226 protein-coding genes, 4 tRNA genes, 1 pseudogene and 2 riboswitches (2 of these 233 cut by a window edge) are annotated in these 223,402 nt (G+C 72.2%); of the genes and pseudogenes, 97 read left to right on the forward strand and 134 right to left on the reverse strand.

Annotation, left to right across the window (positions count from 1 at the left end; all coding sequences use genetic code 11):
* Together BMW78_RS08685 and BMW78_RS08690 are read right to left on the reverse strand one after the other, a co-directional pair.
* Window positions 1–557, reverse strand: partial view of an S-(hydroxymethyl)mycothiol dehydrogenase gene (locus tag BMW78_RS08685; protein WP_091758401.1) — the 5' portion only. It extends 529 nt beyond the left edge of the window; 557 of the gene's 1,086 nt are visible here — the first part of the coding sequence; its start codon is at window positions 555–557; its stop codon lies beyond the left edge, outside the window.
* Between the two features lie 119 nt (window positions 558–676).
* Window positions 677–1,366 carry a hypothetical protein gene (locus BMW78_RS08690; protein WP_091758403.1) on the reverse strand — a complete coding sequence of 230 codons (690 nt, stop codon included), beginning with the start codon at window positions 1,364–1,366 and terminating at the stop codon, window positions 677–679.
* Between the two features lie 141 nt (window positions 1,367–1,507).
* Between BMW78_RS08690 and BMW78_RS08695 the strand changes: the two genes are divergently transcribed.
* Window positions 1,508–1,885, forward strand: coding sequence for a hypothetical protein (locus tag BMW78_RS08695; protein WP_091758405.1), 378 nt, complete (start codon window positions 1,508–1,510; stop codon window positions 1,883–1,885).
* A gap of 154 nt (window positions 1,886–2,039) precedes the next feature.
* Complete coding sequence (locus BMW78_RS08700) at window positions 2,040–2,378, forward strand: hypothetical protein (RefSeq protein WP_091758407.1); 339 nt, start codon at window positions 2,040–2,042, stop codon at window positions 2,376–2,378.
* On the opposite strand, the gene ispF is transcribed toward BMW78_RS08700, so the two are convergent.
* A complete protein-coding gene (ispF, locus tag BMW78_RS08705; protein ID WP_091758408.1) occupies window positions 2,363–2,842 on the reverse strand; it encodes a 2-C-methyl-D-erythritol 2,4-cyclodiphosphate synthase in 480 nt (159 codons plus the stop codon). The two genes, BMW78_RS08700 and ispF, sit on opposite strands and share 16 nt — an antisense overlap.
* A 107-nt stretch (window positions 2,843–2,949) precedes the next feature.
* On the opposite strand from ispF, the gene BMW78_RS08710 reads away from it, so the two are divergent.
* Window positions 2,950–3,567, forward strand: coding sequence for a GNAT family N-acetyltransferase (locus BMW78_RS08710; protein ID WP_091758410.1), 618 nt, complete (start codon window positions 2,950–2,952; stop codon window positions 3,565–3,567).
* Here BMW78_RS08710 and ispD read toward each other — a convergent pair.
* On the reverse strand, window positions 3,564–4,283 hold the full coding sequence (gene ispD, locus BMW78_RS08715) for a 2-C-methyl-D-erythritol 4-phosphate cytidylyltransferase (protein WP_091759099.1): 720 nt from the start codon (window positions 4,281–4,283) through the stop codon (window positions 3,564–3,566). The genes BMW78_RS08710 and ispD overlap by 4 nt on opposite strands.
* Complete coding sequence (locus tag BMW78_RS08720) at window positions 4,280–4,762, reverse strand: CarD family transcriptional regulator (protein WP_091758412.1); 483 nt, start codon at window positions 4,760–4,762, stop codon at window positions 4,280–4,282. The genes ispD and BMW78_RS08720 overlap by 4 nt, the downstream gene beginning before the upstream one ends.
* A gap of 196 nt (window positions 4,763–4,958) precedes the next feature.
* Between BMW78_RS08720 and BMW78_RS08725 the strand changes: the two genes are divergently transcribed.
* The gene (locus tag BMW78_RS08725; RefSeq protein WP_091758414.1) at window positions 4,959–5,522 is read left to right on the forward strand and encodes a hypothetical protein; all 564 of its coding nucleotides are present in this window, start codon (window positions 4,959–4,961) and stop codon (window positions 5,520–5,522) included.
* Between the two features lie 148 nt (window positions 5,523–5,670).
* Here the strand turns inward: BMW78_RS08725 and BMW78_RS08730 are convergent, their stop codons facing one another.
* Together BMW78_RS08730 and BMW78_RS08735 are read right to left on the reverse strand one after the other, a co-directional pair.
* Window positions 5,671–6,354, reverse strand: a complete 684-nt coding sequence (locus BMW78_RS08730; protein ID WP_091758416.1) for a response regulator transcription factor — start codon at window positions 6,352–6,354, stop codon at window positions 5,671–5,673.
* A gap of 3 nt (window positions 6,355–6,357) precedes the next feature.
* A complete protein-coding gene (locus tag BMW78_RS08735) occupies window positions 6,358–7,581 on the reverse strand; it encodes a sensor histidine kinase (RefSeq protein ID WP_091758418.1) in 1,224 nt (407 codons plus the stop codon).
* A 178-nt stretch (window positions 7,582–7,759) separates the two neighbouring features.
* Between BMW78_RS08735 and phoU the strand changes: the two genes are divergently transcribed.
* Complete coding sequence (gene phoU, locus BMW78_RS08740; protein ID WP_091758420.1) at window positions 7,760–8,452, forward strand: phosphate signaling complex protein PhoU; 693 nt, start codon at window positions 7,760–7,762, stop codon at window positions 8,450–8,452.
* A gap of 117 nt (window positions 8,453–8,569) precedes the next feature.
* On the opposite strand, the gene BMW78_RS08745 is transcribed toward phoU, so the two are convergent.
* The 4 genes from BMW78_RS08745 to BMW78_RS08760 all read right to left on the reverse strand — a co-directional run bounded on the left by BMW78_RS08745 (window position 8,570) and on the right by BMW78_RS08760 (window position 11,998).
* The gene (locus BMW78_RS08745; protein WP_091758422.1) at window positions 8,570–9,313 is read right to left on the reverse strand and encodes a phosphoglyceromutase; all 744 of its coding nucleotides are present in this window, start codon (window positions 9,311–9,313) and stop codon (window positions 8,570–8,572) included.
* Window positions 9,314–9,333: 20 nt separating this feature from the next.
* Window positions 9,334–9,810 (reverse strand): YbjN domain-containing protein, encoded by a 477-nt coding sequence (locus BMW78_RS08750; protein ID WP_425439049.1) that lies wholly within the window; start codon window positions 9,808–9,810, stop codon window positions 9,334–9,336.
* Between the two features lie 26 nt (window positions 9,811–9,836).
* On the reverse strand, window positions 9,837–11,144 hold the full coding sequence (gene mshA / locus BMW78_RS08755; protein WP_091758426.1) for a D-inositol-3-phosphate glycosyltransferase: 1,308 nt from the start codon (window positions 11,142–11,144) through the stop codon (window positions 9,837–9,839).
* Between the two features lie 80 nt (window positions 11,145–11,224).
* Entirely contained in the window at window positions 11,225–11,998 is a 774-nt protein-coding gene (locus tag BMW78_RS08760) for a hypothetical protein (RefSeq protein WP_091758427.1), read from the reverse strand.
* A gap of 57 nt (window positions 11,999–12,055) precedes the next feature.
* Between BMW78_RS08760 and BMW78_RS08765 the strand changes: the two genes are divergently transcribed.
* Window positions 12,056–12,907 (forward strand): class I SAM-dependent methyltransferase, encoded by an 852-nt coding sequence (locus BMW78_RS08765; protein WP_091758429.1) that lies wholly within the window; start codon window positions 12,056–12,058, stop codon window positions 12,905–12,907.
* Here the strand turns inward: BMW78_RS08765 and BMW78_RS08770 are convergent.
* From BMW78_RS08770 to BMW78_RS08800, 7 genes are all read right to left on the reverse strand, one after another.
* The gene (locus BMW78_RS08770) at window positions 12,895–13,260 is read right to left on the reverse strand and encodes a phosphomannose isomerase type II C-terminal cupin domain (RefSeq protein WP_091758430.1); all 366 of its coding nucleotides are present in this window, start codon (window positions 13,258–13,260) and stop codon (window positions 12,895–12,897) included. The genes BMW78_RS08765 and BMW78_RS08770 overlap by 13 nt on opposite strands.
* A 110-nt stretch (window positions 13,261–13,370) precedes the next feature.
* On the reverse strand, window positions 13,371–13,697 hold the full coding sequence (locus tag BMW78_RS08775; RefSeq protein ID WP_091758432.1) for a DUF2516 family protein: 327 nt from the start codon (window positions 13,695–13,697) through the stop codon (window positions 13,371–13,373).
* A gap of 28 nt (window positions 13,698–13,725) precedes the next feature.
* On the reverse strand, window positions 13,726–14,151 hold the full coding sequence (dtd, locus tag BMW78_RS08780; RefSeq protein ID WP_091759101.1) for a D-aminoacyl-tRNA deacylase: 426 nt from the start codon (window positions 14,149–14,151) through the stop codon (window positions 13,726–13,728).
* 10 nt (window positions 14,152–14,161) lie between these two features.
* The gene (locus BMW78_RS08785; protein ID WP_245735753.1) at window positions 14,162–15,166 is read right to left on the reverse strand and encodes an asparaginase; all 1,005 of its coding nucleotides are present in this window, start codon (window positions 15,164–15,166) and stop codon (window positions 14,162–14,164) included.
* Between the two features lie 102 nt (window positions 15,167–15,268).
* On the reverse strand, window positions 15,269–15,955 hold the full coding sequence (locus BMW78_RS08790; RefSeq protein ID WP_177180322.1) for a hypothetical protein: 687 nt from the start codon (window positions 15,953–15,955) through the stop codon (window positions 15,269–15,271).
* Window positions 15,956–15,965: 10 nt separating this feature from the next.
* The gene (locus BMW78_RS08795; protein ID WP_091758434.1) at window positions 15,966–16,595 is read right to left on the reverse strand and encodes a helix-turn-helix domain-containing protein; all 630 of its coding nucleotides are present in this window, start codon (window positions 16,593–16,595) and stop codon (window positions 15,966–15,968) included.
* 123 nt (window positions 16,596–16,718) lie between these two features.
* Entirely contained in the window at window positions 16,719–17,582 is an 864-nt protein-coding gene (locus BMW78_RS08800) for a beta-keto acid cleavage family enzyme (RefSeq protein WP_091758436.1), read from the reverse strand.
* A gap of 140 nt (window positions 17,583–17,722) precedes the next feature.
* Here BMW78_RS08800 and BMW78_RS08805 point away from each other — a divergent pair, with 140 nt between their 5' ends.
* Window positions 17,723–19,138, forward strand: coding sequence for a tyrosine-protein kinase domain-containing protein (locus tag BMW78_RS08805; RefSeq protein WP_177180323.1), 1,416 nt, complete (start codon window positions 17,723–17,725; stop codon window positions 19,136–19,138).
* Between the two features lie 42 nt (window positions 19,139–19,180).
* Here BMW78_RS08805 and ygfZ read toward each other — a convergent pair whose 3' ends face one another.
* Genes ygfZ through BMW78_RS08830 form a run of 5 tightly spaced genes read right to left on the reverse strand, consistent with a single transcriptional unit; the run spans window position 19,181 to window position 22,846 of the window.
* Window positions 19,181–20,245, reverse strand: coding sequence for a CAF17-like 4Fe-4S cluster assembly/insertion protein YgfZ (gene ygfZ, locus BMW78_RS08810; protein WP_091758440.1), 1,065 nt, complete (start codon window positions 20,243–20,245; stop codon window positions 19,181–19,183).
* Window positions 20,242–20,664: a Fur family transcriptional regulator gene (locus tag BMW78_RS08815; RefSeq protein WP_245735754.1), complete on the reverse strand. Its 423-nt coding sequence runs from the start codon at window positions 20,662–20,664 to the stop codon at window positions 20,242–20,244. The genes ygfZ and BMW78_RS08815 overlap by 4 nt, the downstream gene beginning before the upstream one ends.
* A 42-nt stretch (window positions 20,665–20,706) precedes the next feature.
* Complete coding sequence (locus BMW78_RS08820; RefSeq protein WP_091758441.1) at window positions 20,707–21,717, reverse strand: hypothetical protein; 1,011 nt, start codon at window positions 21,715–21,717, stop codon at window positions 20,707–20,709.
* The gene (locus BMW78_RS08825; protein ID WP_091758443.1) at window positions 21,710–22,321 is read right to left on the reverse strand and encodes an arsenate reductase/protein-tyrosine-phosphatase family protein; all 612 of its coding nucleotides are present in this window, start codon (window positions 22,319–22,321) and stop codon (window positions 21,710–21,712) included. Before BMW78_RS08825 ends, BMW78_RS08820 begins: the two co-directional genes overlap by 8 nt.
* Window positions 22,322–22,345: 24 nt before the next feature.
* Window positions 22,346–22,846, reverse strand: a complete 501-nt coding sequence (locus BMW78_RS08830) for a heme-binding beta-barrel domain-containing protein (protein WP_091758445.1) — start codon at window positions 22,844–22,846, stop codon at window positions 22,346–22,348.
* Between the two features lie 125 nt (window positions 22,847–22,971).
* Here BMW78_RS08830 and BMW78_RS08835 point away from each other — a divergent pair, with 125 nt between their 5' ends.
* Window positions 22,972–23,367, forward strand: a complete 396-nt coding sequence (locus BMW78_RS08835; RefSeq protein WP_177180324.1) for a DsrE family protein — start codon at window positions 22,972–22,974, stop codon at window positions 23,365–23,367.
* A gap of 149 nt (window positions 23,368–23,516) precedes the next feature.
* Here BMW78_RS08835 and BMW78_RS08840 read toward each other — a convergent pair whose 3' ends face one another.
* On the reverse strand, window positions 23,517–24,398 hold the full coding sequence (locus BMW78_RS08840; RefSeq protein ID WP_218144290.1) for a hypothetical protein: 882 nt from the start codon (window positions 24,396–24,398) through the stop codon (window positions 23,517–23,519).
* A gap of 45 nt (window positions 24,399–24,443) precedes the next feature.
* Window positions 24,444–24,704, reverse strand: a complete 261-nt coding sequence (locus BMW78_RS08845) for a MoaD/ThiS family protein (protein WP_091758449.1) — start codon at window positions 24,702–24,704, stop codon at window positions 24,444–24,446.
* A gap of 89 nt (window positions 24,705–24,793) precedes the next feature.
* Between BMW78_RS08845 and BMW78_RS08850 the strand changes: the two genes are divergently transcribed.
* Window positions 24,794–25,498, forward strand: coding sequence for a response regulator transcription factor (locus BMW78_RS08850; RefSeq protein WP_091758450.1), 705 nt, complete (start codon window positions 24,794–24,796; stop codon window positions 25,496–25,498).
* A gap of 117 nt (window positions 25,499–25,615) precedes the next feature.
* Here BMW78_RS08850 and BMW78_RS08855 read toward each other — a convergent pair whose 3' ends face one another.
* On the reverse strand, window positions 25,616–27,469 hold the full coding sequence (locus BMW78_RS08855; protein ID WP_091758452.1) for a bifunctional metallophosphatase/5'-nucleotidase: 1,854 nt from the start codon (window positions 27,467–27,469) through the stop codon (window positions 25,616–25,618).
* Between the two features lie 132 nt (window positions 27,470–27,601).
* On the opposite strand from BMW78_RS08855, the gene mshD reads away from it, so the two are divergent.
* From mshD to BMW78_RS08895, 8 genes are all read left to right on the forward strand, one after another.
* Window positions 27,602–28,588 carry a mycothiol synthase gene (gene mshD / locus BMW78_RS08860; protein WP_245735755.1) on the forward strand — a complete coding sequence of 329 codons (987 nt, stop codon included), beginning with the start codon at window positions 27,602–27,604 and terminating at the stop codon, window positions 28,586–28,588.
* Window positions 28,589–28,598: 10 nt separating this feature from the next.
* Window positions 28,599–30,863: an RNA degradosome polyphosphate kinase gene (locus BMW78_RS08865; RefSeq protein WP_091758456.1), complete on the forward strand. Its 2,265-nt coding sequence runs from the start codon at window positions 28,599–28,601 to the stop codon at window positions 30,861–30,863.
* A 70-nt stretch (window positions 30,864–30,933) separates the two neighbouring features.
* The gene (locus BMW78_RS08870) at window positions 30,934–31,884 is read left to right on the forward strand and encodes an NUDIX hydrolase (protein ID WP_091758458.1); all 951 of its coding nucleotides are present in this window, start codon (window positions 30,934–30,936) and stop codon (window positions 31,882–31,884) included.
* A 245-nt stretch (window positions 31,885–32,129) separates the two neighbouring features.
* Window positions 32,130–33,251 carry a phosphate ABC transporter substrate-binding protein PstS gene (pstS, locus tag BMW78_RS08875; protein WP_245735756.1) on the forward strand — a complete coding sequence of 374 codons (1,122 nt, stop codon included), beginning with the start codon at window positions 32,130–32,132 and terminating at the stop codon, window positions 33,249–33,251.
* Between the two features lie 80 nt (window positions 33,252–33,331).
* The gene (pstC, locus tag BMW78_RS08880) at window positions 33,332–34,339 is read left to right on the forward strand and encodes a phosphate ABC transporter permease subunit PstC (protein WP_091758460.1); all 1,008 of its coding nucleotides are present in this window, start codon (window positions 33,332–33,334) and stop codon (window positions 34,337–34,339) included.
* Window positions 34,336–35,253 carry a phosphate ABC transporter permease PstA gene (pstA, locus tag BMW78_RS08885; protein WP_091758462.1) on the forward strand — a complete coding sequence of 306 codons (918 nt, stop codon included), beginning with the start codon at window positions 34,336–34,338 and terminating at the stop codon, window positions 35,251–35,253. The genes pstC and pstA overlap by 4 nt, the downstream gene beginning before the upstream one ends.
* 88 nt (window positions 35,254–35,341) lie before the next feature.
* Window positions 35,342–36,118, forward strand: a complete 777-nt coding sequence (gene pstB, locus BMW78_RS08890) for a phosphate ABC transporter ATP-binding protein PstB (protein WP_091758464.1) — start codon at window positions 35,342–35,344, stop codon at window positions 36,116–36,118.
* 141 nt (window positions 36,119–36,259) lie between these two features.
* Window positions 36,260–36,868, forward strand: a complete 609-nt coding sequence (locus BMW78_RS08895) for a type IV toxin-antitoxin system AbiEi family antitoxin domain-containing protein (protein WP_091758466.1) — start codon at window positions 36,260–36,262, stop codon at window positions 36,866–36,868.
* A 422-nt stretch (window positions 36,869–37,290) separates the two neighbouring features.
* Here the strand turns inward: BMW78_RS08895 and BMW78_RS08905 are convergent, their stop codons facing one another.
* From BMW78_RS08905 to BMW78_RS08955, 10 genes are all read right to left on the reverse strand, one after another.
* Window positions 37,291–38,286, reverse strand: coding sequence for an inorganic phosphate transporter (locus BMW78_RS08905; protein WP_177180325.1), 996 nt, complete (start codon window positions 38,284–38,286; stop codon window positions 37,291–37,293).
* A 4-nt stretch (window positions 38,287–38,290) separates the two neighbouring features.
* Window positions 38,291–38,914 carry a DUF47 domain-containing protein gene (locus BMW78_RS08910; protein ID WP_091759115.1) on the reverse strand — a complete coding sequence of 208 codons (624 nt, stop codon included), beginning with the start codon at window positions 38,912–38,914 and terminating at the stop codon, window positions 38,291–38,293.
* 135 nt (window positions 38,915–39,049) lie between these two features.
* Window positions 39,050–39,244, reverse strand: coding sequence for a hypothetical protein (locus BMW78_RS08915; RefSeq protein ID WP_091758470.1), 195 nt, complete (start codon window positions 39,242–39,244; stop codon window positions 39,050–39,052).
* 572 nt (window positions 39,245–39,816) lie between these two features.
* Window positions 39,817–40,464 (reverse strand): hypothetical protein, encoded by a 648-nt coding sequence (locus BMW78_RS08925; RefSeq protein ID WP_091758473.1) that lies wholly within the window; start codon window positions 40,462–40,464, stop codon window positions 39,817–39,819.
* Between the two features lie 118 nt (window positions 40,465–40,582).
* Window positions 40,583–40,882 carry a TFIIB-type zinc ribbon-containing protein gene (locus BMW78_RS08930; RefSeq protein ID WP_091758475.1) on the reverse strand — a complete coding sequence of 100 codons (300 nt, stop codon included), beginning with the start codon at window positions 40,880–40,882 and terminating at the stop codon, window positions 40,583–40,585.
* Window positions 40,883–40,977: 95 nt separating this feature from the next.
* Entirely contained in the window at window positions 40,978–41,598 is a 621-nt protein-coding gene (locus BMW78_RS08935) for a flavodoxin family protein (protein WP_091758477.1), read from the reverse strand.
* Between the two features lie 47 nt (window positions 41,599–41,645).
* Complete coding sequence (locus BMW78_RS08940; RefSeq protein WP_091758479.1) at window positions 41,646–42,758, reverse strand: alpha/beta hydrolase; 1,113 nt, start codon at window positions 42,756–42,758, stop codon at window positions 41,646–41,648.
* Window positions 42,759–42,771: 13 nt separating this feature from the next.
* A complete protein-coding gene (locus tag BMW78_RS21010; protein ID WP_091758481.1) occupies window positions 42,772–44,352 on the reverse strand; it encodes a DUF4389 domain-containing protein in 1,581 nt (526 codons plus the stop codon).
* Complete coding sequence (locus BMW78_RS08950) at window positions 44,349–44,912, reverse strand: flavodoxin domain-containing protein (RefSeq protein ID WP_091758482.1); 564 nt, start codon at window positions 44,910–44,912, stop codon at window positions 44,349–44,351. The genes BMW78_RS21010 and BMW78_RS08950 overlap by 4 nt, the downstream gene beginning before the upstream one ends.
* A gap of 152 nt (window positions 44,913–45,064) precedes the next feature.
* A complete protein-coding gene (locus tag BMW78_RS08955; RefSeq protein WP_245735757.1) occupies window positions 45,065–45,496 on the reverse strand; it encodes an SRPBCC family protein in 432 nt (143 codons plus the stop codon).
* 170 nt (window positions 45,497–45,666) lie between these two features.
* Between BMW78_RS08955 and BMW78_RS08960 the strand changes: the two genes are divergently transcribed.
* Complete coding sequence (locus BMW78_RS08960; RefSeq protein ID WP_218144291.1) at window positions 45,667–47,202, forward strand: wax ester/triacylglycerol synthase domain-containing protein; 1,536 nt, start codon at window positions 45,667–45,669, stop codon at window positions 47,200–47,202.
* The gene (locus BMW78_RS08965) at window positions 47,102–47,524 is read left to right on the forward strand and encodes an SRPBCC family protein (RefSeq protein WP_218144292.1); all 423 of its coding nucleotides are present in this window, start codon (window positions 47,102–47,104) and stop codon (window positions 47,522–47,524) included. The genes BMW78_RS08960 and BMW78_RS08965 overlap by 101 nt, the downstream gene beginning before the upstream one ends.
* Here the strand turns inward: BMW78_RS08965 and BMW78_RS08970 are convergent.
* Together BMW78_RS08970 and BMW78_RS08975 are read right to left on the reverse strand one after the other, a co-directional pair.
* Window positions 47,521–50,217, reverse strand: a complete 2,697-nt coding sequence (locus tag BMW78_RS08970; RefSeq protein ID WP_091758488.1) for an ATP-binding SpoIIE family protein phosphatase — start codon at window positions 50,215–50,217, stop codon at window positions 47,521–47,523. The genes BMW78_RS08965 and BMW78_RS08970 overlap by 4 nt on opposite strands.
* A 264-nt stretch (window positions 50,218–50,481) precedes the next feature.
* The gene (locus BMW78_RS08975; protein ID WP_091758490.1) at window positions 50,482–51,417 is read right to left on the reverse strand and encodes an NAD-dependent epimerase/dehydratase family protein; all 936 of its coding nucleotides are present in this window, start codon (window positions 51,415–51,417) and stop codon (window positions 50,482–50,484) included.
* A 119-nt stretch (window positions 51,418–51,536) separates the two neighbouring features.
* Here BMW78_RS08975 and BMW78_RS08980 point away from each other — a divergent pair, with 119 nt between their 5' ends.
* The gene (locus BMW78_RS08980; protein ID WP_218144293.1) at window positions 51,537–52,223 is read left to right on the forward strand and encodes a TetR/AcrR family transcriptional regulator; all 687 of its coding nucleotides are present in this window, start codon (window positions 51,537–51,539) and stop codon (window positions 52,221–52,223) included.
* 111 nt (window positions 52,224–52,334) lie between these two features.
* Window positions 52,335–52,407 (forward strand) — tRNA-Lys (locus BMW78_RS08985).
* A gap of 17 nt (window positions 52,408–52,424) precedes the next feature.
* Here BMW78_RS08985 and BMW78_RS08990 read toward each other — a convergent pair.
* From BMW78_RS08990 to folE, 5 genes are all read right to left on the reverse strand, one after another.
* Window positions 52,425–53,066: an FMN-binding negative transcriptional regulator gene (locus BMW78_RS08990; protein WP_091758493.1), complete on the reverse strand. Its 642-nt coding sequence runs from the start codon at window positions 53,064–53,066 to the stop codon at window positions 52,425–52,427.
* Window positions 53,067–53,175: 109 nt separating this feature from the next.
* Window positions 53,176–53,655 (reverse strand): hypothetical protein, encoded by a 480-nt coding sequence (locus BMW78_RS08995; protein WP_091758504.1) that lies wholly within the window; start codon window positions 53,653–53,655, stop codon window positions 53,176–53,178.
* Window positions 53,652–55,520, reverse strand: coding sequence for a glycoside hydrolase family 15 protein (locus tag BMW78_RS09000; protein WP_091758506.1), 1,869 nt, complete (start codon window positions 55,518–55,520; stop codon window positions 53,652–53,654). The genes BMW78_RS08995 and BMW78_RS09000 overlap by 4 nt, the downstream gene beginning before the upstream one ends.
* A complete protein-coding gene (locus BMW78_RS09005; RefSeq protein ID WP_091758508.1) occupies window positions 55,517–56,761 on the reverse strand; it encodes an NAD(P)/FAD-dependent oxidoreductase in 1,245 nt (414 codons plus the stop codon). The genes BMW78_RS09000 and BMW78_RS09005 overlap by 4 nt, the downstream gene beginning before the upstream one ends.
* Before the next feature lie 25 nt (window positions 56,762–56,786).
* A complete protein-coding gene (folE, locus tag BMW78_RS09010) occupies window positions 56,787–57,443 on the reverse strand; it encodes a GTP cyclohydrolase I (protein WP_091758510.1) in 657 nt (218 codons plus the stop codon).
* Between the two features lie 145 nt (window positions 57,444–57,588).
* Here folE and BMW78_RS09015 point away from each other — a divergent pair, with 145 nt between their 5' ends.
* On the forward strand, window positions 57,589–58,203 hold the full coding sequence (locus tag BMW78_RS09015; protein WP_177180326.1) for a class I SAM-dependent methyltransferase: 615 nt from the start codon (window positions 57,589–57,591) through the stop codon (window positions 58,201–58,203).
* On the opposite strand, the gene BMW78_RS09020 is transcribed toward BMW78_RS09015, so the two are convergent.
* Window positions 58,161–58,820, reverse strand: a complete 660-nt coding sequence (locus BMW78_RS09020; RefSeq protein ID WP_091758514.1) for a class I SAM-dependent methyltransferase — start codon at window positions 58,818–58,820, stop codon at window positions 58,161–58,163. The two genes, BMW78_RS09015 and BMW78_RS09020, sit on opposite strands and share 43 nt — an antisense overlap.
* Window positions 58,817–59,173 (reverse strand): hypothetical protein, encoded by a 357-nt coding sequence (locus BMW78_RS09025; protein ID WP_143056194.1) that lies wholly within the window; start codon window positions 59,171–59,173, stop codon window positions 58,817–58,819. Before BMW78_RS09025 ends, BMW78_RS09020 begins: the two co-directional genes overlap by 4 nt.
* Window positions 59,174–59,262: 89 nt before the next feature.
* Here BMW78_RS09025 and BMW78_RS09030 point away from each other — a divergent pair, with 89 nt between their 5' ends.
* Window positions 59,263–59,895 carry a trimeric intracellular cation channel family protein gene (locus BMW78_RS09030; RefSeq protein ID WP_091758518.1) on the forward strand — a complete coding sequence of 211 codons (633 nt, stop codon included), beginning with the start codon at window positions 59,263–59,265 and terminating at the stop codon, window positions 59,893–59,895.
* Between the two features lie 1,626 nt (window positions 59,896–61,521).
* Here the strand turns inward: BMW78_RS09030 and BMW78_RS21180 are convergent.
* A pseudogene (locus tag BMW78_RS21180) lies at window positions 61,522–62,337 on the reverse strand (AMP-binding protein); the annotation flags it as partial.
* Between the two features lie 323 nt (window positions 62,338–62,660).
* Between BMW78_RS21180 and BMW78_RS09040 the strand changes: the two are divergent.
* Genes BMW78_RS09040 through BMW78_RS09050 form a run of 3 tightly spaced genes read left to right on the forward strand, consistent with a single transcriptional unit; the run spans window position 62,661 to window position 66,367 of the window.
* Window positions 62,661–63,692, forward strand: coding sequence for an iron ABC transporter substrate-binding protein (locus tag BMW78_RS09040; protein WP_091758520.1), 1,032 nt, complete (start codon window positions 62,661–62,663; stop codon window positions 63,690–63,692).
* Window positions 63,693–65,291 (forward strand): ABC transporter permease, encoded by a 1,599-nt coding sequence (locus tag BMW78_RS09045; RefSeq protein ID WP_091758522.1) that lies wholly within the window; start codon window positions 63,693–63,695, stop codon window positions 65,289–65,291. It abuts the gene before it with no gap.
* Window positions 65,288–66,367, forward strand: a complete 1,080-nt coding sequence (locus tag BMW78_RS09050) for an ABC transporter ATP-binding protein (protein WP_091758524.1) — start codon at window positions 65,288–65,290, stop codon at window positions 66,365–66,367. Before BMW78_RS09045 ends, BMW78_RS09050 begins: the two co-directional genes overlap by 4 nt.
* 12 nt (window positions 66,368–66,379) lie before the next feature.
* Here the strand turns inward: BMW78_RS09050 and BMW78_RS09055 are convergent, their stop codons facing one another.
* Window positions 66,380–66,829, reverse strand: a complete 450-nt coding sequence (locus BMW78_RS09055) for a hypothetical protein (protein ID WP_091758526.1) — start codon at window positions 66,827–66,829, stop codon at window positions 66,380–66,382.
* A 188-nt stretch (window positions 66,830–67,017) separates the two neighbouring features.
* Here BMW78_RS09055 and BMW78_RS09060 point away from each other — a divergent pair, with 188 nt between their 5' ends.
* From BMW78_RS09060 to BMW78_RS09070, 3 genes are read left to right on the forward strand one after another with little or no spacing between them, the layout of a single operon-like run.
* A complete protein-coding gene (locus tag BMW78_RS09060) occupies window positions 67,018–67,290 on the forward strand; it encodes a hypothetical protein (protein WP_091758528.1) in 273 nt (90 codons plus the stop codon).
* Window positions 67,291–67,295: 5 nt separating this feature from the next.
* Window positions 67,296–68,048 (forward strand): sigma-70 family RNA polymerase sigma factor, encoded by a 753-nt coding sequence (locus BMW78_RS09065; protein WP_143056195.1) that lies wholly within the window; start codon window positions 67,296–67,298, stop codon window positions 68,046–68,048.
* The gene (locus BMW78_RS09070; RefSeq protein ID WP_218144294.1) at window positions 68,045–68,284 is read left to right on the forward strand and encodes a hypothetical protein; all 240 of its coding nucleotides are present in this window, start codon (window positions 68,045–68,047) and stop codon (window positions 68,282–68,284) included. Before BMW78_RS09065 ends, BMW78_RS09070 begins: the two co-directional genes overlap by 4 nt.
* A gap of 9 nt (window positions 68,285–68,293) precedes the next feature.
* On the opposite strand, the gene BMW78_RS09075 is transcribed toward BMW78_RS09070, so the two are convergent.
* Entirely contained in the window at window positions 68,294–69,019 is a 726-nt protein-coding gene (locus BMW78_RS09075; protein WP_091758530.1) for a class I SAM-dependent methyltransferase, read from the reverse strand.
* 158 nt (window positions 69,020–69,177) lie between these two features.
* Between BMW78_RS09075 and BMW78_RS09080 the strand changes: the two genes are divergently transcribed.
* The 3 genes from BMW78_RS09080 to BMW78_RS09090 all read left to right on the forward strand — a co-directional run bounded on the left by BMW78_RS09080 (window position 69,178) and on the right by BMW78_RS09090 (window position 71,480).
* Entirely contained in the window at window positions 69,178–70,311 is a 1,134-nt protein-coding gene (locus BMW78_RS09080; protein WP_091758532.1) for an AI-2E family transporter, read from the forward strand.
* Between the two features lie 145 nt (window positions 70,312–70,456).
* Window positions 70,457–70,567: riboswitch (SAM riboswitch) on the forward strand.
* A gap of 44 nt (window positions 70,568–70,611) precedes the next feature.
* The gene (locus BMW78_RS09085; protein ID WP_091758534.1) at window positions 70,612–71,070 is read left to right on the forward strand and encodes a hypothetical protein; all 459 of its coding nucleotides are present in this window, start codon (window positions 70,612–70,614) and stop codon (window positions 71,068–71,070) included.
* Window positions 71,071–71,132: 62 nt separating this feature from the next.
* Window positions 71,133–71,480, forward strand: a complete 348-nt coding sequence (locus BMW78_RS09090) for a cyclic-phosphate processing receiver domain-containing protein (protein ID WP_091758536.1) — start codon at window positions 71,133–71,135, stop codon at window positions 71,478–71,480.
* Window positions 71,481–71,542: 62 nt separating this feature from the next.
* On the opposite strand, the gene BMW78_RS09095 is transcribed toward BMW78_RS09090, so the two are convergent.
* From BMW78_RS09095 to BMW78_RS09120, 6 genes are all read right to left on the reverse strand, one after another.
* Entirely contained in the window at window positions 71,543–72,466 is a 924-nt protein-coding gene (locus tag BMW78_RS09095; RefSeq protein ID WP_245735758.1) for a carbohydrate ABC transporter permease, read from the reverse strand.
* Window positions 72,466–73,350, reverse strand: a complete 885-nt coding sequence (locus BMW78_RS09100) for a carbohydrate ABC transporter permease (RefSeq protein WP_091758538.1) — start codon at window positions 73,348–73,350, stop codon at window positions 72,466–72,468. The genes BMW78_RS09095 and BMW78_RS09100 overlap by 1 nt, the downstream gene beginning before the upstream one ends.
* 70 nt (window positions 73,351–73,420) lie before the next feature.
* A complete protein-coding gene (locus BMW78_RS09105) occupies window positions 73,421–74,764 on the reverse strand; it encodes an ABC transporter substrate-binding protein (protein ID WP_091758540.1) in 1,344 nt (447 codons plus the stop codon).
* A complete protein-coding gene (locus tag BMW78_RS09110) occupies window positions 74,761–75,615 on the reverse strand; it encodes a PfkB family carbohydrate kinase (protein WP_143056196.1) in 855 nt (284 codons plus the stop codon). Before BMW78_RS09110 ends, BMW78_RS09105 begins: the two co-directional genes overlap by 4 nt.
* Before the next feature lie 10 nt (window positions 75,616–75,625).
* Entirely contained in the window at window positions 75,626–76,639 is a 1,014-nt protein-coding gene (locus BMW78_RS09115) for an SIS domain-containing protein (RefSeq protein WP_091758543.1), read from the reverse strand.
* A gap of 26 nt (window positions 76,640–76,665) precedes the next feature.
* Window positions 76,666–77,664: an SIS domain-containing protein gene (locus BMW78_RS09120; RefSeq protein ID WP_091758545.1), complete on the reverse strand. Its 999-nt coding sequence runs from the start codon at window positions 77,662–77,664 to the stop codon at window positions 76,666–76,668.
* A 197-nt stretch (window positions 77,665–77,861) separates the two neighbouring features.
* On the opposite strand from BMW78_RS09120, the gene BMW78_RS09125 reads away from it, so the two are divergent.
* Window positions 77,862–78,956 carry a LacI family DNA-binding transcriptional regulator gene (locus BMW78_RS09125; protein ID WP_091758546.1) on the forward strand — a complete coding sequence of 365 codons (1,095 nt, stop codon included), beginning with the start codon at window positions 77,862–77,864 and terminating at the stop codon, window positions 78,954–78,956.
* A gap of 41 nt (window positions 78,957–78,997) precedes the next feature.
* Here BMW78_RS09125 and BMW78_RS09130 read toward each other — a convergent pair whose 3' ends face one another.
* Window positions 78,998–79,780 (reverse strand): alpha/beta fold hydrolase, encoded by a 783-nt coding sequence (locus BMW78_RS09130; RefSeq protein WP_091758548.1) that lies wholly within the window; start codon window positions 79,778–79,780, stop codon window positions 78,998–79,000.
* Between the two features lie 336 nt (window positions 79,781–80,116).
* Between BMW78_RS09130 and BMW78_RS09135 the strand changes: the two genes are divergently transcribed.
* A complete protein-coding gene (locus tag BMW78_RS09135; RefSeq protein ID WP_143056197.1) occupies window positions 80,117–80,821 on the forward strand; it encodes a hypothetical protein in 705 nt (234 codons plus the stop codon).
* Between the two features lie 21 nt (window positions 80,822–80,842).
* Here BMW78_RS09135 and BMW78_RS09140 read toward each other — a convergent pair whose 3' ends face one another.
* A complete protein-coding gene (locus tag BMW78_RS09140) occupies window positions 80,843–81,502 on the reverse strand; it encodes a response regulator transcription factor (RefSeq protein ID WP_091758552.1) in 660 nt (219 codons plus the stop codon).
* Window positions 81,492–83,639: a sensor histidine kinase gene (locus BMW78_RS09145; RefSeq protein ID WP_143056198.1), complete on the reverse strand. Its 2,148-nt coding sequence runs from the start codon at window positions 83,637–83,639 to the stop codon at window positions 81,492–81,494. Before BMW78_RS09145 ends, BMW78_RS09140 begins: the two co-directional genes overlap by 11 nt.
* Window positions 83,640–83,817: 178 nt before the next feature.
* Here BMW78_RS09145 and BMW78_RS09150 point away from each other — a divergent pair, with 178 nt between their 5' ends.
* A complete protein-coding gene (locus tag BMW78_RS09150; RefSeq protein WP_091758556.1) occupies window positions 83,818–84,468 on the forward strand; it encodes a hypothetical protein in 651 nt (216 codons plus the stop codon).
* Window positions 84,469–84,495: 27 nt separating this feature from the next.
* Here the strand turns inward: BMW78_RS09150 and BMW78_RS09155 are convergent, their stop codons facing one another.
* On the reverse strand, window positions 84,496–85,254 hold the full coding sequence (locus tag BMW78_RS09155; RefSeq protein ID WP_091758557.1) for a hypothetical protein: 759 nt from the start codon (window positions 85,252–85,254) through the stop codon (window positions 84,496–84,498).
* A 134-nt stretch (window positions 85,255–85,388) separates the two neighbouring features.
* On the opposite strand from BMW78_RS09155, the gene BMW78_RS09160 reads away from it, so the two are divergent.
* The 10 genes from BMW78_RS09160 (at window position 85,389) to BMW78_RS09205 (ending at window position 93,196) form a co-directional block, all read left to right on the forward strand.
* Window positions 85,389–86,393: a pirin family protein gene (locus BMW78_RS09160; RefSeq protein ID WP_091759121.1), complete on the forward strand. Its 1,005-nt coding sequence runs from the start codon at window positions 85,389–85,391 to the stop codon at window positions 86,391–86,393.
* On the forward strand, window positions 86,390–87,640 hold the full coding sequence (locus BMW78_RS09165; RefSeq protein ID WP_143056199.1) for a hypothetical protein: 1,251 nt from the start codon (window positions 86,390–86,392) through the stop codon (window positions 87,638–87,640). Before BMW78_RS09160 ends, BMW78_RS09165 begins: the two co-directional genes overlap by 4 nt.
* Window positions 87,641–87,652: 12 nt before the next feature.
* On the forward strand, window positions 87,653–88,861 hold the full coding sequence (locus BMW78_RS09170; RefSeq protein WP_091758561.1) for a cysteine desulfurase-like protein: 1,209 nt from the start codon (window positions 87,653–87,655) through the stop codon (window positions 88,859–88,861).
* 81 nt (window positions 88,862–88,942) lie between these two features.
* Entirely contained in the window at window positions 88,943–89,764 is an 822-nt protein-coding gene (locus BMW78_RS09175) for a hypothetical protein (RefSeq protein WP_091758562.1), read from the forward strand.
* 59 nt (window positions 89,765–89,823) lie between these two features.
* Window positions 89,824–90,669, forward strand: coding sequence for an oxidoreductase (locus BMW78_RS09180; RefSeq protein WP_091759122.1), 846 nt, complete (start codon window positions 89,824–89,826; stop codon window positions 90,667–90,669).
* A gap of 7 nt (window positions 90,670–90,676) precedes the next feature.
* On the forward strand, window positions 90,677–91,735 hold the full coding sequence (locus tag BMW78_RS09185) for a PHP domain-containing protein (RefSeq protein WP_091758564.1): 1,059 nt from the start codon (window positions 90,677–90,679) through the stop codon (window positions 91,733–91,735).
* Window positions 91,732–92,106 carry a GntR family transcriptional regulator gene (locus BMW78_RS09190; protein WP_091758566.1) on the forward strand — a complete coding sequence of 125 codons (375 nt, stop codon included), beginning with the start codon at window positions 91,732–91,734 and terminating at the stop codon, window positions 92,104–92,106. The genes BMW78_RS09185 and BMW78_RS09190 overlap by 4 nt, the downstream gene beginning before the upstream one ends.
* Before the next feature lie 106 nt (window positions 92,107–92,212).
* A tRNA-Glu gene (locus BMW78_RS09195) sits at window positions 92,213–92,285 on the forward strand.
* A 22-nt stretch (window positions 92,286–92,307) separates the two neighbouring features.
* A tRNA-Asp gene (locus tag BMW78_RS09200) sits at window positions 92,308–92,381 on the forward strand.
* 134 nt (window positions 92,382–92,515) lie between these two features.
* Window positions 92,516–93,196 (forward strand): DUF2231 domain-containing protein, encoded by a 681-nt coding sequence (locus tag BMW78_RS09205; RefSeq protein WP_177180328.1) that lies wholly within the window; start codon window positions 92,516–92,518, stop codon window positions 93,194–93,196.
* Between the two features lie 70 nt (window positions 93,197–93,266).
* On the opposite strand, the gene BMW78_RS09210 is transcribed toward BMW78_RS09205, so the two are convergent.
* Window positions 93,267–94,190 carry an NADP-dependent oxidoreductase gene (locus tag BMW78_RS09210; RefSeq protein WP_091758568.1) on the reverse strand — a complete coding sequence of 308 codons (924 nt, stop codon included), beginning with the start codon at window positions 94,188–94,190 and terminating at the stop codon, window positions 93,267–93,269.
* 129 nt (window positions 94,191–94,319) lie between these two features.
* On the opposite strand from BMW78_RS09210, the gene BMW78_RS09215 reads away from it, so the two are divergent.
* Together BMW78_RS09215 and BMW78_RS09220 are read left to right on the forward strand one after the other, a co-directional pair.
* Window positions 94,320–94,396 (forward strand) — tRNA-Phe (locus tag BMW78_RS09215).
* A 282-nt stretch (window positions 94,397–94,678) separates the two neighbouring features.
* Window positions 94,679–94,912, forward strand: coding sequence for a hypothetical protein (locus tag BMW78_RS09220; RefSeq protein WP_143056200.1), 234 nt, complete (start codon window positions 94,679–94,681; stop codon window positions 94,910–94,912).
* A gap of 165 nt (window positions 94,913–95,077) precedes the next feature.
* On the opposite strand, the gene BMW78_RS09225 is transcribed toward BMW78_RS09220, so the two are convergent.
* Window positions 95,078–95,512: a VOC family protein gene (locus BMW78_RS09225; protein WP_342707724.1), complete on the reverse strand. Its 435-nt coding sequence runs from the start codon at window positions 95,510–95,512 to the stop codon at window positions 95,078–95,080.
* A 234-nt stretch (window positions 95,513–95,746) separates the two neighbouring features.
* On the opposite strand from BMW78_RS09225, the gene BMW78_RS09230 reads away from it, so the two are divergent.
* A complete protein-coding gene (locus BMW78_RS09230; RefSeq protein ID WP_091758573.1) occupies window positions 95,747–96,391 on the forward strand; it encodes a dihydrofolate reductase family protein in 645 nt (214 codons plus the stop codon).
* Window positions 96,392–96,411: 20 nt separating this feature from the next.
* On the opposite strand, the gene BMW78_RS09235 is transcribed toward BMW78_RS09230, so the two are convergent.
* The 3 genes from BMW78_RS09235 to BMW78_RS09240 form a co-directional block, all read right to left on the reverse strand.
* A complete protein-coding gene (locus tag BMW78_RS09235; RefSeq protein WP_218144295.1) occupies window positions 96,412–97,074 on the reverse strand; it encodes an HAD family hydrolase in 663 nt (220 codons plus the stop codon).
* A gap of 631 nt (window positions 97,075–97,705) precedes the next feature.
* Window positions 97,706–97,882, reverse strand: a complete 177-nt coding sequence (locus tag BMW78_RS20785) for a hypothetical protein (RefSeq protein ID WP_177180329.1) — start codon at window positions 97,880–97,882, stop codon at window positions 97,706–97,708.
* Between the two features lie 36 nt (window positions 97,883–97,918).
* Window positions 97,919–98,539 (reverse strand): antibiotic biosynthesis monooxygenase, encoded by a 621-nt coding sequence (locus BMW78_RS09240; protein WP_091758577.1) that lies wholly within the window; start codon window positions 98,537–98,539, stop codon window positions 97,919–97,921.
* A 229-nt stretch (window positions 98,540–98,768) separates the two neighbouring features.
* On the opposite strand from BMW78_RS09240, the gene BMW78_RS09245 reads away from it, so the two are divergent.
* The 3 genes from BMW78_RS09245 to BMW78_RS09255 all read left to right on the forward strand — a co-directional run bounded on the left by BMW78_RS09245 (window position 98,769) and on the right by BMW78_RS09255 (window position 100,889).
* Complete coding sequence (locus BMW78_RS09245) at window positions 98,769–99,407, forward strand: RNA polymerase sigma factor (RefSeq protein WP_177180330.1); 639 nt, start codon at window positions 98,769–98,771, stop codon at window positions 99,405–99,407.
* Complete coding sequence (locus BMW78_RS09250; protein WP_091758579.1) at window positions 99,400–100,242, forward strand: hypothetical protein; 843 nt, start codon at window positions 99,400–99,402, stop codon at window positions 100,240–100,242. The genes BMW78_RS09245 and BMW78_RS09250 overlap by 8 nt, the downstream gene beginning before the upstream one ends.
* Window positions 100,243–100,460: 218 nt before the next feature.
* A complete protein-coding gene (locus BMW78_RS09255; RefSeq protein WP_091758581.1) occupies window positions 100,461–100,889 on the forward strand; it encodes an OsmC family protein in 429 nt (142 codons plus the stop codon).
* 17 nt (window positions 100,890–100,906) lie between these two features.
* On the opposite strand, the gene BMW78_RS09260 is transcribed toward BMW78_RS09255, so the two are convergent.
* The gene (locus BMW78_RS09260) at window positions 100,907–102,607 is read right to left on the reverse strand and encodes a long-chain-fatty-acid--CoA ligase (protein WP_091758583.1); all 1,701 of its coding nucleotides are present in this window, start codon (window positions 102,605–102,607) and stop codon (window positions 100,907–100,909) included.
* A 198-nt stretch (window positions 102,608–102,805) separates the two neighbouring features.
* Between BMW78_RS09260 and BMW78_RS09265 the strand changes: the two genes are divergently transcribed.
* Window positions 102,806–103,375, forward strand: coding sequence for a 1-acyl-sn-glycerol-3-phosphate acyltransferase (locus BMW78_RS09265; protein WP_177180331.1), 570 nt, complete (start codon window positions 102,806–102,808; stop codon window positions 103,373–103,375).
* Between the two features lie 4 nt (window positions 103,376–103,379).
* Here BMW78_RS09265 and BMW78_RS09270 read toward each other — a convergent pair whose 3' ends face one another.
* The gene (locus BMW78_RS09270) at window positions 103,380–103,772 is read right to left on the reverse strand and encodes a helix-turn-helix domain-containing protein (protein ID WP_091758587.1); all 393 of its coding nucleotides are present in this window, start codon (window positions 103,770–103,772) and stop codon (window positions 103,380–103,382) included.
* Window positions 103,773–104,277: 505 nt separating this feature from the next.
* Here BMW78_RS09270 and BMW78_RS09275 point away from each other — a divergent pair.
* The 3 genes from BMW78_RS09275 (at window position 104,278) to BMW78_RS09285 (ending at window position 107,213) form a co-directional block, all read left to right on the forward strand.
* Window positions 104,278–105,960 carry an ABC1 kinase family protein gene (locus BMW78_RS09275; protein ID WP_091758589.1) on the forward strand — a complete coding sequence of 561 codons (1,683 nt, stop codon included), beginning with the start codon at window positions 104,278–104,280 and terminating at the stop codon, window positions 105,958–105,960.
* Window positions 105,961–106,009: 49 nt separating this feature from the next.
* Window positions 106,010–106,426 (forward strand): hypothetical protein, encoded by a 417-nt coding sequence (locus BMW78_RS09280; RefSeq protein WP_177180332.1) that lies wholly within the window; start codon window positions 106,010–106,012, stop codon window positions 106,424–106,426.
* An 82-nt stretch (window positions 106,427–106,508) separates the two neighbouring features.
* On the forward strand, window positions 106,509–107,213 hold the full coding sequence (locus tag BMW78_RS09285; RefSeq protein ID WP_091758591.1) for a DUF6766 family protein: 705 nt from the start codon (window positions 106,509–106,511) through the stop codon (window positions 107,211–107,213).
* 135 nt (window positions 107,214–107,348) lie between these two features.
* Here BMW78_RS09285 and BMW78_RS09290 read toward each other — a convergent pair whose 3' ends face one another.
* Entirely contained in the window at window positions 107,349–107,537 is a 189-nt protein-coding gene (locus tag BMW78_RS09290) for a BldC family transcriptional regulator (protein ID WP_091758593.1), read from the reverse strand.
* Between the two features lie 193 nt (window positions 107,538–107,730).
* On the opposite strand from BMW78_RS09290, the gene BMW78_RS09295 reads away from it, so the two are divergent.
* The 4 genes from BMW78_RS09295 (at window position 107,731) to BMW78_RS09310 (ending at window position 111,602) form a co-directional block, all read left to right on the forward strand.
* On the forward strand, window positions 107,731–108,897 hold the full coding sequence (locus tag BMW78_RS09295) for a Glu/Leu/Phe/Val dehydrogenase dimerization domain-containing protein (protein ID WP_091758595.1): 1,167 nt from the start codon (window positions 107,731–107,733) through the stop codon (window positions 108,895–108,897).
* A gap of 254 nt (window positions 108,898–109,151) precedes the next feature.
* Entirely contained in the window at window positions 109,152–109,349 is a 198-nt protein-coding gene (locus tag BMW78_RS09300; RefSeq protein WP_091758597.1) for a DUF3073 domain-containing protein, read from the forward strand.
* Between the two features lie 202 nt (window positions 109,350–109,551).
* Window positions 109,552–111,045 (forward strand): purine-cytosine permease family protein, encoded by a 1,494-nt coding sequence (locus BMW78_RS09305; protein ID WP_091759126.1) that lies wholly within the window; start codon window positions 109,552–109,554, stop codon window positions 111,043–111,045.
* Window positions 111,045–111,602, forward strand: coding sequence for a cysteine hydrolase family protein (locus tag BMW78_RS09310; protein ID WP_091758599.1), 558 nt, complete (start codon window positions 111,045–111,047; stop codon window positions 111,600–111,602). Before BMW78_RS09305 ends, BMW78_RS09310 begins: the two co-directional genes overlap by 1 nt.
* An 11-nt stretch (window positions 111,603–111,613) precedes the next feature.
* On the opposite strand, the gene BMW78_RS09315 is transcribed toward BMW78_RS09310, so the two are convergent.
* Both BMW78_RS09315 and purM read right to left on the reverse strand, forming a co-directional pair.
* On the reverse strand, window positions 111,614–111,979 hold the full coding sequence (locus BMW78_RS09315) for a hypothetical protein (RefSeq protein ID WP_143056201.1): 366 nt from the start codon (window positions 111,977–111,979) through the stop codon (window positions 111,614–111,616).
* Between the two features lie 104 nt (window positions 111,980–112,083).
* Window positions 112,084–113,199 carry a phosphoribosylformylglycinamidine cyclo-ligase gene (purM, locus tag BMW78_RS09320; RefSeq protein WP_091758603.1) on the reverse strand — a complete coding sequence of 372 codons (1,116 nt, stop codon included), beginning with the start codon at window positions 113,197–113,199 and terminating at the stop codon, window positions 112,084–112,086.
* Window positions 113,200–113,318: 119 nt separating this feature from the next.
* On the opposite strand from purM, the gene BMW78_RS09325 reads away from it, so the two are divergent.
* Complete coding sequence (locus tag BMW78_RS09325; RefSeq protein ID WP_091758605.1) at window positions 113,319–114,269, forward strand: hypothetical protein; 951 nt, start codon at window positions 113,319–113,321, stop codon at window positions 114,267–114,269.
* 54 nt (window positions 114,270–114,323) lie between these two features.
* Here BMW78_RS09325 and BMW78_RS09330 read toward each other — a convergent pair whose 3' ends face one another.
* From BMW78_RS09330 to BMW78_RS09340, 3 genes are all read right to left on the reverse strand, one after another.
* Window positions 114,324–115,241, reverse strand: coding sequence for an endonuclease domain-containing protein (locus BMW78_RS09330; RefSeq protein WP_245735760.1), 918 nt, complete (start codon window positions 115,239–115,241; stop codon window positions 114,324–114,326).
* Window positions 115,242–115,362: 121 nt separating this feature from the next.
* Window positions 115,363–116,901: an amidophosphoribosyltransferase gene (gene purF, locus BMW78_RS09335; RefSeq protein ID WP_091758608.1), complete on the reverse strand. Its 1,539-nt coding sequence runs from the start codon at window positions 116,899–116,901 to the stop codon at window positions 115,363–115,365.
* A gap of 31 nt (window positions 116,902–116,932) precedes the next feature.
* Entirely contained in the window at window positions 116,933–117,145 is a 213-nt protein-coding gene (locus BMW78_RS09340) for a hypothetical protein (RefSeq protein WP_091758610.1), read from the reverse strand.
* 85 nt (window positions 117,146–117,230) lie between these two features.
* Here BMW78_RS09340 and BMW78_RS09345 point away from each other — a divergent pair, with 85 nt between their 5' ends.
* The 4 genes from BMW78_RS09345 to BMW78_RS09360 all read left to right on the forward strand — a co-directional run bounded on the left by BMW78_RS09345 (window position 117,231) and on the right by BMW78_RS09360 (window position 121,006).
* Complete coding sequence (locus BMW78_RS09345; RefSeq protein ID WP_091758611.1) at window positions 117,231–118,808, forward strand: molybdopterin-dependent oxidoreductase; 1,578 nt, start codon at window positions 117,231–117,233, stop codon at window positions 118,806–118,808.
* A gap of 138 nt (window positions 118,809–118,946) precedes the next feature.
* Window positions 118,947–119,591 (forward strand): fasciclin domain-containing protein, encoded by a 645-nt coding sequence (locus BMW78_RS09350; protein ID WP_091758613.1) that lies wholly within the window; start codon window positions 118,947–118,949, stop codon window positions 119,589–119,591.
* Window positions 119,592–119,618: 27 nt separating this feature from the next.
* On the forward strand, window positions 119,619–120,218 hold the full coding sequence (gene sigK, locus BMW78_RS09355) for an ECF RNA polymerase sigma factor SigK (RefSeq protein ID WP_218144296.1): 600 nt from the start codon (window positions 119,619–119,621) through the stop codon (window positions 120,216–120,218).
* Window positions 120,215–121,006: an anti-sigma factor gene (locus BMW78_RS09360; RefSeq protein WP_091758617.1), complete on the forward strand. Its 792-nt coding sequence runs from the start codon at window positions 120,215–120,217 to the stop codon at window positions 121,004–121,006. The genes sigK and BMW78_RS09360 overlap by 4 nt, the downstream gene beginning before the upstream one ends.
* Here the strand turns inward: BMW78_RS09360 and BMW78_RS09365 are convergent.
* Window positions 120,999–121,868 (reverse strand): LLM class flavin-dependent oxidoreductase, encoded by an 870-nt coding sequence (locus BMW78_RS09365; protein ID WP_091759128.1) that lies wholly within the window; start codon window positions 121,866–121,868, stop codon window positions 120,999–121,001. The two genes, BMW78_RS09360 and BMW78_RS09365, sit on opposite strands and share 8 nt — an antisense overlap.
* 57 nt (window positions 121,869–121,925) lie before the next feature.
* Between BMW78_RS09365 and BMW78_RS09370 the strand changes: the two genes are divergently transcribed.
* From BMW78_RS09370 to BMW78_RS09380, 3 genes are read left to right on the forward strand one after another with little or no spacing between them, the layout of a single operon-like run.
* Window positions 121,926–122,972: a zinc-dependent alcohol dehydrogenase family protein gene (locus tag BMW78_RS09370; protein WP_091758619.1), complete on the forward strand. Its 1,047-nt coding sequence runs from the start codon at window positions 121,926–121,928 to the stop codon at window positions 122,970–122,972.
* A 43-nt stretch (window positions 122,973–123,015) separates the two neighbouring features.
* A complete protein-coding gene (locus BMW78_RS09375; RefSeq protein ID WP_245735761.1) occupies window positions 123,016–123,831 on the forward strand; it encodes a spermidine synthase in 816 nt (271 codons plus the stop codon).
* A 42-nt stretch (window positions 123,832–123,873) separates the two neighbouring features.
* Window positions 123,874–124,905 (forward strand): Gfo/Idh/MocA family protein, encoded by a 1,032-nt coding sequence (locus BMW78_RS09380; protein ID WP_091758621.1) that lies wholly within the window; start codon window positions 123,874–123,876, stop codon window positions 124,903–124,905.
* Window positions 124,906–124,914: 9 nt separating this feature from the next.
* Here the strand turns inward: BMW78_RS09380 and BMW78_RS09385 are convergent, their stop codons facing one another.
* The 5 genes from BMW78_RS09385 to purS are packed head-to-tail and all read right to left on the reverse strand — an operon-like array spanning window position 124,915 to window position 129,788.
* On the reverse strand, window positions 124,915–126,102 hold the full coding sequence (locus tag BMW78_RS09385) for a sensor histidine kinase (RefSeq protein ID WP_091758623.1): 1,188 nt from the start codon (window positions 126,100–126,102) through the stop codon (window positions 124,915–124,917).
* Between the two features lie 18 nt (window positions 126,103–126,120).
* Entirely contained in the window at window positions 126,121–126,483 is a 363-nt protein-coding gene (locus BMW78_RS09390; RefSeq protein WP_091758633.1) for a sterol carrier family protein, read from the reverse strand.
* A gap of 13 nt (window positions 126,484–126,496) precedes the next feature.
* Window positions 126,497–128,815 carry a phosphoribosylformylglycinamidine synthase subunit PurL gene (purL, locus tag BMW78_RS09395; protein ID WP_091758635.1) on the reverse strand — a complete coding sequence of 773 codons (2,319 nt, stop codon included), beginning with the start codon at window positions 128,813–128,815 and terminating at the stop codon, window positions 126,497–126,499.
* On the reverse strand, window positions 128,812–129,495 hold the full coding sequence (purQ, locus tag BMW78_RS09400) for a phosphoribosylformylglycinamidine synthase subunit PurQ (RefSeq protein ID WP_091758637.1): 684 nt from the start codon (window positions 129,493–129,495) through the stop codon (window positions 128,812–128,814). Before purQ ends, purL begins: the two co-directional genes overlap by 4 nt.
* Window positions 129,492–129,788: a phosphoribosylformylglycinamidine synthase subunit PurS gene (gene purS, locus BMW78_RS09405; RefSeq protein ID WP_091758639.1), complete on the reverse strand. Its 297-nt coding sequence runs from the start codon at window positions 129,786–129,788 to the stop codon at window positions 129,492–129,494. Before purS ends, purQ begins: the two co-directional genes overlap by 4 nt.
* A gap of 192 nt (window positions 129,789–129,980) precedes the next feature.
* Here purS and BMW78_RS09410 point away from each other — a divergent pair, with 192 nt between their 5' ends.
* The 7 genes from BMW78_RS09410 to BMW78_RS09440 all read left to right on the forward strand — a co-directional run bounded on the left by BMW78_RS09410 (window position 129,981) and on the right by BMW78_RS09440 (window position 137,636).
* Window positions 129,981–130,433, forward strand: coding sequence for a nitroreductase family deazaflavin-dependent oxidoreductase (locus BMW78_RS09410; RefSeq protein WP_091758641.1), 453 nt, complete (start codon window positions 129,981–129,983; stop codon window positions 130,431–130,433).
* Between the two features lie 70 nt (window positions 130,434–130,503).
* Window positions 130,504–133,104, forward strand: coding sequence for an ATP-binding protein (locus tag BMW78_RS09415; RefSeq protein ID WP_177180334.1), 2,601 nt, complete (start codon window positions 130,504–130,506; stop codon window positions 133,102–133,104).
* Between the two features lie 104 nt (window positions 133,105–133,208).
* Window positions 133,209–133,460 (forward strand): DUF4242 domain-containing protein, encoded by a 252-nt coding sequence (locus tag BMW78_RS09420; protein WP_143056202.1) that lies wholly within the window; start codon window positions 133,209–133,211, stop codon window positions 133,458–133,460.
* Complete coding sequence (locus tag BMW78_RS09425; RefSeq protein ID WP_091758645.1) at window positions 133,457–133,963, forward strand: hypothetical protein; 507 nt, start codon at window positions 133,457–133,459, stop codon at window positions 133,961–133,963. The genes BMW78_RS09420 and BMW78_RS09425 overlap by 4 nt, the downstream gene beginning before the upstream one ends.
* 96 nt (window positions 133,964–134,059) lie before the next feature.
* On the forward strand, window positions 134,060–134,830 hold the full coding sequence (locus BMW78_RS09430) for a histidine phosphatase family protein (protein ID WP_091758648.1): 771 nt from the start codon (window positions 134,060–134,062) through the stop codon (window positions 134,828–134,830).
* Window positions 134,820–135,710, forward strand: coding sequence for an NAD(P)H-hydrate dehydratase (locus BMW78_RS09435; protein ID WP_091758650.1), 891 nt, complete (start codon window positions 134,820–134,822; stop codon window positions 135,708–135,710). The genes BMW78_RS09430 and BMW78_RS09435 overlap by 11 nt, the downstream gene beginning before the upstream one ends.
* Window positions 135,711–136,049: 339 nt before the next feature.
* Entirely contained in the window at window positions 136,050–137,636 is a 1,587-nt protein-coding gene (locus tag BMW78_RS09440) for an ABC-F family ATP-binding cassette domain-containing protein (protein ID WP_091758652.1), read from the forward strand.
* Here the strand turns inward: BMW78_RS09440 and BMW78_RS09445 are convergent.
* The 5 genes from BMW78_RS09445 to BMW78_RS09465 all read right to left on the reverse strand — a co-directional run bounded on the left by BMW78_RS09445 (window position 137,633) and on the right by BMW78_RS09465 (window position 140,988).
* Window positions 137,633–138,250: a dihydrofolate reductase family protein gene (locus BMW78_RS09445; RefSeq protein WP_091758654.1), complete on the reverse strand. Its 618-nt coding sequence runs from the start codon at window positions 138,248–138,250 to the stop codon at window positions 137,633–137,635. The genes BMW78_RS09440 and BMW78_RS09445 overlap by 4 nt on opposite strands.
* A gap of 4 nt (window positions 138,251–138,254) precedes the next feature.
* Window positions 138,255–138,668 (reverse strand): VOC family protein, encoded by a 414-nt coding sequence (locus BMW78_RS09450; RefSeq protein WP_091758655.1) that lies wholly within the window; start codon window positions 138,666–138,668, stop codon window positions 138,255–138,257.
* A 104-nt stretch (window positions 138,669–138,772) separates the two neighbouring features.
* Window positions 138,773–139,675: a phosphoribosylaminoimidazolesuccinocarboxamide synthase gene (locus tag BMW78_RS09455; protein WP_091758657.1), complete on the reverse strand. Its 903-nt coding sequence runs from the start codon at window positions 139,673–139,675 to the stop codon at window positions 138,773–138,775.
* 48 nt (window positions 139,676–139,723) lie between these two features.
* Window positions 139,724–140,464: a hypothetical protein gene (locus tag BMW78_RS09460; protein WP_091758659.1), complete on the reverse strand. Its 741-nt coding sequence runs from the start codon at window positions 140,462–140,464 to the stop codon at window positions 139,724–139,726.
* Entirely contained in the window at window positions 140,461–140,988 is a 528-nt protein-coding gene (locus BMW78_RS09465; protein WP_091758661.1) for a SigE family RNA polymerase sigma factor, read from the reverse strand. The genes BMW78_RS09460 and BMW78_RS09465 overlap by 4 nt, the downstream gene beginning before the upstream one ends.
* A gap of 121 nt (window positions 140,989–141,109) precedes the next feature.
* On the opposite strand from BMW78_RS09465, the gene BMW78_RS09470 reads away from it, so the two are divergent.
* Window positions 141,110–142,504, forward strand: a complete 1,395-nt coding sequence (locus BMW78_RS09470; protein WP_177180335.1) for an MFS transporter — start codon at window positions 141,110–141,112, stop codon at window positions 142,502–142,504.
* A gap of 29 nt (window positions 142,505–142,533) precedes the next feature.
* On the opposite strand, the gene purD is transcribed toward BMW78_RS09470, so the two are convergent.
* Entirely contained in the window at window positions 142,534–143,817 is a 1,284-nt protein-coding gene (purD, locus tag BMW78_RS09475; RefSeq protein WP_091758665.1) for a phosphoribosylamine--glycine ligase, read from the reverse strand.
* A 390-nt stretch (window positions 143,818–144,207) separates the two neighbouring features.
* Here purD and BMW78_RS20445 point away from each other — a divergent pair, with 390 nt between their 5' ends.
* The 3 genes from BMW78_RS20445 to BMW78_RS09490 all read left to right on the forward strand — a co-directional run bounded on the left by BMW78_RS20445 (window position 144,208) and on the right by BMW78_RS09490 (window position 153,112).
* Complete coding sequence (locus BMW78_RS20445; RefSeq protein ID WP_218144297.1) at window positions 144,208–145,221, forward strand: helix-turn-helix transcriptional regulator; 1,014 nt, start codon at window positions 144,208–144,210, stop codon at window positions 145,219–145,221.
* 220 nt (window positions 145,222–145,441) lie between these two features.
* On the forward strand, window positions 145,442–147,613 hold the full coding sequence (locus BMW78_RS09485) for a HelD family protein (RefSeq protein WP_245735787.1): 2,172 nt from the start codon (window positions 145,442–145,444) through the stop codon (window positions 147,611–147,613).
* 249 nt (window positions 147,614–147,862) lie between these two features.
* Window positions 147,863–153,112: an MSCRAMM family protein gene (locus tag BMW78_RS09490; protein WP_091758667.1), complete on the forward strand. Its 5,250-nt coding sequence runs from the start codon at window positions 147,863–147,865 to the stop codon at window positions 153,110–153,112.
* A gap of 136 nt (window positions 153,113–153,248) precedes the next feature.
* Here the strand turns inward: BMW78_RS09490 and BMW78_RS09495 are convergent, their stop codons facing one another.
* The 11 genes from BMW78_RS09495 to BMW78_RS09545 form a co-directional block, all read right to left on the reverse strand.
* Window positions 153,249–153,818 (reverse strand): DUF402 domain-containing protein, encoded by a 570-nt coding sequence (locus tag BMW78_RS09495; RefSeq protein WP_091758669.1) that lies wholly within the window; start codon window positions 153,816–153,818, stop codon window positions 153,249–153,251.
* Window positions 153,819–153,855: 37 nt separating this feature from the next.
* Window positions 153,856–155,145: an adenylosuccinate synthase gene (locus BMW78_RS09500; RefSeq protein WP_091758671.1), complete on the reverse strand. Its 1,290-nt coding sequence runs from the start codon at window positions 155,143–155,145 to the stop codon at window positions 153,856–153,858.
* A 140-nt stretch (window positions 155,146–155,285) separates the two neighbouring features.
* Entirely contained in the window at window positions 155,286–156,200 is a 915-nt protein-coding gene (locus BMW78_RS20790) for a helix-turn-helix domain-containing protein (RefSeq protein ID WP_091758672.1), read from the reverse strand.
* Window positions 156,201–156,450: 250 nt separating this feature from the next.
* Window positions 156,451–156,861 (reverse strand): DUF3151 domain-containing protein, encoded by a 411-nt coding sequence (locus BMW78_RS09510; RefSeq protein ID WP_091758674.1) that lies wholly within the window; start codon window positions 156,859–156,861, stop codon window positions 156,451–156,453.
* Between the two features lie 8 nt (window positions 156,862–156,869).
* Window positions 156,870–157,898 (reverse strand): class II fructose-bisphosphate aldolase, encoded by a 1,029-nt coding sequence (gene fbaA, locus BMW78_RS09515; RefSeq protein ID WP_091758676.1) that lies wholly within the window; start codon window positions 157,896–157,898, stop codon window positions 156,870–156,872.
* Window positions 157,899–158,018: 120 nt separating this feature from the next.
* Window positions 158,019–158,843 (reverse strand): GNAT family N-acetyltransferase, encoded by an 825-nt coding sequence (locus BMW78_RS09520; protein ID WP_218144298.1) that lies wholly within the window; start codon window positions 158,841–158,843, stop codon window positions 158,019–158,021.
* Window positions 158,827–160,161, reverse strand: a complete 1,335-nt coding sequence (locus tag BMW78_RS09525) for an RNA polymerase sigma factor (protein WP_091758681.1) — start codon at window positions 160,159–160,161, stop codon at window positions 158,827–158,829. Before BMW78_RS09525 ends, BMW78_RS09520 begins: the two co-directional genes overlap by 17 nt.
* Complete coding sequence (locus BMW78_RS09530) at window positions 160,158–160,517, reverse strand: YciI family protein (RefSeq protein WP_091758683.1); 360 nt, start codon at window positions 160,515–160,517, stop codon at window positions 160,158–160,160. The genes BMW78_RS09525 and BMW78_RS09530 overlap by 4 nt, the downstream gene beginning before the upstream one ends.
* Window positions 160,517–160,951, reverse strand: a complete 435-nt coding sequence (locus BMW78_RS09535; RefSeq protein ID WP_091758685.1) for a YciI family protein — start codon at window positions 160,949–160,951, stop codon at window positions 160,517–160,519. Before BMW78_RS09535 ends, BMW78_RS09530 begins: the two co-directional genes overlap by 1 nt.
* The gene (locus tag BMW78_RS09540) at window positions 160,948–161,310 is read right to left on the reverse strand and encodes a YciI family protein (RefSeq protein ID WP_091758687.1); all 363 of its coding nucleotides are present in this window, start codon (window positions 161,308–161,310) and stop codon (window positions 160,948–160,950) included. Before BMW78_RS09540 ends, BMW78_RS09535 begins: the two co-directional genes overlap by 4 nt.
* Before the next feature lie 54 nt (window positions 161,311–161,364).
* Entirely contained in the window at window positions 161,365–162,069 is a 705-nt protein-coding gene (locus tag BMW78_RS09545) for a TrmH family RNA methyltransferase (RefSeq protein WP_245735762.1), read from the reverse strand.
* A gap of 19 nt (window positions 162,070–162,088) precedes the next feature.
* Between BMW78_RS09545 and BMW78_RS09550 the strand changes: the two genes are divergently transcribed.
* On the forward strand, window positions 162,089–162,643 hold the full coding sequence (locus tag BMW78_RS09550) for a DinB family protein (RefSeq protein WP_091759139.1): 555 nt from the start codon (window positions 162,089–162,091) through the stop codon (window positions 162,641–162,643).
* Window positions 162,644–162,693: 50 nt separating this feature from the next.
* Here BMW78_RS09550 and BMW78_RS09555 read toward each other — a convergent pair whose 3' ends face one another.
* The gene (locus BMW78_RS09555; protein WP_091758688.1) at window positions 162,694–163,107 is read right to left on the reverse strand and encodes a VOC family protein; all 414 of its coding nucleotides are present in this window, start codon (window positions 163,105–163,107) and stop codon (window positions 162,694–162,696) included.
* 129 nt (window positions 163,108–163,236) lie between these two features.
* On the opposite strand from BMW78_RS09555, the gene BMW78_RS09560 reads away from it, so the two are divergent.
* Window positions 163,237–164,700 (forward strand): HNH endonuclease signature motif containing protein, encoded by a 1,464-nt coding sequence (locus tag BMW78_RS09560; RefSeq protein ID WP_091758690.1) that lies wholly within the window; start codon window positions 163,237–163,239, stop codon window positions 164,698–164,700.
* Between the two features lie 85 nt (window positions 164,701–164,785).
* On the forward strand, window positions 164,786–165,463 hold the full coding sequence (locus tag BMW78_RS09565) for a DedA family protein (protein ID WP_091758692.1): 678 nt from the start codon (window positions 164,786–164,788) through the stop codon (window positions 165,461–165,463).
* Between the two features lie 47 nt (window positions 165,464–165,510).
* On the opposite strand, the gene BMW78_RS09570 is transcribed toward BMW78_RS09565, so the two are convergent.
* The 8 genes from BMW78_RS09570 to BMW78_RS09605 form a co-directional block, all read right to left on the reverse strand.
* Complete coding sequence (locus tag BMW78_RS09570) at window positions 165,511–166,983, reverse strand: multicopper oxidase family protein (protein ID WP_245735763.1); 1,473 nt, start codon at window positions 166,981–166,983, stop codon at window positions 165,511–165,513.
* Between the two features lie 52 nt (window positions 166,984–167,035).
* Window positions 167,036–167,515: a COX15/CtaA family protein gene (locus BMW78_RS09575; protein WP_143056204.1), complete on the reverse strand. Its 480-nt coding sequence runs from the start codon at window positions 167,513–167,515 to the stop codon at window positions 167,036–167,038.
* Window positions 167,516–167,686: 171 nt separating this feature from the next.
* A complete protein-coding gene (locus tag BMW78_RS09580) occupies window positions 167,687–168,346 on the reverse strand; it encodes a response regulator (RefSeq protein ID WP_091758696.1) in 660 nt (219 codons plus the stop codon).
* The gene (locus tag BMW78_RS09585) at window positions 168,343–168,882 is read right to left on the reverse strand and encodes a sensor histidine kinase (protein ID WP_245735788.1); all 540 of its coding nucleotides are present in this window, start codon (window positions 168,880–168,882) and stop codon (window positions 168,343–168,345) included. Before BMW78_RS09585 ends, BMW78_RS09580 begins: the two co-directional genes overlap by 4 nt.
* Complete coding sequence (locus BMW78_RS21185; protein ID WP_245735764.1) at window positions 168,876–169,574, reverse strand: hypothetical protein; 699 nt, start codon at window positions 169,572–169,574, stop codon at window positions 168,876–168,878. Before BMW78_RS21185 ends, BMW78_RS09585 begins: the two co-directional genes overlap by 7 nt.
* A gap of 3 nt (window positions 169,575–169,577) precedes the next feature.
* A complete protein-coding gene (locus tag BMW78_RS09595) occupies window positions 169,578–170,378 on the reverse strand; it encodes an ABC transporter permease (RefSeq protein WP_091758702.1) in 801 nt (266 codons plus the stop codon).
* Window positions 170,375–171,256 carry an ABC transporter ATP-binding protein gene (locus tag BMW78_RS09600; protein WP_091758704.1) on the reverse strand — a complete coding sequence of 294 codons (882 nt, stop codon included), beginning with the start codon at window positions 171,254–171,256 and terminating at the stop codon, window positions 170,375–170,377. Before BMW78_RS09600 ends, BMW78_RS09595 begins: the two co-directional genes overlap by 4 nt.
* A gap of 81 nt (window positions 171,257–171,337) precedes the next feature.
* Window positions 171,338–172,045 (reverse strand): LemA family protein, encoded by a 708-nt coding sequence (locus tag BMW78_RS09605; protein ID WP_091758706.1) that lies wholly within the window; start codon window positions 172,043–172,045, stop codon window positions 171,338–171,340.
* A gap of 98 nt (window positions 172,046–172,143) precedes the next feature.
* Between BMW78_RS09605 and BMW78_RS09610 the strand changes: the two genes are divergently transcribed.
* A complete protein-coding gene (locus tag BMW78_RS09610) occupies window positions 172,144–173,016 on the forward strand; it encodes an SDR family oxidoreductase (protein ID WP_091759144.1) in 873 nt (290 codons plus the stop codon).
* Window positions 173,017–173,106: 90 nt separating this feature from the next.
* On the opposite strand, the gene pyrE is transcribed toward BMW78_RS09610, so the two are convergent.
* Together pyrE and BMW78_RS09620 are read right to left on the reverse strand one after the other, a co-directional pair.
* Window positions 173,107–173,679 carry an orotate phosphoribosyltransferase gene (gene pyrE / locus BMW78_RS09615; RefSeq protein ID WP_245735765.1) on the reverse strand — a complete coding sequence of 191 codons (573 nt, stop codon included), beginning with the start codon at window positions 173,677–173,679 and terminating at the stop codon, window positions 173,107–173,109.
* Between the two features lie 11 nt (window positions 173,680–173,690).
* Entirely contained in the window at window positions 173,691–174,467 is a 777-nt protein-coding gene (locus tag BMW78_RS09620) for an SDR family NAD(P)-dependent oxidoreductase (RefSeq protein ID WP_091758710.1), read from the reverse strand.
* Between the two features lie 38 nt (window positions 174,468–174,505).
* Here BMW78_RS09620 and BMW78_RS09625 point away from each other — a divergent pair, with 38 nt between their 5' ends.
* The gene (locus BMW78_RS09625) at window positions 174,506–175,297 is read left to right on the forward strand and encodes an exodeoxyribonuclease III (RefSeq protein ID WP_091758712.1); all 792 of its coding nucleotides are present in this window, start codon (window positions 174,506–174,508) and stop codon (window positions 175,295–175,297) included.
* A gap of 2 nt (window positions 175,298–175,299) precedes the next feature.
* A complete protein-coding gene (locus BMW78_RS09630) occupies window positions 175,300–176,199 on the forward strand; it encodes an alpha/beta fold hydrolase (protein ID WP_177180336.1) in 900 nt (299 codons plus the stop codon).
* 34 nt (window positions 176,200–176,233) lie between these two features.
* Here BMW78_RS09630 and BMW78_RS09635 read toward each other — a convergent pair whose 3' ends face one another.
* From BMW78_RS09635 to BMW78_RS09650, 4 genes are all read right to left on the reverse strand, one after another.
* Window positions 176,234–177,922 carry an alpha-amylase family protein gene (locus BMW78_RS09635; RefSeq protein ID WP_218144301.1) on the reverse strand — a complete coding sequence of 563 codons (1,689 nt, stop codon included), beginning with the start codon at window positions 177,920–177,922 and terminating at the stop codon, window positions 176,234–176,236.
* 40 nt (window positions 177,923–177,962) lie between these two features.
* Window positions 177,963–178,427, reverse strand: coding sequence for a hypothetical protein (locus tag BMW78_RS09640; protein ID WP_091758714.1), 465 nt, complete (start codon window positions 178,425–178,427; stop codon window positions 177,963–177,965).
* Between the two features lie 75 nt (window positions 178,428–178,502).
* Window positions 178,503–181,106: an ATP-dependent chaperone ClpB gene (gene clpB, locus BMW78_RS09645; protein WP_091758716.1), complete on the reverse strand. Its 2,604-nt coding sequence runs from the start codon at window positions 181,104–181,106 to the stop codon at window positions 178,503–178,505.
* Between the two features lie 110 nt (window positions 181,107–181,216).
* Window positions 181,217–182,731, reverse strand: coding sequence for a hypothetical protein (locus tag BMW78_RS09650; protein WP_091758718.1), 1,515 nt, complete (start codon window positions 182,729–182,731; stop codon window positions 181,217–181,219).
* 94 nt (window positions 182,732–182,825) lie between these two features.
* Here BMW78_RS09650 and BMW78_RS09655 point away from each other — a divergent pair, with 94 nt between their 5' ends.
* The 3 genes from BMW78_RS09655 (at window position 182,826) to ppc (ending at window position 186,910) form a co-directional block, all read left to right on the forward strand.
* Window positions 182,826–183,236: a nitroreductase family deazaflavin-dependent oxidoreductase gene (locus BMW78_RS09655; protein ID WP_091758720.1), complete on the forward strand. Its 411-nt coding sequence runs from the start codon at window positions 182,826–182,828 to the stop codon at window positions 183,234–183,236.
* Between the two features lie 9 nt (window positions 183,237–183,245).
* Entirely contained in the window at window positions 183,246–184,058 is an 813-nt protein-coding gene (locus BMW78_RS09660) for a tryptophan-rich sensory protein (RefSeq protein ID WP_091758722.1), read from the forward strand.
* A 164-nt stretch (window positions 184,059–184,222) separates the two neighbouring features.
* The gene (gene ppc, locus BMW78_RS09665; protein WP_091758724.1) at window positions 184,223–186,910 is read left to right on the forward strand and encodes a phosphoenolpyruvate carboxylase; all 2,688 of its coding nucleotides are present in this window, start codon (window positions 184,223–184,225) and stop codon (window positions 186,908–186,910) included.
* A 29-nt stretch (window positions 186,911–186,939) separates the two neighbouring features.
* On the opposite strand, the gene BMW78_RS09670 is transcribed toward ppc, so the two are convergent.
* From BMW78_RS09670 to BMW78_RS09700, 7 genes are all read right to left on the reverse strand, one after another.
* Complete coding sequence (locus BMW78_RS09670; RefSeq protein ID WP_245735766.1) at window positions 186,940–187,497, reverse strand: gluconokinase; 558 nt, start codon at window positions 187,495–187,497, stop codon at window positions 186,940–186,942.
* A gap of 34 nt (window positions 187,498–187,531) precedes the next feature.
* Window positions 187,532–188,497 (reverse strand): sugar kinase, encoded by a 966-nt coding sequence (locus BMW78_RS09675; RefSeq protein ID WP_091758726.1) that lies wholly within the window; start codon window positions 188,495–188,497, stop codon window positions 187,532–187,534.
* Window positions 188,494–189,153, reverse strand: a complete 660-nt coding sequence (locus tag BMW78_RS09680; protein ID WP_245735767.1) for a bifunctional 4-hydroxy-2-oxoglutarate aldolase/2-dehydro-3-deoxy-phosphogluconate aldolase — start codon at window positions 189,151–189,153, stop codon at window positions 188,494–188,496. Before BMW78_RS09680 ends, BMW78_RS09675 begins: the two co-directional genes overlap by 4 nt.
* Window positions 189,154–189,164: 11 nt before the next feature.
* Complete coding sequence (dgoD, locus tag BMW78_RS09685; protein WP_091758728.1) at window positions 189,165–190,379, reverse strand: galactonate dehydratase; 1,215 nt, start codon at window positions 190,377–190,379, stop codon at window positions 189,165–189,167.
* Between the two features lie 3 nt (window positions 190,380–190,382).
* Complete coding sequence (locus BMW78_RS09690) at window positions 190,383–191,198, reverse strand: carbohydrate ABC transporter permease (RefSeq protein WP_091758730.1); 816 nt, start codon at window positions 191,196–191,198, stop codon at window positions 190,383–190,385.
* Window positions 191,198–192,148: a carbohydrate ABC transporter permease gene (locus BMW78_RS09695; RefSeq protein WP_245735768.1), complete on the reverse strand. Its 951-nt coding sequence runs from the start codon at window positions 192,146–192,148 to the stop codon at window positions 191,198–191,200. The genes BMW78_RS09690 and BMW78_RS09695 overlap by 1 nt, the downstream gene beginning before the upstream one ends.
* A gap of 150 nt (window positions 192,149–192,298) precedes the next feature.
* Window positions 192,299–193,567, reverse strand: a complete 1,269-nt coding sequence (locus tag BMW78_RS09700) for an ABC transporter substrate-binding protein (protein ID WP_245735769.1) — start codon at window positions 193,565–193,567, stop codon at window positions 192,299–192,301.
* Window positions 193,568–193,731: 164 nt separating this feature from the next.
* On the opposite strand from BMW78_RS09700, the gene BMW78_RS09705 reads away from it, so the two are divergent.
* Window positions 193,732–194,529 carry a FadR/GntR family transcriptional regulator gene (locus BMW78_RS09705; protein WP_091758734.1) on the forward strand — a complete coding sequence of 266 codons (798 nt, stop codon included), beginning with the start codon at window positions 193,732–193,734 and terminating at the stop codon, window positions 194,527–194,529.
* A gap of 32 nt (window positions 194,530–194,561) precedes the next feature.
* Here BMW78_RS09705 and BMW78_RS09710 read toward each other — a convergent pair whose 3' ends face one another.
* The 6 genes from BMW78_RS09710 to BMW78_RS09735 all read right to left on the reverse strand — a co-directional run bounded on the left by BMW78_RS09710 (window position 194,562) and on the right by BMW78_RS09735 (window position 201,103).
* Window positions 194,562–196,268: a formate--tetrahydrofolate ligase gene (locus BMW78_RS09710; RefSeq protein WP_218144302.1), complete on the reverse strand. Its 1,707-nt coding sequence runs from the start codon at window positions 196,266–196,268 to the stop codon at window positions 194,562–194,564.
* A 103-nt stretch (window positions 196,269–196,371) separates the two neighbouring features.
* Window positions 196,372–196,821, reverse strand: a complete 450-nt coding sequence (locus BMW78_RS09715; RefSeq protein ID WP_091758736.1) for a heat shock protein transcriptional repressor HspR — start codon at window positions 196,819–196,821, stop codon at window positions 196,372–196,374.
* A 6-nt stretch (window positions 196,822–196,827) separates the two neighbouring features.
* Window positions 196,828–197,847 (reverse strand): DnaJ C-terminal domain-containing protein, encoded by a 1,020-nt coding sequence (locus tag BMW78_RS09720; protein WP_091758738.1) that lies wholly within the window; start codon window positions 197,845–197,847, stop codon window positions 196,828–196,830.
* Between the two features lie 27 nt (window positions 197,848–197,874).
* On the reverse strand, window positions 197,875–198,543 hold the full coding sequence (gene grpE, locus BMW78_RS09725; RefSeq protein ID WP_091758740.1) for a nucleotide exchange factor GrpE: 669 nt from the start codon (window positions 198,541–198,543) through the stop codon (window positions 197,875–197,877).
* Entirely contained in the window at window positions 198,540–200,450 is a 1,911-nt protein-coding gene (gene dnaK / locus BMW78_RS09730; RefSeq protein WP_091758742.1) for a molecular chaperone DnaK, read from the reverse strand. The genes grpE and dnaK overlap by 4 nt, the downstream gene beginning before the upstream one ends.
* A gap of 209 nt (window positions 200,451–200,659) precedes the next feature.
* On the reverse strand, window positions 200,660–201,103 hold the full coding sequence (locus BMW78_RS09735) for a hypothetical protein (RefSeq protein WP_091758744.1): 444 nt from the start codon (window positions 201,101–201,103) through the stop codon (window positions 200,660–200,662).
* 459 nt (window positions 201,104–201,562) lie between these two features.
* Here BMW78_RS09735 and BMW78_RS09745 point away from each other — a divergent pair, with 459 nt between their 5' ends.
* A complete protein-coding gene (locus tag BMW78_RS09745; protein WP_091758748.1) occupies window positions 201,563–202,075 on the forward strand; it encodes a hypothetical protein in 513 nt (170 codons plus the stop codon).
* On the opposite strand, the gene BMW78_RS09750 is transcribed toward BMW78_RS09745, so the two are convergent.
* Both BMW78_RS09750 and hemG read right to left on the reverse strand, forming a co-directional pair.
* Complete coding sequence (locus BMW78_RS09750; protein WP_177180337.1) at window positions 202,057–203,220, reverse strand: TIGR04053 family radical SAM/SPASM domain-containing protein; 1,164 nt, start codon at window positions 203,218–203,220, stop codon at window positions 202,057–202,059. The genes BMW78_RS09745 and BMW78_RS09750 overlap by 19 nt on opposite strands.
* Entirely contained in the window at window positions 203,217–204,626 is a 1,410-nt protein-coding gene (gene hemG, locus BMW78_RS09755; protein WP_177180338.1) for a protoporphyrinogen oxidase, read from the reverse strand. Before hemG ends, BMW78_RS09750 begins: the two co-directional genes overlap by 4 nt.
* Window positions 204,627–204,729: 103 nt before the next feature.
* Here hemG and BMW78_RS09760 point away from each other — a divergent pair, with 103 nt between their 5' ends.
* Complete coding sequence (locus tag BMW78_RS09760) at window positions 204,730–205,038, forward strand: 2TM domain-containing protein (protein ID WP_091758753.1); 309 nt, start codon at window positions 204,730–204,732, stop codon at window positions 205,036–205,038.
* 73 nt (window positions 205,039–205,111) lie between these two features.
* Here the strand turns inward: BMW78_RS09760 and BMW78_RS09765 are convergent, their stop codons facing one another.
* Window positions 205,112–207,226: an elongation factor G-like protein EF-G2 gene (locus BMW78_RS09765; RefSeq protein ID WP_091758755.1), complete on the reverse strand. Its 2,115-nt coding sequence runs from the start codon at window positions 207,224–207,226 to the stop codon at window positions 205,112–205,114.
* 49 nt (window positions 207,227–207,275) lie between these two features.
* Entirely contained in the window at window positions 207,276–207,833 is a 558-nt protein-coding gene (locus BMW78_RS09770) for a 2'-5' RNA ligase family protein (protein WP_177180339.1), read from the reverse strand.
* Between the two features lie 127 nt (window positions 207,834–207,960).
* Here BMW78_RS09770 and BMW78_RS09775 point away from each other — a divergent pair, with 127 nt between their 5' ends.
* Entirely contained in the window at window positions 207,961–208,488 is a 528-nt protein-coding gene (locus tag BMW78_RS09775; protein WP_091758759.1) for a hypothetical protein, read from the forward strand.
* 84 nt (window positions 208,489–208,572) lie between these two features.
* Here BMW78_RS09775 and BMW78_RS09780 read toward each other — a convergent pair whose 3' ends face one another.
* Both BMW78_RS09780 and BMW78_RS09785 read right to left on the reverse strand, forming a co-directional pair.
* The gene (locus BMW78_RS09780) at window positions 208,573–210,867 is read right to left on the reverse strand and encodes an ATP-binding cassette domain-containing protein (protein WP_091758761.1); all 2,295 of its coding nucleotides are present in this window, start codon (window positions 210,865–210,867) and stop codon (window positions 208,573–208,575) included.
* A 35-nt stretch (window positions 210,868–210,902) separates the two neighbouring features.
* Complete coding sequence (locus BMW78_RS09785; RefSeq protein ID WP_091759158.1) at window positions 210,903–211,547, reverse strand: ECF transporter S component; 645 nt, start codon at window positions 211,545–211,547, stop codon at window positions 210,903–210,905.
* Window positions 211,548–211,648: 101 nt separating this feature from the next.
* A riboswitch (TPP riboswitch) is annotated at window positions 211,649–211,751 on the reverse strand.
* Window positions 211,752–211,820: 69 nt separating this feature from the next.
* On the opposite strand from BMW78_RS09785, the gene BMW78_RS09790 reads away from it, so the two are divergent.
* Window positions 211,821–212,099 (forward strand): DUF4235 domain-containing protein, encoded by a 279-nt coding sequence (locus BMW78_RS09790; protein ID WP_091758763.1) that lies wholly within the window; start codon window positions 211,821–211,823, stop codon window positions 212,097–212,099.
* A 10-nt stretch (window positions 212,100–212,109) separates the two neighbouring features.
* On the opposite strand, the gene hutI is transcribed toward BMW78_RS09790, so the two are convergent.
* The 3 genes from hutI to BMW78_RS09805 are packed head-to-tail and all read right to left on the reverse strand — an operon-like array spanning window position 212,110 to window position 215,988.
* Window positions 212,110–213,330: an imidazolonepropionase gene (hutI, locus tag BMW78_RS09795; RefSeq protein ID WP_091759160.1), complete on the reverse strand. Its 1,221-nt coding sequence runs from the start codon at window positions 213,328–213,330 to the stop codon at window positions 212,110–212,112.
* A gap of 7 nt (window positions 213,331–213,337) precedes the next feature.
* Window positions 213,338–214,663, reverse strand: a complete 1,326-nt coding sequence (locus tag BMW78_RS09800) for a formimidoylglutamate deiminase (protein ID WP_091758765.1) — start codon at window positions 214,661–214,663, stop codon at window positions 213,338–213,340.
* A complete protein-coding gene (locus BMW78_RS09805) occupies window positions 214,660–215,988 on the reverse strand; it encodes an allantoate amidohydrolase (RefSeq protein ID WP_281247074.1) in 1,329 nt (442 codons plus the stop codon). Before BMW78_RS09805 ends, BMW78_RS09800 begins: the two co-directional genes overlap by 4 nt.
* A 242-nt stretch (window positions 215,989–216,230) precedes the next feature.
* Here BMW78_RS09805 and BMW78_RS09810 point away from each other — a divergent pair, with 242 nt between their 5' ends.
* The 3 genes from BMW78_RS09810 to BMW78_RS09820 all read left to right on the forward strand — a co-directional run bounded on the left by BMW78_RS09810 (window position 216,231) and on the right by BMW78_RS09820 (window position 218,686).
* Window positions 216,231–217,544, forward strand: a complete 1,314-nt coding sequence (locus BMW78_RS09810; RefSeq protein WP_177180340.1) for an HNH endonuclease signature motif containing protein — start codon at window positions 216,231–216,233, stop codon at window positions 217,542–217,544.
* A gap of 65 nt (window positions 217,545–217,609) precedes the next feature.
* A complete protein-coding gene (locus tag BMW78_RS09815; RefSeq protein ID WP_245735770.1) occupies window positions 217,610–218,107 on the forward strand; it encodes an aminoacyl-tRNA deacylase in 498 nt (165 codons plus the stop codon).
* 69 nt (window positions 218,108–218,176) lie between these two features.
* Window positions 218,177–218,686 (forward strand): putative immunity protein, encoded by a 510-nt coding sequence (locus BMW78_RS09820; RefSeq protein WP_091758770.1) that lies wholly within the window; start codon window positions 218,177–218,179, stop codon window positions 218,684–218,686.
* 42 nt (window positions 218,687–218,728) lie between these two features.
* On the opposite strand, the gene BMW78_RS09825 is transcribed toward BMW78_RS09820, so the two are convergent.
* The 3 genes from BMW78_RS09825 to hutH all read right to left on the reverse strand — a co-directional run bounded on the left by BMW78_RS09825 (window position 218,729) and on the right by hutH (window position 222,542).
* Window positions 218,729–219,190 carry a pyrimidine dimer DNA glycosylase/endonuclease V gene (locus BMW78_RS09825; RefSeq protein ID WP_091758772.1) on the reverse strand — a complete coding sequence of 154 codons (462 nt, stop codon included), beginning with the start codon at window positions 219,188–219,190 and terminating at the stop codon, window positions 218,729–218,731.
* 76 nt (window positions 219,191–219,266) lie between these two features.
* Window positions 219,267–220,922 (reverse strand): urocanate hydratase, encoded by a 1,656-nt coding sequence (gene hutU / locus BMW78_RS09830; RefSeq protein WP_091758774.1) that lies wholly within the window; start codon window positions 220,920–220,922, stop codon window positions 219,267–219,269.
* Window positions 220,923–220,973: 51 nt separating this feature from the next.
* Window positions 220,974–222,542 (reverse strand): histidine ammonia-lyase, encoded by a 1,569-nt coding sequence (hutH, locus tag BMW78_RS09835; protein WP_091758777.1) that lies wholly within the window; start codon window positions 222,540–222,542, stop codon window positions 220,974–220,976.
* Window positions 222,543–222,728: 186 nt separating this feature from the next.
* On the opposite strand from hutH, the gene BMW78_RS09840 reads away from it, so the two are divergent.
* Window positions 222,729–223,376, forward strand: coding sequence for a TetR/AcrR family transcriptional regulator (locus tag BMW78_RS09840; RefSeq protein ID WP_091758779.1), 648 nt, complete (start codon window positions 222,729–222,731; stop codon window positions 223,374–223,376).
* Window positions 223,377–223,379: 3 nt separating this feature from the next.
* Window positions 223,380–223,402, forward strand: the start of a protein-coding gene (locus BMW78_RS09845) for an MMPL family transporter (RefSeq protein ID WP_091758781.1). Its footprint extends 2,629 nt past the window's final position; the window shows 23 of its 2,652 coding nt (coding positions 1–23); its start codon is at window positions 223,380–223,382; its stop codon lies beyond the right edge, outside the window.

Raw genomic sequence — 223,402 nt, forward strand, 5'->3', positions numbered from 1 at the left:
ATGACGGCGACCGAGTCACCCATGCCCACACCACCGGTGTTGACGGCCGCGCCGAAGCCGGCCATCACGCCGCAGCCGAGCAGGCCCACCGCGGCGGCGTCCGCCTCGGGGTCGACCTTGGTGCACTGCCCCGCAGCGACCAGGGTCTTCTCGATGAACGCGCCGATGCCCAGCGCGGGGCTCAGCTCGGTGCCGTCGGTGAGCGTCATCTTCTGCTTGGCGTTGTGCGTCGCGAAGCAGTACCACGGCTTGCCCTTCTGGCAGGCGCGGCACTGGCCGCAGACCGCGCGCCAGTTGAGGATCACGAAGTCGCCGGGAGCCACCTCGGTGACACCCTCGCCGACCGCCTCCACGACACCGGCCGCCTCGTGCCCCAGCAGGAAGGGGAACTCGTCGTTGATGCCGCCCTGCTTGTAGTGCAGGTCCGTGTGGCAGACCCCGCAGGTGTGCACCTTCACGACGGCCTCGCCCGGGCCCGGGTCGGGCACCACGATGTCGACGACCTCGACGTCGGCGTCCTTGCTGCGGGCGATGACTCCCTTGACGGTCTGGGGCATGCGGTCCTCCTCGGGAAGGGGCAGGGCTGGGTATGCCGTCACCCTACGGCCCGTGGTCAGGCCGGGCGCGGGCGCGTGGCCGGCTCCCGCCGCGCCCGCCGAACTGCCCCGCCCCGGGGTCAGGCGGGTGGGGTCGGGGAGTGCGACGGTATGCCGGGCACGCAGGCGAAGCGTCGCCGGCCTGCCTCGACCATCGCGGCGAAGTAGGCGAGCCCCACGAGCGCGCCCAGCACCGCGACCACGGCGGTCGAAGCCCCTGCTGCGTCCGCGACCAGCGCACCCAGGGTGCCCGCCACGATCGTGTTGACCGCGGTCATGAACATCACCGTGCTGCCGACGACGTGGAGGAACGTCGAGCGGCGTCGCCCCAGCGTGTAGGTCGCGTGGAGCCCGGCGAAGTCGTCGTGCCACGAGGCGACGAGGTAGGGCTCGATGCCGGGGTCGAGCTCCCGGTACCCCGCCCGCAACCGGTTCATCCCCGTGATGAGCAGTGCGTCCTCGGCGCTCGCCATGTGGACGCGCAGCTCAGTCAGGGTCCCGAGCAGCAGGATCGCCGAGGCCAGCCCGATGCTCAACACCTGGAAAGCAGGGCCGAATCCGATCGCCTGGGCGGTCAGGGCGAGCACGACCAGCGCCGCCGAGGAGACCGTGAGGTGGATGGTGATCCGGCTCATCACCTCGGACCACGTCGTGCTGCGCGTGGCCAGCAGGCTCCAGTGCTCGGTCGCGAGCAGCTGCGCCCGCACGGCCGCCGGCACCTCCGAGCCGGTGCCTGCCCTCAGTGACTGGTCGAGACCGGTGGTGGACATGGCCGCTCCTCAGCGTCGGGTCACCTGTCTCCCCTGCTGCCTCTCACGGTACGACTGCCTGTCCGCGGAGAGGGGTCGTTCGGCTCTGCTGGGCGCCCGGGCGGTCGACCAAGGCTGGAACCGTTGGAAGGAGGTGCACTGATGAGACTCACATTCCGGGACGCCATCGCCTCCCTGCTGGTCGCCGCGATCGCGGTGCCCTACATCGGCTACCTGGTCAACGGTGAGATGCCCTTCATCAAGGACCCGCGTGGCATGTCCGCCACAGGCTTGGTGCTGGGCGCGATCGCCTTCCTGGTCCTGAGGACGGGCAACGCAGCGGACCGCGTCGGCACGGGCGAGAACATCGCCGCGGTCGTCGCGGGGGTGCTGGGCCTGGCTGCCCTGGTGTTCGCCGAGACCGCGGCGGCAGAGGTCCTGCTGGCCGTCTTCATGGGCTCGATCCTGGTGGTCTACGCCTTCGAGGTCGTCGACCACGCCGGTCTGGTGCACGCCCACGCGGGCGCACGTCCGCACTGAGGTGACCGACTCGACCGGTCAGCGGCCACACGAGGGGGCCGGTGCATCGCACCGGCCCTCTCGAACGTCCCCCGCGCGCGCCGGCCGGACGGCATACTCACGCCCACCGGGGGACGGAGCGGCAGGGCTCGCCCGAAGGGCAGGGGGACGTGTCATGCAGGTGTTCGGCTCGGTGGCGGCCATGGTGCCGTCGGTCCTCACCATCGCCCTCTGGGCGTCAGCGCTCGTGCTGCTCACCCGCCACGGCTCCCCCGGCCAGCGCTGGAGACAGCTGGCCGCCGCCGGACTTGTCGCCCTCCTGGTCGACTCGCTGGCCGCCCTGGCCTGGATCTGGCTCCTGACGTCCGGGCGCGGGTTCTCACCGATCGCGCACCCCGGGCTGCTCGCGGTGGTCAACTTCGCCAGCATGGTGCTGCGCCTGACGGGGTACGGCCTCCTGGTGGCGGCCCTCTTCGCCGGGCGGACCCGGCGCGATGGTCAGGTGGCGGCGTAGACCAGGGCGTTGGCGATCGCCGCGACCCCTTCACCACGGCCGGTGAGGCCGAGCCCGTCGGTGGTGGTGCCGCTCACCGAGACCGGCGCACCGCAGGCCGCCTCGAGAGCCGCCTGGGCCTCGTCGCGGCGCGTGCCGACCTTCGGCCGGTTGCCCACGACCTGCACGGCCACGTTGCCGATCTCGAAGCCGGCGTCACGGACGAGCCGGGCGGCCTCGGCGAGCAGGGCCACCCCCGACGCGCCTGCCAGCTCCGGTCGCGACGTGCCGAAGTGAGCCCCGAGGTCACCGATCCCCGCCGCGGAGAAGAGGGCGTCGCAGGCGGCGTGGGCCGCCACGTCGGCGTCCGAGTGCCCCTCGAGCCCGCGCTCCCCTGGCCAGAGCAGCCCGGCCACCCAGAGTTCGCGAGTGCTGCCCTCCGGCGCGAAGGCGTGGACGTCGACGCCAACGCCGACCCGCGGCATACCGGCCTGTGCGTGCCTCACGACGACCACCTCACCACGCCATCCAACCACCGCGCCGGGGAAACCCCGTCGCTGCCGCGCGCAGCCGACCGATAGCGTGCGGGCGCATGAGCGAGCCGATGCCGATCCCCGTCCTGACCGGTCCGTCCGTGGTGCTGCGGCCCCACGTGGAGGCCGACCTCGGGCCGATCGTCGAGCGCTGCACCGACCCTGACAGCGTCCGCTGGACGACGGTGCCCTCGCCCTACACGGAGGACATGGGGCGGGAGTACCTCGCCGCCATCATGAAGCCCTCGGACGAGCAGGTGTCCTGGGCGATCGAGACCGACGGCGCCTACGCCGGCACCATCGACCTGCGGGCGTGGACCCGCGAGCCCGGCCACGGCAGCGGCAACATCGGCTTCGTCACCCACCCCCGGGCCCGCGGCCGTGGCGTGATGTCGGAGACCATCGGGCTCGTGCTCGACCACGCCTTCACCGACCTCGGCTGGGAGCTGGTGGCGTGGCAGGCCAACGTCGGCAACTACGCCAGCTACAAGGCCGCCTGGCGCAACGGCTTCCCGCTCCCCCTGCTCGTGCCGGCGCTGCTCCCGCACAAGGGCCGCATGCTCGACGGCTGGCACTCGGTGCTCGAACCGGACCTGCCGCGCGAGCCGCAGGTGACGTGGGACGAGGCCTGTGCCGTGCTGCAGGAGCACGTGCGGACGGCCCGCCGCCCGGGCTAGGCCTGTTGCGGGGAGGGGCTGAGCCGGTCGGCCTGCTCCTCGCCGAGGAAGAGCGCCGCGACGGCCAGGTCGTGCGGTGTCGTGACCTTCATGGCCCTCTGGTCGCCGGGCACGACCCGGACGTGGGCGCCGATGCGCTCGGCCAGCCCGGCGTCATCACTGGCCGAGGCACCGCTGGCGTGCGCGCGCTCGAGGAGGGCGCGCGTGAAGCCCTGCGGGGTCTGGACCGCCCGCAACCGGGACCGGTCCGGGGTGCCCTCGACGACCTCGCCGGCGCCGACGGCCTTGATGGTGTCGACCACGGGGAGGCCGGGCACGACGGCCGGGCTGCCTGAGCGGACCGCGGCGACGACCTCCTCGAAGAGCTCGGGCGGTGCCAGGGCGCGGGCAGCGTCATGGACCAGGACGACCTCGTCGTCCGGGCGCAGCGCGGCGAGGCCAGCCGCCACCGACTCCGTGCGCTCGCGGCCACCGGGCACCACGTCGACGACCTCCGGCCGCCCTGTGGCGTCGGCGACCGCCCGGGCCGCAGCGAGGTGGCTGCGCGGAGCAACCACGACGACGTGCCCGACAGCACGAACGGCGAGCACGCGGCTCAGGGCATGCCCGAGCAGCGGCTCGCCGTTCAGTGTCACGAACGCCTTCGGCTCAGCAGCGCCGAGCCGGGTGCCCTGCCCTCCTGCGACCAGGACGACAGCGACGGTGGAGGCGCTCAGGAGGCGAGGACCTCGTCGAGGATGGCCTCGGCCTTGTCCTCGTTCGTCTTCTCGGCCAGGGCCAGCTCGGAGACGAGGATCTGGCGGGCCTTGGCCAGCATGCGCTTCTCGCCGGCGGAGAGACCGCGGTCCTTGTCGCGGCGCCACAGGTCGCGGACGACCTCGGCGACCTTGATGACGTCACCGGAGGCGAGCTTCTCGAGGTTGGCCTTGTAGCGGCGCGACCAGTTGGTCGGCTCCTCGGTGTGCGGGGCCCGCAGCACCTCGAAGACCTTGTCGAGACCGTCCTGGCCGACGACGTCGCGGACACCCACGAGGTCGCAGTTCTCGGCAGGGACCTCGATGGTCAGATCGCCCTGGGCCACCTTGAGCTTGAGGTAGAGCTTGTCCTCGCCCTTGATCGTGCGGGTGTTGATTTCTTCGATCAGTGCTGCCCCGTGGTGCGGGTACACGACCGTTTCGCCGACCTTGAAAACCATGTGCTGTTTTCCCCTTTCGCGACCTCCAGAATAACACGGCAAGCCATCGAGAGGAACTTGAGCCTTCGACGTTTCCGCAGGTCAGAGCCTCTTTTACCCGGAATTTGCCTGCCTGAACCGTCTTGACAGAGGCCACCTTCTCATGCAACGCGCACAGGTGCGCGCAGTCGTGACGGTGCCCGGTACTCTGTCACCCGTGATGCGCCGAACCCTCTCTCCCGCCCGTGTCGCCCGCCGTCTCGTGCCCCTGGCAGCTGCCGCGGCCGCGCTCGGGCTGAGCGGGTGCCAGCTCACCAACCCCCTCCAGACCGAGCAGCCGTACACCCCGGCCGACGGCGTGGCGGTCGACCTCTCGCAGGTCCAGATCCGCGACCTCGTCGTGGTCGCCGAGAAGAAGGGTGGCCCGGGCACCCTCTCGGGTTCGGTCGTGAACCGGGGCGGGCAGCAGGTCAGCATCACCTTCGCCGGAGAGGGTGGCGCCACCGCCGACCTGCAGGTGCCGGCCTACTCGACGGAGCGCCTGTCCGGCACGAACCAGGTCTCGCTGTCCACCGTGAACGCCGAGCCGGGTGGGGTCACAACCCTCCAGGTCACCACGCAGGGCGCCGGCACCAACATCGTGCAGGTCCCGGTCGTGGCGGCGCAGGGCTACTACCAGACCCTGGCCCCCACGGCGGCGCCGACGAGCGGCACGAGCGGCCCGAGCAACTCGCCGACCAGCACCCCGTCCAGCACCGCGACCAGCTCACCGACCTCCTGACGAGGCGAGACCTTCCGGACACGAGAGGCCGGTTCCCCGCTGGGGGAACCGGCCTCTCGCCGTGTGCGCCGTCAGCGCCGTCAGCGCCGCCAGGGCGCCGACTGCGCGCTGGCCGCACGTCGGCCCCTGGCGGCAGGTCAGCCGCGTGTCAGTCGACCTCGAACTTGTAGCCCAGCCCGCGCACCGTGACGATGTGCTGCGGGTTGCCGGGGTCGGGCTCGATCTTGGCTCGCAGGCGCTTGACGTGGACGTCGAGCGTCTTGGTGTCGCCGACGTAGTCGCTGCCCCACACCCGGTCGATGAGCTGCATGCGGGTCAGCACCCGGCCGGTGTTGCGCAGCAGCATCTCGAGCAGCTCGAACTCCTTGAGCGGCATCGACGCCGGCTCGCCGTTGACCGTCACGACGTGGCGCTCGACGTCCATGCGCACCGGGCCGGCCTCGAGGGTCGCCGGCATGAGGTCCTCGGGCTCGGCACGCCGCCGCAGCACGGCCTTGATGCGGGCGAGCAGCTCACGGGAGGAGTAGGGCTTGGTGACGTAGTCGTCGGCGCCGATCTCCAGCCCGACGACCTTGTCGATCTCGTCGTCCTTGGCGGTGAGCATGATCACCGGCACGTTCGAGCGCTGCCGCAGCGCGCGGCACACGTCGGTGCCGGGCAGCCCGGGGAGCATGAGGTCGAGCAGCACCAGGTCGGCGCCGGCGCGGTCGAACTCCTCCAGCGCCTCAGGACCGGTCTCGGTCACGGCAACCTCGTAGCCCTCCTTCTTCAGCAGGTAGGACAGGGGGTCGGAGTACGAGACCTCGTCCTCCACCACCAGGATGCGGGTCATCCATCAGCCTCTCGTTGGTTCGTCGCCGGGCCGGTGCCCGGTCGTGGTCCGGAAGGTCTGCAGGGTGGGGGTGGTCGGCTGGTCACCGGCCTCACCGCTGTGGTCGGCGGCCGCGGGCAGCCGCATCGTGAAGGTCGAGCCACGCCCCTCGCGGCTCCACACGGTGACGTCGCCGCCGTGGTTGGCGCAGATGTGCTTGACGATGGCCAGGCCCAGACCGGTGCCGCCGGTGGCGCGCGAGCGAGCGGTGTCGACGCGATAGAACCGCTCGAAGATCCGGCTCTGCTCCTCCTCCGGTATGCCGTGGCCCTGGTCGGCGACGCTGACCTCCACCGTGTCGCCGGCGCGCCGCACCCCGACCGCGACCTTGGTGCCGGCGTCGGAGTAGGCGATCGCGTTGCCGACCAGGTTGCGCACCGCCGTGACGAGCAGCTCCTCGTCGCCGAAGACCTTCAGGTCGGGCTCGGCGGCCACCGCCAGCTCGATCTCCTTGGCGTCGGCGCCGGTCCGTGACCACTCGATCGCCTCCTGCACCGCCGCGCCCACGTCGACCAGGCGTGGCTCGTGCAGGGCGTCGGCCACCTGGAGCCGCGACAGGTCGACGATCTCCTTGACCAGCTGCGCCAGCCGTGCCGTCTCGACCTGCATCCGCTGGGCGAACCGCTCCACCGCCTCCGGGTCGTCCTTGGCGTCCTCGACCGCCTCGGCGAGCAGGCGCAGTCCCCCGACCGGTGTCTTGAGCTCGTGGCTGACGTTGACGACGAAGTCGCGGCGGACCTCCTCGAGACGCCGGGCCTCGGTGCGGTCGTCGAGCAGGAGCAGCACGTGGCTGCTGCCGAGCGGGGCCACCCGGGCCTGCATGAACACCTGCCCCATGCCGAGCGGGCCGCGCGACAGCTCGAGCTCGGCCTCGCGGATCACGCCGTCGCGGCGCACCTGCCGGGCCAGCTCACGCAGCTCGGTGTGTGCAAGCTCCTGCCCGCGCACCAGGCCGTAGGCCACCGCGGCCGGTGAGCTGTTGATGACGGCGTCGGAGGAGTCGACGACGATGGCGCTCGAGCGCAGCACCGCCAGCACGTCGCCCACCCCGGAGGGCAGCGCGGGCGGCTGCTCCGGCTCCGGCACGGCATACATCTCGCGCTCGGAGTAGCGGACGGCGAGCACGGCGAACACCCCGATGACGAGTCCGGCGAAGCCGGACAGCACGGCGGCGGTACCCACGTCCACGTGACTCAATGTACGCAGTCCGTGGGGCCGCTTCTGTCGCCACCGGGTGTCCTCCGCACGCGGGTTCCCATATGTTCACCTTGGGGTCCCCGGACGTTCACAGCCCCGTGGGAACCTCACTCGGCACGACGACCCAGCGAGCCCGACCCCGCGAGACCACCAAGGACCACGAGCACCCATGCGCCACGCCTTCCACGAGGACCTCGACAAGATCTCCGACCAGCTCGTCGAGATGACGCGGCTGGTCGGCTCCGCCATGTCGCGGGCCACCACCGCCCTGCTGGACGCCGACATCCAGCTGGCCCAGACCGTGATCGACGGCGACAAGGCCATCGACGCGATGCGCGAGTCGATCGACGAGCTCGCCATCGACCTGCTGGCCCGCCAGAACCCGGTCGCCACCGACCTGCGCATCATCGTCACGGGCATGCGGATGAGCTCCGACCTCGAGCGCATGGGCGACCTGGCCCGCCACATCGCCAAGGTTGCGCGCCTGCGCTACCCCGACACCGCGGTGCCGGCCGAGGTGCGCGCCGAGATCGTGCAGATGGGCAACGTCGCCGAGAAGATCGTCGCGAAGGCCGGCTCGGTCATCGCCTCCAAGGACGTCAAGGCCGCCGCCGAGCTCGACCGCGACGACGACGCCATGGACGACCTGCACCGCGACCTGCTGGCCCGCCTCATGGAGGGCCCGTGGAAGTACGGCGTGCAGTCCGCCGTCGACCTCGCCCTCATCGGCCGCTACTACGAGCGCTTCGCCGACTGGGCCGTCACCGTCTCGCACCGGGTCATCTACCTCGTCACCGGCGAGTGGGACGAGGGCATCACGAGCATGGACCACGAGGAGCAGGAGGACGACGCGACCGACTGACGCGTCACCTCCCCGCCCCGTCGCAGACGCAGGCAGGAAGAGAGACAGGCCCGGTATGCCGCGTGCACGGCATACCGGGCCTGTCGCCGTTGCGGGCTGCGCCCGGTGGGCTCGGCGTCAGTGGCGCTGGCCCTGGGCCGCCACGGCGGCGGCGGCCTCGGCAGCCGCCTCGGGGTCGAGGTACTCCCCCGGCCTCGTCGGCATCATGTCCTCGCCGAGGGTGTAGACGAGCGGCATGCCGGTGGGGATGTTGAGGCCGGCGATGTCGTCGTCGCTGATCTGGTCGAGGTGCTTGACCAGGCCGCGCAGGCTGTTGCCGTGGGCGGTGACCAGCACCGTCTGGCCGGCGCGCAGGTCCTCCTGCAGCGGGCCCTCCCAGTACGGCATGAACCGCTCGATGACGTCCTTGAGGCACTCGGTGCGCGGCACCTCGGTGCCGGCGTAGCGCGGATCGTCGGTCTGGTCCCACTCGCTGCCGACCTCGATGGGCGGCGGCGGCACGTCGAAGGAGCGGCGCCACAGCATGAACTGCTCGTCGCCGTACTTGTCACGCGTGGCGGCCTTGTCGAGGCCCTGCAGGGCGCCGTAGTGCCGCTCGTTGAGGCGCCAGTCGCGACGCACCGGGATCCAGTGGCGGTCGCACGTGTCGAGCGCGAGGTTGGCGGTGGTGATGGCCCGGCGCAGCACCGAGGTGTGCACGACGTCCGGCAGGATGCCGGCCTCCTTCAGCAGCTCGCCGCCGCGCACGGCCTCCTGCCGCCCGAGGTCGCTCAGGTCGACGTCGACCCAGCCGGTGAAGAGGTTCTTCTCGTTCCACGTGGACTGCCCGTGGCGCAGCAGGATGAGCGTGTATGCCGTCATGGCGCCAAGGCTAGCGGGGCTCAATCCTCGAGCAGGTGGCGGAAGGCCTCGAGGTTGCGGGTCGACTCACCTCGCGAGACGCGCCAGGCCCACTCCTTCCTCATCGAGGTGAGGAAGCCGATGGCGAGCAGCTCGTTGAAGTGGGCGTCGGCCGCCTGCAGCAGGGCGCCGAGCAGCTGGTCGAGGTAGTCGGCGTCCACCCCGGCCGCCGGCAGCCGGCCCGTGACGTAGACGTCGCCGGACGCGTCGATGGCGTAGGCGAGGCCGGGCAGGCGGAGGTTCTTGCGCAGCAGGTAGCGGTAGAACTCCTCGTGGTTCTCGTCCGGGTTGCGGATGACGAACGCCGACACCGACAGGGTCGAGTCGGTCACCACGAGCGAGGCCACCGTCTTGAGCTTCTTCTCCCCCGGCAGGGTCAGCACGAACTCGCCGTCGCGGGCACCGGCCTCCCACGGGATCTCCGACTCGCCGAGGTAGGCCTCGAGGACCTTCGCCAGGCGGGCCCCCTCGCCACCACCGGCCGTCACGGGACCACCGCCGCGGGGACGCCGGTGAGCAGCGCCGCCTCGCCGATGGGCGACGACGTGCGCTGGACGCAGGCCTGCCGGTAGACCTCGAGAAGGCGGTCGGCCGTGCGCTCCCAGCCGAACTGGCCGGCATGGCGCACCGCCCGCCGGGCCAGCTCGTCGCGCCGCCCCGGGTCGAGCAGCAAGTCCTCGAGCTCGTCGGCCCACCGGCGGGGGTCGCGCCCGTCGACGAGCACGCCGGCGTCACCGACCGCGGTGGGCAGGCCGCCGACATCGGCGGCCACGACCGGGGTGCCGCAGGCCTGGGCCTCGACGGCGACGAGGCCGAAGGACTCGCTGTGCGACGGCACGGCCACCAGGTCGGCCGCGCGGTACCAGCGGGCCAGCTCCGGCCGGGTCACCGGCTTGACGAACCGGACGTCGGACGCGATCCCGAGGTCGCGCGCGAGGTCCTCGAGGGAGTGGGGGTGCGCCAGCCCCGAGCCGCTCGGACCCCCGAGCACGGCCACCGCCAGCCGGCCGCGCCAGTCTGGGTGGCGCTGCAGCAGGTGCGCGGCCGCCCGCACGAGCACGTCAGGCGCCTTGAGCGGCTGGATGCGGCCGACGAAGAGGAGCACCTTGGCGTCCCGGGGCAGGCCGACCTGGTCGCGCGCCTCGCGCTGGTCGCCGGGGGTGAACACCGAGAGGTCGACGCCCGGGGGCACCACCACCACCTTGGCCGGGTCGGCGGCATACAGGTCCACCAGCTCGGCCGCCTCCTTGTCGGTGTTGGCGATGAGCCGGTCGGCGGCCTCGACGACCTGCGCCTCGCCGATCTCGCGGCCGGACGGCTCGGGGGTGTCGCCCTCGGCGAGGTGGGCGTTCTTGACCCGGGCCATGGTGTGCATGGTGTGCACGAGCGGCACCTGCCAGCGGTCGTGCGCCAGCCAGCCGACCTGGCCCGAGAGCCAGTAGTGGGAGTGGACCAGGTCGTAGTAGCCCTCGGGGGCGTGCGCCGCGGTGCGCATGACGCCGGCCGCGAAGGCGCACAGCTGGCCGGGCAGCTCCTCCTTGCCGAGCCCCTCGTAGGGGCCGGCGGTGATGTGCCGTACCAGCACCCCGGGGGCCAGCTCGACCACCGGGTCGAGGTCGGCCGTCGTGGTGCGGGTGAACACCTCGACCTCGACGCCGCGACGGGCGAGCTGCTTGGCGACCTCGACGACGTAGACGTTGAGGCCACCGGCGTCCCCGGTGCCGGGCCGCTCCAGCGGGGAGGTGTGCACGCTGAGCATGGCGACCCGGCCGAGAGAGTCACACAGGGGCATGCCGCGATTGTCCCACGGGGCACCGGAAGGCACCTCGCCGAGCGGCACCACCGGCCCTCTTCGCGCTACCCCTCGCGGCGCTACCGCGGGCTCGGGTTCGGGCGGGAGGACACGGTGACCACGGCCGAGCTCGACCAGACGTGCAGGTCGAGGCGGCCCGACGAGCGCTGGTCCACACCGCGGGCCACCCCGGCCGGGCCGATCGCCACGTCGGTTCCGAGCACGGTGGTGAACGCCGGGTCGCTCCGGCCGGTGTCGGCGGGCAGCCAGAAGTCGTTGCGCCGCAGGTTGCGGAACGGCAGCACCGGCGGCAGCCCCGTGGTGGCCGGCTTGTGCGCCAGGTGGACCACCACCCCGCTGGCCAGGGGCACGCTGAAGCCGATGCGCACCACCGGGCCGGCCAGCTCGATGCGGATCTCGACCGGCAGCGAGTTGGAGCCGTCGGAGACCTCACCGGAGTAGACCGCCCGTCCCGGGAGGAAGCGCAGGTCGGTGATGTGCAGGTGGTTGTACTCGTGCTCGACGTGCTCGGTCGTCGCGTTGCCCGTGCCCTCCGCGGTTCCGACCACGGCGGAGAGGAACGACCCCCGCAGCACGGTCTCGGTGAGGATGTCGTCGTCGTGGCTGAGCCGCAGCCCGGAGTCGTAGAGCGAGGCCGTCACCCCACCACCGAGGGTCGCGATGCCGCGGGCCTGCTGGTCGACCTGGAGCATGCCGGGCTCGACGTCGGCCATGCCGCTGTCGCGGCCCAGCCAGCCGGGCACCCACGAGCTCAGCCCCAGGGCCGTGAGCGCCGCGAGCGAGAGCACGAGCGCGACCATGCTCTTGCTCACGTCACGCTTGGTCCGGGGCACGGGTCCAACCCTAGGACCGGAGGCAGCCGAGCCGGCGCCGGCACGTACCCTGCGGGCGTGGCGAGCAAGCGGCCGGTGGGCACCATCACTCGGGGCACCACCAACCCCAACCGCCTCCGCCGGGTCGACCGGTGGCTGGCGGGGCCCCAGGCCAAGCGCCTCCGCCGGCACCGGCACACCCCGGTCGTGGTCGACCTCGGCTACGGCGCGTCACCCGTCACGGCGGTCGAGCTGCACGAGCGGCTGCGGAGGGTGCGCCCCGACGTGCACGTCGTCGGCATCGAGATCGACCCCGCGCGGGTCGCGGCCGCGCGCGACCTCGAGCGGCCCGGCCTCAGCTTCCGGCGGGGTGGGTTCGAGGTCCCGCTCGAGGGACGGCAGCGCCCGGTGGTCGTGCGCGCCTTCAACGTGCTCCGGCAGTACGACGAGGCGGAGGTGCCCGGGGCCTGGGCCCAGGTGCAGGAGCGGCTCAGCGACGACGGCCTGCTGGTCGACGGCACCTGCGACGAGCTCGGGCGGCGCAGCACCTGGGTCGCGGTCGACCGCTCCGGGCCGCGCTCGCTGACCCTGTCGTGGCGGCTGCGCGGCCTCACGGCGCCCTCGGAGATCGCCGAGCGGCTGCCGAAGGCGCTCATCCACCGCAACGTCGAGGGTGAGCGGGTGCACGGCTACCTCGCCGCGCTCGACCGGGCCTGGTCGTATGCCGCGCACCACGGCTCGTTCGGCGCGCGCCAGCGCTTCCTCGCGGCGGCCACCGCGCTGCGCGAGGAGGGGTGGCCCCTGCTCGACGGACCCAGCCGGTGGCGACTCGGCGAGCTCACCGTCGCGTGGGACGCCGTGGCGCCCGGCACCGACCCCGCCCAGCCAGGTGGACTGGCCACCCGGGCCCCGGAGGGTCAGCGGGCGTAGTCGTCCTCGAGGCGCACGATGTCGGCCTCGTCGAAGTCGCCGAACGCGACCTCGAGCAGCCGGCCGGCGCGGTCGCTCTTGTTGGCCATGCGGTGCATCGTGCGCGGCGGCACCCACACCGACTCGCCGGGCTCGGCCGCCCAGGTGCGCTCGCCGACGGTGACCTCGATCGGCACGTCGAGCACCTGCCACATCTCGCCGCGGTTCTCGTGCGTCTGCAGCGACAGGCGGTGCCCCGGCTCGACCGTGATGACCTTGACCGTCACGGTCTCGTTGGAGACGAACTGCTGGAACTGCCCCCACGGGCGCTCGACGACGAAGATCTCCTCGCGCGGGTCCTGACGGTCAGACATGGCTCCCCTTGTGTTGGCCGGTTCGGTGTGTGGCCAGTTCGGTGTGTGGCCGGTTCGTGCGGCTGGTCGGTGCGGCTGGTTCGTGGAGGGTGCCCCGGACGCGGGGCGGGTCACCAGGGTCCGTACGGCCCCTGCGACGAGCCGCGTCCCCGGCCGCTGACCTGCTGCAGGGCCGGGCGCACGTCGGCGAGGTAGATGGCCGCGCCCACGACGGCCAGGATGCCGAGGAGGTTGAGCGGCGAGAAGACGAAGACGAACCCCACCAGCGCGGCGATCCCGGTGACGATCAGCCAGAACTGCTTGGTGCGCTTGCCGGCGGCGACGTACGCGTCCGGGCGGTGGCGCAACGCGTCGATGAACGCGAACACCTCCAGGGCCAGGGCGGCCACGCCGAGGATGAGCGTCACGGTGCTCTGCGCCGAGCCGATCAGGTTCATGCGACCAGCCTACGGCGTCGCAGAGGGCTCAGACGTCCACTACGAGCGTGACGGGTCCGTCGTTCACGAGGCTGACCTGCATCATGGCCCCGAACCGCCCGGTGGCGACCTCGACACCCCGCTCGCGCAGCGCCGCGACCACGGCCTCGACCATCGGCTCGGCCACCTCGCCCGGGGCCGCACCGTTCCACGAGGGCCGTCGGCCCTTCCTGGTGTCGGCGTAGAGGGTGAACTGGCTGACGACCAGCACGGGGGCGCCCTCGTCGAGCACCGAGCGCTCGTCGCGTAGGATGCGCAGGTCGCTGATCTTGCGGGCCATCGTGGACACCTGCTCGGGCCCGTCGTCGTGCGTCACGCCGACGAGGGCCACCAGCCCCGGTCGGTCGATCGCGCCGACGACCTCGCCGTCGACGGTGACCGACGCCTCGGTCACCCGCTGGAGCACCGCCCTCATCCGCCAGCCCTCACAGGCCCACGGCCACGACCGCACCCACGGGCTCGCCGTGGCCGAGCACCGGCGCGCTCTCCAGCGTGCCGAACGCCTCCGACTCGATCCCCAGCCGGCGCATCGCGGCGGCGAGGATCACCGGACGGGCGCGCTGCCCGCCGTCGGCGACCTTGAGCGCGATACCGCGCCCGTCGGCCAGCCCGACGGCATACACCGCCTCGGCGCCGTCCTTGGCGATGAGTCCGGGGGTGCCCTCGATGAGGGCGGTGACGTCGCGGCGGGTGCCGCCGAGGTATGCCGGGTGGCGCCGGATCGCGTCGGCGATGGTGCGCTCGTGGGTGCCCTCCTCCGCGGAGGCGAGCCGGCCGAAGGCCCGCGCGAGCCCGGCGAGGCTCACCGCCATGACGGGTGCGCCGCAGCCGTCGACCGCCATCGCGGCGACGGGCTCCCCGGCGAGCTCGGCGAGGGTCTGCTCCATCGCCTGCTGGAGCGGGTGGCTGGGGTCGCGGTAGGTGGCGGTGTCCCAGCCGTTGACGACACAGGTGGCCAGCATCGCGGCGTGCTTGCCGGAGCAGTTCTGGGCGAGCGAGGACTTCTCGCGGCCCTCGCGCCGCCACCGGTCCTGCTCCTGCGCGTCGTAGGGGAAGTCAGGCGTGTTCTGCAGGTCGGCCTCGGTGAGCCCGGCGCCGGAGAGGATGCGGCGCACCCCCTCGAGGTGGAAGTCCTCACCGGAGTGGCTCGAGCACGCGAGCGCGAGCAGCTCGGGCTCGAGCACCAGGCCGTGGCGCACCATGGCGAGCGCCTGCAGCGGCTTGTTCGACGAGCGGGGGAAGACCGGGTCGTCCACACCGCCGAGGGCGAGCAGGGGCGAGCCGTCGGCGGCAGTCGCCACCAGGCTGGCGCGGTGGGCCGACTCGACGAAGCCGCCGCGCACCACGTGGGCGAGGACGGGGGCGTCGGCGAGGGCGGCCGGTGTCTGTTGCGGGGCCGTCTGCTGCTGGGCCACGGTCTGCTCGGTCACGGCGCCACCCTAGCCACGGGCCCGGGCAGCGGAAGACCCGCCCACGGGGTCCGGGTGGGCGGGTCTGCCGTTGGGCCCGGTCAGGCCGGGCCGTCGGTCAGCTCAGTCGCCGACCTTCTTGGCGGCGTCCGTGCTGGCCTTCTTCGCGGCCGCGGCGGTCTTGCGGGCACCGGTGGTGGCGCGCTTCGCGGAGGACCGCGTGGCGGCGGCGCTCTTCTTGGCGGTGGTGGTGGTCCGCTTGGCGGCGCTGCGGGTGCGCTTGGCCGAGGTGGTCGCGGCGGTCGTGACCTCGCGAGCCTCCTCCTCCGCTGCCTCGACGGCCACGTGGGCCACGGAGGTGGCCTGGTGGCGGCCGGTCGTCAGCGTGGCCTTGGCCGAGCGCTCGATGTCGGTCGCGGCCTTGCGGACCGTGGTGACGGCGCCCTTGCCGAGCGCGATGGTGCTCTCGGCCTGCGCGACCAGGTCCTTGGTGGCCTTCTGGTTGCGCACGCGCCGGACCAGGCTCTCGCCGCGGGCGGCGAGCGACTCGTAGCCGTCGACGGCCTTGCTGGCGAGCTCGAGGCTGCGGTTCAGCGCCAGCACGGGCACGTGCTGGGCCTGCTCGGTGACCTCGGTGGCGCGCTTGGCGACCCGGGCCTGGATCTTGTCGGCGGTCAGCTCGGCGCGGGCGGCCTGGGCGCGGACGCGGGCGTCGCGCACCTTCTCGACCGCGAGGTCGGTGGCGCCGACGGCGGCGTACACGGGGGTGGACTCGGTGACGGTCTTGGTGATGTCAACCACGAGTGTCATGGCGATCTCCTCATTCCTTCTCGGTGGATGTCTGGGGTTCGGGGGACGTGGCGGGTGTGGTGGTGGACGGGCCCGGCCTGGCGGCCTTGGTCGTCTTCTTGGTGGTCACGGCCGCGGCAGCGGGTCTGACTGCCTTGCCGCCCTTGCCGCCCTTGCCGCCCTTGGCGGCCGTGGCGGCCGTGGCGGCCTTGCCGGAGCGGGTGCTGCGCCGGCGGCTCGGCGTGTCCGTGGTCCGCTCGGCCTTCGCCTTCTCGGCGTTCGGCCTCTCAGCCTCCTCCTTCGGTGCGTCTGGCGCACCGACGAAGGAGTCGTAGATGTCGAGCAGGGCGGACTTCTGGCGGTCGGTGAGGTGCGGGTCCACGGAGATGGCCCCGCGGGTGTCGATGGCCGGCGACCCGGCGTGCGGGCGCTCGTCGAGAATGCCGGCTCGGACGTAGAGCGACTCGGCGGAGACCTGGAGTCCCTTGGCGAGCTGCTGGAGGATCTCGGCGCTCGGCTTCTTCAGCCCTCGCTCGATCTGCGACAGGTAGGGGTTGGAGATGCCGGCGAGGTCGGCCAGCTGGCGCAGCGACAGCCGGGCTGACTGCCTCTGCTCTCGCAGGTAGTCACCCAGGTGGTTGCCCAGGGGGATCTGCCTCATACCTTCATTATGCTTGCTCGAGTTAGCAAATGCAAACCCCGGCAAGCGTGAGCCCCCTCACACCGGGGCGGGAGGGGGCTTCGGGTGCGCCGCGGGGCCCGGGGCGGGGGCCGCGGCCGGTTGCTAGCGCGTGCGGCGGTCCTTCACGCCGAGCAGCGCACGGGCGTCGTCGGTCGACATGGCGGGCCGCTGCATGACCTGCGCCAGGTGCGCGGCGCGCTCGACGAGCTCGCGGTTGTGCTGCACCTGCTTCCCACGGGCGAACACGACGTTGTCCTCCATGCCCACCCGCAGGTGGCCGCCGGCCGACAGGGCCGCCGCCATCACCGGCAGGTGCGCCCGGCCGATGCCGGTGGCCGCCCAGCTGGTCACCTCCGGGGGCAACAGCTGCACGGCCGCCATGAGCGCGGCCGGGCTGCCCGGCATACCGCCCGGCACGTTGGTGACGAAGTCGACGTGCACCTTGCCGCCGAACGGCAGCCCGTGGGTGTCGATGAGGCGGCGCAGGGCGTGCACGTGCCCGAGGTCGAAGAGCTCGAACTCGGGCACGACCTCGCGCTCCTGGGCCTGGACGTACAGGTCGGACATGAACCCCCAGGGGTTGAGGAACACGTCGTCGCCGAAGTTGGTCGTGCCGCAGGTGAGGCTGCAGGAGTCGGGCTCGGCGTCGAGCACGGTCAGGCGCTGCTCGAGCGGGTCGTGCACGCTGCCGCCGGTGGACAGCTGGACCACGAGGGAGGTCTGCTCACGCAGCGCGTCGACGGCGGCCTTGAGGTAGCCGTGGTCGAGCGTCGGCCGGTGCTCGGCGTCGCGGATGTGGAGGTGGATCATCGCCGCGCCGGCCGCCTCGCAGGCGGTGGCCGTCTCCACGAGCTCCTCGAGCGTCGAGGGCAGCTGCGGGAAGTCCTCCTTGGACAGTTCGGCGCCGGTCGGGGCGACGGTGATCAGGGTGCTGGCGGCGGCGGCAGCGGACGAGGTGCTCGACATGCGCCCATCATGGCAGTCGGCAGGTGGGCGACTTGTCCCATGTGTGGGACACTGGGCCGAGTTTGAGCAGGGGGCCGTTCGTGGTAGGTCCCGACCGCGCGCACCCGGTGTACGGAGGCGCAGACGAGGAAAGTGGGACTGTGGACCTTCACGACTACCTGCGGGTCGTCCGGAAGCGCTGGCGCACCATCGTCGCCGTCACCCTGGCCCTCGTGGCCGTGGCCGCACTGGTGACCCTGTGGAGCCCCAAGGTCTACGAGGCCCGCACCCAGGTGTTCGTCTCCACGACCAGCTCTGACTCCTCGCAGCTCTACCAGGGCAACACCTTCACCCAGCAGCGGGTGAAGTCGTACTCGGACCTCATCACCACCCCCACCGTCCTCGACCCGGTGATCAAGGAGCTGGGCCTCAAGACCGACGCCGACGCGCTCGGGAAGAAGATCACGGCCAGCGTCCCGCTCGACACCGTGCTCATCGACGTGATGGTCGACGACACCGACCCGCAGCAGGCGGCTAGGATCGCCGACGCCGTCGGCAAGCAGTTCTCGCAGTCCGTGGCCGAGCTCGAGCGGGTCTCGAACGACAAGGCGAGCCCGGTGAAGGTCTCGGTCGTTCGCCCGCCGTCCACGCCCGACGCACCCGTCAGCCCCAAGCCGCTGCGCAACGTCGCCCTCGGTGTGGTGCTCGGGCTCATGCTCGGCCTCGGCGCCGCCCTGCTGCGCGACCTGCTCGACACCTCGATCCGCGGTGAGCGCGACATCAAGGACGTCACCGACGAGACCGTCATCGGCGGCATCATGTACGACGCCGACAGCACCAAGCGGCCGCTGATCGTGCAGGCCGACCCGCACGGCCCGCGGGCCGAGGCGTTCCGCGCCCTGCGCACCAACCTGCAGTTCATCGACGCCGCGACCCACCCGCGCTCGATGACCTTCACCTCGTCGCTGCCGGGCGAGGGCAAGACCACCACGACGGCCAACCTCGCCATCTCCATGGCGGCGGCCGGCTCGCGGGTCTGCCTCGTCGAGGGCGACCTGCGCCGCCCGCGCATGCTCAAGTACATGGGCATGGAGAACTCCGTCGGCCTCACCAACGTCCTGATCGGCCAGGCCGACCTCGACGACGTGCTGCAGCCGTTCGGCGGCTCGAACATCCAGGTGCTCGGCGCCGGCCAGATCCCGCCGAACCCCAGCGAGCTGCTCGGCTCCGAGGCCATGTCGCGCACGGTCCGCGAGCTCGAGAGCCGGTTCGACTACGTCATCATCGACGCCCCGCCCCTCCTGCCGGTGACCGACGCCGCCGTGCTGAGCACCATCACCGGTGGCGTGGTCGTCGTGGTCGGCTGCGACATCGTCCACAAGGAGCAGCTGACCCGCGGGCTGGAGTCGCTCCAGGCGGTCAACGGCAACGTCCTCGGCCTGGTCGTCAACCGCATCCCGACCAAGGGCGCCGATGCCGAGACCTACTACTACCGCGAGGGCTACGCGCCCCAGCTGCCCGCGCGCACCCGCAAGGAGCGCGCCAAGGACCGCCGGAACGAGCACGCCGGGGTCTGACCGCCGCGCGGGCCGGGGTCGACGCGCGCGCTCGGCCCACGCCTACGGCGTGACGACGACCTCCTGGCTGGCGCTCACGCCGCCGGCGAGCAGGACGGCCGCCGGGTCGGTGCTGCGCTTGACCAGGGCGAGGGCGATCGGCCCGTCCTCGTAGTGGCGGGCCACGGAGGTGAGGTGGCCGACGGCACGCTCGCCACCGGCATACACCTCGGCACCCCGCTCGGGGATGGTGTGCCCGGAGCCGTCGAGGTGCAGGAAGACCAGCCGACGCGGCGGTCGCCCGAGGTTGTGCACGCGCGCGATGGTCTCCTGCCCGCGGTAGCAGCCCTTGTGCAGGTGGACCGCCGTGCGCAGCCAGTCGACCTCGTGCGCGATGGTGCGGTGGTCGGTCTCGAAGCCGAGGCGCGGTCGCCACGCGGCGACGCGCAGCGCCTCCGACGCCCAGGTGCCGGCCAGCGGCCGGTCGCCGACCGCCTGCGCGAGCTCGGCGCGCGGCACGAGCAGCTCGCGCCAGGCGCGGCCGGCGGCAGGATGGCCCTCGGTGGGGCCGTATGCCGCGGTGTCACCGACGAGGTCGGGCCAGGGGTCGCGCCAGGCCAGCGGCTCCCCCGGGAGCGACTCGGCGCCAGAGGGCTCACCCAGCACGGCCCAGTCGGCCGAGACGTCGGCGACCTCGACCCGCAGCATGAAGCGCATCGAGTCGAGCCAGGCCACCAGCGGGGCGGCGGTGCCGGGCTCGACCGTGATCCAGGTGGTCCCACCGTCGTCGACGAGGTGCAGGTTGTGCTCGATGTGCCCCTTGGGGCTGAGCACGAGCGACTCGCGCGACAGTCGTGGCTCCAGGCCGGTCAGCAGCTGGGTGGTGATCGAGTGGAGCCAGCTGAGCCGGTCGGGCCCGGTCACGGTGACGACGCCGCGGTGGGACAGGTCGACCACGGCCAGCCCCTCGGCCAGCAGCCGCTGCTCGCGCATGGGGTCGCCGTAGTGGGCGGCCACCCCGGCGTCGGGCCCCTCCCCCTCGACGGCACCGTGGCGGTCCAGCAGGGGTGAGCGGGTCACCCGGTCCGTCTCCTCCGGGTCGGTCGTGGCCGGGTCGGTCGTGGTCATTGCTGCCTCGCGCATTCGCTGCACCATCCGTGGATTGCCATGTGTGTCACATCAGCCACAAAGCCCGTGGAGCGCAGGACATTCCCCACGAACTCCTCGGCCGCCTCCCGGGTGCACTGGTCGACCCGCCCGCAGCCGCGGCACACCAGGTGCACGTGGTCGGCGTGGTCGGCCAGGTGGTAGGTCGGGGCCCGGTGGTCGAGGTGGGTGTGGCCCACCGCGCCGAGCGACTCGAGCGCGTCGAGGGCCCGGTAGACCGTGGAGGGCGCCAGTGGCGGCCCGCCGTCCCCGGCCACCGCGGCCACGACGTCGTCGGGGGTGGCGTGGGCGAGGGAGGCGACGGCGTCGAGCACCCGCTGCCGCTGCGGCGTCATCCGCCGCCCCTGGGCCCGGAGCTTCGCACCGATGTCCTGCACCACCCCGCCACTCTACGGCCGGCCGTCGGGCGCCGCCGGGGCCGGTCAGCCCTCCTGCGGTCCGCCGCTCCACTCGACGAGGTCGCCGGTCGCCCGCAACGTCGTGTCACCGGCGGCCACCCAGACGGCGTCGCCGGCCGCGGCCAGCGCGACCTGCCCGGCCCGAACCTTCGACAGCTCCACCGGCGCGCAGCCGAGGGCCTTCTGCGGGTCGGCGGCGTCGACGACGGCCAGCCCGGCGCAGTCGTCCCGGGTCACCAGGGCCAACGTGCGCTTGCCCGTGACGGCGAGCGCCAGGGCTCCCTCGACGGGTCCGTCGTCAGACCACTGCTTGCCGGTGGCGCTCGACCTCAGCCGACCGTCGCCGCACAGCGCGACCGCAAACCGGTCGTCGACGGCGAGGTCGACCACCCCGCTGTCGCCGCACGGCTTGGCCCGGGCGCCGGCCTCGGTGCCCACCACGGCCGGGTCCTGCCCGTCGCGGTACCACGCGCCCGGGACGGTGCCCGGGCGGTCCCAGGTCTGGGCCGTGTCGCGGGTCTGCCGGAAGCGCGGCGTGCAGTCGCCGTCACCACCGATCGCGAAGGCGGCACTGCCGTTGTCCCTGACCCGCACGCGCAGGGTCGTGTCGAAGGGAGCCACGCGCGGCTGCCAGGTCTGGGCGCCGTCCTCGGTGACCGCCAGCGTCGAGCCGCCCGCGCCACAGCTGCCGCGGGCGAAGCGCCACGCGGTCGAGTCGTCGACGGCCACGAGGCCGATGGTGACCGAGGTGGGCTCGAGCACAGGGTCCTCGGCCGGGGCGGCGGACGGCGACGAGCCTCCCCCGGAGGGCGTGGCGGCCGGGGCGCTGTCGGTGGTGGCCCCGGACCCCGGGGTGGCGCCTGCACCCCCCGCGGAGACGCCGCTCTCGGCCGCCGGGCGCGCCGAGGAGCCGGACTGCCCCGAGGTCGGGGTGGCGGCGGTGCTGCGCAGGGCCAGGCCGACCAGGCCCACGTCGACGAGAAGGAACGCGCCGAGGGCGACGAGCCCGAGCGGTCCGGCGAGCCGCTTAGCCATCGGCGCGCCCGAGCGCGGCCGCGACCTGGGGGAGCGCTGACATGACCTGGGCCGACATGGTGTCGAACACTACGGCCTCGCGACGGTAGGGGTCGACGACATCGGCATCTTCGTCCGAGAGCGGCGGACGCAGGCCCCGCCTTCCCGCGGCTGCCTGCACGAGGGCCCGCACGTGCTCGCCCGCGTCGCCCGCGGCATACGCCTCCCGGGGCAGGTCGGAGACGAGGTCGGCGAGCTCGCGGAGGGTGAAGGTGTAGCGCAGCGCCCGCGGGTGCATCTGGGCGACCAGGCCCCGGTGCCGTCGGGTGGCGGTGAGCACCAGGTCGGCGGACGCCACGATCTCCGGCGTGAGCGCCCGGGCGACGAACCCGTCGGCGCTGTAGCCGGCGGCCTCGAGGAGGCGCAGGGCGGGCGGGTTCATCGGCTCGCCGACCATGGCGCCGGTGCCGGCGCTGCGGACCTCGACCACGCCGGGTCCCCACGACCGGTCGAGCTCGGCCTGCAGGGCCCGCTCCATGAAGGGCGACCGGCAGATGTTGCCGGTGCACACCGTCAGGACCCGCGCGCCGGCCACGCCGGCACCCGTCGGGCCTCCCCCGCTCATCCCGCCCCCGTCACGCCGCGCGTCTCAGCCGACGCGCTTGAGCTCGGCCGAGACGTGGCTCTGCAGCGGCTGCCCCACGGCGGCCATGTCCATGACCCACAGGAGGTTGGAGTTGACCAGCCCGTACATCCGCGCCGCGGCGTTGTACTCCTTGGCGTGGGGGCTGCGGACCACGCTGTCGGTGCGCAGCTCGATCTTCGCCGGCGCGGTGGTGCCGTGGTACATCTCCACGATCCCGGTCGGGTGGGTCAGCAGCAGCTCGACCTCGTTGTTCTCCAGCGGTCGCCAGAACCCCAGCTCGCGCGCCAGCGGACGCACCTTGTTGCCCTGCTCGTCGAGCAGCCAGGTGCGGCTCTGCCACTCGAGGAACGGCCGGCCGTCGTGGGTGACGCTGATCTCCTGCCCGAAGTGGGCGGACTCGATCGTGGGGTAGCCGACGACACCTGCGCCCTCCCACTCGCCGATCAGCCAGGCGAGCGGTGCGAGCGCGGGGGGCAGGTTGGGGTCGAGCGTGAAGGTTCCCATCGTCACTGCGGGGTCTTCACCAGGCGGTAGACGACGTAGCCGGCGAACCAGGTGACCACGATGACGGTCAGGATCAGCAGGGAGATGTAGAAGGCTTCCACGTCGATGATCGTAGCCTGAGCCCCATGTCGGCCACCGCCTCGACCACCCAGCCCGCCACGCCCCAGCGCCTGGTCGTGAAGATCACCTGCGGCCCGGAGGCCCTCGAACGGCTCAACCAGGGCCTGACCGTCGCGGCCACCGCGGCGGCGAGCGGCGTCGAGGTGAGCCTCTGGCTCACCGGTGACGCGAGCTGGGTGGCCGTGCCGGGACGGGCCGAGGAGCTGGTGCTCCCCCACGCAGCCCCGCTCTCGGAGCTGCGCGACGCCGTGCTGGCCGCCGGCACGGTCACGGTGTGCGGCCAGTGCGCCGCCCGGCGCGACCTCACCGACGCCGACCTGCTGCCCGGCGCGCAGGTCCGTGGCGCGGCCGCGTTCGTCGAGGAGGTCATGGCGCCCGACACCCGCGCCCTCGTCTACTGACCCTCACCCGCCGAAGCCACCTCGACCCGACTTCGTATGCCGCGAGCCGCCGAAGCGGCCTTCCTCGCGTCCCTTGGGCGGCTCGGCGGGTACGAAGTCGCGGGGAGATCGTCGGATGCCGCCCTGGGACCGGGCGCGCGGGAACCGGGTCAGGCGACGAGCAGACGGCCGAGGGTGTAGACGACGACCCCGCAGAGCAGCACCGACGTCGCTCCCGAGACCAGCTGCGAGCGCGAGGAGACCATCGAGGGCAGCACCGCGAGGATCCGGCGCACGGCGTGCGACGTGCCGGCGACGAGCACCCCGATGAGGGCCCCGGTGGCGGGCGACGGCCGTCCGGCCTGCAGGGCGACCGCGAGCCCGGCCACTCCGCCGACCACCATCGCCAGCGGGAGGGCCCAGGCCCGCAGCCGGGCGGTGGGCACGCCGAGGTCGGCGAGCGCCGAGAACGCGAGCGCCGCCATGGCCACGGCCAGGGTCTGCGAGCCGCCACGGGTCTGTGGCAGGGGGATGTAGGCGACCCCGCTGGCGATGATGGCCAGACCGGCCCCGGAGGCGGCGACCGACTCCGTCAGACGAGGACGCCCGTCGCGGCGGAGCAGCTGGTGGAGGAAGGCGGCGATGAGGCTCACCGCGAGGGCGGGCGGCACCCACCGCAGGAAGGGCTCGTCGGCGGCGAGGGCCGAGGCCGCGGTGCAGGCGACGGTGCCGATGACGAGCACCACCGTGGTGCCGAACCGGCTGGGCAGCCCCAGCAGCACCGGCCAGCCCCAGGCCATCACGAGACCGGCGAGGCCGACGGCGAGGGCGACCAGCAGGGGGTGGGCGTAGCCGGTGAGGGCCACCAGGGCGCTCAGCGCCATGGTCGACCCCACGGCCAGCGGGCGCCGCGAGGAGGTCGGCGGCAGCACCAGGGCCTGGGCGACCTGTGCCTCCTCGCGGCGCTGCCGCCGCGTCATGGGAGACCCGTCGGACGCCGCTGCAGGGCTCACCGGTCCGGGGGCGCGGGGACTCTGCGGTTCGTCAGGCACGCCGGCCATCCTTCCACCCACCGGCACCGGCACCCACCGGCACCATCACCCGCCGGCGAAGGGAGGCAGCACCTCGACGACGGCACCGGCCGGCAGCGCGGCGTCGCGGTCGGCCGGCACGCCCTCGAGGAGCAGCGAGCTGACGGCCGTGACCGGCTCCAGCGCGGGACGCAGGCGGGTCACGGCTGCCACGGCGTCGCCCACGGTGGCGCACCCGCTGACGGTGTCGCTGTCGACGCCCGCGGCGGCGCGGGCACCCGCCCAGTAGCGGACGGTGACGGTCGCGTCAGGGGCGTGGGGCGGCATACCGGTCTCTCTCCTCGCCCTCCCGCAGGAGGTCTCACGATGTGTGTGGCCCCCATTGTGGGGCCCGGCACCACCTATCCTGCCTTGGTATGGCCCACCTGCTGCTGCTGACCAACGCCCTGGCGCCCAGCGCCGAGGTGCTGCCGGCGCTGGGCCTGCTCGCCCACCAGGTGCGGATCCTGCCCGCCGAGCCGACCGCGCTGGTGGACGCCCCGCCCGCCGACGCGGTGCTGGTGGACGCGCGGCGCGAGCTGGCGGTCGCCAAGTCGCTCTGCCGGGTGCTGCGCGCGACCGGCGTGTCCGTCCCCTTGATGGCCGTCCTCACCGAGGGCGGCCTCGCTGCTCTCACGGCCGAGTGGGGCGTCGACGACGTGCTGCTCGACTCCGCCGGACCGGCCGAGGTCGAGGCGCGCCTGCGGCTGGCCGTGGGGCGCCTGCAGGACAGCGACGAGGGCACCGAGCTCACCATCACCTCGGGCGACGTCACCATCGACGAGGCGACCTACTCCGCGAGGGTCCGCGGCCGGCTGCTCGACCTCACCTACAAGGAGTTCGAGCTGCTGAAGTACCTCGCCCAGCACCCGGGCCGGGTCTTCACCCGCGCCCAGCTGCTGCAGGAGGTCTGGGGCTACGACTACTACGGCGGCACCCGCACGGTCGACGTCCACGTGCGGCGGCTGCGCGCCAAGCTCGGCCCCGAGCACGAGGTGCTGATCGGCACGGTGCGCAACGTCGGCTACCGCTTCGTGCCGGGCGCGCTCGAGCAGGAGAGCGACGAGCTGGCCCAGGCCTGAGACGACCGGGCCTCGAGGAACGCGGAGAGGGCGCCTCCCGCTGCTGCGGGAGGCGCCCTCCTTCACGCTCCGTGGCGTGTGCCGCGCGGCGTGTGCCGGGCGGCTGCCTGGCCTCGCCTACTGCTTGGTGATGCGGGTGAGCGGGACCGGGCTGTACGGGCTGTTCGCCTCCAGGTAGTTGGCGAAGGCGTCGATGTCGAGGCCGCCGAAGTACTTGCCGGTGCCCTGGGTGAACGTCGGGAAGCCGTCGCCACCATCGGAGAGGAAGTTGTTCGTCACGATGCGGTAGGTCGCGGTGTCCTCCAGCGGGGCGCCGTTCAGCATGACGTTGCTGATGGTGCCGTCAGCCTTGTAGGTGTAGGAGAAGCCCTTCGACACCTGGAGGATCTTGTTCGAGCCCGCATTCGAGCCGGTCACCTGCTCCTTGAGCAGCTGCTTGACCTGGGCGCCGGTGAGGCTCATCGAGACGAGGTAGTTGTTGAACGGCTGGACCGTGAACGCCTCCTCGTAGGTGACGACGCCGTCGCCCTCGCCCTTGCTCTGCGCGTAGGTGAGGTCGGCGCGGATGCCGCCGGGGTTCATGAACGCGATGACCGGCTTCTGGCCACCGGTGACCACCGACGGGTCGGCGAGCTGGGCGTCGGCGATGAGGTCGCCGAGCTCCTGCTCCCCAGCGGCGTTGGCGTTGGCGCCGCTGCGGCCGATGTCCTCGGTGATGGAGCCGAGCACGCGGCTGGCGATCGGGGCGACGAGCTTCTGGTACTTGCTGACCAGCGCGGTCTGGTCGGCATCCTTGGGCACGTCACGGGTGACCTGCATGTTGGCCGACTTCACCGAGGCCCGGACGATGTCCTGGGTGCGACGGTCGTAGGTCAGCGTGGTGTCGGTGAACAGGCGGCCGAAGGAGGAGGCCGAGGTCACGAGGCGCTGCTGGCCGGCCGGGTCCTTGACGTCACAGACGTACGGCTGGTGCGTGTGGCCGGAGATGACCATGTCGATCGCCGGGTCGAGGTTCGCGGCGATGCCGAGAATGGGCGAGGACTTCGGGTCGAGCGAGCCACCTTTGGCGCAGGTGTAGTCATAGGTCGGGTTGGCTTGGTAGATCTTGCCGTCGGGACCGGTCCACGGCTCCTTGGCCGGGCTGCCGCCCTGGTGGATCAGCACGACGATCGCGTTCACGCCCTGGGCGCGCAGCTCGGGCACCAGCGCGTTGGCGGTGGCCACCTCGTCGGTGAACTCCAGGCCCTCGACACCCGACTTGGTGACGATGTTCGGGGTCTCCTTGAGGGTCATGCCGATGAAGCCGATCTTGGCGCCCTTGATGTTCTTGATCGTGTAGGGCGGGAGGATCGTCTGGTTGGTGCCGGCGTACTTCACGTTGGCGGCGAGGAACGGGAAGTCGGCCCCCGCGAAGCTCTTGCCACCGGGGCAGGAGTCCTGGTTGTTCGCGCCGTTGCCGTCGTCGAGGCAGCCACCCCGGTCGAGGCGCTGGAGCTCCTTGTAGCCCTCGTCGAACTCGTGGTTGCCCACGGAGGTCGCGTCGAGGCCGAGCAGGTTCATCGCCTCGATGGTCGGCTCGTCGTGGAAGGCGGCCGAGAGCAGCGGGCTGGCGCCCACGATGTCGCCGGCGGCGACGGTCAGGGAGTACGGGTGACCCTCACGGGCCTGCTTCAGGTGCGTCGCGAGGTACTCGACTCCACCGGCGTCCTTCGTGACGTCGATCGGGTCGTTGACGTTGCCGTCCTTGTTCGCGTCCTTGGTGTCAGGAGCGTGGCCGACCACGTTGCGACCGCTGGAGCCCGACGGGGGCTCGAGGTTGCCGTGGAAGTCGTTGAACGACAGGAGCTGGATGTCCATCGTCGGACCGTTCGGCGCGGCGTTCGACGACGTCGACGCCAAGGCCAGACCGGTGGCCGACATCGCGGCCACGGCGAGCACCCCCGTGAGGCGCCTGCTTCGAGCTGAGGTCATGGATCGTTCCCTTGTGAAGAAGTTGCGACAGCCCGGCGGCGGCCCGGCTGAAACGCACGGTAATGGTGCGGGGTGACAAAGGGAACCGCCATTGGTGGAATGCTTCCCGTGCCGTCGCCCACCGTGCCCCCCGTGTCCACCCTCCCGTCGCTCAGCCCGGGGCAGGCCGAGGAGGTCCGCACCCTCGGTCGCCGGGCCGCTGACGCCGACGGCGTCGCCGCCCTGTCGGAGCAGACGCTGCTCTCCCTCGCTGCGCCCGAGGGGGCCGTCGAGCACGTGCTCGCGTATGCCGCGGGGCACCTGGGTGCGTACGCCCAGTGCCAGCCGGCAGGTGGTGGCGGCGGCGGTTCCGACGGGGCTGACGGCGGCAGCCCCGGCGACGGCGAGGGACCCTCCGTGGAGCTCGTGGTGGACCCGGCGCTGCGCAGGCAGGGCCTCGGCTCGGCGGTATGGGCAGCGGTGGAGGCGCGCGACCCGCGGGCGCGGGTGTGGGCGCACGGCGACCTGCCCTCGGCACGCGGGTTCGCCGCGGCCCTGGGGCTGGAGCCGGTGCGCGAGCTGCACAAGATGGCCCGCCCGCTGACCGAGGCCGACGCCACCGGTGAGGCTGCCGGGGCCGCCACCGCGCTGCCGGCCGGGTTCTCCGCCCGCACCTTCGTGCCCGGCCAGGACGAGGAGGCGTGGCTGGAGACCAACGCCGCGGCCTTCGCGCGCCACCCGGAGCAGGGCCGGCTCACCCTCGCCGACCTGCGCGAACGCATGGACCAGCCGTGGTTCGACCCGGCCGGGTTCATCGTCGTCGAGGCCGATGAGGCGCCGGGGCGGGTGGCTGCGTTCCACTGGACCAAGGTCGACCCCGAGCAGCGCTCCACCTCCGACCCGGCCGCCACGGCCGGTGAGGTCTACGTCGTCGGCGTGCACCCGGCATACCAGGGACGCGGGCTGGCCCGCCCGCTCACCGCACTGGGCCTGGCCCACCTCGCCGGGCTGGGGCTGCCGGAGGTCGTGCTCTACGTCGACGGGGACAACACCGGGGCCCTTCGGACCTACAGCAGCCTCGGTTTTCGCGACATCATGGTCGACGTCATGTATTCGCGCGCCGTTCACGCACGAGTGTGAGGATGAGCTAATGGCTGCCAGCACGAGCACCGGCGTCGAGGAGTCCGGGGCCACCGAGCCCGAGGTCTCCATCGCGAGCGCCAGCCCCCTCGACAACACCCGTTTCCAGCCCCGCGCGTCCAACGGACGCTTCATGCGGGTCGTGCAGTCCGTCGAGGACGAGACCGGGCTGCCCTCCGACCGGTTCCTCGACCGTGAGATCTCCTGGCTGCAGTTCAACGAGCGCGTGCTGCAGCTCGCGGCCGACGAGTCGGTGCCCCTGCTGGAGCGCGCCCGGTTCCTGGCGATCTTCACCTCGAACCTCGACGAGTTCTTCATGGTGCGTGTGGCCGGCCTCAAGCGACGGATCGCCACCGGCCTGGCCGTTCGGTCCGCCTCGGGCCTCGAACCCCGCGAGGTTCTCGAGCAGATCTCCCTGGTGGCCCACGAGCTGCAGTCGATGCAGTCGGCCCTCTACCGCGACCGCGTGCAGCCGGCCCTGGAGGACGAGGGCATCTCGGTGGTGCGGTGGGACGAGCTCACCGACCAGGAGCGCGAGAACCTCACCTGGATGTTCACCGACCAGGTCTTCCCCGTGCTGACCCCGCTGGCGGTCGACCCCGCGCACCCGTTCCCGTACATCTCCGGGCTGTCGCTCAACCTGGCCATCACGCTCGTCAACCCCAAGACCGGCAAGGAGCACTTCGCCCGCGTCAAGGTGCCGCCGCTGCTGCCCCGCCTGCTGCACATCGACCCCCCCGGCGGCGAGTCCGCCCTCGCCGACCACCTGCAGACGCGCTTCGTGCCGCTGGAGGAGGTCATCGCCGCCCACCTCGACATGCTCTTCCCCGGCATGGAGGTCCTCGAGCACTTCACCTTCCGCGTCACCCGCAACGAGGACTTCGAGGTGGAGGAGGACGACGCCGAGAACCTCCTCGCGGCCCTGGAGAAGGAGCTCACCCGCCGCCGGTTCGGCCCGCCGGTGCGCCTCGAGGTCGAGGACGACATCGACGGCCACGTGCTCGACATGCTCATCCGCGAGCTCGGCGTGGCCCAGCAGGACGTCTACCGGCTGCCGAAGCCGCTCGACCTGCGGGGGCTCAACCTCATCGCCGACCTCGAGCGCTCGGACCTGAAGTTCCCGGCGTTCCGGCCGCAGACGCACGCCGACCTCGCGCCCGCCGAGACGGCCAAGGCCAGCGACGTCCTCGCGGTGGTGCGCGACAAGGACGTGCTGCTGCAGCACCCCTACGACTCGTTCTCGACCTCGGTGCAGGCGTTCATCGAGCAGGCGGCCGCCGACCCCAAGGTGCTGGCCATCAAGCAGACGCTCTACCGCACCAGCGGCGACTCCCCGATCGTCGACGCCCTCATCGACGCCGCGGAGGCCGGCAAGCAGGTGCTGGCCGTCGTGGAGATCAAGGCCCGGTTCGACGAGCAGGCCAACATCAAGTGGGCCCGCAAGCTCGAGCACTCCGGCGTGCACGTCGTCTATGGAATCGTCGGGCTGAAGACCCACTGCAAGCTCTCGCTCGTGGTGCGGCAGGAGGCCGACGGCCTGGTCCGCTACTGCCACGTGGGCACCGGCAACTACAACCCGAAGACCGCCCGGCTCTACGAGGACTTCGGGCTGCTCACCTGCGACCCGCAGGTGGGCGAGGACCTCACCCGGCTGTTCAACCAGCTGTCCGGGATCGCCCCGCGCACCAAGTTCAAGCGCCTGCTGGTGGCCCCGCGGTCGATCCGCGCCGGGCTCATCGAGCGCATCGAGGGAGAGATCGCCCATGCGGCAGCCGGAAACGGTGGCCTGGTGCAGATCAAGGTGAACTCGATCGTCGACGAGCAGGTCATCGACGCGCTCTACCGGGCCTCGCAGGCAGGGGTGCAGGTCGACATCTGGGTCCGCGGCATCTGCGCCGTGCGCCCCGGGGTGAAGGGCCTGTCCGACAACATCCGGGTGCACTCCAACCTCGGCCGGTTCCTCGAGCACTCGCGGGTCTTCGTCTTCGGTGGCGCCGGCGAGCCGGAGGTCTTCATCGGCAGCGCCGACATGATGCACCGCAACCTCGACCGGCGGGTCGAGGCGCTGGTGCGGATCACCGACCCCCGGCACGTCGAGGAGCTGTGCACCCTGCTGGCGCGGGGCATGAGCGGCGACTACACGCACTGGGAGCTCGCCGACGACGGCCGCTGGATCCGGCACACCACCGACTCCGAGGGCGCCCCGCTGCCCGACCTGCAGACCGCCCTGGTCGAGATGCACTCCAAGCGCCGGCGGAAGGCCCGACGCCGTTGAGCCAGGTGGTCCCTGACCCTGGCCGCGGCCCGCTGGTGACCGCCGCCGACGCCAGGCACCGGGGTCCGTCATGCCGGTGATCCCCGCTGCCGGCACGCTGCCGTGGCGTCGACGGGCGGATCGGCTGGAGGTGGCGCTGGTGCACCGCCCCAAGTACGACGACTGGGCGTGGGCCAAGGGCAAGCTCGACCAGGGCGAGGACTGGGCGGTGGCCGCCGCGCGCGAGACGCACGAGGAGACGGCGCTGGAGGTCAGGCTCGGCCGCCCGCTGCCCTGCTCGACGTACACGGTGCTCGGCAAGGACGGCGAGCCCGCCGCCAAGGAGGTGCGCTACTGGGCGGCCCGGGTGACCGGTGGCACCGGACAGCTCGCCAACGAGATCGACGAGGTGCGCTGGCTCGACGTGGTCGCCGCGCACGACCTGCTCGACTACGCGCGCGACCGCGACCAGCTGAGGGCGCTGGTGCGCGCGGACGCCGCCGGCGCGCTCGACACGTGGCCGCTCGCGCTGGTGCGGCACGCCAAGGCCGTGCCCCGCGGGCAGTGGAAGGACCCCGACGACCAGCGGCGCCCGCTCGACCGCGTCGGGCGCGGACGCGCGGACGCCATCGTGCCGCTGCTCGCGGCATACGGGGTGCGGCGGCTGGTCAGCTCACCGTCGGTGCGGTGCGCCGACACGATCGCGCCGTATGCCGCCTGGCTGGGCCAGCCGCTGCGGCTCAGGGAGGGGCTCTCGGAGGAGGGCTACGAGGCGGACCCGACCCGGGCACCGCACCACCTCTCGCGCCTGCTCCGGCGCGGCACGCCCGCCGTGCTGTGCAGCCACGGCCCGGTGCTGCCGGGTCTGCTCGAGCAGCTCGTCGGCCTCGTCGACCACGGCAGCGACGACGGCCCGGGTGCGGCGAAGCAGCTCGCCGAGGCCGCCGAGGAGAAGATGGTCAAGGGCGAGGTGCTGGTCGCGCACCTGGTCGGCCGGGGCGCCGACGCGCGGGTCGTGGCCGTGGAGCGCCACCTCCCCTGACCTGTGCCGGAAGTGGCGTGGCTCCTGCGGGACTTGACCCGCTCCTGACGGGTTGTTCAACTGTGGCTCAGGTGGCGTCTGCGCACGCGTGGGGCAAAGTCTCGGGCTTGTTCACCCTCCGTTCACCCGGCACCGGCCATCGCGTCACTCACCGCTCCTACCTTCACGAACGTCGGGCATCCCGCCCGCCACCGAACATCGGGCACCTGCCCGCCACTGACTTTCTCTCGTGGAGAGGTTTGATCGTGAAGATTCAGCGTTTCGGCATGCTGGCCGGCGCCACCCTCGTCGGGTCGCTCGCCCTGTCGGCCTGCGGGTCGGACAACAACACCGCCGGCTCGGGCTCGCAGGGCTCCGCCTCCGGTTCGGCCAGCTCCGCGGAGTGCGCCAAGGGCACCCTGAACGCCGAGGGCTCCTCCGCCCAGAAGAACGCCATCGAGGAGGCCATCTCCTCCTTCCAGGACGCGTGTGAGGGCGCCACCGTCAACTACAACCCGACCGGCTCCGGTGCGGGCATCAAGCAGTTCCTCGCCGGCCAGGTCGACTTCGCCGGCTCCGACTCCGCCCTGAAGAAGGAGGCGAAGGACGGCAAGATCGAGACCGAGGAGGCCCAGAAGCACTGCGGCTCCCCCGCCTGGAACCTGCCCATGGTGACCGGCCCGATCGCCGTCTCCTACAACCTTCCCGGCGTCTCCAAGCTCGTGCTCACCCCCGAGGTCATCGCGAACCTGTTCAACGGCAAGATCACCACCTGGAACGACCCGGCGATCGCCAAGATCAACCCCGGCGTCAAGCTGCCGAGCACCCCGGTCAAGGTCTTCTTCCGCTCCGACGAGTCGGGCACCACCGAGAACTTCACCAAGTACCTCAAGGCCGCCGCGCCCAGCGCGTGGACCGCCGAGCCCAGCAAGAGCTGGACCGGCAAGGGCGAGGGCAAGGAGAAGTCCGCGGGTGTCGCGAGCGCCGTGCAGTCCACCGAGGGCGGCCTCACCTACGCCGAGTGGTCCTACGCCAAGGACAACAAGCTCGGCATCGCGCAGGTCGACAACGGCGCCGGGCCGGTCGAGCTGACCGGTGAGTCCGTCGGCAAGGCCGTCGCCGCCGCCAAGCAGGACGGCGAGGGCAACGACCTGCGCCTCAAGCTCGACTACGCCACCAAGGAGTCCGGCGCCTACCCGATCCTCCTGGTCACCTACGAGATCGTCTGCTCCAAGGCGCAGGACCCGGCCAAGGTCGACCTGACCAAGGCGTTCCTGAAGCACTTCGCCTCCGCGGACACCCAGAAGTCGCTCGAGGAGATCGGCTACGCGCCGCTCCCGTCCGAGGTCCAGTCCAAGGTCGAGGCCGCCATCTCGGCGCTCTCCTGACCCTCGTATGCCGCGCGGCAGGGCACTTCGCCCGCCGCGCGGCATACTGCCGTTGTCCCCCGAGGAACGTAAGGCCCCACGTGAGCACGATCACCGGCGTCACCGCTGCTGACGAGACCCCCACCCCGACCTCTGGCTCCCCGCTCGGCGGGGACGCCGCCGGCACCGGTCGCCTCGGCGACCGCCTGTTCGGCGGCCTGGCCACGGGTGCAGGCGGTCTCGTCGTCGCCCTGGTCACCCTGATCGGCGTCTTCCTGCTGTGGCAGGCGATCCCGGCGCTGGCCCACAACGAGGCCAGCTTCCTCACCTCGCGCGAGTGGTCCGTCGGCGGCGACCACCCCCGGTTCGGCATCGTCGAGCTGCTGTGGACCACCGTGGCGTCGTCGCTGATCGCGATGGCGCTCGCCGTGCCCGTGGGCGTGGGCGTCGCGCTGTTCATCACGCAGTACGCCCCCCGCTGGCTCTCCCGGCCGGCCGCCAGCCTGGTCGACCTGCTCGCCGCGGTGCCGTCGATCGTCTACGGCCTGTGGGGGGTGCTGACCTTCCGCGCCGCTGTCCGCCCCGTCGAGGACTTCCTGCAGTCCAAGCTCGGCTGGTTCCCGCTGTTCGCCAAGACCGGCATCTCCGGCGGCACCATCTTCTTCATCGGCATCGTGCTCGCCATCATGGTGCTGCCCATCGTCACGGCCCTCTCCCGTGAGGTGTTCGCCCAGACGCCGGTCGCCCACAAGGAGGGCGCCCTCGCGCTCGGCGCCACCCGCTGGGAGATGATCCGCACCTCGGTCCTGCCGTTCGGCCGGCCCGGCGTCATCAGCGCGTCGATGCTGGCCCTCGGCCGCGCCCTCGGCGAGACCATCGCCGTGACCTTCATCGTCTCGACCCTCTCGCCGGGCAACCCCTGGTCGTGGTCGCTGTTCAACGGCGGTGAGACCTTCGCGTCGCGCATCGCCAACAACGCGGCCGAGTTCGACTCGCCGCAGAAGACCGGTGCCTTCATCGCCGCAGGCCTGGTGCTCTTCGTGCTCACCTTCGTGGTGAACGCGATCGCCCGCATCGTGATCGAGCGCAGGAAGGCCTTCACCGAATGACCACCGACACCCGCGTCGGCTCGACCAGCCCGGGCCCCGTCCTCCCGGCGCTCGGCAACCCGTCGCGCTCGCGGACTATCCGCGACCAGGTCGCCCGCGTGGTGATGTGGCTGGCGTTCCTCGTGGCGGTCGTCCCGCTCGTGTGGATCCTCTGGACCGTCGTCAGCCACGGTGGGCATCTGCTCATGGAGTCGCAGTGGTGGACCAACTCCCAGCGCGGCATCACCTCGCGCCGGGCCGGGGGCGGCGCCGTCCACGCCATCCAGGGCACCCTGATCCAGGCCGCCGTCACCGCCCTCATCGCGGTGCCGATCGCCGTGATGACCGCCATCTACCTCGTGGAGTACGGCCGCGGGAAGTTCGCCAAGGCCGTCTCCTTCATGGTCGACATCCTCACCGGCATCCCCTCGATCGTCGCGGCCCTGTTCATCTACGCGGTGTGGGTCACGACGTTCGGCTTCCAGCGGGTCGGCTTCGCCGTGTCGCTCGCGCTGGTGCTGCTCATGATCCCCGTGGTCGTGCGCTCCACCGAGGAGATGCTCAAGCTCGTGCCGAACGAGCTGCGCGAGGCCTCCTACGCCCTCGGCGTCCCCAAGTGGAAGACCATCGCCAAGGTCGTGCTGCCCACGGCCTTCTCCGGCATCGTCACCGGCATCCTCCTCGGCCTGGCGCGCGTCATGGGTGAGACCGCCCCGCTGCTGATCCTCGGCCCGTACACCAAGTCGATCGCGACCAACTTGTTCAGCGGCTACATGCCGACGCTGCCGACCATGATCAACCAGGACCGCACCGAGCTCGGCCAGCCCGCGGCCGTCGAGCGCATGTGGGGCGCGGCCCTGACCCTGATCCTCCTCATCCTCCTCCTCAACATCGCCGGCCGCCTCGTGGCGCGCTTCGGCTCGGTGAAGAAGTGACTGAAGAAGTGACGCCGGCCCGCACGGTCCGGCCACACGGCATACCCCTCATGCACCCCGCACCACTCATGAAAGACGAAACCTTCTGATGGCAAAGCGCATCGACGTCAGCGACCTGAACGTCTACTACGGCCAGTTCAAGGCCGTGGAGGGCGTGACCATGACGGTCGAGCCCCGCTCCGTCACCGCCTTCATCGGCCCCTCGGGCTGCGGCAAGTCGACCTTCCTGCGGACGCTCAACCGCATGCACGAGGTGATCCCCGGCGGTCGCGTCGAGGGCAAGGTCCTGCTCGACGACCAGGACCTCTATGCCTCCGACGTCGACCCGGTGGCGGTGCGCCGCACGATCGGCATGGTGTTCCAGCGGCCCAACCCGTTCCCCACCATGTCGATCTACGACAACGTCGCGGCCGGTCTGCGCCTCAACGGCGTCAAGGGCAGGAAGAAGCTCGACGAGGTCGTCGAGAAGTCGCTGCGCGGCGCGAACCTCTGGAACGAGGTCAAGGACCGGCTGAACAAGCCCGGCGCCGGCCTCTCCGGTGGCCAGCAGCAGCGCCTCTGCATCGCCCGGGCCATCGCCGTGGAGCCGCAGGTGCTGCTGATGGACGAGCCGTGCTCGGCGCTCGACCCGATCTCGACCCTGGCGATCGAGGACCTCATCAACGACCTGAAGTCGCAGTACACGATCGTCATCGTCACGCACAACATGCAGCAGGCCGCCCGCGTCTCGGACCGCACCGCGTTCTTCAACCTCGCGGCGACCGGCAAGCCCGGCAAGCTGGTCGAGATCGACGACACCCACCGCATCTTCAACAACCCCAGCGTGAAGGCGACCGAGGACTACATCTCCGGCCGCTTCGGCTGACCCCGAACCCCCTTCCTCTCCCGACTTCGTCTACGCGGAGCCGCTCATGCCGCCTCCCACGCGGCGCTTCAGCGGGACGGCGTAGACGAAGTCACTGTCCACAGGCCAAGCACCTCTGCCCCACTCGCCACCCGCAGCGAGATGCTGACGGCCCTGACGCGGCACCAGGTGCAGGGCTGCCTGGCGCGGGGCGACCTCACGCCCCTGCGGCCCGGCCTGTATGCCGTGCCCGAGCCGTGGTCGTCGCTCGCACCCCGCGAGCGTCACCAGCTGCTGGCCGACAACGTGGGCCGCGCGGACGGCAGGGCCGCGCTCAGCCATGTCAGTGCAGCCCTGGTCTGGGGGTTGCCCAACCCCCACGGTGAGCTGCCGCGGGTGGAGCTCACGGTGACCGATCGGCCCCGGGTGAGCCGCGCCAACAGCAAGGCCCACCTGCACCGCGCGGATCTCCCCCAGCGACACCTGCGCGAGGTCGACGGTCTGCTCGTCACCTCCCCCGCCCGAACGGTCGTCGACTGCTTCCGCTCCCTGAGCCTGGGCGATGCCGTGGCCATCGGCGACGCAGCCCTCCGCGGCGGCCTCACCAGTCTGCTGGAGATCGAGGACGTCCTCGACGTCCAGTACCGCTGGCCGTGCCTCGGAAGGGCACGCGACGGCATACCGCTCCTTGACGGCGGACGGGAGAACTGGCTGGAGTCCTACTCCGCCGCTGCCCTCTACCGGCAGGGCATTCCGCTGGCCACCCCGTAGGTGAGCGTCTTCACGGGGGATGGTCGCTTCGTCGCAAGGGTGGATGCACTGTGGGAGTACGAGGGAATCGTGGGCGAGGCGGATGGGGCAGGGAAGTACCTCGGCGAGTTCGACGACAGCGGTGACCGGTCAGGTGACGCCGTCGCCCGGAGGGTGATTCAGGCAGGCGTCCGCGAGTCGCGACTGCGGGAGCTCGGCTTCGCGGTGGTCCGTTGGGAACCGGGCGAGATCACGCGCAGGCCCGGGGTCGTGGCGGATCGCTGGTTAGCGGCCCGGGCCCGCCACGACCCCTCACGGATCAGGGCGCGAGTACGACCCGAGGGCCAAACGGCGATGACTTGGTATGCGCCGAGCCGCTGACACCCGGTCATTGTCGGGCGATCAGCGGCTCGGTGGATTCGAAGTCGGGGAGTGGCGGTGGGTCAGAGGAGGATGGCGTTGCCGATGTAGAAGGCGAGAGCAGCCGCGAGACCGGCACCGGGGAAGGTGAAGACCCAGGCGCCCACGATGTTGCCGGCCACGCCCCACCGGACGGCCGACAGCCGCTTCGTGGAGCCCACGCCCATGATCGCCGACGTGATCGTGTGGGTCGTCGAGATCGGCGCCCCGAAGCCCATGCCGGCGACGTACAGGATGCCGGCAGCGGTCGACTCGGCCGCGAAGCCGTGCGGCGGGTCGAGGTGGATGATGCGGCGCCCGAGGGTGCGCATGATCCGCCACCCACCGGCGTAGGTGCCGAGCGAGATGACGATCGCACTCATCAACAGCACCCACCACGGGACCTCGCTGCCGGTGTGGAAGCCCCCGACGGTCAGCGCCAGGACGACGACACCGGCGGTCTTGGAGGCGTCCTGAAGGCCGTGGCCGAACGCCATCGCCGCAGCGGAGGCGGTCTGGGCGTAGCGGAAGCCGCGGGAGACCTTGCCCGGTTGGGCCCGCCGGAAGAGCCAGAGGATCGCGGTCATCGCGAGGTAGCCCACGATGATGCCGACGACCGGCGAGGCCACCATGGGGATGACGACCTTCTCCCAGATGCCCGCCCACTTCACGGTCGCCCCGGCCGCCAGCGCGGCGCCGCCGAGACCCCCGATCAGCGCGTGGGAGGACGACGAGGGCAGGCCGTACCACCAGGTCAGCAGGTTCCACCCGATGGCGCCGATGAGCGCCGCCGCACAGATGAGCAGCCCGACGCTGCCCTGAGGGGCGTCGATGATGCCCTTGCCCACGGTGTCCGCGACCTTCTTGCCGAAGAACGCGCCGAAGAGGTTGGCCACGGCAGCCATGCCCAGTGCCACGCGCGGGGTCAGCGCCCGCGTCGAGACGGAGGTGGCGATGGCGTTCGCCGCGTCATGGAAGCCGTTGGTGTAGTTGAAGCCCATCGCCAGGGCGATGACGATGCCGATCGGCAGCCATTCCACGAGGTCAGGACTCCTTGACCGCGATGCTCTCGACCTTGTGGGCCACCTGCTCGAAGGCGTCGGCGGCGGCCTCGAGCTCCTCGATGACCTCCTTGTGCTTCATCACCGTGATCGCGTCCGTGGACTCGCCGTTGAAGAGCTCGGCGAGCAGGCGGCGGTAGCACTGGTCGGCCTGGTTCTCGAGGCGGTTGATCTCGATCCAGTACTCCGAGAGGTCCTTCATCGAGCGCAGTCGCGGCATGGCGTCGGCAGTGAGCTGCGACATCCGCACCAGCACCTCCACCTGCTCCGATACACCGGCCGGCAGCTCACCGATGCGGTACAGCACGATGAGGTCGACGGCGGCGTCCATGAGGTCCATGCAGTCGTCGAGGGTCGCGGCGAGCCCGTGGATGTCCTCGCGGTCGAACGGCGTGATGAACGAGGAGTTCACCTTGCGGATGATCTCGTGCGTTGCCTCGTCGGCCTGGTGCTCGATCTCACGCATGCGGGCCGCGATGGCCTCGCGCTCGGAGATAGGCGCACCAAGGATCGTCGTGAGCTCACGGGAGCCGTCCACCAGGTAGGAGGCGGACTTGGCGAACAGGTCGTAGAAGCTGTTTTCCTGGGGGGTCAGGCGGAAGCCCACGAGCATTCTCCGGTCATGCGAGGAAATGGCCGGGGATGATGCTACGGCCTCGCAGACACTCGCACGCAATCAGGAGTTCACCGAGCCCCTCCTGCGCAGGTCAGAGGGCCACGGCCGCGGCGCCCGGGGGGCAGGTCAGACGTGCTGGGGGCTCTTGGCGCCCTTCGCCACGCCCATCCCGCGGTCCACGCCGAGCACCTCGTCGATCTCGTCCTCGCTCAGCGGGCCCTCGCTCGCGGAGGCAGCCACGACCAGGTCGCCGACGAGCTCGATCTCGTCCTGGAGGGCGCCGTCCGTGAGGTCGGCGCCGACGATCGGGTCTGGTGCCATAACGCAACGCTAGCCGAGGGCGCCAGAAACGCCGAGAGTTCTTTGCCATGTCTTGACCGCTTCCACCCATAGATGACTCGTCCGGGCCATGCGTGCATGCCCGCGCTAGTCACGCCGGGCCACGGGGGCGATGATGGTGCGGTGACAGCGCCCGCAGAGCCGTCGGACGCGCCGTTCGACCTCGCCGACGCCGTCGACTCCGCGTCGACGGAGGAGCGTGGTTCGTTCACCCATGGGGTATGCCGCGTGTGCGGCTGGACGGGGCCGGGTCGGCGTTCGCGGGAGCGGGCACGCGACGACGTGGGGGCCCACCGGGCCGGGGACTGCCCGGTCTAGATGTGTGCGCCGGGCTGGGAGCGCCTCACGGCGCGTGGCCGCTCGTAGCGGCTTCAGTTGGGACCCGGGGCTACCGCAGCCCGGCGCACGTCTGACTGTAACCGGAGCCCGTCCCGGAATGTTCCGGCTGTCCCCACATTGAGCCGAAGGGCCCACAACGCCGCAGGTCAGCCGCCAACTGCCGATTCAATAGCCACCGCCGGTTCGGCAGCCGCGCCAGGTTCGGCAGCCGCAGGTCAGAGCAGCTCGTCGGCACGCCAGAGCCGGGCGCAGGCCTCGAGGTCCTCGGCGGTCGAGAGCAGGGACGACGCCCGGCGGGTCTGCGTCGAGGCCGCCTCGGCGTCCTGCACGTCGGTGGTGTGGGCCCGGTCGGCGCGGCCCGACGACACGACCCGGCAGAAGGCGCCCGCCCGCTCCAGCGCGACGGCGAGGTCGCCCTCGAAGACGCCGCGCAGGATGGAGTCGGCCAGGCTGCGGATCTCCTGCGGCCCGGGCGGCTCCGCGACCCCGGCGACCACGTGGTTGACGTCGGCGAACCGCACCCCGGCGGTGTAGTCGGCGCTCGCCTCCTCGGGGCTGCGCTGCACCCACTCGTGCAGGGCGTACAGCCGCCAGAGCGCGCCCGGCAGGCTGCGGGCCGGCCGGTCGGCCCAGAGCTCGGCCAGCGTCGAGAGGCCGAGCTCGTCGACGAGGGCCACGAGGCGCGTCGTGACCTCGGGGTCCTCCGACGACCGCCCGGCCCCGACGAGCACGGCCGCGGTCGCGTGGGCCACCTCGGTGACCTCGGCGGGGTCGGGCACCAGACCGCCCTGGGTCTCCATCGCAGCCGGGCTGAAGAACGCAGGACGGCGCGGCGCGCCTCGCCCGCTCGGTTCGTTCCTCATCAGCCCAGTCTCGCACCGGCACGCCCACCACGCGCGGACGCGGTCCGGCCGCCGTGGCGGGGGTGCGGCATACCGCGGTCAGTCGCCAGAGACCAGTCGCGAAGATGAGCCTCGACGATCAGTCGTCGAACAGGTCGGAGAGGAACGAGCGGCGCTTCTTCTGGGGCTTGTGCCCGTAGCCCTGCCCGTAGGGGTGCCCGTGATGCTGCGGGTTCGGCGAGTACTGCCGCTGGGGAGCCTGCTGGGCCTGCTGCACCGGCGCCTGGTGCCACTCGTTCTCGGCGGCGGTGAGCCGCTCGAGCTCGCCCCGGTCGAGGAAGAGCCCGCCGCAACCGGTGCACTGGTCGACGAGCACGCGGTTGCGCTCGTACTGGCGCATGTCCGAGCCGCACTTGGGACAGGTCAGCGTGGAGTCCATGAACGGCCAACGCGCCCCGTGAGGTCACGGTTCCTCGCCCCGCAGCGCCGCTAGGCCCAGCCGCTGTGCTCAGCTGCCCGGCTCAGCCGCTGGGCTCAGCCGCCGGACGGCGGGTACGGCGCGGCCTTGAGCCGGCGCGCGAGGTGCACCGTGTTGGCCGCCAGGGTCGCCGTGGTCGACGCCACCGTCTCGGGCGTCTCGTCGAGGTCCTGGTAGTCGACGCCGCTCATCGCCTCCCCCACCCAGTAGGTGACGGCGCCGGCGGCGAGGCTGAAGCCGACGTCGTTGAGCGCCTGGAACAGCTCGGCGCTGACGTGGTGCGCGCCGTCCTCGTTGCCGACCACCGCAACGGCGGCGACCTTGCCGTAGGTGAGCAGCCGTCCCTCGTCGTCCTTCTCGGACAGCTCGCCGTCGAGCCGCTCGAGCGCCCGCTTGATGACGCTGGAGGGCTGGCCCATCCAGATCGGCGTCGACAGCACGAGGATGTCCGCGTCCAACATCTGCTGCCGGATGGCCGGCCAGGCGTCGCCAGGACCCATGTCGACCTGCACGCCGGGCTTCACGTCGTGGTCCACGAGCCGCACCACCGTGCCGCCGACACCGTGCTTGCCGAGCTCGGCCAGCACCTGCTCACCCAGCAGCTGCGAGCTCGAACGCTCGGGTGAGGGCGTCAGCGTGCCGACGAGGACGAGGGCGGTCAGGTCGGAGTCCGTCATGGGCCCACCCTCCGGTCGGCGGTGCGCCGGCGCCACTCGAACGACTGCTACTCGACCGGCCGCAGCGCCCGGTCGAGGAAGCCCACGACCCGGCGCTCCCACTCGGCCGGAGCGGTGGCCAGCCCGCCGGTGTGGTCGGCGCCGGGCACCGTCCACACCTCGACGCGGGCGGGGGCCACGGCACGGAGGGCGGCCGCGGCATACCCCTCGTCGGGCCGGTCGCCGGCCGTGACCAGCAGCACCGGCGCCCTGCCCCGCCGCACGCCGTCGGCGAGCGTCCGGGGCGGCGCCAGGCCCGAGAGCGCTGCGGCGAGCCACGTGTGCACGTCCTCGACCCCCTCCTGCACCTGGCCCCTCCATCCGTACCGGGTGGAGAGCCAGCCCAGGTCGGCCGCCTGCCGTCCCGTGGCGCCCTCGGCCACGACCGCGGCCAGCCGCGGGTCCACCGCCAGGGCGCCGAGCGCCTCCTCGCCGCCCATCGACAGACCCACGGCCGCGATCCGGCCCGGGTCGGTGCCCGCCTCCGGCGAGGAGAGGTATGCCGTCGCCGCCGCGACGTCGCGGTCGCCGTGCCACCCGAGGTCCATGGCCCGCCCCGTGCTCGCACCATGCCCGCGGGCGTCGGGCAGGAGCACGCCGTAGCCGTGCCGGGCGAGAACCGCCGCCTGCCGCAGCGTGGAGGACCGGGTGGAGCCCGAGCCGTGCAGCAGCACGACGGCCGCACCGTTGCGCGTCGGCACGTACCAGGCGGCGAGCGACTCGCCCCGGGTCACCGGGAGCCTCACCTCACGGAACGGCAGGCCCACGCTGGCCGGGGTTCGTCCGTCGCCCGGGTCGGCAGGCACCATGGTCGCGGCCACCGGGACGGCCACGAGGTCGACGACGAGCAGGGCGGCCACGGTCAGGCCGAGGGCGGCGGGCACGCGCCACCAGCCGTGGGCGGCGCGTACGCCGGCCACGATGCCCACCGCCACCAGCGCCACGCCGAGACAGAGCGCCAACAGCCCGGCCACCGTGGCGGGCGACCACCCGACCTTGGCCAGGTGCGGCAGCCCCAGGCCGCCGCCGGCGCCGACGAGCACCGCACCAAGGACCAGCACCACGACGCCCGCCGCCGGACCGACCCGGCGCTGCCGGTCGGCGCCTGCACGGCGGGCCATGCCGCGGCCCTCGTCAGGCGGGAGTCCGCCGCGAGGCACGGGCGACCGCGACCGCCACCAGGGTGACGCTGCCGCCGAGGAAGACCAGGCTCACGAGGAACAGCCCCACGCCGACGCCGCCGAGCCAGGGCACCTCGGCCCCGAACCGGACGGAGGCCGAGACCCCCGGCGAGCCGTCAGCGTTCATGACGACACCGGACCAGCTGCCGGTCTCCGGTCGCCACACCATCGCCTGCGTACCGGCTCCCGCGGCCCGCGAGACCCAGATGTCGAGGTCGGTCGGCGCCGCCGGCGGAGCGCCACCACTGATCTCCTGGCCGTTGCGCGTGCCGTTGTTCCGGAAGGTGTGGGCCACCCCGGAGAGGTACGCCCTGACGTCGCTCGAACGCGCGACCCCGACGAAGACCGGGACGCCGGACCGGTTCGAGGTCACCTCCATCCGCACGTCCCCGATGAGGCGCCCCGGCAGGGTCCGGTCAGCCGAGGACTGGAGCAGGATGCTTCCGATGACGGCGTAGCCACCCGACTGCCACGTCTCCGAGGGCGTCATCACGAAGCCGTCCTCGCGGAAGGCCCGGTCGGCCACCACCATCGCCCCACCGGCGGCGAGGCCGCCGAGGGACATGAGGCCGACGAGCACCCCGACCACCACGCTGACGATGCGGCCACCCGTCCAGCCGGACCGGGGGGGCGGGGGTCCACCGGGCGCACCCGGGGCACCCGGGCCGCCGTAGTACGTACCCGGGTAGGGCTCGGCGCCCGCGTAGGGCGACCCCGCGGCATACGGCTGCTGTGGTGCGCCCTGCACCTGCTGTGGCGGCCCCTGGGACGGAGGCGCGGCCTGCCCCGGTGACGACGGCGGCATGGCGGGGTTCGGGGCCGACGATGGACCGCCCGCCTGGCTGGTCACCACGAGCGCGTGCGGCTCGTGGGGGCCCATGTCGAGGCGGAAGGGCGGGTACTGGTCGGTCATCAGCCCGACGTACGCGGCCACCCGCAGCACCCACCGGTTCAGGCCGAGCAGCAGGTCGTAGATCGGCCGCGGGTAGGAGCCGGTGAACAGGAGCACCACGGCGGCGATGAAGGCGAGCAGGCCCACGAGGCCGGGGCTGTCGACGTACCTCCACCGGTTGTCCTCGAACGCCCAGCGGCTGCCGCCGACGATGAAGGCGATGACGAGGTAGTGCGGGATGGCCAGCAGCCACCACTTGACGAGGACCAGGCCGCGCGACAGGTGGTGGGGGTAGTCGATCTGCAGGTGCGTCGGGTAGTCCGGCACCTCGGCCAGCGTGAACGGCGGGTAGCGGTCGGTGGCCAGGGCGCCATAGGCGTAGTAGGCGACCCGCCACGTCCAGCGCATGACGCCGACGTTGAAGTCGAAGATGGCCCGCGGGTAACTGCCGGTGAACAGGATCGCGAAGAAGGCGACGATGCTCAGGACCGTGAACGCGATCCAGAGGAAGGCCAGGACGATGTAGTGCGGCACGGCCAGCAGCCACTTCACCAGCCACAGCCAGCGCGAGGCGACCGGCTCGGTGGTGGAGTCGACGTGGACCGGGTAGCTCGGCCGCGGAGGAATGGTTGCGGTGGTCATGGGTGTCGTTCCTCAATCGGCTCGTGGTCCGGGTGGGTTCCCGGTCCTTCAGGGCCGCTGTCGGTGTCATGGTCCGATGCGATCTGGCCGGCGATCCGCGTTGCCCAGCAACGGATCTCGTACCAGTCGCGGTAGTCGCCGTCGCCGGCGTGCAGCCGCCTGGCTCCGAGGCGCTCACCCCGGGAGAGGCAGGACAGGTCGAGCCGTCCGGCGAAGACCCGGTGCTCGCGGGCGTGGGTCAGCCGGCCGGCCCTGGTCGCGTCGGCGACGTCGTCAGTCGGGCGCGGGGGCTCCCCCACCGGGCCGCTGGAGAACAACCAGACGTCGCGGTGCGCGAGGTCTGGCTCGAGGCGGGCGGCGAGGTTGCGGGCCTCGGGCAGCCAGCGACCGCGGTAGACGGCGCTGCCCAGCACCACGGCGTCGACGCCGTCGAGCGTGTCGACGGCCTCGGGCTCGAGCACCTCGGCGCTCCGGCCGGCCGCGCGGAGCTGGCGGGCGATCTCGCGCGCGATCGCCTGCGTCGCACCGTGCCGGCTCGCTGCCGTGACGAGGACTGTCATGCGTTTTCCTCCCTGCCCTCGTCGCCAGTGTTCGACCGCGCCGGAGGCAGGGCACAGGGCCGGATGGCCCCCTCGTGCCGTGGGGTGCCGGATCCGACGCCGGCTGGGCGCACCGGGTCGGCGCCGAAGCCGGCTGGATGCCGCGAACCGGGTCAGGGAGCGGCGGGAGGCTCCTCGCTGCGGCGCTTGAGCCCGACGGCCTCGAGGTTGACGTAGCGGTCGACCAACCCGGCCATGCAGCGGCCCACCAGCTCGCCGACGACGCCCCGTTGCTCGAGCTCGAGCGTGACCCTGGAGCCGTCGCGACGGCGCTCCACGAGATGGCGGCCCGTGCTCCGGAACCCGGGCAGGCCACTGGTCCAGGTGAAGGACCTTCCCGGCTCGACGTCCTCGACCGTCCAGACGGCGACCGGGAGGCGGGGCTGGCGCAGGCGCACCCTCGAACCCACGTCGAAGTGACCCGTGTCGAGGCGCTGGGCCTCGCTCACCGACGCGGTCCACTGGGGCCACGCCTCGACGTCGGCCATCACGGCCCACACCCGCTCGGGCGGGGCGTCGATGTCGATCGTGACCCTGGCATGCACGGCGGCTCCTCGGCTGTCCCGGTGCCTCGGCTCCTCGGCAGCCATGCGCCCTGGGTGCCCGAGGGACCATTGCCCCTGTTGGACAGCGTAGGCGCGGACGAGGCTGGGCGCAGAGCCCCGGCGGCGGCTGACCGCACCCTGCGCGGCCGCGTTCCCGGGCGGGAGGTGACATGTCCAAGACCGGCAGGCGACGCATCGGCCCCGTCGACACGATCTGGCTCAACATGGACCGGCCCAACAACCTGATGGTGATCACGAGCCTGGTGTTCCTGGAGTCCGTGCCGGACTGGGACGAGGTGCGGCGCATCGCGCAGGAGCGGTTCATCGACCGCTACCCCGTCTTCAGCCAGCGACCGGTGACCTCGGCCATCCCGGTGGGCCTGCCGTCGTGGGAGTACGACCCGGACTTCTCGCTGGACCGCCACCTCATCCAGGAGACCCTGGAGGCGCCCGGCGACGACGCGGCCCTGCAGGCCCACGTGGAGCGCTACCTCCCCCACGCGTTCGACCGGAACCACCCGTTGTGGGAGATCCACCTCATCGAGGGCTACGGGTCGGGTGCGGTCGCGTTCTTCCGGATCCACCACGCGCTGGCGGACGGCATCGCGCTCACCCGGGTGCTGCTCTCACTGACCGACGACGGGGCATCCGTCGACGACGAGCAGCCCTCCGAGGACATGAGGGCTTCGACCACGTCGGGGCCTGTCTCGCTGGTGTCGTCCGGTGTCTCCTTCGCCCGCGGCACCGTGGAGCAGGCCGCCCGCATGACCAACCCCGCCGAGCTCGCGCGCACCCTCAACGTCGGTGCCCGCACCGGCAAGGTGGTGCGCGACCTGCTCTTCATCGAGAACCCGCCCAACGTGGTGAGCGGCACCCCGGGCCTGCACAAGCGGATCGTGTGGACCCAGCCGGTGCCGCTGGGACCGCTGAAGACGGTGGGCCGGCTTGCGGGAGCGACCCTCAACGACGTGCTCATGAGCGCCGTCGCCGGGGCGCTGTACCGGTACCAGCAGGAGCGCGGTGCGACCCCCGTCGACCTGGTGACGATGGTGCCCGTCAACCTGCGACCGCTCGACAAGCCGCTTCCACGCGAGCTCGGCAACCAGTTCGCCATGGTGTACTTCACGTTCCCCAGCAGCATGGACGGTCGGCTGGCCCGCCTCGCCGAGACGAAGCGCCGGATGGACTGGCTCAAGGGGTCACCCGAGTCGGTGCTCACCTTCGGGCTGATCACGGCCATCGGCTTCAGCACACCGGTGCTCGAGCGCTACCTCGTGGACTTCTTCGCCAACAAGGCGATCGGCGTCACCACCAACGTGATGGGCCCCCGCGAGCCGCGCACGTTCGCCGGCGTGCCGGTGACGGGTGTGCTCGGCTGGGTGCCAGGGTCAGGCACCCACACCGTTGGTGTGTGCCTCTTCACGTATGACGGGACCGTCCGGGTCGGGTTCATGGTGGACGTCGGCGTCGTCTCCGAGCCGGAGTCACTGCTCGTCGCCTTCGAGGACGAGCTGGGCGCGCTGGTGCGCCTCGGCCGCGACCGAGACCTTGACCGAGAGGAGGGAGCGGCGCATGCCAACCGACACCGCAACCCAGTCAGTCGAAGTGTCAGCCACACAGGCCATCGTCCTGGAACTCCTGCGCGACGTCGCAAGCCAGCCGGAGTGGATTCCGCAGATCCTGGAGGCGGAGGTCCTGAGCAGTGACGAGCAGGGGCGGCCGCTGACCGCGGCGTTCGCCGCGTCGACGAGCGTGGGCACCGACCGCTACACCCTCGCGTACGAGCACTCCCCCCACGGGATGAGCTGGTCGATGGTCAAGGGGCGCCTGCAGACCGGTCAGGAGGGCGTGTACACCCTCGAGTCGGCGGGCCGCGGGCGGACGAAGGTCACCTACCACCTGACCGTCCACCACAACCTCCCGCTCCCGGGGTTCATCCGGTCGCGGGTCATCAAGGGACTGGTGTCGGACACCCTCACCGGGCTGCAGGGCCGTTTCGCGGTCGACCGACTTCACCGTCCGAGCTAGCAGTCGAGCTCGAACCACACCGTCTTGCCGGCGCCGCCGGGAAGGGGCGCGGTGCCCCACCGCGAGCTGAGCGCGCCGACGATGAGCAGGCCGCGTCCGTCCTCGGCGTCGAGGTCGTAGCCGCCGGGCTCCGGGCGGTGCGGGTTGGCGTCGCTGACCTCGACCCGCACGACGTCGGGCCCCGGCCAGAGGCGCACCGCCACCTCCCCACGGCCGTGCCGCACCGCGTTGGTCACCAGCTCCGTGGCGAGCAGCACGGTGTCCTCGCGCAGGAGGCGGTCGAGGCCGCGTGAGCTCTGACGGATCCAGCGACGCACGGCGGAGGCGGCCTCCGGGCCGTCGGGGAAGGAGGCGGCGTAGGGCGCGGCAGCGTACGAAGGCACCCGCCCGACGTGCAGCGCACCGTCGAGGCTGCGGACCACCTCCGTCGGGAGGCTCGGCCGCGCCCCCGACGTGAGGCCCTGCCGCGTCCCGGACGGGCGACTCAGCCCGACCTCCGGCGTCAGGCTGCGGGCGACCTCGGCCTGGAGCGCGGGGTGGTCAGGAGCCGTCACCGGCTCCGGACGGCTCCCCAGGACGTCCGCTCCTTCACGCTCGGCTGTGCCTGCGCGCATCGGCACGCGGGCGACCAGCAGGGCGATGTCGTCCTGGCGCTGGTTGGCGGAGGTGGCGACGAGCAGCTCGGTGGCGAGCGCCTCGACGTCACCTCGCTTGCGCCGGGCGGTCGCTCCCACCAGCTCGACGAAGGACTCGAGCCCGTCGAGGCCGGTGGCCCGGTCCTCGACGATGCCGTCGGTGTAGAGGATGAGCACGCCGCCGGGCGGCACGACGACCTCCGCCTCCAGCCGCTGGGGGTTGGGCGTGCCGAGAGGCGGTGACCCGCCATCCTCCAGCAGCAGGGTGCGACCCTCGTCGTCGACCAGGATCGGTGGCAGGTGCCCCGCCCTGGCCACCCGCGCGATGCCGGTCTCGGCGTCGAGGAGCACGTAGGCGACGGTGGCGATCTCGTCGACCTCGAGCATCGAGTGCAGCCGGTCGAGACCGCGCAGGACCGCAGCAGGTGAGGGATCAGCGCTGGCGAGCGAGCGGACAGCGGTGCGCATCTGTCCCATGACGGCCGCCGCGCGCAGGCCCTTGCCCATGACGTCGCCGACGACCAGCGCGACCTTGTGGCCGTCGATCGGCACGCAGTCGTACCAGTCGCCGCCGACCCGAAGGCCCGCCTCGCCGGGAAGGTAGCGGGCCGCCATGGCGAGGTCCTCGCGTGGGGACAGCGTCGGCGACAGCAGCGACCGCTGCAGGGTCGCGGCCGCGTTGGCCTCGTTCTCGAAGGCGAGGGCCCGCCGCAGCGCCTGGCCACCCTGGCTGGCCTGCCCGGCGAGGACCTCTCGCTCACTGGCGCTGAGGCGGTGGGGCACGGTGTCCCACACGACCAGCGTGGCCAGGCGCTCCCCCGCCACGCGGATGGGCAGGACCGCCAACGACGCAGCCTCCTGCAGCGGGGTGCCGGCCGGGACCCGCGCCCGCACCTCCTCGGGCGTCTCGAGGAACAACGGCTGCCTGGCCAGGGGCGCCAACGAGGAGACGTAGGGGGCGTCCCACCCGGTGCCGGAGGTCTCGGCGGCTGGGCTGCTGCCGTGACCGACGCGGCCCAGCACCACCGTGTCGGCGTGGTCGCGGCTGACGAGGAGCACGGCTCGGCGCAGTCCGCTCGCGGTCACGGCGTCGCGGCACAGCGCGTCGGCGACCTCTGTGGGCGTGACGGCCTTGGCGAGGTCCTGCGCGCAGCCGAGCAGCTCGCGGGTCAGCCCGAGGGACGTTCGGAGCTCGGCCTCTCGGCGGTCGAGCTCGCTCTGGGTGTAGGACTCGGTCTCGGCGAGCCGGGTGAGCACGGAGTAGACGGCACCGACCGCCAGCACGGCATACGTGGCCACGCGGAACGAGAGGCTCGCCCACCAGACGGCGCTGAAGCGCTCGGCGGCGAAGGCGTTGAGGAGGACGTCGTAGAGCGCGAGCGACAGGGCGACGCCCACCCAGGTCCTCAGGGTGGTCGCCGACCGCCCCGCACGCCGGACCCAGACCACGGCGACGACCGCGGTGAACGCGACCATGACGTACTCCGTCGCGAGGAGGATGGGCGTGAAGGTGGTGTCCCTGCGGAGCAGCACCGGAAGGGGGACGAGGTCGACGGCCAGGAGGACCGCCACCGCGACTCCGAGCACCAGCGCCGGCACCCGCCACGAGCCCGGGGCCCCGATCGCCCCGGCCAGTGCGCCCCCGACGAAGGCGAGGTGGAACAGCAGGTAGAGGGCCGCGCTGGCCTGGTCACTGGTCCCCAGCGGCCCTCCTCCCGGGAGCACCGCTGGGAACGACACGAGCTGGAGGACCATGGCGAACCAGCCGACCGCGAGGCCCGCGCTCACCCAGCTCAGGGCGGGGTCGACCTCGGCGCGCCACCGCATCCCGATCACCACCACGGCGAAGGCGGCGCTGATCGGTGCGGCGGCGAAGAACACCACCGAGAGACCCCGCGGTGGCACGATGTCGAACGACAGAGCGGCCCCGTACGCGAGGGAGGCGAGGGCGCCTATCGCGACGGCGGCATACAGGTCCAGGCGTCGCTCAGGGCGCGGCCGCCGGGGGTCCATCTCCCACGGCACAGCCGCCGGCTCGGCGACCTCACGGGCAGCCATGACCCACCCTCTCCGCAGGCCCGCCGACACTGCGGGGGACACGCTGCTGGCCCATCTGCTCTCCTCGAGGGACGACACCACACGCCGCGCCGACCCGACAGGGGTGACACGGACCGGGCCGGCCATCACCCGGGTTGGGTGATCGGGGGAACCGGCTCAGGCACGGGGCGCCGCCCGCCCGCCTGTTCAGTGTGCGGTCAGGCGGGTCGCCGTGGGTAGGCCGTTAGCCCCTTGGTGCCGTGGTGACGGGTGTGCGGGCTGCCGTCAGGCAGCGGACCGCGTGCCGTACGAGCCGCGCTCCAGGTCCGCGACCACGGTGGGGCGGTGCGGCCGCCATCCCAGGCCCCGCCGGGTGCGTTCAGCGGAGACTCGCTGGTCGCACGCGAGCGCCTCGGCGAAGGGCTCGCCGAGGACGGCGGCCGCCTCGGCGAGCGGCCAGGCACGAGTACCCGACACACCGGCGGCCGTCGCGGCTGCCGCCGCGATCTCCCGGGTGTCGACGCCCTCTTCGGCGACGCCGTGCAGGACGCTTCCCGCCGGTGCGCTCCGTAGGGCCATGACGAAGAGGTCGGCCAAGTCGTCGACGTGCACCATGGGCCACCTCACCAGACCCTCACCCACGTGGCGCCCGGCGCCGTCCTCACGAGCGCGATCCACCAGCAGGGCAGGTATGCCGCCGCCACGCCCGTGGGCCACGCCCGGGCGGATGACCAGGCCCCGGACCCCTTCTGCCGCGGCCGCCAGCACCCGCCCCTCGAGGCGATGGCGGTAGCCGACCAGGGGCAGGGGCCGGGTCGGGCTGTCCTCGTCGAGCAGGTCGGCCTCGCCCTCCAGGGCACCCAGCACCCAGGCGCCGCTGGTGTAGAGCAGGGTGCGGCCGGTGTCCCGCAGCGGCGAGAGCAGCGCCTCGAGTGCCGCCGCGTCGGCTGCCTCGTCGCCCAGTGGCGTGGCCAGGTGGACGACGGCGTCCACGTCCGGCGTCACGGACGCCCGCACGGAAGCGGGGTCGCGCAAGTCCCCCTCCACCGTGTCGACTCGGTAATCGAGGGCGTGTGAGCCGTCGGCTGGGCGGACCAGCGCTACGACGGCATGGCCTTCATCGAGCAGTCGCCCGGTCACGACGTGACCGAGGTAGCCGCTCGCGCCGATGACGAGCAGGCGCTGGTGGGGGCGGGCGTGGGGGTCCTGGGGGTGGCGCATGAGATCTCCTCCTGACGAATGCTTAGCGGACTGTGGTCCGTTTAGATTGCCGAAGGTAGTGGACTACAGTCCGGTTAGTCAACGGCTCTCCGTTGTCGCAACCCACCCGAGGAGGCTCCGTGCCGACGCCACCCACCGGTATGCCGCTCGTCCCGACGCCGCGGGCACCGCAGCGAAAGGAGCGGGCCGACGCGGCCCGTAACCGCCAGCGGGTGCTGCTCGCGGCCGAGGAGCTGTTCGCCAGACGGTCGGTGGAGTCCGTGACGATGGACGACATCGCAGCGGCCGCCGGCGTCGGAAAGGGAACGCTCTACCGGCGCTTCACCGACAAGGGAGGCTTGGCGGCCGAGCTGCTGAGCGAGCGTGGGGCCGAGCTGCAGAGGGCCATCCTCGAGGGACCAGCGCCTCTCGGCCCCGGCCCGGCGGCCGGAGCAGACTCCGGCGCAGGTACCAGCGCAGGTACCGGCGCAGGCACCGCGGCGGATCCCGCCGCGCGGCTCGAGGCGTTCTGCGCGGCCTACCTCGCCTTCCAGGAACGTCACCTCGACCTCGTCCTCCTTTCGGAGACCTCGAGCCCCGGCGGGCGACTGCGGAAGCGGTCGTACGAGTTCTGGCGCCAGCACACCGAGGTGCTGCTCCGCGCGGCACACGTTCCCGACGCGCGCGTGCGCGCCGAGGTGCTGCTCGCCGCTCTGTCCGCCGAGCAGGTGCGCCACTGGACCAGGAACGAAGGTCGCACCCTGGACGACCTCACCGTCGCACTGACGGGGGTGGTGCGCAGTCTCATCGGCAGCCCAGCCGCGTGAAGGCGGAGCGGTCGGGTCCCGGTACGCTGACGACCCGGATCGAGGACACCGTGGCACCGAACGCTGGCGCCCGAGGCGGTGTCACTCGATCCCGCGGCCCCCAGGAGCCGCGGGCCTCTAGCTCAATTGGCAGAGCTGCGGACTTTTAATCCGTAGGTTGTGGGTTCGAGCCCCACGGGGCCCACTGGCATTTACCGCTGGTCAGAGCCCCAAAACGTCTTCTTCGAGGGCCGACGCCATCTGGTCGGCAACGCTCAGCTCGTCCGGTCGGCCGCTCTGGCGCAGGCCGGTGACGACCCCTTCGCGGTCGGCCCGTGACCGGTTCTGGCTGAGTTTCGCCTTCCCCTCGACCTTCGACACGGTCAGCTCCACACCGACGATTCCGCGCAGCTGTCCCTCGATGTACGCGCTTGGTGCGTCGGTGACGTGCCAGGGCGCCGGGCGTCGCTGCTCGTGTTCGTTGGTCAGCTCCTCGACGGCCATGCGGAGCCACTCTGGGTCGTGATGCGCGCGCGCCATGCCGGTCAGGTGAACGGCGCTGTAGTTCCAGGTGGGCACGACCTTGCCGTGCTCTGCCTTCGCGGCGTACCACGTCGGAGACACGTAGGCGTCGGGGCCCGTGACGATGAGGAGCGCTGGTGTCTCGGAACCGATCTCGCGCCAGTGGGGATTCGCCTTCGCGACGTGGGCGATCACCGTGTCGTCTCGCCAGATCACCGGCAGGTAGGTGGCGGAGGGGGCCGCAGCGTGACCATTGGTCACCAACCAGCCTGCGCGCACATCAGCGACGAGAGCGCGCAGCTCCTCTTCGTCCTCTGCGAGGTTGAACGGCGGTGTGTACACGGTTCTCACGCTAGATGACGACCACAGCGCTGAGGGTGAGGCGCAGCCAGACGGTGCCAGCAGGGGTGGCTCTCACCTCGCTCGGCAACGGATCACGACGGCGACCTGGTCAGCCTGGCCCGAGGAAGAGAGCGACCGTGACGCCGAACAGGACGTGGGCGGCCAGACCAACGGTCGCGGTCTGCGGCCCGTAGTTCCGGCCCAGGAAGCCTGGAGCCTCCATGAGGGCGACCTCCGTTGCGTCGCTGACGTCGTTGCCCATCCGCGGGTGGACGAGCGGCAGCAGCACGTTGATGAGGGCGGTGCCCGCGAAGACGCCGTGCCCGGCCCCGAACAGGGCCCCGAGCCACCAGTCGTGGCGGCCCACCGCCGCGAACAGCGCGAGGTAGACCAGGGCGAACAGCTCACCGAAGAGCAGGTGGAGCGCATAGCCCAGCGCCTTGGCTCTCGTGCGGTCGGCGGTCACCGCCGTGCCGAGCAGGAAGGGCAGGTCGATGCGCGTGAGGTGCAGCTCCGTGGCCGCGCGCAGCACAGAGGTGAGGACCACGGTGCCCACGAGGCCGCCGGCCACGGTCTGGAGGACGGTCATGGTGCATCGAGCAGGGCCGAGACCTCGGCGGCGGCGCTGATGAGGGCCAGGTGGCTCAGTCCCTGGGGCAGGTTGCCGAGGAAGTCCCCGGTCTCGGGGTCGATCTCCTCCGCCAGCAGACCGACGTCGTTGGTGAGAGCCACGAGCCGGTCCACGAGGGCGGCCGCCTCCGCCACTTGGCCGGTGCGCGCCAGCGCCTGGGCCAGCCAGAACGCGCAGGCGACGAAGGCACCCTCGCCACCGGCCAGGCCGTCCTCGCCGGTGTAGCGCTGAAGGAGGTCTCCGCGCCCCAGGCCTCGGCGGATGGCGGCCACGGTGGCGCGCCACCGCTCGGACGTGCTGTCGCCGTAGCCGGCCAGCAGCCCGAGCAGCACGCTGGCGTCGAGGTCGTCGCTGCCGGCCGACCGGGTGTAGCTGCCGACACGTGCCGAGTAGCAGCGCTGCTCGACGAAAGCGGCACACGCCGCTGCCTCGGTTCGCCAGTGACTCTGCCGGCCGCTCGGGAGCAGCCCAAGAGAGGCCATGCGGTCGGCCCGGTCCAGGGCCACCCAACACATCATCGTGGAGTGGGTGAAGTGCCGTGGGGCACTCCGCACCTCCCAGATGCCCGCGTCAGGCTCGCGCCACCTGTCGGCGACCAGCTCGGCGACCTGCGCCAGGCGACGTCCGATGTCGGGATCGAGCGTGCCTCCGGCCTGCACGTGCAGCCACACACAGTCCATCAGCTCGCCGTAGGAGTCGAGCTGCAGCTGGGTCGCGGCGGCGTTGCCGACCCGGACCGGTCGAGAGTCCCGGTACCCCTGCACCGGCAGCACCCGTTCGCGGGCCCGCGGGCCCCCGTCGAGGCGGTAGAGCGGTTGCAGCCGTGGGTGGGTGAGCTGAGTGGCCTGCAGCAACCACCAGAAGTACGCCTCGGCCTCCGGCGTACAACCCAGCCGCAACAACGTCCCCAACGTGAAGGCGGCGTCCCGGACCCAGGAGTAGCGGTAGTCCCAGTTCCGCGCTCCCCCGATCAGCTCCGGCAACGAGGTGGTCGCCGCTGCCGCCACCGCGCCCGATGGGCTGAAGATCAGTGACTTCAGGACCAAGGCGCTGCGAAGCACACTGTCGTCCCACGGCCCGTGACACGCCAGTGTGCCGGACCACCGGCGCCACTCCTCGACGGTGAAGTCGAACCGTTCCTCCAGGTCGGCGGCCGTGGGCAGCACCAGCGGCTCCCCGAATGCGCCGCACAGCGCAACCACGCTGCGGGACCCGGCCGTGGTCGTGAAGGCGCCACAGATGCGCCCGTCCACCGTCGACGGCATACCGGCGTTGACCGGGAGCACGGCGACGGCCTCGGCCCCTGCGGTGGCGACCGGCACGCCAGCCCTGCGGCCAAGCCGTACCCGCCGCTGGCCGAAGCCGAACCGCACGTCCACCGACCAGGCCATGGAGACGCTGCCCGTCACTCCCTCCACGCGGCGCTGGAGCTCACGCATCGGTCCCAGCCGGCGCCCTTTGAAGGTGAGGGCGTCGAGCACACGGACCGAACCCGACGCCGTGTGGAACACAGTTTCCAGCACGTCGGTGCCCGGCAGGTAGCGACGGTGCACCGTGTACGCCTCCACCGGCGCCACCGTGAAGGACCCGCCCCGACCAGGGTCGAGCAGCGCGGCGAGAAACGCGTCCGAGTCGAGGTTGGGCCAGGCGAGCCAGTCGATGGCGCCGTCCTCCGCCACGAGGGCGATGCTGCGGCCGTCACCCAGTGCCGCGTAGCTGCGCAGCGGCAGGAACCCACCCTCGCGGCGGGGCGCCGGGACTGCAGAAGCCTGTCCGCCGGCCCGCGACCGGCCTTCGGCAGCCGGGGCGCCGTCGTTCCTCATGTCCGTACCGAGGCGTCCAGGTCGGGCAGCGGCACGTCGGGGTCGGCCAGGAGCGAGAGGTCGACGAGGGAGCCGGAGCGGATGAGGTCCTGCACTGCGTCCATCTGGCCCCACTCGTTCACGCCCATGCCGGCCGCCACCCGCCCGTCCCTGAGCCAGAAGGCCATGAACCGGCCGGAGGCCTCGTCACCGCGCACCACAACATCATGCGCCACCGTGGGATCCACCCATCCCGTGTACTCGAGGCCGAGGTCGTACTGGTCGCTGAAGAAGTAGGGCAGCCGGTCGTACGGCGCGTCCACGCCGAGGATGGACGCGGCCACGGTCTCGGGCTGGTGGAGCGCGTTGTCCCAGTGCTCGACACGCAGGTGACGACCCAGCGTCGGGTGCCAGGCGTTGGCCGTGTCACCGGCCGCGTAGACGTCCGGAGCCGAGCTGCGCAGGCCGGCGTCGACCACGATGCCGTTGGACACCTCGAGCCCCGAGCGCTGGGCCAGCTCCGTGCGGGGCTGGGCGCCGATGCCGACGACGACGACGTCGGCCGCGAGCACGGTGCCGTCGCCGAGCAGCACTGCGGCGACGCGGCCGTGACCCTGCGGCAGCAGGGCTCTGACCTCCACACCGCCGCGTACGTCGACGCCCCGGTCGCGGTGCGCCCTGAGCAGCACGTCCGCCATCCGGGTGCCCAGCACGCGCTCCATCGGCACCGGCGCCTGCTCGAGCACGGTGACCTCCGCACCCCGCGACCTCGCCGCGGCGGCGACCTCCAGCCCGATCCAGCCACCGCCGATGACGACGGTGCGCGGAGCCCCCGCCAGCGCGGCATACAGCGCAGTGCTGTCCTCGACGGTGCGCAGGTGGTGGACACCTCCGAGGTCTGAGCCCTCCACGCGGAGCCGTCGTGGCGCCGCGCCGGTGGTGAGCACCAGGGACTCGTAGCGGAGGGATGCCGAGCCCGTGAGGGAGACCCGGTGGGCCCGCACGTCGACGTCGGTGACCGGGCAGTCCGTGATGAGGTCCACGTCGTGCTCGGCGTACCAGCCCTCGGGGTGGACCTGGACCTTCTCGCCGACCGGGCCGTCGATGAGGCCCTCCTTCGACAGGGCGGGCCGCTCGTAGGGCAGGTGGCGCTCCTCCCCGACCAGCACGATCCCGCCGCCGTACCCGCCCGCCCTCAGCGCCTCGGCCGTCTTCGCGCCGGCGAGGCCGGCTCCGACGATCACCACATCGTTCGCACTCATGAGATCTCCTGAGTCCCTTGGCCTGTCAGCGTCGGTAGGTGAGAGCGAGGAACTCTGCGTGGGAACGGCCGTCGTCGCGCAACGTTCCCAGCAGGCTGGACGTGATCGTGGTGGTGCCCGGGGCCTGGACACCGCGAAGCGTCATGCACAGGTGCTCGGCCTCGATGACGACGCCGACGCCTGCGGGCTCGAGCTGCTCCTGCAGCCAGCCGGCGACCTGTGTGGTGAGTCGCTCCTGGACCTGCGGCCGGTGCGAGAAGTGCTCCAGCACCCGCGCGAGCTTGGAGAGGCCCAGGATGCGCTCACCCGGCAGGTAGCCGATGTGGGCCGTGCCGACGAAGGGCAGCATGTGGTGCTCGCACAGCGACCGCATGGGTATGCCGCGGGCGACGATGAGCTCGTCGTAGCCGCCGTCGTTCGGGAACGTCGTCAGCTCGAAGGGCCGAGGAGTGAGCAGCTCGGCCAGTGCGGCAGCCATCCGCTCGGGTGTGCGGCGCAGTGACTCGCCCTCGAGGTCGATGCCCAGACCGCTGAGGAGCAACCGAGCGCCCGAGACGGCTGTCTCCGGAGCGCGGTGCGGCCTCGGCCTGCCTGCTCGTATGCCGCGCGCCGCCTTCTCGAGCGGGTGTGCGGGCTCGGCGCCGGCGGCCGCGGCGGTGCCGCTGATGGAGGTGGTCACCATTGTGGGTCTCTCCTCGGTTCGCGTTCGGTCCTCGGCGACGCTGCGTCCGGCGGTGGCCGGGCGGCAGGGGGAGGCTGACACGGTGTTAGAGGGCCCGGGGCGCGCGAGTCTTACCGAGTTCCCGAGAGAGACCTACCCTGAGCGGATGTCCTCAGACGTCTCCGCCCAGCTGCAGCAGTTCTACGACGCTGAGATGCGCGACCGGGCGTCTCGACCACTCGGTGACGAGCGGACGGACCGGGTCACGGCGTTCCTCGCACACTGTCGCGAGCGCGGCATCCGATCGGTGCTCGAGGTCGGTTGCGGCGCAGGCCGCGACGGCACCCTCATCGCGGACGGTGGGTTCGAGTACGTCGGTGTCGACGCCTCTCGCGAGGCCGTGACCGTATGCCGTGAGCTGGGCCTCGTGGCGGCTCAAGGGAGCGCCACTGCACTTCCGTTCGAGGCGGACCGGTTCGACGCCGCCTGGTCCATGAGCACCCTGATGCACCTGCCGGGGAACGCCTTGGCGAGGGCCCTGGCCGAGCTGCGACGTGTGGTCCGTCCCGGTGGCCTCGTGGAGATCGGCGTCTGGGGGCACACGTCGAACCGCGAGTGGGTGAAGCCCGACGGCCGGTTCTTCAAGCACCGGTCGGACGACGAGCTGCGCGGCGAGCTGGCGAACCTCGGAGAGGTCGTCGACTTCGCCACCTGGGACTGGTTCGACGACGGCGGCCACTACCAGTGGGCGAGAGTGGAAGTGGCCACGACCACGGCCTGAGCGTCGCGCTCGTGGGCGGCTGCCTGCCGTTCGAGCCGGGCGACCTCACCGAGGCCGACTGCCCGCAAGGCTCCCGCGACCTGGTCGACGCTTCGCCGGTAGCGCACCAGCACGACGTCGTGGCCGTGCCGACGGTAGGCCTGCGAGACGTCCTGGACGCCGGTTCCCGACTGGAAGGCGACCAGCACCACGCCGCCCGGACGAAGGACCCGACGGAACTCGGACATCGCGGAGGTCAGCGCCGCGTCGTCCCCGTGAATCGTCGAGTACCACGAGAAGACGCCGTCGAAGGACGCGTCGTCGAACGGCAGGTCGGTGATCGAGGCGACCTGCGTCGCGAACTCCGGGTGGTCCGCTCGCGCGCGTCGCACCATCTCCGGGGAGAGGTCGACCCCCTCGGCCACGCAGCCGAGCTCGGCCAGGAGCGGCAGCATCCGCCCGGCCCCACAGCCGGCGTCCAGCACCCGCCGGTCACCGGTCAGCAGCGAGGCGAAGTGCTCGACCATCGCCAGCTCGGGCGGCAGCTCGGGTTCGGTCGTCCGGAAGCGGTCGGCATACGTGTTCGCCACCTCGTCGTAGGCGACCCGGACGGCCTCGTCCGTCTGCGGGGCGTTCATGCGCCGACCGCCGTGGCAACAGGCACCATCTTGCGCCGGGTCCAGCCACGCACGGGGCCTCGGGTCACCGCGAGCGCCTGCACGACGTAGGCGAGCGCCAGCGGCGCGAGACGGCTCGGCTCGTCCGGGATGCCCGACATCGCCAGCACCGCACCGATGACGGCCACGACGACGAAGACACGACGCGCGAGCTCGCTGCGGCGGTAGATGCGGTAGAGCAGGAGCAGCGACACGAATCCCCACAGCAGGTGTGGCCCGGGGCCGGCTTCCGGGTACGTCGTCAGCCACTCCTGCGCGACAACCGCTCCTGCACCGACGGCCAACCAGCCTCGAACGACTGCCTTCTCCCCCATGGACGGAGTGTAGGGCCGGCCCACCCGGCGCCACCGGTCCTCGGTTCGATCATCGTGCCGAGGGGCGCCCGTAGGGGTAGACATGGGAGGTGGTCACCGAGTCGCCACTGCTGCTGGGCCTCGACCTGGCCGGCACGTTCGCGTTCGCGCTGAACGGCGCCCTGACGGCGGTCAAGGTGGCCAAGCTCGACGTCGTCGGCGTCGTCACCCTAGGGATGGTCACGGCCCTCGGCGGCGGCATCATCCGCGACATCCTGATCGACTCGCTGCCGCCCGCGACGTTCAGCGACTGGCGGTACCTCCTGGTGGCGGCGGTGGGAAGCTTGGTCGCCTTCGCCTTCAGCCGGTCACTGAGCCGGTTGAACGCGCCGATCCTCCTGCTGGACGCGGCCGGCCTGAGCCTCTTCGCGGTGACGGGGGCGAGCAAGGCGATGGACTTCGGTGTCGGCGCCGCCCAGGCGGCCATCCTGGGCACGATCACCGCGGTGGGCGGAGGGACGCTCCGCGACATGTTGATCGCCCGCGTCCCGGTGATCTTGCGCAGCGAGCTCTACGCCATCCCTGCCCTGGTTGCCGCCACCGTGGTCGTCGTGACTGAGAAGGCGGGGGTCTACGGCACCGTCGCCGCCATCGCCGCGGCCGGGCTGTGCTTCACCATCCGCGTCGTGGGGCTGCGGTACCGGCTCAACGCCCCACGACCACCCGGCGCCCGGCACGACTGAGCGCGACTCACGGCGGGTGATCGCGCGCCACGCCGTGGTGACGGGCCGCGACCACAGCCACCAGTAGCCGACCCCCAGCGCCAGCGACCCCACGAAGGCCGCCACGGGGTGGCCCCAGAGCACCTCGAGCGCCTGCCAGTGGATGACGTAGATGTAGAGCGACGCCGCCGCGAGCACGCGCACCACCGGCACGAGGAACGACGGCACCCGGGTCACCGGGAACCACAGCATCACGAGGACGACCGCGATGGTCAGGCCGTCGCGCGCGTGGTTCCACGAGAAGGTGCCGACCATCCCGACCACGACCAGCGACGCGAGCACGCGCTGCCGGACCGTGACGGCCCGCGCCAGTGCCCAGCCGAGCAGGAACAGGTGCAGCACCACGAGCGCCGACCCCTGCATGCGCGGCACGGGCAGGGGAAGCCACGGCACGCGGAAGAGGAGGTATGCCGCGCCGGCCAGCACGAGTGGGAGCCCGAAGGGATGGCGGTGGTCGAGCCACGCAACCAACCGCGACCGGGTCAGCACCGCGACCACGACGAGGGCCAGGATGACGGCCTCGACGAACCAGAACCGCCAGGGCGGGCCGAGCCTCGCGTCGCCGAACACCCAGTTGGCCAGGAACAGGTTGCGGGTCTCGTAGTAGCCGCCGAGCAGGTGTGCGGTCACGATCACGGCCAGGGCCGGCGCAGCCACCCGCGAGGCTGCCGAGAGGATCCTGCGCGACCGCTCCGACGGGTCGGGGCCAGCGAGCTGGAACCGGGCGAGCTGGTAGCCGGCGATGACCAGCAGCGCGTTCGCCGTGCCCTGGAGGGTGAAGAGGTGCGCGTGCGTGCCGACGATGAGGACGATCGCGAGCGCCCTGAGCCAGATGCTGGACTCCATGGCCTGCCACCGGAGCCGACGCACGCGGCCCCACGTCCAAGGGCGCGCGGAGCCCGTTGCGACAGAACGGTTCTCGGGTGAAGTCACCGGGCCGGTGGCGGCCGCCATGCGCTCGAGGTCGGCCACCGGGGTCAGGTGCCAGCTCGGGGGGAGCTGCCCGAGCAGGGCCTCCAACAGGATCGAGGCCTCGACGTAGGACAGCGAGTCGCCCCCGAGGCCGACGAACGTCGAGTCGGGCTGGACCTCGACCCCGAGGACCTCGGCGTAGACCGATCCGGCCGTGGCGGCCGGCCTCACCGCCCGGCCCGCGGCTCCTCGGTCCGCCAGGCCGCCGGCTCCCCGGTCTGCCAGGGCCAGGAGCGACGCGTGGTCCGGCTTGCCGTTCTCCAGCAGCGGGAACTCGTCCACCGCCACGACGCGAACCGCGTCACGCGGCACCCCGCTGCGCTGGATCACCGCTCGGCGCAGGGCTTCTCGCCGCGGCGCCGGCAGTGCGCCCACGGACGCGACCGCGAGCAGGCCGTCGCGGCCGGCGCAGCGGACGTCGAGGCCGTCGTGGTGCAGCCGGCGCTCGAGGACGTCGAGGTCGACCCGGTGGCCGAGCACCTTGACGAACCGGGAGCGTCGACCGGTGATCCTCAGCAGTCCGTCGGGCGTGAGCTCACCGAGGTCCCCGGTGTGCAGCTCGTCGACCGTCCGCCCGAGGGCGAGGTCGCCGGGGTCGTGGGCGTAGCCCAGCATCACGTTGGGGCCGCGGTAGACGACCTCGCCGTCGACGAGCTCGACCTCACCTCCGGGCACCGGGACCCCGACGGTGTCGGGGTGCTCCGCCGCGAGGTGGGCCGGGAGGGTGGTCATCCGGGCGGTGGCCTCCGACTGGCCGTACATGACCACGAGGTCGAACCCGCGCCGGCGACCGATCTCGGCGAAGCGGCATACCCGCTCGGGGTCCATCCGGCCGCCCGCCTGGGTGACGTAGCGCAGGGAGGGCAGCTCGCGGTCGGCGAAGCCGCTGCGCTCGAGGAGCTCGAAGGTGTGCGGGACCCCCGGGAAGGTGGTCACCCCGGCGGCAGCGGCGGCCCGCCAGAAGCACTCGTCGACGACCGATGCGTCGGTGAGCATGACCCCGGCGCCGACCGAGAGGTGGGTCGTGAGCACCGACAGGCCGTAGCAGTAGGTGAGGGGCAGGGTGAGGGCGGCGCAGTCGTCGGCCCGCACGCCGAGCGCGTCGCGGATCTGCTGGGCGTTGGCGGCGAGGTTCTCGGCCGACAGCCGCACGAGCTTGGCGGCGCCGGTCGAGCCGCTCGTGCTGAGCAGGAGGGCGAGCTCGGGGTGCAGGTCGTGGGCCGGCTCCTCGCGGCGGACCTCGACCCGGCCGCGCGAGTCGATGACGACGTCGGGCGCGTAGGCCTCCCTCAGCGCCCGCGCCGGCCCCGGGGCGCTGAGGAGGACGACGTGCCCGGCCGCATGGGCGCCGAGCAGGGCGGCGACGGTGTCGGCGCCGTTCCCGCCCTCGACGTGGACCAGTCGTCGCGTGCCGGCGAGGCCGGCAGCCATCGCCTCGACGCGGTCGGCGAGCGCGGCATACGTCACCGGGCCGTCGGGCGTGTGCAGCGCGACGCGGTCACCGTGTCGCTCGAGGCCGGTGACCCACGGCAGCGTCCGCGTCGCGGCGACGAGGTCGGGGGTCAAGGTCACGGCGGCAGTAAATAAGGTTAGGCACACCTAACGCAAACCCACCCCCGGGTTGGGACCGAGGCCGCCTCCTCGGTTACGCTTCCTCCCGGACTAAGGCAAGCCTTGCCTACGGCCGAGCGCCGCCGCAGTCCGCGCAGCACCCCCGACCACCGCCCCCGCCGACCACCGCTGGAGACGCTTCCGTGAGACACCGCATCACCGCCCTCGCCGCGGCCCTGGCCGCCGCCACGCTGGGCCTGGCCGCCTGCGGGAGCGGAAGTCTCGAGGCGTCCGGCGACCTCGACAGCTCGAAGCTGACGATCTACAGCGCCCAGCACAAGAACCTCACCGAGGCGTGGGGCCAGAAGTTCCAGAACGAGACCGGCATCAAGGTGCAGGTCCGCTACGGCAACGACTCCTCCATGGGCGCACAGCTCGTCGAGGAGGGCGCCAGCTCGCCCGCCGACGTCTTCCTCACCGAGAACTCCCCCGCGATGACGACCGTGCAGCGCGCCGGGCTCCTCGCCCCGGTCGACCCGGCCACGGTCGCGCAGGTGGAGCCGCAGTACGTCCCGTCCTCGAAGGACTGGGTCGGCATCGCCGCCCGCTCGACGGTGCTGGTCTACAACCCGTCGAAGATCTCCGAGGCCGAGCTGCCCGCCTCGCTCATGGACCTCGCCGACCCTAAGTACGCCGGCAAGTGGGGCGCGGCCGCCGGCGGCGCCGACTTCCAGGCGATCGTCTCCGCCGCGCTGGCCCAGGAGGGCGAGCAGAAGACGGAGGCGTGGCTGAAGGCGCTGAAGTCGAACGCGAAGGTCTACCAGAACAACATCGCCACGATGAAGGCCGTCAACGCCGGCCAGTCCGCGATGGGCGTGATCTACCACTACTACTGGTACCGCGACCAGTCCCTCGACAAGGCGAGCAGCGGCAACACCAAGCTGCACTACTTCAAGAACGAGGACCCGGGCGCGTTCGTCAGCCTCTCCGGCGGCGGCGTCCTCAAGAGCAGCAAGCACGCGGCCGACGCCCAGAAGTTCCTCGCCTTCGTCACCAGCAAGGCGGGCCAGGACATCCTCCGGACGACCAAGGTCAAGGAGTATGCCGTCGGCAAGGGCGCCCAGTCCGACGCGGCGCTGCCGCCGCTCGCGTCCCTCGAGGCGCCGAAGATCGACCCGTTCACCTTGAACGGCCCCAAGGTCATCGAGCTGATGACCCAGGCGGGGCTCCTCTAGGTGACCGCCACGCCGACCAGGACGGTGCCGACCCCGGTGGGGCCGGCACCGTCTCCGGCGTCCCGGCCCGCCCCCTCCGGCGGCTCCGGCTCCTCGCCCTGGCTCCGGGTTGCGGCCATCGCGGTCGCGCTGCTGTGCGTGCTGCCCCTCGTGGTGGTCGTCGCCAAGGCGCTCGAGTCCGGGGTTGGCGAGGCGCTGGCCCTGGTCTGGCGACCGCGGGTCGGCGAGCTGCTGCGCAACTCCGTCTCCCTCGTCGTGCTCACCGGCGTGCTCTCGACCGTGATCGGCGTCGGTGCCGCCTGGCTGGTCGAGCGCACGGCCCTGCCCGGCGCGTCGTTCTGGCGGGTGGCCTTCGTCGCGCCGCTGGCGGTGCCGGCCTTCGTCAACAGCTTCGCCTGGTCGGCCCTCGTGCCCGGCCTGGAGGGCCTCGCCGGCGCGGTCATCGTCACCACGCTGTCGTACTTCCCCTTCGTCTTCCTGCCCGTGGCCGCCCTGCTCCGCACCGTCGACCCCGGCCTGGAGGAGGCCTCGCGCGCCCTCGGCCACGGGCCGTGGCGCACCGCGCTGCGAGTCGGCCTCACCCAGGTGCGACCGGCCCTGCTCGGCGGGGTGCTGCTGGTCTCGCTGCACCTGCTCGCGGAGTACGGTGCGCTCGAGATGCTCCGGTTCCCGACCTTCACCACGGCGATCCTCGACCAGTTCGAGGTGGCCTTCGACAGCCGCTCGGGCAGCGTCCTCGCGACCATCCTGATCGGCCTGGCCACCACCCTGCTCACGCTCGAGCTGCTGGCCCGTGGGCGCACCCGGCACGTGCGCCTCGGCTCGGGCACCGCTCGTCGCGCGCCCCGTGCCAGGCTCGGGCGGGCCACGCCGCTGGCCCTCCTCGGTGTGCTCGCCCTGACCGTCCTCGCGCTCGGGGTGCCCGCGTGGAGCATCGGCACCTGGCTCTCGCGCTCCGACCAGGCCATGGAGCCCACCGACCTCGGCCCGGCCCTCTGGTCGACGCTCGGGCTGGGCCTGGTCGCAGCCCTCCTCACCACCATCGCCACCCTTCCGGCCGCGTGGCTCGTCGCCCGCAGCCGGTCGTGGGTCGCCGTCCTCCTCGAGCGGGTCACCTACCTCGCGGCCTCCCTGCCGGGCGTCGTCGTCGCCCTGGCCCTGATCACCCTGACCATCACCTACGCCCGACCTCTGTACCAGACGGTCTTCGCCCTGGTGCTCGCCTACGTGATCCTGTTCATCCCCCGGGCCATGGTGGCCACCCGCGCCGCCATCGCGGCGGTCCCGCCCGAGCTGGGCGACGCCGCCCGAGCGCTCGGCGACAGCCCGGTGCGCGCGTTCGTGCGGGTGCAGCTGCCGCTCATGCTCCGCGGCACGCTGGCCGGTTCGGCTCTCGTCTTCATCGCCGTGACGACCGAGCTCACGGCCACCCTCCTGCTCGCACCCACCGGGACCCGGACCCTCGCCACCGCCTTCTGGGACGCGAGCGCCGCGCTCGACTACGCGGCCGCCGCGCCGTATGCCGCGGCGCTGGTCGTCCTGTCCGCCCCGCTGACGTACGTGCTGCTCCGCGGCAACCACGAGGAGCCACTCACATGAGGACCCTCCAGCTCACCGGCATCCGCGCGTCACACCCGCGCACCCCCGTCCTGAAGGACGTCGACCTCACCGTGCCCGCGGGCACGACCACAGCCGTCCTCGGCCCGTCCGGCTGCGGGAAGACGACGCTCCTGCGCGTCATCGCCGGGTTCATGCGACCGGAGGCCGGCGAGGTCCGCCTCGGCGACGAGCTGGTCGCCGGTCCCGACACGTGGGTGCCGCCTGAGCGCCGCGGCTTCGGCTACGTCGCGCAGGAGGGCAACCTCTTCCCGCACCTCGACCTCGCCGGCAACATCACCTACGGCCTGCCGCGCCGTGAGCGCAAGGACCGCGCCCGGGTCGGTGAGCTCCTCGAGCTGGTGGGGCTGCCCGCCGACTTCGCCACCCGTCGCCCCGACCAGCTCTCGGGAGGCCAGCAGCAGCGCGTCGCCCTGGCGCGCGCCCTGGCCCGCCGCCCGGGCATCGTGCTCCTCGACGAGCCGTTCTCGGCGCTCGACCCCGAGCTGCGGGTCGCGACGCGCGACGCGGTGGCCGCAGCGCTGCGCCACGAGAACGCGACGGTCGTCCTGGTGACCCACGACCAGGCCGAGGCGCTGTCGTTCGCCGACCAGGTCGCGATCATGCACGCCGGTCGCTTCACCCAGGTCGGCGCGCCGCCGGTGGTCTACCGGACCCCCGCCGACCGGCGCTCGGCCACCTCGCTGGGCGAGGCGTGCTTCCTCCCGGGGAGCCTGGTCGACGGAGCCGTCACGTGCGCGCTCGGCACCCTGCCGGTCTCCGCCGCGACGGGTTCGGGAGCCTGCGAGGTGGTGATCCGACCGGAGCAGCTGCACCTGTCCGACCCGACGCCCACGGCGCCGCTCGCGCTCGTCACCCGCACCGAGTACTTCGGTCACGACGCCCTCGTCGAGCTGCGTCCACTCCACGCGCCCACCGGTGAGGCGTTGCAGCTGCGCGCCCGGGTGCCGGGTGGTGCCACCCCGTCCGTGGGCGACACCGTCGCCGTCCACGTCATGGGCGAGGCCCACATCCTCACGCTCGAACCCACGACCACCCTCGCGGAGCACGGGGCGTAGGGGCGCTCCTCCTCACTGCTTCCGCAGCGGCCACAGGGCCGGACGCGCGTCGAAGCGGGTACTCAGGCGCTGGAGGGCCACCGCCCCGAGCAGCAGGCCGACGTCACGCAGCGCGACGTCGTAGTAGGTGCCGAGCAGCAGCAGGTTGAGCACGATGCCGGCGAGCCACAGCGCGACCACGGCGCCGCCCAGGCGCGGGTGGAGGGCGACGACGACGCCGGCGACGATCTCGACCACGCCCACGGCATACATGGTCGTCGTCGGGGTGAACGGCGACAGGTGGGCGATGGAGGGTGCGAGGTAGCGCACCCAGTCGGTGAGCAAGTTGGTGAACTTGTCGACCCCGAAGACCACGGGGGCGACGACGAAGGCGGTGCGCAGCAGCAGGAACGCCTGGTATGCCGCGTCGCGGCGCAGCCGTGGACGCGAGCCTGACCGTGTGCTGCTGAGGGTGGTGGCCATGAGGTCCTCCTGGGTGGAGCTGGGCCCTCCCCTCGGTCCCGGAACGGCAGACGCGCCGGCTGGCCGGGTGGGAGGCTGACACCGTGTCAGTGGCAGCAAGGGCCGTGCGCCTTACCGCGACGGCTTCGTGCTCTGCCTCGTTGCGGTGCGTCGGTAAGACCGAGGCGGTGTGGCGCAGCAGAGTGGGTATGACGACGAAACAGCCCTCCTCCACCCCAGCAGTCCCACGGACACGGCCTCCCTGCCTGTCGGGGGGACCACCCGTCGACGTCCGGGGCTGGCGACGGTGCCGGCTCCTCGAGTACGGCTTCCCGCCCGAGCTGGCGGAGCGCCTGGCCGGGCAGCGGACCGACCTGCACGCGCTCCTCCAGCTCGTCGACCGCGGGTGCCCACCCGAGCTCGCGGCCCAGATCCTCTCGCCGCTCGACGATCCCCTGTCGCCCCCGGACGAGGTCGGGTGACCGCGATGAGACCGACCCGCTTCGAGGAAGCCGCACCTCCGGGACCGGCCTGCCACGCGGTCGGGGCCGAACCGTTCGACTGGGTGACGGCGCTCAGCACCTCTGGGCCGAAACGAGACCATGCCCTCGGGCAGCTGCACGCGCTGATGGTGCGGGCCGCTCGCCACCAGGTGTGGCGCCTGCGTGACGCCCTGCCCGACGCCTCAGCGGCGACGCTCGACGTCGTGGCCAACCAGGCCGCCGACGAGGCGATGGTCGCCCTGCTGGGCAAGCTCGACACCTTCGAGGGCCGCAGCCGGTTCACGACGTGGGCCTACAAGTTCGCGATCGTGCAGGCCGGCAGCGACGTCCGGCGGATGCAGTGGCACCACCGCGACCTCGAGCTGCGCGACCTCGACGTGCCGGCCCCTGCGACGGACGACCCCGCGCAGCAGGCGGAGGCGAGCGACCTGGCCCACGCCGTCGCCGATGCGATGCGCCGGGTGCTCACACCGCACCAGCGCCGGGTCGCGGTCGCCCTGCTCGTCGACACCATCCCCATCGACGTGCTCGCCGACCGGCTCGGAACGACCCGCGGAGCCCTCTACAAGACCCTGCACGACGTGCGCGGCCGCCTCCGGTCGGAGCTGGCCGCCCAGGGCTACCTGCCCGCTGCCACCTCGCCCGCCAGCTCGACCCCCACCGGCTCGACCGCCGACACCTCGATCCCCTCCACCTCCACCTCCGACTCGTCCTCGACCCAGGCAGGTGAACCGTGAACACCTCTGCGCGCCAGCCGATCCCGCCCCGCGCGGTGGAGGCGCTGCTGCTCGACACCACGCCGTTCCTGTCGTGCGAGGAGTGCTTCGAGCGGCTCGACACCCACGTCGAGGCGCTCCTGGCCGGCTCCGACACCGACCCCGCCATGAGCCGCCACCTCGACGGGTGCGCCGCCTGCGCCGACGAGGCCGCGGCGCTGCGCCAGCTGGTCGAGGAGGACACGCAGGGCGCCTGACCCCGCGGCTCAGCCGCGGCGGAAGAGCGCCACCTGGAGGAAGTCGTGCGAGAACACCTCATGGCCGTGGTCGTGGGGCGCCGGCATCTGCCGTGAGTCGACCGGCTCGAGCCAGGAGAACATCTCGCGCAGCTCGTCGAGCGTGTAGGCGATGCCACCCTCGAGACCCCGCTGGAGCAGCAGCTCCTCGTCGGACGCGGTCGTGCCCATCTGCCCGGCCGTGAAGGTGCAGATGCCGAACAACCCACCCGGGGCGAGGCACTCGCGCAACGCCTCCATGTAGGAGATCCGACGGTGCGGGGCCAGGTGGTGGAAGCAGCCGGAGTCGTAGACGAGGTCGAACGGCGCCCCCGGCACCTGCTCCCTGACGAAGTCCAGCACGAGGTACTCGGCTGTGAGGCCGGCGGAGCGGCGCGTGGCCTCGGCCACGGCATACGGCGCGATGTCCACCCCGGTGACGGTGAACCCCTGCGCTGCCAGCCAACGGCTGTTGCGCCCGAGCCCGCACCCGACGTCGAGCGCCCGGCGCCCGTCGGCGTCGCGCTCGGCGCCCAACAGACCCTCCTCCTGCCACGTCAACAGGGCCGCGTCGGGGCGGTCGGTGTGGAGCGGGTGGTCCTGCTGCTGCAACAGGCTGTCCCAGAAGGGCGCCGCGTCGTGGCTCGAGCGGTCGGCACCGCCTGCGTAGAGCCCGTCCAGCAGCAGCATCAGGTCCTCGTACGTGGTGATGCGCACGGCTCTCCTCTGCTCGTCCGGGCCAGCAAGCGTATGCCGGTGAAGGGCGCGGCACGGTCTGCCATGCCATGCCGTGCCATGCAATTGGCATGGCGTCGACCGCGTGAGACCCGTGCGCGCGATGGGCGATTGGCTCGCACCTGCGGCAGGCTGGTGCGGTGACCACGCAGCACGAGACCTCCAGTCCCCACAGCAACGACGTGCACGTCCCGCGCCCGCTGGCGGTGGCCGCGGCGTGGTCGTGGCGGCTGCTGGTCATCATCGCTGCCGTGGCACTGCTGGTGACGGCGCTGCGCACCGCCAGCCTCATCGTGGTGCCGTTGGCCGTGGCCGCCCTCTTCACCGCCCTCCTGGCACCGGCCGCGCTGTGGCTCGCGGCCCGGACGCCGCTGTCGCGCGGGCTGTCCTCTCTCGTCGTGCTCCTCGGCGCGTTCGCCGTCGTGCTGGCGCTCGGCACGGCGGCCGCGGCCCAGCTCGCCAGTGGTGCGGGCAGCATGCGCACGAGTGCGGAGCAGGGCTTCGCGAAGATCACCGAGTGGCTGCGCACCGGTCCGCTGCAGCTCACCAGCGCCCAGCTCGCCGACTACCTCGACAAGGCGCGGGAGTCGCTGAAGGCCAACAGCAGCATGCTGACATCGGGGGTGCTCTCGGTCGGCACCTCGGCGGGTCACTTCCTGGCCGGCATGCTGATCTGCCTGATCGCCACCTACTTCTTCCTCGCCGAGGGCGAGCGCATCTGGGCCTTCTTCGTGCGGATGCTGCCCCGGCCCGCTCAGGCCCCGACGCACGAGGCCTTCCGGCGCGGGTGGACCAGCCTGGGGCACTACGCCCGCACCCAGGTCGTGGTCGCCGGTGTCGACGCGATCGGCATCGGCCTCGGCGCGCTCGTCCTCGGCCTGCCGTTCGTCATCCCGCTGACCCTGCTGGTCTTCCTCTCCTCGTTCATCCCCATCGTCGGCGCCATCCTGTCCGGGGTCGTCGCGGTGCTCATCGCACTGCTCGTCAAGGGGCCCACGGTGGCGCTGCTCATGCTCGCCGTCGTGCTGCTGGTGCAGCAGGTCGAGACCCATGTGCTGCAGCCGTTCCTGATGGGTCGCGCGGTCGCGCTGCACCCGCTCGCCGTGATCGCGGCCGTGGCGCTCGGCTCGTTCCTGCTCGGCATCGTGGGTGCACTCTTCGCGGTGCCGGTGCTGGCGGTGGCCAACAGCGTCATCCGTTACTACTTCCGGCAGGAGCCGGAGCTCGAGGAGCAGCCGGAGCCCGACCCGACCGAGGTCACCGTCCCCGAGTAGGCCGCGCCCGGTGGGCCGCACTCCTGTGGCCGAAGTCTGGGACTTCGGCCTTCAGGCCCGCTCATGAACCGAAGTCCCAGACTTCGCGGCGGGGCGGTTCACGCCGCGCGGACGTCTGTCGGTGGGCGTCCCTAGACTGGGAACAGCTCAGGAGAGGCAACGACAAGTACCTGGCTTGTTGCCCGGCAACCTCCACCGCGGAGGTGCCCCAGGGGAAGAGCTGACCGAGCCGGACCCGGCCCGGTAACAGCGGATCTCCACGGCCGACGCGTCGAGGGGTCCCGTCCCCGTGGAGGCCCCATGTCGTCCCAAGAAGCGTCGTCCCGTTCAGCCGTCGTCGCCCTGGCCCGCACCAGCCTGTCCTACGCCCACGCCGTCATCGAGGAGGCCGAGCGCGAGCACGGCGACCTTCGCATGGCCCAGGCGTTCGGCATCCTTCTCGCCCTCCACGCAGCCGACCTGGGGGATGCGCTGCGTGAGTTGGCCGGTCCCGAGCCGCTGCCGGGCAAGAAGCGGCTCGACAACAACCCCTACACCGACCCACTCGACGGCCGGTACGGCGACATGGACGCGTGGCGCCGCACGCTCTCCGACGACGAGCTCCGCGAGCACTGCCGGTACTGGAACTGGTCGCGCGAGAACCAGGTCCACCCGCACGGCCGCTGGTGGTGCTCCAAGGCCCTGTCGGCGAGCCAACGCGAGCTGGCGCGCAGGGGCCTCGACCCGCAGTCCTGGCGCGACGGGACGGAGTCGGAGTGAGCGGCGGCTGGTGCGACGAGAGACCCGGGCCAGAGCCCCGAGACGGGTCGTGGACACCCCTGGTGGTGCTCGTCGACGACACCCGCGACTTCAAGGACGGGCGGCCGGCCGTGACGGCCCGGACCTCCGCCGAGGCGGTGGCACTCCTGCAGCGCCTGGACCGGACGACCATCGACGAGCTGTGGCTGGACTACGACCTCGGCTTCGGCGACACCGCGCAACCGGTGGTCGACCACCTGGTCGCGGCCGCGGCATACGGGACACCGCAGGAGGTGGGCACGATCCGCGTGCACAGCTCCAACATCCGCCACGGCCAGCGGATCTGCGCCGAGCTGGTTGCCGCCGGCTACCCGGCCCGGCGCAGCTACGGGGCAGGCCTGTTCGTCAGGGCGCGCTGGTCGCCGGCATGAGCCGGCCCGGGACGCCCCGTCGAGCGCCCCGGGCCACTCCTCCCACCCGGTCTGCGGATCCGCTACTTGCCGATGCCGTCCGTCAGCCCGCGCAGGAACTGGCGCTGGCCGATGAGGAACAGGACGATCATCGGGATCGCGGCCATCGTCAGGCCGGCGAACTGCACGGGCCAGTCGGTGAGGAGCCGGCTCTGCATGTCCATCAGGCCCACCGGCAGGGTCTTCAGGTCGCCGTTGCTGATGAACACCAGCGCGAAGACGAACTCGTTCCAGGCGAACAGCGCCTGCAGGAGCGCCGCCGAGACGAGGATCGGCCGGCACATCGGCAGGATGATCCGCCAGAAGGTCTGCGCCGGTGTGCAGCCGTCGAGCTTGGCGGCCTCGTCGACCTCGGGTGAGAGGTCGATCATGTAGGCGCGGATGAGGAACGTCGTGAACGGGATGCGGAACGCGGTGTACAGGACGATGAGCGCCCAGTAGGTGTCGAAGATCCGCAGCTGCTGCAGCAGGTTGAACAGCGGGATCAGGGCCACCGTCGGCGCGAGCATGAGCCCACCGAGCAGCAGGCCGAGCACGAGCCCGCCACCGATGATGCGCTGACGCACCAGCCCGTATGCCGCCCACGCGCTGATGAGGACCGTGGTCAGGATCGACGCCGACGTGACGAGCACGCTGTTGGTGAAGTACCGCACCACACCGGCGCTGCCGGCCTTGGCGAAGTTGCCCCAGCGCAGCTGGCTGGGCAGCCCCCACGGGCTGTCGAAGACCTCGCGGTTGTCCTTGAAGCTGCTGAACACCATCCACAGCAGCGGGTACAGCACCGCGACGACGAGGGCGGCGAGGCCGACCCAGACGAGCACGGAACCGATGCGGCGGCCCACACCCGCGAGCGGTAAGCGGCGTGGCCTGGCGCCGGCGCCCGCGCCTGCCGTGGCGGCTGCTGCGGTCGGGGCGTTCGGTTTGGTGTTGGCGGACGCGGTCATCATCACCACTCGATCCTCCGGCGTCGGCTGAGGTAGATCTGGCTCGCCCCGATGAGGAGCGTGATGAAGAAGATGACCGTCGCGATGGCGGACGCGTAGCCCATGTCGTCGTTGAGGAAGGCGTTGCGGTAGAGCCACGTCCCGAGCACCTGGCTCGAGTTGGAGGGGCCACCGGCTGTCATGACCATCACCTCGTTGAAGACGAGGAAGGCGCCGGAGATCGTGAGGATGGTGATGAGGGTCGTCATCTCCCTGACCATTGGCACCGTGATGGCGAAGAAGCTGCGGATCCTGCCCGCGCCGTCGATCCGGGCCGCCTCGTAGAACTCCCGTGGCACCCGCTGGATGGCGACGACGAAGAGGATCGCCGTGTAGCCGATCGACTGCCACTGGCTCATCGCGATGATGCTCCACATGGCCGTGCCGGGCTCACCGAGCCACGAGTGCTGCCAGGAGACGAGCCCGAGGGCGCCGAGTGCCCGGTTCAGCAGGCCGATCTGGGGGTTGTAGAGGAACGAGAAGAGAATGCCGGCCACCGTGATGGAGATGACGGCCGGGATGAAGTAGATCGTCCGCAGGATCCCGCGCAGCCGCTGGTGGACGAACTCCTCGAGGACCGCCGCCAGCACCAGCGAGAAGCCGACCTGGAAGACCAGCGAGGTCACCGCGAAGACCGTGTTGTTGCGCAGGGCCCGCCAGAAGATCGGGTCCTCCGCGGCTGTCTTGTAGTTGTCGAGCCCCACGAAGACCGGGTGCGCGGAGAACGCGTTCCACGAGTACAGGCTGAGCCTGAGGTTCTCGACGATGGGGTAGTAGACGAAGACCAGGAGCAGAGCGAGGGCGGGCAGCACCCAGACCCAGGACCGCCAGCGGTTCAGTACGTGCATTGTCTGTTCGCCTCCCTGCCGGAGGGATGAGCCGGGGACCCGTCCGCGCGGGACGTGTCCCCGGCCACCATCACCCGACCTGCTTCTTGGCCTTCGCGGCGGCGTCCTGGACGCCCTTGATGACTTGCTGCGGCGTCGTGGCGCCGTTGATGAGGCCCTCGACGCCGGAGAGGTAGGCGTTGGCGACGTCGGCGTTGGTCACCGTGTCGAGCCAGATGGCGAACTGGCTGGCCTTGCCCATGTCGGTCAGCGCCTCCTGCAGCTGCGGGAACGAGTTGCTGCTCGTCGCGGACCCCTGCACCGGGCTGAGCCAGCCGATGTCCGCGGTGAGCTTCTGCGCGTTCTGCGCGTTGGTCATGAACTTGAGGAAGTCGACCGCGAGCGCGGCGTTCTCGCTCTGCGCGTTGACCATGAAGCCGTCCGGCGCACCGGTGAGCGCCTTGGTGTCACCGGGGCTGCTCGAGGAGGCGGGGAGCTTGAAGAACGACCAGTTGTCGGCGAGGTCCTTCGACGCACCGCCCTTGGTGGTCAGCGCGAGGAACTCCAGCGACTCCAGGTAGTGCATGGCCGCCTTGCCGTTCAGGAAGTTGGCCTGGGCCGCCTCGTGGGAGAGGCCGTTCGCCTGCGGCGTGGCGCACTGCTTGACGATCGACTGGAACTGGGTCAGCGCCGTGACGTAGCCCGGGTCCGTGAACGCACCGGTGGCCGGGTTGTAGTCCTTGGACAGCGTGTCCGGCTTCACGGCATACGCGTTGAGCTGGGTCATGTAGTGGATGGCCGGCCAGCCGTACTGGTTGCCGAGCGCAATCGGCGTGTAACCGGCGGACTTCAGCTTGCCGCAGTCGTCGAGGAGGGTCTCGAGGCTGTCGGGCGGGTTCGCGATGCCCGCCTTCGCGAAGGCCTTCTTGTTGTAGGCCATGTACTTCGCGTCGAGGTCGATCGGCACGCCGTAGTACTTGCCGTTGGTCTGGAAGGCCTTCAGGGCCGCCGGCGCGAACGTCTTGCCCCACTCGGTGTCCGGCCCGATGACCGAGGTCAGGTCTGCGGCGAGGTTGGCACGCACGAACTTGTTGGCGAAGTCACCGGCCCACGAGAAGTAGATGTCCGGCAGCTTCTTCGACGCCGACAGCACGCGGATCTTGTCCTTGTACGGCTGGTCGCCGACCTGCTCGAGCTGGATCTTCACGCCGGGGTTCGCAGCCTCGTACGCCTTGGTCACGTCGACGAAGTACGGGGCGTACTTCGGGTCGGCGAACTTCGTGACCATCGTCAGCGTGCCCTTCTTCTCCTTGGGCGTGCTGAGGTTGGCCTGCTTGCCGGACGTGGTGGCGGTCGAGGGCGTCCCACACGCAGCGAGGGCCACGGCTGTGACGACCGCCGCGAGGGAAGCTCCCACACGGGTCAGGGATCTCATGATCGATACGCTCCTTGCTGGTTGGGGTCGAGCGGTGTGCTGGTGGCCTCGATGGCCGTCTCGTAGCCGAACGCGCCGAACGAGGCGCAGGTGGAGGTGGCGTATGCCGTGGCCTCCTGGGCGAGGTGCTGCAGGTCCTCTTCTGCCGCCACCCCGAGGAGGAGCCGGGCGATGAAGGCGTCGCCGGCCCCGAGGGTGTCCACCACCGGCGCCGGCTCGGGCCGGGCGTAGGCGAGGCCCCCGCGGTCGAGGAGGACCGCGCCCTCGGCGCCGATCGTGACGGCGACGAAGGACGGGCCCAGCTCCTGGAGGCGCTTGGCCTCCTCAGCGGCTTCCTCGGGGGTGGCACCGGGGCAGGACCGGATCGCGACCTGCGCGTGCCGGGCGTACTTCTCGAGGTACGGCCAGGGCCGCTCCGAGAAGTCGAACGAGAGCCGGCGCGCGGCGAGCGCCAGGTCGGCGAGCTGGTCCTCGACCATCGAGCACTCGCCGGTGTGGGTGATGTCGGCGGCGGCGACCGCCGCGAGGTCGGCCTGCGTGAGGGTGACCCGGGAGACGCCCGGGTCCCCGTGGCCGAAGACGCGGTTTCCCTCCACGACCCGCACCTCGGCATACGCGTTGGCACCGTCGACCACCCGCACGAGACGGGTGTCGACCCCCTCGGCGACGAGGGCGTCGAGCACGGCCCGGCCGGCCGCGTCGGTGCCGACCGCACCGACGTAGGCGGACCGGGCGCCGCAGCGACGGGTGTGCACCGCGACGTTGACCGCGTTGCCCCCGGGGTACATGACCCCTCGGTCGACGTAGCGGTCGACCACGTTGTCGCCGACGGCGACCAGGCTGGCGCTCACCACGTCACCGTCAGTACGCCACGCGCTTGTAGTAGCGCCGGGTCGTCAGCGGGTGGTCACGCAGCACCTCGAGGTGGGCACTGAGCCGCTCGAGCAGTGCGGCCAGCACGACCTGGGAGACCAGCGACCGCACCTCCTGGGTGACCCCGGGCAGGTCCACGTCGGCGCTGTCGAGCACCCACATCTTCTCGGTGTACCCGGGAACGAACTTCTCCACACGCTCGACGAGCAGGCGGGAGGAGTCCTCCCCCTTGAGGAGGATGACGCTGACCCCTTCCTCGACCAGCTCGAGCGTCCCGTGGAAGAAGTCGGACGCGTGCACCGGTCGGGTGCGGATCCACTGCATCTCCTCGAGGATGCACATGCCGTAGTAGAAGGCCTGCGGCCACGTCGCCCCGGCACCGGTGACGATGTGGAACGGCTCGTCCTGGATGCGGGCTGCATACTCCGCGGCGCGCGGCTCGAAGGCGCGCTTCGCCTCCAGCAGGAGGGCCGGCAGCGACCCGAGCTGGGCCACGGTCTCCGCGTAGCCGTCGTACTCGCCCCGCAGGTGCATCAGCGAGAGCGCCACGAGCAGCGACTGCAGGTAGAACGACTCGCAGGAGGTGTCGTCGGCGGCCTCGTTGACGAGGCTGACGTCGGCCTCGTCGGCCAGCGGGACGCCCGCGAACCCGGTCAGGGTGATGACCTTGGCGCCGCGCTCCCGGCACCAGCGGAGGGCCCCGATGCTCTCGGGCGTGGTGCCCGACAGGGACGGCATCACCACCAACGAGTGCGGGCCGAGGTGCACCGATCCGCGCACCACGAGCTCGGCCGGGATCACCTGGTGCACCGGGAAGGTCGAGCGCTCCTGGAGCAGCCGAGCCGCCGGCTCCATGAGGATGCCGGCACCGCCGGACCCCACGAAGAAGAGGTTCTGGACCCCTTCACCCAGGGCCCGGTCGACCTCCTCGTGGATGCGACCGGCGAGGCCCACGGCACCGGACTGGATGCGCAGGTAGCGGTCGTCGTCGAAGTTGAGCATGGTCAGCTCCTCCTGCCCCGCAGGGCTCAGTAGTCGACCTTGAACATGTAGCGGCGGGTCTCGAGGTCGTGGCCGCGGACCGACTCGTAGTGTTGGGCGAGCCGGTTGGCCAGGGCGCCCACGACGATCGGCGAGACGTCCTGGCGAAGGGCGGCAGGGATGCCGGGAAGGTCGAGGTCCTTGACGTCGACGTACTGCGCCTTCTTGCAGTAGGTGTCGAGGAAGGCCTTGCCCCGCTCGGCCATCGGCCGCGAGGCGTCCTCGCCCAGCCACAGCAGCACCGCGGTGTCGTCGTCGACCATCTCGAAGGCGCCCTGGAAGAACTCGCCGGTGTTGAAGGCGGCGGCGTGCTTCCACTGCATCTCCTGGAGGAAGCACATGGCGAGGCCGTAGGCCCACCCGTAGCTCGGGCCCGAGCCCAGCACGTAGGTGATGGGCTCGTCCTTGAAGGCGTCGGCGATCTTGGCCAGCTGCGGCTCGGCCTGCTCGATGGCGTGCCGGACGGCCTGCGGGAGGGCGGTGAGGGCGGCGTCGACCTCGGCGCGGTCGAGGTCGGCACCCGTCGCGGCGAGGAGCTCGAAGGCGACGAGCAGCTCGAAGAGGTCGCTCTTGCCCGAGAAGGCGGTGTCGGAGGCCTCCGCCAGCGGGCTGCCGGCCTTGGCTGCGGAGATGACCGTGGCACCGGAGGCCTTGGCCGTCTTCGCGGCGGCGACGGTCTCCTTGGTCGTGCCGGTGTAGGAGGCGAGCACCACCAGCGACCCCTCCCCCATCAGGGCTGGAGTGCTGCAGTTGAGCTCGTCGCTCTGCAGCTGGAAGACCGGGAACGAGGCCTTGCGCTGCAGGAGGTAGTGGGCGGGGTAGCTGCAGATGATCGAGCCACCGGCGCCGACGAAGTAGACGTTGCGCAGGCCGCGGGCGACCACGTCCGCGACGGCCGTGGCAATGGCCTCGCGCTCGCTGACGGTCGCGGCGAGCTTGTCGACGGTGTCGGCGTCGATCGGCTTCAGGGGCAGGGTGTCCGGCATCGGGTTTCTCCGTCTCTGGGTTTTGATAACGTTCTCAGTCGAGGTGTTGAGAACGTTCTCAAGACGGTCACCGGCTGTCAAGGGTTTGGTCGAAAAATGGTCACCGGCCCTCTGGCGGCGGTGGGGCCGCACACCGCTATGGTCAGGACTCATCGGCTCGGACGACCTCGCCCGGCCGCGAAGCAGGAGGGCAATCCGTGCGCAGGCTGGACGACGGCAGCAGGGGCGTCGCGACGTTGCCGGACGTCGCCGAGCGCGCCGGCGTCTCCACCGCCACCGCGGCCCGGGCCCTCGGGGGCTACGGGTCCGTGCGCGAGACCACCCGACAGCGGGTGCTCGACGCGGCCGAGGCGCTCGGCTACCGGGCCAACGTGCTCGCGCGCAGCATGGTCACCGGCTCGTCCCACACCATCGGCGTGGTCATCTCCGACATCGAGAACCCGTTCTTCCGCAAGTCGCTGCGCGGCATCACCGACACGGCCAGGAGCCGAGGCTTCGAGGTGCTGCTCGCCAACACCGACGAGGAGCTGGAGAAGGAGCGAAGCGCTGTGTCGCTCCTGGAGGAGCGGCGGGTCGACGGCCTGGTCATCTGCCCCGCCGACGCCGGCGACCGCAAGCACCTCCGAGAGGTCATCGCCGCCGGCACGCCCGTGGTGCTGCTCGACCGACGCGTCGCGGGACTCGCTGCCGACACGGTGGGGATCGACAACCGGAAGGCTGCCCGGCTCGCCACCGAACGCCTGCTTGCCCTGGGGCACAAGCGGATTGCCATCGTCACAGGCGGCACACCCGAGATCCGCGAGCGGCTCGTCCGGCCTGACATGAAGGGCGTCGAGCGGCTGTCTGCAACGACTGTCGGCTCCCGCGCGGCGGGCTACCGAGACGCGATGACGGCGGCCGGCCTCACGCTTCGTCCGGAGTACCTGTCCGCCAACGGTTTTCGTCGAGAGGACGCAGTCGACGAGGTGTGCCGGCTCATGGACCTGGCCGAGCCGCCGACGGCGATCCTGGCGTTCGACTCGATCCAGTCGCTCGGTGCCCTGCAGTGCTTCCGCGAGCGCGGTATTCGCTGCCCCGAGGAGGTGTCGCTGCTCGGGTTCGACGACGCCGAGTGGGCCGATGTGGTGGAGCCCCCGCTCACGGTGGTGACCCAGCCGATGTACGAGATCGGTGTGGCCGCCTGCGAACGCCTGCTCGACAGGATCAGCGGGGAGCAGCGGTCACCGGTGCACGACCGCCTCCCCACGGTCTTCATCGAGCGGTCGTCGCTCGCTCCGCCCGCCCGGAGCTGACCTGGTTCCGGCCGCCCCGGAGCTGAGCTCGGTTCGGCCGCCTAGGAAGGGACCAGCGGGGCGACCAGGTCGGCGAGCGCGTCGGGGTGCGTGAAGAGGTTGTTGTGCGACCCCGGGAGCACCGTGACGTGCGCAGACCCACCCGACGCGGCCGCCACCTGGTCCATCCACGCCTGCGGCGCAAAGGAGTCCGCCTCCCCCGCCGTCAACGCCAAGGGCACCTGCAGGCCACGCACCCGCTCCTCCGGACGGTCCCGTCGTCCCGACTCGATGATGCTCAAGGGGTCGGTGCGCACCCTGGCGACGTTCTTCCCCACCACCACGAGCTCTGAGGGCGGGTCCTTGCGGTACGCCGTGGCGGCTGCCCGCAGGATGCCCGACCAGGAACGCTGTTCGGGCTGGAAGGTCAGACCGGCCAGCACCAGGGACAGGTCGCGGCGGTCGTGCTGCAACTGCAGTGCTGTGCCGAGGGCGGCCTGTGCTCCCGTCGAATGACCCAGCAGCACAACAGGACCCGCGACCTGCGCCTCGCGCACCCACCTGGCCGCTGCCTCCCCCATCGGCCCGATGCGGGGAGGGACGCGCAGTCGCGGGCGTCGCCAGGCCAACAGGTCGAGCACCACGCAGCGCAGTCCACGCTCGGCGAGCGCCTCGACCATTGAACGCGTGTAGCGCGGGAGCCCGAGTCCGGGCATCACCACCACGGTGCCGCGGGACACTCCGGCTGGGTGCACCTCGATGAATCTCACCCAGGCGGGTCCGACCCTGCTCCAGCTCACCTCGAGCCGCGCGTCGTTGGCGGCCGGGGGCGTCGAGGAGGTCACTTCTGCACCCTACGTGTCATCCCAGCGCGGCACGCGCGGAGCGCCAGCCGCTGCCAGCACGGAAAGAGCCGCTCGACCGCGGAACGCACCGCCGCCGCGGGGCGTCCAAGGGGTATGCCGCGCCCGACCACTGCCCTCCTCGCACCAGTGCTGGTCGCCGTCGCGCTGGCTACGGGATGCGGGTCCGGGACCACCGACACCGAGAGCGACCTCCCTGCCACGCTCTTCCAGCGACGGGCCGAGCAGGTGGCCGATGCCTGGACACGCGGAGACCTGTTGCGACGATGGCACACCGGCGTTGTGGCCGCGCAGGATCTCACCAACGACCCTGACTGGATGCCGCGCCCCACCCTCAAGGCCTCCTTCTACAACGGCTGGATCCGCACCGCCACGGCGCTGCCCACCACGCCAGGCAAGGGTACCGTGCGTTACTCCGACGGAACCACGGTTGCGGTCGACACCCTCGGTGCGCAGACGGCCTACGACCAGATGGTCAACCCGCGATCCGGGCTGTGCCCCACGGCGGACGACTCCGGCATTGGGTGCGACTGGCTCACGATCACCGGCGCCCGCCGCGTGACCACCTCGCTCCTGACGGCACGCGGCCCGGCCGAGGTGCCGGCGTGGTCGTTCACCGTGCAGGGCCTGCCTGATCCACTCGTGCGCGTCGCCGTCGCCGCGGTCGAGCCGGGCGACCTCGAGCCCGTCGACCTTCCGTCCCTTCCCGTTGACGAACGCCAATCCCTGCTCACCGGGCAGGACGTCATCGGCCACACTCCGACCTCCCTGACGGTCACCCTCGGCAGCGGAGCCTGCGACACCGACCTGCGTGCGCACGTGCTCGAGACCAACGACGTCGTGGTGGTCGGCGGCACGGCCCTCAGCCCACCGTCGGGCCAGATGTGCAACTCCTCGCTGCGCCTCGAGGAGGTCACGGTGCCCCTCGAGGCGGAGCTCGGCGACCGCCCGGTGGTCGACGCCGCATCGGGTCGCCCGCTCCTGCCCAGGGTCCTCCCCCAAGGGGCAGCACCGCTGAGGTGACCGGCCGAGGGGGACGGGCAGTCAGTGGCCGAGGCCGGCTTCCCGCGCCCGCACGATGGCCTCGGCCCGGTCGGCCACGTGCAGCTTGGCGAAGATGTTGGAGACGTTGTTGCGCACCGTTTTCGGCGACAGGAACAGGGTCGAGGCGATCTGGGGGTTCGAGCGTCCGGCCGCCACCAGCTCGAGGATCTCCCGCTCCCGGGCGGTCAGCTGCGGGAACGCCTGCTCGGCCGCCGACCCTGCCGCGGGAGCCCCGGCGAAGAAGTCGGCGATGCGCCGGGCGATGGCCGGGCCGAAGATCGCCTCTCCACGGGCGACTGCCGTGACGGCGCGGGTGATCTCCGCCTGGTTGGCGCCTTTGAGCAGGTAGCCGCGCGCCCCTGCCTGCATGGCGGAGAACAGCGTCGCGTCCTCCTCGGCCATCGTCAGCATGACCACGCCGATGTGCGGGCTGGCGGTGGTGAGCCGACGGGTGGCCTCGATGCCGTCGAGACCGGGCATCTGCACGTCCATCACGACGACGTCGGGCTGCAGCTCGGTGGCAAGAGCGACCGCGGCGAGACCGTCCTCGGCGGTTCCCACCACCTCCAGGCCCTCGACCGACGCGAGGAGGGCGGCGAGGCCGTCGCGGTAGACCGGGTGGTCGTCAGCGAGCAGCACGCGGATCGGCTCATCGTGCATCGGTGGAAGCTCCCGTCCTCGGAGGGGTCGTCGCAGTCGTGCCGCACGGCAGCACCGCCCGCACCAGCGTGCCCCGGCCGGGCGGGCACTCCACTGACACCGTGCCGCCCAGCTCGGCGGCTCGCTCGCGCAGCGACAGCATGCCCACACCTGCGGCGACGTCCTGAGGTATGCCGCGGCCGTCATCCTCCACCTCGACCACCACTGCGTGGGTCGGGCCCCAGGGACGCGCGTCGGTGAAGGACAGGCGCACCGTGCAGCGCCGCGCCCCCGAGTGGCGCACCACGTTGTTGACCGCCTCCGAGGCGATGCGGAACGCCGCCACCTCGACCGCGGCCGGCAGCGCAGCCCCGTCGACCCCCTCGTCGACCACGGTGATCGTGAGGTCCGGGCTCTCCAGCCGACGCGCCAGCTGGTCGATGGCCCGCACCAGGCCCAGCTCGTCGAGGGCCGGCGGACGCAGGTCGTGCACCAGGCGCCGCACGTCGGCCAACACCGCCGCCACGTCGGAGGTCGCCTGATCGAGCAGCCGGTCAGCCTCGGCAGGGTTGCGGGAAGCCAGGTTCCGGGCCGTCTCGATGCGCAGGGTGACCGCCCCGAGGCTCGGCCCGAGGCTGTCGTGCAGGTCGCGCCGCAGCCGCCGTCGTTCCTCCTCGCGGGCGGTGACGATCTGCTCACGGCTGGCCTGGAGACTGGCGCTGAGCTCGCTCGCCCGGGCGGCCGCAGCAGCCTGGCGCACCACGTCGCCGAGCAGGCGCTGGTCACGCTCCGACAGCTCGCTGCTCCCCGCGGGGCACAGCGTCAGCTGGCCGACCCGCTCGCCGCGGTAGACCACCGGCAGCTCCACGGCTCGTCCGGCGGGACTGCCGTGCTCCACCACCTGGCGCTTACCGGACGGCCCGGCGATCTCGACCCGCACGTAGGGCGACCGGAACGCCTCCCCCACCGCCTGGGCCACCGCCACAAGCTGCTGGTCGGGTGACGACGACACCTCGAGCTGCTCGGCGAGGGCCGACACCACGGCATACGGGTCGTCACGGGAGCCGCGGCGCAACCGGCGCACCACGCGCGCCAGCCGGTCGCGCAGCGGCGCGTAGACCGCCGCGACCACGGCGATCGCGACCAGCGCGGAGTCGCGTTGACCCAGAACGGCTCCCGCGAGCGCGAACACGAGCACGTCGATGAGCACGACCGCCCCGGCGAGCAGCGCGTAGACGAGCGTCGCCGAGATGAGGCGGTCGACGGCATACAGGTTGTGGCGGTTGACGGCGACCACGATCGCGGCCGACGTGACCCCGACCCCGAGGCAGAGCAGGATGCCGGGCAGCGGGTCGGTGACGTTCATGCCGACCACGATCACGATGACGTTGATGACCGCCGCCCAGACCAGCCACCGCAGCTGCGCCCTGCCCACGGCGTCGCCCGCGCGGTAACGACGCACGACCACCGCGAGCGGCACGAGCAGGCTGAGGAAGACGCCGGCATAGGCGACGGTGAGCAGCACGCGCCAGACGCCCCACGGAAGGGCGATGCTGACCGGGTCGACGTCGAGCCGGGCGAGCGCGGGGTCGAGCGGGGCACCGGCGAACCGCTCCGCGGTCGTCGACGGCACCACGGCCAGCAGCACCGGCAGCAGCGCCGTGAGCGCGATGCTGGCCAGCGACAGCCGCCGCCAGAGGGGCTCCTGTGGCAACCGGCCGTGTGGGAACACCAACAGGATCAGCGGGAGGCCGAGCAGCAGCCCGGCCCCGAGCCGCTGGTAGAGGTAGAAAGCGGCGGACGCGCCGGGCGTGCCGGGCGCGGTGTAGACGGCGTAGGCGGTCCAGCTGCTGCACAGCGAGTCGACCACCCAGAACAGTCCTGAGCCCACCAGCAGCCAGGCCACCGGGTGACGGGGCAGCTGTCGCAGCAGCAGCGCGCCGGGCACCACCTGCGCCAGGCCCGTGAGGCAGCCGATCCAGCCGGGGTCGAGGGCGGCGGACGCCGGCACATCGGCTCCCCGGTTGGCGAGGTCGAGCACCACGGTGACGGCGGAGAGCGCGACGGCGAGCGCGGCCAGGCCCGCACCGACCCGGCTGCCGCGCGCCGCCACGACGGCTGGCGCCACGGGCGCGGGGAGGGAGGTCTGCGACGTCACAGGCGACATGGTCGCAAGCGGGGTGTCCCGCTGTCCCGAGGATCGGAGTCCCGAGTCACCCGGGACACATCGAGGACGCGACTGCGGACTCCGGCACCTGTGGGCCCGGGACGCGCGGCCCCGACTGTTGGGGCAAGGCGGTGCACGGGGCACCGCGACTTCACGACAAGGAACCGTCATGAGCGACACCCTCACCACCCAGCCGGCCCTGGCCCGCACCGACGCGGCACGGCCGCAGCCCACCGTCGGCGACCGGACCGTCGACCCGCGCACCATCCGCCGGATGGGGCTCACCCTGACCGCCGGCACCCTGCTCTGGTCGGCGTCGCAGTTCGTCTACGGGCCCACCGCCGAGGGCGTCGGAGCCCGGGTCGGCGACCTGACCGGCCTGTGCTTCCAGGTCGGTGTCTTCGCCCTGCTGACCGCGATGCTCCGCACCGGCGCCACCGGCGTGACCAGGAAGGCCCGCGCCATGATCCGGGTCGAGTACGTCCTGCTCGGCCTCGCCTCGCTCTGGTCGCTGCTCCACGGCGTGCTCCCGAGCAGCATCGGCGACGGGCCGGTCATGATGCTCGACGCCTTCTGGCCGCTGTCGATGCTCGGCATGTTCGTCATCGGCATCAAGGTGGCCGTCGCCGGCCGCTGGCAGGGCGTGCTGCGGTTCTGGCCGCTGGTCGCGGAGACCTGGGCCGTCGTGACCGTGCCCTCGTTCCTCCTCCTCGGGGACGGACCGGCGCGCTGGATCGGGGCCACCCACCTGCTCATCGGGTATGCCGCGCTCGGCCTCCTGCTCGCCCGTCGCCCCGAGCTGACCGGCGCCGGGCGGTAGGACCTCCCGCACCACCGACCAGGGGTGTCACCGGGTGCTGTTGGCCTCGGTGGCACCCCTCTCGCGTGCCTCCTCGCCGGGCACCTTCTGGTGGCGGGCGGCGGCATACGCCGGCTCGCGCAGGAAACGCACCACCGGGTACTGCTCCGTGCCCGGCAGCTGGTGGACGACCGGGTCGTGACGGCGTGGGTCGTCCTGGCCCTCGATACGGGCGCCCACCGCCACCTCGGCGACGGGGACCCAGGGGCCGGTACCCACGGCATACGACAGCGACAGCCGGTCGGGCACGCGCAACGACGGCCCGACCTCGCGCACGGTGGAGCCGGGCACCGGCTCGAGCCGCAGCAGCAGCGGACCGGCCGGTGACCGCACCGGCAGCAGCGTCGTCAGCGGCCCGTCGGAGAGGTCGGAGTGGAGCAGGAGCGTGAACCGGCCCAGCCGCGAGTCGCCCGTGGAGGCGAAGAGCAGGTCAGCCGGTTCCTCGTCGTAGCCGGCCGTCTGCGGCAGCCGCAGGGCCACGCCGTAGATGTCGGGCAGCCACGGCGGCAGGCCCATCGCGCGCGACACCCGCACCGTGCCGTCGCTGACCCCTGCGTCGTCGAGCAGCGGCACGCCGGTGCGGCCGGCGCCCTCCCCCAGCAGGGTGACGCGCAGGGTCACGCCCTGGGGATGCAGGGGCCGGCCGTGCCGCAGCGCGGCGACCGCCCCGAACACGGCTCCGAGTCCCAGTCCGGCGGCCGCGCCCGTCGCGCGGCCGGCCGCCCGCAGCAGCTGCGTGTAGGGCATGTGGTCCTCCTCCGACGCCTTCCCCCCAACCATGCCCCGGATCCGGCGGAAGCGCCCGCACTCCCGAACCGACTGGCCGCGGGACGGCTCCGGGAGCGGCGTCGTGAGGCGTGGCCGGTGCCAAACTGTGGGCCATGAGCAACCTGGAGACCCGCCCGGTCGAGACCGAGTGCGAGCACACCGCGGTCCCGGAGTCCGGCGGACGACCCGTGGTCGAGGTGCTCGAGGCGCGGGAGGTGCCACTCGGGGGCCCGCGGGCCATGACGGTGCGGCGCACCATCCCCCAGCGGCAGCGGTCGCTCATCGGCGCCTGGTGCTTCGCCGACCACTACGGCCCCGACGACGTGAGCACCTCGGGGGGCATGGACGTCCCGCCCCACCCGCACACCGGGCTGCAGACGGTGAGCTGGCTGTTCTCCGGGGAGATCGAGCACCGCGACAGCGGCGGCAACCACGCCATGGTGCGGCCCGGCGAGATGAACCTGATGACCGGCGGCCACGGCATCGCCCACTCGGAGGTCTCCACGCCCGCCACCACGGTCCTGCACGGCGTGCAGCTGTGGGTGGCGCTTCCCGACGACGCCCGCGACGAGCCGCGCATGTTCCAACACCACGTCCCGCCGCCCGTGCACGTCACCGGGGCGGTGGTGCGGGTCTTCCTCGGCTCGCTGCTCGGCCAGACCTCGCCGGTGCGCACCTTCACCCCGCTGCTCGGGGCCGAGGTCGTGCTCGACCCGGGCGCCCACCTCGTGGTCGCCGTCGACGAGGGCTTCGAGCACGGGGTGCTCGCCGACACCGACGGTGTCAGCCTCGAGGGCGTCGCCGCGGCGCGCGGAGCGATGGGCTTCATCGGCCCCGGACTCCACTCGCTCACCCTCGCCAACGACAGCGACGCACCGGCTCGGCTGGTGCTCCTCGGCGGCACGCCGTTCGAGGAGGACATCCTCATGTGGTGGAACTTCGTCGGCCGCTCGCACGAGGAGATCGAGCAGTTCCGCCGCGAGTGGCAGGAAGAGGGCGACCGTTTCGGCGCCGTGGTCGGCTACCAGGGACGGGTGGCGCGCCTGCCCGCTCCTGAGCTGCCGCCGGTGCGGATCCGGCCGCGGCAGAACCCGCCGCCGCCCACCAGCCCCGCATGACGGGTGCGCGACAGTCGCCGGTGGCAGCAGGGTCCCGCCCGGCGCTGGCGTGTGCCGGGCTCGGGCTCGTCCTCGTCGTGGTGGGCGCAGTGCTGCCCGTCCCGGTGCTCTACGTGGTGGGCGTGGTGCTCGGCGGCGTCGGCCTCACCCTCGCCCTGCGCTCCCGGGCCCCCGTCGTCGTCGCGGTGCTGGCCGGGGTGGCGGTGGCCGGCGCCGCTGTCGCGCTGCCCCTGCTGGCGCGGCCGCGCACCAGTGGGCTGGCGGGTCAGTGGGAGGCACCTGCCATCGACGGCGACGTGCTCAGTGGTCGCGCGCTGGTCAGTGCCGACAACACCTCGGTCGACCTGCGCACCGGCAAGACCGTGCACCTCGGCTCGGTCACCGGTGGCTCCCGCTGGGTCGCCGACGACCGCATGCTCGTGGTCCGTGACGACCGGGTCGACTCGGTGCGGCTCGACGCCAGCGCCCGTTGGACGTGGCGTCCGCGTGGCCCGCAGGGGATCAGGCCCCTGGCCGCGGCCGACGGCATGACCGTGCTGAGGACCTGCCCGACCTCGACGTCCGGCGGATCGTGCGCCCTCGTGGGCGTCGACGCGCGAGGCCACCTGGCGTGGACCACCGACGCCCCGGGGCAGCGGAGCGGGTCTCCCACCGTCACCGGCCCGGTCGGTTCGCTCCCCAGGGTGGCGGTGCTGCCGGTGCGGGGCAGCGGCGGCAGCTTCCTCGTCGACCCCGCGACCGGGCGGCGCACCCTCGTGCCCGACGCGGCCACCCTCGCCGTCGCGGACGGCCCGGTGGTCGTGACCACCGTGAGCGGCGGACGCTGCGTCACCAGCCTGTATGCCGGCCTCTCGCCGGCGTGGACCAGCGTGAGCCCGCAGGTGTGCCCGACGGCGCTGCCGTCGCGGTGGTTCACCGCCGAGGGGAACCTGTGGGTGGAGCGCGCGGGGGCCTGGGAGCGCTACACCCTGGCCGGCGGGTCGCGCGAGCAGGTCTCCGCCGAGGACGTTCCGGAACCGGGAGCACCGGGAGGCTGGACCGTGTCGGTGCAACGACTTTCCTTGTGGCCGAACCCCTTTCGCGGAAACGACCACGCGTTCGTCCTGACCCTGCGTAACCCGGAGTCCGGGGAGGAGTCGGCCCGGCTGGTCACCGACCGCCGGCCCGACCTCCTGCTCGCCGCGCGGGGTGGTGTCGTCGTCCGCGAGGATGGCCGGGTCACCCGGTACGCCCTCGACCACACCTGACAGGATCGGCCCATGAGCCTCGACGTCGCCGCGCTCCGAGCCCACTTCCCCGCCCTCGCCGAGGGCGCCGCCCACTTCGACGGGCCGGGCGGGTCCCAGGTGCCAGACGTCGTCGCGACGGCCGTCGCCGAGACCATGACGTCCGCGATCGCCAACCGTGGCACCGTCACCCGGGCGGAGCGGCGCGCCGAGCAGGTCGTGCAGGACGCGCGCGCGGCGATGGGCGACCTGCTGGGCACCGCTCCGGGCGGGGTGGTGTTCGGGCGCAGCATGACGGCGCTCACCTACGACATGGCCCGCACCCTGTCGCGCACCTGGTCGGCTGGCGACGAGGTGGTGGTCACCCGACTCGACCACGACGCCAACATCCGCCCGTGGGTGCAGGCTGCCGAGCGGGTCGGTGCCGTCGTCCGCTGGGCCGACTTCGACCCCGCCACGGGGGAGCTGCCGCCCGAGGCGGTCGGTGACCTGCTCTCCGACCGCACCCGCCTCGTGGCGGTCACGGCGGCCTCCAACCTGATCGGCACGCGGCCCGACGTCGCGGCCATCGCCGACCTGGTGCACGGGACGCCCGGCCTGCTGTACGTCGACGGCGTCCACTACACGCCCCACGTCGGCGTCGACGTCAAGGCGATGGGGGCGGACTTCTTCGCCTGCTCGCCGTACAAGTTCATGGGGCCGCACTGCGGGGTCGTCGCGGCGAGCCCCGAGCTGCTGGAGACGCTCCAGCCGGAGAAGCTGCTGCCGTCCTCCAACGCCGTGCCCGAGCGGTTCGAGCTCGGCACGCTGCCCTACGAGCTCCTGGCCGGCACCACCGCCGCCGTGGACTTCATCGCGTCCCTCTCGCCTCTGGGCGGTGCCGGTGACCGCCGCACGCGGGTGCTGAGCGCCATGCAGTCGCTCGAGGAGCACGAGGACCGGCTGCGCGAGCGCATCGAGAAGGGCATCTCCGCCCTGCCGGGCGCGGTGCTCTACTCGCAGGCCGACCGACGCACCCCCACCCTGCTCGTGCGCTTCGAGGGCCACGACTCCCAGGACGTGCGGGCCGCCCTCGCCGAGCGCAACGTCAACGCCCCTGCCGCCTGCTTCTACGCGATCGAGGCCTCGCGCGTGCTGGGGCTGGGCGACACCGGCGCGCTGCGCATCGGGCTGGCGCCGTACAACGACGAGGACGACGCGGACCGGCTGGTGCAGGGCCTGGCGGAGGTCGTCGGCGGCTGAGGCCGTGCCCGGTCGGGGACCTTCGGCCCGACCCCTCCTGTCTCACCGGCCCCAGTGTGGGAGGTGACACGAGGAGGAACCATGACCCAGCTCGAGCAGAGCGTCCACAACACCGTCACCCCATCCACTGGCCGGCTGGCAGGAGCCCGGAAGGCCTTGCGGATCAGCCGTTCGATCGCCGTGTCGATCGGAGGGCCGCCGGTGCTGGCAGCGGCCAGCGCGCTCGCCCCGGTGGCTGCCGTGCGCCGGTGGCCGTCGCGGGCTCCCTCCCCCGCGGGTCGCGCGGCTGCCTGCGGCGCGACCGGGTTCTTCCTGGCCCTGCCGGTGGTCTACGGCGGGATCGTGCGCCCCTGGCTCCAGAACTGGGGCTCGACCGCCTCGGAGCGGGCGGCGTGGTACCCCGGGGACGACCCCGTCGGGCCGGAGCCCGGCATCAAGATCACGAGGGCCGTGACGGTCGAGGCGCCTGCCGACGCGGTGTGGCCGTGGATCGCCCAGATCGGCCAGGCCAGGGGCGGGTTCTACACCTACGACTGGCTCGAGAACCTCGCCGGGTGCCAGATCCACAGCGCCGACCGGGTGCACCCGGAGTGGCAGGACGTGCACGTGGGGACGCCGATCGGCATGGCACCCGACTTCGGCACCGACGTCGAGGCCGTGGTGCCCGGCCGCGCCCTGGTGGTCAGGAACTGGGGCAGCTACGTCGTCGAACCCGCAGGCGAGCACCGCAGCCGGCTCATCGCGCGCGCCACGCAGCCGAAGGGCTTGCCATCCCTCTTCTACGCCCTGGTCGTCGAGCTGCCGCACGCGGTGATGGAGCGGCGCATGCTCCTCGGCATCAAGGAGCGTGCCGAGGCCGCGGCGGCCACCTCGGGAGCGCCGGCCCATCCGCACGCTGCCTGACTGGGCAGACACACCGAACGAGCCGCGCGACCGGTCGGGCGATGCGCGACACTGACGCCATGCGCGCCACCTCGCTCGACCCCGTCCTCATCACCGGCTGCTCGTCCGGCATCGGCAAGGCCGCCGCGGACCTGCTCGTCAAGGCCGGCCACACCGTCTACGCGACGGCCCGTCGCCCCGAGACCCTGGCCGACCTCGAGGAGGCGGGGGCCCGCGTCATGGCACTGGACGTGACGTCCGAGGAGTCCATGACCGCGGCGGTCCAGCGCATCGAGACCGAGCACGGCCGGGTCGGCACGCTGGTCAACAATGCCGGCTACGGCGAGTACGGCACCGTCGAGGAGGCCGACCTCGACAAGGTGCGCACCATGTTCGAGACCAACGTCTTCGGGCTCGCGCGCATGACCCAGCTGGTGCTGCCGGGCATGCGCCGCGCCGGCCGGGGCCGGATCATCAACATCAGCTCGATGGGTGGCCGGATCACCTTCCCGGTCGGCGGCTACTACCACGCGACGAAGCACGCGGTGGAGGCCATCAGCGACGCCCTGCGCAGCGAGGTGCGCGGGTTCGGCATCGACGTCGTCGTGGTCGAGCCCGGCATCACCCGCACCGGCTTCGAGGACACCGTGCACGCCTCTGTGGCGAATGGCGCTGGCGCGCAGCCTGATTCGCCCTACGCCACACTCATCGCACAGAACGTGCAGAACACCTCGAGCGGGTACTCCAACCCGTTGCTCGCCGTCGGTCCCGAGAGCGTGGCCCGCACGATCCTCAAGGCCGTCGAGGCGGACCGGCCGAAGACCCGCTACCTGCTCACCCCTGCCGCCAAGGCCCTGGTGGCCGCGCGGACCCTCGGTGGCGACCGGGTGTGGGACACGCTCGTCAAGCAGCAGTTCAAGCACTAGGCCGCCCGTGGTCACGCCCATCGCCCCACTCGAGGCGCCGGTCGAGCCGGCCGACGCCCTGCGCCGCATCGCCTTCCTGCTCGAGCGCGACCGCGCCGGCACCTACCGCGTCGAGGCGTTCCGGCGCGCCGTCACCGTGGTGCGCGCGACCGACCCCGCCGAGCTGACCACCCGGACGGAGGCCGGCACGCTCCAGGAGCTGAACGGCATCGGGAAGTCCACCGCCGGCGTGGTGGCGGAGGCCGTGCGAGGTGAGCTGCCGGCATACCTGAAGTCGTTGCAGGACAAGGCGACCGACAGCCTTGCCGACGGCGGCGACGACCTGCGAGCCGCCCTCAGGGGCGACTGCCACTCGCACTCGGACTGGTCCGACGGGGGCAGTCCCATCGACGAGATGGTGCTGACCGCGGTCGAGCTCGGGCACGACTACCTCGTGCTGACCGACCACTCCCCGCGGCTGAAGGTCGCCAACGGCCTGTCGAGCGAGCGCCTCACGCGCCAGCTGGGGGTCGTCGACCAGGTGAACGCCTCCCTGGGCGGAGACTTCCGGCTGTTGAAGGGCATCGAGGTCGACATCCTCGACGACGGCAGCCTCGACCAGACGCCCGAGATGCTCGACCGCCTCGACGTCGTCGTCGCGAGCGTGCACTCGAAGCTGAAGATGAACGCCGCCCCGATGACCCGCCGCATGGTCGCCGCGGTGCAGAACCCGCGGGTGAACGTCCTCGGCCACTGCACGGGGCGGCTGGTCACGGGCGGACGGGGCACCCGGCCGCAGTCCGAGTTCGACGCCAGGGCGGTGTTCGAGGCGTGCGCGGAGAATGACGTCGCCGTGGAGATCAACAGCCGGCCCGAGCGACAGGACCCGCCCGACGAGCTGCTCGAACTCGCCCTCGAGATCGGGTGCCTCTTCTCGATCGACTCCGACGCGCACGCCCCGGGCCAGCTCGACTTCAAGGCGCTGGGCTGCGAGCGGGCCGAGCGGCTCGGTGTTCCCGCCGAGCGCATCGTCAACACCTGGGACGCCGACCGGCTCGTGGATTGGGCTCGCGGGGGTGCGGCATGACGCTGCCCGCCCTGTCCGTCGACCAGCACGGGTCGGTGGCGCCGTTCGAGCAGATCCGCGCCCAGCTGGCGGTGCTCATCGAGTCCGGCGCCTTGGCCGAGGGCGAGCGGCTGCCGACCGTGCGCGGCCTGGCCGCCGACCTCGGGGTCGCCGTCAACACCGTGGCCCGTGCCTACCGCGAGCTCGAGGCCGAGGGCCTGGTGGCCACGGCGAGCCGTGCCGGCACCGTGGTGGCACCCGGTGCGCAGCGTGACGAGGTGGCGCTGCAGCGTGCGGCAGCCGCGTTCGCCGAGCGCGCGGCCCGGTCGCGGGTGACCGAGGAGGAGGCGGTGGCGCTGGTCCGGAAGGCCCTCCAGAACCTGCGCGGCTGACCCCGGAGAGCCCGTTTTGGAGTATTCGCCGTCCGACCCGTATGCTTTCCGAGTCCTCGACGGATCCGAGCCCTGCTGGCTGGGCGCGAGGGTTCGGCGAGAGCCGGTCCCCATCGTCTAGCGGCCTAGGACCCCGCCCTTTCACGGCGGTAGCACGGGTTCGAATCCCGTTGGGGATACAGCACCACAGGCCTTAACCAAGGCCCCGTAGCGCAGTTGGTTAGCGCGCCGCCCTGTCACGGCGGAGGTCGCGGGTTCGAGTCCCGTCGGGGTCGCTTCGCATGAGAGGCGCCGCTCAGGAGAGCGGCGCCTCTCGCGTTGTCCCAGCACACCGGACCGGGGTCCGCCGCCGTTGCAGGCAACCTCGATGGACCGTGCATCCCCGGTGCGGTCGTGGGTACAGGCAGGTATGACGTCCAACCCCGACCACGCCGCCCTGCCCGATGTCCCGCACCCCACGCCGACCGGTGGGTCGCCGCTCGTGCAGGCGGTGCAGGCGCTGGAGGGGACCGCGGCCCTCGACACCGTCGGCGCCGTGCTGTCGCGGCTCAGCACCCCCGTCACCCGCTCGCCGGGCCTGCGCGGGCTGCTCCAGGGCCGCGGGGTGGGTCACGCCATCCACCCGCCGCTGACCGACGTGCCCGTCGGCCTGTGGACCTCTGCCGTCGTCCTCGACCTCATCGGAGGCGTGGGCTCTCGTGAGGCGGCGCGGAAGCTTCTCGGCGCCGGTCTGCTCGCGGCGGTGCCGACCGCCGCCACCGGGTTCGCCGAGTGGCACGACACGGGTAACCCCGAGCGCCGGGTCGGGTCGGCGCACGCGCTCCTGAACACGGCTGCCCTGGGCCTGCTCGGCAGCTCGTGGGTCTCGCGGGGCCGTGGCCGGCACGGCGTCGGCGTCGCCAGTGCGCTGGCCGGCATGGCCGTCGCCACCGCGTCGGCCTTCCTGGGCGGCCACCTCGCCACAGCCCGCAAGGTCGGCACCCGTGACGCGGCCTTCGGCCGCGACGGCGTCGGGCCGACCCTCTCCAGGCCGGCACCGACCACCGGCGTCGGAGTCACACCGGGAAGCGACGACCCGGTCACCGACTGAACGATCGGAGGGTGACCACACCAGACCGGTATGCCGCGTGCGCAACGGCGCGCACGCGGCATACCCGCTGCTAGCTGCTGACCTCGATGGCGATCTTGCCGCGGACGTGTCCGCCCTGGCTGACGCGGAACGCCTCGGCCGTCTTCTCGAGCGGGAAGACCTCGGTGACCGGGACGGTGAGGAGGCCCTGGTCGGCGAGGTCGGCAAGCGCCTGCAGGTCGGCCGCGTTGGGTCGGACCCACGCGTAGAGGCCGCCCTTCTCGGCGACCTCGCCCTCGACGATGGAGCCGTGGCGGCCGCCCTCCTTCAGCACCGCGAGGGTGTCGTCGAGCACGCCACCGACGAAGTCGACGACCACGTCGACGCCGTCGGGCGCCAGCTCACGCACTCGCTCCGGCAGGCCCTCGCCGTAGGCGACGGGCTCGGCGCCAAGCTCACGCAGGGCGTCGTGGTTGGCCTCGGAGGCAGTGCCGATGACCCGGGCGCCGGTGGCCTTCGCGATCTGCACCGCGAGGCTGCCGACGCCACCCGCGGCCGCGTGGACGAGCACCGTCTCACCCTTGGCGAGACCGAGGCGGCTGAGCAGCTGGTAGGCCGAGAGGCCGGCGAGCGGCAGGCCGGCGGCCTGGTTCCAGTCCAGCGCCTTGGGCTTGCGGGCGACCGCACGCACCGGCACCGTCACGAGCTCGGCGAAGGTGCCGCCGTGCACCCAGTCCTTGCGGGCGTAGGCGATGACCTCGTCGCCGGGCTGGAACTCGGGGGTGTCGAGGCCGACGCGCTCCACCACACCGGCGACGTCCCAGCCGGGGATCGCGGGGAAGGTGATGTTCATCAGCGGGTCCAGGCCGCCGGCAGCCACCTTCCAGTCCACCGGGTTCACCGAGGCGCTGCGGACCCGGATCAGGACCTCCGCTGGGCCGACCTTCGGGCCGGGGACGTCGGAAAGGGTCAGGTTGTCGGGGTCGCCGTACTGGTCATAGGTGATGGCACGCATGGCGGGTCCAACGGGGCTTCGCGGGGCTGCTATTCCACGGAGGTGCCCGCCGGCAGCCGGTTGGGAGCGGGGGCCGGACGTCCGGTATAGTCGCGACCGCGCCAGCCTCGGCTGGCAGTTTGTTGTCACGGCCAGGTAGCTCAGTTGGTACGAGCGTCCGACTGAAAATCGGAAGGTCGGCGGTTCGACCCCGCCCCTGGCCACCACACAAGACCGCAGGTCATCCACTGGATGGCCTGCGGTTTCGTTTTTCCGGACCAGAGCCCGGCGCGCCTGCGCGCACATCGCCCCTGTTGGGTTGTCTGCCTGGGCATGTGACTGCTGACGTGAGGCCATGGACCCGGACGGGCAGGTCGTAAGGCGCTACTCGAAGGCGCACCAGACCCGTTTGATGGAAAGCCTCAACCACGAGGCTGCCCTCAGCCTCCACGACAAGACGGAGACGTGAGATGTCGAGAAGTAGTCGTCACTTCAGCGGGCCCACCCGCATGGGACTTCTCACTGCGATGGCCGTGGCCGTGGTGGGCCTGAGCGTCGCAGCCCCTGCAAACGCCAGCACCGACAACTTCGGCCAGGCGGTGTATGGCTGTGCAGGCGTGATGCTGCCCTACACCATCAGCTCGCGCGGCAGCATCACCATGACCATGCCGGATGGGTCAGTCATGTACTGGCGCACCTTCGGTGACATGGTGAACTCCATGCGGACACACGACATGTGCTGATCGTGTCGCCCTTTGCCACGCCCCACTCCCCCGCCCTTCCCTGCTGAGGCCTGCCCACTGGTCGGCCGCCCCTGGCGACCACAGAGCGTTACCGAAGCTGGTGCGGAGCGATGTGACGGCGAACGCGCACCGCCAGCTACCCCGGCGTCGACATCAAGGGCGGGTTCACCAGCTCGCGCGCTGGCACACCATCAGCGGGTTGCCGTCCGGATCTTCGAACTGCACGAAGAACACACTGCCGATGTCCTCGACCTCAGACGTGATGCGAACGTCGAGTCCCTGGAGGTGCTCGACGGTTGCAGCCAGGTCATCGGTCCAGAAGAAGAACCTCGGCGGTCCGTCGGCGGTGAACTGCGGGCGGTTGGCGTCCAGCGCCAACCGCGGTCCGTCCTCGACGGGAATGTCGAGGATGGTGTCCTCATGGGAGAACCGGTCGGGATCGAAGGCCAGAACCCTTGCATACCAACGCGCGGAGCGTTCAAGGTCGCTGACCGGGCACCTGCCATCCAGCCAGGGCCAAGGCGCGCATGGGCAGCTGCAGGCCCGGGAGGTCGACCGAGTACCCGCTACCGGGCAGAACGAGCACGCGCCGTCCCGGATCTGCCTCTGGCAGGCTGCCCTGCCAGAGCGCGACCTCGGCCCACGTGGTCATGACACGTCCGGCTCTCGCGCAATCCTGACCTGCACGAGCGTCGAGTTCGTCATGGAGGCAGCCTCCCATCGACGACCGGCTGAGTGCCGACAGTCGGCTCCGCCCTTGCGCGGGCGAGGAGCGGCGATGAGTATCGGCCACGTCAAGGGTCTCACCACCGACACCCCAACATAGGAGGACGCGTGCCCCAGCTCGTCAGAGTGCAGAACTTCACGGTCTCGCGTGATGGCATCGCAGCCGGTGAGGACCAGTCCTTGGAGCGCCCCTTCGGCCACGTCGACCCGGAGAGGCTCTTCTCGTGGGCCGGGGCCACCGCCAGCTGGCCCATGCGCACGGACCCCGGCGGAAGCCGTGGACTGGACGACTACTTCACGCGCGACTTCGCGTGCAACATCGGGGCGGAGATCATGGGCCGCAACAAGTTCAGCCCGTATCGCGGACCCTGGGAGGACCACGAGTGGAACGGGTGGTGGGGCGACGAGCCTCCGTTCCACACTCCGGTCTTCGTCATGACCCACCACGAGCGAGCCCCTCTGACGCTGTCGGACACGACGTTCCACTTCGTCGACGCGGACCCGGCAACAGTGCTGGCCCAGGCCCGTGACGCGGCGCAGGGCAAGGACGTCAGGCTGGGAGGTGGGGTCAGCACGATCCGGCAGTTCCTCGAGGCCGACCTCGTCGACACCCTGCACGTGGTGGTGTCACCGGTCGAGCTCGGGTCCGGGCTGCGCCTCTGGGACTCGCCGGACGACCTCCTCGACCGGTACCACCTGGACGTCGTACCCAGCTCGAGCGGCGTGACCCACCACCTCTTCTGGCGGAAGTGACGGAGGGTGGGTCGACCGGCTCAGGGCGTCGGCAGCATGGTCGTCACCGTCGGGACCAGCACGTCCATCGCCGTGATCACCACATCGGCCTCGGCCAGGGCCGCGCGTGGGGTCAGCCCGGCGAAGCCGACGACCGGCATGCCGGCGGCTCGAGCCGCCGCGACGCCCGAGGGGCTGTCCTCGACGACGACGCACTGGTCAGGGGCAGCGCCCAGGTCGCGAGCCGCGTGGAGGAACAGGTCGGGGGCTGGCTTGCCTCGAGCGACGTCGTCAGCGCTGTAGACGCGGCCCTCGAACAGCGCGCGCAACCCGGTCACCCCCAGGGTCAGACGCATACGGGCGTGCGACCCCGACGACGCGACGCACGTCTGCCACCCGGCCGCCTGCAGCTCGCACACGGCGGACCTCACGCCCGGCACCTCGACGAGTGAGCTCCGAAACGCCTCCGCATAGGCAGCATCGCGCACGGCGTGGAAGTCGGTGGGCAGGGCTCGACCGAGGTGTCGCTCGATGTTGGCCGCGACCTCGGCCGAGGTCCGCCCCATGTGCTGGCTGAGGATCTCCTCACGCGTGATGGGCCACCCCAGCTCCGCGATCATGGCCATGTCGACCTCTTGGATCAGCCGCTCGCTGTCGACGAGCACCCCGTCACAGTCGAAGATCACCGTTCGTGCGTCATCCACGGCCACACCATCTCAAGCCTTCGGCGCCCCGGCACTCCGATCCAACTCACCGGGCCGCGGACCCAGGGCATGCGACCTGGTCAACGCAAGGTGTCTGGCTCGTCATCCTGGTCTTCCGGCAGCGTGGTCGGCGCACTCGCATGGTGGTTCTTCGGTCGCCCACAGCGGTCCGACCAGGCGTGAGCCCGGCCTACCTGCCCCGTAGCGCGGCCAGGACGCACGGAAGGCACGACGTCGCCGAGGGCCGTCGTCGCAGCCGCTCAGGCGCGATCGGACCGGCACACTCGACACAGACGCCGTGGAGACCGGCTGCCAGCCGGTCCTGCGCCAGACGGATCTGCTGAAGCGCCCGAACGACGCTGTCCCGGTATGCCGCGGCAACGGTGCCGCCGCGGTCATGGGCGACCGCCGTGAGCTGGCGCCGTCGCACGGCGGCCAGCCGGGCCAGCTCGGCGTGGACCTGTGGTGGGTCCGCTGGGCTGCCAACAGGTCTGAGGTTCGTCGAACGCGGGTCGTGAAGTGGGCGTGCTGCCATGGCCTGTCCTCCGGACACGCGCGCGCGGCATACCGTCCGGCGCGCAAGGGGAAGCGGGGGCTCGCGCGAGGCGCGAGCGCCCACGGGGATGTCAGGTCAGGGCAGTCGGGGCGGAGCGCGGTCGACGCTGCGACGCAGCACGTCGAGACCGCGTATGCCGCGGGCCTCGCGGCTCAGCTCCAGCGCCAGGAGCGCGGGTCCGGACGGCACGTGCGACGGCAGGTGCTCACGGTCGCCGACGAGCGACCGGCCTGCGACCACCACCGCCTCCATGCCGCCGGACCATAGCAGCGCCGGCCGGCCTGTGCCTCAGGCCATCTCGGGCACGTGCAGGTGCGCGAGCGCGAGCTCCATCTCGGCGACGTCGTCGATCATGGCGCCCATCTCCGTGCCCGTGGCCTCGCGCATCATCCTGGCCGCCTCCCGGGTCGACTCGAGCTGCGCCCGGGTCTCGAGGACGAGCGTGCCCACGGCCCGGCCGGTGTCACGGTTCACCATGAGCGTGGCGCTGCAGAAGCCGGCCATCTCCTGCAGCCGCGGCAGGATGGTCATGCGGTAGAAGTCCGTGACCTGTTCGGCGCTCGGGATGCCGCTCAGCCACGTGACCCTGGCGAAGGCGCCCTCCGGCGACGCGTGGTCGCGGTGCGCCACGGCGAGCTCCCACGCCTCGACGCTGCTCCCGCTGGCTCCGAGAGATTGCTCCGCGCCCTCGCGCAGGGACCTGACCCTCTCCGCCGAGGCGGACATGGCCGCCTCCGACTCCCACGCAGTGGTGGCGATGCAGCGACCGGACTCCCGGTCGACGAGCAGCGACATGCCGATGCACCCGTCCATCGCCGTGACGACGGGGAACACCTCGTCGCGCGTGTGGGCGATGCCGGCATCGACCTGGCCCGGGTTTCCCTGGATGGTGGTGGTGCGTGCGAACACGGGTGCTCCTTCGGTTGGGGCAGCGCCCGGACGGCGCGGCCGTCGCGACCCACGCTTCTCGCACCACCGGGGCCGGGCAATAGTCACCTCGGGCTCGTCACGCGCCAGAGCATCCACGAGCCAAACGTCAGCACATGGTCAAGAAACCTGCCAAACGGCGGCAGTGCGCCCTACTCTGCACCCGGCCCGTGGCACGGGTCGGTGGCTCGGTGAGGAGGGCTTGCGGCAGATGGACGACGTCGGCTGCGCCGAAGAACAAGCGACGAGCGAGGACTCCGAGGGACTTCTCGACGGCACCGTGCGCGCCGCGGTCGACGGCGACGGCGACGCCTTCGGACGCCTGTGGACCGCCCTCTCCCCCTCGGTGGCCGCCTACTTCAGGGCCCATGCGGTCGACGACGCCGACGACCTCACCAGCGAGGTGTTCCTGGCGGCGTTCCGCGCCCTGTCCCGCAACACTGAGAGCTTCGCGCAGTTCAAGGGCCTGGTCTTCCGGATCGCCCACCGCCGCTACGTCGACTGGGTGCGCCGCAGCGTGCGGCGCAGGGGCTCGGTCCCGTACGACCCCGCGATCGACGAGCGTTGCACCGCTTCGGCCGAGGAGTGTGCGGCCGAGCTGCTGGGAAGCCAGCGCGCCCTGGCTCTGCTCGACGTGCTGACGCCCGACCAGCGCCAGGTGGTCACGTTGCGCGTCTTCGGCGACCTGAGCCTGCAGCAGACGGCGGAGGTGCTGGGCCGCGACGTGGGCACGGTCAAGTCCCTGCAGCACCGAGGGTTGGCCCGCCTGCGTCGTCGGGTCGAGGAGGAAATTTCCGGCAAGCCGTATCCCGAGCGCCCGCTGCTGCGATGGAAGGCACGTCATGTCTGAGAACCACCGCGAGCCTGAGGGCCACCCCGAGCCGTCGTTCCTCTCCGAGCTGGGGAGCCACGACCACGCTGCCGACGCGCTGCGTGAGGTGGCCGGGCTTCGGCGTGAGCAGCCGCCGGCGCCCAGCCCGGCGCTGGCGGCGTTCATGGTGCACCCGGACACGACCGCCCCCTCCCTGAACCACGAGCAGCGAAGGACCTCCCTCATGAAGGTGATCCACCTCAAGGCAGCACGCATCCGCCGCGCCGCCGCGGCCGCTGGCGCGGCCGTCGCCCTGGCCACGGTCGGCGCCGCAGCCATGGCCGCGACCAGCGACCCGGTCAACACCTCGGTCGTCCAGGCCGACCCGACCGACACCACCAGCACCACCACCGAGGCGACCGAGACCGAGACCGCCGAGCCCACCGAGACCGAGACGGCAGAGCCCACGGAGACCGAGACCGCGGAGCCGACCGAGACCGAGACCGCCGAGCCCACCGAGACCGAGACCGCCGAGCCCACGGAGACCTCGGACCCGACCGAGACCCAGGCCCCCGCGCCGGCGACCACCGTGAACCCGCGCGCCTACGCCAACCACCACGACGGCAAGGGCGCGGACGACGAGCACGCCGACGTCCGCGGTGGCGGCTCGGTCGACCACCGTGCCGAGCACCAGGGCACCAAGCACGCTGACCAGAAGAGCACCGAGCAGGGTGACGACGCCCAGGAGCAGGAGGGCGCCGACCAGCAGAAGCAGTCGAGCGAGGACTCCGGCGACCACGAGGACGCCGACCAGCAGAGCGGCTCCGACGAGGGCTCGCGCTCCGGTGGCGACAGCCACAAGAGCCGCCACTGAACCGCTCCCCCGCTCGGCCCGGCCTGACGGGCTGACGGGCTGATGACACAGAGGGCCCGACCTCCCAGCGAGGTCGGGCCCTCTGCGGTCTGGACGGGCTGGGTCCGGCGATGTGGACCCGGCCGGCCTGGCCTGCGGTTGCCAACACAGGGCGGCGAGGCGAGGCTGAGGGAGGCCGTGCACGGCATACGACTGACCACGATCGAAGGAGCACTTGGATGGCAACCACCCGCACCGCTTCAGCCCACTGGGAAGGCTCCCTCATGGAGGGAGCCGGCAAGGTCACGCTGGACTCGTCGGGGCTCGGCGCCTACGACGTGACGTGGGCCTCGCGGGCGGAGGAGCCGAACGGCCGCACCAGCCCCGAGGAGCTCATCGCCGCGGCCCACTCGACCTGCTTCTCGATGGCCCTCTCCCACGCGCTGGCCCAGGCGGGCACCCCGCCGACGACGATCGACACCAACGCCGAGGTGACCTTCCAGCCCGGCACCGGCATCACCGGCATCGTGCTGAAGGTGACCGGCGCGGTCCCCGGCATCACCGCCGAGCAGTTCCAGGAGGCCGCCGAGGGCGCCAAGGAGGGTTGCCCGGTCAGCCAGGCCCTCAAGGCCGTGCCGATCACGCTCGAGGCCACCTTCGCCGAGTAGGCACCCTCAGCCCGGTGTCACGCGGTCGCTGCCGTCCCCTCCGGGGACAGCAGCGACTCGCGCACCTGGCGGTGCAGCACCTTGCCGATCAGCGAGCGGGGCAGCTCCTCGACGATGACGACCCGGTGGGGCACCTTGTAGCCGGTGAGGTACTCGCGGCTGGCTGCCCGCACCCCCTCGGCGTCCAGTCGGGACCCCGGCTCGAGGACGACGGCCGCCACCACCTCCTCGCCGCCGGACTCCGTGGGCAGGCCGACCACGGCGACGTCGGCGACGCCGTCGATCTGGCGCAGCGCCGTCTCCACCTCGGAGGGGTAGACGTTGAAGCCACCGGTGATGATGAGCTCCTTGATCCGGTCGACCACGGTCACGAAGCCGTCGGCGGCCATCTCGACGATGTCCCCGGTCCGCAGCCAGCCGCCCGGCAGGAGCACGCCAGCCGTCGCCTCGGGCTGGCGCCAGTAGCCGGAGAACACCTGCGGCCCGCGCAGCAACAGCTCGCCCCGCTCGCCCGGTCCCCGGTCGACGCTCGGGTCGTCGGGGTCGACGATCCGGATCTCCGTGGAGGGGAACGGCACGCCGACGGTTCCGACCCGGCGGGCCTGCGAGACCGGGTTGCCCAGGGCGACCGGCGAGGTCTCGGTCATCCCGTAGCCCTCCACGAGGAGCCCGCCGCTCTCCCGCTCCCAGAGGTCGGCGACCTCGCGCGGCAGGGCCATGGCCCCGGAGATGCCGAAGCGCACCGACGTCAGGTCGACCCCGCGCTCGCGAGCCGTCGTCGCCAGGCGCTGGTAGATCGGTGGGACGGCCGGCAGGAAGGTCGCCGCCCGTCGCTTCATGGCCTCCAGCACCTGGTCGACGTCGAACCGCGGGAACAGGACCAGCGTCGCGCCGATGCTCATGGCGAACGTGAGGCACAGCGTCAGCCCGTAGGCGTGGAACAGCGGCAGGACCGCGTAGATGGTCTCCTCGCCGTCGACCAGCCCCGGCACCCAGGCACGCCCCTGGAGGGCGTTGGCCCGCAGGTTGCGGTGCGTGAGGATCGCCCCCTTGGGCGTCCCGGTGGTGCCGCCGGTGTACTGCAGCAGCGCGACGTCGCCGCTGCTGGGCCGGGGGTGATCCGGGTCGAGCGGTGGCGACTGGCTGACCAGTCGTTCCCACCGCGCCGCCCCCGGCGCGGGCCCGGTCATCGCAGCGCGGGCGGCACGAGCCTTGGCAATCGGCAGCCGCAGCATGAGCCGCTTGGCCAGGGGAAGAGCGGCGGTGAGGTCGACCGCGACCACCGTCTGCAGGGAGGTCTGCGGAGCGACCTCCTGCACCGTGGGGACGACCTTGTCCCAGACGACCGCGACCTCCGCGCCGTGGTCCGCCAGCTGGTGCCTCAGCTCTCCCGCCGTGTAGAGCGGGTTGTGCTCGACGACGATGCCACCGAGCCGCAGGACCGCGTAGAAGGCGACCACGTGCTGGGGGCAGTTCGGCAGGACGAGGGCGACCCGGTCGCCCTTCTCGACGCCGAGGCGCCGCAGCGCCTCGGCGGCCTGGACGACCTGGTCCGCCAACGCGGCATACGTCGTCGTGCTGCCGTAGAAGTCGAGCGCCACCTGCGGCGCGAAGCGGGCAGCGGAGTGCTCCATCATGTCGAACAGGGACTCGTCGGGCACGTCCACCGTCGCCGGCACGCCCGGCGCGTAGCTGCTCAGCCACTGCTGCTCGGCCACGTCCGACCACCGCCCTCCAGTCGGCTGCGGCGCCGACCCTCCAGCGCTGTGCGGGCTGCACAGCCCAGCACTTCGACACTAGCCGTCAGCCGCGTAGGTTGTAACCGCGGGCGCGGCGATGGCCGTGGCCCTGCCAGGAGTCACGAAGCCTCGGCCGACACGACCGCCCCGTCACCCCACCGCCTCAGGAGTCCGTGCATGAGAAGCCGTCTCGCGTCCCTGGTGTTGCGTGCTGCCCGTTGGACCCCGGTGGGAGAGGTGCCACGGACAGGAGTCCTGGTGGGAGCCCCACACACGTCCAACTGGGACTTCGTGATGATGCTGCTCATCATGTGGCGCGGCGGCGTCACGCCCCGGGTGCTCATCAAGAAGGAGCTCTTCCGCGGCCCGCTGGGGTGGTTGCTGCACCGGCTCGGCGGCGTTCCCCTCGACCGGGAGAACCCCGGCAGTGTCGTGCGCGAGCTGGTCCACGAGGCCCGCAGCGGCGAGCCGTTCCTGCTGGTCCTCGCCGCCGAGGGGACGCGCAAGAAGGGCGACTACTGGAAGTCGGGGTTCTGGCGACTCGCTCGCGCGGCGAAGCTCCCCATAGCCCTCGCGTTCATCGACGGGCCTTCCCGCACCGCAGGCTTCGGACCGACCATCACCGCCACGTCCGACGTCGTGGCCGACATGGACCAGATCCGCGAGTTCTACCGCGACAAGCGCGGCATCCACCCCGAGCTGCGCACCGAGCCCCGGCTCCGCGAGGAGCTGCGGACCGGGCGCTGAACCGTCAGCCGACCTGCTCGCGCGGGGCCACCAGCGACAGCCACGCGCTCGATCCCGTGGTGATGTAGTTGCCGGCACTCGCGCCGAGGGCGAGCCGGCGCCGCAGCTCGCGCATCAGCTCCTCGTTGCTGGTGTCGACGAGGCTCGCGCCCGGGCCCTCCTCGTCGACGGACAGGCCGCACGCCTCGGCGGCCCGCAGCACCAGCTCGCGCGCCGGCACGTGCAGGGCACGAGCGACGGCGTCGATGACCTGCGAGCTCGGCCAGTCGGCCAGCCAGTCACGGGTGAGGATCGGCATCAGGTCGCTCTCGTCGAGCCCAGCGGCCTTGGTGAGGTCCGTCAGTGTCCAGCCGCGCCAGTCCATCTCGGCCTGTACGTAGGCCCCGAGTCGGTTCATCGCACTCCCTCTCCTCGTCCGCCTGCCCCGTCGCCGGCGAAGGTGCTCCGACCCGCGGCCCGGTGGGCCCGGCATCCAGTGCACCTAGACGCATTCAACGGAAGCAAACGCACGCTAGAAACGTTCTTTACTGTCCCTTGACCTGAGGGTGACCGTCCCTTTGCAGAGGCTCCTCCGTACGGTGGAGCGGGCCACCCGGCCGAACGGCGCCTCGGCATCGTCCCTTGCGTGGCCTCCGGGAGGGACCGGAGGGAGCGTCGCGGGGCGGCGTTGGGTGGGGGTGGGCACCGCCCCGCGACAGCTGTGAAACGCAGCGCCTCGGTGACGACGGCGAGGCTGCCTGCTCGCTCAAGCTGCCCCCCGCGTTCACCACCTCAGCGGCTGTACCCTCGACGATCCTCGCGCCGCCCCACCACGGCCAGCCTTTTGGTCCTTTCTTGACGATTCCTGCCCCCAATGGTGACCGTGCCGCGATCGGCGGCAGACGACACGCGATGATGCGCTCATGACCCCGCCGCTCAACCCTGTCCTCGCGGGCCGGTATGCCGCCCTCGCCCGCCTCCTCGTCCGCCACGGCCGCTCTGACGTCGTCTCCGGCGCCGGCTTCGACGAGTTCCTCGTCGAGCAGGAGCGCCCCACCGGCGACGTGGAGTCCGCCGAGGAGCTGGCCGACGACCTCGAGCGCATGGGACCGACCTACATCAAGCTGGGCCAGCTGCTCTCCACCCGCGTCGACCTGCTCCCGCCCGCCTACACCGAGGCCCTGGCGCGGCTGCAGGACCGGGTGGAGCCGTTCCCCTTCGAGCAGGCGCGGGAGATCGTCGAGGAGGAGCTGGGGGTCTCGATCCGCAACGCGTTCGCCGAGTTCGACGAGACGCCGCTGGCCGCCGCCTCGCTGGGCCAGGTGCACCGGGCCACCCTCCGCAGCGGTCGCGAGGTCGTGGTGAAGGTGCAGCGCCCGGGCATCCGCGAGACCGTGCGCGACGACATGCAGGCCCTGACGAAGCTGGCCGAGTTCGCCGACAACCACACCGACGTCGGCCGCCGCTACGGCTTCGGGCAGCTGCTCGCGCAGTTCCGCCGCTCGCTCGCCGCCGAGCTCGACTACCAGCGAGAGGCCGCGAACCTCCTGCGCCTGCGCACGCTCATCCGCGACCACCCGCACCTGCACGTGCCGGAGCCCGTCGCCGACTACACGAGCAGCCGGGTGCTGACCATGGACTTCGTGCCCGGCCGCAAGGTCACCGACGTCGGGCCTCTCGGCCTGCTCGACGTCGACGGCGAACCCCTGGTGCGCGACCTGTTCAACGCCTACCTGCACATGATCCTCGTCGACGGGTTCCTCCACGCCGACCCCCACCCGGGCAACGTCCTGCTGACCCCTGACGGGCGGCTCGCCCTCCTCGACCTGGGCATGGTGGCCACGGTGCCCCCACGCATGCAGGACAGCCTGGTCAAGCTGCTGCTCGCCATCGGGGACGGTGACGGCGACGAGGCCGCCACGGTGCTCGCGACGATGGGCTCCCCGCTCGAGGGCTACGACGCCGCCCGGTTCCGCGAGGACGTCGCGGCCCTGGTGACCCGTTCGGTGTCCATGGGCGGCGACGTCCAGGCCGGTGCCGTGCTCGTGGAGCTGAGCCGGCTCTCCGGCACCCACGGGCTGCGCCCCCCCGCCGAGATGGCCATGGTCGGCAAGGCGCTGCTCAACCTCGACCAGGTGACCCAGCACCTCGACCCCGCCTTCGCACCCGCCGAGGCCATCCGCGAGAGCGTCGCCGACATCATGAGCAGCGGCATGCGGGTCTCCCCGAGCGGCATCATGGCCGCAGCGATCGACGCGAAGGAGTTCACCGCGAACTTCCCGCGCCGCGCCAACAAGGTCATGCAGAGCCTGGCGGAGGGAACCTTCTCGGTGCGCGTCGACGCCGTCGACGAGGCCCGCCTGCTGCACGTGCTGCAGCGCCTGGCGAACCGGCTCACCACCGGCGTCGTGCTCGCCGCCCTGGTCGTGGGCGCGGCCCTCATGATGCAGGTACCCACGAGCTCCCGGATCCTCGGCTACCCCGCCATCGCCATGGTCTTCTTCCTCCTCGCGGCCGTCGGCGGAGCGGCCCTCGTCGCCTCCATCCTCGTCACCGACCGCAAGATCGCCCGCCAGGAGGGACGCGCGCGCGACCCGCGCCTCTGAACCCGCCCCCTCCGCGCCCCGGCGCGCCACCGGCGCTATGGTCACGGCCGTGACCAGCAGAAACGCGAGGCGGTATGCCGCGTGGCCCGCCACCTGCGCCCTGCTCGCCCTGACGGGGTGCGCAGGCCAGGGATCGGTCGAGGACCGCCCCGCCGCCGACGCCGCCGAACACTTCGCCCGTGACGTCGGGTCGGACCCGTCAGCCGCCTGCGGGCTGCTCGCGCCCCAGACCCGGGTCAAGCTCGAGGACGAGCACGGCCCCTGCGTGCAGGCGCTGCCCGGCAGCAAGGTTCCCCACGACGCCGGGTCGGTGCGCGAGGTGAAGGTCTACGGCAAGGACGCCGTGGCCCACCTCGAGCGCGACACCGTCTTCCTGGCCCGGTTCGACGACGGGTGGCGGGTCACCGCCGCCGGGTGCACCCCGAACGGCGACCGTCCCTACGACTGCGACGTGGAGGGGAGCTGACGATGCGACCCATGTTCACGGCATACCTGGTCTTCATCGCCGCCGGCCTGGCGTACTGCATCACCATGGGGGTGCTGGCCCGATGACGCGGCGGCAGGGACGGGTGGGCCCGACGAGGCCGCGCCTGCGCGAGAACGGGCTCAGCCTCTTCTTCGGCGCCATCCTGCTCCTCTCCCTGGTGGGGCAGGCCTTCACCGGCCAGGCGGGCTACAACGATCAGGCGCTCGACTCGGGGCTGCCGACCTTCACCCTGGTCGAGTACGTCACGTCGTCGCAGTTCGCCGTCGACGTCGCGGAGAACTGGCAGTCGGAGTACCTGCAGTTCCTGCTCTTCATCCTGCTGACCATCTACCTCTTCCAGAAGGGCTCGACAGAGTCCAAGCCGCTGGACAAGAGGGGGCGCGAGTCCGACGAGGACCAGAAGGTGGCCGAGCACGCGCAGCCGGACTCACCGGCCTGGGCCAAGGTGCGCGGCTGGCGGTTGAGCCTGTACTCGCACTCGCTCGGCCTCACGATGGGCCTCATCTTCGTGCTGTCCTGGCTGGCGCAGTTCGTCGCCGGGCACAGCGCGTACAACGCCGAGCAGATCCAGCAGCTCAGCGACCCGCTCGGCTGGACCGACTACCTGCTGGCGCCGGACTTCTGGAACCGCACGCTGCAGAACTGGCAGTCGGAGTTCCTCGCCGTCGGCAGCATGGTGGTGCTCAGCATCTACCTGCGCGAGCGCGGGTCACCGGAGTCCAAGCCTGTCGGTGAGCCGCACGGGTCGACCGGCAGCCAGGGCTGACGGTCAGCGGGTGACGGCCAGCGAGTGATGACGAGGGGTCGTCCACCCGGCCGGCTGGCGCTGGTCCCCTGCGTCCAGCAGCCAGCCGTGGTCCGGTGGAAGACCTGGTGGAGGAACCGGCGGTGCGTCGCGACGTCAGAGGACGTCGGAGAGCAGCGCGCGGACCTCGGCCTCGCGGTAGCGGCGGTGGCCACCCAGGGTGCGGATGGAGTTCAGCTTTCCAGCCTTGGCCCAGCGGGTCACCGTCTTCGGGTCGACGCGGAAAAGCGAGGCCACCTCGGCAGGGGTGAGCAGCTTCTCGGCCTCAGTGGGGCGAGCGACCATGATTTCTCCTCAGGGGTAGTGCAGACCTCAATAATCGGACAACCGCCGCACATACGGAACAACCCACACGGGTGGTCGTTAATAGCCCAAAGGGACTAGTCCGACTAAGCCACTGCTGTCGGGAATACGCTGTGACTGGCGCGCGACCCGCGCCACGTCCACCGCGCACCACCGAGCTCTAGGAGTCACCACCGTGACCACGTCCTCGTCGTCCTCGTCGCCGTCTGCCACGTCGCCGTCCAGCACAGCGCCGTCCGCCACCTCCCCTTCGTCGTCGCCCTCCACCGCGACCGCCTCTCTCTCCCAGCACGAGCAGGTCGTGTTCTGCCACGACAAGGCCACCGGGCTGCGAGCCATCATCGGCATCTACAGCACGGCGCTCGGGCCGGCCCTGGGCGGGACGCGGTTCTACCCGTACGCCTCCGAGGAGGCGGCGCTCGACGACGTGCTGCGGCTGTCGAAGGGCATGGCCTACAAGAACGCCGTCGCCGGGCTCGAGCTCGGTGGAGGCAAGGCGGTCATCATCGGCGACCCCGCCACGGACAAGAGCCCTGAGCTGCTGCGCGCCTACGGACGCTTCGTCGAGAGCCTGAACGGCCGCTACGTCACCGCCTGCGACGTGGGCACCTACGTCGCCGACATGGACGTCGTGAGCGAGACCACCCGGTGGGCGACCGGCCGCTCCGAGGCCAACGGCGGCGCCGGCGACAGCTCGGTGCTCACGGCATACGGCGTCTTCCAGGGGCAGCGCGCCTGCGCGCAGCACCTCTGGGGCGACCCCACCCTCAAGGGACGCACCGTCGGCATCGCCGGCGTGGGCAAGGTGGGCCGGCTGCTGACCGGGCACCTCGTCGAGGACGGCGCCACGGTGGTGGTGACCGACGTCAACGAGCAGGCGCTGGCCGACCTGACGGCGAAGTACCCGCAGGTCGAGGTCGTCGCCGACGCGGCGGCCCTCGTGCGCGCCGACCTCGACGTCTACGCGCCGTGCGCCCTCGGCGGCGCCCTCGACGACGCCACCGTGGAGGCGCTGACCGCCAAGGTCGTCTGCGGAGGCGCCAACAACCAGCTGGTCGACGAGGGCGAGGGCGGCACCGCCGACCGGCTCGCCGCCCGCGGCATCACCTACGCCCCCGACTTCCTCGTCAACGCCGGCGGCGTCATCCAGGTGAGCGACGAGCTCCACGGCTTCGACTTCGAGCGGGCCAAGAAGGGCGCCACCGCGATCTTCGACCACACCCTCGAGGTGCTCCGCACGGCCGACGAGCGTGGCATCACCCCTGCCGCGGCCGCCGACCACATCGCCGAGCAGCGGATGGCCGCCGCCGGCCGCGGCGGCATCTGGCTGCCCGCTCGCTGAGGGGCTCCCGGCTCGGCCACCTGTCTCGACGCGCGGCGTGCCCGCGCGTCGAGACACCCGTCCGCCTGGTGGGCGGCAGGCGGCGACGAAACGCCGTCCGCCAGACAGGACCAGCGACGCGAAACTTGCGTCGCTGATGTAGCGTTAGCACCACGACATATACACGATTCCCGGGACCGCTCCGTGGAGTCGAAGGACTGTAGGTCCTCCGACTGGGCGATGCCGTCCCGGCAGACGCATGAGGGGGTCACGCCATGGGGCGCGGCCGGGCCAAAGCCAAGCAGACGAAGGTCGCTCGGGAGCTGAAGTACTTCTCTCCGAACACCGATCTCAGCGCGCTTGAGCGAGAACTACACGGCGGTTCGTACAAGCAGCCGGAGCGAGCCTCCGACGACCTCGACGAGACCGACGACTACGACGACTACGGGAAGTGGACGTCGAGCCAGGCTTGACCTGGTTCACCACCCATCGTCACCTCATGCTCGGGCCTGAGCCCGTGTGAGCTCGTCGGGCGCTGCGGTGCACGCAGGTCGTGCGCCGCAGCGCTCCGCTGAGGACGGTCGCCTGCGCAGGTGTCATGCTGCGCGCTCACCCCGCACGCCCCCACGAGTGTCGTGCTGCGCGCGCAACCGGACGGTCTGGCACGCTGCGGCCATGAGCACCAGTTCCGTCCTGAGTGACCGCGAGCGCCGGCTGGTCGAGACCAACGGCATCGAGGTCATCGCGGAGTCCGAGCGCACCGGCCGGGCACGCGACCTGTTCTGGCCGTGGTTCGCGGCCAACGTGTCCGTGTTCGGCCTCAGCTGGGGCGCCTTCGTCCTCGACTTCGGCATCTCCTTCTGGCAGGCGGTGCTGGTCGGCGTCGTCGGCGTCGTGCTGTCGTTCGCCGTGTGCGGTGTCATCGCCATCGCGGGCAAGCGCAGCTCCACCCCCACGATGGTCCTCAGCCGTGCCGCGTTCGGCGTCCGGGGCCAGAAGGTGCCCGGCGTCGTCTCGTGGCTGCTGTCGATCGGCTGGGAGACCGTGCTGGCCATCCTGGCCACGCTGGCCACCGCCACGGTGCTCACCCGCCTCGGCTGGGGCGGCGGGACCACCACCAAGGTGCTGGCGGCCGTCGTCGTCGCGGCGCTGGTCGTGGCCGCCTCCGTCATGGGCTACCACGTGATCATGCGCCTGCAGTCGGTGCTCACCTGGGTGACCGGGGCCCTGTCGGTGCTGTACATCCTCTTCACCCTCGACGAGGTGCGCTGGTCGACGGTCAGCGCCCTGCCGGGCGGGTCCGCGACGGCGGTGCTCGGCGCGTTCGTCATGGTCATGACCGGGTTCGGCCTGGGCTGGGTCAACATCGCCTCCGACTGGTCGCGGTACCTGCCGCGCCAGACCCCCGGCTCGCAGGTCGTCGTCTGGAACACGGTCGGTGGCTCGCTGGCTCCGGTCATCCTCGTCGTCTTCGGGCTGCTGCTGGCCGGCTCCTCCCCCGACCTGAAGAAGTCCATCGCGGCCGACCCCATCGGGGCGCTGGCAGCGGCCCTGCCCACGTGGTTCCTGCTGCCGTTCCTCGTCGTCGCCGTCCTGGGCCTGGTGAGCGGGGCCGTGCTGGGCATCTACTCCTCGGGGCTCACGCTCCTCTCGCTCGGGCTGCCGGTCCCCCGCCCGGCTGCCGCGGCCGTCGACGGCGTGCTGCTGACGCTCGGCACGTTCTACGTCGTGTTTGTGGCGAGTGAGACGTTCCTGACGCAGTTCCAGGGCTTCCTCATCACCCTCGGCGTCCCGATCGCCGCCTGGGCGGGGATCGTGATGGCCGACATCGTGCTGCGCCGGCGCGACTACGACGAGCCCGCCCTCTTCGACAGCCGTGGCCGGTACGGCGACGTCAGCTGGTTCGCGGTGGGGCTCATGCTGCTGTGCTCGCTCGTCGGCTGGGGCCTGGTCACCAACACCAGCGCAGGCTGGCTCCAGTGGCAGGGCTACCTCCTGGGTCCCCTCGGTCTCGGCGGCAAGGAGGGCGACTGGGCGTATGCCGGGCTCGGAGTCCTCGTCTCCCTCGTCCTGGCGTTCGTGGCGTATGCCGCGCTGCGCCGGGGCACCGTGCGGCGCCAGGAGGACCTCGCGGTGGAGGACGTCAGGGCGGCGCAGGAGGTCTCCTGATGAGCAGGCCGTGGCTGGTCGTCATCGACATGCAGAACGTCTTCGGCGACCCCGACAGCGGGTGGGTGACCCCGCGGTTCCACGAGGCGGCTCGCCGGATCGCCCGGCTGGTCGAGGCCCACGGCAGCGACCGCACCGTCTTCACCCGCTTCGTGGCGCCGCTGGAGCCGACCGGCGCGTGGAGGGGCTACTACGAGACGTTCGGCTGGGCCCTGCAGCCGGCGTCCGACCCGCTCTACCGGATCACCGAGGACCTGCGGCCGCTCGTCGAGCACAGCGTCGAGGCGCACACCTTCGGCAAGTGGAACCACGACCTCGTCGCCATCACAGGTCCCGAGCCCGAGCTGTTGGTCTGTGGGGTGGCCACCGACTGCTGCGTGCTGTCGACGGTGCTGCCGGCTGCCGACGCCGGCGCGTCGGTGACCGTCGTGACCGACGCCTGCGCCGGCTCCACCGACGGTGCCCACCAGAAGGCGCTCGACGTCATGGCGCTCTACCAGCCGCTGGTCTCGTTCACGACGACCGAGGAGCTCGTCGCCGCCAGCGTCGGCCACTGACGGCCGGCCAGTCAGTAGGTGAGCGCGAGCCAGGTCACCGCGGCCCCGGCGGCCCATCCCAGCAGGCCTGAGCCGCTGCCCACCAGCCAGGCGGGAGCGGCCGAGCCCCGTGCACCGGAGAGCACCCAGGCGCAGCCCAGGGCTGCCAGCAGGCAGGTGGCCATCGCTGTCAAGGCCAGGGCCAACACCCAGCCCGAGGGGTCGGCGCTGGCGAGCTCAGGGGTGAAGACGGCAGTGAGCGCCAACACGAACCGCAGCCCCATGTCGAGGAAGAGTGCTGCCGGCACCACGGCCAGGGCACCCACCCAGGCCACGCCTGCCGCCCAGAGCATCACGTCGTGGCGGTGGCGCCGTTCGGCGGCCGAGCTGGTCCTCACCCGAGCAGTGTCGGCGCCCCGCGGCGGCCGCCGCATGGGGCGGCATACTCAAAAGCGCTGACCGCCTCGGTGGGCCGTCCCGGCGGCCCGCTCCGGGGGCCGGCTCAGGCGAGCGGGTGCTCGCCCACCACCTGCACCGCGCCGCCCTCGACGCCCTTGGCGCCGTGCACGACCTCGACGCCGTCCTCGACCGGCGCACCCTCGAGGTCGGTGACCTCACCGAGCACCCACGACGGTATGCCGCGGGCCTCCAGGGTGCGCAGGCCCAGGTCGGCCTGCTCGCGGGGCAGCAGCGCGACGAAGCCGATGCCCATGTTGAGGGTGCGCTCGAGGTCGGCGCGCGGCACCCGGCCGAGCTCAGCGACGGTGGTGAAGACGGGCGGCGGGGTCCAGGTCGACCGGTCGAGGCGGGCGAAGACGCCCTGCGGCAGGACCCGGGCGAGGTTGGCGGCCAGCCCGCCGCCGGTCACGTGCGAGAGCGCGTGCAGGTCGACGCCGTCGGTGCGGATGAGGTGGAGCAGGTCGGCGGAGTAGACCCGGGTGGGGGTGAGCAGCTCCTCGCCGAGGGTGCGGCCGAACTCGGGGACCTCGCGGTCGAGCGCCCAGCCGGCCGCTTCGACGACGCGGCGCACGAGCGAGTAGCCGTTGGAGTGCAGCCCGGAGGAGCCGAGCGCCAGCACGACGTCGCCGGCGACCACCCGCTGTGGGCCCAGGACGTCGTCGAACTCGACCACGCCGGTCGCCGCGCCGGCCACGTCGTACTCCTCGGGGTCGAGCAGGCCCGGGTGCTCGGCGGTCTCGCCGCCGACGAGGGCCACGCCGGCCTGCTCGCAGGCGGCCGCGATGCCCGAGACGATCGCGGCGATGCGCTCGGGGACGACCTTGCCGGTCGCGATGTAGTCGGTCATGAACAGCGGCTCGGCGCCACAGACCACGATGTCGTCGACCACCATGCCGACGAGGTCGAACCCGATGGTGTCGTGCCGGTCGAGCGCCTGGGCGATGGCGACCTTGGTGCCCACCCCGTCGGTCGAGGTGGCGAGCACCGGCCGGGTCATGCCCGCCAGAGCGGAGGCGTCGAACATGCCGGCGAAGCCACCGAGGCCACCGAGGACCTCCGGCCTGGTGGCCCGGCGCACCGAGGCCTTCATCAGCTCGACGGCCCGGTCACCCGCCTCGACGTCGACTCCGGCGGCGGCATACGTGATGGGCTCGCTCACGGCTCCAGCGTAGTGGGCTCCCGGCACCGGCCGACCGCCGCGTGCACCGTGTGGACAGCCGGCAGGAAGGGTCGTATACCTGCGGTGACAGGCGTTCGCCCGCGGTTGAGGGGGCTGACATGGCGACGGGCATGGTGACACGGCAGGCGGGCAGCGTCCTCAGCACCTACCGGTACCTGCGCGTCGGCATGGTGCTCCTCGTGCTGTTGCTCGCGGCCGCCGTCACGCTGCAGGTCTTCAGCCCAGACCCCGACTGCTGGCAGCGCTCGGTCAGCGCCTACTACTACACACCGGCCCGGGCCGTCTTCGTGGCGAGCCTGTGCGCCATCGGCGCCTGCCTCATCGTCTACCGCGGCAACACCGACGGCGAGGACATCGCGCTGAACGCCTCGGGCCTGCTCGCGTTCGTGGTGGCCTTCGTGCCGACCCAGGTCGACGCCACCTGCCCGGCGAGCAACGTGCCGTCACCGGCGGAGCTCGACGCCGCCGTCACCAACAACGTGTGGGCGCTGTATGCCGCCGGCATCGCCCTGACCGCCGTGTCGTGGTTCCTGCGCTCCCGCACCGCCCCCCGCGGGCGCGGCGGCGGCCTGTCGGTCTGGCCACTGGTGTTCTCCAGCGTGGCCGTCGTGGTCTTCCCGTTCGTGTTCGTCACCTGGCACGACGCGGTGCGCGACCACGGGCACGACGTGGCGGCCATCGCCCTCTTCGCGGGCATCGTGGTCGTGGTCGGCATGAATGCCCTCGGCCTGGCCACCCACTCCGGCGCGGATGTGCGCCACGAGTCGGGCAGGCCGTCCGTCCGCCGGGCGGCCAACCGCTACACGGCCGTCGGGCTGGCCATGCTCGGCACCTTCGTCGGGGTGCTCGTGGCCCACTGGGCGGTGCCGGGCTTCGTGCAGTGGCTCTTCTGGCTCGAGGCGCTGCTCATCGCCGAGTTCGCCGTCTACTGGGTGCTGCAGACCATCGAGCTGTGGCACGTGGTCGACCGCAGCGAGTCTCCGAGCCCCTCCCCCAACGCCGTCACCCCGGCCCCGCCTCCGACGACCCCTGATCCCCGGTCGAGGTAAGAACGCCGGGGATCACCGGCGCGTTTACCTCGACCGGGGAGGCGCAACAGGGGTTCAGCGGCGACGGAACCGGGCGTGCGCCTCGCAGACCTGGTCCATGAAGGCCTCAGGAGCCAGCCGCAGACCGACGAGCGTCATCCGGAGCACCCGGTCCCCGCGGAGCACGACGGCGTTCTGCCTGAACTGGTCGTCCGTGGCGGCCAGGCCCCACAGGTGCTGGGCTCCGTCGATCTCGATGACGAGGTCGGCCTCGTCCCACCTGACATCGAGGTAGACCCGGCCCTGGGCTCCCCGGCGGACCACCTGTCTGCTCGGTTCCGGCAGGCCCCGCAGTCGGCACAGCGAGGCGAAGTCGAGCTCGCCGAGCGACTGTGCACCGTCGGCGATGTCGCGCGCCAGCTGCGGGATGAGCCGTCTCCGGGTGCGGCCCCGGACCCTCTGGGTCGCTTCCACGAGCTGCACACCTGTCACCAGGCGCTGCTGCACCGGCATGACGAGCAGCAGAGCTGCCTGCCGGTCACTCAGGGCCCAGTGAGCGGCTCGGACGGCCGCCACCGCGGGCTTCGTCCGCGGTAACCCCAGCAACTCGAGCTCTCCCGCCACGCGTCGGATCACCTTGTGAACCCGTACCCCGTCGATGTCCTCGACGGTATGGGTGTGCTTGACGGAGACGTGGACCTGGTCGTCACTGAACCCGGTCATGCCGGCCGCGTGCAGTGCGCTCACCCCGTCGAGCGCGGCGACACGCTCCCCGGCCTCCCAGACGGCGCGCCAGCGCCCGGCCTCCTCGCCGAGCGTCGAGGTGTGCAGCGCCACGGTCTGCCGTCCGTGGCAAGCCCAGCGGTCGGCCGCGACCTGGCGGCCCACGGCATCCCGGTCCCACCCGTGCTCACGGAGCTCGGCACGGGACAACACACCGTCGTGGGCAAGCTCGCGCAGGGCCGCACGCGGCATACGGATGGGCTTCCTCATCCCACGACGGTGGCGTGAACAGGGATCCGGCCCGCGGCGTCGTCCACAGCCCCTCTGTGTCGAGGTAAACACGCCGGGAATCACCGGCGTTTTTACCTCGACCGGGAGGCAGACGGAGGAACTACGGGCGGGTGAGGGCGTCGCCGGCGCCGCCGTTGACGCCGGTCGGCACGCCCTCGACGTCGAGCGGAAGCGGCTCGAACAGGTTCTTGCCGAGCTGGCTCTCGTCGGGCAGCGGGATCGGGTAGTCGCCGGTGAAGCACGCCGTGCACAGGGCCGAGCGCGGCTGGTCCGTGGCGGCGACCATGCCGTCCTCGCTGATGTAGCCGAGGCTGTCGGCGCCGATGCTGTTGCGCACCTCCTCGACCCCGATGCCGGTGGCGATCAGCTCGGCCCGGGTGGCGAAGTCGATGCCGTAGAAGCAGGGCCAGCGCACGGGCGGCGACGAGATCCGCACGTGCACCTCGGCGGCGCCGGCCTCGCGCAGCATCCGCACGAGCGCGCGCTGGGTGTTGCCGCGCACGATCGAGTCGTCGACCACGACGAGCCGCTTGCCGCGGATGACCTCGCGCAGCGGGTTGAGCTTGAGCCGGATGCCGAGCTGGCGGATGGTCTGCGACGGTGCGATGAAGGTGCGCCCGACGTAGGAGTTCTTCACCAGGCCCTGGCCGTAGGGGATGCCGGACTCCTGGGCGAAGCCGATGGCCGCCGGGGTGCCCGACTCCGGCGTCGGCATCACCATGTCGGCCTCGACCGGGTGCTCGCGCGCCAGCGTGCGACCCATCTCGACGCGGGCCTCGTGCACCCCGCGTCCGTTGATCGTGGTGTCGGGGCGGGCGAGGTAGACGTACTCGAAGACGCAGCCCTTGCGCTCGGTCTCGGCGAACCGCTGCGAGCGCAGGCCCACCTCGTCGATGGCGATGAGCTCGCCCGGCTCGACCTCGCGGATGAAGGAGGCGCCCACGATGTCGAGCGCGGCCGTCTCGGAGGCCACCACCCAGCCGCGCTCGAGGCGACCGAGCACCAGCGGGCGGATCCCCTGCGGGTCGCGCGCGGCATACAGGGTCTGCTCGTCCATGAAGACGAAGGAGAAGGCACCGCGCAACCGCGGCAGCACGTCGAGGGCCGCGGCCTCGACCGAGCGGTCGGGGTCGTCGGCCAGCAGGGCCGTGACGAGCGCGGTGTCGGTGGTGTTGCCGCGGCTCAGCTCCCCCTTGGCGACCTCGAAGCCCGACTCCGCCCGCGAGGCGACCAGGTCGCGCAGCTCGGCGGAGTTGATGAGGTTGCCGTTGTGGGCCAGGGCGACGGTGCTCTGGTCGTGCCCCCCGAGCGTCGGCTGGGCGTTCTCCCAGGTGGAGCCGCCGGTCGTGGAGTAGCGGCAGTGGCCGACCGCCAGGTGCCCCTTCAGGGAGCCCAGCGACCGCTCGTCGAAGACCTGCGAGACCAGGCCCATGTCCTTGTAGACGAGGATGCTGCGTCCGTCGGAGGTCGCGATGCCGGCCGACTCCTGCCCGCGGTGCTGCAGGGCATAGAGGCCGTAGTAGGCGAGCTTCGAGACGTCCTCGCCGGGTGCCCAGACGCCGAAGACGCCGCAGGCGTCCTGCGGGCCCTTCTCGCCAGGGAGGAGGTCGTGGGTGAGCCGTCCGTCTCCGCGTGCCACGTGCTCCAGTGTCCCACACGTGGCGGGGGCGTCAGCCTCGTCGTTCGAACGCCACCGCGACGAGGGCGCCGAGCACGGCACCGATGGCGGCGCCGAACACCCCGATGTAGAACATCGCGCTGGTCTCGGACAGGCCGGGGGCCCGCTCGGTGAAGAGGGTCGCGACGGCACCGACCACGAAGCCCAGGATGGCGCCGGTCGCGATGAACCGGGTGAAGTTGGGCGTGCGGCGAGGGGCGTTCACGAGGGGGAATCTACCGGCGCCCGCACCGGCCGCCCCCTGGTGGGGGGTGCCCATCCGGGGCGTTCGGGGCTACGAATGACTTGACATGCAGACCACCAGCAGCGCACCGCGCTGGCCGTATGCCGTGTCCGGCGCCCTCGCGGCGACCGCGGGCACCGCGGCCGGCCACCTGGTCGCTGCCGCGGTCAACCCGGGCGCCTCCCCGGTGGTCGCCGTCGGCGCCACCGTGGTCGACGCCACCCCCACCCCGGTCAAGGACTGGGCCGTCTCCACGCTGGGCACGGCCGACAAGCCGGTGCTGCTGGCATCGGTGGCCGTCGTCACGCTGCTGGCGTCCGCGGGGATCGGTCTGCTCGCCCGGCGACACCGCACGCTCGCCCTGGTGCTGCTCGGAGTGCTGACGGTGCTCGCCGCGGCGGCTGCCCTGGCCCGGCCCACCAGCACGCCCGTCGACGCCCTTCCGGCCCTGGCCGCAGCCGCCGTCGGCGTGACGGTCCTCCACCTGCTCTGCGGGGCAGCCGACCGCACGGGCCAGCCAGCGAAGCGGCCGGCGGCGAGCCCCTTGGACGGCACGGCACACGAGGCGGGCGCGCAGCCGACGCCGGCACGGCGCACCTTCCTGGTCGGCGCGGCGGGCACCGCCGCGGCGGCGGCCGGCGGCCTCGCGCTCGGCCAGAAGCTGGGGGCCAACCCACCCCTGCCGACGGCTGCCGACCTGCCGAAGCCCACCAACACGCTGCCCGCCCTGCCCACAGGCCTGGACGGGAAGGTGCCCGGCATCAGCCCCTTCCGCACACCGGTGGGGTCCTTCTACCGGGTCGACACCTCACTCATCGTGCCGCGCGTCAACGCCGACGACTGGGCGCTGGAGATCGACGGGAACGTCGCGAACCCGTTCCGGCTCACCTACGCCGAGCTGCTCGCCCTGCCGATGGTCGAGCGCGACATCACCATGACCTGCGTCAGCAACGAGGTCGGCGGCGGCTACGTCTCCTCGGCCCGCTGGCTCGGCGTGCGCGTGCGCGACCTCCTCGCGCGGGCGCAGATCAAGGGTGGGGTCGACCAGATCCTCAGCACCTCGACCACCGGCTTCACCATCTCCACCCCGGTGCAGGCCCTGACCGACGACCGCGACGCCCTGGTGGCCGTCGCCATGGACGGCCAGCCCCTGCCCGCCCAGCACGGGTTCCCCGCCCGGCTCGTCACGCCGGGCCTCTACGGGTTCGTCGGCTCCACCAAGTGGCTCGCGCGGCTGACTGCGACGACCTACGCCAAGGAGCAGGCCTACTGGACCGAGCGCGGCTGGGCCACCAACGCCCCGGTGCTCACCCAGTCGCGCATCGACACGCCGCGCGGGCTCGACACCGTGAAGGCGGGGGGCGCGGTCCCCATCGGCGGCGTCGCCTGGGCGCAGGGCCGCGGCATACGCAAGGTCGAGGTGCGCGTCGACGACGGTGAGTGGATGACCGCGACCCTGGGTCCCGATGCCGGCATCGACTACTGGCGCCAGTGGTACGTGAAGTGGACGCCCTCGGGCTCCGGCCGGCACAACCTCACCGTGCGCGCGACCGACAACGACGGCCAGCTGCAGCCCCGGGCCAAGACCGACCCCTTCCCCAAGGGCGCGACCGGGTGGCACTCGGTCGTCGTCTTCGTGGCGTGAGGCGGCGCGACGTGACGTGCGCAGCTGCCTCCGAGAAGACGTCCGAATATGCGAAAAATGTTGCGGCACAAGGCAATCCGTTCGACAGGGAGTTCCGAACCACTGGTGTCAGACCAACCAGCAGCAGGGAGTCCCACCATGAACCGCACCCGACGCAGCGCCGTTGCTGCCATCGCCCTCTCGTTCCCCCTCGCCCTCGCGGCGTGTGGCGGCAACGCCGAGTCCTCCGAGACCGGCTCGATGGCGAGCAGCAGCAGCTCGAGCTCGGCACCGAGCAGCAGCACGACCGAGGCCATGGGCGACATGGCTGCCAAGCCGTTCGGTGCGGGCTGTGCCGCGGTGCCGGCGGACGGCAAGGGCTCCTTCGCGGGCATGGCCACCGACCCGGTCGCGACCGCCGCCAGCAACAACCCGGTGCTCTCGACCCTCGTGACGGCCGTCGGCAAGGCCGGCCTGGCGGACACCTTGAACACCGCGAAGGACATCACCGTCTTCGCCCCGACGAACGACGCCTTCGCGGCGGTGCCCAAGGCGACCCTCGACGGTGCCATGGCCGACCCGAAGGGCCTGCTCACCAAGGTGCTCACCAACCACGTCGTCCAGGGCCGGCTCAGCCCGGACCAGCTCGCCGGCGACCACAAGACGCTCGCGGGCACGACGATCACCGTGGAGGGCTCCGGTGAGAACTTCACCGTCGGCAAGGCCAAGGTCGTCTGCGGCAACGTCCAGACCGCCAACGCGACGGTTTACATCATCGACGGCGTGCTCCTTCCGGCGCAGTGAGGCGCGGGATCGGTCATCATGGTTCTCATGTCGGCGTTCTCCCCGGGCAGCCCAGCTCCTGGGGAGAGCGCTGCCCCTCGCCAGCCCGACCTCTCGGAGCTGCTCCGGGCCTCGGCTCGTGGTGACGAGCGGGCCTTCGCCGCGCTGTACGACGCCACGTCGCGGCGCCTCTACGGCCTGGTGCTGCGGGTCGTGCGCGACCCGGCCCAGGCCGAGGAGGTGGCCCAGGAGGCCTTCCTCGAGATCTGGCGCACCAGCGCCCGTTTCGACCCCGACAGGGGCAGCGCGATGAGCTGGATGATGACCATCGCCCACCGCAAGGCCGTCGACCGCGTGCGGTCCGCCGAGGCGGCCAGCCGCCGCGACGACACCTGGGAGGCGACGACGCAGGACCGCGCCTACGACATCACCGCCGAGGAGGTCGAGCGCTCCCTCGACGCCCAGCGTGTGCGGCAGGCCCTGGCCTCGCTGACCGAGACGCAGCGCGGGGCGGTCCAGCTGGCCTACTTCGGGGGGTACACGCACAACGAGGTCGCCGCCCTGCTGGGCATCCCGCTCGGCACGGCGAAGACCAGGATCAGGGACGGGCTCATCCGTCTCCGCGACACCTTGGGAATGCAGTCATGAACGCCGACATCCACGGGCTCAGCGGCGCCTACGCCGTCGACGCGCTCGACGACGTCGAGCGTGCCGAGTTCGAGCGCCACCTCGGGCAGTGCCCCGAGTGCCAGGACGAGGTCGCGAGCCTGCGCGCCGCAGCAGTCGAGCTGACCCATGCCAGCGTGGCGACCCCTCCGGCCGCACTGCGCGAGAGCGTGCTGCAGCAGATCGCCACGGTGCGACCGCTTCCTCCGCTCACCGGACGACCCGGACAGGCCTCGCCGGCCGAGCCGCAGCCGCCCGCGGGCGGCCCCCTGGCACCTCCGACGGTGACCTCGCTGGAGAGCCGTCGGCGCAGGATCGCTCCTGTGACCTGGCTGGTGGCTGCCGCGGCCGCGGCGGCGCTCGTCATCGGTGGCATCGCGTGGAGCCCGTGGAACAACCAGGGATCCACCCAGCAGCCTCCGCTCTCCATCACCGAGCAGGTCATCCGGGCCAAGGACGCCCAGCGCTACGAGAAGGACATCGACGGCGCCAGGGCGACCATCGTGCGGAGCAAGTCGCTCGGCCGGGCCGTGATCATCGCCGACAACATGCCGGCGGCCCCCGCGGGCAAGGACTACCAGATCTGGTTCCAGGACCCGAAGGGCGCGATGCACAGCGCCGGGGTGATGCCGCACGAGGCCAAGCCGACCCTCAGCATGCTGCTGAACGGGGACGCGTCGAGGTACAACGGCGTCGGCATCACCGTGGAGCCCCTCGGTGGTTCGCAGGAGCCGACCAGCGCGCCGATCGCGCTGATCGCCTTCAGCTGAGGTGGGGGAGGCGCGAGGCGACCTCCTCGAGCACCCGCACGTCACCGGCATACACGCCCTCCGGCCGCGGCCAGTGGGTGATGACGTCGGTGAAGCCGAGCGCGGCCGCCAGGCCGGTCATCTCCTCGAAGCGGTCGACGCTCTCCAGGGAGAAGACCGGTGAGCTGTCGAGCAGCAGGTAGCGGTCGACCTCCCCGGTCGGCCGCTCCTGCTCGGCGAGCGCCTCGTCGAACCGCTCGGCCAGGCGCGCCACGGCCCCCCACCAGTCCTCCAGGGTCTCGCCGCCCTTCCCGCCAGTGGTGACCCAGCCCTGGCCCAGCCGGGCCGCCAGCCGCAGCGAGCGGGGACCGTTGGCGGCGATGACGAACGGGATGCGCGGCTGCTGCACAGGCCCGGGGAGCGTGCGGGCGTCCACGGCGCGGTAGTACGGGCCGTCGTGGTCGACGTGGTCCTCGCGCAGCAGCCGGTCGAGCAGCTCGGTGAACTCGTGGAAGCGGTCGACCCGCTCCCGCACCGGCTGCTCCTCCCCGAGCAGCCGGGAGTCGCGGTCGCCGCCGGTGCCGAGGCCGCACAGCAGACGGCCGCCCGAGACGTCGTCGAGCGCCAGCAGGTCGCGCATGAACGTGACGGGGTGGCGGTAGTTCGGCGAGGAGACGAGGGTCCCGAGCCGGATCCGCTCGGTCACCATCGCGGCCGCCGTCAGGGTCGGCGTGGTGCCGAACCACGGCGCGTCGGGCAGCCCCGCCCAGACGAGGTGGTCGTAGGTCCACGCGTGGTCGAACCCGAGCTCCTCGGCCCGCCGCCACAACGGCGCCGCCTCGGGCCACCGGTGCTCCGGGAGGATGGTGATGCCGAACCGCATGGGCACAGAGCGTATGCCGTGGCGCCAGTTCCGAGCACCCGTGTCAGGCTTGCACCCATGAAGGCGACGATCCTGCACGGCACCCGAGACGTCCGCGTCGAGGAGGTCGACGACCCAACGATCCAGCGACCCACCGACGCACTGGTGCGCGTCACTGCAGCGTGCGTCTGCGGCAGCGACCTGTGGCCCTACCGCGGCATCAACGAGGTGAAGGAGCCCCGACGGATCGGGCACGAGTTCGTCGGCATCGTCGAGGAGGTCGGGTCCGGGGTGCGCAGCCTGCGCCCCGGCGACTTCGTGATCGCGCCCTTCCTCTTCTCCGACAACACCTGCCCGCACTGCCAGGTCGGCATGCAGAGCGCCTGCCAGCACGGCGGGGGCTACGGCGGCCCTGACACAGAAGGGATCATGGTCGACGGCGGTCAGGGCGAGTACGTCCGCGTCCCGCTCGCCGACGGCACGCTGGTGGCCACCCGCGAGGTGCCGGACGACTCGCTGGTGCCGTCACTGCTGACCCTCTCCGACGTGATGGGCACCGGCTGGCACGCCGCCGTCGCTGCCGGCGTCCGGAAGGGCGACACCGTGGTGGTGGTCGGCGACGGCGCCGTCGGCCTGTGCGGTGTGATCGCCGCCGCCCGGATGGGCGCCGAGCGCGTGGTGGCGATGTCGCGGCACGAGTCGCGCCAGAAGCTGGCCACCCATTTCGGGGCCACCGACATCGTGGCCGCCCGCGGCGAGGAGGGTGAGGCCGCGGTGATGGACCTGACCGACGGCGTGGGTGCCGACGCGGTGCTCGAGTGCGTCGGCACCGGCGAGGCGATGACCACCGCCATTGCCGTCGCGCGGCCCGGCGCCACCGTCGGCTACGTCGGCGTGCCCCACGGCGTCGAGCTCCCCATCGGCACCATGTTCCGCCGCAACATCGGGGTGGGGGGCGGCGTCGCCCCGGTGCGCCAGTACCTGCCCCAGCTGCGCGACGACGTGCTCTCCGGCGCGATCGACCCCGGTGCCGTGTTCGACCTCGAGCTGCCGCTGTCGGAGGTGGCCGAGGCGTATGCCGCCATGGACGAGCGCCGCGCGATCAAGTCGCTCGTCCGTCCCTGACCGGTCCGCCGCCGAGCCAGCCACCCGGACCCCGGACGAGCGCGTGGACCAGCCCGATCGCACCGCACCGGAGTTCGTGCCGGACGGCCACGGCGGCGTCGTGGTGGTGGTCGACGACCAGCCACAGTCGCACGTCGACCTCGCCGACCCCGGTCACCTGCTCTTCGAGTACGTCCTGCACTTCGGGCTGGTCCTGGACACCCTGCCGGAGGGGCAGCTGGCGGTCACCCACGTCGGCGGCGCGGGCCTGACCCTGGCCCGCTACCTGCAGCACACGCGTCCCGGCTCGCCCCAGGTCGTCCTGGAGCCCGACGCCGCGCTGACCGAGGCGGTGCGCCGCGAGCTCCCGCTGCCGCGGGGCCACCGGATCCGGGTGCGCCCGGTCGACGGCCGCACCGGCATCGCCGCGCTGCGGGACGCGAGCGCCGACGTCGTCGTGCTCGACGCCTACGCCGGCGGGCGGATGCCGGCCGAGCTCTCCACCCGCGAGTTCCTCACCGACGTGCGTCGCGTGCTGCGCCCCGGCGGGGTTCTCCTGGCCAACGTCAGCGACGAACCCGCCCGCGACCACCTGCGGCGGTGGCACGCCACCGCGGCCGAGGTCTTCCCGTGGACCTCGGCCATCGCGCTCGCCGAGGTCTGGAAGCGCAGGCGGTTCGGCAACTACGTCGTCATGGCCTCCACCCACCCGCTCGACGAGCTCCGGCTCACCAGGGCCGTCGCCGGCTGCCCGTTCCCCAGCTCGCTGCGCAGTCGCACCGAGCTCGAGCGGCTGCTCGCCGGCGGCCGGGCCTACACCGACGACGCCACGGCCGAGTCGCCGTCACCCCCACCACGGGACCGCTGGCGCCTGCGCTGAGCACGCGGTGCAGCCACCGTCCTCGCGCGGCAGGATGGAGCCATGCCCGAGCAGACCCTGCCCGCACCCCGCACGCCCGACCCCATGGAGGCGCCGCCGGTGCGCTGGGGGATCCTCGGCCCCGGGAACATCGCCCACTCCTTCGCGACCGCCCTGCGAGAGGGCACCCGCCAGGAGGTCGTCGCCGTCGGCTCGCGCAGCGCGAAGCGCGCCCGTGACTTCGCCGACGAGTTCGGGGTGCCCGCGGCATACGGGTCCTATGAGGAGCTGGTGGCCGACGAGGCGGTCGACGTCGTCTACGTCGCCTCGCCGCACTCGGAGCACCACGAGCACGCGATGCTCGTGCTCGAGGCAGGCAAGCCGGTGCTGGTGGAGAAGGCGTTCACGCGCAACGCCGCCGAGGCCCGCGAGGTGCTCGACACCGCACGCGGGCGCGGCCTCTTCGCCATGGAGGCCATGTGGACGCGTTTCCTGCCGCACATCGACGTGGTGCGCCAGGCGGTCGAGTCGGGGCTGCTCGGTGACGTGCTGACGGTGATGGCCGACCACGGCCAGACCCTGCACCCGAACGGCCCGGAGCGTCTCTCGTCGCCCGACCTGGCGGGCGGGTCGCTGCTCGACCTCGGTGTCTACCCCCTGTCGTTCACCTCGATGGTGCTCGGGCCGTTCGAGTCGGTCACCGCGGTCGGCCACCTGACCGACGAGGGCGTCGACGCCCAGCTGTCGGTGACCGTGACCGGTCGGGAGCAGGCGCTCGGCCTGGTCGGGTCGTCGATGGTGACCAAGACGCCGACCACCGCGGTCGTCGTCGGGCGCGACGCCCGCATCGAGATCGGCGGTGACTTCTTCGTGCCCCAACCGGTGCGACTGCTGACGCCACTGGGCGAGGAGCTCGACCGCTACGAGCCGGAGGTCCGCGAGCACGGCTTCCGCTACGAGGCCGCGGAGGTGGCCCGCTGCCTGAACGACGGGGCGCTCGAGTCGCCGTTGATGCCGCACGCCGAGACGCTGCGGGTCATGGAGGCCATGGACGACGTCCGCCGTCAGGTGGGGGTGCGGTACCCCGGGGAGTGACCCCGTCGGTCAGTCGCGGTCGGGCAGCACGAACCACGCGCTCGTGCCGCCGTCGGTCGAGGCGTCGAGGCCGATGCGCCCGCCGTGTGCGTCGATGATGCGCCGGCACGTGCTGAGGCCGATGCCGGCACCCTCCTCGGCTACCGCTGAACCGCGCTCGAGGAGGCCGAACACCTTCTCGCGCAGGTGTTCCGGCACCCCGGGTCCCGCGTCGTCGACGGCGACCCGCCAGCCACTGGCGACCCGTACCGCGCCGACCCTGATCCGAGCGGGCTGGTCGTCGCGGCGGAACTTCAGGGCGTTGGCCACGAGGTTCTGGAGCACCGCCTGCACCTGCACCCGGTCTGCGGTCACCGTCGGCAGCGCGTCGACCTCCACCGTGGCGCCCGTGCGGGCCACCCGGGCGCTGAGGTCCTCGAGCACGTCCGCGCACACCGCGGCGAGGTCGACGCGCTCGAGCCGCAGGCGGCCGCCGAGGCGCGCGTAGTCGAGCAGGTCGTCGACCAGCAGCCGCATGCGGTCGGCCGACTGGGCGGCCCGCCCGAGGTAGGGCCCGGCGACCGGGTCCTGGGTCACCGCCGGCTGCTCACCGACGACCTCGAGGAAGCCGGTCAGGGCGGTCAGCGGGTTGAGCAGGTCGTGGCTGACCTGCCCGGCGAAGTGGGCGAGCTCGTCGTTCGACCGGCGCAGCTCGCGGCTGGTGCGGAGCAGCTCGAGGACGTCGACCACCTGCCGGGCCAGGATGTCGAGCGACCGGCGCTGCTGGGCGGTCAGCTCACGGGGCTCCTCGTCGAACACGCAGAGCGTGCCGATCACCACCCCGGCCGGCGTGCGCAGCTGGCTGGCGGCGTAGAACCGCACCCGGGCGATCGCCCCGGTCACGAACGGGTTGCTCGCGAACCGGCTGTCCTCCCGGGCGTCGCGCACGTGCACCGGGCCGGGGCTGCTGAGGATCGTGGCGCACATGGAGTCCTCGGTCGAGCAGACCGACGGCTCGAGCCCAACGGTGGCAACCTGGTGCTGCTCGCGGTGGTCGATGAGGTTGATCGCGGCCTGCGGCACCCCGCACACCTGCGCGGCGATCTCGACGAGCCCCTGGAGGTCCTCGTCGAACCCACCACCCGTGTCCCGCCCGGTCCCGATGACGCCGTAGTCGGCGATGGCCTCGGTGCGTGCGACCCCCTGCAGATCCGTCACAGGAGCAGAGGGTAGTGGTCAGACCAGGGGCAGGTAGGGCGCGAGGTCGGCGCGGTGCCCGCTCACGCGCAGGCTCCCCGACTGCCACGCCTGCTCCCACCCGAGCTGGCCGACGACGAGGGCGAGCCAGGTCGTCGCGTCGGTCTCGATGACGTTGGGCGGGGTGCCCCGGGTGTGCGTCTGCCCGGCGATGCACTGCACCGCCCCGAACGGCGGCACCCGCACCTCCACGCTGCGGCCGGGCGCCTGCTGCGCGAGCTCCTCCAGCGAGTAGCGCACCGCGGTGGCGGTCGTCTCCCGGTCGGCGAGGTCGGGGTCGTGCTGCCAGGCGAGCACGGCGGCGCGGCCGGCGGCGGCGGGCACCCGGCGGCGCGGCGGCATACCGTCGTGCCCCTTACTCGCCGAAGACGGCCGGCAGCGTCCGGGTGTGCGCCTCGCGCAGCTCGTCGAGCGTGACGGCGAACTGGCCCTGGACGTCGATGCCGTCGGTCTGGTCGTCGACGACGCCGATGCGCGCGTGGACCTGGCCGCGCGCCGTGCACATGTCGGTGAAGCGGACCTCCTCCGAGCGCGGCACCGCGACGACGACGCGAGCGGTCGACTCGCTGAAGAGCGCCGTGAAGGCGTCGATGCCGTCGCGCTCACAGACCGCGTCGAGCCAGACCCGGGCGCCGACGCCGTTGCGCATCGTCGCCTCCGCGAGGGCGACCGCCAGGCCGCCGTCGGAGAGGTCGTGCGCGGCGTCGACGAGGCCGTCACGGCTGGCGTTGACCAGGATCTCGCCGAGCAGCCGCTCGGCGGCGAGGTCGACCTTCGGCGGGCGGCCGCCGAGGTGGCCGTGCCTCACGTGCGCCCACTCGCCGCCGTCGAGCTCGTCGCGGGTGGTGCCGAGCAGGTAGATGACCTGGCCCGGCGTCTTCCAGCCGCTCGGGGTGCGGCGGGCCACGTCATCCATGACGCCGAGCACGCCGATGACCGGGGTCGGGTGGATCGCGACGTCGCCGGTCTGGTTGTAGAACGACACGTTGCCGCCGGTGACCGGCACGCCGAGCTCGCGGCAGCCCTCGGCGATGCCCATGACCGCCTGCTCGAACTGCCACATGACGCCCGTGTCCTCCGGGGAGCCGAAGTTGAGACAGTCGGTGATCGCGAGCGGGGTGGCGCCGACGGTGGCCACGTTGCGGTAGGCCTCGGCGAGCGCGAGCTGCGCGCCGGCATACGGGTCGAGCTTGGCGAACCGCCCGTTGCAGTCGGTGCTGACCGCGACGCCGCGCCCGGTCTCCTCGTCGACACGCACGACACCGGAGTCGTCGGGCATCGCGAGGGCGGTGTTGCCGAGCACGTAGCGGTCGTACTGGTCGGTGACCCAAGACTTGTCGCACAGGTTCGGCGAGGCGAGCAGGGTGAGCAGGTCGGCCTTCAGCTCGTCACCCGTGGTGGGCTTGGCCAGCGAGCCGGTTGCGTTCTCCTGCAACGAATCGAGGTATGCCGGCCGCTCCAGCGGGCGGTGGTAGACCGGGCCGTCGTGGGCCACCGAGCGCGGCGGCACGTCGACGATGACCTCGCCGTGCCAGGTGATGACCAGGTGGTCGCCCTCGGTCACCTCGCCGATGACGGTCGCCTCGACGTCCCAGCGGCGGCAGATCTCCATGAACTCGTCGAGCTTCGCCGGCTCGACCACGGCCATCATGCGCTCCTGGCTCTCCGACATGAGGATCTCCTCAGGGCGGAGGGAGGCGTCGCGCAGCGGCACGAGGTCGAGCTCGACCTGCATGCCGCCGTCGCCGTTCGACGCGAGCTCGCTGGTGGCACAGGAGAGCCCGGCACCACCGAGGTCCTGGATGCCGTCGACGACCTTGGCCTTGTAGAGGTCGAGGCAGCACTCGATGAGCACCTTCTCGGCGAACGGGTCGCCGACCTGCACGGCCGGGCGCTTGGCCGGGCCGCCCTCCTCGAACGTCTCGGACGCGAGGACGGAGACGCCGCCGATGCCGTCGCCGCCGGTCTTGGCGCCGAACAGGATCACCTTGTTGCCGGCACCGGAGGCCTTGGCGAGGTGGATGTCCTCGCGGCGCATCGCACCGACGCAGAGGGCGTTGACGAGCGGGTTGCCCTGGTAGCAGTCGTCGAACACGACCTCGCCACCGATGTTGGGCAGGCCCAGGCAGTTGCCGTAACCACCGACGCCGGCAACCACGCCGGGCAGGACGCGCTGGGTGTCGGGGTGGTTCAGGTTGCCGAAGCGGAGCGGGTCCATCACGGCGATCGGGCGGGCGCCCATCGACATGATGTCGCGGACGATGCCGCCGACCCCGGTGGCCGCACCCTGGTAGGGCTCGACGTAGGACGGGTGGTTGTGCGACTCGACCTTGAAGGTCACCGCCCAGCCGTCGCCGATGTCGACGACGCCGGCGTTCTCACCGATGCCGACCAGCAGCTTCTCGCGCATCTCCTCGGTGGTGTTGTCGGCGAAGTGCTTGAAGTGCACCTTGCTCGACTTGTACGAGCAGTGCTCGGACCACATGACCGAGTACATCGCCAGCTCGGCGCTGGTGGGACGGCGGTCGAGGATGTCGCGGATGCGCTGGTACTCGTCCTCCTTGAGGCCGAGCTCGAGCCAGGGCTGCTCGTGGTCGGGGGTCGCCCCGGCGTTGCCGACGGTGTCGACGTGGGGGACGTGCCCGGTGCTGCTCGATGCGGTGCTGGTGCTCATGCGTTGACAACCTGCTTGAGGATCGAGGTGAAGAAGGGCAGTCCGTCGAGGCTCGGGCCGTAACCCTCCTCGACGCAGTGCTCGGGGTGCGGCATGAGGCCGACGACGTTGCCGCGCTCGTTCGTGATGCCGGCGATGTGGCGGTAGGAGCCGTTGGGGTTGCGGCCGCCCTCGGGCACGACGTACCGGAACACCACACGGCCCTCCCCCTCGAGCTCGTCGAGGGTGCGCTCGTCGGCGACGAAGCCGCCCTCGCCGTTCTTGAGGACGATGGTGATCTCCTGGCCCTGCTCGAAGTCGGAGGTCCAGGCGGTCTGCGCGTTCTCGACCCGCAGGCGGGTGTCGACGCAGTTGAACTTGCGGTGGTCGTTGCGGATCAGCGCACCCGGCAGCAGGTGCGACTCGGTGAGCACCTGGAAGCCGTTGCAGATGCCGAGCACGGGCAGGCCGCCCTTCGCGGCCGGCACGAGCTGGTCCATCACCGGCGCGAAGCGGGCGATGGCGCCGCAGCGCAGGTAGTCGCCGTAGGAGAACCCGCCCGGGAGGATGACGGCGTCGACCCCACGCAGGTCGGCGTCGCCGTGCCAGAGGCTGACCGGCTCGCCGCCGACGGCGCGCACCGCACGAGCGGCGTCGCGGTCGTCGAGCGACCCCGGAAACGTGACGACCCCGACCTTCACCGGCCGGGGTCCTTCTCGTCCTGCTCTGCGCGGCTCGCGTCGACGTCCTGCTCCGCCCGGACCGACACCACGTCCTCGATGACGGGGTTCGACAGGAGCGTCTCGGCGGCCTTGCGGGCGGCCTCGAGCACCTCGTCGGTGACCTCGCCGTCGACGGTGAGGAGGAAGCGCTTGCCCTGCCTCACGTCGGTGAACTGGTCGAAACCGAGCCGGGGAAGGGCGCCGTTCACGGCCTGTCCCTGCGGGTCGAGGATCTCTGGCTTCAGCATCACGTCAATGACGACGTTGCCCATGCGGGGTCTCCTGGGGAGCAATGGGGAGGGAGCGCGGCCAGTCTAGCCGGGCCCGGGGGCCGCCCCCGCCGCCCGCCCACGGCCCGGACTCGCGCGACGTCCTCGACGTCACCCCTTCCCCGCCAACCTCCCTGGTGGGACGCTGGTGGTTCCACCGGGGGCGGCGGCGAAGCAGGCCACGGGAGGCGCGAGATGAGCACCCAGCAGAGCACCGTCAGGCACCGCATGATGCACACCGGCAACAGGCTGGGCGTCAGCCTCTACCGGCACTCGGGCGGCCGCATCGGGGGCCACGGCACCGGTGGCGTGCGGGTCATCCTGGTCACCGTGCCGGGGCGGCGCACCGGGCTTCCTCGGACCACGCCCGTTGGGGCGTTCCCGTACCAGGGTGGCCTCCTCGTGGTCGGGTCCGGCAGCGCGTCGCCGCAGGAGCCGGACTGGTTCCGCAACCTCCGCAAGGCCGCCCGGGCGGAGGTACAGGTCGGCAAGGAGACGTATGCCGCCGGCATACGGGTGCTGACGGGGGCGGAGCGGGACTCCGCCTTCCACGACGTCGTGGTCGCGCAGGTCCCGCGGTACGGCACGTACGAGGCGAAGTGCGGTCGACCGATGCCGCTCGCCGTGCTCACCCGGCTGCCCTCCTGACGGTCGACCAGCGGACGCCTCCGCCAAAAGACGGATGCCGCACCGGCCCGAACCACCTCACACTCGGGACGTGCTCCTCGAACGGGAGTCGTTCCTGACCACCTTGGGCGAGTACGCCGCGGAGGCGTCGGCCGGACAGGGCCGCTTCGTGCTGGTCGCCGGTGAGGCCGGCATCGGCAAGACCAGCCTGCTCGAGCGGTTCCGCGACAGCCACCCCGAGCTCCGGTGGCTGTGGGGCGCCTGCGACGGCGCGTTGACCCCACGCCCGCTGGGCCCGCTGCACGACATCGCCGCCGACATCGGCGACGGGATCCGCGACCTGTTGGGCACCGCCTCGGACCGGTCGCTGCTCTTCACCGGGTTCCTCGACCTGCTCAGGCACTCGGCGACCCCACCCGCCGTCGTCGTCGAGGACCTGCACTGGTCCGACGAGGCGACGGCGGACTGGCTCGCCCACCTCGCCCGGCGGCTCACCTCGGTGCCCGCTCTCGTCGTGGTGACCTACCGCGACGGCGAGCTCGAGCCGGGCAACCCGCTGCGGTCCGCCCTAGCGGCCATCGCCACCCAGCGGGGCACTCGGCGGATGACCCTGCCGGCACTGAGCGAGGGGGCGGTCGCCCACCTGGCCCACAGCCGGGGTCACCGCGACCCGGGCGCGGTCTACGCCCTGACCGGTGGCAACCCGTTCTACGTCGACGAGGTCCTGAGCTCGCCCTCGGCCTCCGTCCCCGCGAACGTCTCCGACGTCATCCTGGCCCGCGTCGGACGGCTGGGCGACGACGCCCTGCAGCTGCTGTGGGCGGCGGCGGTGCTCGCCCGACCGGCACGGGCGGAGCGGATCGCGGAGGTCGCCGGGTGCGACGCGTCGCACCTCGATGCCTGTGTGGCAGTGGGGCTCCTGGCCGGCGAGGGCGGCACCTTCGGGTTCCGGCACGAGCTCGCCCGGCTCGCGGTGGAGGACGCCGCGCCGTCCTACCGCCGCACCCAGCTGCACGCGGCGGCATACACGGCACTGTCCCGGGGTGACGACCTCGACCACGCCCGGCTCGCCCACCACGCCGACCGGGCGGGGCTGTCCGCGCAGGCACTGCAGCACGCGACGCTGGCGGCGCAGGAGGCGAGCGCGCTCTCGTCGACGCAGGAGGCCTGCCTCCAGTACGAGCGGGCGCTGCGCCACGCCGGCGCCGCACCGGCCGAGGTGCGGGCCGAGCTCAACGCCGGACTGGCGAGCTCCCTGTCGTTGATGGACCGGTGGGACGAGGCCCGCGCCCCTCGCGAGGCCGCGGTGGCGCACTACCGCAGCACCGGACACCGCGAGGAGCTGAGCGCCAACCTGCGCGCCCTGTCGGTCACGCTGTGGCGGCTCTGCGAAGGGGAGGAGTCCGCGCGGTGCGCTGAGGAGGTCTACGTCCTGATGCGGGACGCCCCACCCTCGGAGGAGAAGGTGTGGGCGCTCAACCTGCACGGGACCCGCCTGGTCGACGCCGGCAGGCCGGAGGGTCGGACGCTGATGGAGGACGCCCTGGCGCTGGCGGAAAGGATCGGGTCGCTGGAGGCCACAGCGGCGATGCTCCAGAACATCGGGTGGAACGAGATCTACGCCGGGCGTGACGGCTGGGGGCAGATGCGCGAGGCCCTGCGGCTGTCGCGGGAGGCCGGCTTCCAGCGCGACGCCGCCCGTGGCTACACGAACCTCTACCAGGCGGCCGTCGACCACCTGCGGATCGCGGAGTACGAGTGGTGCTTCCAGGAGGGGGACGCCTACAACCAGGAGTGCGAGATGCCGACGTTCACGTGGTGCCTGCGGGCATCGCGTGGGACCGCCCTGCTGCGGCTGGGCCGGCTCGCCGAAGCGGCTCGCTACTGCGAGGGCCTGCTGGGCGAGCACATCTCCCCCGTCAACCGCCTGCACGTCCTGACCGCCCACGTGGCGACGCTCGTCCGCCTGGGCGACCCCTCGGCCGATGCCCGGATGGCCGAGCTCCGCGCCTTGGCCCACGGCAACGGCGAGGCCTACTGGAACATCCTCGCCCTCGACGCGGCGCTGCAGCGGGCGTGGCTGGCCGGGAGCGAGTTCGACGACTGGGACTGGGCGACCGAGGTCTGGCAGCGCTCGTCCGGCGAGTCCGCCTGGGTGCGTGGCGAGCTCGCCGTCTGGATGACGCGGTGCGGACGGCCCGCCCCGGTGGACGACGCGCCCGACCACTTGGGTCTCGAGCTGGCGGGCGACCCGCTCGGCAGCGCGGCGGAGTGGCAGGCGCACGGCTGTCCCTTCGAGGAGGCCGCGGCGCTGGTGGCGACGGGTGACCCCGCCAGCCTGCGCCGGGCCCTCGACCTGTTCACCGCGGTGGGGTCGGCTCCCGGCTCGGCGTTGGCCCGTCGGAGGTTGCGGGACGCGGGAGAGCACGCGGTGGCGCGCGGGCCCCGGTCGTCGACGCGGGCCGACCCCCACGGCCTGACCGCACGCGAGGCAGAGGTGCTCGAGCTGCTCGAGGCAGGGATGTCCAACGGTGACATCTCGCGCCGGCTGTTCATCTCCGAGCGCACCGTCGACCACCACGTCGCCGCGGTGCTCGCCAAGCTGGGCGTGCCGACCCGCGTCGAAGCCGCCCGGGTCTCCCGCGAGCACCGCGCGCCGGCCAACCTGGGCACCACGGCGGCCCCAAGCTAGGCACTCGCCACCGATCCGCCACCGGGCCCCCGGCTCCTAGCGTTCCCCTGTCCCGGAGGTTCCGGGACGGCCCGGAGACTCCGGGGACCCGGAAGGGGAACGAGATGCCACTGTTCATGGACGTCCACAGCATCGAGGGCGGCGTCGGGATCGACGACGTGGCCCAGGCGCACATGGCCGACCTCCAGACCCAGGGCCGGTACGACGTGCGGTACCAGCGCTACTGGGTCGACGAGTCGCAGGGCAAGATCTTCTGCCTCGTCGACGCGCCATCGGCCGACGCCGCCGCCACCGTGCACCGGGAGGCGCACGGCCTGGTCGCCGACGAGATCTACGCCGTGCAGGAGGGGTCATGAGCCCACGCCGGCCGCGCGCCACCGCGGTGCGCCGGTCGCTGCTGGCGGCGGCAGCCCTCGCCGGGCTGGTCGCCGTGCCCGCCGCGATGGCAGAGGGAAACCAGCCGGACCTCAACGCCGTTCGTGAGGCCACCGCCCGCTTCCACGACGTCGGCCAGGCCGAGAACGCCGGCTACGCCCGCTTCCTCGACTGCTTCGACGACGGCCACGGAGACGGCATGGGCCAGCACTACGTCAACATGACGCTGCTCGCCGATGGTGGCGCCGTCGACGCGCGGCACCCTGAAGCCCTCGTCTACGACACCTCGAGCGGCAGGACGCGCCTCGTCGCCGTCGAGTACGTCGTGCCCGGAGCGCCGACCGACCGGCCGCCGCACCTGCTCGGCCGTGACTTCACCTACCTGCCCAGCCTCGGCGTCTGGAAGCTCCACTACTGGATCTGGCGCGCCAACCCGGACGGGCTGTTCGCCGACTACAACCCGGACGTCCCGGCCTGCGCCTGAGAAGAGGAGAGGTATGCCGTGTGCCGTCGGCAGGTGGGCCGGCGGCATACGGGGTAGGAAGGGAGCACACGACCTCTCACGGAAGGTGCCCCCTCGATGCCCCGAGGCAAGCTCATCGTCTCTGACCGGTGGCCGGCCCAGCTAGTGCTCGTGCGTCACGGGCAGAGCGTCGGCAACATCGCCGCCACCGAGGCCGGCGAGAGCGGGGCCGAGCGCCTCGACCTCGACTTCCGCGACGCGGACACCCCCCTGTCGGACACCGGGCAGGAGCAGGCCCGCGCCGTCGGCGCCTGGCTCAAGGACAACGAGCAGTCGGACTGTCCCGACCTCATCGTGAGCTCGCCGTACCGCCGGGCAGCCGAGACGGCCCGCACGGCGGTCGACCACTGGGGTTGCGGGCACGAGCTGGTGCTCGACGAGCGGCTGCGCGAGCGGGACCTCGGCGCCTTCGACGGCCTCACCTCGGCGGGCATCAAGGCGCAGTTCGCCTCGGAGGCGGACCGGCGCGCGAGGGTCGGCAAGTTCTACTACAAGCCGCCATCGGGCGAGAGCTGGTGCGATGTCACCCTGCGGGTGCGCTCCCTGCTCGGCGACCTGCGCGCCGGCTACGAGGGCAAGCGGGTCTGGCTGTTCACCCACCAGGCCGTGATCATGGGCTTCCGCTACGTCCTCGAGGACCTCACCGAGCAGGAGCTGCTGGAGATCGACCACACCACGGACCTGCCCAACTGCTCGGTGACGTCGTACCGGTGGGCCGAGGGCGGCCTGGAGCTGGTGCGCTTCGCCGACACCTCCGCGGTCGAGGACTCCAAGGCGCCGACGACCGCAGAGCCCTCTCGGTCGAGGGAGGCCAACCATGTCGGCTGAGGCGAACGGGCCGGTCGACGTCACCGGCGGGCTGCTGCGCGGCTGGCCACTGCCCGAACCGGGTGGCGACAAGGAGTCGCGCGGCCGGGTGCTGGTGCTCGGCGGCACGGCCAGCACGCCCGGTGCGGTGCTGCTCGCCGGTGAGGCGGTGCTGCGGGCCGGTGGCGGGAAGCTCCAGATCGCCACGGCCGAACCGGTCGCCGCCGCCCTCGCCGTGGCCGTGCCGGAGGCACTGGTCGCCCCGCTGCCGACCGACGCGAAGGGCCACATCGACACGGCCGCGGCCGACCAGGTGCTGGCACTGGCCGAGGGGTGCGACACCCTGCTGGTCGGCCCCGGTTTCGCCGACATCGACGCGTCGGTGCGGCTGCTCGAGCAGGTGCTGCCCCGGGTGTCGTGCCCCGTCGTGGTCGATGCCCTCGCCTCGGCGTTCGTCACCCGGCACCGTGACGGGCTGACCCACCTCGAGGGCCGAGCTGTGCTGACCCTCAACCCGGACGAGCTCGCCAAGACGCTCGACGTGCCCGACGAGGAGGTGGCGGACGACCCGACAGCCGCCGCGGCACGCCTCGCCAGGGAGAGCAGGGCGGTCGTCGTGTGCGGCGGACAGGGCAAGACCGTCGCCTCGCCCGACGGCCGGCTCTGGCACAGCAGCAGCGGCAACCCCGGCCTCGGCGTCTCGGGATCGGGTGACGTGCAGGCCGGGATCGTGGCCGGGATGTTCAGCCGGTGCGCCGAGCCCGAGCAGGCCGCCGTCTGGGGAGCCCACCTGCACGGGTCGGCGGGCGACCGCCTGGCGCGGCAGGTCGGCACGTTGGGCTTCCTGGCCCGCGAGATCGCACCGCAGGTGCCGGCGCTGGTCGACGAGCTCGCTCCCTGACGCGCGGGTCCTCGGCCCCTGTCTCCCCTTCGGCCGCGGCGCTGCGCTGACGGGCACTCTGCCCGCCCTCCGTCGCCCTGCCTACCGGGCACCGTGGGCAGGGCGACGAACCATGGGCAGGGTGGGTCGCTGCGCCCTGGGCAGGGTGGGTCGCTGCGCCCTGGGCAGGGTGGGTCGCTGCGCCACCTGAGCCGATCCGTGGACGGAAAAGCCTTTGCCGCGGTGGGCGCCCCTTGCCTACCGTGGCCACACCATGGAGATCTGACATCACGCACCCGCTCGCGCCCGAGGCCCTGCCCGGCGAGCGTCCCAACGACTGGGCCCTGCCCTGGAGTGCTGATGTCAACGAACCTTCTCCTCCGTGACCTCACGGTGTCCCTCGGCGGTCGCGTCGTCCTCGACGGCGTCGACCTGACCGCCCACCCCGGCGAGCGCATCGGCCTCGTCGGCGAGAACGGCTCGGGCAAGTCGACCTTGTTGCGTGTCGCGGCCGGCCTCCTTGCCCCGGACGGCGGTGAGGTGCAGGTGCCGCCCGACCTCGGGTACCTCCCCCAGGACGGTGGGCTCGACCCGACGGCGACCGTCGGTGAGGTGCTGCACCAGGCCCTCGCGCCCCTGCACGAGGGGGTTGCACGGCTGGAGCGCCTGGCCGCGGCACTGGCCGACAACACGGCCACGGCCGGCGAGTACGACGCCGCCCTGGCGTGGGCCCAGGCGCACGACGCCTGGGACGCCGACAGGCGCAGCCGGGTCGCTGCGCGGCGGCTGGGCCTGCAGGACCTGCGACCTGAACAGCCGGTGAGCGAGCTGTCCGGTGGTGAGCGCAGCCGCCTGGCGCTGGCTGCGCTGCTGACCCGGCAGCCGTCCTGCCTGCTGCTCGACGAGCCCACCAACCACCTCGACGACGAGGCGCTCGACTTCCTCGAGTCCGCCCTGCTCGGGCTGCCCGGGATCGTGGTGGCGGCGAGCCACGACCGGGTGTTCCTCGAGCGGGTGTGCACCAGCGTCATCGACCTCGACCCGTCGCACTTCGGGACCGATGGGCGCGGGGGCCGCAGGTTCACCGGCGGCTACTCCACCTACCTGCACCACAAGCAGGCAGCACGCCGCCGGTGGGAGGAGGCGTACGAGGCCGAGCAGGACGAGCGTGCCTCGCTCGAGACTGCTGCCCGCACCGTCGCCCGTGACATCGCGCACGGACGGGCCCCGCGCGACAACGACGGCTTCATTCACCACTTCAAGGGCTCGCGTGTCCAGGACACCGTGCGCCGACGGGTTCGCAACGCCGAGCAGCGGCTCGCCGCGCTGGACCGGAGAGCCGTGCCGCGCCCACCGGCACCGCTCACCCTCACCGGCGCCTTCGACGAGCAGGTGCGCGCGGCGCGGGTCCGCGCGCGTGAGCTCGCCGTGCACGGCCGGCTCCGCCTCGACCGGCTCGATGTCGAACCCGGCGAGAAGCTGCTGCTCACGGGCCCGAACGGCTCCGGCAAGTCGACCCTGCTCGGGGTACTGGCCGGACGGGTGCGTGCCGACTCCGGCACCGTGGACGTCCAGGCCCGTAGGGTCGGCCACCTGCCCCAGGACGTGCGCTTCCGCGACCCGGGCCGCAGTGCCCGGGCCGTGTTCGAGGCAGCCGCACCACGGCGCGACCTCGCCGAGCTGGGACTGCTCCCCCCGGGCCACCACTCCCGCCCCGTGGGGGAGCTCAGCCTGGGCCAGCAGCGGCGGCTGGCACTGGCCCTGCTGGTGGCCGGCCTCCCCGACCTCGTGCTCCTCGACGAGCCGAGCAACCACCTGTCGCTGGCCCTCGTCGAGGAGCTCGAGCAGGCCCTGCGTGACACCCCCGCCACCGTCGTGGTGGCCAGCCACGACCGGTGGCTGCGCGGCCGGTGGTCAGGCAGCCACACCGAGCTCGGGCCGGCCTAGCTCTCCGGAAGGAGGTCGTCGTGGGCCATGGCCTCCGGGCGGCTGTTCAGGCACCGGTACCGCAGGAGCAGCGCGCCTCCGGGATAGGAGTGCGGTGGCTCGACCAGCTCGAACCGGTTGGCGGTCGTGTCCTCGGGGAACAGCTTCTTCCCGGTCCCGAGCACGACCGGGTAGACCCACAGGTTCAGCTGGTCGACCAGGGCCTCGCGAAACAGGGCCTGCAGCAGGTTGGCGCTCCCCCAGGTGTGGACCTGGTGGTGCCGCTCCCGCAGCCCGCGGACCTCGCGGCCCACGTCGGTGACCTGGGTGCTGGCGTCCCACGACAGCTCTGGCGTGCCTCGGGACGCCACGTACTTCGGCACCCGGTCGAAGGCCCGTCCGATCCGGTCCGTCCTACCCGGCCAGTAGTCGCGGAAGATGTCGTAGGTCGTGCGGCCCAGCAGCAGCGCGTCGGAGGCCTCGATGTCGGCGATGATCCGCTCGCCGGCCTCGGGGTCGCCGTACGGGGTCTCCCACCCGGCGTACTCGAATCCGGCGTCCTGCTGCGTGGGGCCGCCGTTCGCCTGGATCACGCCGTCGAGCGTGACGTGCATGTTGACGTGCAGCTCGCCCATCGCGTCAGCCCTGAGGGGTCCCCGCGATGTTGACCATCCAGCTGATGCCGAAGCGGTCGACGCAGGAGCCGAACGTGTCGCCCCACATCTGCTTCTCCAGCGGCACCTCGACCGTGCCGCCCTCGCTGAGCCTGTCCCAGTAGCCGCGCAGCTCCGACTCGTCGTCACCGCTCAGGCTGACGGCGATGTTGCGGCCGGGCCGGTGCTCCATGCCTTCCGGGGTGTCCGCGGCCATGAGCGCCAAGCCGGAGTCGGTCAGCAGGGACGCATGCATGATCCTGTCGGCGGCGGGGCCCTGGTCCCCGTACTGGCCGAAGGTGTTCATCGTGAGCTCACCGCCGAAGACGCTGCGGTAGAACTCCATCGCGTCACGGGCGGTGTCCCGGAAGCTGATGTACGGGTTGAGGCGAGTGGGCATGGTCTGCGCTCCTCGGGGTGGGGTGGTCCGTCACCCCAGTAGACGCCGCTCGCGCCGGATTCTCATCGGTCAGCCGAACGAGGCCCGCAGCTGACGGAGCCCGGTCAGCCGAACGAGCGTCCGGTCAGCCGCTCGTAGGCCTCGACGTACTTCGCACGGGTGCGCTCGACCACGTCCCCGGGCAGGGACGGCGGCGCCTCACCGGATGCCTTGTCCCACCCGCTGTCGGGCGAGGTGAGCCACTCGCGCACGTACTCCTTGTCGTAGGACGGCTGCGGGTGGCCGGGCTCCCACAGGTCGGCGGGCCAGAACCGCGACGAGTCGGGCGTCAGCACCTCGTCGGCGAGCAGCACCGAGCCGTCGGCGTCGAGCCCGAACTCGACCTTGGTGTCGGCGATGAGGATGCCGCGCTCCGTCGCGATCTCGTTGCCCCGCGCCAGGATCGCCGTGGTGAGGTCACGCACGCGGGCGGCGAGGTCGGGGCCGATCTCGGCCTCCACCGCGGCATACGGCATGGGCTGGTCGTGCTCACCGACCGGCGCCTTCGTCGAGGGCGTGAACACCGGCTCGGGCAGGCGCGAACCATCGACGAGCCCCTCGGGGAGCCGCACCCCGCTGACCGTGCCGTCGGCCTGGTACTCCCGCAGGCCGCCACCGGTGAGGTAGGCGCGGGCGACGCACTCGACCGGCAGCATCTCCAGCCGGCGCACCAGGACCGCCCTGCCCGCGACCTCGGCGGGGACGTCGGTGGAGACGACGTGGTTGGGCACGAGGTCCTCGAGCTGCTCGAACCACCACAGCGAGAGCTGGGTGAGCACCGCGCCCTTGTCGGGGATCGGGCTGTCCAGGATGAAGTCGAACGCCGAGAGCCGGTCGCTCGCGACGAGCAGCAGCTGGTCGGCGCGGGCCTCACCGGTCGCCGGGTCGAGCGGCGCGTAGAGGTCACGCACCTTGCCGGAGTAGACGTGGGCGTAGCCGGGCAGCTCGAGCGGCGCGGAGGTCGTCATGGCCGACATCCTCCCAGCCCAAGCCCCCGGCCCGCCGACCGGTTCAGCTCAGGGCGCGGTCCACCAGAAGAGGTCGGCCATGGTGCCGTCGTGCAGCTTCTCCGGGAAGGTGGCGATCCCACCGGCGCGCACCGCGGTCACGCGCACGCTCACGGCCTGGTGCTTCGTGGTGGGCGGGCTGGTCCACGCCTGGAACCGGCTCTCACCCCCCAACGGGCCGGACGTGGACTCGAACCCCGGTTCACCGGCCCGCATCCGCACGTCGTGGTTGGTGCCGCCGAGCTGTGGCTGGATGCCGGGCGGGTCGACGGGGTAGTCGACCTCGCTGGGTGCCAGGACCACCTGGAGATCCAGCCGCTGCCCGTCGGCGGCCGGTCCCTGCAACGACGTGTCCAGCACCCAGGCCTTGACCCGACCCGCACCATGGGCGCCCTGCACCGTACCCCGGACGAACGTGGCGGAGTCGGGCACCGACAGACCGAGGGTCGAGTCCGCCCAGGCGCGCACGACCTCGACGCAGGTCTGGGGCTGCGGGGCACAGCCCGTCAGGCCGGGACCCCCACCCGTGGCGGGAGCAGCACGCTCTGGGGCCAGCAGGCCTGCTGTCGCCACCGCCAGGGCGCCGGCCGCCACTGCAGCAACGGCAGTTCCGACCGCCGCACGGCGGCGCCGCACCTGACGAGCGCCTCCCTGCATGACGTCGTCGACGGTGAACGGCGCGGGTCCGAGGTCCCGGGTGTAGACCGCCTCCAGGCCGTCCTGCAGCTGCTCGTCCGTGACCGTGCTCATCGCGACACCTCCTGTCCGACAACCGTTTCCAGTGACCTGCGGAGAGCCGCCAACCCGTCGCTCGTCGTGCTCTTGACCGTGCCCTCCGAGCAACCCATGACCCGGGCCACCTCCGCGACCGGCAGGTCCTCCAGGTGTCTCAGCACCACGGCGAGTCGCTGCCGCGGCGGCAGCGCCGCCAGCGCCGCAACGAGGTCCAGACGTGAGTCAGCCTCCGCTCCCCCTCGACCCGCGACGGGCTCGGCGAGGTGCGCGATCGTGGCATCCGCAGTCGACACCTCCCGGCTCCACCAGTGCCGGCGCTGCTCGGAGACCAGTACGCGCACCAACACGGTCCGGGCGTACGCGAAGGGACTCTCCACGCCGTGGACGCGCGGCCACGCGGCATACATCTTCTCGAGCGTCGCCTGCACCAGGTCGTCCGCGCGATGCGGGTCGTGGCACGCCGCATGGGCGAACCGACGGAGCCGCGGCATCGCGGCGACCGCGAACTCGCGGAACTCCTCTTCCAGCTCGGCCCTCACCCGCGCCTCCCCTCTCCACCACGGTCAACGCGGCGAATGGGCACTGCGGTTGGGCGCGTCGCGAGGAATTCTCGCACAGCGGCTTGACTTGAAGTTCACTTCACCTTCCACGATGTCCGTCATGACCGCCACCGTCGCGACCACGCGGCCTCCGTCCCTCCTCAACCGCGAGTACCTTCCGTTCGCCGTCGGAGCCGTCGGGCTCGTGACCCTCGGCGCCTTCGAGAACCGCGCGGTGATGACCGTGCTCCCAACGGTCGCGGAGCGCCTCGACGGTGTGTGGCTGTTCGGAGCCGCCTCGGCGGCGCCGATGATCTCGTTCATCATCGCGACCGCGGTGGCGGGCACATGGGCCGACCGACGCGGTCCGCTGCAGCCGCTCTATGCCGGTCTCGGCCTCTTCGTGCTGGCCCAGGCGACGATGGGCCTGGCCCCCTCGATGCCGGTCTTCGTCACGGCCCGGCTCGGTGGCGGGTTGGCCGAGGGCCTGATCGACGTGGGGCTCGTCGTGCTCATGGCCAAGGCGCTGCCGGAGGAGCTGCGCGCCAAGGTCTTCGCCGCGTTCGCCGCGGCCTGGGTGCTGCCGTCGGTGCTGGGTCCGGCCCTCGCCGGCCTGGTGGCCGAGCACTTCGGATGGCGGGCGGTCTTCCTCATGGCCGTCGCGCTCGTCGTGCCGACCACGGCGATGCTGCGCCCGGCGATGGCTCGGACCCGCGCGGTACTCCCCGCGCCGACCGGGTGGACCGCCGAGGAGCGTCGAATGGTCCTCGCTGCGGTTCTCGTCGCGGCGTCGTTGGCGCTGCTCACCATCGGCGGGTCGCTGTTGACCCGTGACGGCTCGCTCCCCCTCGTCGGGGCGGCGGCGTCCGTCGCTGGGCTCGCCGTGCTCGCACCGAGCCTGCGGGCGGTGCTGCCGCCCGGGGTGCTGACCATGGGCCGCGGCATCCCGGCGGTCATCGCGTTGCGCGGGCTGGTCGCCGCGGCCTTCGGGCTCGTCGGCGCCTTCATCCCACTGATGCTCACCACGGTGCACGGCTTCCGGCCCGCGGCCGCCGGTGTGAGCCTGACGGTCACGGGACTGTTCTGGTCGGTGGGGTCGCAGCTCCACGGACTGTCGTGGACCCAGCGGACCGTCGGACCGGTGCGGCGCCTGCAGATCGGCTTCTCACTGATCGCGGCCGGCGTGGCCGGGCCGGCGCTGCTGAGCCTGGACGCGGCGCCCGTCTGGCTCGGGCTCTCGCTCTGGGCGGTCGCCGGCATCGGGATGGGGCTGTCGTCGCCCACCCTGTCGACCCACCTGCTCAGCCTCTCGCCTGCAGAGTCGCAGGGGCGCTACACCGCGGCGAGCAACCTCACCGGTTCGATCGCCCAGTCGCTGACGCTCGGCGCCGCGGGCGCGCTCATCGCCTGGCAGGCACCGACCCTGCCGGGATGGCTCTTCGCGGCGGTCATGCTGGCAGGCGGCCTCATTGCCGTCGGGGGCGCGGCTCTGGCCAGCCGGGCTGACGCCGGCTGAGGTTCGACGGCCTGACGGCGTGGCCCCGGTCAGCCGACGTGCAGCTCCCGGCGCTCGGCGGCCAGCGCGATGTCAGTGCGGTGGTGCGAACCGTCGAGCTCGATCTTGTCGACGGCTTCGTACACCCGCTCACGGGCCTGCGAGAGGCTGTCGCCGAGGGCCACCACGGAGAGCACGCGGCCACCGGCGGAGACCAGGACGCCGTCCGCGTCCAGGGCGGTGCCGGCGTGGAGCACGTAGGCGGTCGGAACGTCCGCGACCTCCTCGACGCCGAGGATCGGGTCACCGGTCCTCGGCGTGCCCGGGTAGTTGTGCGAGGCCACGACGACGGTCACGGCGTGCTGGTCCGACCAGCGGAGGGCAGACAGGTCCTCCAGCCGGCCGGTGGCGGCCCCGTGGAGCAGGCTGCCCAGCGGCGTCTCGAGGCGGGCCAGCACCACCTGGGTCTCGGGGTCCCCGAAGCGGGCGTTGAACTCGATGACGCGGGGTCCCTTCGCCGTCAGGGCGAGGCCCACGTAGAGCACTCCGGTGAAGGGAGTGCCCCGGCGGTGCATCTCGTCGACGGTGGGCTGGGCCACCCTGGTGACGACCTCGTCCACGAGCGACGGCGGCGCCCAGTCGAGCGGCGAGTAGGCGCCCATGCCACCGGTGTTGGGCCCTTGGTCGTCGTCCCCGACGCGCTTGAAGTCCTGAGCCAGTGCCAGTGGCACCACGCTCGTGCCGTCGCAGATGCAGAACAGGGACGCCTCGGGGCCCTCGAGGTACTCCTCGACCACCACCCGGCCGTCCTCCTTCGCGAGGCAGCTGCGCGCGTGCTCGAGCGCCTCCGCGCGGTCGGTGGTGACGACGACGCCCTTGCCGGCCGCCAGTCCGTCGTCCTTGACGACATGCGGGGCGCCGAGGGCGTCGAGCGCGGACTCGACCTCCTCGACGCTGGTGCACACGTGCGCCAGCGCAGTGGGCACCTCGGCCGCCGCCATGACCTCCTTGGCGAACGCCTTGCTGCCCTCGAGCCGGGCGGCCTGCGCCGAGGGCCCGAAGCAGGGGATGCCGGCTGCGCGGACGGCGTCGGCGACACCCGCCACCAGCGGGGCCTCCGGACCCACGACCACGAGGTCGACCGCGCGCTCGCGCGCGAGAGCGACCACGCCCTCGCCGTCGAGCAGGCCGCCGGGCAGGGGCTCACACAGGGCGATGGCGTCCATGCCCGGGTTGCCGGGGGCGGCGATCACCGCCTCCACGTCAGGGTCGGCCGTGAGCGACCGGACGAGGGCGTGCTCGCGCGCGCCGGTGCCGATGACGAGAACCTTCACAGGGCACACCCTAGAGAACCGGACCGGTCCCGGCGTCCGTCGCCGAACAGGTGGGACGAGCAGACGACAAGCAGACGACGAGCAGGCGACGACCAGCCCGGATCGGGTGGAGAGAGAAGTGCGCGGCGTCCCGGGGAGGCAGGGGGGACATCTCCCGGGGACGCCGCGCATCCAACGTGCGGTCGCCTGGCGGGGGAACCTGCAACCTGTCACGTGGGTCGACGTGGTCGACTACGACAACTGTGGCAAACGGAAGCCGTCGAGGTAAAGCCCTGACGCGGCGGAATTCCGTCATTGACGGATACTCGCCAACGTCGCACGATGGCCTTCGACGGGGTGGCTCACCTCGCGGGCTCGCACGAAAGGGACTCCATGGACCCTACCGAGAAGGTGCCCGGGAGAACCGAGGAATCGGCGAACCCGCCCTCGTTCGGCTACCCGGACCCCGACCTCGAAGCGGTGGCCACCCGGGTCTACCTCGCCGCGCTCCAACACCCCCAGCCTTCCCGTTCGCTCCTCGTCGCCCAGGGGATCCGGGAGGACCTGGTCGACACCTCGCTGCGCATCCTCGACGCCCAGGGGCTCATCCGGCTCCACGAGGGCGGCCAGCTCGAGGTGGTCCCGCCGGACATCGCGCTGCCCAACGTGGCCGCCGAGCTCGAGCACCGGGCACGGCAGACCCGGGCCTCGGCCCACGAGCTGGCCCAGGTGTTCTTCGCGGCGCGCTCGCAGGTCCTGCGGCCGGACCCCTCGAGCCTTCAGCTGCTGCAGTCGATGGACGAGCTCGCCGCCGCGACCGCCGACATCATCAGCAGCGGCACCGAGCGGGTGCGCGCCTTCCGGGCCATGTCACCGCGGACCCGTGAGCTGTTCGCCGCCCCGCTGCACGCCCACGAGGCCCCGAGCTTCGGCGCCGGCGGCGTCGCCCTCCCCCTCTACACGACCTACGACAGCGCCGTGCTCGACCTCGACAACGCCCTCCAGGTGCTCGAGGCGCGGGAGGGCGGCGGCGAGCGCTTCCGCTTCGTCAGCTCGGTCCCCTTCTCGGCCCTCGTCGTGGACGAGGCGGCCGCCGTGGTCGACACCACCCTGTTCGAGGAGAACGGCTCCGGCTCGGTGCTGGTGCGCAGCCGTCCGATGGTGCGCGCCCTGGGCGCGCTGGCCGACCTCTTCTGGGACCTCGGCTCACCCCTCCCCCGCACTGCCGGCGCCCGCTCGGCCGAGGCGCGGGACCGCACCATCCTCGCGCTGCTGGCGGCGGGGGCCCCCGACGCGACGATCGCCCGCCAGACCGGCGTCTCCCAGCGCACCGTCGAACGCCGCGTCCGCGCCCTGATGGACCAGCTCGGCGCCGGGACCCGGTTCCAGGCCGGGGTCCAGGCGGCCAGACGCGGACTCGTGTAGCGCCAACCCACGTCCTGCAACGGCGACGAACCCTCGGTGGCTAGACTCGTGCGTTCGCACACCAGGGGAAGAGCAGACAACCGTGACGCGTCCGGAAGACCTCCGCACCGAGGCCGCCACCGACGAGGTGGTCCACCGAGCCGACCACCCCCAGCCCGACTTCGAGCACGACGCCGGGCACGACTCCGAGCACGGCTCCGAGCACGGGGCCGCTCACGAGATCGCCAAGGAGATCGCGCACGAGCAGGCCTACGTCGACCGTGTCTACGCCGAGCTCGCCAAGGCCGCCCGGCGCGCGGGTCTCGTGGAGGCCGACGGTCTGGCCCGTGGCCGCACCGACCGCACCGGTGACGTCCGCGACGAGGAGCTGACCGGCCTGTTCGAGCGCGATGCGCTGGTCTTCAACGCGGCTCGCCGCCGGACCACCCTCGAGAGCCAGTACGAGGGCCTCGTCTTCGGGCGGCTCGACCTCGACCAGCCGGGGCCCGAGGGAGAGCCGCGCGAGGCTCGCTACATCGGCCGCCTCGGGGTCCGCGACGACGAGTACGAGCCCCTGGTCATCGACTGGCGCGCCCCCGCCGCCGCGCCGTTCTACCGCGCCACGCCCGTGGAGCCCATGGGCGTCATCCGCCGGCGGGTGCTGCGGTGCAAGGGCTCCGAGGTCATCGGCGTCGAGGACGACCTCATGGTCGCCGAGGCCCCCGACGACATGGTGGTGGTCGGTGACGGGGCCCTGCTGGCCGCCCTCACCCGCAGCCGTGGCACCCAGATGCGCGACATCGTCGCGACCATCCAGCGCCACCAGGACGAGGCGATCCGGGCGCAGGCCCGCGGCGTCACCGAGATCACCGGCGGCCCCGGCACGGGCAAGACGGTCGTGGCGCTGCACCGCGCGGCATACCTGCTCTACTCCGACCGACGTCGGTTCGAGTCCGGCGGCATCCTCGTCGTCGGCCCCTCGGCCGCCTACACCGCCTACATCGAGCGGGTCCTGCCCTCACTCGGCGAGGAGTCGGTGACCATGCGCTCGCTCGGTGACGTCGTCGACGGCGTCACGGCCGTGCGGCTCGACAGCCCTGCGGCTGCTGCCGTGAAGGGCTCGCTCCGCATGCGCCGGGTGCTCGCGCGGGCGGCCCACGACGCGGTTCCGGACGCGCCGACGACCTTCCGTGCGTTCGTCGCGGGCCGGGCCATCCGGCTCGACCCACCCGTGCTGGACCGCATCCGGGCCCAGGTGCTGCGCAACCACCAGCGCAACCACGCCCTCCCCGCCGTGACGCGAGCCCTCGCCGAAGCCGCCTGGGCCACGCACCGCGAGGGCGAGCGCGACGAGTTCCTGGACGCGTTCGAGGACCACCTCGAGGTCGAGGCGTTCCTGCGGCAGTGGTGGCCGCAGGTCGATGCCCGCGAGGTGCTGCTGTGGATGACCGACGGCGCCCGGGTGCGCCGTTACGGCCAGGGGGTGCTCGCCGCTGGTGAGGCCGAGCTGCTCGCCGACTCCTTCACCCGCACCCTCGAGACCGGCGAGTGGTCGGTCGCCGACGTCGCCCTCATCGACGACCTGACCTCCCGGCTCGGCGTCGTGCAGGACGAGCCCGCCGAGGAGCGCGGCTTCTACGAGATCGAGGAGTACGACGACCTCACGCAGTACGGCGTCGCGGAGGTGCGTGCGACCCGGCAAGGGGCTGCCCCGGCCACCGGGAGGCAGTCCCAGCGCACCCTGGACCCGCGCGACCGCCTGATGCACGGCCGCATCGGCGGCCCCGAGGAGTACGCCCACGTGCTCGTCGACGAGGCGCAGGACCTCTCACCGATGCAGTGGCGGATGCTGGGCCGGCGGGGCCGCCACTCTTCGTGGACCGTCGTCGGAGACGCCGCACAGGCGTCCTGGCCGGATGCCGCCGAGGCGGCTCGTGCGCGCTCCGAGGCCTTCGGGTCGCAGGAGCGCCGGATGTTCCACATGGACACGAACTACCGCAACGCCCGCGAGATCTTCGACTACGCCGCCACGGTGGTGCGGGCCGAGGTGCCCGACGCCGACATCCCGGCAGCGGTGCGCGAGACCGGCGTGCAGCCGATGGAGGTGACGGTCGACACGGCGGGGCTGGTGGCGGCCGCCGAGGCCGAGGTCGACCGGTGGGTCGACGAGGTCGAGGGCTCCATCGCCGTCGTGGCCCCGGCCGAGCACGCCGCCGCGCTGGCGGGCCTCACCGGGACCGGCTCGGGTCGGGTGCAGGTCATCGACCCGATGTCGACCAAGGGCCTGGAGTACGACGCCACCGTCATCGTCGACCCCGACGAGATCACGGCCGAGTCCCCCGGCGGCGTCCGGGTGCTCTATGTCGCCCTCACCCGCGCGGCCCACCGCATGTCGGTCGTCCGCGTGGCCTAGCCCCGCCCCGCGCGAAGCAGCGAGAGCGCGGCTGACACGGTATGCGGCGCCCCAGCGCCTGTGACCCGTGGGGCCCACTATGACGGGCGTTGCCTTGTGGGCGGAATGTTCAACCAAACGGATGAGCCGACGTTCCACCGTTCACGCGTGCCTTTACGCTTTCTTTACTAATACTTTGCCTTCACTAGACGCGTTCTAGACCAGTTCGAGGGGGTCGACTGGTCACGCGGGTGATGAAGGGAAAGTGCCATGGGGACGTTCACAAGGCTCACCGCCCGACGACGAGGGGGAGCCGCCCTGGTGGCCGCCGTCGTCGCCGCCATGGTGCTCACGCCGATGCAGTCCGCCTCGGCCGCCGACCTCGGCGGCTTCGAGATCGACGGCAACCTGACCCCGGCCGCCGGCGGTCCCACCGACTGGGCCGGGCTCGGCGGCACGGCCTGCGTCGTGGACGGCGTCTCCGACGCCACCGGCTACAAGGGCGCCGAGAGCTCGGACGTCGACTTGTGGGCAGGCGAGGCGGTGGCCACCGGCAAGACCGACATCGCCGCGATCCAGACCTACTCCCATGTGGACCAGACGGGGCACCAGTGGACCTACGTCGCGGTCCAGCGCGCCACCACGGAGGGGTCGACCTACTTCACCTTCGAGTACAACCAGAAGCCCAACCACCAGAGCCGCCCCGGCGGCAACGGCACCCCTGCGTCCGTGCCCACCCGCACGACCGGCGACCTGCGCCTGATGTTCGAACAGCAGGGCAACGCCCAGAACGAGGTGCTCGGCAAGATCGTCGTCGATGGCATGGACCGCTGGGTCGGCGGCCAGTGGGTGGCCCAGACCATCACCCCGAGCGCCATCGCCGGCCTGTCCAACACCGCGACCGTCGCGGGCCTGTGCGGCTCGGCCCAGGCCGTGCCGGGCGCCTTCATGGAGGTCGCGCTCGACCTCACCGTGCTCGGCATGGAGCCCGGGTGCGAGAGCGGCGGCTTCGGCACCTTCAACGTCCGCAGCCGCCAGTCGCCGGCGATCTCCTCCGAGATGTCCGACGTCGCGACCGGCACCACGCACATCATGCCGAACTGCGGTCGCGCCACCATCACCAAGCGGGGCCCCTCCGGCGAGGTCGTCGGCGGCCCGGCCCTGCGCTTCCAGATCTCGCCCGACCCCCGCGACGGGACGGGCACGGCATACGTCGGCGACAACGTGACCACCGGGCTCTCCGGGAACGAGGTGCCGGACGCCGACGACCGCCCCGGCTACGTCGCCTTCACCACCTCGCGGTTCGGCGTCTACACGCTCACGGAGGTGGCCCCTCCGGCCGGCTACCTGCTCCCGGGCGACACCACCGCGACCGTCACCGTCGCGCGGTACAGCGACGCGCCGGTCGAGGTCGTCGACCCGCTCGGCACCGGCACGGTGCTCAAGGTCGACGCGGACACGGGCAAGCCGCTGGCCGGCGCGGAGTTCAGCTTCACCAAGACGGCGGCGCCGTACCAGGGAACCGTCATCACCGTGCGCGACAACGGCGCCGGCGACCTCGACCCGCGCGACGGCTACGTCAAGGCCGGTGGCCTCTACACCGGCGCGTGGGAGGTCGAGGAGACCGATGCCCCGGCGGGCTACCTGCGTGGGAGCGCCACGCAGACGCTCACCGTCTCGCAGGACACGCCTGACCCGGTGCTGGCCAAGGCGTTCGAGAACAAGCAGAACGGCACGCTGGTCTGGGACAAGGTCGGCGAGGACGGGTCCACCCGCCTGGCCGGCGCACACTTCCGGCTCGACCGCCTGGTGGGTGGGCAGGCGGTCGAGTCGGTCGACATCACCGACAACACCGGCCGTGACGCCGACGACACCACCGGCGGGTTCAAGGTCAGCGGGCTGCGCTTCGGCACCTGGCGGCTGACGGAGACGCAGGCCCCCGACGGCTACCTCGCAGCCGACCCGAAGACGGTCGAACTCAGCGCGCAGACCCACACCCTGGCGTTCACGTTCGTCAACACCGAGAACGGCCAGGTCACCTGGCGCAAGGTCGACGAGTTCGGCGACGTGCTGCACGGCGCCGCCTTCACCCTGAGCCAGCCCGGCCAGTCGGTGGTCGTCACCGACAACGCGGGGCAGACTGAGTACCAGGGCCGCGACACCAACCCCGCGCCCGGTCACTTCGCCGTCACCGGCCTCGACTTCGGCGACTGGACGCTCACCGAGACCACGGTGCCCCAGGGGTATGCCGCGGGTGCGGCGAAGCACCTCATCGTCACCGCGAGCGCGTCGACGGTCGACGTCGGCGACGTCGTCAACACCCAGGACGGCCGGGTCAGCTGGACCAAGGTCGGCGAGGACGGCAACCCACTCGCCGGCGCCGAGTTCACCGTGGCCACCGGCAGCGGCCAGGGCTCGCAGAGCATCCACGTCACGGACAACACCGGCCAGAGCGGCTACGACGGCCCGGACACCGACGCGCGCACCGGCCGGTTCGCCCTCGAGGGCCTCGACTTCGGCACCTGGACGCTGACCGAGTCCGTCGCCCCGCTCGGGTACACCGGCCTGACGAAGCCGATGGAGTTCACCGTCTCCGCGCAGGACCAGACCGTGGGCCTGGGCGCGATCCGCAACGCCATGAACGGCCGGCTGGCCTGGTCGAAGGTGGGCGAGGACGGCGCACCGCTGGCGGGCGCCACGTTCACCCTCACGCTCGGTGACCAGGTGGTCGACGTGCCGGACAACACCGGCCAGCCCGGCTACGAGGGCGCGGACACCAACCCCAGCGTGGGCCTGTTCGCCGTCGCTGGGCTCGACTTCGGCACCTGGACCCTCGCCGAGACCGTGGTCCCGACGGGCTACGCCGGCATCGAGCCGCGCGCCGTCGAGGTCGTGCCGTCGGCGACGCCGATCCTCCTCGGCGCCATCGAGAACACCGAGAACGGGCGGGTCAGCTGGAGCAAGGTCGGCGAGCACGACGAGCTGCTCGGCGGCGCCGTCTTCACGCTGACCCCGTCCGAGCCGGGCGGCCAGGCCGTTCAGGTCGCCGACAACACCGGCCAGGGCGGCTACCAGGGCCGCGACACCAACCCGGTCGCCGGTCAGTTCTCGGTCGACGGCCTCGACTTCGGCACCTGGACCCTCTCCGAGACCCAGCCGCCGGCGGGCTACGCCGGGGGCGCACCCGTGCAGCTCACCGTGACCGCCGAGGCGAGCTCGGTGGCCCTGGGCGCGGTCCACAACACCGAGGACGGCCGGATCACCTGGCGCAAGACCGACGAGAACGACCAGCCGTTGTCCGGTGCCGGCTTCACGCTGACCCAGGACGCCCCTGGCACCACCACGCCCGGCACGGCCGTGGCGCCGTCGGCCCAGGTCGTCGACGTGCCCGACAACACCGGTCAGCCGGGCTACGAGGGCTCCGACACCGACCAGCGTGCGGGGTACTTCGCGGTGGCCGGGCTCGACTTCGGCACCTGGACGCTCTCGGAGACGACCGTCCCGGCGGGCTACGCCCAGGCGGCCGACCGGACGGTCACCATCACCGCCCAGGACAGCCGGCACGAGCTCACCATCGTCAACAGCGCCAACGGCATCGTGACGTGGACCAAGGTCGGTGAGGGCGGCGAGCCGCTGACCGGCGCCTCGTTCGAGCTCTCGCAGGGCGACCAGGTCCTCGCGGTCGAGGACAACACCGGGCAGCCCGGCTACGACGGCTTCGACCGCGACCCCGCCCCCGCGGCATACCGGGTCGTCGGTCTGGACTTCGGGCCCTGGACCCTGACCGAGACCCAGGCGCCCACCGGCTACGCCGCCGGTGCGCCGCGCACCCTGGAGGTCGGCCCGCAGAGCCCGGTCGCCAGCTTCGGGGCCGTGCTCAACACCGAGGACGGCCGGCTGGCCTGGACCAAGGTGGGCGAGGACGGCACGCCGCTCGCGGGCGCCGGGTTCACCCTCACCACGCCGGGCCAGAGCGTCGTCGTCGACGACTTCACCGGCCAACCCGGCTACCAGGGCCGCGACCGCGACCCCGACGCCGGCGAGTTCCTGGTCGACGGGCTCGACTTCGCGACGTGGACGCTCACCGAGACCACCGTGCCCTCCGGGTATGCCGCCGGCTCGCCGGTCGTGGTCGACGTCCCCCGCTCCGCGGCGGTGCTGCACCTCGGCGACATCGAGAACACCGAGGACGGCCGCGCCACCTGGACCAAGGTCGGCGAGGACGGCACCCCGCTGGCGGGCGCCGGGTTCACCCTCACCATGGGTGGGCAGAGCATCGTCGTCGACGACTTCACCGGCCAGGCCGGGTACGCGGGTCGCGACACCGACCCCGACGCGGGCGAGTTCGCCGTCAGCGGGCTCGACTTCGGCACCTGGACCCTGAGCGAGACCACCGTGCCCACGGGCTACACCGGCGCGGCCGACCGTTCCTTCACGGTCGACGGCGGCCACAGCACCGCCGAGCTCGGCCAGGTCGTCAACACCGAGAACGGCCGCGTGGTCTGGACCAAGGTCGACGAGAAGGGCGCCCGCCTCGGCGGTGCGGTCTTCGAGCTCCGCCTCCCGGGCAAGGACGGCGACCAGCGCGTCGAGGTGGCCGACAACACCGGCCAGGCCGGGTACGTGGGTCGCGACACCGACCCCACCGCGGGCGAGTTCGCCGTCGCGGGTCTCGACTTCGGCACCTGGACCCTCGTGGAGACGCGGGCCCCCGAGGGGTACCTGCGTGACACCGACAGCCGCCCGGTCGTCGTGGACGTCCGCGCCGGGGCGGTCGACGCCGGAGTGTTCGTCAACGTCGCGATCTGGGCCACCGTCTCCGGCCACAAGAGCGTCTGGGAGCTCGACGCCGCCGGCCAGCCGGTGGAGTCCGACGGCGTCGTCGACTACGGCGACACGGTGCTCTACGGCATCGACGTCACGGCCGGTGGCAGCGTGCCGCAGACCGGCGTCACGGTGAGCGACCCGCTGCCGAAGGGGATCTCCTTCGTGTCGGGCTCGGCCGACTGCCAGCCGCAGCCGTGCACCGTCGGCTACGACGCGAAGACCGCAACGTTGACCTGGTCGGTCGAGGAGATGCAGCCGGGCGCCGTGGTCACCGTCTACTTCCTCGCCACGGTCGACGCCGCCCCGGCGCTGCCGCCGGGTGGCACCGCCCACCTCCGGGTCGACAACGTCGGCTCGGTGGGGTCCGACCTGGCGCCGACCACCCCGACCAACGTGGTGTCGGTGGAGGCCTCGGCCACCGCGCCGCCGGTGGAGAAGCCGCCGGTGGAGAAGCCGCCGGTCGTGCCTCCGGTGGAGCAGCCCCCGTTCGAAGAGCCACAGACGCCGCACGGGCCGACCCCGGTCCCGCCGACGGCGCCGCACGCTCCGCAGACGCCGGCCCTGACGCCGACGCCGCGGACCCCGCTGGCCCACACCGGCGTGGACGGGCTGCCACAGCTGCTCGGCGGAGCCGCCCTGCTGCTGGTGGTCGGAGCCGGGCTCTGGCGGGTGGCCGCCCGCCGGGAGGTGTGACAGGGGACGAAGGACGTGCCGGGTCCACAGGGGTGTGGCGAGCCCGGCGCGAGGGAACCCTCCAGGGGGTGGAGGGTTCCAGGGGGCCGGGGGCGTCGACTGCGGGGTCGGCGCCCCCGCTGCCTGCCCGGGTCCGTCAGGTCAGCGCGTCGAGGCGCGCACGCCAGCGCTGGGCGAGCGACTCCCTGAAGTGCGCGGCCTCGTCGGCCACCTCGCGGAGCAGCCGGTCGCGCTCGGCCTCCGCGGCCGCGACCACCTCGGGTGGGTAGCCGTAGATGACCTGGTGCTCGGCGAACTCGTCCTCGTCGTCGACGAAGATCCCGCCGTCGAACCGCTCGATGACGTCGAGGTCGAGGTCGACCGCCGTCAGCTCGCAGCCGGCCGTCCTGCTGACCGACAGGGTGGGCGTCGTGGCGACGTCGACGTACAGCCGGTACCGGTACTCGGGCACCGGCTCGTAGAACGTCGCGGCGAAGCCTCGCTCGCGCGGGAAGAGCCCCACCTGCCGCCCGTGGGAGCTGAACTCCATGCCGGGCCGGGTCCAACGGGTCCCATGAGGCCAGCCGGCCCACCAGCCGTGCTCGTCCTCACCGAGCCAGACGACGTCGGCCGACCAGTGCGCGCCGCCGCCCCACTTCTGGAAGCGCACTCGCAGGGGGTCCCCCGGGGCGAGGCGGACACCGGCCTCGGCGCCGGTCTCCCCCACGTCGCCCGCCGTCGACTCGCGCGCCGTCAGAGGGTGGTCAGTCGCCGAGCAGGGAGTGGCGGCTGACGATCTGCTCGCGGCCGGGACCCACGCCGATGGCGGAGACCCGGGCCCCGATGAGCTCCTCGACGCGAAGCACGTAGCGCTGGGCGTTGACGGGCAGCTCCTCGAAGGAGCGGCAGTCGGAGATGTCCTCCCACCAGCCGTCGAGCTCCTCGTAGACGGGCACCGCGTGGTGGAAGTCGGTCTGGTTGACCGGCATCTCGTCGTGGCGGACGCCGTCGACGTCGTAGGCCACGCAGACCGGCACCTTGTCGAGACCGGTCAGCACGTCGAGCTTGGTGATGACGAAGTCGGTGACCCCGTTGATCCGGGTGGCGTAGCGGCCGACGACGGTGTCGACCCAGCCGCAGCGGCGCGGGCGCCCGGTGGTCGTGCCGTACTCGGCGCCGGTCTTGCGGAGGAACTCGCCCATGTCGTCGTGGAGCTCGGTCGGGAACGGGCCCTCGCCGACGCGGGTGGAGTAGGCCTTGAGGATCGCGATGACGCGGTCGATGCGGGTCGGCGGGATGCCCGAGCCGGTGCAGGCGCCGCCCGAGGTGGCGTTCGAGGACGTGACGAACGGGTAGGTGCCGTGGTCGACGTCGAGCAGGGTCGCCTGCCCGGCCTCCATGAGCACCGTCCTGCCCTCGTTGAGGGCCTGCTCGAGCACCAGGGAGGTGTCGGCGACCATGGGTCGCAGCCGCGCGGCATACCCGAGCAGCTCCTCGACCACCTCGTCGACCTCGATGGCGCGCCGGTTGTAGATCTTGGCGAGCACCTGGTTCTTGAACTGCAGGGCCGCCTCGACCTTCTGGCGCAGGATCTTCTCGTCGAAGAGGTCTTGGACCCGGATGCCGGTGCGCGACATCTTGTCGGCGTAGGTCGGGCCGATACCGCGACCGGTGGTGCCGATCTTGCGCGAGCCGAGGAAGCGCTCGGTGACCTTGTCGAGGACCCGGTTGTAGGGCGCGATGATGTGCGCGTTGGCGCTCACCAGCAGGCGGGAGGTGTCGACACCGCGCGCCTCGAGCCCGTCGATCTCCTCGAACAGCACGGCGAGGTCGATGACGACGCCGTTGCCGATGACCGGGGTGCAGGTCGGGGTCAGGATGCCTGAGGGCAACAGGTGCAGGGCGTACTTCTCACCGTCGATGACGATGGTGTGGCCGGCGTTGTTGCCGCCGTTGAACTTCACGACGTAGTCGACGTCGCTGCCCATCAGGTCGGTGGCCTTGCCCTTGCCCTCGTCGCCCCACTGGGCTCCCACCAGCACGATCGCCGGCATGCGTACACCTTCTCTTGTCCGTCGGCTGCAGTCACGGCACAGGCCCCAGTCGTGCGTGTGCACGGGGGCCCGTACCTCGGAAGGCTACCGTTTGGCGCCACCGGACGCCCACGCCGCCCACGGCCCCGCCCGGCACCTGCCTACCGCTGACGCTGGCGGTCGGCCCTTCGAGGCGGTCTGAGCGCCCCGCTCTCCGCGACGGCCATGCCGAGCTGGAAGCGCGTGTCGGCGCCGAAGCGGTCCATCAGCACCGCCACCCTGCGGCGGACCGTCCGCAGGCTGCAGCCGAGGTAGCGGGCGATGGCCTCGTCCTTCAGCCCCGAGCCCAGCAGGCTCAGCAGCTCGAGGTCCGGGTCGACCTCCCGGCCGCTCGCCGGCACCGGCAGCGCCAGGGCGAAGAGCCGCTCGAACAGCTCGATGAAGACCCGCACGAGCATCGGGTGGCGGATCAGCACGTAGTTCGACCCGGCGTCGCCCCACGTCGCCACCGCCATGACGGCCGACTCACCGAAGATGGCGAAGTCCGAGGTGGCCTCCGGGGTCACCCGCTGGACCTCGCCCGCGTGGCCGAAGGCCTCGATGAGGCCGCGTGAATCGGGGTGCTGCCAGGCGTTCAGGGGGTAGATGCCTCGCTGGGGTCGCCCTCGGCCCATGCGCGCCACGGCGGTGTCGCGGATGTCCTCATCGGTGCCGGGCCCCGCGTCGAGGCTGACGACGCAGTGACGGATCGTCCCCTCGGTGGTCTCCACCAGCCGCTGCACCATCGTCGGGGCCACGTCGGCGACGAGCGGCTCCCACACGGGGGGCTCCTCCTCCCCCGTCGGGCGCTCGTGCCCCATGCCGAGCTGCAGGAGGGCGTTGCGGATCTCGGCGAGCTCCAGGCGCCGCCGGTCGGCCCTGCGGACCTCGCGCTCGAGCACGTGCTGGAGGGTGGCCAGGGGGTCGGTGACGAGGAGGTCGGGTTCGACGGCAGGCGCCTCCGCCTCTTCCTGCGCTTGTTGCTGGGCCTGCTCCTGCGCGTGTTGCTGCGCCTGCTCCTGCGGTTTCTCCTCCACGCCGCTCCTCCCGTTGACCCACAGCCGGCTCACAGAAAGTGTGGCATGTTCTGGCCAATGGCCGCTTGGTGACGGGGTCTGACGCAGTTCGACCTGCATCATGGTCCCTGTCGCGGCGACATCATGGGGACGACGAAGCCGCGAGCTGAGCGGAGGACCAGGGGACCGCTCAACCGCAGGGGGCGAAGCCGGGGGGCCGAGTCGGGGGAGACTCGGCTCCCCGGCTTCACCGACTGCTGGGAGTGGTCCCTCAGAGACCGAGCTCGTCGGCCGCCTCAGCCGAGGAGTCGCGCAGGAACTGGCGGCAGCGCTGCTCCTCCTCCACCTCGCCGATCTCACCGGCAGCCCGGGACAGGGCCGCGAGCGACCGCAGGAAGCCCCGGTTGGGCACGTGCGACCACGGCACCGGCCCCTGGCCGCGCCACCCCGAGCGACGCAGCGCGTCGAGGGCGCGGTGGTAGCCCGTGCGGGCGTACGCGTAGCCCTCGACGGTGCGACCGTCCTCGAGCGCGTCCTCCGCGAGGGTGGCCCAGGCCAGCGACGACGTCGGGTATGCCGCGGCCACCTGGTCCGGGGCGACGCCCTGTTCCAGCCGCTCGGCTGCCGGGTCCTCGGGCAGGTGGGTGGGCGGGATGCCGAGCAGGTTCTCGGAAGAGGTCACCGGGGCGCCTACTTGCCGGAGGTGCCGGCGCTGCGGAGGTTCTGGCAGGCCTCGACGACCCGCTGGGCCATGGCCGCCTCGGCCTCCTTGCCCCAGGCGCGAGGGTCGTACTGCTTCTTGTTGCCGACCTCGCCGTCGATCTTCAGGACGCCGTCGTAGTTCTTGAACATGTAGCCGGCCACTGGGCGGGTGAAGGCGTACTGGGTGTCGGTGTCGATGTTCATCTTCACCACGCCGTAGTCGACGGCCGCGGCGATCTCCTCGGCCGAGGAGCCGGAGCCGCCGTGGAAGACCAGGTGGAACGGCTTCTCGTCGGGGGTGCCGAACTCGCGGTGCACGGCGTCCTGGGCCGCCTTGAGCACCTCGGGGCGCAGCTTGACGTTGCCCGGCTTGTAGACGCCGTGGACGTTGCCGAACGTCAGGGCCGTCATGAAGTAGCCGTTCTCCCCGGTGCCGAGGGCCTTCGCGGTGGCGATGGCGTCCTCCGGCGTGGAGTAGAGCTTGTCGTTGATCTCGTTGGCGACACCGTCCTCCTCACCACCGACGACACCGACCTCGATCTCCAGGATCACGTTCGCGGCCTGGCAGGCGTCGAGCAGCTCGCGGGCGATCTCGAGGTTCTCCTCGAGCGGCACGGCCGAGCCGTCCCACATGTGCGACTGGAACCACGGCGTGCCGCCGGCCTTGACGCGCTCGGTCGACGCGGCGAGCAGCGGGCGGACGAAGCCGTCGAGCTTGTCCTTGGGGCAGTGGTCGGTGTGCAGGGCGATGTTGACGTCGCAGTTCTTGGCGACCTCGTGGGCGTAGGCCGCGAGTGCCAGCGAACCGGTGACCATGTCCTTGACGGTCGGGCCGGAGAGGTACTCCGCGCCGCCGGTCGAGACCTGCACGATGCCGTCGCTGCCGGCCTCGGCGAACCCGCGGATGGCCGCGTTGAGCGTCTGGCTGGACGTGACGTTGATGGCCGGGTACGCGAAGGAGCCCTTCTTCGCGCGGTCCAGCATGTCGGCATACACCTCTGGGGTGGCGATGGGCATGGTCTCTCCTCTTTGAGATCGGAAGGTCCTCGTGCGAGGTCCCGGTGCGCTGCTCCGCGACCGATCTTTCCATGCCTCGACACCGCTCGCGTAGGGGCCGTCAGGCCCGGGTCAGGCGCGTCAGGGCCGTGCGGCTCCCAGCTCGGGCTCGAGCACGTACGGCGTGGTCGTGGAGACCTGGTGCAGGCCGGCGCGCTCGAGGATGGGCCGCGAGTGCGGCGAGGCGTCGACGCGCAGGTAGCGGTGGCCGTGCTCGAGGGCGAGGCCGGCACGGTGTGCCACGGTGGCGCGGTAGAGGCCACGGCGCCGCCAGTCAGGATGGGTGGCACCGCCCCAGAGACCGGCGAAGTCGGTGCCCTCGACCATGCGCAGCCACGAGGCGCACAGCACGGGGCCGTCGGGCGACTCCTCGACCACGCAGCCGCGCACGAGGTCGGGACGCGCGCGCATCTCCTCGCCGAAGCGCATGGTGATCCACCGGGTGCCGGGCCAGACCAGGTCGTGCAGGTCGGCGATCCGCTCGAGGTCGCGGTCGAGGTCCGGGCCGACCTCGAGGGAGCGCACCCGCACGCCCTGCGGCAGCTCGACGTCGACGGCGACCACCTCGGCGTCGCCCAGGATGAGCGCCTCGAGCTCCTCCGGCACGAAGCCGGCCGCGGCCAACCGGTCGCCGAGGTCGGCAGGAGAGTCGTAGCCGTACGTCTTCCACTCCACCCGCTGCCCACGCCCCGCGAAGAAGTCCCGCTGGGCGCCGATCAGGGCGTCGGGGTCGTCGCCGAGACCCTCGGGGCTCTCGATCATCGCGCCCGGCGTCGTCGGGTCGGAGGGGTAGTTGCGGTGCACCAGCCCGTCGCGTTCGACGACGTTGCCCTCCTCGACGTCGCGGTCGTGCAGGCGGATCTGCTGGTGGAAGGCGTCGAGGAGTGCGTCAGGGCTGGGGGTCACGCGCCGATTCGACCGGACCGGCCCCCATGGCGTCCAGCGCATTTCGGCGCGCCTCCAGCAGGGCTCGCTCGGCGTCGTTGCCGCAGAGCTCCAAGGCCGCCCCGTATGCCGCGTCCGCACCGTCGCGGTCGCCGGCGCGGCTGAGCAGCTCGGCGCGGACCGCGGGCAGGCGGTGGCTGTGCGGAAGGTGGTCCTCGAGCCCGTCGAGCAGGGCCAGGCCGGCGGCGGGCCCCTCCGACTCGGCGACGGCGACCGCCCGGTTGAGCCGCACCACGGGCGAGCCGGTCAGCTCCTCCAGCTCGGCGTAGCGGGCGGCGATCCGGTGCCACTGCGTGTCGGCGGCTGTGGGGGCGATCGCGTGCTCCGCGGCGATCAGCGCCTGCAGGAGGTACTCGCCGGCCACACCGTCGACGGGCCGGCGGGCCAGGGGTTCGAGGAGCCCGAGGGCCTCGGCGATCTCGTCGTGGCGCCACCGGCCACGGTCCTGGTCGGGCAGCAGCACCGGCAGGCCGTCGGGGCCGACGCGGGCGTCGCGACGCGAGTGCTGCAGCAGCATCAGGGCCAGCAGCGCGTCGAGGGCCGGCTGCCCCGGGAGCACCTCGCGGAGCACGCGCGTCAGGCGGATCGCCTCGCCGGCGAGGGCGGTGCGGGTCACGTCCGGCCCCGTGCCGGGGGCGTAGCCCGCCGTGAAGGCGAGGTAGGCCACCGAGGTGACGACGCCGACCCGCGCGTCGCGGGCGGGGCCGTCAGGCGGAACGGTGAACGGGGCACCGGTGGCGGCGAGGCGCCGCTTGGTCCGGGTGAGCCGGGCAGCCATGGTCGGTTCGGGCACGAGGAAGAGCCGGGCGATGTCGGAGGTCGGCACCCCGATGACCAGCCGCAGCGACAGCGCGGCGGCCGACTCCGGCGCCAGGGACGGGTGGGCGCAGAGGAACACGAGGCGCAGCCGCTCGTCGGCCAGCAGCCCGCCCGGGTCGGCCATGACGGCCGCCGCGTCGTGCCGGGTCTGCGCGTCGACGACGAGCAGCGGCTCCTTGCGTGCGGCCACCGCCTCTGCGCGCAGCCGGTCGAGGACCCGGCGACGGGCTGCGGTGAGCAGCCACGCCGCCGGGTTCACCGGTACGCCCTCGGCCGGCCAGTGCCGGGCCGCGGACTCGAACGCCTCACCGAGGCCGTCCTCGGCGAGGTCGAGGCGCCGGAACTGGGCGACGAGCAGGGCCAGCAGCCGTCCCCAGTGCTCGCGGAACGCCTCCTCGAGCGCGGTCTGCGGGGCGGGCCCGGCAGGTCCCTGCCCGCGACCGTGCTCGGGTCGGCTCACCGCTCCTCGAAGCCCTCGACCCGCACGACCGGGCGGATCTCGAGCGAGTACGCCTTCGGCAGCAGGGCGCACAGCTCGGTCATCGTGTCGAGGTCGTCGGCGTCGACGAGGTAGAACCCGCCGACCACCTCCGTGCTCTCGGCGAACGGCCCCTCGGTCAGCACCGGGCTGCCGTCGCGGTGGCGCAGGGTCGTCGCGGTCTCGGGGCCGGCGAGGGCCTCACCGGCCACCAGGTGCGCCCGCTCCTTGACGGCGTCGTGGAACGTCAGGTGCTCCTGGTGGTACCGCTGGCGCGTCGCCTCGTCGGCGTCGGACCAGACGGTGGGCTCGTAGGCGATGGTGACGAAGTAGCGCATCAGTGCTCATCCCTTGCGAGGTCACGGAACTCGATGAGCTCCCCGCGCGACGAGAACTCGGTGCAGATCCTCACCAGGGCGGCCCGGTCGGGGCTGTCGATCAGGTAGAAGCCGACGACCTGCTCGACCGACTCGGTGAACGGCCCGTCGGTGACCACCGTGCCTCCCGCGTCGTCGGGGCGCATCGAGATCGCCTCGGCCGACGGCCTGAGCGGACTCGTGGCCACCACCGTGTGGCCACCGGCGGCGAGGTCGCGGTGGAACTGCTCGTGCGAGCGCATCCCGTGCTCGTGGTCCTCGGGCGGGAGGTTGGCCCACAGCGCCTCGGGCGCGGGCAGGAGCACCAGGTGCCGCGTCGTCCCGGTGATGCGCGTGCCGGTGTCAGTCGTGCCCGTGTTGGTCGTGCCCGTGTTGGTCGTGCCCGGCCCGCTCATGCCTCACGGTCCTCGGGCTTGACCACGCGCCGCACCTCGATGCCGTCACCGAGCGCGGCGATGATCTGGCAGCAGTCCACCAGGTCGTCGAGGTCGTCGGTCTCCACCTGGTAGAAGCCGCCGACCTGCTCGGTCACCTCGGCGAACGGCCCCTCCGTGACCACTCCACCGCCCCGCGGGATGCGGCGGCCCTCGCTCGTGGCGTGCAGCTCGGCGCCGCCGGTGATCTTGTGCCCTCGTGAGGCGAGCTCCTGCGCGAACCTGGCGTACTCGGCATAGCCCGCCTGTCGCTTCTCGGCGTCCATCGTGGTCCACCAGCGGTCGGCGTCCCCCACGATCAACACGACGTACTCGGTCATGGTCGTTCCTCTCATCGGTGAGTGCTTGCACCGTGGTGACGCGCGAGCGGTCCCCTATTCGACAGCCTGCCCGACAGAATCCACCGCTTGCGCGAAAACATGTCGCCGGACCCACGCATGCATGGCGACCGCGGCGGCCGCGCCCGCGTTGATCGATCGGGTCGACCCGAACTGGGCGATGTCGAGCACGGCCACGCACGCCTGCCGCATCTCCTCGCTCAGCCCGGGTCCCTCCTGGCCGAAGACGAGGACGCACTCGCGTGGGAGGTCGTAGGTCTCGAGCGGCACGGAGCCGGGCAGGTTGTCGATGCCGATGAGCGGTATGCCGCGTGGCCGGCTGTGTGCGTCGGCGCCGGTCGCGTCGCTCCGGGTCGAGTCGCTGCCGGCGGTGGCAGCCCAGGCCACGAGGTCCGTCACCGTGGGGTGGTGGTGCTCGTGCTGGTAGCGGTCGGTGACCATGGCGCCCCGCCGGTTCCAGCGCCGCCGGCCGACGATGTGGAAAGCCTTGGCGTTGAAGGCGTTCGCCGTTCGGATGACCGAGCCGATGTTGAAGTCGTGGCCCCAGTTCTCCACCGCCACGTGGAAGTCGTGCCGCTGCGCGTCGAGGTCGGCGACGATCGCCTCGTGCCGCCAGTAGCGGTAGCGGTCGACGACGTTGCGGCTGTCGCCGTTGCGGAGCAGGTCGGGGTCGTAGCGCTCGTCCTCCGGCCACGGGCCCGGCCAGGGACCGACGCCAACCCGGTCGCGTTCGTCGCTCACGCGGCCAACAATGGCAGCCATGCCCGAGACGACGCGGAAGCACCCCGACATGTGGGTCGAGCTCGAGGACGACCCTCGCCACCCCGACGACAACACACCCAAGGACGAGCGCGGGACGTACGTCGACTACCTGCGGCAGTACCGCCTCACCCTCGAGATGAAGTGCGAGGGGCTGAGCCCCGAGCAGCTGGCGACCCGCTCGGTGCCCCCGTCGACGATGTCCCTGCTCGGGCTGGTGCGTCACATGGCGGAGGTGGAGCGCGGCTGGTTCCGGCGCACCCTCGCCGGGCAGGAGGCGCCGCGGCTGTGGGGACCGCCGCAGCAGGACGCCGACTGGCTCGGGGCGGTCGGTGACCAGGCCTCGGTCGAGGAGGCCTGGGCTGCTTGGCGCGAGGAGGTCGCGTTCGCCGAGCAGTGGGTGCGCGAGAACCCCGACATGGGTCAGCTGGTCGACCACCACGGGAGTCCGGTCAGCGTGCGCGACGTGCTGGTGCACATGATCGAGGAGTACGCCCGGCACTGTGGTCACGCGGACCTGCTCCGCGAGCGCATCGACGGTCGCACGGGCCAGTAGGCCGGCCAGTAGGACGGCCGGCACCGGCCAGCGCACAGCCGGGCCGGGGTTCAGCCGCCGAGCTCCTCGAAGAGGGTGAGCTGGATGCCGCCCGGCGTCTCCAGCCGCGCGTTCAGCGAGTCCCACGGCGTCCGGGTCGGCTCGGCGACGAGCTGCGCCCCCGCCTCGACGGCGCGCCGGGTGGCACCGTCGGCGTCGGTGACCTCGAGGGCCAGCCGGAACTTGGGGCTGACCGGACGCCCCACCTCGACGCGGTCGATCAGCTCGACCTGGGCGGCGTTCGACAGCTCGAGGGTGGCCCGTCCCGCATCGAGGATGACGACCTCGGCGCCGCCCTCGCTCTCGACGTGGAGCTCCACCGGCAGGCCCAGGGTGTCGCGGTAGAACCGCACGGCCTCCTCGAAGTCGTCGACCTGGACGACGAGGCGCAGCTGCCGGACCGCAGCCGGCGTGGCTTCTTCCATGTGCCGAGCAACCCCGGTGAGCCTCCGCTGATTCCGCCTGCGCTCACCCCGCACGCGCCCCTTCGCCCCCGGACGGACCCTGTGGACAGCGAGGGTCCTTTGTCGGACCTCTCCCCTAGAGTCGTACACATGTTCGAGAGCGTGGAGGCCGTGGAGCACGAGGACCCCTTCGTGCTCGCCTCCGCGCTGGGCCGGCTCACCCTCGAGGACATCGACGCCATGACCCTGGCGGAGTCGGAGGCCGTCACGCTCGCCTCCCAACGCGTCATCAACGCCGTGTCCGCACGCCAGGTCGCGGCCATGGACACGCACGCCGCCCGCGCCGAGGAGCGCATCGAACGACGCCGGCAGGAGGCGCGCGAGGACGGCCGGCGGGTTCCCCTGGCCGCCGGCGGCCAGGACAGCGCGGCAGCCCTCGCCCCACTGCTGAAGGTCGCTCCTCGCACGATGAGCGCCCGACTGAACGACGCCCGTCGGCTCGTCAACGGGTTGCCCATGACGTTCGAGCTGCAGTGGTCCGGCGTGCTCGAGCCGTACCGCTCGGCCGCCGTCGTCCGCGAGTCAGCGGTGTTGCGGCTGCACCAGCTCGAGGAGTTCGAGGCTCGACTCCATCGCCGCGACATCTCACAGATGCCCGGTTCGCGACTGAGGAGCGCGGCCCGCCGGGAGGCCGAGAACACGGACCGCGCCGCCGTTCGACAAGCAGCGCAGAGGGCCGCCGAGGAGAGGTCGGTCCGGGTCGGCCCCGGCGAGGTCACCGGTATGTCCACCTGGACCCTCAACCTGCCGACCGCACAGTCGACGACCCTCTGGGCCGCGGTCGACGGGCTGGCCAACGAGTACGTCAGGAACACGGCAGGTCTGAAGGTCGGACAGGCCCGCGTCGACGCCCTCTTCGACCTCGTCATGGCGAACGCCGAGGTGCGCACCACCATCGAGCTCGTCGCCCCGATCGGCTCCGGCCCCGCCACGCGCATCGACGAGTCTCCGCTCGACCTGCGCGACGAACCCGAGCACGAGCTGCCGGCGGCCTTCGGCGGCGACGACGAGGGCTTTGGCGGTGACCACCACGCACAGCCGTCCGCGGTGGACCTCTGGGCAGCGGTCCAGGCCTCGACCGGCGCGCTCATGGACAGCGACACGGAGGCGTGGTTCGTCAGCGGACTGACCGAGGTGCCGACCCACGGCTCGCTCCTCCCCGAGACCGTCGTCAGTCTCCTCAGCGACCCCGACGTGACGCTTCGGGTCGCCTGGTCCGACCCGGTGACCGGCGCGATCCGCTCGCAGGACCCCCGCGCGTACCGCCCCAACGCTGCCGTCACCCGTCAGATTCGGTCCCGCGACGGGACCTGCCGGTTCCCGGGGTGCAGCCAACCGGCCAGACGCACGCAGATCGACCACGTGGTCCCGGCACCGGTCGGGCCCACCGAACCACCCAACCTGATGTGCCTCTGCGCCAGCCACCACCGCTTCAAGCACCACGGCGGCTGGCGGGCCGAGCTCTCGCCCGAAGGCATCTGCACCTGGACCGCACCGGACGGGCGCACCCACACCACGTGGCCGATGGACCGCCACGGTCGCAGCGCGGCCTGATCACAACGGGCACGGCCGGCGGCACGCTGGTCGGCACGGCGAGATTCGGGTGGGGCCCGCCACGCGGCATACCCTTGGGCGTGTGATGCACTCCCTCGGCCCTGACTGGATGGACCCCCAATGGCTGCTCGACCGCTTCGGCGGGCAGTTCTTCTGGGTGAGCGTGGCGATCGTCTTCATCGAGTGCGGCCTGCTCTTCCCCATCCTGCCCGGCGACTCGCTGCTGTTCGCCGTCGGGCTGTTCATCGCCGAGGGGTCGATCCAGCTCAACATCGTGGTGGCCTGCGTGATCCTGACGCTCGCCGCCTTCATCGGGAACGTCACCGGCTACGAGATCGGCCGTGCCATCGGCGCACCGCTGTACGAGCGTGAGGGCCGCTTCCTCAAGAAGAAGTACTTCGACGACACGCACGCCTTCTTCGAGAAGCACGGAGCCAAGGCGCTGGTCCTCGGCCGCTTCGTGCCGATCGTGCGCACCTTCATCACCGTCGTCGCCGGCGTCTCGCGCATGGACCGCCGGCACTTCTTCGTCTGGAGCGGTGTCGGCGCGGCCCTGTGGGCCACCGGCGTGACGCTGCTCGGCTACTTCCTCGGCCAGGCGTTCCCCGTGCTCAAGGACCACCTCGAGCTGGCCATCCTCGCCATCGTCGCCGTCTCGGTCATCCCGATGGTCATCGAGTTCGTGCGCCACAAGAGCGCCGCCCGCACGGTCATCGAGGAGACCGAGGAAGTCGTCGAGGACCTCGTCGACGGCCGCGACTGACCACGTCGCGACCGGCTCCACGTCGCGACTGACCGGCTCCACGCGACCTACTCGGGACTGTTCCCCGAGTCGCGCCCCAGCCGGTAGGGCGTCGTCACGCCCTCGTACATCACGTGGGCGATGAGCCCCTCCTGGGCGTGCGGCAGGTTGTGGCAGTGGTCCATCCAGATGCCGGGGTTGTCGGCCACGAAGGCGACGTCGAAGCTCTCGCCGCTGCGGACCTCGAGCGAGTCGGTCCACCACGGGCTGCCGGTGGCCTTCACGCCGTCGCGGGCGAGCACCACGACGTGGTGGCCGTGCAGGTGCATCGGGTGGGTCTCCCCCGAGCTGTTGCTGATCCGCACCCGCACCACGTCGCCCTCGCCGACCATGAACATCGGGATCTTCGGGTAGAGCTTCCCGTTCACCGACCAGTGCACGCCGGGCCGGCCGTTCACGAAGCCGGGCCGGCGGCCGATGGCGTACTCGAAGCGGCGGTCGGGGGTGTCGGGGTCGAACCGCAGCGGGGCCGGCGAGCCGTAGGACAGCAGGTCCACCGACTCCCTCGGCGCCCGCGTCGCAGTGGCTGACGACCCCGCCGGGCCCAGCACGAGTGCCGCACCGCCGAACTCCACACGCGCAGCCGCGCCTCCCGACGGCACTCGCACCCGCAGGTCCACCCGTCCGCCGGCGGGCACCAGCACCGAGCGGCCCTCCACCGGCGTCGGCTCGTTCACCTCCGTGCCGTCGACGGCCACCACCTCGTAGGCCGTCCCGCTCACCCAGACGGGCATGATCCCGCTGTCGGTGTTGACGACCCGCACGCGGGCGGTGCGACCGGACGGCACCACGACCGGCACGTCGCCCGTCTTCCCCTGCACGGTGCGCTTGCCGGCATACAGGTGTGACAGCGCCAGCACGTCGGCGTCCTCGGCGATCCCCTCTCGCGGGGTCACGACGAGCGCACCGAGCAGCCCGCGCACCACCTGCTCGTGCGAGACCTGGTGCGAGTGGTACCAGTACGTGCCGGTCTGCTTCGCCACGAAGCGGTAGGCGTGCGACTGCCCCGGCTTCACCGTGTCCTGGGTGACCCCAGCGACGCCGTCCTCGGCGTTCGGCACGTCGTAGCCGTGCCAGTGGAAGGTGGCGCCGTCCTTCACCGACTCGTTGACCAGGGTCACCTGCACCAGGTCACCCTGCCGCGCGCGGATCGTGGGTCCGGGCGTGGTGCCGTTCAACGTGTATGCCGTGACCGTCAGTCCCGGCGCGATGGTCACCCGCTGCTGGCGCGCGGTGATCGTCACCGCCACGTCGGGGGTGCCCTGCCGCCGCTCGACGAGGGTGGTGACATCGCGGGTGCCCGCCTTCGCGGGGGTGCCGACGCCGGATGCCCCGGCCAGGTGGCTGGTGTGTCCGCCGGTCAGGGCCCCGCCGAGGTCGGGCGGCCCCATGGCGGTCACGGCGTAGGAGGACGGCAGCAGGCTGCCCAGCCACATCCAGCCCAGCGAGCCCAGGAGGAGGAGGGCAGCGGCGACGGCCACGCCCAGGCGGAGGCGGCCTCGCCTGCGCCTGCGCGCGACCTCGTCAGGCTGCTCAGACGGCAACGCGCTCCGGCTGCTTCTCCACCCGCGGCGCCCCGGTCACCCTCGCCACGCGCAGGCCGGTCCAGGCCGCGGTGGAGAAGAGCGCCAGTGCGTTGATGCCGTGCAGCGCCCCGAGCCAGCTGAACGAGTGGCCGAGCAGCCCCAGCGTCACCTGCAGCGCGACCAGGCCGAGCACCCCGAACGCGAAGGCGATGCCACGCGGCACCTTCGCGAAGAACGACGAGACCACCAGCAGCAGGGCGATCGACGGGATCACCATCATCCCGTTCATGCCGTGGAACATGAACGCCGAGAACTCGGCGAAGGGGGCGTCGCCGCCGTCGAAGGCGCTCTCCATGGTGGCCTTGTCGACCACGCCACCGTTCTCGATCCACTTGCCCATGCCTGCGTCGCCCCACACGATGAACGACGCCTGGATGGCGACCTCCGCCGCCACCAGAAACGCGAGGACGCGATACACACCTCTCATCGAAGGACCTCTCTCTCCAGGGAGGCTCCGGGCACGGCCGCTTCCCGGCTGTCCATGGCCTCTGGGCGAAGATGGTGAGGGTCCCTGGGCGACCGCACCACCGCCAGTCGGGCGAGCGCGCCTACGCCTTTTGCTGTGAGCCGCCTGTGAACGGCTCACGCCTCCGAGCGGTCAGAGCTCCAGCAGGCCCAACCGGTATGCCGCGGTGACCGCCGCCGTGCGGTCGGCCACCCCGAGCTTCTCGAAGGCCCGCAGCAGGTGGGTCTTCACCGTCGCCTCGCCGATGTAGAGCTCACGGCCCACCTCGGCGTTCGACAGGCCGCGGGCGACGCAGCCGAGCACCTCCACCTCGCGGGCGGTGAGCGTCGGGCCGGCCGGCTCGGGAGCAGCGGGTGCCGTGTCGGCGCGCAGGCGTCCGGCGAGCCGGGCCACCACGGGCGGGGCGAGCACGGTCTCGCCGCGCGCGGCCGACCGCACCGCCTGGGCCAGCACCGAACGTGGTGCGTCCTTGAGCAGGTAGCCCATCGCCCCGGCCTCGACGGCCCGCACGATGTCGGCGTCGGTGTCGTAGGTGGTGAGCACGAGCACGGGCGGGCCGCCCGCGCCCCGGATGCGGGCGGTCGCCTCGGCGCCGTCGAGCACCGGCATGCGCAGGTCCATCAGCACCACATCGGGCTGGAGGGCGGCGACCCGCGTGACCGCCTCGGCCCCGTCGGCGGCCTCGCCCACGACCTCGAAGTCGGGCTCCTCCCCCAGCATCGCCACCAGGCCGGCACGCACGACGGGGTGGTCGTCGACCACGACCAGTCTCAGGCCCACACCTTCGCTCATCGAGGCACGCTCACACGCAGCGTGGTGCCCGAGCCTGGCGCGGTGTCGATGAGCAGCTCGGTGCCCAGGTCGGCCGCGCGGGACTGGGCGCCCACGAGCCCGAAGCCGGAGGGCGCAGCGCTGGGGTCGAAGCCCTGCCCGTCGTCGCGCACCTCGAGCCCGACCCGCTCGGGGTCGGCGTAGTCGAGCCGCACGGAGAACGTAGCGGCACCCGAGTGCCGGCGGATGTTGGCAATGGCCTCCTGCGCGGTCCGCAGCACGACGACCTCCGAGTTGGCAGCGGCCGCCACGGGCGAGCCGACCACGGTGAGGCTGCCGTCGATGCCCGACTCGGCCGAGGCGGTGTCGACCACCCGCTGCAGCGCCTCGGCGAGCGTGCCCTGCTGCAGGTGCCCCGGCGTCATCGCCGCGACGATGAGCCGAGCCTCGGCGAGGTTCTCCGCCGCGGTCGACTCGAGCAGGGCCAGCCGCTCGCGCACGGTCGCGAGGTCGCCCCGGTCGAGCGCGGCGTCGGCGGCCCGGGCCAGGGTCACCACCGAGGTGAAGCCCTGGGCCAAGGTGTCGTGGATCTCGCGGGAGAGCCGCTCGCGCTCGGCGAGGACGCCCTGCGCCCGCTCTGCAGCGGCGAGGTCGGCCTGCGTGCGGTGCAGCACCTCGATCGTGTCGGCCCGCCGCTCCATCTCCTCGACGAGCACGTGGATGAGCAGCCCCATGCCGAGCAGAGCGCGAGGCCGATGGCCGAGGAGATCAGCACCGCTGCGAGAGTCGACGTCGAGGGCGGCAGGGTGGCGAGGCGCACGACCGTCAGCGCGGCGATGACCCCGACCGTGGTCCACGTGGCGACCCGACGGTTCAGCAGCGCCCAGGTCTGCGGGAACAGCGCGAAGGAGAGGAAGTAGTAGTCGCCCTGCGGGTTCAGGGCGACTATGGCCAGGAACGCCGGCCACGCGATCGCGAGGTAGACGGCGCCCCACCGCATGCTGTGGCTGTGCAGCCCCCGGGCGCCGAACACGGCATACGCGAGGGCGATGACGACCACGCAGGCCGCACTGGCGACTCGGGGCCCGCGGTCGTCGACCGCGGTGAGGTAGAGGGCGACGGCGAAGATGACGCCGGCGATGCCGTGCCAGAAGACGAGCTGGCGGCGCCAGACCCGGTCACGGTCCGGCTGCACGGCGGGGGCCGCGCAGGCCTCACCCCGGGTGCTCGCGGGAGTGTCGGTGACCACGGGTCAGACCGACCCGCGCTTGAACCAGCTGAACGTGCGCGCGCTCAGCACCAGCCCGGCGACCAGCCACAGCGTCAGCACGAGGGCGGTGAGCGGGTGCTCCCACGAGCCCGCGACCTCCTGCGTCTGCATGGCTGAAGGGTAGAAGACCGAGCGCATGCCCTGTGCGACCCACTTCAGCGGGAAGAGAGCGGCGACCTGCTGCAGCCACGCCGGGATGTCTCCGTAGGCGAAGTAGACGCCCGAGATGAACTGCAGGACGAGCAGCGGGCCGATCACCACCGCCCCGGCGGAGCGGGCCGAGCCCGCGACGGTCGAGTACGCGATGCCCAGCACGGTGCCACCGCCGACCCCGAGCAGGAAGACCCAGAGGAAGGTCAGCCAGGCCGACGGCTCGGTCGGCAGCGAGACGTCGAAGACCAGCCGGGTGACCACGAGCAGCAGGGCCAGCTGGGCCAGGGAGGTGGCCGCGACGAGCCCGACCTTGCCGAGGAAGTAGGCGACCGGCGGCATCGGCGTGCTGCGCAGCCGCTTGAGGGTGCCGTCGTCACGCTCCATCGAGACGCTGAGCGCCAAGGTCTGGAAGCTGGTCAGCATCACCCCGCCCGCGATCATGCCGGGCAGGAAGAACTGCGCTGCGCTGAGCTCGCTGCCGCCCTGACGGAAGCTGTCACCGAAGACGGCGGCGAACAGCGACAGCATCAGCACCGGGAAGAGGAACGAGAAGAACACCGACTCCCGCTCGCGGAAGTACATCTTCAGCTCGAGGACCGTCCGGTCGACGGCGATCGCGGCCAGGCTCATCGGGCCACCTCCTCGACGACGGGGCGCTCGACCGACACCGCGTGCGGCTCGATGAGCCGGAGGTAGGTGTCCTCCAGGGTCGGGCGGGCCACCACGAGCTCGGGCACCTCACCCCCGAAGCGGGCCGCGAGCCGCGCGACCTCGGCGGTCGGCTCGGCCGTGCTGAGGGTGCGCACCCCGCCGTCCTCGCGCCACGACACGGTGGCCTCCTGCGCGTGCCGGCCGCCCAGCTGCGCCGGGGTGTCGACGGTGAGCATCCGCCCGCCGGCGATGACCCCGACCCGGTCGGCCAGCTGCTCCGCCTCGTCGAGGTAGTGGGTGGTCAGCACGATGGTCGTGCCGTCACCGGCGAGCCCGGCGATGAGGGCCCAGAAGTCACGCCGGGCGCGCGGGTCGAAGCCGGTCGTCGGCTCGTCGAGGAACAGCAGCTCCGGCCGGCCGATGATGCCCATGCCCACGTCGAGGCGCCGGCGTTGGCCACCCGACAGCGAGGCGGTGCGGGCGTCGCGCTTCTCCCCCAACCCGACCCATTCGAGGACCTCGTCGACGTCGCGGGGTTGTCGGTAGACCTTCGCGGTGCTGGCCAGCGCCTCCCGGACCGTGAGGAGGTCGAGGCCGCGTGAGCTCTGCAGCACGATGCCGAGCCGCTGCCGCCAGTCGAGCCCGGCCGACTGCGGGTCCTCACCGAGCACCTCGACCCGGCCGCCGTCACGGCGCCGGAAGCCCTCGAGGACCTCGACCGTGGTCGTCTTGCCGGCGCCGTTCGGCCCCAGCAGCGCGAACACCTCGCCGGCGTGGATCTCGAGGTCCAGCCCGGCGACGGCGGGCACCCCGGAGTAGGTCTTGTGCAGTCCCTCGACGAGGACGGGTGAGGTCATGCCGTCAGCCTGCCCGGGTGCTGACCGGTGTCGGGAGCGTCGACCGGCTGACCTGCCGTCCACCGACCGGTGGACGGGGCGCTACTGCGCGGGCGGCTGCGGCGCGGGCGGCTGCGGCGCCGGCGGCTGCGGCGAGCCCTCGGCCGGACCGGCCGGAGCGCTGGGAGCCGCCGGAGCGCTGGGAGCCGCACCACCGGCATACCCCGCGGGCGGCGGGATGGTGGCGTCGCGCTGGCCGAAGTCGACGCGCACCGGCTCGCGCTCGGCACCCTCGGCCTCGAAGTACTCGGCCCGGTGGATGCCGAACATGCCGGCCACGACGTTGCTCGGCACCGTCTCGACGCGGGTGTTGAGCTCGCGGACGTTGGCGTTGTAGTAGCGCCGGGCGGAGGCGATGCGGTCCTCGGTGGAGGTCAGCTCACCCTGCAGCGCGAGGAAGTTCTGGTTCGCCTTCAGGTCGGGGTAGGCCTCCGCCACCGCGAACAGCCGGCCGAGCGCGGCGCTGAGGGCACCCTCGGACTGGGCCTGCTGGGCCGGGCCCTGGCCGCCGGCCATCGCCGCCGACCGCGCCTTCATGACGTCCTCGAGGGTGCCCCGCTCGTGGGCGGCGTAGCCCTTGACGGTCTCGACGAGGTTGCCGATGAGGTCGTGCCGGCGCTTGAGCTCCACGTCGATCTGGCGCCAGGCCTCCTGCACCCGGTTCCGCAGGGTGACCAGGCCGTTGTAGATGCCGACCGCCCCGAGGGCGAGCAGCACCACGACGACGACGATGATGATCCAGACCCACATGGCGCTCTCCCCTGTCTCGCGGTCTGCGTCGATCCTAGTGCGCGGGTGCCGCTGGCCAGCGGTTGCAGCGCCTCAGGGGCGGGTCGAGAGTGGTGCGCATGCCTGAGCAGAGCACCGAAGAGACCCTCGCCCAGATCCCGGCCCAGGAGCAGGAATGGCCCGGCCACACCGCGCCCATGAACCCGGCGCCCGACCACGGCGAGGAGTCGTGGACCGGCCGTGACCGGCTCACCGGCAAGCGGGCCCTCATCACCGGCGGCGACTCCGGCATCGGCCGCGCCACCGCGATCGCCTTCGCCAAGGAGGGCGCCGACGTCGCCATCGCCTTCCTGCCCGAGGAGGCCGAGGACGCCGAGCAGGTGCGCGCCGCGGTCGAGAAGGCCGGCCGCAAGTGCGTGCTCATCCCCGCCGACATCCGCACCGAGGAGGCCGCGCGCGAGGTCGCCGACCGCGCCCGCAGCGGCCTCGGCGGCATCGACGTGCTCGTCAGCAACGCCGCCTTCCAGATGGCCCAGCCCGACCTCGAGGCGTTCCCGCCCGGCCAGCTCGAGCGCACCTTCCAGACCAACGTCTTCGCGACGTTCTGGCTGACCCAGGCGGTCGCGCCCACCATGGACCCCGGGTCCGCCGTGCTGGTCACCACGTCGATCCAGGCGTTCTCGCCGTCCGAGCCGCTGCTCGACTACGCCGCCACCAAGGCCGCCCTGAACAACCTCATGGTCAACCTCGCGGCGATGCTGGGCCCCCAGGGCATCCGGGTCAACGCGGTCGCCCCCGGCCCGATCTGGACCCCGCTCATCCCGGCCACCTTCGACGCCGACAAGGTCGAGGGCTTCGGCGCCGACACCCCGCTCGGCCGGGCGGGGCAGCCCATCGAGGTCGCGAGCGCCTTCGTCTACCTCGCCTCCGACGAGGCGAGCTACGTCTCCGGCACCGTCCTCGGCGTCACCGGCGGCAAGCCGGTCTTCTGAGCCACCACGCAACAGAGGCGGTATGCCGCGGGCACCCGGCCCCGCGGCATACCGCCTCTGCGTGTGGCAGGCGGAGGTGGGGAGGCGGCCTCAGGCGAGGCCGAGCTCCTGGAGCCCGTAGACGAAGCGGTACTCGAGACCGGCGTCGGCGAACTTCTCGGCGGCACCGGTCGCGCGGTCGGCGATGGTCGCCACCGCGACCACCTCGGCACCGGCCTCGCGGGCGGCGGTCGCGGCCTCGAGCGGGGAGGCACCGGTGGTGGAGGTGTCCTCGACGATGAGCACGCGGCGGCCCTCGATCGACGGGCCCTCGATGCGCTGCTGGAGGCCGTGCGCCTTGCCGGCCTTGCGGACGACGAACGCGTCGAGCCGCTTCCCGGCCGCGGCGCTGGCGTGCAGCATCGACGTGGCGACGGGGTCGGCGCCGAGGGTCAGCCCGCCGACGGCGTCGAAGTCGAGGTCGTCGACGAGGTCGAGCATGACCCGGCCGACGAGCGGCGACGCCTCGCCGTCGAGGGTGATGCGGCGCAGGTCGACGTAGTAGTCGGCCTCCTTGCCCGAGGACAGGGTCACCCGGCCGTGGACGATGGCCTTGGCCTTGACGATGTCGAGGAGGCGGGCCCGGGCAGAGTTCACGTCTGTGGTCACAGCGGTGTCAGTCACAGGCCGCCAGCCTAGCCCTGACGGGCCTTGGGGCGGTGCACCGTCCGCGCCCGGCTGCGCACGAGCGAGCGCGGGGCGAACCGCAGGCCCGCGACGATGGCCTTGTACTGCGGCCCCGGCACCGACACCACGCGACCCTTGGCCACGTCGTCGAGGCAGTCGGTCACCAGGCGGTCGGCGTCGAGCCACATGAACTTCGGCAGCCGCGACATGTTGAGCTTCGCGCGGTCGTGGAACTCGGTGCGGGTGAAGCCGGGCAGCAGCGCCGTGGCGGTCACCCCCGTGCCGGCCAGCTCGGCGGACAGGCCCTCGGTGAAGACGGTGACGAAGGACTTGATGGCCGAGTACGTGCCGGACGTGATCTGCCCGGCGACCGACGAGACGTTGACGATGGCGCCGTGTCCGCGCTCGCGCATGGCTCGCGCGGCGGCGTGCGAGAGCACGAGGACGGCGCGCCCGAGCACGTCGAAGAACGCCTCCTCGTCGGCGATGTCGTTGTCGAGGAAGCGCTTCTTCAGCGCGTAGCCGGCGTTGTTGACCAGCAGGTCGACCGGTCGGGCCTGGTCGGCCAGCCGCTCGGCGACCTTGCCGGTCTCGGCCCGGTCGGACAGGTCGGCGACGAGGATCTCGGTGCCCACGCCGTACTTGGCGCGCAGGTCGTCGGAGACGTTCTCGAGGCGAGCCCGGTCTCGGGCGACGAGCACGACGTCGTGCCCGCGCTCGGCGAGCTGGTGGGCGAAGGACAGGCCGATTCCGGAGGTGGCGCCGGTCACCAGGGCGGTGCTCATGTGCCCCACTCTAGGCGCGCGCCACTTAGGGTGTCCGCGTGCGTATTGCCACGTGGAACGTCAACTCCATCCGCTCCCGCATCGACCGGCTCGAGGCGTGGCTGCAGCGGAGCGACGTCGACGTGCTGGCGATCCAGGAGACCAAGTGCCGCGACGACCAGTTCCCGTTCGACCGGCTCAAGGGCCTCGGCTACGAGGTGGCCCACTACGGGCTCAACCACTGGAACGGTGTGGCAGTGCTCTCCCGGGTGGGGCTGGAGGACGTCCAGCTCGGCTTCACCGACGTGCCCGGCTGGGGTGACCCGGTGGCGCCGGAGGCGCGGGCCATCGGCGCGGTCTGCGGTGGTGTGCGCGTCTGGTCGCTGTACGTGCCCAACGGCCGCACGCTCGACGACCCGCACATGCCCTACAAGCTCGAGTGGCTGGCCACGCTGAAGCGCAACGCCAAGCAGTGGCTCGCCGACGACCCCGCCGCCCAGGTGGCCCTTATGGGCGACTGGAACATCGCCCCGCAGGACGACGACGTCTGGGACATGGCCTACTTCCAGGGCCGCACCCACGTCTCCCCCGACGAGCGGGCGGCCTTCCAGGGCTTCCTCGACGCGGGGTTCGTCGACGTGGTGCGACCGCACGCCCCCGGCCCGGGCGTCTACACCTACTGGGACTACACCCAGCTGCGGTTCGCCAAGCGGCAGGGCATGCGCATCGACTTCGTACTCGGGTCCCCCGCGCTGGCCGGGCGGGTCGTCGGTGCCGCCATCGACCGCGAGGAGCGCAAGGGCAAGGGCGCCTCCGACCACGCCCCGGTGGTCGTGGAGCTGGAGGACTGACCGTGACGCCACAGGCGCCCCCGCTGTCGCAGCAGCCGCAGCCCGACCGCGAGCTCCATGTCGAGACACCGGACGGCGCGCTGCTGCGCGTGCTCGAGTACGGCGAGGACGACGACCCCCGCCTACCCACGGTGGTGCTCGCCCACGGGTGGACGCTCAGCCACCGGTCGTGGCTGCCGGTGCTCGATCGCCTGCGCAGCCAGCTCGACGTGCGCGTGGTCGTCTACGACCAGCGCGGCCACGGCTCCTCGACTCCCGGCCCGACGAGCCCGTCGGTGCGGGTGCTCGGCGACGACCTCGCCGCCGTCGTCTCCGCCGCCGCTCCCAAGGGCACGCTCGTGCTGGGCGGTCACTCCATGGGCGGCATGTCGGTGCTGGCGTACGCCGGCCGGCACCGCCGCGCGTTCCGCGCCCGGGTGCGCGGCACGGTGCTCGTCTCCACGGCTGCGGGCGACCTGTCGGTGCGCCGCAGCGCACCGGAGGCGTTCGTCATGCAGGCCCTCGCCCGTATGCCGCGGCTGCCGGCCGGGCGCGCGGTCAGCCTCTTCGGCCAGCAGCACCTGCTCTTCGGCGAGGGCGCCCGCGCCGAGGACGTCGCCGCCACCCGCGAGCAGGTCGCGGCCACCCACCTGCCGACCATCGGCCAATTCTACGCCGCCCTCGGTGACCACGACGAGCAGGAGGCCGCGGCGCAGTTCCGCGGCATCCCCACCGACATCATCGTGGGGGCCAAGGACCGGCTGACCCCGGTGCACCACAGCGAGCGGCTGCACGAGCTCATCGAGGGCTCGGAGCTGACCGTGCTGCCCAGGCTCGGCCACATGCTGACCTACGAGGCACCCGAGGTCCTCACCAAGGCCCTGGCGTCACACGTTCACGCGGCGCAGTCCCAGTCCGGCTGAGACCAGGGCCTCGAGCCGGGCGGCGACCTGGCGGTCAGGGGCGGGGCAGGTCGTCCCGGCGCACGCGGTACCAGCGGTGGTCGTAGCCCTCGAGCGCCACCTCGACGGTGCCGTCGGGCTGCGGCTCCTCCGACCCGCGGGCGACGAGGTCCTCGAGCCAGATGGGTCCCTCGCCCTCGGTGTCGCGCGGGTCGAGCGCGAAGGCCACCGTCACCGGTTCGGCGGCGAAGTTGTGCACGGCCACCACGCTCGAGCCCTCCCACGAGCACCGGTGCACCAGCACCTGGCGGAGCGGCTGCTGGAGCACGGTGAAGTCACCCCAGCCGAGCTCGGGGCACTCGCGGTAGGTCTGGATGAGGGCCCGCATGAAGTTCCAGAGCGAGTCGGGGTCGCGCTTCTGGTCGGCGACGTTGACGTGGTCGGGCCCGAACCCGCCGGGGACCACGGGCTGCACCAGCTTGCGGGCCGGGGCGGTCGAGAAGCCGCCGTTGGCGACCCGCTCCCACTGCATAGGCGTCCGCACGGCCATCCGGCCCTCGGAGGCGAGGTCCTCGCCCATGCCGATCTCCTCGCCGTAGTACAGCGTCGGGGTGCCGGGCAGCGAGAAGAGCAGGCTGTAGACCATCCGCACCCGGCGGGGGTCGGCGTCGAGCATGGGCGGCAGGCGTCGCTTGAGCCCGCGGCCGTAGATCTGCATCTCCGGCTCGGGGCCGAAGGCGGCGAACACCTCCTGGCGTTCGCTGTCGCTCAGCTTGTCGAGGGTCAGCTCGTCGTGGTTGCGCACGAACGTCGCCCACTGGCAGTCGGGGTGGATCGACGGCCGCGCCTTGAGCGCCTTGGCCAGCGGGCGGGCGTCCTGCCGGGCCAGCGAGAGGTACATCGCCTGCATGGAGATGAAGTCGAACATCATGTGCAGCTCGTCACCCGCCGTGCCGCCGAAGTACTGCCGCTGGTCCTTGTGCGGCAGGTTCACCTCGCCGAGCAGGATGCCGTCGCCGCGCCGCCGCCCGAGGAACGCCCGCAGCTCCTTGAGGTACTCGTGCGGGTCGCCGGGCACGTCCGGCGCCTCGGTGTCGATGTCGTCGACGAGGAACGGGACGGCGTCGACGCGGAAGCCGGCCATCCCCACCTGGAGCCAGAAGCCGATCGACTTCGCGATCTGGTCGCGCACCGCCGGGTTGCCGAAGTTGAGGTCGGGCTGGCAGCGGTAGAAGTGGTGGAGGTACCACTCGCCCGTCTTCTCGTCGAGCTCCCAGATGCTGTCCTCCTTGTCGGGGAAGACGACCTTGTCGGAGGTGTCGGGCGGCGGGTCGGAGCGCCACACGTAGAAGTCGCGGTACGGGTTGTCCTTGCTGCGCCGGGCCGCCTTGAACCACGGGTGCTGGTCGGAGGTGTGGTTGACGACGAGGTCGGCGATGACCCGTATGCCGCGGTCGTTGGCCGTGCGGATCAGCTCGACGAGGTCGCCGTGCGTACCGAGCCGCGGGTCGACGCCGAAGAGGTCGGTGACGTCGTAGCCGTCGTCGCGGTCCGGCGACGGGTAGAACGGCATCAGCCACAGGCAGGTGATGCCGAGCTCGGCTAGGTAGTCGATCCGCTGGGTCAGGCCGGGCAGGTCGCCGATGCCGTCGCCGTTGCCGTCGAAGTAGGTCTCGACGTCGACGCAGTAGATGACGGCGTTCTTCCACCACAGGTCACTGGTGTTGGACAGGCGTGTGGTCACGGTGCCTCCTCAGGCGCTGGGGCGTGCGGACCCGGGCGGGTCACGCGCCCTTCTCCGTCGCGAGCTCCTCGGCCGAGCAGTCCTCGGGGGAGGCCTCGTGTCCGTGTCGGCCCTTGGTGCGCTCGCGGGTCTTCATCTCCGCCTCGTAGACGTGCCGCTGGCCGCCCATCAGCTCGTCGCGCACGAGCTGGTCGATGCGCTTGAAGTCGGCGTAGTAGCCGGCGTCGAACGCCTCCACGATCTGGAAGGTCCACATGCCCGGCAGCACGTTGCGACCGACCATGTCGCGGTCGACCGTGTCGGCGAGCTCCTCGTGCCCGGCCTTGCGGAGCAGCTCGACGGCCTCGCCCAGCGCCAGGTCGGCGGTGCCGACGAGGCGGTGCAGGCCGTAGAGCCGTCCGCGCACCTCCTCGATGGCCTCGAAGGCCTCGCTCACCTTGCCCACGGCCTCGACCGTGGCGTCGCTGGCGCCCGGCGGGCGCTTGTGCAGGGGCTCGTCGGTCATGGGCCCAGTGTGGCGGCGCCCCCGCGGCTCCGCACAGGAACGCCGTCACCTCCGTCACCCACGGACCTGGCCGGGTCAGGCCACGGCGTGGTCGACCCCGCGTACGACCAGCCCGTCGAGGGTGTCGTCGCGGTCGACGAGCACCGTGTCGCCGTCGCGCACCTCGCCGGCGAGCAGCGCCTTCGCGAGGCGGTCGCCGATCTCCTTCTGCACCAGTCGGCGCAGCGGCCGGGCGCCGTAGGAGGGGTCGTAGCCGGTGAGGGCCAGCCACTCGCGGGCCGCGTCGGTCACGTCGAGGGTGATCCGGCGGTCGGCCAGGCGGGTGCCCAGCTGGCGCACCTGCAGGTCGACGATGTGGGCGAGCTCCTCGGTGGTGAGCGGGTCGAACACCACGACCTCGTCGAGCCGGTTGAGGAACTCCGGCTTGAAGGCGGCTCGCACCGCCGCCATGACGGCCTCCTTCTTGTCCTCGGGCGCCATCACCGGGTCGATGAGGAACTGCGAGCCGAGGTTGGAGGTCATCACGAGGATGACGTTGCGGAAGTCGACGGTGCGGCCCTGGCCGTCGGTGAGCCGACCGTCGTCGAGCACCTGGAGCAGGATGTCGAAGGTCTCCGGGTGGGCCTTCTCGACCTCGTCGAGCAGCACGACCGAGTAGGGCCGGCGGCGCACCGCCTCGGTGAGCTGGCCGCCCTCCTCGTAGCCGACGTAGCCGGGCGGGGCTCCGATGAGTCGGGCCACGGCGTGCCGCTCGGAGTACTCGCTCATGTCGATGCGGACCATCGCCCGCTCGTCGTCGAAGAGGAAGTCGGCGAGCGACTTGGCGAGCTCGGTCTTGCCGACACCGGTCGGGCCGAGGAAGAGGAAGCTGCCGGTCGGGCGGTCGGGGTCGGCGAGGCCGGCTCGGCTGCGGCGCACGGCGTCGCTGACGGCTCGGACGGCCGACTCCTGGCCGATGAGCCGGGAGCCGACGATCGACTCCATGCTCAGCAGCTTCTCGGTCTCGCCCTGCAGCAGGCGGCCGGCCGGGATGCCGGTCCAGGCGCTGATGACCTCGGCGATGTCGTCGGCGCCCACGCGCTCCTTGACCATCGGGGCCTCGGCACCCGGTGCGGCCGAGGCACCGGCGGCCTCTGCCTCGGTGGCGGCGGCCAGCTCCTTCTCGAGCGTCGGGATGTCGCCGTAGAGCAGCTTGGAGGCACCGCCGTAGTCGCCCTCGCGCTGGAGGCGGTCGGCCTGGGTGCGCAGGTCGTCGAGCTTCGCCTTGAGCTCGCCGACCCGGTTCAGGCCCGACTTCTCCTGCTCCCAGCGGGCGTTGAGCGCGGCGAGCTGCTCGCTCCGGTCGGCGAGGGTCTTGCGCAGGGCCTCGAGCCGCTCCCTGGACGCCTCGTCGGTCTCGTTCTGCAGGTGCAGCTCCTCCATCTTCAGCCGGTCGACGGCACGGCGGAGCTCGTCGATCTCGACCGGGCTGGAGTCGATCTCCATGCGCAGGCGCGAGGCGGCCTCGTCGACGAGGTCGATGGCCTTGTCGGGCAGCTGCCGGCCGGTGATGTAGCGGTCCGACAGGCTGGCCGCGGCGACGAGGGCGGTGTCCTCGATCTCGACCTTGTGGTGCGCCTCGTAGCGCTCCTTGAGGCCGCGCAGGATCGCGATGGTGTCCTCGACGCTCGGCTCGCCGACGAAGACCTGCTGGAAGCGGCGCTCGAGCGCGGCGTCCTTCTCGATGTGCTCGCGGTACTCGTCGAGCGTCGTGGCGCCGACCATGCGCAGCTCACCACGGGCGAGCAGCGGCTTGAGCATGTTGCCGGCGTCCATGGCGGACTCGCCGGTGGCGCCCGCACCGACGACGGTGTGCAGCTCGTCGATGAAGGTGATGACCCGCCCGTTGCTGTCCCTGATCTCCTCGAGCACGGCCTTGAGGCGCTCCTCGAACTCACCGCGGTACTTCGCGCCGGCGACCATGGCGCCGAGGTCGAGGCTGATGAGCTGCTTGTCGCGCAGCGACTCGGGCACGTCGCCGTCGACGATGCGCTGGGCCAGCCCCTCGACGACGGCGGTCTTGCCGACGCCGGGCTCGCCGATGAGCACCGGGTTGTTCTTGGTGCGGCGCGAGAGCACCTGCACCACGCGGCGGATCTCGGCGTCACGGCCGATGACGGGGTCGAGCCGGCCGTCGCGCGCCATCTGGGTCAGGTCGGTGCCGTACTTCTCGAGGGCCTCCCCGGCCTCCGCGGGCGTCTCGCTGGTGACCTTCCGGCCCCCTCGCAGCGCGTCGACCTTGGCCTCCATGTCCTTGGCACCGCGCTTCTCCACGGCGGCGAGGTGGCCGGTCTCCGCGAGCGCGAGCAGGAGCAGGTCGAGTGCGAGGTAGGTGTCGCCCTTGGCCCGCATCAGGGTGTCGGCCTGCTGGAGGACCGCCGCGGCGTCCCGTCCGAGACCCGGCGGCTGGGCGGCACCCGAGGTGGTGGGCAGCGCGCGGAGCCGCGCGTCGGCCTGCCCCAGCACGTGCGCCGCACCGGTGCCGGCTGCCTGCAGCAGGGCGTCGGCCTGGGCGGTGTCGAGCTGGATGAGGGCGCTCGTGAGGTGGTCGGGGGTGATCTCGGGGTGGCCCGCGGCCTGCGCGGCACGCTGCGCGAGGGCGAGCGTCTCGGCCACCTTGGCGGTCGGCTTCAGCTCCATGGGTGTGGTGTCTCCTGTGAGGTGCGTCGGTGAGGTGCGTCGTGACTCACGCGGTTCAACCCGCTCAAACTTGAGTGTATTCCGCTCAACTTCGTGCTGCAGGAGAAGCGTCAGCTTCCCCGTGAGACGTAGACCCGCCAGCCGTGCGGGAGGTCCTTGGCCGGCAGCGCCTTCCATCCCTTCGCGTAGGAGGGGCGGGCCTGCCCGGAGCGCAGCACGAGGGCCACGTGCTGCCGGGTGGCCTCCGCGCGCAGGTCGGCGAGGGTGAACGGCTCGTCGCCGGGATTCGTCTTGATGCGCACGGCGTCGCACCGGGCGACGTAGGCCACCGGGGCCGCGTCAGAACCGATGAGCATGCAGGGTGGGGAGACACCGTGCCGGGCCATCGCCGCGGCCAGGGCCACCAGGTGCTGACGTCCGGGATTCGAGCCGGCCACGATCGAGGTCAGCTGCCGGTACTGCACGACGAGCTGACCGGCGAGCAGCACCGCGACGAGACCGGCGACCGCCGGACGGACGACGCCCGAGGGACGAAGGCAGAGGTGGCGCAACGCCTGGGCCGCGGGCAGGGCCAGCAGGGCGTAGGCCGGCAGCAGGAACCGCGGCGCGGCATACCCGACCAGGAGGAGGTAGGGCAGGGCCAGGACCCCGCCGACGAAGGCGGGCAGCAGCACGGCTGACCGGGGGATGCCGCGGAAGCCCACCGCCGCGACCTCCGCCGAACCGCCGACCCTCGGGCGCGAGCGCAGCACCAGCCAGACGGCGACGGCGACGAGCGCCGCGCCCGCGACCCACCACATCAGGCCGGTCAGCGGGATCGGCTGGGTCGCGCGGTTGCAGGGGCGGCACAGCAGGGGCCCGTCGAGTGCCCGCAGCTCGTAGTCGGGCACGAACCGCTGGCCGGTGCTCTGGGTGCTGATGGCGCGCCGGACCCGTGCGAAGAGGCCGTCGTAGCGCTGCTGCGCCTCGATGACCCACGGCAGGGCGCCCAGCACGGCCCCGACGACCGGAGGAGCAAGGAGGGACACGGCACGCCGGCGCCAGCGGGGGTGCAGCAGCACCGCGACGGCGAGCGCACCGACGAGGGGCACGACGTCGCCGGGCCGGATCAGCGTCGCGGCGGCGACCGCTGCGCCCCCGGCCCAGGGCAGCCAGCTCGGCCCCCTGCGCAGGGCGGCACAGAGCAGGGCCCCGGTGGCGAGCACCCCTGCCAGGGCGACCGGCACATTGGGCATCAGGCTCGGTGCGTAGAACAGCGTGATCCACAACGACCCGAAGCCGAGGGCCGCCAGCGGCACGGAGGCGTCGGGGCGCACCCGCAGCCACACGGCATACGCGAGGTAGAGCACCACGGAGGCGAGCACGGCGAGGTAGACGCGCAGCGCGACCGTCGACCCGGTGACGGCCTGGAGCGGGGCGGCGATCCACGGCATGCCCCGGGCGCGGGGCGCCGTGAAGAGGAGCGCCGGGCGCCGTGGGTCGTCCTGGCTGGCGTAGATGGACTCGTCCCAGCCCAGCGGGAGGTCGCGGACGAGGAGGACCTGGGCGACGCCGAAGGCCACCGCGACGACGGCCAGCCACGCGCGCGGTGTGAGCCGCTCGCCGAGGCGGCCTGCAAAGCCCATGCGGGCCAGTCTGCGTCCCCGGAGCGGCGGCCGCGACCCCCACGCACGAGGACGCTCGGGTCGCGGGCGGCCCACTGCGGCATACGGTGAGGGGGTGCCCATCCCCATGGCCGTCGCACGCTTCAACCGCCGGGTGACCAACCGGGTCACGACGCCGGTGCTGCGGCGGCTGCCCGGCTTCGGCGTGGTGCACCACGTCGGGCGGCGGTCCGGCCGCCCGTACCGCACGCCGGTCAACATCTTCGAGGTGGACGGCGACTACGTCGTCGCCCTCACCTATGGGCGCGAGACGGACTGGGTGCGCAACGTCGTCGCCGCCGGCGGCTGCGAGCTCGAGGTGCGCGGACGGCGCGTGCGGTGCACCGCGCCACGGCTGGAGCACGACCCGACGGCTGGCCGGATCCGCCTGCCCGAGCGCCCCGTGCTGCGCCTGCTCGGCGTGGCCGACTTCCTCCGGCTGACGCCGTTGCACGACGGCCGCGCCGGCGCCCCGCCGCGCGGATAGCCTTCAGGCATGGCCTCGCCCGCACCGACCTCGGCCGACCGGGCACGCCAGGTCGGCGTCACCGTCAGCGAGGTGCTCTGCGTGCTCGGCACGCTCGTGGGCGTCGGCGTCATCGGGGGCACCGAGGTGCCGGAGAGCTCCGGCGGCGCCCTCGCGGCCGACGCCACCCTGCTCGCGCCGGCGGGGGCGGCCTTCTCGATCTGGTCGGTGGTTCACGCCGGGCTCGCCGCCTACACGCTCTGGCAGTGGCTGCCCGGGCAGGCCACCGACGAGCGGTACCGGCAGACCGGCTGGCTGGCAGCGGCCTCCATGCTGCTCAACGCCCTGTGGCTGCTGGTCACCCGGCAGGGCTGGATCTGGGTGAGCGTCGTGGTCATCGCAGCCCTGGTCGTCGTGCTGGGTGTGCTCGTGCGGCGGCTGACCGAGCACCCGTCGTTCGGCGTCGTCGAGACGGCCGTGGTCGACGGCACCTTCGGGCTATACCTCGGCTGGGTCTGCGTGGCCACCTGCGCCAACGTCACCGCCGCGCTCGTGTCCAGCGGCGTCGACCCCGGTCCGCCGGTGAGCGAGGTGTGGGCCGTGGCCGTGCTCGCGCTCGTGGCGGGGCTCGGCGTGCTGCTCGCCCGCCGCCTCGACGGCCGGTATGCCGTGGCCCTCGCCATCGCGTGGGGCCTGTTCTGGATCGCGGTGGGCCGGGCCACCGACGAGCCGCGCTCGACGGTGACGGCCTGGGCCGCCGTCGCCGCCGCCCTCGTGGTGGTCGTGGCGACCGCCCGCCGGAAAGGCCGCTACCGCGGGCCGGTCGACGACAGCACCGGCTGACGGATCGGGCCCGTGGCAGCAGCCACAGGGAGACGGCCCGGTTCCACCATGCGGGCCCGGGCCCCTCCGCGGCGGCCGGTTGCTCCAAGATCGACGGTGACCCAGCACCGGCCGGTGGAGGTGCGGTGACTGGGCGGAGGCGCAGAGACACCAGTGGAGGCGCAGTGACACACGACGAGCACCAGCGGGCCGACGACCTGCGCAAGGACATCCGGGTCGTCACCTCCCTCCTCGGCCAGGCCGTGGTCAAGAGCGAGGGACAGGAGCTGCTCGACCTGGTCGAGCAGGTCCGCCACGCCGCCAAGGACGGCTCGCTCGACCAGCTCCCGCCGCTGGACGCCGCGTCGGCGATGACGTTGGCGCGGGCCTTCGCCGGCTACTTCCACCTCGCCAACATCACCGAGCAGCACCACCGCGGCCGCGCCCTCGAGCGCGAGCGCGAGGTACGCGGCGGGCCCCTCGACCGCACCTTCGCGGCGCTGAAGGACCGGGGCGTCGGCGACGAGGAGCTCGCGGAGCTGCTGCGTCGGCTGGTCGTCAGGCCGGTCTTCACGGCGCATCCGACCGAGGTCGCCCGTCGGACCAACCTCGACAAGCTGCGGCGCCTGTCCGCGCTCCTCGGCGAGCCCGACAGCCGGCGGCGTGCCCGGGAGCTGGAGGCGGTCGTCGACCTGTTCTGGCAGACCGACCCGATCCGCCTGGAGCGCCCGGAGCCCCTGGACGAGGCCCGCAACGGCGTCTACTACCTCGAGGGCCTGGCCGGTGCGGCCGTGCCCGACGTCGTCGACCGGCTGCGCGAGCACCTCCAGGACCGCGACCTCGACCTGCCGCTGACGCACAGCCCGCTCCAGTTCGGCAGCTGGATCGGCGGCGACCGCGACGGCAACCCGCGCGTGACGCCACAGGTGACACGCGAGGTCCTCGCGCTGCAGGCGAGCCACGGGATCGCGGTGCTCCGCCGCAAGGTCGACGAGCTGCGGCGTGAGCTGTCGGTCAGCGAGCGCCTCACCGGCGTCGACGAGGCCGTCAGGGAGCGCACTCACGTCATGCTCGACTCGCTGCCCGAGGTGGAGCCGCGGTACCGCAGGCTCAACGCCGAGGAGCCCTACCGCCTCTTTCTCACCTGCGTGGAGGTGCGCCTGCGGCTCACCGAGCGACGGATCCTCGAGGGGGCGCCCCACCGCGAGGGCCGCGACTACCGCACCGAGCAGGAGCTGCTCGAGGACCTCCAGCTCCTCCACGCGTCGGTCGAGCGCCACCAGGGCTCCGTCGTCGCCGACGGCAACCTGCTGCGGCTGGTGCGCACCGTCGCCAGCTTCGGCTTCTGCCTCGCCACCCTCGACGTGCGCGAGCACTCGGCCCGCCACCACCTGGCGCTGGGCCAGCTCTTCGACCGCCTCGGCACCCTCGGCCGGCCCTATGCCGACCTCGACGCGTCCGAGCGCCTGAAGGTGCTGGGCGACGAGCTCGCCCAACGGCGGCCGCTCTCGCCCCAGCCGCCCCCGGTCGACGACGACGCCCGCACCGTGACCGGTGCGTTCGCGGTCGTCCGAGAGGCGCTGGACGTCCTCGGCCCCCGTGCCGTCGAGAGCTACATCATCTCGATGACCCACGACGCCGACGACGTGCTCGCCGCCGTGGTGCTGGCCCGGGAGGCGGGGCTGGTCGACCTGGCCTCGGACCGTGCCGACATCGGCTTCGTCCCCCTGCTGGAGACCGTGGACGAGCTGGACCGGGTCGAGGCGATCCTCGAGAGCCTCTTCACCGACCCGTCCTACCGCCGACTCCTCGAGCTCCGCGGTGACTTCCAGGAAGTGATGCTGGGCTACTCCGACTCGAACAAGGCGGGCGGCATCACGACCTCCCAGTGGCAGATCCAGCGCGCCCAGCGCATCGGCCACGACGTGGCCCGGCGACACGGTGTGCGCATCCGCTTCTTCCACGGCCGCGGTGGCTCGGTCGGTCGCGGCGGCGGCCCCACCTACGAGGCCCTCCTCGCCCTGCCGTTCGGCACGGTGAACGGCGACGTCAAGCTCACCGAGCAGGGCGAGGTCATCAGCGACAAGTACAACCTGCCGGTGCTGGCCCGCGAGAACCTCGAGCTGCTCGTCGCCGGCACCCTCGAGGCGAGCCTCCTGCACCGCACCGACCGGCGGAGCGCCCAGCAACGCGAGGAGTGGGACGCGCTGACGGACCGCGTCTCGGCCGCGGCGCACGACCGCTACCGGTCCTTCGCGACCCACGACGACCTGCCCGCGTACTTCACCGCCTCCACCCCCGTGGACCTGCTCGGCGCCCTGCACATCGGTTCCCGCCCCTCGAAGCGGCCCCAGCAGGACGCCGGCCTCGACGGGCTGCGCGCCATCCCATGGGTCTTCGGGTGGACGCAGTCGCGCCAGATCATCCCCGGGTGGTTCGGCGTGGGTTCCGGGCTCGCCGCCGCGGAGGACCGCGAGGACGAGCTGCAGGAGATGTACCGCTCGTGGCCCTTCTTCCGGTCCTTCCTCGACAACGTGGCGATGACGCTGGCCAAGACCGACCTCGACATCGCGACGCGTTACGTCGAGGCGCTGGCACCCGAGGGGACCCACCACCTCCTCGACCAGGTGCGCGCCGAGCACGCCCTGACGGTCGAACGCCTGCTCCGCGTCACCGGGGACCGGCAGCTCCTCGAGCGCGAGCCCGTGCTCCGGACGACGCTGGAGGTGCGCGACAACTACCTGGCGCCGCTGCACCACCTGCAGGTGCAGCTCCTGCGGCGCCACCGTGACGGCGAGACCGGTCCGGAGCTGGAGCGCGCCCTGCTCTTCACGGTCAACGGCATCGCGGCCGGCATGCGGAACACCGGCTGACGAGGGCGGTGGCCGAGGCGGTCACGGACTCAGGCGGTCGACGTGACCTGCGGCAGGTGCAGGCCGCGGACGGCGAGGTCGACCAGCTCCTCGGGCGGGAGCGCGACGTCGAGCACGATGCCCGACTCGTCGGCCTGCAGCGGCTCCAGCGTCGCCAGCTGCGAGTCGAGCAGGCTGGCGGGCATGTAGTGCCCCGAACGCGAGGCCAGCCGCTCGCGGATCACCTCGACGTGGCCGTCGAGGTGCACGAAGTCGAGCGTGGGCGGTCCCGAGGCCAGCACGTCGCGGTAGGCCCGCTTCAGGGCGGAGCAGGCGATGACGGTCGAGCGGCCCTCCTCGGCGCGCTCGGCCATCCAGGCAGCGAGGTCGTGCAGCCAGGGCCAGCGGTCGTCGTCGACGAGGGGGGTGCCGGCGCGCATCTTCTCCACGTTGGCGCGGCTGTGGAAGTCGTCGGCCTCGGCGAAGAGCAGTCCGGTGGCGGCCGCGATGCCGTGCGCCACGGTGGTCTTGCCGCAGCCCGAGACGCCCATGACGACGACGTGCCGGGTGCTCGAGCGCAGGTCGAGCGGCGTGCCCTCGTGGTTCACAGCGGGCCTTCCTTGTGAGTTCTCACGGGTTGGGTCAGCGCACCGTGGCGCCGGGGGTGTGCCGTTCGAGGACGGCCAGCTCCTCGCGGGTGGGCGCGCCCTCCCAGTCGCCGCGGGTGGAGACCGCGAACGCCCCCGTCGCAGCGCCGCGGACGAGGCACTGCGCCGGGTCGAGCCCGTCCAGGACCCCGGAGAGGTAGCCGGCGGTGAAGGCGTCACCGGCACCGATCGGGTCGATGGCCGTCACCGCGAGGGCCGGTGCGTCGACGCGGCCCTCGCGGGAGTGCAGGGTCGCCCCGAGCGGGCCGCGCTTCACCGCGACCTGCTGCACCCCGCGCGACAGCAGCTCGGCGACCGCGACGTCCTCGTCACCGGACGCGACGAGGTCGAGCTCGTCGTCGGAGGCGATCACCACCGAGGCGTGTGCCGCGAGCGGGGTGAGCACCTCGCGCGCCTGCTCACGGTTCCACAGCCGGCTGCGGAAGTTCACGTCGAGCGACACGAAGACGCCTGCGGCAGAGGCCGATCCGACCGCCGCCTCGACGGCGCCGGCCGCAGACGGCGACAGCGCCGGCGTGATGCCGGTGACGTGCAGGACCCGCGGCGACGCGGTGAGGGCCGCCGTCACCTCGTCCTTGCCGACCGCCGAGCCGGCCGAGCCCGCGCGGCGGTACTCCACGCTCACCAGGTCGGCGGTGCGCTCCTCGACGAACATCAGGCCGGTGGGCCGCTCGGTGTCCACGACGGCATACCGGGTGTCGACGCCCTCGGCCCGCAGCTGGCGCAGCACGAGGCGCCCGAACGAGTCGTCGCCCACCCGTCCGGCCCAGGCGACCGTGTGGCCGAGGCGCGCGAGGCCGATGGCCACGTTGGACTCGGCGCCGGCGAGGCGCACGGTCTGCCGGCTGCCCTGGGTGAGCAGGCCCTCGCCACGGAAGGAGACCATCGACTCACCGAAGGTGAGGACGTCGACGTCGCCCGTGGCCGGCACGGTGGTCATCGCGTATGCCGTTCTGCCGCAGCCACGTAGGCCCGCGCCCGCCGGCGCAGCGCGTCGAGGTCGCCACCCGAGGCGGCGTCGCCCACGAGCGGGCTCCCGACGCCGACACCGATGGCTCCGACGGCGAGGTAGCCGTCGAGCTCCTCGAGGCCGACGCCGCCGACGGCGAGGAACGGGATGGCCGGGAACGGGTCGCGGACCGCCTTGAGGTAGCCGGGTCCGCCGAGCGACGCGGGGAACAGCTTGACCGCACTGGCACCCTGCTGCACGGCGGTCCACGCCTCGGTGGGGGTGAGCGCCCCGGCCGCCACGGGCAGGCCGCGGCCGGCCGCCACGGCGATCGACGGCGTGACCGCGGGCGTCACCACGAACTGCGCGCCGGCCGCCTCGACGTCGGTTACGTCGGCCTCGGTGAGCACCGTTCCGGCACCGATGTGGGCCCCCTCGGGGAGCTGCGCGCGCACCTGCTCGATGGCGTCGCACGCCTTCGGCGTCGTCAGGGAGATCTCGACGAACCGCACCCCCTCGTCGAAGAGGGCCAGCGAGGTGGCGACGGCCGCGTCAGGGTCCGTCCCGCGGATGATGGCCATCACGCGCGCGCGGGCGAGGGCGTCGACGAACGCGTTCGACGGCATACCGGTGGCCACGTCCGTCACCACTGCGTCCCTCACCACTCTGCGAACGAGCCGTCGGCGTGCCGCCAGACCGGACCACGCCAGGCGTGGCCGCGCTTGTCGGCGGCGCGCACGGCCTGCTCGTCGACCTCGACGCCGAGGCCGGGGGCCGTCAGCCGCTCGATGTGGCCGTCGACGAACTGCAGCGGCTCGGGGTCGACGACGTAGTCGAGCACCTCGGCGCCCTGGTTGTAGTGGATGCCGATGCTCTGCTCCTGGATGAGGTAGTTCGGCGTGGCGAAGCCGACCTGGAGGCAGGACGCGAGGGCCAGCGGACCCAGCGGGCAGTGGGGAGCGAGCTGCACGTCGTAGACCTCGGCGAGCGCGGCGATCTTGCGCACCTCGGTGATGCCGCCGGCGTGCGAGAGGTCGGGCTGGGCCACGGCGATGCCGGCCTGCAGCACCGGGAGGAACTCCTGCCGGCTGTAGAGCCGCTCACCGGTGGAGACCGGCGTCGTGGTCGAGCGGACGAAGTCGCCGATGAGGTGGGAGTTCTCGGGGACCACCGGCTCCTCGAGGAAGAACGGACGGAACGGCTCGAGCAGCGGCGCCACGCGGCGGGCGTTGGCGAGGGTGAACCGGCCGTGGAAGTCGACCGCCACGTCGCGGTGGTGGCCGAGCACCTCGCGGGCCGCGGCCACGCGCTCGACGACCCCGTCGAGCTCGGCGACCGTGGCCACCGGGCTCATCCGGCCGGAGGCGTTCATCTTCACCGCGGTCAGGCCGGCCTCGACCTGCTCGGCGATGTGGTCGGCCACCTCGGCCGGCTCGTCACCGCCGACCCAGCCGTAGACGCGGATGCGGTCGCGGACGGGGCCGCCGAGCAGCTGGTGAACGGGGGCACCGAAGTGCTTGCCGGCGATGTCCCAGAGCGCCTGGTCGATGCCGGAGACGGCACTGGCCAGGATCGGGCCGCCCCGGTAGAAGGACCCCTTGGTCATGACCTGCCAGTGGTCCTCGATGCGCAGCGCGTCACGGCCGACGACCAGCTCGGCGAGCTGGTCGACCGCGGTGCGCACGGTCTCGGAGCGGCCCTCGCAGGTCGCCTCGCCCCAGCCGACGATGCCGCCCTCGGTCTCGATGCGGACGAACAGCCACCGCGGCGCGACGAGGAAGGTCTCGACGGTGCGGATGACGGTCTCGGCGGCAGGACGAGCCGGGTCGCTGCCCGTGGTGTTGCCCGTGCTGTTGGTGCTGATGGCGGTCATCGGTCAGCCCTTCGTCGCGCCGGCGGTGAGCCCGGAGACCACGTACTTCTGCGCGAACAGCGCGATGAGCATGATCGGCAGCGTCACGACGGTGGACGCCGCCATCAGGCCGCCCCAGTCGATGCTGGCGTAGCCCACGAAGTCGAAGATCGCGACGGGCAGGGTCTTGGTGTGGGCGCTGGAGAGCACCAGGGCGAACATGAAGTTGTTCCAGGAGAAGATGAACGACAGGATCCCGGCCGTCGCGATGCCCGGCGTCGAGAGCGGCAGCGTGATCCTCCGGAAGGCCCCGATCGGGGTGAGCCCGTCCACCATCGCCGACTCCTCGAGCTCGATCGGCAGGCCGTCGAAGTAGCCCATCATGATGTAGACGATCAGCGGGAGCGACACGAACATGTGGCTGAGGATCAGCACGGTGAACCCGCCGACCATCTTCAGGTTCGAGAAGACGTAGTACCAGGGCACCAGCAGCGACACGGCCGGGATGACGCGGGCCATCAGCACGACCAGCGCCGAGCGGCCCATCGAGAAACGGCTCATGGAGTATGCCGCGGGCACGCCGAGCAGCAGCGACAGCGCGGTGGCGGCGAAGGCCACCCACAGGCTGTTGACGATGAACTGCACGTAGTTGGCCTGCTGCAGGACCTTGGCGTAGTTGTCCCACGTCGGCGAGAAGAAGACCGCCTTGTCGGGGTTGTAGATGTCGACGTTGGTCTTGAGGGAGGCCGCGACCATCCACGCCAGCGGCGCCAGCAGGGCGAGGACGACGACGACCAGGGCGACGACGCGGAAGACCTTGTAAGGGGTGCGGGCGCGCATCAGGCAGCGTCCTTCCGGCGGGAGGTGACGGCCCACATCGAGCCGATGATGATGAGGAAGAAGATGATGAGCACCGTCGAGGAGACGCCGTACTCGTTGTAGTCGAAGCTCAGGCCGTAGGCGTAGACGTTGAGCGTCTCGACCTCGTGGAACGAGCCGCCGCCCTTGCCCTTGGTGGCGTAGAGGATGTCGAAGGTCTTCAGGGCGTCGATGCCGCGCAGCAGGACCGCCACGACCAGGGTCGGCATGAGCAGCGGCAGGGTGACGTGGCGGAACCGCTGCCACGCGCTGGCGCCGTCGATCAGCGCCGCCTCCTGCGGCTCGTCGGACAGGGAGGTGAGGCCGGCCAGCAGGATGAGCACGATCATCGGCGTCCACTGCCACACGTCGATGAGCATCGTGGTCGGCAGGGCGGAGTGCTCACCGGCGAGCCACGGCCACGGACCGAGGCCGACCCAGCCGAGCACCCGGTTGGCCATGCCGATGTTGGGGTCGAAGATGAGGCGCCACATCATGCCGACCGCCACCGGGGTGGCGACGAGCGGCAGCAGGATCGCGACCCGCACCCATTTCTCGCCCTTGAAGGGGCGCCACAGGAGCAGGGCGATCGCCATGCCGAGCACGATCTCGGCGGCGAGGACGCCGCCGGTGAAGACCACGGTGCGCAGCACCGCCGGCCAGAACCGCTCGGTGTCGCTCAGCACGTCGAGGTAGTTCGCGAAGCCGACGAACTCGGACTCCGCGCGCACGGAGCCCTCGGCGTTGGTGAGGCTGAGGTACAGCGTCCACGCCACCGGGAAGATGATCAGGACGGCGACGAACACCATCGCCGGGGAGGCGAACAGCCACTTGCGGTGGCGGTTGGCCCAGCGGGCCCAGCCGGGTGTGCTCGCCGAGGTCGTCAGGCTGGTCTTCCCTGCGGTGCTCGGGGTGGTGGTCGTGACAGCCATGCGTGTGCTCCAGGTCGCGGGCGAGGTCGGGGCGCGGGGAGGGTGGCCGGCCGGGCCGGCCAGTGGCCGGGTGCCCGAGAGGGGGATACGGGCACCCGGCCGTCTGTGGGTCGTGCTGGTGTTTCGGTGTTGCTGTGGTGGTGCGGGGTCCTACTTGTTCTCGTCGTCCAGGAACTTCTGGAACTTCTCGTTGGCCGCGTCGGCCGAGGCGCCCGCGTCCTTGCCGGTGATGGCGTCGACGATGGGCTGGCCCACGATCTCGCGAGCCTCGGCGACCTTCACGACGAGCGGGCGGTCGTGGCCGACACCGTTCTTGGCCATCTCGGCGTTCGCCTCGACGAGGTCCTTCGGGTAGGTCGCGGTGGCGGCGGGGTCCTCGGCGACGGAGGTGCGGCCACCGGGGACGCCGGCCTTCTCGTTCTCGAGGGTCTGCTGCTTGCTGGTCGCCCACTCGATGAACTTCCAGGCGTTCGCCTTGTTGTTGGAGGCGTCATTCACGCCGAGCGCCCACGAGGGGATGCTGTAGGGCTTCGAACCGGCCGGACCCGCGGGGAACGGAGCGAAGCCGACGGTGCCGGAGACCTTGGACTTGGCCGGGTCGGTGGCGTTCTTGTACAGCGAGTTCGCCTCGGTGTAGAAGGCGGCCTTGCCCTGGGTGAAGATCGCCATCGCCTCGGGCCAGCCCATGTCGGTGCTGACGTTGGCCGGGCCGAGGTCCTTGATCAGGCCGCCGTAGAAGGCGTAGGCCTGCTTGGCCTCCGGGGTGTTCACGGCCGACTTGCCGTTGCTGTCGACGAAGTCACCGCCGAAGGAGTACAGGAAGCTCGAGAACTGCGTGACGGCCGGCGACTTGCCGGTGCGGGCCACGAAGCCGGCGACGCCCGGGTTCTGCGACTTGATCTTGGCCGCCATCGACTTCAGCTCGTCGAGGGTCTTCGGGGGGTTGGTGTAGCCGGCCTTCTTCAGCAGGTCCTTGCGGTAGTAGAGGACCTCCTGCTCGGTGATGATCGGGACACCGACGACCTTGTTCTCGTAGGTGGTCGCCTGCACCGGGCCGGACTTGAAGTCGCCCCAGTTCCAGTCCTTGTTCGACTTCACCTTGTCGGTGAGGTCGGCGAGGTACTTGTTCTTCGCGAACAGCTTCCCCTCCTGGAGGGGGCGGTACATCATCACGTCGATGTCGCTGGAGCCCGCGTTGAGCTTCACGTTGTACTGGTCGGACAGCTGGTCCTCACCGAGCTGGGTGATCTCGACCTTCAGGCCGGTCTGCTTCTCGAACTCGGGCAGGGCCTTCTTGAGGTTGTCCGTCCAGACGTGGTTGGCCAGGGTGACGCGAACGGTCTTGCTGCCCGACCCCTCCGCGTCGCCGCCACCACATGCCGAGAGGCCGAGGGCTGCCGCCACGGCCAGAGAAGTCACGATTACTGATGACTGACGCAACACGTCGGTCTCCGTTCCTGTCGTGGCGCCCGCCATTGGGTCGCCGCCTGCATCAACGGCTCTACGTCCGCTTAATCCCGGGATGTTAGATCTATAAATCTGCTTTATGCAAGAGGGTGGACGCCATGCGTATGCTTTAACCCATGACGGAGCCTGCAACGGAGCTGCCCGCCCACGGAGCCGACACGGTCGCCGACACGGTCGCCGACACCGCCGCGGCGTCCGGCCTCACCGGCCTGCACGCGCAGGTGCTCGACCAGATCGGCCTCGCCATCTGCGGCGGCGGTCTGACCGAGGGCCAGGTCCTCTACATCGACGACCTCGTCGACCGCTACGGCGTGTCGCGCTCGGTCGTCCGCGAGGTGCTGCGGGTGCTGTCGTCCATGGGCCTGGTGGCCTCGCGGCGCCGCATCGGCACGATCATCCAGCCGTCCTCGGCGTGGAACGTCTACGACCCGCAGGTCATCCGCTGGCGCCTGGCCTCAGACGGCCGGCTCGGCCAGCTGCGCTCCATCACCGAGCTCCGCAGCGCCGTCGAGCCGGAGGCCGCCCGCCTCGCCGCCGAGCGCGCCACCCCCGACCACGCCGGCGACCTCGTGGCGCTGGCCGGTCGCATGTGGGCCGCGGCGCAGGGCGAGGACGAGAGCGCCTTCCTCGCCCTCGACATCGAGTTCCACCGCCTCGTGCTGGCCAGCTCGGGCAACGAGATGTTCCTCAAGCTCAACGAGCTCGTCGCCGAGGTGCTGACCGGTCGGCACCACTACGGCCTCATGCCGCACCACCCCCACGAGGAGGCGCTGCAGCTGCACGCCGACGTCGCCGCCGCGATCCAGCGGCACGACGGCGACCGGGCCCGCGCGGCCATGCTCCGGATCATGGAGCAGGCGATGGACGAGATGAAGGCGCTCTGGGAGCAGGGCGACGACCAGCCCTCCTCCTGACGAGGTATGGCGCCCGGGAGCAGGGGCCGGCGTCAGAAGAGGCCGACGACCTCGCCGTCATCGTCGAGGTCGATGCTCGCCGCCGCCGGGTTCCTCGGCAGGCCGGGCATGGTGCGCATCTCGCCGCTGATCGCGTAGACATAGCCGGCGCCCGCCGCCGCCCGGACCTCGCGCACCGGGAGGCGCCACCCCTTCGGCGCGCCGCGCAGGGTGGGGTCGGAAGAGATCGACAGGTGGGTCTTGGCGATGACCACGGGGAAGCCGCCGTAGCCGAGCACCTCGAACCGCTCGAGGTCCTTGGCCGCCGTGGGTGAGAAGTCGACGCCGTCGGCGCCGTAGACCGTCCTCGCGACCGCCTCGATCTTCTCGCGCAGGGTGTCGTCGAGCTCGTAGGTGTAGCGGAACTCGTGCTGCTCGCCGCAGGCCGCGACGACCGCCTCGGCCAGGTCGCGCGCGCCCTTGCCGCCGTCGACCACGTGGGTGGAGACCGCGACGTGGGCGCCCTCGGCCTCGGCGACCTCACGGATGACGGCGTGCTCGGAGTCGAAGTCGGAGGGGAAGGCGTTGATGGCCACCACCGGGGAGACCCCGAACGAGCGCACGATCTCGATGTGCCGGCGCAGGTTGTCGGCTCCGGCACGCACGGCCCGCGGGCTCTCGTGGAGCATCTCCGGCGGCAGCGGCTTGCCGGCCACGACGCGGTAGTTGCCCGAGTGCGCCTTGAGGGAGCGCACCGTGGCGACGAGCACCGCGGCGTCGGGCCGCAGCCCGGAGACGCGGCACTTGACGTTGAAGAACCGCTCGGCGCCCATGTCGGAGCCGAAGCCGGCCTCGGTCAGCAGGTAGTCGCCGGTGTGGATGGCGAGCTGGTCGGCGACGACCGACGAGTTGCCGGTCGCGATGTTGCCGAACGGGCCGGTGTGCACGAGCACCGGTGTGTTCTCGGTGGTCTGGAGCAGGTTCGGCTTGAGTGCGTCCTTGAGGATGACGGCCATCGCCCCTGCCGCCTTGACGTCGTCGGCGGTCACCGGCCGACCGGCATACGTGAAGCCCACGACGATGCGGCCGAGTCGCTCGCGCAGGTCGCGCAGCGACGTCGACAGGCCGAGGATCACCATCACCTCGCTGGCGGCGGTGATGTCGAAGCCGCTCTGCCGCGGCACGCCGTCGATGCGCGCGCCGAGGCCCTCGACGATGTTGCGCAGGGCCCGGTCGTTGACGTCGAGAACCCGCCGCCAGGCGACGCTGCGCGGGTCGAGCTCGAGCTCGTTGCCGTGGTGCAGGTGGTTGTCGACCATGGCGGCGAGCAGGTTGTGGGCGGCGGTCACGGCGTGGAAGTCGCCGGTCAGGTGCAGGTTGAGCTGCTCCATCGGCAGCACCTGGCTGTAGCCGGCGCCCGCGGCACCGCCCTTGATGCCGAACGTCGGGCCCATCGACGGCTGTCGCAGCGCCAGGGTGGCTCGGTGGCCGAGCACCGAAAGCCCTTGTGCCAGACCGACGGCCGTCGTGGTCTTGCCCTCCCCCAGCGGCGTGGGCGTGATGGCCGTGATGACGACGTACTTCGCCGACGGCCGGTCCGCTAGGTCACGAACAGCCGCCAGGTCGATCTTGGCGACGTGGCGGCCGTAGGGCTCGAGGCGCTGCTCCGGTATGCCGGCGGCTCGCGCCACCTCGGCGATCGGCTCGAGGTGCGCGGCCCGCGCGATGGCGAGGTCAGAGGGCAGTGGCGACGTTGGCACGTCGCCAGTGTGGACCCGGGCGCTGCGCCCGCACGAGGCCTTTGGTCCGGAACGGGACCAGAAGGGGACGTTGGTCCCACTGGTCCAGGTATGCCGCGGCCGCTCAGAAGTGCGGCTGCCACACCACCAGTGCCTGCGACCGGTTGGGCCGAGGGCGCTGCCCGGCGCGCATGGCGATGATCTCGCCGGCGGGACCGACGGCGAACACCCGCGAGCCCGGCTGGGTGTGCGCGTCGCGCACCCGGTCGAGCTCCTCGGCCAGCTCCTGCACCCGGGCGCGCAGGGCGTCGACCTGGTGCTCGAGCTCGAGGATGCGCTGGATGCCGGCGAGGCTGACGCCCTCCTCCTGCGAGAGGCGCTGCACCTCGCGGAGGGTGGCGATGTCGCGGGCCGAGTAGCGCCGGCCCCCGCCGCGGGTGCGCGACGGGGAGACGAGGCCGAGCCGGTCGTACTGCCGCAGGGTCTGGGCATGCATCCCGGCGAGCTCGGCCGCCACGGAGATGACGAAGACGGGGGTGTCGTCGTCAGGCGAGAAGCCGCGCAGCGTGGCCATCGGGCATCACTCCTGCCGGGCCCGGGCGAAGAGCTCGGCCCGCGGGTCGACGCCCTCCTCCTGGGCCTGCAGCGCCTCGACCGCCTGCCGGGCCTCGTCGGTGAGCCGTTGCGGCACCACGACGTTGACCTTCGCGAGCAGGTCGCCCTGGTGGCCCTTGCGGGGAACACCGCGACCCTTGACGCGCAGCACCCGGCCGCTGGGGGTGCCGGGGGCGATGCGCACCTTCACCGGCTCCCCGGCGAGGGTCGGCACCGACACCGTGGCACCGAGGGCGGCCTCGGCGAAGGTGACGGGCAGGTCGACGGTCAGGTTGTCGCCGTCCCGCCCGAAGACCGGGTGCTTCTGCACCTCGACCTGCAGCATGAGGTCGCCGTTGGGGGCTCCCTGGTCGCCCGGCTCACCCTTGCCCGCCAGCCGGATCGTCTGGCCGTCGCGGACCCCGGCCGGGATGCGGGTGGTGATGCGTCGCCCGTTGCCGGTGCTGAGGGTGACCGTTGCGCCCTCCACGGCGTCGCGGAACGACAGGGTCGTGCGGGCGGTGACGTTGGCCCCGCGGCGCGGACCGGCCGGGGCGCCGTAACCCCCGTAGGCCGGTCCGCCGCCACCGAACATGCCGCCGAGGATGTCCTCGAGGTTGGGCTGGGCGCCACCGCCACCGGTGTTGAACCGCACCCGCGGGCCGGCTCCCCCGGCACCACCGGCACCGCCGAACATCGAGGAGAACACGTCCTCGAAGCCGGCGCCGCTCGCACCGCCCGGGCCACCGGCCCGGAACCGGGCGCCGCCGTGCGTCATCGACCGGATGGCGTCGTACTGCTGCCGCTCCTCCGGGTCGGAGAGCACGGCATACGCCTCACCGATCTCCTTGAAGCGCTTCTCGGCGTTCGCGTCCCCCGGGTTCTGGTCGGGGTGCTCCTTGCGGGCGAGCTTGCGGTAGGCCTTCTTGATCGCCGTCGCGTCGGCGTCCTGGGGGACGCCGAGGATCGCGTAGAAGTCCTTCTCGAACCAGTCCTGGCTGGCCATGACGTCCTCCTCTCAGACGCTCGTCGGTTACTGGGGGTCGGCGACCGCGACCCGGGCCGGCCGGATCACCTGTTCGCCGGCACGGTAGCCGGGCTGCAGGACTGTCACCACCGTGGTGTCGGTGGTGCCCTCGGGCAGCTCGGCCTCGGTGTGCATCAGGGCCTCGTGGCGCATCGGGTCGAACGGCTCGCCCACGTCGCCGAACCGGCTCAGCCCGAACCGGGTCAGGGTCTGCTCCAGCTTGTCGGCGATCGAGGCGAACGGGCCGCTCTGCAGGTCGCCGTGCTCGCGCGCCGCGTGGATGTCGTCGAGCACCGGCAGGAGCGTCTCGAGGACGTCGCGCACCGCCCGCTCCTGCACCATGGCGCGGTCACGGTCGACGCGGCGCTTGTAGTTGACGTACTCGGCCTGCAGGCGCTGCAGGTCGAGCAGCCGCTCGGCGGCGAGCGTGGTGTCCGGGTGGGGCTGCTCGCCCTGCGCGGCCGCCTCGCCCTGCTCTGCCTGCTGGGCGTGGTGCGCCTGGTGCGCGACGGCGTCCTGCTCGTCCTCGAGCTCCTGCTCGAAGGACTCGAGGCTCTCCTGCCCGGCGGAGCCGCTCGCCCGGCCCTCGGGGGCGGTGGGGGCGGAGGCCTCAGCGGCCTCCGCGCCCACCACCTCCTCGGCCTGCTCGGGACGGGGGTCGACGTTCTCCGTCACTTGGTGTCCTCGTCGTCCACGACCTCGGCGTCCACGACGTCCTCGTCGGAGCCGCCCGCCTGGGCGCCCTGCGCGCCCTCGGCACCCGGGTTGCCCGCACCGGCACCGGCACCGGCACCGGCGCCCTCGGCGGACTCGGACGCCGCGGCATACATCGCGGTGCCGAGCTTCTGGGACTCCTCGGAGAGCTTCGACGTCTTCGCCGAGATGTCCTCGGCGGTCGCACCGGACTCCGGCTTGAGGGCGTTCTTGAGGTCCTCGAGGGCGGCGTCGACCGGGCCGCGGCCGTCGGCCGGCAGCTTGTCGGTGTTGTCGGCGAGGAACTTCTCGGTCGAGTAGACCAGCTGCTCCGCGGTGTTGCGGGCCTCGGTCTCCTCGCGGCGCTTGCGGTCCTCCTCGGCGTGCGCCTCGGCCTCCTTGACCATCCGCTCGATGTCCTCCTTGGCCAGGGCGGAGCCACCGGAGATGGTGATCTTCTGCTCCTTGCCGGTGCCACGGTCCTTGGCGGAGACGTTGACGATGCCGTTGGCGTCGATGTCGAAGGTGACCTCGATCTGCGGCACGCCGCGCGGGGCGGGGGCGATGCCGGAGAGCTCGAAGGTGCCCAGCGGCTTGTTGTGCTGGGCGATCTCGCGCTCACCCTGGAAGACCTGGATCAGCACGCTCGGCTGGTTGTCCTCGGCGGTCGAGAAGACCTCGGAGCGCTTGGTCGGGATCGCGGTGTTGCGCTCGATGAGCTTGGTGAACAGGCCGCCCTTGGTCTCGATGCCGAGGGAGAGCGGGGTGACGTCGATGAGGAGGACGTCCTTGCGCTCACCCTTGAGGACACCGGCCTGCAGCGACGCACCGACGGCGACGACCTCGTCCGGGTTGACGCCCTTGTTGGGCTCCTTGCCGCCGGTGAGCTCCTTGACCAGGCTGCTCACGGCCGGCATGCGGGTCGAGCCGCCGACGAGGACCACGTGGTCGATGTCGGAGAGCGAGATGCCGGCGTCCTTGATGACGTTGTGGAACGGCTGCTTGGTGCGCTCGAGCAGGTCCTTGGTCATCTGCTCGAACTGGGCGCGGCTGATCGTCTCGTCGAGGTGGATCGGGCCGTTCTCGGACATCGAGAGGTACTGCAGCGACACGTTGGTGCTGGTCGCGGTCGACAGCTCCTTCTTGGCCTGCTCGGCCGCGTCACGCAGGCGCTGCATGGCGATCTTGTCCTTGGACAGGTCGACGCCGCTCGTGTTCTTCACGACGGTCAGCAGGTGGTTGACGATGCGCTCGTCCCAGTCGTCGCCACCGAGCTGGTTGTCACCGGAGGTCGCGCGGACCTGAATGGTGGAGAAGCCGTCCTCGGGGTCCTTGCCGACCTCGAGGAGGGAGACGTCGAAGGTACCGCCACCGAGGTCGAAGACGAGGATGAGCTCGTCCTCCTTGCCCTTGTCGAGGCCGTAGGCCAGGGCCGCCGCGGTCGGCTCGTTGATGATGCGCAGGACGTTCAGGCCCGCGATCTCGCCGGCCTCCTTGGTGGCCTGGCGCTCGTGGTCGTCGAAGTACGCCGGCACGGTGATGACCGCGTCGGTGACGTCCTCGCCGAGGTAGGCCTCCGCGTCGCGCTTGAGCTTCTGCAGGATGCGGGCGCTGATCTCCTGGGCGGTGTAGACCTTGCCGTCGATCTCCGGCGACTTCCAGTCGGTGCCCATGTGGCGCTTGACGGAGCGGATGGTCCGCTCGACGTTCGTGACGGCCTGGCGCTTGGCGATCTCGCCGACCAGGACCTCGCCGCCCTTGGAGAACGCGACGACCGACGGGGTCGTGCGGCCGCCCTCCGCGTTGGCGATGATGGTGGGCTCGCCGCCCTCGAGGACGGCGACAGCCGAGTTGGTGGTGCCGAGGTCGATGCCGACCGCACGTGCCATGGTGGTTTCTCCTGTGGGTGGGGGGTTCTTGAGTTGCCTGTACTCAAGTTAGGAGCCGGTCCATCGCATGCGCAAATCCGGAGCTGAAAACTTGAGTCTGTATGGCTCAACTCCGACCACAGGCACATTGTTCCCCTGGTCGTGGGTGGACTGGGCGCTCCCTGCCCCAGCCCGGGCCCGATGGCCCTGATGGTCAGCGGCGAGGTTCCTTACCGTCGAAGCGGGTGGGCAGACGAGGAGGCCGTCATGCGCACACACCGGCTCGTGGCAGCGGTGCTGCTGATGGGGATGGGCGCCTTCGGTGCACCAGCAGCCCAGGCGGACGAGGGACCGTCCGCGACGCCAGGGACCGCCGAGTCGGCGACGACGAGCCCGAGCACCCCAGCGGCCCTGACCGCGTCGGCCACGGCCACCACCACTCCGGCGCTGACGACCACCCGGACCACATCGCCCAGCGCGGGGCCGGCCTCCACCTCGGCACCGTCGAGCACATCTGCGCCGTCGAGGACGGCTACCGCACCGCGAGCCGTGGCAACCGCCGACCCCAGCGCGTCGATCGGCGCCTTCGACTGCGCAGCCCTCAGCGTGCCGGTGGCCCTGGACAACACGGGGTCCTCGACAGCGACGACCTTCGTGATGACCACGAGGGTCACAGTCGGGCCCACCTTGAGCAAGGAGGAGGTGGTCGCAGGGGGATCGACCGCCGAGGCGCGCACCGACCTCGTCGACAACGCCTACAACGAGGTGACGGTGGCCGTCGCCGGTGAAACCATTGCTGCGAGCGCCAGACCGGTCTTCTGCGGTGAGAAGCCGCGCGTCACCATCGGCGAGTTCGACTGCTCCGCCCTGAAGGCACCCGTGACCCTGGACAACCGCACCGGGGCAACCCCGTTCCCCTTCGACGTGCACTGGGCCTGGAGCAACACGGACTACGACCAGTCCGAGTCCTACACGGTGCCGGCCGGCGCAGTCCGAGTCATCGCTGTCCCTCTCGTCGACGACGCCTGGACGTCCATCTGGGTGCGCGAGGGCTTCTTCTTCGTGCCGGAGCCGCTCAACCAGCTCGTCGTCACGACCGAGGTCCGTGCGGCCTCGAGCCGGGTGCCGCCCGGGTGGTCGTCAGCAGCGTCGACTGCGGCACCAAGACCGTCGGTGTCACCATCGACAACCGACAGACGCCCCCACGCCGGCCGCGCAGCACCACGTTCATGGTGCGCACGACGTATGCCGGCACGCTCTCCTTCTCGCGCTATCTGGACGAAGCGCAGGAGGTGTACCGGCTGACCGTCCCAGTGGCGATGCGCCCCGACGGGCGCCTGATCGTCACGGGCACCGTGCCCGGCGGCACCCCTTCTCAGGAGGCGCTCTACTCCGAAGCCCTGGACACCACGTGTGCCGCGCCCACCCCGACCCCGACGACGCCGGGTTCCGCCGCCCCGACGACGCCCGGGGCCGCGGGGCCCGGTTCCACGGCCACGCCGGCCGCGACGACGGAGCAGCTGTCGGCCACCGGTGGCTCCGCCCTGCCAGCCCTGCTCCTCGCGTCGTTCCTGACCGCAGCGGGCATCGTCCTCATCCGCCTCGCCCGAGGGCTCGGCAGAGCAGCTCAGCGCGGCGGGTCGTAGGCGCAGGTCGGGTCGGACGCGAGCGCGTCACCGGTCACGGCATACGCGTGGGAGCGGGACCCGCCGCACACCTCGCGGAACTCACAGCGGCCGCACTTGCCGGCGAAGCCGTCGGGCGAGCGCAGCGAGCGCATGACGGGTGACGAGCGGTAGATCTCGGTGACGGCTGTGGTGCGCACGTCGCCGGCGCGGTGCGGCAGGAAGCCGCTGGGGTACACGAACCCCTGGTGGTCGACGAACATGAAGCCGCGGCCGGCGTTGACGTCGATGGGTGGGCGCGCCGGGCGGGTGCGCACCTCACGGCCGGCCAGCTCCCGCCGGGTGGCCTCGGTCAGCCGCGCGTACAGGGGCCCGTGGACCACGGTGTCGCCGGAGGTCTTGGCCGCCTCGCGCTGGAGGACGACGCGTCGGTAGTGCGGCGCCTCGGTGGTCTTGACTGCGAGGTGCGTCGAGACGTCGGCCAGCCAGTGCAGCACGTCCTCGACCTCGTCGGCCGAGAGCGTCTGCAGCTGCTGGCCGCGGCCGGTGGGCACGAGGAAGAAGACGCTCCACAGGGAGGCACCGAGGTCGAGCACCGTGCGCAGCAGCTGAGGCAGCTCCTCGACGGTCGACCGGGTGACGGTGGAGTTCACCTGGAGCCGGAACCCCGCGTCGCGGACCAGCGCGGCGGCGGTGAGGGTGTCGGCGTAGGTGCCGGAGAAACCGCGGAACGCGTCGTGCGTCTCGGCGCGGGCGCCGTCGAGCGACAGCGACACAGCCTTCGCTCCGGCGTCGCGCAGCTCCTGCAGCCGGTCGGCGGTGAGGTTCGGCGTCACCGACGGCGAGAGCGCCATCGAGAGGCCGAGGCCGGTGCCGTACCGCACGAGGTCGGCGAGGTCGGGGCGCTCGAAGGGGTCGCCGCCGGTGAGGACGACGATCGGGTGCGGCTTGGGGAACGCGGCGATGCCGTCGAGCAGCGCCCGGCCCTCGTCGGTGCCGAGCTCGAGCGGGTTGCGGCGGCGGATGGCGTCGGCGCGGCAGTGCAGGCACGCGAGCTGGCAGGCGCGGGTGACCTCCCAGATGACGATGAACGGACGGTCGTTCACGTCGTGGCGCTGGTGGCGCACCGCCCGCGAGGTGTGGGTGGCCGGCAGGGTCGTGCTCACGGAGCCGCGACCTCCTCGGTGAGGGACTCGACGGCACTGCGGGCCGCGGCCTCCCCGGACCGCAGGCACCCCGCCACCCCACCGCCGTCGTAGGAGGCGCCGGCCAGCACGAGTGCCGGGTGCTCGGCGAGCGCCGACCGCGCCGCTCGCACGCGCTCGGGGTGCCCGAGCTCGTGTTGCGCCACCGTCTCGCGCCACCGGTGAACGACCGTGCGCAGCGGCGCGGTGTCGAAGCCCGTGAGGGCGGCGAGGTCGGCCATCAGCGCCGCCGTCAGCTCGTCGTCGTTGAGCGAGTCCACGGTGCTGGCTCCCACCCGGCCGGCCGAGAGCCGCCCGAGGAACAGGTCGCTCGAGGCGAGGTGGGGCCACTTCGTCGACAGGAAGGTCGCCGCCTTGAGCAGCCGCCCCGTCGACGACGGGACCATCAACCCGGTGCCGGCCAGGACCGGGCACGCCAGGGCCTCGCTCCGGGGGAAGGCCGCCACCAGGGTCGCGACCGTCGCGAACCGCGCGCCGGACAGTGCCTGCGCAGCTGCCGGCACGACGTCGCGCAGCAGTGGTTGGGCCACGGCGGAAGAGACCGCGAGCACGACCGCGTCAGCATCCAGCGCCTCCCCCGAGGCCAGCCGCACGGCATACCGCCCGCCCGGCGAGCGGGTGACCTCGGTCGCCCGGTCACCGAGGCGCAGGTCGAGGTCGACGCCGTCCATGAGGGCCATCGGCAGGCTGGCGAGGCCGCGCGCCCAGGTGACGAGCCGAGGACCGGCGGCACGCGGCCGGTGGAGCACGGCGCGGACCGCCACCGAGCGGCCCGAGTCGAGCAGCGGTGCGAGCTGGGGGGCGCAGGCGCGCAGGCTGAGCCGGTCGATGTCGCCGGACGCGATGCCGCCGAGCAGCGGGTCGACGATGCGGTCGGCCACCTCCCGCCCGAACCGGCCCGTGACGAACTCACCGACGCTGACATCGGCCATGCCGCGGTGCCGGCGTGCGGTGAACGGCTCGAGCGCCGCCCTCCCCACGCCGCGGGCGGAGAGGATGCCGGAGGACACGACGGGCCGCAGCCGGCTCGGGCCGGCAGGCCCCACCCCGGCCGGCAGCCGTCGCAGGCCCCGCGGGGTGGCGAGCCACGTCGCTCCCGTCCGTGGGGCGATCGACGTGTCGACGAGGCGGAGCTCGGCGAGCAGCGCCGTGGTCGACGGTGACGTGACGAGAGCCTCCGCGCCGACGTCGACGGGTAGGCCGTCGAGCCAGGTGGTGTGCACCTGTCCGCCGAGGCGGCGGCTGCCCTCGACCAGCGTGACGGAGAGGCCCTGCTGCGCCAGGCGGCGGGCCGCGGTCAGGCCGGCGACACCTCCCCCCACCACGACCGCCGAGTGACCGGGCATGCTGCTGGGGGGACGCGACACGGCCCTGACCGTAGGCGGCGGGAACGGCGGCCGGTCAGGGCCGGAAGTCCCTTCCCGCCCGGCGCGGGCACGCCTGTGCTGGAGGTGAAGGCAGGTGAGCACCATGACCGACTATCAGCTGCCACCGCAGGCCAGTCCCCTCACCCCGGACGAGGAGCAGGAGCTGCGCGCGCGAGCCACGAAGCGCCTCAAGGCCAAGCGTGACCTCAAGGCCCACATCCTCGCCTACGTCCTGATCAACCTCGCCTTCGTGGGGATCTGGTACCTGGCCGGAGGCGGGTTCTTCTGGCCGATCTTCATCATCTTCGGCTGGGGCATCGGGATCGCGTTCAACATCTACGACGTCGTCTCACCCGAGCCGGGCCCGGACGAGGTCCACGCGGAGATGGAACGCCTGCGTCAGCGTCGCTGACGCCAGGCCTCATAGACCCGTATGCCGCGGCACTCCCCCCTGCGCCGCGGCATACGTCGTGTCGTGGGTCGCCTCAGGCGCTGCGCTCCCCGTCGCGGGCGGCGACCTCCCGCGAGAGCTGCGCCGGCATGTAGTCGTAGCGGACGAAGGCGCGGGTGAAGGTGCCGGTGCCGTGCGAGACCGAGCGCAGGTCGATCGGGTACCGCGAGAGCTCGTACTGCGGCACCTCGGCGTGCACGACGGTGTAGCCCGCCAGCTCGCCGGGCTCGGTGCCGTGGACCTGCCCGCGGCGCCCCCGCAGGTCGGCGAGCACCGACCCGAGCGCCTCGTCGGCGACCGTGATGTCGACGGCGTCGATCGGCTCGAGGAGCGAGACGGTCGACTCGTTGGCCGCCTCGCGCAGCGCCTGGGCGGCCGCGGTCTGGAACGCCATGTCGGAGGAGTCGACCGAGTGCGCCTTCCCGTCGAGGAGGGTCACTCGCACGTCGACGCATGGGTAGCCGGCGAGGACGCCCTTCTCGAGCTGGGCGCGGGCGCCCTTCTCCACCGAGGGGATGAACTGGCGCGGCACCGCACCACCCACCACCTTGTCGACGAACTCGAACCCTGAGCCGCGCTCGAGCGGCTCGACCTGGATCTTGCAGACGGCGTACTGCCCATGGCCGCCCGACTGCTTGACCAGCCGGCCCTGCACCTCGACCGAGCGGGTGAACGTCTCGCGCAGGGAGGTGCGCAGCTGCTCGACCTCGACCTCGACGTGGAAGCGGTCGCGCAAGGCGGAGATGAGCTGGTCCACGTGCGCCGGGCCCATCGCCCAGAGCACGACCTGGTGGGTCTCCGGGTTGTGCTCGAGCCGCATGGTGACGTCCTCGGCGACGATGCGCTGCAGGGCCGTGCCGAGCTTGTCCTCGTCGCCCTTGGACTTCGCGTGGATGGCGACCGGCAGCAACGGCTCGGGCAGCACCCACGGCTCGACCAGGGCGGGCTTGTCCTTGCCGGAGAGGGTGTCGGAGGTCTCGACGCCGCTGATCTTGGCGACCAGCGCGATGTCGCCGGCGATGGCCGCCGACTTCGGGCGCATCTCGTCACCGAGGGAGGCCGACAGCGGCCCCACCCGCTCGTCGTCGCTGTCGTGGTCGCCGTGGCCCTCGAGGCTGCGCCCCGCGAACTGGCTGAGGTGCCCCGAGACGTGCACCGGGTCGTCGGGCCGCAGCGTGCCGGAGAAGACGCGCACCAGCGAGAGCCGGCCGACGTAGGGGTCGGTGGTGGTCCGCACGACCTCGGCGACGAGCGGTCCGTCGGGGTCGCAGGTCACCTCACCGAAGTCGGCGCCGACCGGCGTGTAGACCGCGGGGATCCGTGAGCTGACCGGCGACGGGAAGCCGCGCTCGATGAGGTCGAACACATCGTCCACCCCGACCCCGTTCGGGGCGTGGGTGGGCAGCACCGGGAAGAACCGTGCGGTCGCGACGGCGGTGCGCAGGTCGGCCACGACCGCCTCCAGGTCGATCTCCTCGCCGCCGAGGTAGCGCTCGAGCAGCGACTCGTCCTCCGACTCCTCGATCACCGACTCGATGAGGGCCCCCCGCTGCTCGTCGATGAGGCCCGCCTCGGTGGCGTCCGGGTCGCGGTGCACCGGCTCCTCGCCCGTGTGGTCGCGCACCGTGCGCCGCAGCAGGTTCAGGGTGCCGACCACCGACCCACCGCCCATCACCGGCACCTGCAGCGGCTGCGCGTCGCCGAAGGTCCGCTGGCACATCGCCACCGTGCTCTGGAAGTCGCCGCGCGCACCGTCGAGGCGCGTGACGGCCACGGCACGCGGCATACCGAGCACCTCGCACTCACGCCACAGCAGGCGGGTCGCCTCGTCGAGCCCGTCGACGGCCGAGACAACGAAAAGGGCCGCGTCAGCGGCCCGCAGCCCGGCCCGTACCTCGCCGACGAAGTCGGGGTGGCCGGGGGTGTCCAGCACATTGACGAAGACGCCGTTCCTCTCCACCGACGCCACCGACAGGGCCAGCGACGGCTCGTGGATCTCGCGCGGGCGCCGGCCCGGCACGGTCGCCGCGACGAGGCGGTCGAACAGCGCCGTCTTGCCGGCACCGGTCGGCCCCACGAGGACGACGTTGCGGATCTGGTCAGGGCTGACGGGGTCCCGCACCTCGCGGGCATCGGCTGCGCGGTTCATGGCCGACACCTTGCTCCTCTCGCCCGCCCCGTGACAAGGGACCTTGTGACTAGCCCGTCAGGGCACAGGACCGGCCTCCTTCATGGCCCCGCCCGAGCGGGTAGCGGCGCAGCCGGCGCGTGCCGTGCTCCTCGTAGCGGACCAGCCAGACCTCCTCGGCCACCGTCTGCACCGGCAGCGCGGACGCCAGCTCCGCGCGCACCACGTCGAGGTCGCGCTCGGGCCCCAGCGCACACAGGCTCAGGTGCGGCACCGGGGCGAACTCGCCGGCATACGGCAGGTGGTCCGGGAAGCGGGCGGTGACCGCGTCGGTGAGGCGCGTGAACGGCTCGGCCGGCTCGGGGTGGAGGTACACCAGCCCCGAGGGGAAGACCCGCACCTCCTCGAGCGTGAAGGTGAACGGCTCGGCGTCCGCGAACACGGCGGCGAGGTCGGCGTGCACCTGCGGCGTCAGCTCGGGCTCGGGCACGAACGGGCCGAGCACCGTGAGGTGGGCGTGGACGTGGTCCTCGTCGGGCGAGAGCCACTCCGGTCCCTCCACCTCGTGGCGCCACCGGATGTACGGCTCGAGGCCGGGCACGGGGAGGTAGAGGACGGTGTGCGCCACGCCCGCATCCTCCCGGTGACGTACGGCGCTCATGACATTGGGCCCTGTGGTCCGGCTCGCCACCGCCCGACTCTGGAGGGAGGAGAGCTGAAGACAAGCCGAGCAGGGGACGACCGGGAGGGTGCCGATGTCGAACCTGGTGCGTGGAGGTGTGTTCCTGCTCACCGCCGTGATCGTCGTCCCACTGGTCGTCTTCAGCGTGGGGCAGCTGGTGGAGGACGTCGGCGGTTGGTGGGGCGGCGTGGTCCTGCTGGTGGCCGTGGCGCTCGTGGCGGTCCTCAGCTACCTCGCCGCGGTGCGACCGGCCTCCACCGCGCGATGGCTGGCCGCCGGTGTGGTGGTGCTGGCGGTCTACGTGGTGGCCGAGTCCTTCCTCTCCGGCGACTCCATCGGCTCGGCCGCGCCGACGGGCATGACGGTGCTGGCCGTGCCGCTGGTGGTGCTGGGCCTGCGCCGCACCCGCGAGGCGGGAGCCCTGCTGCTGGCCGACAGCATGATCCCCCTGCTCAGCCTGCTGGTGCTGTCGGGGCTGAGCGTCGACCGCACGGGCGCGCACCTGGCCTCGTCGTCGCAGTTCGTCGGCATCCCGGTCTTCGTGGGCGGCGTCTTCTTCCTGCTGGCTTCGCTGCTCCGTTCGCAGCGCCGGGGTCCCTGACCGCGCCCCCGGCGCCACCACGCCGGCGTCGTGGCCGTCCTCCCTCCTCGGTCACGGCGCCGGAACCGCGGCTCGCAGCGGCGGTCACAGCACCGCGCGGGCCAGCAGCGCCACCCCGAGCGGGAGCAGCGACCCGACGACCAGCACGGAGTCGGCGACGCGCCACGGAGCCGGGGCCCACCAGGTGCGCCGGTATGCCGTGGAGAAGCCTCGTGCGTCCATGGCCACCGCCAGCGTGGCCGCCGCCTGCAGCGACCGGACGAGCATGCCCATGGTGAGCGCGCCCAGCTCGGCGAGCACCGTGCGCGGGGAGCGGCGGCTGGCGCCGAGGCCCCGCACCCGGCGAGCCCGGGCGATCTCCGTCCACACGTCGCCGAAGGTGTGCACCCGCTGCAGCGCGGCAGCGGTGGCCACCACCGGCCGGGCCGGGAGCCGCAGCCGCTGCGCCAGGTGGTCACCGAGGGCGTCGGCGTCGATGTGCGAGATGAGCACCGCCGAGGGCAGCACGATCGCGAGCACCCGCAGGCCGGCTCCGGCTGCCACCTCGAGGTCGCGTCCGCCGAGGAGCCAGCTCGACCACGCCACCGACAGCGCTCCGATGACGCCGGGCACCAGGCGGGTGACCACGCCACGCAGCCGGCCTCGCGGCTGCGGCCCGTCCCCGGGGGACACCAGGGCCAGCGCGCCGAGCAGCACCTGCACCGCGACGACGACGAGGGTGGCGGTCCAGCGGGGCGAGAGCACCCCGGCGGGGATCGCGGCCGCGCTGGCGGCCAGGAGCGAGAGCGGCCCGCAGCGCGCGACGAGCGGGCGCCGTGGCGTCGGTGGCGCCGGTGGCTGCACGGGCCTCTCAAGCGTGACGACGCGGTCGCAGCGGGCCTCGACCGCCTCGTCGTGTGTGGTCAGCACGACGGCCGACCCCGCGTCGCGCAGCGCCTCGACCACACCCATGACGGCGGCCCAGGTGAGGCGGTCCTGGCCGACGGTCGCCTCGTCGGCGAGCAGCAGGGCGGGCTGGTGGGCGACGGCGGCTGCCATCGCCAGGCGGCGCTGCTCGCCACCGGAGAGGTGGCGCGGGTCGGCCTGCTCGAGGTGCCGCAGCCCGAGCAGGTCGAGCAGGGCGTGGGCCCGGCCCTCCGCCTCGGCCTCGACGAGGCCCACGGCGCGTGACGTGGCCATGACCTCGTCGAGCACGGTGCCGGCCACGATCGTCGATGACGACCACTGCGGCACCCACGCGACGGTGCGGGCGAGGTCGAGGGTGTCCCACTCGGCTGGGTGCCGCTCGCCGTGTCGGGCGAGGGTGGGGTGCACGCGCACCACGCCGTCGTCGACGGGGAGCAGCCCGGCGAGGGCGAGGAGCAGGGTGGACTTGCCGGAGCCGCTCGGGCCCACGAGGGCGAGCGACTGGCCGGCGCGGGCCTGCAGCCACTGGCCGTCGACGGCGAGGGTGGTGCGGGTGCCGCCGCTGACCAGTCGCACGCTGCGGGCGACCGTGACGTCCGCGGCGTCGACCGCGACCTCGTTGGCCCCCAGCGTGCCGGGGCCGAAGAGGCCGGGGGGCAGCGAAGCCGGCTCGGGGGCCGGGAAGCCGGGCACCCAGATGCCCTGGTCGACGAGCTCGGCGCCGCGCTCGGCGAGCACCACCTCGGGCGCTCCGTCGGCGACCACCCGGCCGTCGCGGCCGAGCACGACCATCCGGTCGGCGAAGTCGACCCAGGGCCCGAGCCGGTGCTCCACAACCACGGTGGTCAGCCGGCGGGCCGCCACGACCTCGCCGACACAGGTGCGCACTGCGGCGGCGTTGCCCGGGTCGAGCATGGCGGTGGGCTCGTCGAGCAGCAGCAGCGTGGGTTCCAGCGCCAGTGCACCGGCCAGCGCGAGCCGCTGCTGCTCCCCGCCGGACAGGGCGTGCGTCGGGGTGTCCTCGGGCATGGTGAGGCCCACCGCCCCCAGCGCCGCGGTGACCCTCGCCGGCATGGCGGCCCGCGGGACGCCGGTGTTCTCGAGCCCGAAGGCGACGTCACGGCCGATCGTGGCGGCCACCACGCCGGACCCGGGCTCCTGCAGCACCAGCCCGACGGCGCCGGGCCGCGTGTGCGGCGCCTCGCCGTCGATGGTCACCGACCCCGCGAGCTCACCGGACTCGGCCACCTCGAGGACCCCGGCGAGGGCGCGGAGGAGCGTCGACTTGCCCGACCCGCTCGGGCCGACGAGCAGCACCCGCTGACCGGGCGGCAGCGCCAGGCCGAGGTCGCTGAGGATCGGGTCGCGGCGACCGTAGGGGCGCCAGGTGAGGCCGCTGACCCCCACCGCACCTGTGGCGACGACGGGCGGCTCGGCCTCCGTCGCCGCCACCGGCACGGGAGTGCGCGTCATGGCTGGGGTGCGCGGGTCATGGCTGTCGGCACCGGTCAGACGCTGTGCCGCTCACGGACCTCCTGGCCCGGCGGCAGCGCGTTCAGCGCCCCGGCCCGGGCGAGCGCGCGGGTGAGCAGCCAGCCGAGACCGCCGGCGAGCACGGCGCCGGAGACCATGGTGATGGCCAGGTAGGCGAGCTTCCAGCCGAAGCTCCAGTCGGCGTAGTAGGCGAACCACTCGTAGACGATCTCGATCGGTGCCGAGAGGACGCCGGCCAGCACCGCGGCGCCCAGGCCGAAGAAGCCGTAGCCCAGGATGGCGAAGGCGATCTCGGCGCCGACGCCCTGGAAGATGCCGGCCAGCAGCGTGCCGAAGCCCCACTGGGTGCCCGGGAGCATGGAGACCAGCGCGGCGATGACCTCGCAGAGCAGCGCGGCGCCCGGGCGCCGGATGACGAGCCCACCGACGACCCCGGCGATGAACCAGGGGCCGACGAGCAGCCCGGCCAGGGGCGGGAACCCTTGCGAGATGGCCGTGGTCGGGCCCTGGTAGCCGATGTCCCAGCCCCAGTAGGCGATGCCGAACGCGGCGCCGAGGAAGGCGACGGTCAGCAGGTCGACGGTGCGCCAGCCCATGAGGGGACGGCTGGCGCGGACGGACGTGCCGCGCGAGGCGGCCGGTGCGAGCTTGGTGCTCATGTGTTCCTTCTTCCCGATGGCGCCGTCCTCCATGAGAGGACGGTGGATACCTCGGGGGGAGCCCTGTCGGCACACGGCAGGCTGCCGCGGACCGACACGGTGCTCGAGATTTCCCGACTCCCTTCGCCGGTGCTAACCGGAGCAGGTTCGAGGGTCTGCGGCGGACCGCACTCTCAGCGCTCGCGCGCTCCCCTGTCGTTACACGAGGCACATTACCGCAGCCTGTGCAACGGTGGACAGGAGACATTTCCCCCAGCCCTGAGGAGCGCATCCGTGGGTACGTTCGTGTGGCGCATCATCGGTACCGGCTCGGCACTGCTCGCCGGTATCGCCGCCAACAAGGTCGTCGAGGCGGTCTGGAAGAAGGCCGGTCGCGATGCCGTCATCGACCCGCGCGACCCGCGCACGCCGTGGCGGGACGCCGTGGCGTTCGCGGCCCTGACCGGCCTGGCCGTCGGTGCCGCCCGTGTCGTCGTGACGCGCAAGGCCGCCGAGTACTACGAGAAGTCGGCCGGCCACCTGCCGCCGCCGATGCAGGAGGGCGACGCCTAGACCCCGACGCCTAGGCCTCCGAGAGGTCCAGCGCCCGGGCGATCGGCACGCCGGCCCGGTAGGACAGGTGCAGGTGCGAGGGTGCGTCGAGCACCGCCAGGTCGGCCCGCGCCCCCACCACGACCCGGCCCACGTCGCTGCGCCGCAGCGACAGCGCGGAGCCGGCCGTCGCGGCATACACGGCCTCGCCCGGGGTGAGCCCCATCTCGCGCACGGCGAGCGCGATCACGAACGGCATCGAGGACGAGTAGCAGGTGCCCGGGTTGCAGTCGGTCGCGAGGGCGATGGAGCAGCCGGCGTCGAGCAGGGCGCGCGCGTCCGGGTAGGGCGAGCGGGTCGAGAACTCGACCCCCGGCAGCAGCGTCGCGACGGTGGTGCCGGCGGCGCCGACCAGGGCGTCGACGTCGGCGGGTGACAGGTAGGTGCAGTGGTCGACGCTCGCCGCCCCGAGCTCGACGGCGAGCTGCACCCCGGGACCGTGGCCGAGCTGGTTGGCGTGGACCCTCAGCCCCAGGCCGGCGGCACGTCCGGCGAGCAGCACGGCGCGCGCCTCGTCCCCGGTGAAGGCGTGCGCCGAGTGCGGCTCGCAGAAGACGTCGACCCACCTCGCGTGCGGAGCCGCCGCCTCCAGCATGGGCCCGGTGACGAGGTCGAGGTATGCGGCGCGGTCGCCGCGTGCCCCCGGCCCGCCGGAGTACTCGGGCGGCACCACGTGCGCGCCGAGGAAGGTGGTCTCGTGGGTCACCTCTGCGGCGAGTCGGAGGGCCCGGGCCTCGTCGTCGACGGTGAGGCCGTAGCCGCTCTTGACCTCGACGGTGGTGGTGCCCTGGGCGCGCATCTCGTCGACGCGCCGGCGCAGCAGGGTGCGCAGCTCGTCGTCGGTGGCCGCGCGGGTGGCGGCGACCGAGACGCCGATGCCGCCGCCGTCATAGGGCGTGCCGGCCATCCGGGCGGCGAACTCCGCCGACCGGTCGCCGGCGAAGACCAGGTGGGAGTGGGAGTCGACGAACCCGGGCAGCACCGCGCTGCCTCCGAGGTCGACCTGCCGGTCGGCGGGTGGCGCGTCGGCGGCGCTGCCCACCCAGGCGATGTGGTCGCCCTCGACCACCACGGCGGCGTCGCGGCGCAGGCCGAGCCCTTCGGGGCCGGTGCCGTCGCAGGTGACGAGCTCGCCGATGCCGGTGATGACGGTGCAGGTGGACGGGGCGGCGGTCGAGTGCGGGCTGGTCATCGCCGCCTCACGCCCGGCCACGGACGAGGTCGAGCGACTCCACGAGCAGGCGGGAGACCTGGCCGATGCGGTGGTGGCCGCTCACCACGACCGGCTCGCCCCCGACGAAGACGTGGTCGACGTCGGACTGGTCGGCGCAGTAGATGACCTGTCCCGCGCGGGTGCCGGCGGTGTTGACGGTGTCGGTGCGCACCACGACGAAGTCGGCCAGCGCACCGTCGGCGATGCGTCCGCCGTCGGGCCAGCCGAGGCTGGCGTAGCCGGCGTGTGTCGCCGCCTCGACCAGCTCGTTGGGGCTGAACCGGCCCCGCTCGCCGGTGGCCAGGCGCTCGTGCATCTCCAGGCCGCGCACCTCCTCGAAGGGGTCGATCACCGCGTGCTGGTCGGAACCGAGGGCGATGGGGCTGCCGGTGTCGAAGAGCGCGCGGGCCGGCCCGATGCCGTCGGCGAGGTCGCGCTCGGTGGTGGGGCAGAAGCAGGCCGTGGTGCGCGACCCGCCCAGCAGCTTGAGGTCGCCGTCGGAGAGGTGGGTCGCGTGGATCGCCGTGGTGGCCGGGCCCAGCAGGCCCGCCTCGTCCAACAGCTCCGTGGGCGTGCGGCCGTAGAACATCTGCGCCGCGAGGTTCTCCGCCGGCTGCTCGCTGAGGTGGACGTGCACCCGCCGACCGGCGGCCGCTGCCGCGAAGGGGGCCAGCTGCTCGCGCGGCACGGCGCGCACCGAGTGCACGGCGGCGCCGATGCGCGTGTTGTCGTCGTCCTCGAGGGCGGCGACCCGGGCGGCCCAGCCGTCGACGTCGCCGTCGGTGAACCGGCGCTGCACGTCGTCGAGCGGCAGGTGCCCGTCGCCGCTGAGCCCACCGGAGAGGTAGCAGGTGTCGAGCAGGGTGATGCGCACCCCGGCGTCGCGGGCCGCCCGGACCAGCGCCCGGCCCATGGCGTTGGGGTCGCCGTAGGGGTTGCCCGCCTCGTCGTGGTGCACGTAGTGGAACTCACCGACCACGGTGATGCCGGCCAGGGCCATCTCGCAGAAGACGGCGCGCGCCAGCGCGAGGTACGTGTCGGGGGTGAGGCGCCTGGTCACGGCATACATCTGCTCGCGCCACGTCCAGAAGTTGCCGCCGTCATTGTGCGTGCGGCCGCGAAGGGCGCGGTGGAAGGCGTGGCTGTGCGTGTTCGCGAGGCCGGGCAGCGTGACGCCGGGGAGCCGCACGTCACCGTCGGCCGCCTTGACCCGCGCCTGCACTCCCGCGAAGCGGCCATTCTCCACGGAGAACCGCACGCCGCCTGCGACACCGGTGGGGAGCCAGGCGTTCTCGGCCCAGAACGTCGTCATGCGCGCTCCCCTGCCAGGTCTTCGAGCACCCCGGCCAGGGCGGTCACCCCGGCTCGACAATCATCAGCCTCCGCCCACTCCTGTGGCGAGTGCGAAACACCTGTCGGGTTGCGGACGAAGAGCATGGCCGTGGGCACGCCGGCGTTGGCGAGGATGCCGGCGTCGTGGCCGGCGCCCGTGCCGAGCAGCGGTATGCCGTGGGGCTGGGTCCCGCCCGCGGCTGCGGTGCGCGACGCGAGGACGCGCTGGAGGCGGGTGGCCAGGTCGGCGTCGAAGGTGGTGGGCGGGGTCCACGACTCCTCGGTGAGGGTGGCGCCGGACCGCTCGGCCTCCCCCGCGACGTCGGCGACCGCCGCGCGGACCGCGGCCTCGTCGGCGCCGCGGGCGTCGAGCCAGCCCGTGACGGCGCTGGGCACGGCGTTGACCCCGCCCGGCTGGACGGCGACCTTGCCGATGGTGGCGAGGCAGCCCTGCCGCTCCGCCGCCCTGCGGGCCGACAGGACCGCAGTGGCGTAGCCGAGCATGGCGTCGTGGCGGTCCTCGAGACGCGTTGTGCCGGCGTGGTTCGCCTCGCCGGGGAAGTCGAGGCGCCAGCGCCCGTGCGGCCAGATGCCCGAGCCGACCGCGACCGCGTGTCCGTGCGCGGGGTGGTCGGGGTCGGCGAGGGCCCGGCCCTGCTCGACGTGCAGCTCGACGAAGCTGCCGATGCGACGCAGCGCCTCGTCGTCGCGACCGATCATCTGCGGGTCTCGGCCTGCCCGGGTGAGGGCCTCGACCATGGTGGTGCCGTCGGCGTCGGTGAGCGACCGGGCCCGGTCGGGGCCGAGGACGCCGGTGATGACCCGCGACCCCGCGCAGGCGACGCCGAAGCGGGCGCCCTCCTCGTCGACGAAGTTGACGACGCCGATGGGGCGGGTGGGCTGCCAGCCCTCGTGCTCGGCCCTGGCCCGCAGCACGTCGAGCGCCGCGAGGGCGCTGACGACGCCGAGGGGGCCGTCGAACGCGCCGCCGTCGGGCACGCTGTCGAGGTGGGAGCCGGCGACGACACCCGGACGCCCCTCCGCGGCGGCTCGGTCGGGGTCGCCCCACCAGGCCCACTGGTTGCCCATCCGGTCCTCGGTCAGGTCGAGCCCACGGGCGGCGCACTCCCCCGCGAACCACTCCCGCAGCGTGTCGTCCTCCGCCGTCCACGCGAAGCGTCGGTAGCCACCGGTGCGGGGGTCACGCCCCACGGGTTCGAGGGCAGCCCACATCGACTCGAAGCTCACGGTCGGGGACTCCTTCGTCTTGGGCCGGTGCCGGTGGTGCAGCAGGTCTGCCGCCATTCCAGCAACGTCGTCAGTGTCGCTGGGCGGCCCGGAGCAGACAACCGTCTCACATGCGAGATCTGCCGCCGTGGTGGTCGCTTTGTCCACACCCGCCCGTTTGGGACCCCACTGTCCCCAGCCCGGATCGTCAGGGTTGTGTTTCACGGGCGTGTATGCCGTCGAAAACCGTTCTGGCGCAACGTGTTTCCCCTGTTCGAGCCCAGGTTGGGCTGTCGGTGGCCACCCCTACGGTGGTGGTCATGGAGGGGAACCCGGCACAGGAACTGAGCCTGGCGGAGCACCGCGAGCGTCTCGCGGCTGCCCGCTCCTCGCTGGCCGCCCTCTCCTCGATCCTGTGGCAGACCCCGTCCGGTGGTGGCTCGGACGGCCTGTCCGGGCTGATGAGCGAGGTCGACGCCCTGGTGATGGCCGGCGAGGCCGGCCGGGTGGCGGTGCTGCGGGAGGCGATGAACCGCGGCGAGTCCGACGGCGGGTCGGCGGCGATGACCACCGCCCAGTGGGTCCGCCACCACGCCCCGTCGACCATCGCTGGTGGCGCGGCGGCCATCGTGTCGGTCGCCACCGCGTTCGGGAAACGCGTCAACGCCCCGGTCAAGGAAGCCGTCGAGTCCGGGCGGCTGCCGGTGAAGTCAGCCGCGGTGGTGGTGTCCGAGGCCGACAAGCTCCGACCCCTCCTGGCAGACGGTGCCGAGCCGCACGTGCTCGAGGGGCTGATCGGGATGGCCGAGCAGCACGGCCCGTCCGGGTGCCGGCTGCTGCGCGACGGCCTGATCGCCAAGTACGGGCGCCAGGACGTGCTGCAGGACCAGCAGAGCATGGGCAAGTCCTTCATCCGGCTCTCCCAGCCCCAGGACACCGGGGCGAACACCTTCGAGTACCGGCTCACCCTCGACGTCGAGGGCAAGGCGGCCCTCGAGGCCGCCCTGGGACCGCTGTCCGCACCGAAGCCGGTCGACGGGGAACGGGACCTGCGCAGCAGCGACCGGCGCCGCGGCGATGCGCTCGTCACCCTGGTCCGTCGGGCGGTGGCGGCCGGGGACGAGGTCGGCAAGACCAACAAGACCACCCTGCTGCTGACCATGAGCTACGAGGACTTGCGTGACCGGCTCGGCGCGGCCACCACCCTCGGGGGCCTGGACGCCGGCACCCACCTCGCCCCGGAGACGGTGCGGCGGCTGTGCTGCGACGGGTCCGTCATCCCCATCGTCCTCGGCGCCGACGGCGACGTCACGGACTGGGGTATCGAGAAACGCTTCTTCACCGACGCCCAGACCAAACGGATGTGGCTGCGCGACGGTGGGTGCACGTACCCCGGCTGCGGGGCACCGCCACAGTGGACCGACGCCCACCACCTGGTGCACTGGGCAGACCTCGGACCCTCCGACCTGTCCAACGGCGCCCTGCTCTGCGAGCGGCACCCCACCATCGTCCACAACCGGCGCCTCGCCGGTCGGGTCGTGCAGGGGCCCTTCGGCGAACGGTTCGAATGGGACCTCACCCGAGGTTCCTACGACGACCTGCTCGCCCGACGCGCCGCACAGGAGCCAGCGTGACCCCGCCCCACACCCCGCCGACACCGGCGGGGCCACAGCCATGTGCAGGTCCTTAGAGTGACCCCATGGCCAGTGACCCCATGACCACGGACGGCGAGACCAGGGCGGCGCAGGCGCTGGCGGCACACGGCATCGAGCACACGATCACCCGCCACGGCCGGGTCGGCTCCCTCGAGGAGGCCGCGGCCGCGCGAGGGGTCGAGCCACGCGACATCATCAAGACCCTCGTCGTCCGCCGTGCCGACGACGACTACCTGTTCGTGCTGGTGCCGGGCGACCGCGAGATCTCGTGGCCGAAGCTTCGTGCAGAGCTCGGGGTGAACCGGCTGTCCATGCCGGACGCCGCCACGGCCCGCGACGTCACGGGCTACGAGCGCGGCACGATCACGCCCTTCGGCTCGCTGCGCGCGTGGCCGGTCATCGCCGATGCCACGGTCGCCGGCCGCACCATCTCCATCGGTGCCGGGGCGCACGGCGTGGCGGCGACGGTGCACGGCGACGACGCCATCGCCGCCCTGCAGGCGACCGTCGCCGACGTCACCGACGCGGCCGGCAAGCCTTAGTTCGCCCCCCTGCGTGGGCAGGGAGCAGCGGTCGCCCGGTTGCGGCTGCCGGGGTGGCACGCTGGGCGGGTGATCCTCCCCGAGGTCCGAGACCCTCGCCTGGTGACGGTCCGCCGTGGCGGGACGCTCAGCGACCCGGACCATCGGCTCCTGGCCCTGTGGGCGGCGGAGTGCGCGGAGCACGTGCTGCACTTCTTCGAGGACGTCCGGCCATCGGACACACGCCCACGTGACGCGGTCGAGGCGGCGCGCGTGTGGGCCCGTGGCGAGCTGACGATGATGGACGCTCGTGCACGCGGCGGGCACGCGATGGGCGCGGCCCGCCCTCTGCGGGGAGCCGCCCGCTACGCGGCATACGCCGCCGGCCAGGCCGCTTGTGTCGGCCACGTGCCTGAACACGATCTCGGCGCCGCCGCCTACGCGATCAAGGCGGCACAGGCAGCACACCCGGGCGACCCCAGCGCCGGACGCCGTGAGCGTGACTGGCAGCGCGACCGGCTTCCCGAGGAGGTCCGGGCTCTGGTCCTTGAGGACCAGGCCCGGCGCAACGCGATCTGCTGGTCCGTCTTCGAGGACTGACTGGGACACCCAAGGGCAAGCGGCGATGGGGACGACGACCGCTCAGACGACCTCCCAGTCCGCGACCGGCCCCTCCACGACGCGGAAGAGCGGGTGCGGCTCGGGGACGTCCGTCTCAGGGGCTGCATCCGCGCCCTTCAAGGAGGCGAGCCAGTCCGGGCTGCGCAGTGCCAGCTTGGCGACGAGGTGCCCCCACTCGTGCTCGAGCTGTCCGGTGCCCACCTCGAGGCGACCCACCCACCCGGCCGGGTCCGCGGGCCGGGTGATGATGCGCGAGCGGTCGTAGCGGTAGCCCCGCGCCGAAGCCTCGTCAGCCACCAGCTCGAGGTAGGCCCCGACCGTCGCCACCGGGTCGGGAGTGGCTTGGAGGCGACGAAGCTGCGGGTGCCTCGTGTAGCCCTTGGTGCGCCCGGCCAGCACCGCCTGGGCCAGCAGTGCCTCGCGCCAGGTCGCCGTGAGCCCCTGGCGGTCGAGGTACCTCGGTTGCAGCGACCACAGCCTCATGGGCTCCGATCCTGCCCCAACGCAGCGGTGACGTGTGCCGCGGCCTCTCGCCGCGGCATACGTCACCGTGGGGAGGTCAGGCCTCGCGCATGGGCACCCGCACGCCCCGCTCGGCCGCGACCCGCTCGGCGATGTCGTAGCCGGCGTCCACGTGGCGGATGACGCCCATGCCCGGGTCGTTGGTGAGCACCCGCTCGAGCTTCTGGGCGGCGAGGTCGGTGCCGTCGGCCAGCGACACCTGCCCGGCGTGCAGCGAGCGACCGATGCCGACGCCGCCGCCGTGGTGGATCGACACCCACGAGGCGCCTGACGAGGTGTTGACGAGCGCGTTGAGCAACGGCCAGTCGGCGATGGCGTCGGAGCCGTCGAGCATGGACTCGGTCTCGCGGTAGGGGCTGGCCACCGATCCGGCGTCGAGGTGGTCACGGCCGATGACGATCGGGGCGCTGACCTCGCCGGAGCGCACCAGCTCGTTGAACGCCAGGCCGGCCTTGTCGCGCTCGCCGTAGCCGAGCCAGCAGATCCGGGCCGGCAGGCCCTGGAACGCGATCCGCTCCTGTGCCCCACGGATCCACTTGTGCAGCCGGTCGTTGTCGGGGAACAGGTCGAGCACGGCGCGGTCGGTCGCGGCGATGTCCTTGGGGTCGCCCGACAGGGCCGCCCAGCGGAACGGGCCCTTGCCCTCGCAGAACAGCGGGCGGATGTAGGCGGGCACGAAGCCCGGGAACTCGAACGCCCGGTCGTAGCCACCGAGGCGGGCCTCGTCGCGGATCGAGTTGCCGTAGTCGAAGACCTCGGCGCCGGCGTCCTTAAACTCCACCATCGCCTGGACGTGCTTGGCCATCGAGGCGCGCGCCCGGTCGGTGAACTCCTCGGGCTTGGCCTCGGCGTAGTCGTGCCAGTCCTCGAGGGCGACGCCCTCGGGGAGGTAGGACAGCGGGTCGTGGGCCGAGGTCTGGTCGGTGACGATGTCGATGGCCACCCCGCGACGCAGCAGCTCGGGGAAGACCGTCGCCGCGTTGCCGACGACGCCGATCGACCAGGCCCGCTTCTCCTCCTTGGCCTTCAGCGCCTTCTCGACCGCCTCGTCGAGGGAGGCGGCGACCTCGTCGAGGTAACGGTGCTCCACCCGGCGGTGCAGGCGCGCGGGGTCGACGTCGACGATGAGGCAGACGCCGCCGTTGAGCGTGACTGCCAGTGGCTGGGCGCCGCCCATGCCGCCACAGCCACCGGTGAGGGTCAGCGTGCCGGCCAGCGTGCCACCGAACCGCTTCTCAGCGACGGCCGCGAAGGTCTCGTAGGTGCCCTGCACGATGCCCTGGGTCCCGATGTAGATCCACGACCCGGCGGTCATCTGTCCGTACATCGTCAGGCCCAGGTGCTCGAGCCGCCGGAACTCCGGCCAGGTCGCCCAGTCGCCGACCAGGTTGGAGTTGGCGATGAGCACGCGCGGCGCCCACTCGTGCGTCTGCATCACGCCGACCGGGCGGCCCGACTGCACGAGCATCGTCTCGTCGGGCTTGAGGGTGGTCAGCGTGCGCACCATGGCGTCGAACGACTTCCAGTCACGCGCGGCACGACCGGTGCCGCCGTAGACGACGAGGTCGTCGGGCCGCTCGGCGACCTCGGGGTCGAGGTTGTTCATGAGCATCCGCAGGGGCGCCTCGGCCCCCCAGTGCGATGCGGTCAGCTTCGTTCCACGCGGGGCGCGGACCGGACGGGCGCCTTCCATGTCGATCTCCTTCAAGGCTGGTGGTTCAAAGACAGGGGTATGCCGGGTGGCTCAGTTGAGGGGGCCGGTGACGGCTTCGGCTGCGGCGACGGCCCGGCCGCCGACGACGAGCTGCACCGCCGTCTCGATCTCGGGGGCGAGGAACCGGTCGGTGCCGGGGCCGGGGGCCCCGGCCTCGCGCAGGGCCCGCACGACCGCCCCCGTGGCGGGGCTCGGCTGCTCGGGAGCCCGCAGCTCGATGGCGCGGGCCGCGGTGAGCAGCTCGATGGCCAGCACGCGGGTGAGGCCGTCGATGGAGCGGCGCAGCTTGCGGGCCGCCGACCACCCCATGGAGACGTGGTCCTCCTGCATCGCCGAGCTCGGAATGGAGTCGACCGACGCCGGGGTGGCCAGCCGCTTCAGCTCGGAGACGATGGCGGCCTGGGTGTACTGCGCGATCATGTGGCCCGAGTCGACGCCGGGGTCGTCGGCGAGGAACGCGTGGAGGCCGTGGTTCCGGGCCGCGTCGAGGAACCGGTCGGTGCGACGCTCCGAGATCGAGGCGAGGTCGGCCGCGACGATGGCCAGGAAGTCGAGCACGTACGCCACCGGGGCGCCGTGGAAGTTGCCGTTGGACTCCACCCGGCCGTCGCGGGTCACGACGGGGTTGTCGACCGCGGAGGCGAGCTCGAAGCCCGCGACCTGCGCGGCATACCCGACGGTGTCACGCACCGCGCCGGCCACCTGCGGGGAGCACCGCAGCGAGTACGCGTCCTGGACACGGGTGCAGGCCTCGGTGCGATGGCTCTCGCGGATCCCGCTGCCCTGCATGAGCTTTCGCAGGTTCTCGGCCGAGAGCGCCTGACCCGGCTGGGGCCGCAGCTCGTGGAGGTCGGCGGCGAAGACGTCGTCGGTGCCGAGCTGCGCCTCGACGCTCATGGCGGCCGTGATGTCGGCGACCTGGAGCAGCTGCCGCAGGTCGGTGATGGCGAGCACGAGCTGGCCGAGCATGCCGTCGGTGCCGTTGATGAGGGCCAGGCCCTCCTTCTCCCGCAGCTCGACCGGCGTGATGCCGGCGGCGGCGAACGCCTCTGCGGTGGGCAGCCTGTCGCCCTGCGCGTCGCGGACGACCCCCTCCCCCATCAGGGCCAGCGCGCAGTGCGCGAGCGGGGCGAGGTCGCCCGAGCAGCCCAGCGAGCCGTACTCGTGCACCACCGGCGTGATGCCGGCGTTGAGCATGGCGACGTAGGCCTGCAGGGTCTCCTCGCGGACACCGGTGCGGCCGGTCGCGAGGGTCGAGATGCGCAGGAGCATGAGGGCGCGCACGACCTCGCGCTCCACCTCGGCGCCCGAGCCCGCCGCGTGCGAGCGCACCAGCGAGCGCTGCAGCTGGGCGCGCAGCTCGACCGGGATGTGCCGGGTGGCGAGCGCGCCGAACCCGGTGGAGACGCCGTAGTGCGGCTGGGCATCGTCAGCCAGGGACTCGATGACGGCGCGGCTGCGACGGACCTCGGCCAGCGCCTCGTCGGCGATGACGACGGTGGCGTCGTGCCGGGCGACGGCGACGACGTCGTCGAAGGAGACCGGGCCGGTGCCCACGGTCACCTCGGTGACCGGGCGGGTGGTGGTGCGAACGCTCATGGAGACATTGCAGCGCTCGTTGCGCCGCCCGCGGCAGGCCGGCGGCGGCATACCGTCTCGGATCCGAGATGTGCCCCTGCGACGCGCCCCTCCCCGGCGAGGACGGTGTCGGTCGACCCGCCCCCACCCACCTTCACTGACGTGCAAGTTTGCACGGCAGTGCAGATTTGGTTACCGTCGTCTCCCATGACCGCCCCGACCACCCGGCCCGCTCCCGACGGGCTCCGCGCTCGCAACAAGGCACGGACCACCGAACAGCTCGCCCGCGCGGCCTACGAGATCCTGCGCGAGCAGGGTTTCGAGGCGGTCACCGCCGACGCCGTCGCCGACCGGGCCGGCGTCTCCCGGCGCACCTTCTTCAACTACTTCCCGCGGGTCGAGCTCGTCCTGCAGGAGTCGGTGCGCGGCACCATCGCCGACCTGATCGAGCGCTTCCACGGCCGGCCCCTCGATGAGCCGCTGCACGCGTCCCTTGACGCCGTGCTCGACGAGCCCTTCAGCGACGAGGTGCTCGAGCAGGCCCTGGTGATCTTCGGGCAGGCCCAGACCTCCGCCGCCGCACGCCACTACCTGCAGGAGGCGCGCGACCTCGAGGCCCTCCAGATCGCCGAGGCCCTGACCGATCGGCTGGGCTCGTCCGCCGACCCGCTCCAGGTCCAGGTCGTGGCCGACGCGCTGGTCGCCGCCGGCCACCGCGCCTGCGCCGTCTGGGTCGAGCGCTCCGGGGGTGTCCTCGACGACACCACCCGCGCCCTGCAGCTGACCCTGCTGCGCCAGGCCTACCAGCACCTGTTCACCGCCTTCGCTCCCGTTCCCGCTCCTCAGGAGTCCTGACCCATGGCCACGTTCCTCTACCGGCT

The sequence above is a fragment of the Pedococcus cremeus genome (genome assembly GCF_900111375.1).
In the GTDB taxonomy this organism is placed as follows: domain Bacteria; phylum Actinomycetota; class Actinomycetes; order Actinomycetales; family Dermatophilaceae; genus Pedococcus_A; species Pedococcus_A cremeus.

Coding starts and splice junctions, on each gene's coding strand:
- BMW78_RS08730 (WP_091758416.1), bottom strand. CDS start 6,354: ATGACCCGCATCCTGGTGGTGGAGGACGAGGTCTCGTACTCCGACCCC.
- BMW78_RS09410 (WP_091758641.1), top strand. CDS start 129,981: ATGAGCACCCAGCAGAGCACCGTCAGGCACCGCATGATGCACACCGGC.
- BMW78_RS09085 (WP_091758534.1), top strand. CDS start 70,612: ATGTCGTCCCAAGAAGCGTCGTCCCGTTCAGCCGTCGTCGCCCTGGCC.
- BMW78_RS21010 (WP_091758481.1), bottom strand. CDS start 44,352: ATGACCACCGCAACCATTCCTCCGCGGCCGAGCTACCCGGTCCACGTC.
- BMW78_RS09135 (WP_143056197.1), top strand. CDS start 80,117: ATGCCGCGCCCCACCCTCAAGGCCTCCTTCTACAACGGCTGGATCCGC.
- BMW78_RS08700 (WP_091758407.1), top strand. CDS start 2,040: ATGCAGGTGTTCGGCTCGGTGGCGGCCATGGTGCCGTCGGTCCTCACC.
- BMW78_RS09780 (WP_091758761.1), bottom strand. CDS start 210,867: ATGACGCGCACTCCCGTGCCGGTGGCGGCGACGGAGGCCGAGCCGCCC.
- BMW78_RS09470 (WP_177180335.1), top strand. CDS start 141,110: ATGACCGCCACCGTCGCGACCACGCGGCCTCCGTCCCTCCTCAACCGC.
- BMW78_RS08895 (WP_091758466.1), top strand. CDS start 36,260: ATGCTGACGGCCCTGACGCGGCACCAGGTGCAGGGCTGCCTGGCGCGG.
- BMW78_RS09095 (WP_245735758.1), bottom strand. CDS start 72,466: ATGATGACCGCGTCCGCCAACACCAAACCGAACGCCCCGACCGCAGCA.
- BMW78_RS09100 (WP_091758538.1), bottom strand. CDS start 73,350: ATGCACGTACTGAACCGCTGGCGGTCCTGGGTCTGGGTGCTGCCCGCC.
- BMW78_RS09270 (WP_091758587.1), bottom strand. CDS start 103,772: ATGAACCGACTCGGGGCCTACGTACAGGCCGAGATGGACTGGCGCGGC.
- BMW78_RS08795 (WP_091758434.1), bottom strand. CDS start 16,595: ATGAGGCAGATCCCCCTGGGCAACCACCTGGGTGACTACCTGCGAGAG.
- BMW78_RS09460 (WP_091758659.1), bottom strand. CDS start 140,464: ATGAGCACGGTCACGGACGAGCAGCTGCAGGACGGCCTGGAGGCGGTC.
- BMW78_RS08695 (WP_091758405.1), top strand. CDS start 1,508: ATGAGACTCACATTCCGGGACGCCATCGCCTCCCTGCTGGTCGCCGCG.
- BMW78_RS09025 (WP_143056194.1), bottom strand. CDS start 59,173: ATGGGGGAGAAGGCAGTCGTTCGAGGCTGGTTGGCCGTCGGTGCAGGA.
- BMW78_RS09810 (WP_177180340.1), top strand. CDS start 216,231: ATGGAGGGGAACCCGGCACAGGAACTGAGCCTGGCGGAGCACCGCGAG.
- BMW78_RS09560 (WP_091758690.1), top strand. CDS start 163,237: ATGTTCGAGAGCGTGGAGGCCGTGGAGCACGAGGACCCCTTCGTGCTC.
- BMW78_RS08970 (WP_091758488.1), bottom strand. CDS start 50,217: ATGGCTGCCCGTGAGGTCGCCGAGCCGGCGGCTGTGCCGTGGGAGATG.
- BMW78_RS09775 (WP_091758759.1), top strand. CDS start 207,961: ATGTCGAACCTGGTGCGTGGAGGTGTGTTCCTGCTCACCGCCGTGATC.
- clpB (WP_091758716.1), bottom strand. CDS start 181,106: ATGGAGCTGAAGCCGACCGCCAAGGTGGCCGAGACGCTCGCCCTCGCG.
- BMW78_RS09210 (WP_091758568.1), bottom strand. CDS start 94,190: ATGCGTGCCATCACCTATGACCAGTACGGCGACCCCGACAACCTGACC.
- BMW78_RS09540 (WP_091758687.1), bottom strand. CDS start 161,310: ATGACCGAGTACGTCGTGTTGATCGTGGGGGACGCCGACCGCTGGTGG.
- BMW78_RS09175 (WP_091758562.1), top strand. CDS start 88,943: ATGACCCAGCTCGAGCAGAGCGTCCACAACACCGTCACCCCATCCACT.
- BMW78_RS09720 (WP_091758738.1), bottom strand. CDS start 197,847: ATGGCCAGCCAGGACTGGTTCGAGAAGGACTTCTACGCGATCCTCGGC.
- BMW78_RS09050 (WP_091758524.1), top strand. CDS start 65,288: ATGAGGACCCTCCAGCTCACCGGCATCCGCGCGTCACACCCGCGCACC.
- BMW78_RS09170 (WP_091758561.1), top strand. CDS start 87,653: ATGAGCCTCGACGTCGCCGCGCTCCGAGCCCACTTCCCCGCCCTCGCC.
- BMW78_RS08950 (WP_091758482.1), bottom strand. CDS start 44,912: ATGACAGTCCTCGTCACGGCAGCGAGCCGGCACGGTGCGACGCAGGCG.
- BMW78_RS09425 (WP_091758645.1), top strand. CDS start 133,457: ATGAGCCCACGCCGGCCGCGCGCCACCGCGGTGCGCCGGTCGCTGCTG.
- BMW78_RS09825 (WP_091758772.1), bottom strand. CDS start 219,190: ATGAGGCTGTGGTCGCTGCAACCGAGGTACCTCGACCGCCAGGGGCTC.
- BMW78_RS08930 (WP_091758475.1), bottom strand. CDS start 40,882: ATGGACTCCACGCTGACCTGTCCCAAGTGCGGCTCGGACATGCGCCAG.
- BMW78_RS09120 (WP_091758545.1), bottom strand. CDS start 77,664: ATGCCGGACACCCTGCCCCTGAAGCCGATCGACGCCGACACCGTCGAC.
- BMW78_RS09115 (WP_091758543.1), bottom strand. CDS start 76,639: ATGCTCAACTTCGACGACGACCGCTACCTGCGCATCCAGTCCGGTGCC.
- BMW78_RS09650 (WP_091758718.1), bottom strand. CDS start 182,731: ATGGGCTTTGCAGGCCGCCTCGGCGAGCGGCTCACACCGCGCGCGTGG.
- BMW78_RS08995 (WP_091758504.1), bottom strand. CDS start 53,655: ATGACCGTCCTCCAGACCGTGGCCGGCGGCCTCGTGGGCACCGTGGTC.
- BMW78_RS08935 (WP_091758477.1), bottom strand. CDS start 41,598: ATGACGGACTCCGACCTGACCGCCCTCGTCCTCGTCGGCACGCTGACG.
- dgoD (WP_091758728.1), bottom strand. CDS start 190,379: ATGACCGCCATCAGCACCAACAGCACGGGCAACACCACGGGCAGCGAC.
- BMW78_RS08835 (WP_177180324.1), top strand. CDS start 22,972: ATGTCGGCCACCGCCTCGACCACCCAGCCCGCCACGCCCCAGCGCCTG.
- BMW78_RS09265 (WP_177180331.1), top strand. CDS start 102,806: ATGAGAAGCCGTCTCGCGTCCCTGGTGTTGCGTGCTGCCCGTTGGACC.
- BMW78_RS09815 (WP_245735770.1), top strand. CDS start 217,610: ATGGCCAGTGACCCCATGACCACGGACGGCGAGACCAGGGCGGCGCAG.
- BMW78_RS08975 (WP_091758490.1), bottom strand. CDS start 51,417: ATGCGCCACCCCCAGGACCCCCACGCCCGCCCCCACCAGCGCCTGCTC.
- BMW78_RS08820 (WP_091758441.1), bottom strand. CDS start 21,717: ATGGCTAAGCGGCTCGCCGGACCGCTCGGGCTCGTCGCCCTCGGCGCG.
- BMW78_RS09365 (WP_091759128.1), bottom strand. CDS start 121,868: ATGCGGTTCGGCATCACCATCCTCCCGGAGCACCGGTGGCCCGAGGCG.
- BMW78_RS09000 (WP_091758506.1), bottom strand. CDS start 55,520: ATGAGGAACGACGGCGCCCCGGCTGCCGAAGGCCGGTCGCGGGCCGGC.
- BMW78_RS08865 (WP_091758456.1), top strand. CDS start 28,599: ATGGCTGCCAGCACGAGCACCGGCGTCGAGGAGTCCGGGGCCACCGAG.
- BMW78_RS09325 (WP_091758605.1), top strand. CDS start 113,319: ATGGCGACGGGCATGGTGACACGGCAGGCGGGCAGCGTCCTCAGCACC.
- BMW78_RS09535 (WP_091758685.1), bottom strand. CDS start 160,951: ATGAGCGGGCCGGGCACGACCAACACGGGCACGACCAACACGGGCACG.
- BMW78_RS09640 (WP_091758714.1), bottom strand. CDS start 178,427: ATGACCGACGAGCCCCTGCACAAGCGCCCGCCGGGCGCCAGCGACGCC.
- BMW78_RS09220 (WP_143056200.1), top strand. CDS start 94,679: ATGGGACTTCTCACTGCGATGGCCGTGGCCGTGGTGGGCCTGAGCGTC.
- dtd (WP_091759101.1), bottom strand. CDS start 14,151: ATGAGGGCGGTGCTCCAGCGGGTGACCGAGGCGTCGGTCACCGTCGAC.
- BMW78_RS09695 (WP_245735768.1), bottom strand. CDS start 192,148: ATGGCTGTCACGACCACCACCCCGAGCACCGCAGGGAAGACCAGCCTG.
- BMW78_RS09490 (WP_091758667.1), top strand. CDS start 147,863: ATGGGGACGTTCACAAGGCTCACCGCCCGACGACGAGGGGGAGCCGCC.
- BMW78_RS09445 (WP_091758654.1), bottom strand. CDS start 138,250: ATGGGCGAGCTGCACGTCAACATGCACGTCACGCTCGACGGCGTGATC.
- BMW78_RS08850 (WP_091758450.1), top strand. CDS start 24,794: ATGGCCCACCTGCTGCTGCTGACCAACGCCCTGGCGCCCAGCGCCGAG.
- BMW78_RS09165 (WP_143056199.1), top strand. CDS start 86,390: ATGACGGGTGCGCGACAGTCGCCGGTGGCAGCAGGGTCCCGCCCGGCG.
- purS (WP_091758639.1), bottom strand. CDS start 129,788: ATGGGCAACGTCGTCATTGACGTGATGCTGAAGCCAGAGATCCTCGAC.
- BMW78_RS09530 (WP_091758683.1), bottom strand. CDS start 160,517: ATGCGCTACTTCGTCACCATCGCCTACGAGCCCACCGTCTGGTCCGAC.
- BMW78_RS09675 (WP_091758726.1), bottom strand. CDS start 188,497: ATGACCACCGTGCCGGCCACGGGCGACGTCGACGTCCTCACCTTCGGT.
- BMW78_RS09150 (WP_091758556.1), top strand. CDS start 83,818: ATGAGCGACACCCTCACCACCCAGCCGGCCCTGGCCCGCACCGACGCG.
- BMW78_RS09705 (WP_091758734.1), top strand. CDS start 193,732: ATGACGGAGCCTGCAACGGAGCTGCCCGCCCACGGAGCCGACACGGTC.
- BMW78_RS09105 (WP_091758540.1), bottom strand. CDS start 74,764: ATGAGATCCCTGACCCGTGTGGGAGCTTCCCTCGCGGCGGTCGTCACA.
- BMW78_RS09245 (WP_177180330.1), top strand. CDS start 98,769: ATGGACGACGTCGGCTGCGCCGAAGAACAAGCGACGAGCGAGGACTCC.
- BMW78_RS09160 (WP_091759121.1), top strand. CDS start 85,389: ATGAGCAACCTGGAGACCCGCCCGGTCGAGACCGAGTGCGAGCACACC.
- BMW78_RS09330 (WP_245735760.1), bottom strand. CDS start 115,241: ATGAGGAAGCCCATCCGTATGCCGCGTGCGGCCCTGCGCGAGCTTGCC.
- BMW78_RS09500 (WP_091758671.1), bottom strand. CDS start 155,145: ATGCCGGCGATCGTGCTGGTGGGAGCCCAGTGGGGCGACGAGGGCAAG.
- BMW78_RS09255 (WP_091758581.1), top strand. CDS start 100,461: ATGGCAACCACCCGCACCGCTTCAGCCCACTGGGAAGGCTCCCTCATG.
- BMW78_RS08775 (WP_091758432.1), bottom strand. CDS start 13,697: ATGAACCTGATCGGCTCGGCGCAGAGCACCGTGACGCTCATCCTCGGC.
- BMW78_RS09065 (WP_143056195.1), top strand. CDS start 67,296: ATGAGACCGACCCGCTTCGAGGAAGCCGCACCTCCGGGACCGGCCTGC.
- BMW78_RS09605 (WP_091758706.1), bottom strand. CDS start 172,045: ATGTGGGTCTGGATCATCATCGTCGTCGTCGTGGTGCTGCTCGCCCTC.
- BMW78_RS09250 (WP_091758579.1), top strand. CDS start 99,400: ATGTCTGAGAACCACCGCGAGCCTGAGGGCCACCCCGAGCCGTCGTTC.
- BMW78_RS09690 (WP_091758730.1), bottom strand. CDS start 191,198: ATGCGCGCCCGCACCCCTTACAAGGTCTTCCGCGTCGTCGCCCTGGTC.
- ispF (WP_091758408.1), bottom strand. CDS start 2,842: ATGCCGCGGGTCGGCGTTGGCGTCGACGTCCACGCCTTCGCGCCGGAG.
- BMW78_RS08800 (WP_091758436.1), bottom strand. CDS start 17,582: ATGTCGAGCACCTCGTCCGCTGCCGCCGCCGCCAGCACCCTGATCACC.
- BMW78_RS09765 (WP_091758755.1), bottom strand. CDS start 207,226: ATGAACCGCGCAGCCGATGCCCGCGAGGTGCGGGACCCCGTCAGCCCT.
- hutU (WP_091758774.1), bottom strand. CDS start 220,922: ATGGAAGGCGCCCGTCCGGTCCGCGCCCCGCGTGGAACGAAGCTGACC.
- BMW78_RS09155 (WP_091758557.1), bottom strand. CDS start 85,254: ATGCCCTACACGCAGCTGCTGCGGGCGGCCGGCCGCGCGACGGGCGCG.
- hutI (WP_091759160.1), bottom strand. CDS start 213,330: ATGACCAGCCCGCACTCGACCGCCGCCCCGTCCACCTGCACCGTCATC.
- BMW78_RS09285 (WP_091758591.1), top strand. CDS start 106,509: ATGACGCGGCGGCAGGGACGGGTGGGCCCGACGAGGCCGCGCCTGCGC.
- pstA (WP_091758462.1), top strand. CDS start 34,336: ATGACCACCGACACCCGCGTCGGCTCGACCAGCCCGGGCCCCGTCCTC.
- pstB (WP_091758464.1), top strand. CDS start 35,342: ATGGCAAAGCGCATCGACGTCAGCGACCTGAACGTCTACTACGGCCAG.
- BMW78_RS09580 (WP_091758696.1), bottom strand. CDS start 168,346: ATGAGCGAAGGTGTGGGCCTGAGACTGGTCGTGGTCGACGACCACCCC.
- BMW78_RS09190 (WP_091758566.1), top strand. CDS start 91,732: ATGACGCTGCCCGCCCTGTCCGTCGACCAGCACGGGTCGGTGGCGCCG.
- BMW78_RS09620 (WP_091758710.1), bottom strand. CDS start 174,467: ATGAGCACCGCCCTGGTGACCGGCGCCACCTCCGGAATCGGCCTGTCC.
- BMW78_RS09380 (WP_091758621.1), top strand. CDS start 123,874: ATGCCCGAGCAGACCCTGCCCGCACCCCGCACGCCCGACCCCATGGAG.
- BMW78_RS08940 (WP_091758479.1), bottom strand. CDS start 42,758: ATGGCCCGCCGTGCAGGCGCCGACCGGCAGCGCCGGGTCGGTCCGGCG.
- BMW78_RS08710 (WP_091758410.1), top strand. CDS start 2,950: ATGAGCGAGCCGATGCCGATCCCCGTCCTGACCGGTCCGTCCGTGGTG.
- BMW78_RS09360 (WP_091758617.1), top strand. CDS start 120,215: ATGAACGCCGACATCCACGGGCTCAGCGGCGCCTACGCCGTCGACGCG.
- BMW78_RS09600 (WP_091758704.1), bottom strand. CDS start 171,256: ATGACCTCACCCGTCCTCGTCGAGGGACTGCACAAGACCTACTCCGGG.
- folE (WP_091758510.1), bottom strand. CDS start 57,443: ATGGTGACCACCTCCATCAGCGGCACCGCCGCGGCCGCCGGCGCCGAG.
- BMW78_RS08745 (WP_091758422.1), bottom strand. CDS start 9,313: ATGACGGCATACACGCTCATCCTGCTGCGCCACGGGCAGTCCACGTGG.
- BMW78_RS09440 (WP_091758652.1), top strand. CDS start 136,050: ATGTCAACGAACCTTCTCCTCCGTGACCTCACGGTGTCCCTCGGCGGT.
- BMW78_RS08720 (WP_091758412.1), bottom strand. CDS start 4,762: ATGGTTTTCAAGGTCGGCGAAACGGTCGTGTACCCGCACCACGGGGCA.
- BMW78_RS08690 (WP_091758403.1), bottom strand. CDS start 1,366: ATGTCCACCACCGGTCTCGACCAGTCACTGAGGGCAGGCACCGGCTCG.
- BMW78_RS08915 (WP_091758470.1), bottom strand. CDS start 39,244: ATGGCACCAGACCCGATCGTCGGCGCCGACCTCACGGACGGCGCCCTC.
- BMW78_RS09140 (WP_091758552.1), bottom strand. CDS start 81,502: ATGCACGATGAGCCGATCCGCGTGCTGCTCGCTGACGACCACCCGGTC.
- BMW78_RS08770 (WP_091758430.1), bottom strand. CDS start 13,260: ATGTCTGACCGTCAGGACCCGCGCGAGGAGATCTTCGTCGTCGAGCGC.
- BMW78_RS09205 (WP_177180328.1), top strand. CDS start 92,516: ATGACGTCCAACCCCGACCACGCCGCCCTGCCCGATGTCCCGCACCCC.
- BMW78_RS09180 (WP_091759122.1), top strand. CDS start 89,824: ATGCGCGCCACCTCGCTCGACCCCGTCCTCATCACCGGCTGCTCGTCC.
- BMW78_RS09565 (WP_091758692.1), top strand. CDS start 164,786: ATGCACTCCCTCGGCCCTGACTGGATGGACCCCCAATGGCTGCTCGAC.
- BMW78_RS09760 (WP_091758753.1), top strand. CDS start 204,730: ATGACCGACTATCAGCTGCCACCGCAGGCCAGTCCCCTCACCCCGGAC.
- mshA (WP_091758426.1), bottom strand. CDS start 11,144: ATGCCCCTGTGTGACTCTCTCGGCCGGGTCGCCATGCTCAGCGTGCAC.
- BMW78_RS09430 (WP_091758648.1), top strand. CDS start 134,060: ATGCCCCGAGGCAAGCTCATCGTCTCTGACCGGTGGCCGGCCCAGCTA.
- BMW78_RS09390 (WP_091758633.1), bottom strand. CDS start 126,483: ATGCCGCCGCGCCGCCGGGTGCCCGCCGCCGCCGGCCGCGCCGCCGTG.
- BMW78_RS09715 (WP_091758736.1), bottom strand. CDS start 196,821: ATGGCCACGCTGCGCGGCTTCTCGCCTGACGACGACACCCCCGTCTTC.
- BMW78_RS09300 (WP_091758597.1), top strand. CDS start 109,152: ATGGGGCGCGGCCGGGCCAAAGCCAAGCAGACGAAGGTCGCTCGGGAG.
- BMW78_RS08855 (WP_091758452.1), bottom strand. CDS start 27,469: ATGACCTCAGCTCGAAGCAGGCGCCTCACGGGGGTGCTCGCCGTGGCC.
- BMW78_RS09550 (WP_091759139.1), top strand. CDS start 162,089: ATGCCCGAGACGACGCGGAAGCACCCCGACATGTGGGTCGAGCTCGAG.
- BMW78_RS09450 (WP_091758655.1), bottom strand. CDS start 138,668: ATGCCCACTCGCCTCAACCCGTACATCAGCTTCCGGGACACCGCCCGT.
- BMW78_RS09305 (WP_091759126.1), top strand. CDS start 109,552: ATGAGCACCAGTTCCGTCCTGAGTGACCGCGAGCGCCGGCTGGTCGAG.
- BMW78_RS09015 (WP_177180326.1), top strand. CDS start 57,589: ATGTCCTCAGACGTCTCCGCCCAGCTGCAGCAGTTCTACGACGCTGAG.
- BMW78_RS08925 (WP_091758473.1), bottom strand. CDS start 40,464: ATGAGGAACGAACCGAGCGGGCGAGGCGCGCCGCGCCGTCCTGCGTTC.
- BMW78_RS09020 (WP_091758514.1), bottom strand. CDS start 58,820: ATGAACGCCCCGCAGACGGACGAGGCCGTCCGGGTCGCCTACGACGAG.
- BMW78_RS09575 (WP_143056204.1), bottom strand. CDS start 167,515: ATGAGAGGTGTGTATCGCGTCCTCGCGTTTCTGGTGGCGGCGGAGGTC.
- BMW78_RS08790 (WP_177180322.1), bottom strand. CDS start 15,955: ATGACACTCGTGGTTGACATCACCAAGACCGTCACCGAGTCCACCCCC.
- BMW78_RS09800 (WP_091758765.1), bottom strand. CDS start 214,663: ATGACGACGTTCTGGGCCGAGAACGCCTGGCTCCCCACCGGTGTCGCA.
- BMW78_RS09660 (WP_091758722.1), top strand. CDS start 183,246: ATGGCCTCGCCCGCACCGACCTCGGCCGACCGGGCACGCCAGGTCGGC.
- BMW78_RS08830 (WP_091758445.1), bottom strand. CDS start 22,846: ATGGGAACCTTCACGCTCGACCCCAACCTGCCCCCCGCGCTCGCACCG.
- BMW78_RS09055 (WP_091758526.1), bottom strand. CDS start 66,829: ATGGCCACCACCCTCAGCAGCACACGGTCAGGCTCGCGTCCACGGCTG.
- BMW78_RS09840 (WP_091758779.1), top strand. CDS start 222,729: ATGACCGCCCCGACCACCCGGCCCGCTCCCGACGGGCTCCGCGCTCGC.
- BMW78_RS09060 (WP_091758528.1), top strand. CDS start 67,018: ATGACGACGAAACAGCCCTCCTCCACCCCAGCAGTCCCACGGACACGG.
- BMW78_RS09290 (WP_091758593.1), bottom strand. CDS start 107,537: ATGGTCGCTCGCCCCACTGAGGCCGAGAAGCTGCTCACCCCTGCCGAG.
- dnaK (WP_091758742.1), bottom strand. CDS start 200,450: ATGGCACGTGCGGTCGGCATCGACCTCGGCACCACCAACTCGGCTGTC.
- purL (WP_091758635.1), bottom strand. CDS start 128,815: ATGAGCACCAGCACCGCATCGAGCAGCACCGGGCACGTCCCCCACGTC.
- BMW78_RS09435 (WP_091758650.1), top strand. CDS start 134,820: ATGTCGGCTGAGGCGAACGGGCCGGTCGACGTCACCGGCGGGCTGCTG.
- BMW78_RS09595 (WP_091758702.1), bottom strand. CDS start 170,378: ATGAGCCTGGCCGCGATCGCCGTCGACCGGACGGTCCTCGAGCTGAAG.
- BMW78_RS09610 (WP_091759144.1), top strand. CDS start 172,144: ATGCCTGAGCAGAGCACCGAAGAGACCCTCGCCCAGATCCCGGCCCAG.
- BMW78_RS20785 (WP_177180329.1), bottom strand. CDS start 97,882: ATGGAGGCGGTGGTGGTCGCAGGCCGGTCGCTCGTCGGCGACCGTGAG.
- BMW78_RS09005 (WP_091758508.1), bottom strand. CDS start 56,761: ATGAGTGCGAACGATGTGGTGATCGTCGGAGCCGGCCTCGCCGGCGCG.
- BMW78_RS09455 (WP_091758657.1), bottom strand. CDS start 139,675: ATGACGACCTCCGCGCCGCTCGAGCTGCCCGGCTACGCCCACGTCTAC.
- BMW78_RS08960 (WP_218144291.1), top strand. CDS start 45,667: ATGTCCAAGACCGGCAGGCGACGCATCGGCCCCGTCGACACGATCTGG.
- BMW78_RS08845 (WP_091758449.1), bottom strand. CDS start 24,704: ATGCCGCCCCACGCCCCTGACGCGACCGTCACCGTCCGCTACTGGGCG.
- phoU (WP_091758420.1), top strand. CDS start 7,760: ATGCGCCACGCCTTCCACGAGGACCTCGACAAGATCTCCGACCAGCTC.
- BMW78_RS09805 (WP_281247074.1), bottom strand. CDS start 215,988: ATGGCGGCAGACCTGCTGCACCACCGGCACCGGCCCAAGACGAAGGAG.
- BMW78_RS09350 (WP_091758613.1), top strand. CDS start 118,947: ATGAACCGCACCCGACGCAGCGCCGTTGCTGCCATCGCCCTCTCGTTC.
- BMW78_RS09785 (WP_091759158.1), bottom strand. CDS start 211,547: ATGAGCACCAAGCTCGCACCGGCCGCCTCGCGCGGCACGTCCGTCCGC.
- sigK (WP_218144296.1), top strand. CDS start 119,619: ATGTCGGCGTTCTCCCCGGGCAGCCCAGCTCCTGGGGAGAGCGCTGCC.
- BMW78_RS09370 (WP_091758619.1), top strand. CDS start 121,926: ATGAAGGCGACGATCCTGCACGGCACCCGAGACGTCCGCGTCGAGGAG.
- fbaA (WP_091758676.1), bottom strand. CDS start 157,898: ATGCCCATCGCCACCCCAGAGGTGTATGCCGACATGCTGGACCGCGCG.
- BMW78_RS09310 (WP_091758599.1), top strand. CDS start 111,045: ATGAGCAGGCCGTGGCTGGTCGTCATCGACATGCAGAACGTCTTCGGC.
- ygfZ (WP_091758440.1), bottom strand. CDS start 20,245: ATGACCACGACCGACCCGGCCACGACCGACCCGGAGGAGACGGACCGG.
- hutH (WP_091758777.1), bottom strand. CDS start 222,542: ATGAGCGTTCGCACCACCACCCGCCCGGTCACCGAGGTGACCGTGGGC.
- BMW78_RS09555 (WP_091758688.1), bottom strand. CDS start 163,107: ATGGAAGAAGCCACGCCGGCTGCGGTCCGGCAGCTGCGCCTCGTCGTC.
- BMW78_RS09420 (WP_143056202.1), top strand. CDS start 133,209: ATGCCACTGTTCATGGACGTCCACAGCATCGAGGGCGGCGTCGGGATC.
- BMW78_RS09275 (WP_091758589.1), top strand. CDS start 104,278: ATGACCCCGCCGCTCAACCCTGTCCTCGCGGGCCGGTATGCCGCCCTC.
- BMW78_RS09345 (WP_091758611.1), top strand. CDS start 117,231: ATGCAGACCACCAGCAGCGCACCGCGCTGGCCGTATGCCGTGTCCGGC.
- BMW78_RS08870 (WP_091758458.1), top strand. CDS start 30,934: ATGCCGGTGATCCCCGCTGCCGGCACGCTGCCGTGGCGTCGACGGGCG.
- BMW78_RS08825 (WP_091758443.1), bottom strand. CDS start 22,321: ATGAGCGGGGGAGGCCCGACGGGTGCCGGCGTGGCCGGCGCGCGGGTC.